Source organism: Pseudomonas sp. YY-1 (genome assembly GCF_002843095.1).
GTDB classification, from domain to species: domain Bacteria; phylum Pseudomonadota; class Gammaproteobacteria; order Pseudomonadales; family Pseudomonadaceae; genus Aquipseudomonas; species Aquipseudomonas sediminis_A.
In genome coordinates this window covers 1-228,399 of the sequence record NZ_PJLX01000006.1, presented here as the reverse complement: position 1 = coordinate 228,399, position 228,399 = coordinate 1, and the positions used below count along the sequence as shown (strand labels likewise).

The window sequence follows — 228,399 nt, the reverse complement described above, 5'->3', positions numbered from 1 at the left end:
CGCGCCCTTGCCGCTCAGCCTGCAGATCCAGCGTGAGCAGGCACAGGTGCGACAGGACTGGCTGCTGGTGATCCAGCGCGAGGGTTCGGCCCTGCGCTGGTCACTGATGGATCCGCTCGGCATACCACAGGCGCGTCAGCTACTGGACGCCGGGCACTGGCGTAACGACGGCCTGTTGCCACCCAATACCGAAGCGCGAGAACTGTTCGCTGCGCTGCTGTTTGCCCTGACCCGAGGCGACGCGCTGCAGGCCTACCCGGCCGGCAGCTGGCAACAGGTGCGCGATGACCAACGCCGCCTTGCGCCGGACTGGACCGTCGACTACCACGGCCCACTGAATTTCACCCTTGGCAAGACCGGCCTGAACTACCGGATACATGCACTGAACCTGGAAGAAAGCGATTGATGTCCCGTGCCCCTACCCCCGGCTACCTCAATGCACTCGGCGTGATCTGCGCCCTGGGCGAAGGCAAGCAGGCCGTTGCCGATGCGCTGTTCGCCGGCGATACCTCGGGCATGCGTGCCGAAGACGGCTGGGTCAGTGAACGCTGCCTGACAGTCGGTGCCGTGCATGCCGATCTGCCAGCCATGCCGACCGGTTTCGAGCGCTCGCACAGTCGCAACAACCAACTGCTACTTGCAGCCGCGCTGCAGATCGAGCCCGAACTGCGCGCGGCCATCGCCCGCCATGGTGCTCACCGCGTCGGCCTGGTGCTGGGTACGAGCACCTCGGGCATTCGCGAAGCGGGCGAGCATATCGGGCGCCAGCTCGACGATGGCGCGCTGCCAGCCGAGTACGACTACATCCAGCAGGAGATGGCCGCGCCAGCGAACTTCCTGGCGGACTGGCTGAAACTGACTGGCCCGGTCTACTGCCAGTCCACCGCCTGCACCTCCAGCGCCCGCGCCCTGCTCAGCGCCCAGCGCCTGCTGCGCATGGGCCTGTGCGACGCGGTGATCTGCGGTGGCGTCGACAGCCTGTGCCGCCTGACCCTTAATGGGTTCTCATCGCTGGAGGCGGTTTCCGCCGAGCCCTGCAATCCGTTCTCGGCAAATCGCAACGGCATCAATATCGGCGAAGCGGCGGCCCTGTTCCTGATGACGCGCGAGGCTGCGCCCATCGCCTTCTTCGGCGGTGGCGCCACGTCCGATGCCCACCATATTTCCGCCCCGCATCCAGAAGGGGTCGGCGCCCGAGCCGCCATGGAGAAGGCCCTGGCCAGCGCCGGCCTGACGCCGGATCGGATCGACTACCTAAACCTGCACGGCACTGCCACCCGCCACAACGACGCGATGGAGAGCAAAGCGGTGCACGCCCTGTTCCCCAATGGCCTGCCCTGCTCGTCGAGCAAGCCCATGACCGGCCACACCCTGGGCGCCGCAGGTGCACTGGAGGCGGCCTTCTGCTGGCTGACGCTGAGCGAGTACAACCGTGACGGACTGCTGCCACCGCACCTCTGGGACGGACAGCGCGATCCCGAACTGGCACCGATCGAGCTCGTCCAAGCCGGTGCCCAGCTTCCGCGCAAACAGGGCCGCCATCTGATGAGCAACTCCTTCGCCTTTGGCGGCAACAATGTCGCCCTAATTCTGGGGGATGCGCCATGAAACTCTGGCCCGTCGCCGAACTGGTGCCCCATGCCGGCAACATGGTGCTGCTCGACGAAGTGCTGAGCTGCGATACGGAAGCGATCGAGGTGCGCCTCGTGGTGCGTCCAGATGGCCTGCTCAGCGATGCCGACGGCAATCTGCCAGCCTGGACCGGTATCGAGCTGATGGCGCAGGCCATCGCCGCCTTCGCCGGCATCCAGGCCAGACGCGCAGGCCTGCCGGTGGAACTGGGATTCCTGCTTGGCACACGCAAGTACGCCTGCAACGTCGAGTACTTTCCAGCCGGCAGCGAACTGCGCATCCGCGCCCTGTGCTCGCTGCAGGACGACAACGGCATGGGCGTGTTCGAATGCCACCTGCAAGGCCCCGACATCCAGGCCGAAGCCCGCCTCAATGTGTTCCGCCCGCCACAACCGGCGGTCTATTTACAAGAGCCACAAGAATCGCAAGAACAATCCCATGACTGAAACTACTTCCGCCGCCACCGTACTGGTCACCGGCTCCAGCCGTGGCATCGGCCGCGCCATCGCCCTGCGCCTGGCGCGTTCGGGCCATGACATCGTCCTGCACTGCCGCTCGCGCCGCGATGAGGCCGAAGCCGTACAGGCGCAGATCGCCGAACTGGGCCGCCAGGCGCGCATCCTGCAATTCGACGTGTCCGACCGCGCAGCCTGCCGCGAAGCGCTGGAAGCCGATATCGAGGCCCATGGTGCCTACTACGGCGTGGTATGCAACGCCGGCCTAACCCGCGATGGCGCCTTCCCGGCGCTCTCCGAAGACGACTGGGATCAGGTGCTGCGTACCAACCTGGACGGTTTCTACAACGTACTGCACCCACTGACCATGCCGATGATCCGCCGTCGCGCGCCAGGCCGTATCGTCTGCATCACCTCGGTGTCGGGGCTGGTCGGCAACCGCGGTCAGGTCAACTACAGCGCCTCCAAGGCCGGCGTGATCGGCGCCGCCAAGGCCCTGGCGATCGAACTGGCCAAGCGCAAGATCACCGTGAACTGCGTGGCGCCCGGCCTGATCGACACCGAGATTCTCGACGAGCTGGTGCCGGTGGAGGAAATTCTCAAGATGATTCCGGCAGCGCGCATGGGCACCCCGGAGGAAGTCGCCGCTGCAGTGAACTTCCTGATGTCCAGCGAGGCGGCGTACATTACCCGCCAGGTTCTCGCAGTGAATGGCGGTCTGTGCTGATGAAACGTGTAGTAGTTACCGGCATGGCCGGCATCACCTCGCTGGGCAGCGACTGGCCAACCATCTCGGCCGCGTTCAAGGCCGGGAAGAGTGGTATCCGGCGCATGGATGAGTGGGATCGTTTCACCGAGCTCAATACCCGTCTGGGTGGGCCGGTGGACGACTTCGTCCAGCCCAAGCACTGGAATCGCAAGCAGACCCGCAGCATGGGCCGGGTATCCAAGCTGGCGGTGTTCGCCGCCGAGCGCGCGCTGGAACACGCCGGCCTGCTCGGCGATCCGTGCATCGCCGACGGGCGCATGGGCGTGGCCTGCGGCTCGTCCACCGGCAGCACCGAGGAGGTCAAGGCCTTCGGCAACATGCTGCTGAACTCGGTGGCCGACGGCCTCAACGCCAACTCCTACATCCGCATGATGCCGCACACCACCGCGGCCAACATCAGCATCTTCTTCGGTCTCAAGGGCCGCCTGATCCCGACCTCTAGCGCCTGCACCAGCGGCAGCCAGGGCATCGGCTATGCCTACGAGGCGATCAAGTTCGGCCGCCTGAAGATGATGCTCGCCGGTGGCGCCGAAGAGCTGTGCCCGACCGAGGCCATGGTCTTCGATGCGCTCTACGCCACCAGTCTGAAGAACGACGCCCCGCACACCAGCCCACGCCCCTACGACAGCAGCCGCGACGGCCTGGTGATCGGCGAAGGCGCCGGCATCCTTGTGCTCGAAGAGCTGGAACACGCCCTCGCCCGTGGCGCCACCATCCATGCCGAGATCGTCGGTTTCGGCTGCAACTCCGATGGCCAGCACGCCACCAAGCCGGTTCAGGAAACCATGCGCGGAGCGATGCAGCTGGCGCTCGATGACGCCGGCCTGGAACCTTCCGCCATCGGTTACGTCAACGGCCATGGCACCGCGACCGAGCAGGGCGACGTGGCCGAAACCCTGGCCACCAGCAGCCTGTTCGGCCCGCGCATGCCCATCAGCTCGCAGAAAAGTTATTTCGGCCACACATTGGGCGCCTGCGGCGCACTGGAGTCCTGGTTCAGCATCGAGATGATGAACTCGGACAGTTACGTGCACACCCACAACCTGGATGCCATCGATCCGGCTTGTGGCGAGCTGGACTACCTGCGCGGCGAGTTCCGCCAGATGAGCCACGAGTACGTGATGAACAACAACTTCGCCTTCGGTGGCGTGAACACCTCGCTGATCTTCAAGCGCTGGCACTGATCTTCAACTGACAAGGAACACGGATGATGTCTCGTTTCACTCGCTTTGGTCTTATTCTCGCCCTGCTGCTCGGCGTCGCGGCCTGTACGTCGAAACCGGTGATGAACATTGAGAACCGCACACCAGTGGTTGCGGTTCGAAGCGAGGATGATATGCGCCGGGCCATTCTCGCCGCGCTGCAGAGCCGCCAGTGGACGGTCGAGCGTGCCGACCGCGGCAACATCATGGCGATGATCCAGCGCCGCAGCCACCAGGCCGAGATCACCATTCCCTACAGTGCATCGAGCTACTCGATTCGTTATCGCGATAGCCAGAACCTCGGCTACAAGAACGGCAAGATCCACCGCAATTACAACAAGTGGATTCATAATCTGGATCGCAGCATCCAGCAGGAACTGAACAGGGCTTCCTTCTAAAAGGTGCCAGGTAGGTAAAGGCCTGTTCGACCAGACAGGCCTACGCGCTGCAGACGTTGAACGAGCTTTTACATACAGTGATATTCAAGGAGATAACCATGAAAGCAAAAATCTGGACCACTGCCGCACTTCTGTCCGTCGCCCTGCTACCCGGCCTCAGCCAGGCGCGCGATACCGCACACTTCCTCGACTTCCAGTCGGTGGTCAACGAAGCGACCCAGGCTGGCCGTCTCGACGGTTCGGTGAAGTTCTACCTGAACAAGACCCCGGCCGGTGCTCAGATCATCAACGCCAATGTCACCACCAGCCAGAAGACCAACGCCTTCAACAAGACCGATGAAGCAGCCTGCAGCTGGGCACTGCAATCGGCGCTGATCAAACTGCAGAACTCGGCCAAGGCCGCAGGCGCCAATGCCGTGGTCGACTTGGCCAGCAACTACAAGAACAAGGAATACCGCGACGACAGCAAATACGAGTGCCATGCCGGCGCCATCATGGCCGGTGTCGCTCTCAAGGCTAAATACGCCAAGGTGAAGTAATCGCTCACCAGTAGCCAAGGCCACCTCACGGTGGCCTTTGTTTATCCAAGGAAGACCATTGCCCATGCTGCCCGTTCGTTTCTCTTTGCCATTACTTGCCGCCGCCATTCTGGTCGGCTGCACCTCCACGCATGTCACGCCACTGCAAAGCGCAGCGGACCAGATGTGCATCGAGGAGAACCCAAAGGTTCAAGTCAGTGATTTCGTACCGGTGCTGCAAGAGGGATTCGCCCGGCATGGCATCCAGACACAGCTGTACGCGAGAATTCCCCAAGAGCGATGCCCCTATGTGGTGACCTACACAGCCCGCCGTTCATGGGACATGGCGCCGTATCTTTCCACCGCTGAAATCACCATTCTCGGGCCACGTCGTCAAACCCTGGCGAAGGCCAACTACCACCTACGCGGCAAAGGCGGTTTGTCGCTGATGAAATGGCAGGGAACCAAGAGCAAGATCGACCCGGTCATCGATGAGTTACTGGCGAATGCACAACTGAGCGCTACCGTACCCACTGCGACGCAACACGAAAACACTCCGGCGATACGTAGTAAAAGCCTGGATGAGAAGATACGCGAGCTGCAACAGCAGCAGCTCGGCTATGAAGACTATCAGCGTGCTTACCGGAAACTTCTGCTGGAAAATCAGGCTCCAGACTGATCCCGCTCAGAACACGTACGGCACGAACATACGTGTACGTGCCATATAGTCGCGATAGGCATCACCGAAATAGGCCAGGCACTCGCGCTCCTCGCAGCGCGCCGAGCACCACAGCAGCACACTGGAGAGCAGCGCCAGCAGCAGGATCAGGATGTCCACACGCTTGAAGGCTATTCCCCACGCCAGCAACAGCAACGAGCAGTACATGGGATGCCGGATGTAGTGGAAGATGCCGCCCGTCACCAACTGCGAGGTACGTTCGAAGGCGAACAGCTCCTCATCCTGGCGCTGTGCTCCGGCGTTGCCGAAGCGGCGCATCTGGTAAATCCCGGCGAACAGCACCAGCAGCGAAAGGCTGAGCAGAACCCAGGCTATGCGCTGGTTCCATTCGCCCCGGTCACCAAACCAGGACTCAGCGTTGAGCACCAGCATCACCGCCATCGCCTCCCAAGCCAGGAAACGGTAGAACCCGTGGCTACGCGGATTGCCCAGCGTACGCCAGGAAATTCCCACCAGCACCGCGCTGATCGTCCCAAAAGCCAGCCACTGCCAGATCGTCACGCCATCCTCCCTCTGTCCTCGCCTCTGTTACACTGCGTCGCCCAAATTTCCTGACCGCCCGCCATGGATCGCACCCAACTGCACACACTGCTGCCGCACCAGGGCGATGCTCTCTGGCTGGATGCATTGGTCGATCACGATGCCGAAAGCATCCAAGGCCTCAGCGCCTGGCATCATCTCGACAAGCTCGGCGACGATGCCTCGCCTTGCCTGCTGTTCGAAGCCGCAGCCCAGCTTTGCGCGGCACATGGTGCCCTATACGGTGAAGCGGATGCCATCGAAATGGCCCTGGTCGGCAAACTTTCTCAGCTCCACCTGCACCCGGTCACAGCGCGCGAAGAACCGCTGTTGATCAGTGCACGGCAGGAAGCGCTGAGCCCGGCCGGCGCGCTCTACGCTTTCGCCATCCAGGCCGGCAGCCAGGCACTGCTGGATGGCAAACTGCTGCTGGTACTCGTCCGTGCTTGAGCTACGCGGCGTCAGTTTCCGCTACCCGGGCGCAGACACCTTCGCCCTGCATGGTATCGATCTGCAATTGCAGGAAGGCCAGTGCCTGGGCCTGCTCGGCAGCAACGGTGCTGGCAAGACCACGCTGCTCGCCCTGCTCAGCGATACCCTGGCCGTGCAGCAGGGTGAAATTCGCTGGGACGGGCCGCGCAGCCTTGGCCTAGTGCCGCAACAACTGGCGTTCTACGCCGAGCTGACGGTGGCCGAGAACCTTGCGCTGTTCGCCGATCTCTACCGCCTGCACGGTGCCCAGCGCCGCCAGCGTCTGGAGTTGTGCATCGCCAGCAGCGCCCTCGAAGACAAGCTACAACGCCGCGCCGCGCGCCTTTCCGGCGGCGAGCAACGGCGACTGAATTTCGCCATCGGTCTGCTGCAACCTGCGCGCCTATATCTATTCGATGAAGCCACCGTCGGTGTCGACGCCGGCAGCCGGCAGTTGCTGCTGGATGCCGTCGCGCGACTGACCGACGAGGGCCATGGCGCGATCTACACCAGCCACTACTTGGACGAGGTGGAGCGGGTTGCCGGACGCATCCTGCTGCTGCACGAAGGCCGGGTGCGCCTCGACGTTGATAAACAGCAACTGCTCGATGGCGGACACGGGCTGCTGCTGGAATGGCCAGAACAGGTTCCCGAAGGTTTTGAGGCACTGCTTGGCCAACTGCAACTAAACGCCGATGCGCTACCCACTGGCCTACGCATCGACAATCTGGACAGCCAGCAATTACTGGCAATCACTCAGTTCATCGCCGCGCAGCCGACTCCGCCGAGCCTGTTACGCTTCGGCCGCCCCTCGCTGGAGCAGCTCTACCTGAGCCTCAATGGAGGCCGCCTGTGAGCCCATTACTGGCGCTGGTACGCAAGGAATGCCTGCTGCTGCTGCGCGACCCGCATGCACTGGCCGTGCTGTTCATCATGCCGATCCTGTTTCTCGTGCTGATGGCCGCCGCGCTGTCCAACTACCTGCGTGACCAGCCGCCGCCCTTGAGCCTGGTGCTGGAGATCGAGCAAGGCAGCGAAGCCAGCGCGTTCTTCCAGCACGCGCTGCAGGAACAGTTACCGGGCAGCCACCTGCTCGCCAGCAGCGAAGAACCCTTGCCACGCATCAGCCTGGCCAGGAACTTTTCCGAGACCTTGCTGGAAACGCCTCACATCGGCCCCACGCTGAGCTTTCCCCCGCGCATCGATGGGCAGACGCGCCAACGCCTGCGCGCAGCGCTGAACATCGCCCTGGCGCAGACTCGCCTGCTGGCCTACCTGGAAGACAGCGACGCGCTGGACGCAGGCATGAGCACCGAACAACGCTGGCAACTGATCAGCCAGCGCACCCAGAGCGAGATCAGCGAACAACAGATGCTGGCCAGCGGCGAACTCAGCGGCAAGGCCAACGCCAGTCAGTTGAGCGTACCGGCCTGGCTGATCTTCGGCATGTTCTTCGTCGCCTTGCCGATGGCTGGCGGCTTCCAGCGTGAACAGCAGAGCGGCGCCCTGCTGCGCTTTCGCGCGCAGGGCCTGAGCCCCACTATCCTGGTGCTGAGCAAACTGCTGCCTTATCTGGCGATCAACCTGCTGCAGTTCGCCCTGTTGCTGGCCATTGGCGCATACGTGCTACCGCTGCTCGGCTTGAGCGGCCTGAGCCTGCCGGGCTCGCCACTGGCCTACGTGCTGCTGGCGCTGAGCCTGAGCCTGGCCGCCTGCAGCCTGGGTCTGCTGCTGGCCGCCCTGGCGCGTAGCGGCGAACAGGCGTTGCTGCTCGGCGGCGGTCTCAATATCATCCTTGCCGCCATTGGCGGCATCATGGTGCCCAAGAGCGTGATGCCCGAGGCCATGAGCCAACTGGCGGAAATCTCACCGATGAGCTGGGCGCTGGACGCCTTCCTGACCCTGCTGGTGGGCCAGGGCAGCCTGGCCGATATCGCCCCTGACTGTGCCCGCCTTCTGCTGTTCGCCCTGGTGCTGGGCGGCGGCGGGCTTTACCTGTTCCGCAGACGAGTGCAGCAAACGCAATGGACGACACATTACTAGAACAAGAACTCAAGCAATTGCTGATCCGTGAATGCGACAAGGAAGACGACATCGACTGGCAGAGCATCGCCGATGACGAGCCGTTGTTCGGTCAGCAAAGTCGTATCGCCATGGACAGCCTCGATGCCCTGCAGGTCTCCCTGGCACTGCAGCAGCACTATGGCGTGCGCATCGAAGGGGCCAAGGATGGGCGGCGTATTCTCAACAGCATCGCCAGCATCGCGGCCTTCATCAGGCAGAAAAAGTGACGCCCATCTATCTCCAGCGCGGCGCCCTGCACAGTGCCCTTGGCACCGACCTGCACGCCGCCAGCGCAGCCCTGCAAGCCGGCCAACTGCCTGTGCCGAGCTCGTTCCAGCTGCATGAACTGCAGCAACCGCGCCCCTACCTGGCCGTAAGCCGCAGCGGTGAAAGCCGCCAGCAGCGCTGCGACCGACTGCTCGGCGAGACCCTGGGCGAACAGCCAGGTGCGCTGGATGACTGCCTGTTGATCATCGCCAGCACCAGCCTGGATATCGACGACCTCGAACTACTGATCGCCGCAGAAGGCGGCTTTCGCCCAGAACATTCGACCTCACTCGACCTGCTGGCCGAAGACCTGCGCCAACGCTGGGGTTTCGCTGACGCGTTCACCCTCAATACCGCCTGCACCAGCGCCGCCAACGGCCTGCTGTATGGCGCACGGATACTCGCCGCCGGCCTCTACGAACGCGTGCTGGTACTGGCCTTCGAAACACCCAGCGCCATTGCCCAGCAAGGCTTCGGCGCCCTCGACCTGACCAGCCCGAGCGGCGCCTACCGCCCCTTCCATCCGGAGCGCGATGGCCTGATTCTCGGTGAGGCCTATGCCGCTACCCTGCTCTCGCGCGAACCGGGTACGGCGCCCCTGGCTAAGCTGCTCGGCGGCTTCAGCGCCTGTGACACCAGCAACCTGACCACCACCCGCGAAGACGGCAGCCATATCGACTGGGTGATGCGAGAGGCCCTGCGTAGCGCTGGCGTCGACGCCGGGCAGATCGGCCTGGTGAAACTGCACGGCACCGCCACTGGTGCCAACGACCGTGCCGAGAGCAATGGCGTGCGCCTGCTGTTCGGCGACGCGTTGCCACCGTTGTGCGTGCTCAAACCCTGGCTCGGCCATACCCTGGGGGCCTGCGGCCTCAGCGAGACCCTGCTGATGATGGGGAACCTCGCCAACCTGCCAGGCCTGGACTATGCAGCCGAAGCCCTGCTGCCGCTCAGCGCAGAGCCAACCTGCGTGGCAGCGGACAGCCTGCTGCTGGCCAACTTCTTCGGTTTCGGTGGCAACAACGCCAGCCTGGTACTGCAACGCTGCGCGGAGAGCCAGGAATGAAGCCAGTCATCGCTGCCTGCAGCGTTCGCGGGGATGCGAGCTGCTCCGACAAGGAGCTCAAGGCCGCCCTGGGCCAATGGCTGGCCGCGCCGCCACGACGTATCGACCGCATGATCCTGCAAGCACTGCTGTGCAGCGCGCCACTCAAGGCGCAGGTACGTAGCGACTGCGGCCTCTATCTGGCCTCACGCCACCCGGCCCGCGCCACCATGGGCGCGCTGCTCGACGCCGTTTGCGTGCATCGGCGCCAGCCCAAGCCCTTCGAGTTCGTCAACAGCGTCAGCAATGCGGCAGGCTTCCACGTCGCCGCCCAACTGGGACTGGAAGGGCCGAACCTGTTTATCGGTGCCGGCACCAATGTATGGCAACAGCTACAGATGCTGGCCGCTCTGGACCTGGCCGATGCCGCAATCAGCCAGGCGTTGCTGGTGGTAATCGACGAGGACGGGGATTTCCAGGCGCAGGCGGTGTTGATCGAGGCACCCACGAAAGTGCAGGATTTTGCCGAGCTGACGGCAGGCATCGAAGTCCTACACCTACAGGCTTGTTGATGTCATTGGTGGGCTAAAGCCCACCCTACAACCGAGACTTGCCCCGTAGGGTGGGCTTCAGCCCACCAAAAACCAATCTCTCACAAAGCAAAGGGCACCAACCTCACCCCTTGCGCTTGGCCCAGGCGCCCAGCTCTTTCATCAACACCCGCTCCTGCCCGGCGATACCGCGGAGCATATCGGCGATTGGCCGGAAGTCCGGCGCCTCGCCCTTGCTGCGGCTGGCGCGCACACAGGCCGAGGCGAACTGGCGCCAGTCGTCACCCACCGCCGTCAGACGCGACGATGCCTCCTGCAGGCTGGCGTCGCCGATCTTCTCACCGGCCTCCTGCAGGAAGCTGGCGTACATGAAGCGGAAGCCCGCACCGCCAGTGCCAATCTCTTCCTGCATGCGCACGATATGGGTGAGGTACAGGCGGTTGTACTTGGCCTGCGCCGGGTCGAGCGCCTCGACGCATTTGGCCAGGTGCTGGATGCCACGAATGCCGATCCACGGCAGCGGCATGCCGTCTAGGATGCGCGAGGTGGACAGCACGCTCTGGCGGATCAGGCGCTCCCAGTCCTGCTCCGGCGACACGTCGTCGAGGTAATACATCAGGCCCTTGGCCGCCAGCGCGCCCTTGGCGAAGCGCGCCTTCTGCAGGTCGGCGCTGGCACAACGCACCGGTTCCTCGAACACCGGGTCGCTGAGCAGGTACTCGTCACCCTCGCGCCCATAGGCCAGCAGATTGTGCGCGTTGAAATGAAAGCGCATCTCCGGCGGGAAATACGGCAGCCAGAACACCGAACTCTGCAGCCCTGCCAGGCGCCCGCTATCCAGCGCCGCATCCAGTGCCATGCGACCCTGCTCGGGGTTGGCAAAGGTACGGCTGGTCAGGCGCACGCCGAGGCGTTTGCTCAGGGTCTTGATCAGGTGGCGCGGCGGCATGCGGTAGGCAATTAGCGGCATGCCACCCAGTTTGACGATCGGCAGGTAGGCGAAGGCCAGACCCGATGCCAGGCCAAAGGCCATCGGCTCGCTCATTGGCAGACCGGCGTGGGTCAGCAGGCTGGCCATGACGCCACTTTCGCAGTGGGCGCTCTGGCGGTGTTCGAACGCGGTCATGGCAACTCTCTCTGGTAGCGACGCAACTCGTCGACGGTCAGGCCAAAGGCCTCGGCGTAGCGCGCCAGCAGCGAAGTGCTCAAGCGGCGATAGATTTCCGGGCGGAAGTGGCGGCGCACCCGCCATTGCCACAGGCCGGTGATCTGCGCCAGCGCTGGTTCGTCCATGCGGTAGCGGTACATCAGGCACTTGAGCGGCGACTGCTCGCCACGCTGCCAGAGCGCCAGGGCTTCGGCCTCCTGGGCTTCGAGCTCGGCGACAGCGAGCAAAGTGGAATAGGCCTCCGGCTCCCAGCCATCGCTCTGGGTCCCCTGGTAATGGCCGCTGGCATCCACTGCGTAAACCAGCTTGCTATGGCCGCCATAGGTGGAGCTGTGATCCTGCGGAACTTCATCAAGCTTCATTGCCGACCACCGTCAGGTGCATGAACGCACTGGAGAAACGCCCGCTTTCGGGCACGTAGCAGAGCAGCCGCTGGCCGCTGCGCAAGCGACCACCATTGAACAGTTCTTCGAGGATGATGAAGATCGACGCCGCGCCGGTATTGCCCTTGCTGGTCAGGTTGGTGAACCAGCGCTCCATCGGGATCGGCAGGTCGACATTGGCCAGGCCCACGGCCAGCGGCTCGCGGAAGAACTCCGAGGAGTAGTGCGGCAGGAACCAGTCGATGTCCGCCACGCGCAACTCGCGGCGTGCCATGATCCGGCGCAGCGCCTCTTCCACGGTGTATTTGACGATGTTCTCGTTGAGCAGTTTGACGTTCTGCTTGATCGCCATCACCGACTGCTTCGCGCGGTCGTCGGCGTCGTAACGGCTCCAGCCACGCAGCGTATCGTCCTGCATGTCGGCACCGGCGTACATGCAGGGCGGCATCTGATCGGCGAAGGAGTAGATATCCAGCCAGTCGATGCGCAGGCTCAGGCCGCTCTGATTCGGGCGATCCTGCAGCAGCACGGCGCCAGCACCATCGGAAAGCATCCAGCGCAGGAAATCCTTCTCGAAGGCGATCTCCGGGTGCTTTTCCAGCTCGTCGACGCGGCTTTCGTATTCGGCGTTGAAGTTGCGCGCCTGCATCAGGGTCGAGGCGACCTCCGAGCCACAAGCCACGGCCGTGCGGCTCTCGCCACTGGCCACGCTCATCCAGGCGTATTTCAGCGCAGTCATCCCGCACAGGCAGATACCGGCCGTGGTCGCCACCTCGCAGGACGGGTTGCCCAGCTCGCCGTGCACCATTACGGCGTGCCCCGGCATCACTTGATCCGGCGACGAGGTGCTGGCCACCAGGCAATCGAGCTGGTTCAGTTCGAAACCCTCGCCCTGCAAGCCGCGTATCGCTTCGGCACTCAGCTGCGCATTGCTCATGCTCGGCTCGCCGGTCGCCGGATCGATGACATAGTGACGCTGCACGATGCCGTTGCGGCGCAGCACCAGCTTGCGCGCACGCGACGGCTTGCCGCCGACCATGCCCAGGCGTGCTTCCATCTGCTCGTTATCCACAGGCTCGTGCGGCAGGCAGGCGCTGATGCGGTTGATGAATACAGGGGTTACCACGGTCTTACCTCGGGGTCACTTCACTCGCCGGATGGGCCGGCAAAGTAGGCCTTCTCTCTCTGGATACGCCCCTTGAACAGCGGCGCCAGCAATTTTTTCAACACCGCCGTGATCGGCACCACGGTCAGGATCAGGCAAATCAGAAACACGATATACAGCACCAGCCCGGCACCGCGCCGGCGACTCTGCTGCGGGCCAAGCGCCGAGAGCAGTCGGCTCCACAGGGTGAAACTACGGTTGCCGACCTTTTCACTGGCGATCAGTTTTTCATCCACTTTCACCGCGCCCAAGCCAGCGAGCATCGGTGTCTCGATGGGCTGTTGGTCAGCGAGTAGCCGACGCGTCATAGCGTCGCCGAAACGACTGGCTGCCGCCAATTCCCGCTCATCGATACCCGCGCGCGGTACCCAGCTATAGGGCTTCTGCCGGCCGGTGAACATCCACAGCGGCGTGGCCAGGAAGCTCGCCGCCGTACCGCAGGCATCGGTCAGCACGACGTTATCCACCAGCTTCGCACCCAGCGCCTGCAGGCGCGCCTTGACCTTCTCCTGCGCCATCAGCCACATGTTGCGGCAACCGATCAGCGTGACCACCGGTGTGTCCTTCAGCAGACGGGCGGCTTCGGGCGACGCGAGAAAACTGGTGCAGGGCAGCGAGGGCGAGAGGAACCACACCTGATAGGCCAGGATCACCAGGTCGTAGCGTTTGTTGGCGTCCACAGCCAGCGGCAGCAAGGGCTGCGGCTTCATCAGCACGGTTTCCGGGAAGATCCGGAAGAAACCGAGAAACGGCCAGGGAAAGGGAAAAGGTTGGGCAGGTTGCAGCGCCAGGAAATCCACTTCGATGCCGTCGCACTCGCGCAGCGGCGCACAGACCGATTGCGCCAAGCGGTCTAATTGGCCAGTCTGTGAGAAGTGGACGACTAAAACATGACGCATTCGCGGCGCATTCCCTGCAAAATGTGCAAATTATGCCACAGAGAATTCTTCAAACCGTAACCCGCCTGTGCCAACTTTGCCTATTGGTTCCGCTACTCGCTTGCCAAGCGCTCCAGGCGGGTGACCTGCTGATCGAGGTGGAAGGCGTACAGGATCAGGCAAACCTGTACCTGGCGCTGGTACCCGCCGACCAGCAGGACTGGCAGCCCAGCCTGCGCGAACTGCAGGGTACGCAAACACCACTGCGACTAAGCGATCTACCGCCTGGCCGCTATGCCATACAGGTGTTCCAGGACAGCAACGGTAACGGCCAGCTGGATCTCAGCCCACGTGGCATCCCGCAGGAACCCGTGGGGTTCTCCGGCAATCCGTCGCTCTTCGGCGGCAAACCCAAACCCAGCGACAGCCTGTTCGAGCACCGCACGACGGACAGCGTGATCAGCGTGCGCCTGATTCCACCGCGCAAGAATAAGGAGCGCCTGGCCCCCGTTGCACCACGCGCCGGGGATCGCTAGCGGCCAGGCGTAAAGACCTGGCCGCCTGGCAGCGGCTTACTGGTGATATTGCGCGGACAGCTCGTGCACGGTCTCGAAGAAAGCGCCAGCGTGGGCCGGGTCGACTTCCGGGGTGATGCCATGGCCAAGGTTGAACACATGGCCGCTGCCTGCACCGTAGGCGGCCAGGATGCGCGCCACCTCGGCACGAATCGCCGCCGGCTTGGCGTAGAGTACCGCCGGATCCATGTTGCCCTGCAGGGCAACCTTGGCACCGACACGGGCGCGGGCGCTGCCGATGTCGCACGTCCAGTCCAGACCCAGTGCTTCGGCGCCGGTGTCGGCCAGGGATTCGAGCCACAGGCCACCGCCCTTGGTGAACAGGATCACCGGCACACGACGCCCGTCGTGCTCGCGGATCAGGCCATCGACGATCTTCTTCATGTAGGCCAGGGAGAACTCCTGATAGGCCGCTGCCGACAGCGCGCCCCCCCAGGAATCGAAGATCTGTACCGCCTGCGCACCGGCCAGGATCTGCCCGTTGAGGTAGGCAGTGACCGACTGCGCCAGCTTGTCGAGCAGCGCGTGCAAGGCTTGCGGGTTGTCGTAGAGCATGGCCTTGGTCTTGCGGAAGTCCTTCGACGAACCGCCTTCGACCATGTAGGTAGCCAGCGTCCACGGGCTGCCGGAGAAGCCGATCAGCGGCACGCGGCCACCCAGCTCGCGGCGAATGGTGCGCACGGCGTCCATCACGTAGCCCAGATCCTTCTCCGGATCGGGAATCGGCAGCGCCTCGATGTCAGCCAGGCTGCTGACCACTTTCTTGAAGCGCGGGCCTTCGCCGGTCTCGAAGTACAGACCCTGGCCCATGGCATCGGGAATGGTGAGGATATCGGAGAACAGGATCGCCGCATCCAGTTGTGGGTAGCGATCCAGCGGCTGGATGGTGACCTCGCAGGCCAGCTCCGGGTTCTTCATCAGGCTCACGAAATCGCCGGCCTTGGCCCGGGTCGCGCGGTATTCCGGCAGATAGCGACCGGCTTGGCGCATCATCCAGATCGGCGTGACGTCCACGGGTTGCTTGAGCAGGGCACGCAGGAAACGGTCGTTCTTCAGGGCGGTCATGGCAGAGTCCTAGAAAAAAGTGCGGGCATTTTCGCAGAGCGCAAAACAAAAGGCACGGCGGGTGCCGTGCCTTTTGTCCATCGCGACGATATGCCGCGACGATTCACCAGCTGCGATAGGGCAGGAACTTGCCGTTGAGCACGATCTGCACACGGTCACCCTTCGGGTCGGCGACGCGGGAAATATCCATGCTGAAGTCGATGGCGCTCATGATGCCGTCGCCGAACTCTTCGTGGATCAGCTCTTTGATGGTCTCGCCATAGACGTTGATCATCTCGTAGAAGCGATAGATCAGCGGATCGGTGGGCACGGCCTTGTCCCAATGTTTGTGCGGGAACGCCTGCAGCGCAGCGGAGACTTCCTCCGGTAGCTCGAGGGTCTCGCACAGGGCGTCGGCGTTCACCTTGGGCATGCTATTCATGCCCAGGCAGGCCGAAGTGGTCCACACCGGCGACATGCCGATGCCCTTGCCGATTTCCGCCCAATCCAGGCCGAGGCGATCCTTGGCGGCGATGATGGTGCTACGCATTTCTTGCTTATCCATGGTGAAACTCCTTCACGGGGGTCAGAGGTACGACTCTGGCGGCCGTTGCCGGCTCGTCCAGGGCGGGGTTGATTTCGGGCGGGAAGCCTTGCTCGTCGGCCACGGTGCGGCCGCGCAATTCGTGTGAGCGGTTCACCAGGAAGTCCACGAGGTGGTTGCGGATGCGGTAGTACGCCGGGTGGTGAATCACCTGGTCGCGCTGGCGCGGCCGTGGCAGGTCGATGCGCACCGACTCGGCGATGCGCGCCTGTGGGCCATTGGTCATCAGCAGGATGCGATCGGAGAGCAGGATCGCTTCGTCGACGTCATGGGTGATCATGAACACCGTCTGCTTGGTAGCGCTCCAGATCTTGAGCAGCTCATCCTGGATCACCCCGCGGGTCAGCGCGTCCAGTGCACCGAAGGGCTCATCGAGCAGCAGCAACTGTGGCTGGGTGGCGAAGGCGCGGGCGATGCTCACGCGCTGGCGCATGCCGCCGGACAGTTGCGCCGGCTTGCGCGCCTCGGAACCGCCCAGGCCGACCATCTCCAGGTACTTGCGGCTGTGCGCGCGGCGCTGCTCCTTCGTCCACTGGGGAAACCGCGCACGCACGCCAAATTCGACGTTCTCCAGCGCGCTGAGCCAGGGCAGCAGGCTGTAGTTCTGGAACACCACGCCGCGTTCAAGGCTGGGCCCGGCGACTTCCTTACCGGCCATTTCCAGCGTGCCTTCGCTGAAGCTGTCGAGCCCGGCCAGGGCGTTGAGGATGGTCGATTTGCCACAACCAGAGTGACCGATGATGCAGACGAACTCGCCCTGGTCGAGACCGAAGCTGACGTCCTCGAAGACTGTCAGCGGCTCGCTGCCGGGTTGCGGGAAACGTTTGGCCAGGCGGCGTGCATCGAGAAAATAGCGGGACATGACATCACTCCTGGTAGCTGACGAGACGGGCGACGCTGCCCAGCAGAAGGTCGAGCAGCATGCCGACCACGCCGATCATCAGAATCGAGAAGATCACGCTGGCCAGGTTGAGGTTGTTCCACTCGTTCCACACGTAGTAGCCAATACCGGTGCCACCGACGAGCATCTCGGCGGCGACGATCACCAGCCAGGCGATGCCCACCGAGATGCGCATGCCAGTGAGAATGGTCGGCATGGCCGCAGGCAGGATCACGCTGAACGCCGTGCGCAGCGGGCTCAGCTCATGGGTGCGGGCAACGTTGATCCAGTCGCGACGTACGCCAGCGACGCCGAAGGCGGTGTTGAGCAACATCGGCCACACCGAGCAGATGAAGATCACAAAGATCGCCGAGGTCTGCGAATCCTTGATCACGAACAGCGCCAACGGCATCCAGGCCAGCGGCGAGATCGGTCGTAGTATCTGGATGAAGGGATTGAGCGCGCGGTACATCAGCGGCGACATGCCGATAACGAAACCAACGGGGATCGCCACCAGCGCCGCCAGCAGATAGCCGGTCAACACCCGGTACAACGAGTGCGCAAGCTGGATGCCGATGCCCTTGTCGTTAGGCCCGTTGTCATAGAACGGCTGGCTCAGCTCGGCATAGGCATGCGCCAGCACCACCGAAGGCGGCGGCACCCGTGCTTCCTGCTCGGCCTCGCCCATGAGCATGGCGTATTCGTCATCGGCACTGACTGCTGCGCTGGCCGGCACTCGGCAGAGCACCTCCCAGATGGCAAGCAGCAAGACCAGCAGCACGGCGGAAAGAATCGCCGCGCGCAGGGAAATGGACGCTTTCATCACGACCTCCGCATGGCGAAGCTGGCCAGATAACCGTCCGGATCGGCCGGATCGAAGGGCTTGCCCATCACACTGAAGGATTTGTAGGCATCGGCCGGTACCGGCAGGCCAAGTTCTTTCATCACCTTGCCGGCGTCAGCCGCGAGGAACACCCGCTCGGCGATGTTGCGGTAGTCGACATCCCCCTGCAGATAGCCCCAGCGTTTCATCTGGGTGAGGATCCACACCGCCATCGACTGCCAGGGGAACGGATCGAAGTCGATGCGCTGTGGCTCGTCATGAATGTTGCCCAGGCCGTCGGCATAGCGTCCGCTGAGCACCTGCTGCACCACCGGCACTGGCTGGTTGAGGTAGTTGCGGGTCGAGATCGCCTCGGCCACCGCCTTGCGATTCTCGGCCTTGGAGGAGTACTGCGTGGCATCGATCAGCGCATGCAGCAATGCGCCGTAGGTGTTGGGGTTCTCGCTGGCGAAGCGCTGGCTGCAGGCGAAGGCGCAGCACGGATGGCCCGGCCAAAGCTCCTTGGTCAGCAGGTGGATGAAACCGACCTTCTCCCACACCGCGCGCTGATTGAACGGGTCCGGCGAGAGGAAACCATCGAGATTGCCGGCACGTAGATTGGCGACCATCTCCGGTGGTGGCACCACACGAATCTGGATGTCGCGATCCGGATCCAGGCCGTGCTCGGCGACGTAGTAGCGCAACAGGAAGTTGTGCATCGAATATTCGAACGGCACACCGAAGCGCATGCCCTTCCACAGCTTCGGATCGCGTTTGTCCTGGTGCTGCATGCCGAGCACGATGGCCTGGCCGTTGACGTTTTCCAGCGACGGCATGACGAAGGGCGTCTGCGTCGAACCCAGCCCCAGGCTGATAGCCAGTGGCATCGGCGAGAGCATGTGCGAGGCGTCGTATTCGCCGGCCAGCGACTTGTCGCGCGCCACCGCCCAGCCGGCGGTCTTCACCGTTTCCACCTCCAGCCCGTACTTGGCGTAGAAGCCCATCGGCTCGGCCATGATGATCGGCGTGGCGCAGGTGATGGGCACGAAGCCAATCTTCAGCTTGGTCTTCTCCAGCGGGCCAAGGCTGTCCTTGACCGCCGCCTTGACCGCATCCAGCGGGATCAGGCTGCCCAGAATCGCCGCCGCGACGCCGCCACCGATCATCCCCATGAAACTGCGCCGGGAGAAATCGTTATGGCCGAACACGCCGCGCACGATGGCGTTCTCCACCGCGCGATCGAGCATGGCTTCGCTGCTATCCGGCAGCGCAGCGGCACTCGGCGTGCAACGCTGGCAGGCACACCCGGCGGCATGGGACAGCTCGCTGTCGGGGCTGAATGGATCGTCCAGGCTGTTGACGCTCATCGTGATCACTCCTGCGATGGCCTGCCCCAGATTGGTGAGGCGGGCGCTGACTGGGCTGGGCCATTGCTGGCCGGTTCAGATCAGCTATTGCAGGAGCTGTACCATCCCAAAAAACAAATTAAGCGATTGAAAAATAACGACTTTAATCAAATTCGTTAAAAACGATATTTCGTCATTAACGAGATTTCGTCATCGCTAGAAACGATATTTCGTCAAATGGCATGGCCTTTGGATAACAAGACACAAGCTCAATCCCGCGAGGCCCGAGATGCCTGATCCAAATGCCGCCAGCCAATTGCTGCTGCAACACATGCAGAGCGCCAGCCTGGTCATCAATCCAATCCACGACCGCATCCTGCATGCCAATCCAGCCTGTTGCGCCCTGCTCGGCTGGCCGCTGGATGAACTGCTCGCACAGCGCGCCAGCCGTCTCTGGGCACATGACCTGGGAGCACTGGTCACTTTCACCGAGGAAGTGCAGGTGCGCGGCAATGCCTGGCGCGACGGCCTCGGACTGCTGCGTCGCGATGGCGAGCGCCTGGAAGTGGAAATCGACGGCAGCCGGCTGGAACATGACGGCGCTAGCCTGCTCGGCCTGCTGATCCAGCAGCGCCGTCGCCTGGATGCCCTGCGCGGGCTGGCCGAAGCCGAGCGCTATCAACGCCAGGGGCTGCTCGAATGGCAGGGCGTGGAACGCATCTTCCGCCAGTTCGAGCGGCAGAATCAGCTGATCCTCGGCGCCGCTGGCGAGGGCATTTATGGCGTCAACCGCAATGGCGAGACCACCTTCGTCAATCCGGCAGCCGAGCGCATTCTCGGCTGGCGGGCCGACGACCTGATCGGCCACAACATTCACGACCTGATTCACCACCACCATCCCGACGGCAGCACCTACGACGGCCACACCTGCCCGATCTACGCCGCCTTCAACGACGGCGAGGTGCATCAGGTGGCCGACGAGGTGTTCTGGAACAAGGACGGCAAGCCGATCCCGGTGGATTACACCAGCACGCCGCTGCGCGATGACGGCGAACTGGTCGGCGCCGTGGTGGTGTTTCGCGACATCAGCGAGCGCCTGGAAACCGAACGCCGGCTGCGCCAGGCATTGAGCGAGGTACAGCAGCTCAAGCAACGCCTGGAGCTGGAGAATGCCTACCTGCAGGAAGAAATTCGCGGGGAGTACGCCCAGCACGATCTGGTCGGACGCAGCGCTGCCATGCAGCAGGTGATCCACCAGATCGAACTGGTCGCCCCCACCGGCGCCAACGTGCTGATCACCGGCGAGTCAGGCACCGGCAAGGAGCTGATCGCCCGCGCCATTCACGACAACAGCGGACGCAGCCGTCGCCCGCTGATTCGGGTGAACTGCGCAGCGGTACCGCGTGAACTGTTCGAGAGCGAGTTCTTCGGCCATATCCGCGGCGCCTTCACCGGCGCACTGAATGACCGCGTCGGGCGTTTCGAGCTGGCCGACGGCGGCACGCTGTTTCTCGACGAGGTCGGCGAAATTCCCCTGGAGCTACAGAGCAAGCTACTGCGCGTGCTGCAGGAACAGCAGCTGGAGCGGGTCGGCGACAACCGTACTCGCCAGGTGGATGTACGCGTGATCGCTGCCACCAACCGCGACCTGCGCCAGGAAGTGCGTGCTGGTCGCTTCCGTGAAGACCTGTACTTTCGCCTCAACGTCTTCCCCATCGATTCGGCGCCGCTGCGCCAGCGCCCGGAAGACATTCCGCCGCTGGCCCAGCACTTTCTCGGCCGCGCCTGTCGTCAGCTCAACCGCCCCGAGCCCAGCCTGCGCCTGGCCGACATCCAACGCCTGCAAGCCTATTCCTGGCCGGGCAACATTCGTGAGCTGGAGAACCTGATCGAGCGCGCCGTGATCATTTCGCCCGGCACCCGGCTGCGCCTTGATCTGCCCAACGACAGCGGCAACGACGCGCCGTCACAGCCACAGGTGGAACAGGAAATGCGGATTTTCACTCAGGGCGAGCAACGCCGGCAGATGCGCGAAAACCTGATCGCAGCATTGAAGGCCTGTGCGGGTAGGATATCGGGGAAGGACGGCGCGGCGCGGTTGCTGGAGCTGAAGCCAACGACCCTGCGCTCACGCCTGGAGAGTTTCGCCATCGACCCGCGCGACTACCGACCGCGTAAGTCGCAGCCGCGCAGGTATGAGACGAATCAGACGCCGAGGTAGTCGAGGATGCCTTCGGCGGCGTTGCGGCCTTCGAAGATCGCCGTCACCACCAGGTCAGAACCACGCACCATGTCGCCACCGGCGAAAATCTTCGGATTGCTGGTCTGGTGCTTGAACTGCGACTGCTCGGGCGCCACGACGCGGCCCTGGCTGTCGGTCTGGATCTCGAACTGCTCGAACCAGGGCGCCGGGCTCGGACGGAAACCGAAGGCGATCAGCACGGCCTCGGCCGGGATGACTTCCTCGGAGCCCGGGATCGGCTCGGGGCTGCGGCGGCCACGGGCATCCGGTTCGCCGAGACGGGTCTCGACCACCTTGATGCCTTCCACCTTGCCGTCGCCGACGATGGCGATGGGCTGGCGGTTGAAGAGGAACTTCACGCCCTCTTCCTTGGCGTTCTTCACTTCCTTGCGCGAGCCCGGCATGTTCTCTTCGTCACGACGGTAGGCGCAGGTCACGGCCTTGGCGCCCTGACGGATCGAGGTGCGGTTGCAGTCCATCGCGGTGTCACCACCGCCCAGCACCACGACGCGCTTGCCCTTCATGTCGATGAAGTCTTCCGGCGACTTCTCGAAACCGAGGTTGCGATTGACGTTGGCAATCAGGAAGTCCAGCGCGTCATAGACGCCCGGCAGGTCTTCACCCGGGAAGCCACCCTTCATGTAGGTGTAGGTGCCCATGCCCATGAACACGGCATCGTACTCATCCAGCAATTGCTGCATGGTCACGTCCTTGCCGATCTCGGTGTTCAGGCGGAACTCGATACCCATGCCGGTGAACACTTCACGGCGGCGGCTGAGCACGGTCTTCTCCAGCTTGAACTCGGGAATGCCGAAGGTCAGCAGGCCACCGATTTCCGGGTTCTTGTCGAACACCACCGGGGTCACGCCGTTGCGCACCAGCACATCGGCGCAGCCCAGGCCGGCCGGACCTGCGCCGATCACCGCGACACGCTTGCCGGTCGGTTTGACCTTGGACATGTCCGGGCGCCAGCCCATGGCGAAAGCGGTGTCGGTAATGTACTTCTCCACCGAACCGATGGTCACCGCGCCGAAGCCGTCATTGAGGGTGCAGGCACCTTCGCAGAGGCGATCCTGCGGGCACACGCGGCCGCAGACTTCCGGCAGGGTGTTGGTCTGGTGCGAGAGCTCAGCGGCGGCCAGGATGTTGCCTTCCGAGACCAGCTTGAGCCAGTTCGGAATGAAGTTGTGCACCGGGCACTTCCACTCGCAATACGGGTTGCCGCAGCCCAGGCAGCGATGCGCCTGGTCTGCAGCTTGCGCCGGCTTGAAGTTGTCGTAGATCTCGACGAATTCCTTCTTGCGCTGACGCAGCAGTTTCTTCTTCGGGTCTTTGCGCCCGACTTCGATGAACTGGAAGTCGTTATTCAGACGTTCAGTCATTGCATTACCTCATCAAACCACTTCAGGCGCATTCTTATTGCGGGTTGGCACGGGTGCTGGACAGCAGCGACTTCAGACTGGCCGCTTTCGGTTTCACCAGCCAGAACTTGCGCAGGTAATCGTCCAGGTTCTCCAGCAGGTTCTGGCCCCACTCGCTGCCGGTCTCTTCAACGTACTCGGCGAGCACGCTTTCGAGGTGGCTACGGTAGGCCTCCATCGCTTCGTTGTTGATGCGTTGGATTTCCACCAGCTCGTGGTTGACGCGGTCGTAGAAGCCGTTGTCCATGTCGAGCACGTAGGCGAAGCCGCCGGTCATGCCCGAGCCAAAGTTGTAGCCGGTCTTGCCCAGTACGCAGACGAAACCGCCAGTCATGTACTCGCAGCAATGGTCGCCAGTGCCTTCCACCACGGCATGGGCGCCGGAGTTGCGCACGGCGAAACGCTCGCCCGCAGTACCAGTGGCGAACAGCTTGCCGCCGGTGGCGCCGTAAAGGCAGGTATTGCCGATAATGGCGCTGTCCTCGGTGGCGAACGGGCTGCCGGCAGGCGGGGTGATGACGATCTTGCCTGCAGTCATGCCCTTGCCGACGTAGTCGTTGGCGTCGCCTTCCAGGCGCAGGTGCAGACCGCCGGCGTTCCACACACCGAAGCTCTGACCGGCAGTACCCTTGAAGCGGAAGGTGATCGGCGCGCCGTTCATGCCCTGGTTGCCATGCACACGGGCAATCTCACCGGAAATGCGCGCACCGATGGAGCGGTCGCAGTTGCCGATGTTCAGCTCGAACTCACCACCGGTCTTGCCGGCGATGGCGTCCTTGGCCATTTCCACCATCTTCTCGGCCAGCAGGCCTTCGTCGAACGGCGGGTTCTTCGGCACCTGGCAGAACTGCGGCTTGTCAGCCGGGATGTGTGCGCTGGCCAGCAGCGGCGACAGATCCAGATTGCCCTGCTTGGCGGTTTCGCCCGGCAGCACTTCGAGCAGGTCGGTACGCCCGATCAGCTCTTCCAGGCTGCGCACGCCCAGCTTGGCCAGCCACTCGCGGGTTTCCTCGGCGACGTAGGTGAAGAAATTCATCACCATCTCGACGGTGCCGATGAAGTGATCCTTGCGCAGCTTGTCGTTCTGCGTGGCCACGCCGGTGGCGCAGTTGTTCAGGTGGCAGATGCGCAGGTATTTGCAGCCCAGAGCCACCATCGGTGCGGTGCCGAAGCCGAAGCTCTCGGCGCCGAGGATGGCCGCCTTGATCACATCCAGGCCAGTCTTCAGACCACCGTCGGTCTGCACCCGCACCTTGCCGCGCAGGTCGTTGCCGCGCAGGGTCTGGTGGGTCTCGGCCAGGCCAAGCTCCCACGGCGCGCCGGCATAACGGATGGAGGTCAGCGGCGATGCGCCGGTACCGCCGTCGTAACCGGAAATGGTGATCAGGTCGGCGTAGGCCTTGGCCACACCGGCAGCGATGGTGCCGACACCGGCTTCCGCCACCAGCTTGACCGACACCAGTGCCTTCGGGTTGACCTGCTTGAGGTCATAGATCAGCTGCGCCAGGTCTTCGATCGAGTAGATGTCGTGGTGCGGCGGCGGCGAAATCAGGGTTACGCCTGGCACCGCGTAGCGCAGTTTGGCGATCAGACCGTTGACCTTGCCACCCGGCAGCTGGCCGCCCTCACCGGGCTTGGCACCCTGGGCCACCTTGATCTGCAGCACTTCGGCGTTGACCAGGTATTCCGGGGTCACGCCAAAGCGGCCGGTGGCCACCTGCTTGATCTTCGAGCTCTTGATGGTGCCGTAGCGGGCCGGGTCTTCGCCGCCCTCACCGGAGTTGGAGCGACCACCCAGACGGTTCATCGCTTCGGCCAGCGCCTCGTGCGCCTCCGGCGACAGCGCGCCGAGGGAGATGCCGGCGGCGTCGAAGCGCTTGAAGATCGACTGCAGCGGCTCGACTTCGTCGAGGCTGATCGGCGCAGTGGATTCCTTGACCTTGAGCAGATCGCGGATCATCGACACCGGACGGGTGTCGACCAGCTTCGAGTATTCCTTGTACTTCTCGTAGTTGCCCTGCTGCACGGCGTCCTGCAGCGTGCGTACCACGTCCGGGTTGTAGGCATGGTATTCGCCGCCGTAGACGAACTTGAGCAGGCCGCCCTGCTGGATCGACTTGCGGTTGTTCCAGGCCTCGAAGGACAGCAGCTTCTGCTCGCTTTCGATATCGACGAAACGCGCGCCCTGGATGCGGCTGGCCACACCCCGGAAGCACAGCTCGGTGACTTCATCGGCCAGGCCGACCGCCTCGAACAGTTGCGCACCGCGGTAGGACGCGACCGTGGAGATGCCCATCTTCGACAGGATCTTCAGCAGGCCCTTGGAGATGCCCTTGCGGTAGTACTTGAAGACTTCGTACAGATCGCCCAGCACTTCGCCAGTGCGGATCAGGTCGCCCAGCACTTCGTAGGCCAGGAACGGATACACCGCCGAAGCACCGAAGCCCAGCAGCACGGCGTAGTGGTGCGGGTCACGCGCGGTGGCGGTTTCCACCAGGATGTTGCAGTCGCAACGCAGACCTTTCTCGGTCAGGCGGTGATGCACGGCACCAGTGACCAGCGCAGCATGCGCCGGCAGCTTGCCCGGGGCGATGTGACGGTCGGTCAGTACCAGCAGCACCTTGCCGGCACGCACGGCTTCCTCGGCCTGGTCGGCCATGTTGCGCACGGCAGCTTCCAGACCCAGCGACTCGTCATAGTTCATGTCGATGACATGACGGTCGAAGCCTGGGCGATCCAGGTTCATCAGCGCGCGCCACTTGGCCGGCGAGATCACCGGGCTGCTGAGGATCACGCGGGTGGCGTGCTCCGGCGACTCGCTGAAGATGTTGCGCTCGGCGCCCAGGCAGATTTCCAGGGACATGACGATCGCTTCGCGCAGCGGGTCGATCGGCGGGTTGGTGACCTGCGCGAACTGCTGGCGGAAATAGTCGTACGGCGAACGCACGCGCTGGCTAAGCACCGCCATCGGCGTATCGTCACCCATCGAGCCGACGGCTTCCTGGCCCTGCTCACCGAGCGGGCGCAGCACCTGGTCACGCTCCTCGAAGGTGACCTGGAACATCTTCATGTATTGCTTGAGCTGATCCGGGTCGTAGAAGGCCGAACCGTGGTCGCGGTCTTCCAGCGTCGCCTTGATGCGCTGGGCATGCTTGCGCAGCCACAGCTTGTAGGGGTGGCGCGACTTCAGGCGGCTGTCGATGGACTCGGTATCCAGCACCTGGCCGGTCTCGGTGTCGACGGCGAGGATCTGCCCCGGTCCGACACGGCCCTTGGCGATGACGTCTTCAGGCTGGTAGTCCCACACGCCGATTTCCGACGCCAGGGTGATGTAGCCGTTCTTGGTGGTGACCCAGCGCGCCGGGCGCAGACCGTTACGGTCGAGCAGGCAGACGGCATGGCGACCATCGGTCAGTACCACGCCGGCCGGGCCATCCCAGGGCTCCATGTGCATGGAGTTGTATTCGTAGAACGCGCGCAGGTCGGCGTCCATGGTCTCGACGTTCTGCCAGGCCGGCGGAATGATCATGCGCAGGCCACGGAACAGGTCGATGCCACCGGTGACCATCAGCTCAAGCATGTTGTCCATGCTCGAGGAGTCGGAACCGACACGGTTGACCAGCGGGCCCAGCTCGTCGAGATCAGGGATCAACTCGTTGGCGAACTTGGTGCGACGGGCCTGCGCCCAGTTGCGGTTGCCGGTGATGGTGTTGATCTCGCCATTGTGTGCGAGATAACGGAACGGCTGCGCCAGCGGCCACTTCGGCAGGGTGTTGGTGGAGAAGCGCTGGTGGAAAACCGCGATGGCGGTCTTCAGGCGCTCATCACCCAGATCCGGGTAGAACTGCTGCAGGTCCGCCGGCATCATCAGCCCTTTGTAGATGATGGTCTTGTGCGAGAAGCTGCAGATGTAGTGGTCGCTGTCGTCGGCATTGGCGACAGACGAGCGACGGCGGGCGCTGAACAGCTTGATGGCGAATTCCTGGTCGGATAGACCTTCGCCGCCGATGAACACCTGCTCGATCTGCGGCAGGCGCTCCAGCGCAAGCCTGCCCAGCACGCTGGTGTCGATCGGCACCTTGCGCCAGCCCACCAGCTGCAGGCCGGCCGCGAGGATTTCGCGGTTCATGTTCTCGCGCGCGGCTTCGGCCTTGGCCGAATCCTGATTGAAGAACACCATGCCCACGGCATATTGCGCAGGCAGTTCGACGCCGAATTGCTCCTGGGCGATGGCGCGCAGGAATTGATCGGGCTTCTGGATCAGCAGGCCACAGCCATCACCGGTCTTGCCGTCAGCGTTGATACCGCCGCGGTGAGTCATGCAGGTGAGGGCCTCAATAGCGGTATTAAGCAGGTGATGACTAGGCTCACCTTGCATATGGGCGATCAAGCCGAAGCCGCAGTTATCCTTGAACTCATCAGGACGGTACAAACCTGCTTTCATAGGGGAAACTCTCACCAGGCTGCCTAGACCTCAGGCAAATTACTTTCTAATTCAATTACTTAAACCCGAAAAGCGGGCACGGGCCAGCTTTGCATAGGCAAAAGGGAGGTCATTGTACATATCCACCCATGGCGTCACAAATTTTCGTGGCGAGGGGGTGAATATTTATGTCGCAAAAACGAAGGATAAGACCGCAAGGTCGTGCTAACGACCAGGCGGTCATCTTGGGACAGAGCGTCTAACGGCTCATTTCCTGCTGGATACTGCCCAGCGTACGAGGCCAGGGCTTACCGGCCTGCAGCTTGGCCGGCAGAGTTTTCACGGCCGCCTGAGCGGCGTCGCGGCTGGCAAAACTACCATAGGTCAGCACATACAGCGGCTGCCCCTGGTGGACCTTCTTGAAATAACGATATTCGCTACCGCCCTCACGCACCAACGCCTGAATGTTGGCCTCCGAACGCGAACCGACCACCTGCAAGGCATAGCGGGACGCCGGTTGCTGCGCGTACCAACTGCTCGCATGTGCATTGGCCGCTGCCGTAGCGGGCGCAGGTTTGGGCGTCGCAGCCGGAGCGGGAGCCGGGGCCGGGGTCGCTGGTTTGGGTGTAGCCGGTTCAGGCTGCTGTGCAGGTGCAGGTGCAGGTGCAGGTGCAGGTGCAGGTGCAGGTGCAGGTGCAGCAGCGATTGGAGTTGACGGCGGCGTTGCTGTCGAGGGCTCCGGCTCGAAGTTATCCAATTCTTCGCCAGCTGCCTCAGCCAACGGCTGGCGAATCACGCTCTGGGACTCACCCACAAGCGGCAACGGCAGTGGCTGACTGGCACCCGCGAACTCGATAGCTGGCGCGCGACTCTCTGTAGCAGGCGCTTGCGCCGGCTCTTCAGCTTCTACGGCCGGCGCGGAAGACTGCAAAGGTAGCGACGTGTTGCTGGCCACCGGCGCAGGCGGGGCAGATTCCCGCCCCTGCATGAACCAGGCAGCAGCAACGCCGACCAATACGACGGCCAGCGCCAACAGATGCTTTTTCGGCAGGGCAAAACCGCCGCCCGCACCACGACCAGCCGAGCGCTGTGCGAGCATCTGCTCGACCAGCAGTTCACGCGCCTCGTGGTTGATTGCTCCAGGCCACCCCTGAGCACGAACATGAATGTCCTCGATCTGCTCTTCGGTCAACAGATCAATACTCTGGCCGGCGCCATCGAGCCGCTGAGCCAGGTAGTCGCGCGTCTCCTCTTCAGCGTACGGCTGAAGCTCGATCGCGTGATAACACTCCTCGCCACCTGCCAACGCTTCCAAGCGCGCCAACAGATCCTGCTCCGCAAACAGAAAGATATGCGGACGCCCCTCGGCATTGCCCGCCGCAAGCGCCAAGACGCCTTTCAGCGCAGCGTCATCTAACTGATCAGCGTCGTCGACCAGCAGATAAACCTCTTGCCCGGTCAACGCCAACTGCCCTACCTGCGTCAGAATCGAACGCACATCGGCCTGAGCGATGGACAGCCCCTGAGCAACTTGGCGCAGCAGCGCCTCGCTACCGGTGACACCCTGCGCGACGACAATACTCTGCACCGCCTGCTTGTTGGTACTGGCGACCAATGCCTGACGCAGCAGCGTCTTGCCACTCCCTTCGGGGCCGACTACGGCGAGCAATAGCTGGCTGTAACGCGCAAGATGATGCAACTGTCCCAGCACTGGCTTGCGCTGCGCCGGGAAGAACTTGAAACCAGGTACTCGAGGCGCAAAGGGGTCGTGACTGAACTGGTAATGCGCCAGGAAAGCTTCGTCAGCATGCAAACTGGTCATGGATCACTCTTCAAGAGTTAGACGACTGAGCCAACGCGGCGTAATCGCTACGCAGCGTGGCGTCGAGAATTTCACGCGGGTAGTCGGCAGTCACTACAGCCTCACCCAAGCGCTTTAGCAACACGAGACGCAGTTGGCCATCGAGCACCTTCTTGTCCACTGCCATATGCTCGAGGAACTGCGCGGGCGTCATATCCTGCGGCGGCACCACTGGCAGCCCGGCCGCCTGCAACAGCCGTACACCTCGGTCTCGATCCGCTGCCGATAGCCAGCCCAGGCGATAGGACATTTCCAACGCCATCACCGTTCCAGCGGAAACGGCCTCGCCATGCAGCCACACACCATACCCTTGCTCGGTCTCGATGGCATGCCCAAAGGTGTGACCGAGATTGAGAGTGGCGCGCACTCCCGACTCACGCTCGTCCGCACCGACGACACGCGCCTTGGCCGCACAGGATTGCTCGATAGCATAGGTAAGCGCCTGCTGATCGAGTGCACGCAAGGCCGGCATATTCTGTTCCAGCCATGCCAAGAAGGGCTCATCGCAGATCAGGCCATACTTGATGACCTCGGCAAGGCCAGCCGACAACTCGCGAACCGGCAAGGTATCAAGACTGCTCGTGTCGATCACAACGGCTTTGGGCTGGTAGAAGGCACCTACCATGTTTTTGCCCAGCGGATGATTGATGCCAGTCTTGCCACCCACCGAGGAATCGACCTGAGAAAGCAGGGTCGTCGGGACCTGGATAAAATCGACACCACGCTGATAACAGGCTGCAGCAAAGCCAGCCATATCACCGATCACACCGCCACCAAGCGCCACGACGGTGGTGCGGCGATCATGTCGAGCGCTCAGCAGGCCATCGAAGATCAGCTGCAAGGTTTCCCAGTTCTTGAACGCCTCACCATCGGGTAACACCACAGACGTAACGCTATAGCCTTCGAGCACCTGCAGCAGCGCTTGCAGATACAATGGCGCGACGGTTTCATTGGTCACGATTGCCACCTGCCGACCAGCTATGTGCTGTGTGAGCAGTGCAGGGCGAGACAGCAACCCCTGACCGATATAAATGGGATAGCTGCGTTCAGCGAGATCGACGTGAAGAGTCTGCATGAGGCCCCCGGGAGAAAAAGGCCACTAGGATAGCGCAGTTCGCCCCGCGCTTTAACGGGGCGACAGGGCTTCCAGGCGCGAGAGAATTTCCTGAACCACCATGCGTGGCGGACGCTCGTCCGTCTCGATGATGATATCGGCGACCTCTCGGTATAGAGGATCACGCATGGCCATCAGATCCCTGAGCACCTGAGACGGATTGGCCGTGCGCAGTAACGGGCGATTACGATCACGCGACGTGCGGTCGATCTGCTGTTCCACAGAAGTGTGCAGGTAGACGACTCGCCCCCCCGCATGCAAAGCCTGGCGATTCTCCGGGCGCATGACCGCCCCACCGCCGGTGGCCAACACAAGACCGTCCTGCATCGAGAGCTCGGCGATCACCGCCCGCTCCCGCTCACGAAAGCCCTGCTCACCCTCGACATCGAAGATCCAGGGTATATCGGCACCGGTACGCTGCTCGATCTCCTTGTCGGAGTCCTTGAAAGACAAACGCAGTTCTTTAGCAAGCAAACGCCCGATGGTGCTTTTTCCAGCTCCCATCGGGCCAACGAGGATTACATTCCGCACTTAGGTCATCGGTTCACGGCAATGGCTTGGTTGTTCATGATGCGCGGAGTGAGGAAAACCAGCAACTCAGTCTTGTTGTCACGAACGATGTCACGACGGAAAAGACGTCCTAGGTAGGGTACATCCCCCAGGAACGGAACCTTCTCAACAGCTTTGGTTTGGGTGTTTTCGAAAACGCCACCGATGACGATTGTTTCACCATCAGAAACCAAAACCTTGGCGTTGACCTCATTTTTGTTGATTGGCGGAACACCGTTGACTGCTCGCTGGAAGTCAGGCGCGTCCTTGGTAACCTTCACGTCCATGATAATTCGATTATCTGGAGTGATCTGAGGGGTCACCTCAAGAGACAGTGCAGCCTCCTTAAATGATGTGGTGGTAGCCCCACTGGAGCTGGCTTCTTGATATGGAACCTCCTGCCCCTTGAGGATCTTGGCAGTTTCTTTATCTGCAGTAACTACCTTGGGCTGAGAAACAATTTCACCATTACCGGAGCTTTCCATGGCCGAAAGCTGCAGATCCAGAACGAGATTGTCCGTCAGGAAGCCAATACCGATACCCGAAGTGCTAGCTGCAACACCCATATCGACGAAAGGAACAGGAGCAACACCATCTTCCAAGGTGAAATCCCCTACGGTGTCAGAACCAGGCAAGTAGGCCTGTCCCTCGTCAAAGGAAGTTGCACCGTCCTTACCGTAAAGACTCCAATTGCCCCGACGACTCGCGCCCCCCCAGCGAACCCCCAGAGCCTTGTCGTAATTCACGTTCGCTTCAACGATGCGAGCCTCGATCATCACCTGACGCACAGGAATGTCTAACTGAGCGATGATGCGACGCAGTTCGTCAAGGCGCTCCTGAGTCTGATAGGCAATGATGCTGTTGGTGCGATCATCGACGGTGACAGAACCACGTACGTCCGCCGAACCATCAGCACTGGTTACCGACTGGAACAGCTTGGCCATATCAGCCGCCTTGGCATAGTTCACCTGAATCAGCTCGCGACGCAGCGGAGCGAGTTCGGCAATCTGCTTCTGCGACTCCAGCTCCTGGCGCTCACGAGCAGCGATTTCGTCCGCCGGCGCCACCAGCAGGACGTTACCAATCTGACGCTTATCCAGACCCTTGGTCTTCAACACCAGATCAAGTGCCTGATCCCAAGGCACATTCTGCAGACGCAGGGTAATGTTGCCGGCGACAGTGTCACTCGCCACCAGATTCAGATCGGTAAAATCGGCGATCAACTGCAGAACGGAACGTACATCAATATCCTGGAAGTTGAGCGACAGCTTCTCCCCGGTATAAGCGAAACGCTCCGCCTTACGGCGCTCAACATCGTCCTGACTGAGAGGCTTGACGCTCAAGGTCAGCTTGTTCTCGGTCTGATAGGCCAGGAAGTCATACAAACCGACCGGCTCGACCAGAATACTGGTTTTGTCAGCACTACCCGTGGCACTGACGAATTGCACGGGCGTTGCGAAATCTTTCACATCCAGACGCACACGCAAGGACTCAGGCAGCTCAGTCTTGGCAAAATCCAGACGAATCTTCCCACCCTGTTCCTGGATATCAGGGCTTATAGAGGCATCGGAAAGGGTAATGACAATATTACCCTCGCCCTGCTCGCCACGTTGGAAGTCGATATTGCTGATTGCTTTCGCCTGCGGCCCGTAGGTTTTCTTGGGCGGAACAGCCGCTACCGTCGCAGGCGCCGACGCAGAGGGTCGCGCTGCGGCTGCAGAGGCATCGCCAACCAGGACATACAGATCGTTACCCTCGACTCGCGTGCTGTATGGCGCCAGGTTGGTGAGGTTGACGATCAGACGGGTACGGTCCTTGGCTTCGACAATGGTGACGCTACGCGCATTGCCGACGCCCAGCTCACGATTCCTGGAGCCGAGCCTGTTCGATACCCCCGGCAGGTCCAGAGCAATACGCGCAGGCTGCTCGATGGTATAGCCGCGAGGAGCCGTTACTGGCTCATCGAAGGACAGCTTCAGCTCAACTCGATCACCGGGCAAGCTGGCGACATTCAAATCCTGGAGATTGGCCGCCAATACCGCGGGCGACAGCAGCGCCGCCAACAGGGCGACGCTAAGACGCGAAAGAGAGCTGTTCATTTTCGTATCCCGTGTGGCAGACAGATTATTTATATTCATTTTTCACCCCGCCCCCTCAGGAGCGCTCCTTCAAGGAAAGGCTGCGTGGTCGCTCAAGCCAGCCACCTTCGCCATCTGGAACAATTTCCATAACATCGATCTTGGAGTCATCGATCACGAGAATCTTGCCGTGGTTACGCCCCAGATAGTCGCCAACTTTTACACGATGAACACCACCCGCGCCGTTAACCAGAGCGAATAACTGGCGATCATTCCTCAGCGTGCCAACCATCTCGAATGTTTCAATATTGAAACCCTCGAGGAATTGCTTGACACGACTTTCATCCGGTTTGATCTCCGGCGCCCCCTTCTGCCGAGTGACGACATCGATTTTAACCGGAGGCTGAAAGGGGCTACGCAAGGACGCAGCACGGTAGGTGAAGCTTTCGTAGGGTTGAAACGTCGGCAGCGGCTCAATAGCGCCTTTAGGCTTTGCGCGTACTTCATCCATATAGGTGCGCAGGTCGGAAAAATCACTACCGACACCGCACCCGGCCAAGAAAACGAAACCTGTCACCAGAACCAAACGAGAGAAACTCATTGTTGAGCCCCCTTATCATTGTAGCGATAGGTCTTGGCCATGATCTGCATGTTCAGGCGGCTGGAGTTTTCAGCACTGGCGGGCGCCAGCTGGAAATCATGCAAGGTGACGATACGCGGCAGACTAGCGACACCGCTTACGAAAGTAGCAAGGTCGTGATAGCTACCGGTGACTTTGATCTGAATCGGCAGCTCGATATAGAACTGCTGAGCCACTTCCGGCAACAGCTTGATCTCTTCGAATTCCAAGCCACTGCCCAAGCCGGTACGAGTGATATCCTCCAGCAACCCAGGAACCTCGGTGTCGCTTGGCAGTTGACGTAAAAGAGCGCCAAAGGAAACTTCCATTTCCTGCATCTGCTCTTTGTAAGCTTCCAGATTCGCAGCCTGAAATGCTTTGCTGGAAAACTGTTCCTTCAGCGTCACTTCTTCTCGCTGACGCTGCTCCAACATGCTTTGCATATCTTTGAGGTGGAAGTTGTAACCCAACACCAGAACGATAATAAGCAGCAGGAGGCCAGCAATGAATTTAACCGCGCCAGGCCACGACCCAACATTGTTCAAATCAAGTTCATTGATATCAATGCTGCGCAGGCTGTCCAAGGAATTCTTGATACTCATTTAGCCGCCTCCGCCTTTTCTTGATCAGGCTGTGTCTGCTGGACAGTCAGCTGAAACACATTCGCCTGATCCAAAGCCCCCGCTGTGACAGCTTTGACTTCGGTCAGATTGGGCGCGGCCAACCACTCCGAACCATCCAAGTTACGCATCAGATTCGAGACGCGGTTATTCGACTCCGCCGCACCAATGATGGCAATGCTCTTACCCGTCATTTTCACACTGGTAAAATACACACCGTCCGGAAGCGTTCTCACCAACTGGTCGAACACACGACCGATGATTGGTCGATTGCCCTGCAGGTCCTGGATGATCTTCATGCGCTCCAACAATTGCTGGCGACGCGTTCTCAGCTCACTGATTTCCTTGATACGCGCATCGAGAACTGCGATCTCCTTCTTTATGAAGTCATTTCGCGCATTCTGGTTACTGATCGCCGAACTGAGAAATTGATCACCCAGAAAGACCAAGCCAGCAGCCACAACGAGGACACCGACCAGGCTTACCAAAAACCGCTGTTTGCGCTCCTCGCGCAGCTGTTCACGCCAGGGAAGTAAGTTAATCCGCGCCATCAGTCGAAACTCCTCATCGCCAGACCACAGGCAATCATCAGTGCCGGCGCATCACTGGCCAGCGCACCGGCATTGACCTTGCTGCTCAGCGCCATATCGGCAAAGGGATTGGCCACTAACGTCTGCGTACCGATCTTTTGCTGAATCAGACGATCGAGGTCAGGAATGGACGCGGTACCACCAGCCAGGAGGATGTAGTCGACATCATTGAATTGCCCGGCAGCGAAGAAGAACTGCAGCGAGCGCGAAACCTGCTGAACGACAGCTTCTTTGAACGGTTGCAAAACCTCACTGTCGTAGTCATCTGGAAGACCACCTTGTTTCTTGGCAAGACCAGCTTCCTCGACCGACAGGCCATAGCGGCGCTGGATTTCCTCGGTCAGTTGCTTGCCGCCGAAAAGCTGCTCGCGGGTGTAGATAGTGCGGCCGTTGTGCAGAACACTGAGCGTGGTCATCGTCGCGCCAATATCCACCACCGCGACGGTCAACTCATCGTGACCGCCACCCAACTGCGCCTCCAGCAAACCGTAAGCGCGCTCGAGGGCATAGGCCTCGACATCGACCACTTTCGCGGTAAGCCCGGCGAGCGCGAGGGCTGCTTCGCGGACCTCCACGTTTTCCTTGCGGCATGCGGCCAGCAGCACCTCAACCCGCTCGGGGTTACGCGGCGCCGGGCCCTGAACTTCGAAATCGATGGCGACTTCTTCCAGCGGGTAGGGGATGTATTGGTCAGCCTCGATCTTCAGCTGGTTTTCCAGGTCATCCTCGGAAAGGCCGGCTTCCATTTCGATGGTTTTGGTGATGACCGCCGAACCAGCCACAGCAACCGCGGCCGTCTTGACCCCGCTCTTGGCCTTGGCCAACACGCGCGAGAGCGCCTGACCGACCCCCTCCAGCTCGGCGATGTTCTTCTCTACCACTGCGTTAGGTGGAAGCGGCTCGACGGAATAAGCCTCTACCTTGTAGCGGCTTCCCGAGCGACTCAGTTCGAGGAGCTTGACCGAAGTCGAGCTGATATCGATCCCCAGCAGCGTATTCGCTTTCTTAGTGAAGAGCCCTAGCACGACCGTTTTCCTATTGGCATCCGCGACTTACGGACTATTTATGTTTTTCCACATTAAATATCAGTCTTGACAGAAGCGCAAATGGCTCCCCGGGAAAAAAAACGCTTATAATGTGATCAGCTTTTCCCTTTTTGCCTCGGCTCCTGCTTAACTCATTCTTTTACTTGGAATTCCGAACATTTTGATACGCCTGCTGAAGTTCTTCTGGTGGTCTTGCGTTGCCGTTTTTTGTGGGCTGTTGCTCAGTTTCAGCGGCGCGTTTCTTTATCTTAGCCCGACCCTTCCGTCCGTCGAGTCGCTGCGCCAGGTCCAGCTGCAGATTCCCCTGCGCGTCTACAGCAGCGATGCCAAGCTGATCGCCGAGTTCGGCGAGATGCGTCGCTCGCCCATTCGCTTCGACGAGATTCCCAAGGAATTCATCAGTGCCCTGCTGGCAGCAGAGGACGATAATTTCGCCAATCATTATGGCGTCGATGTGACCAGCCTGATGCGCGCTGCCACGCAATTATTGAAAAGCGGCCAAATTCAAAGCGGCGGCAGCACCATTACCATGCAGGTGGCGAAGAACTTCTTCCTCACCAGCGAGCGCAGCTTCTCGCGCAAGGCCACCGAAATTCTCCTGGCGCTGCAAATCGAGCGCGAGCTGAGCAAGGACGAGATCCTCGAGCTTTACGTCAACAAGATCTACCTCGGCCACCGCGCCTACGGCATCGAAGCTGCCGCACAGGTCTACTACGGCAAGTCGATCCGCGACCTCAACCTGGCACAGATGGCAATGATTGCCGGCCTGCCGAAAGCCCCCTCGCGCTACAACCCACTGGTCAACCCGACTCGCGCCAAGGAGCGCCGCGACTGGATTCTCGGCCGCCTGTATCGCCTGGGTCGCATCGACCAGGCCAGTTACGAGGAAGCGCTTGCCGAGGTGGTCGACGCACGCTATCACGTTCCCGCGCCAGAACTGAGCGCACCTTATATAGCCGAGATGGCGCGCGCCGAAATGGTCGGCCGTTATGGCAGCGAGGCCTATACGGAAGGCTTCAACGTCACCACCACCGTTCCCAGCAACCTGCAGGAAGTGGCCAATAGCGCGCTACGTGACGGACTGATTGCCTATGATCAGCGCCATGGCTACCGCGGCCCCGAGAGCCGCCTGCCAGGCATGACACGTGAAACCTGGCTCGCTGAACTGGGCAAGTTTCGCAGCATCGGCGGCCTGGAGCCGGCAGTGGTTACCCAGGTCGAGAAAAGCGGCATCCTGGTGCTGACCCGCAACGGCGAAGAGCAGGCCGTGGCCTGGGACAGCATGAAGTGGGCGCGCCCCTTCCTCAATACCAACAGCCTTGGCCCACGCCCGCAGCAGCCCGGCGATGTCGCCCAAGTTGGCGATATCGTGCGCGTGCAACGCCAGGAAGATGGCAGCCTGCTTTTCGCCCAAGTCCCTGCGGCACAGAGCGCACTGGTTTCCCTCGATCCATACAGCGGCGCCATTCAATCATTGGTCGGCGGATTCTCGTTCGACCAGAGCAACTACAACCGCGCAGTGCAGGCCAAACGCCAGCCAGGCTCGAGCTTCAAGCCCTTCATTTATAGTGCGGCACTGGACAGTGGCTACACCGCTGCGACGCTGGTCAACGATGCGCCGATCATCCTCTCCGATGACTACCTGTCGCAGAAATGGCGACCGAAGAACGACAACAACACCTTCCTCGGCCCGATTCGTATGCGCGAAGCGCTGTACAAGTCGCGCAACCTGGTTTCCATCCGCCTGCTGCAGGACATGGGCATCGACCGCAGCCTGCGCTATATCGAGCGCTTCGGCTTCGCCCCGCAGGACCTGCCACGCAACCTGTCGCTCGCCCTCGGCACTGCCAGCCTGACACCGATGGAAATCGCCGAGGGCTGGGCCACCTTCGCCAATGGCGGATACAAGATCGAGCCCTACCTGATCGAACGCATCGATGACCGCAACGGCAAGCCTCTGTTCCGCGCCAACCCGGCGCGCGTCCCAGGCAGCGAGCCGACCGAGGAGAATGCCAACCTGACGGTTAACGCGGCCGACGATCTGCCCCTGGAAGAGCCCAAGGTAGCCGAGCAGATCATCGACGAGCGCACGGCCTACATCATGACCAGCATGCTGCAGGATGTGATCAAACGCGGTACCGGTCGCCGCGCCCTTGCACTGGGTCGTAACGACCTGGCGGGCAAGACCGGTACCACTAACGAGTCCAAGGACAGCTGGTTCTCCGGCTACAACGCCGACTACGTAACCACTGTCTGGGCCGGCTTCGATCAACCGGAAAGTCTCGGTCGCCACGAGTATGGCGGCACCGTCGCACTACCCATCTGGATGGGCTACATGGGCGCGGTACTCAAGGACCGCCCCAACCATCTGCCCAAAGAACCCAAGGGCCTGCTGACGCTGCGCGTCGACCCGGTCAGTGGCCGCGCTGCCGCACCGGGTACGCCGGACGCCTACTTCGAGCTGTTCAAAAGCGAAGACTCGCCACCACCGATGAGTGAGTTCGAGCCCGGCATGGGCGCTCCTGGCAGCCCGCTACCGGCCGATGAAATGGCGCCGATCGACCTTTTCTGATCGGCATCTTGCCGACGCGCCACGCGAGTAAAAGCTCGTATCCGAGAGAACGCGACAGACAACAAAAAACCCGCCTAGGCGGGTTTTTTGTTTGTGCATTCAGCCGGCTTAGCCGTTGAACACATCATCCACCGAGGTCAGCGGATAGTGCTTCGGATACGGCAGAGTCGCCACACCAGACTCGATGGCAGCTTTGGCCACGGCATCGCAAACCACAGTGATCAGGCGCTGATCCATCGGCTTCGGAATGATGTACTCACGACCGAACGACAGCTCGATACCACCGTAGGCGTCGCAGACATCCTGCGGCACCGGCAGCTTGGCCAGGTCACGCAGTGCCAGCGCTGCAGCGATCTTCATTTCTTCGTTGATGCGGGTGGCACGAACGTCCAGAGCACCACGGAAGATGAAGGGGAAGCCCAGCACGTTGTTGACCTGGTTCGGGTAGTCGGAACGACCGGTGGCCATGATCACGTCGCTGCGGGTCTCGTGCGCCAGCTCCGGCTTGATTTCCGGGTCCGGGTTGGAACAGGCGAAGACGATCGGGTTGGCCGCCATGCGCTTGAGGTCTTCCGGGCTCAGCAGGTTGGCACCGGACAGGCCGACGAACACGTCAGCACCGTCGAGCGCATCGGACAGCGTGCGCTTGTCGGTCTCGGTGGCGAACACGGCCTTGTACTGGTTGAGGTCGTCGCGACCGGCATGGATCACGCCCTTGCGGTCGATCATGAAGATGTTCTCGACCTTGGCACCCATGCTCACCAGCAGTTTCATGCAGGAGATGGCGGCGGCACCGGCGCCCAGGCAGACGATCTTCGCCTCTTCCAAGGTCTTGCCAGCGATTTCCAGCGCATTGAGCATACCGGCAGCGGTCACGATGGCGGTGCCATGCTGATCATCGTGGAAGACCGGGATGTCACACTGTTCGATCAGTGCGCGCTCGATCTCGAAGCACTCGGGGGCCTTGATATCTTCCAAGTTGATGCCGCCGAAGGTGATGGAGATGCGTTTTACGGTGTCGATGAAGGCCTGCGGGCTTTCCGAATCGACTTCGATATCGAACACGTCGATACCGGCGAAACGCTTGAACAGTACACCTTTACCTTCCATCACTGGCTTGGAAGCCAGTGGGCCGAGGTTACCCAGACCGAGGATGGCGGTACCGTCGGAAATCACGGCTACCAGATTGCCTTTACCGGTGTAACGGTAGGCCAGCTCGGCATCACGCGCGATTTCGCGAACCGGCTCGGCGACACCCGGGCTATAGGCCAGCGACAGGTCGCGGGCGGTAGCAGTGGCTTTGGTCAACTCGACACTCAGCTTACCGGGACGGGGCTGGGCGTGATATTCGAGAGCGGCAGTTTTTAGATCTGACATAGTGGCATTTCCGCTTTTGTTGGCTGTTGAACGGGCAGGCGGCCGAGGATACGCAAGTTGTATACACCTGCACAAGACCGTTCGGTCGCGATTGAAGCGCCGCACTAGCGCAGCGTTTTCAGCCACTCGCCAGGGCGCGGCTCACCGCTTGGATAGAGCCCGTTGAGCAGACGCAACTGGGCCTCGCCATCAGCTGGCAGCGGCGAGTCCTTGGCCAGAGTGGACAAGCTTTGCCCCGCTTTGGCCCGCACCAAGTGCAGGCGCACCGGCTCGGCCAGCTTGCGTTCGGCCGCCTTCAGCGGCCGGTAACTACGGATGACCTCGAGGAAACGCTGGTCCTCGGTTTCCAGCGAAGCGCGCCCCTTCACCGCCGCCACGAAGAGGTACGCACTGTCGCCGCGATAGATCACCGCCACGCGACGCGCCGACTGCCCCTGCAACACCGCCGTATAGCCTTGCAGCGCCCCCAGACGCAGCTCCTCACCCGCGACCAGTCGCTGATTGCCAACGCGCCGGCGCAGATACTCGGCGGGCGAAAGCTGCTTGTCCGCTGCCTCCAGCGTCATGGCGATAAAAGCTTGCTCATCCTGGGTATGGCCGATAAGTACATCGGGACGATTGACCAGTTGCCAGCCCTGCGGATAGGTCAGAGTGAAGTCCAGTTCGCCGTGATAGAAATGGCGTCCGCGGCGAATGCCACTGGCCGCCGAATCGCCGAACACCAGGCCGTCGAGCATCTGCAGAAACTTGTCACGCCCCACTTCCTGGTTGCCACCCACCAGCGCACTCGCCGGGCCGATCACCTCTTGCAAACGACGGTCATTATCCGGGTGCGTGTCGAACAAACCGTGGTAACCACCCGCCGCTGGCGCCTCTCCACGCTTGGCCGCCTGCTCGCGGGCGAAATCCTCCTGCCCCTTGAGCACCTTGACCACTTCGATCATCGCCTGCGGATCGTAGCCACCACGCGCCAGATATTGCGCGCCGAGGCCATCGGCCTCCAACTCCATGTCGCGGCCGTAGCCGCGCACGAAAGCATTGCCCATCACGCTGGTCAGATCGCCCAGCGCGCCGACACCGGTACCGATGGCGGCGGCCTGGCCGAGCAAGCCCCAGGCCGTGGACTGACTCTGCTGGCGCACGCTATGACGCGCCGTCACATGGCCGACCTCGTGCCCCAGCACTGCAGCCAGCTCTGCCTCGGAGTTGAGGTAGGCGAGCAGGCCACGATGGATATAGATGTAGCCACCCGGCAACGCGAAGGCGTTGACGTCCGGACTGTCCACCAGAGTGAAGACGTAGTTGAGCTGATTGCGATGACTGCTGCGCGCTACCCGCTCGCCAACGCGCTGGATATAAGCCTGCAGCTTGGCATCCTCGTAGCGCGGGTATTGCTTGAGGATTTCCTGGTTATAACGCGCACCGAGCTCCAACTCCTGGCGTTCGCTCATCATCACGAAATCGTTGCGACCCGTTGCAGGATTGACCGCACAGCCCGCCAACCAGCCGCAGATAAGACACAGCGTCAATGCACGAATCATGGCAACACCTCCAGCATCGCCGAATGGGTAAGCGGCAGCATCCAGCGCGCCTGCCCGGATTTCAAGCCGCCGCGACTCTGGCGATCGATGACCCAGCCACGCGCCTCCACCTGTCGCCCCTTGAGTTTCTGCAAGGCACGCACGTCGAACTCACCCATCAGTTCCGGCGCCACGCGCAGTACCCGACTGCCATCGAGATCAATCCAGAGGCCGCCGCGGTTGCGCTGCACATTGGTGACCCGCCCACCGAGCAAGGCGAAGCCACCACTGCGTATCTGGCCAGCCGTCCTCACCTGCTCGTCACGCCACACGCCAAGCCGCTTGCTGCGCGCCTGGCGCTCGGCCTGCGCCTGACAGGTCACCAGCGCGCTGTTGGGCGCCACCGCCACCATGAAGCCGAGGCCTTCGCCCAGCAGTTGCGCCTCGAGATTACGCCCCCGGCGGTCAAAGAGGTGGGCCAGGGTACGGCCGTAACGATCCTTGCGCTGCTCACCGTAGAGCAGACCGACACGTCCATCACTGGCATCGACCAGCGCCTGCAGACGACGCTTGGCCTGCACGGCGAAGGGCTCGTCACTGCGCCCCTTGCGCCCCAGTTCGGGCGTGTTGATGCCGATCAGGCGAATGCTGCGCCCATCGGCCAGGCGCACGGTGTCGCCATCGACCACCTGGCGCACGGCAACCTGAGGCAGATCTGCGCGTAACGGGCAGAAGGCCTGAGCCAGATCGACGCAAAGCAGAGAAATGAAAAAGGCGCCCACCAGGGACGCCTTTTTCAGTATCACGGAGTGGCGCATGCCAGATTCCGTTTTCGTTCGGTCGCTTACTTGGCGCCGAATACGCCGAAGCGCTGCTTGAAGCGATCGATACGGCCGCCGGTGTCCAGCACTTTCTGCTTACCGGTGTAGAACGGGTGGCACTCGGAACAAACGTCGAGGCTCAGGTTCTTGCCCAGGGTGGAGCGGGTCTTGATCACGTTACCGCAGGAGCAGGTAGCGTCGATTTCGACGTAGTTCGGATGGATATCGGCTTTCATCGTGCTTTCCTCAGGGTAGTCGTGCCGCCACCCGACCAATGTCAGGCACCGCACAGAAATAGGCCGCGCATCTTACCAGACGCGTGAGTCGATGCAAGCCGCGCAAGGCGCCGGTCGTCGCGTGCTAAGATCGCCGGCCTGTCAAAGGAGCTACTGGCTTGCCCGACCTGATCCTGCGCCTTGCCCTGCCCTCGCCGCTGCGCCGCCTGTTCGACTACCTCGCCCCCGTCGGCCTGTCGCGCAGTGCCTTGCAGCCAGGCGTACGCCTGCGCGTGCCCTTCGGCCGGCGCGAGATGATCGGCGTGCTGGTTGAGGTCGACAGCCAGAGCGAGGTCCCGACGGACAAGCTCAAGCCCGCCCTGGAGCTGCTCGACACCCGCCCACCGCTACCGGCGTCGCTGTTCAAGCTGTGCCTGTGGACAGCGCAGTACTACCAGCACAGCCTCGGCGACACCCTGAGCTGGGCGTTGCCGGTACTGCTGCGTCAGGGCGAGCCAGCCGAAACCCGCCAGGAGCGTTACTGGCTGGCCAGCAAAGGCGCCAGCGTCGACGACCCACGCCTTGCCCGCGCGCCACGCCAACGCGACGCGCTCAAGGCGCTGGCGCAACACCCTCATGGCGTGGCCCACAGCCTGCTCAGCCAACTGCAACTCAATCGCGACAGCCTGCAGCTGCTGCATGAAAAGGGACTGGTGCGGGTCGAGGTGCGCCGCACCCAGCCGCATGCCAAGCCCGCGCACTGGCTGGCGCAACCGGAACTGCCACTGAACGCCGAACAACGCGCCGCCGTCAACGCAGTGGCGTCGGGCTGGGATCAGTTCAATGCCTTCCTGCTCGCGGGCGTCACCGGCAGCGGCAAGACCGAGGTCTACCTCCAGCTGATCCACCAATGCCTGGAGGCCGGCAAGCAGGCGCTGGTGCTGATCCCCGAGATCAACCTAGGCCCGCAAACCTTCGACCGCTTCGCCCGCCGCTTCAACGCACGCATCGCCCTTCTGCATTCGGCAGTGAACGACCGCGAGCGTCTGGACGCCTGGTTGGCGGCGCGCGATGGTGAGGCCGACATCATCATCGGCACCCGCTCGGCACTGTTCACGCCAATGAAGAACCCTGGACTGATCATCGTCGACGAAGAACACGACGCCTCTTATAAACAGCAGGAAGGCCTGCGCTACCACGCCCGCGACCTGGCTCTGGTACGAGCCCGCCAGGAAGACGTGCCGATCGTGCTCGGTTCCGCCACGCCCTCACTGGAAAGCCTGCACAACGCCTACAGCGGCCGTTACGCTCTGCTCAAGCTGACCCAGCGCGCCGGCGGTGCCAGCCAGCCGCGCTTCCTGCGCCTGGATGTGAAAAGCCGGCCGCTGGACTCGGGCATCTCCGGCCCAATGCAACAGGCCATCGCCCAGACCCTGGCAGCGGGTCAGCAGGTGCTGGTGTTTCTCAACCGCCGCGGTTTCGCCCCGACCCTGCTCTGCCACGATTGCGGCTGGCTATCCGAGTGCCCGCGTTGCGATGCACGGATGACCGTGCACCAGCGCTATCAGGAACTGCGCTGTCATCACTGCGGCCACGTCGAGCGGCAGCCGAGCAACTGCCCGAAATGCCAGCACGTCGACCTGCGTCCGGTCGGCGCAGGCACCGAGCGGGCCGAAGAACGCCTGGCAGTGCTCTTCCCCGACTACCCGGTGCTGCGCATCGACCGCGACAGCACCTCGCGCAAGGGCGCCATGGATCGCCTGTTCGCCACCATCAACAAGGGCGAGCCGTGCATTCTGGTCGGCACGCAGATGCTCGCCAAGGGTCACCATTTCCCGAGGGTGACGCTGGTATCGATTCTCGATGCCGACGGCGGCCTGTTCTCGGCGGATTTTCGCGCCAGCGAGCGCATGGCGCAGCTGATCGTGCAGGTCGCTGGCCGTGCTGGGCGTGCCGAGGAGCCGGGCAAGGTGATCATCCAGAGCCACCTGGCCGACCACCCGCTGCTGGTGCAACTGACCGAGCAGGGCTACTTCGCCTTCGCCGAACAGGCGCTGAGCGAACGGCGCAGTGCCGGTCTGCCACCGTTCTGCCACCTGGCGTTGCTGCGCGCCGAAGCGCACAAGCCCGGCCAGGCAGAAGGTTTTCTCGATGAGGCCTGCGGTGAGGCGGAGCATTTGCTGGGTGAACTGGGATTGACCGGCATCGAACTGCTCGGCCCGGTGCCCGCGCCGATGGAGCGCCGCGCCGGGCGCTTCCGTGCGCAACTGCTGGTGCAGGGCAACGCTCGCGCACCGCTACACCGCCTGCTAAACCATTGGCTGCACGCGCTTGAGCAAATGCCCAGCGGCCGTGCGGTACGCTGGTCGCTGGACGTAGACCCGATCGATCTGTTCTGAGGCGACGCGCTGTAACAGGGTGATGCCTGCTTGTGGCTTGCAGCTTGCCGCTGCTCTTATAATGCGCAGTTTTCGACCAAAGCCCCAAGGCAACCCGAGCCGAACATGAAAGACAGCATTCGCCACCTGATCCAGCAAGCCCTCGACCGCCTGACCGCCGAAGGCGTGCTGCCTGCGGGCCTGACGCCGGCCATCCAGGTGGAGAACACCAAGGACAAGAGCCACGGCGACTTCGCCAGCAACATCGCCATGATGCTGGCCAAACCGGCCGGCATGAAGCCGCGCGACCTGGCCGAGAAGCTGATCGCTGCCCTGCCGGCCGACGAACAAGTCACCAAGGTGGAAATCGCCGGCCCGGGCTTTCTCAACTTCTTCCAGAACAGCGATGCCCTGGCCCAGCGCCTGGAAGCAGCGCTGGCCGATGCCAAGCTCGGCGTACGCAAGAACGGCGCAGCGCAGCGCGTGGTAGTCGACCTGTCTGCGCCCAACCTGGCCAAGGAAATGCACGTTGGCCACCTGCGCTCGACCATCATCGGTGACGGTGTGGCGCGCGTGCTGGAGTTCCTCGGTGACAGCGTGATTCGCCAGAACCACGTCGGCGACTGGGGCACCCAGTTCGGCATGCTGCTGGCCTACATGCAGGAAAACCCGGCGGCCGCCGAAAGCGAGCTGGCCGACCTGGAAGGTTTCTACCGCGCCGCCAAGAAACGCTTCGACGACTCCAGCGAGTTCGCCGACCGCGCCCGCGAGCTGGTGGTCCAGTTGCAGGCCGGCGACGCCGAGTGCCTGCGCCTGTGGCACCGCTTCAACGACATCTCTCTGTCGCACTGCCAGGCGCTATACGACCGCCTCGGGGTCAAGCTGAGCATGGCCGACGTCAAAGGCGAGAGCGCCTACAACGACGACCTGCCGAAAGTGGTTGCCGAGTTGGCCGCCAAGGGTCTACTGACCGAAGACAACGGCGCGCAGTGCGTATTCATGGACGAGTTCAAGAATGCCGAAGGCAACCCGCTACCGCTGATCGTACAGAAGGCCGGCGGCGGCTACCTGTATGCCACCACCGACCTGGCCGCCACCCGCTACCGCGCCGGCACGCTCAAGGCCGACCGCGTGCTGTACTTCGTCGACCAGCGCCAGGCCCTGCACTTCCAGATGGTCTTCGCCTGCGCGCGCCTGGCAGGCTTCGTCCCGGCCAGCATGGAAATGGAACACATGGGCTTCGGCACCATGAACGGTCCAGACGGTCGCCCGTTCAAGACCCGCGACGGCGGCACCGTGAAACTGGTGCAACTGCTCGACGAAGCCGAACAGCGCGCCTACAGCCTGGTCAAGGACAAGAACCCGGACCTCGGCGAAGACGAACTGCGCAAAATTGCACGCGTGGTCGGCATCGCCTCGGTGAAATACGCCGACCTGTCCAAGCACCGCACCAGCGACTACAGCTTCAACTTCGACCTGATGCTGAGCTTCGAGGGCAATACCGCACCCTACCTGCTGTACGCCTACACCCGCGTGGCTGGTGTGTTCCGCAAGCTGGGCAAGGGCGTGGACGAGATCGGCGGGCAAATCACCCTGGTTGCCGATCAGGAGCAAGCCCTGGCCGCCAAGCTGGCACAATTCAACGAGCTGCTCGCCAACGTCGCCGACAAGGGCACGCCGCATATCCTTTGTGCCTACCTGTATGACCTCGCAGGTCTGTTCTCCAGCTTCTATGAGAATTGCCCGATCCTGAGTGCCGAGGACGAAGCCACCCGCGACAGCCGTCTGCGTCTGGCCGCCCTCACCGGCCGCACTCTCAAGCAGGGCCTGGAGCTGCTCGGCCTGGAAACCCTGGAGCGGATGTAAATGGCAGCGCGCAAGAAACCGGCACCGAAACGTGGCGCCAGTCGCTACCAAGCCCCGGCGAAAAAGCCCGTACCAGGATGGATCTGGCTGGCCTGCGGCCTGGTGGTCGGTGGTTTCTTCATGTTCCTGTTCAGCCTCGAACCGGGCCGTGACGAGATCAAGCGCGACAAGGGCGAGCAGGTCCGCAGTACCAAACCGGAGCCGACGCAACCCGAGCCGTCCAGACCCAAGTACGATTTCTACACCCTGCTGCCGGAGTCGGAAGTGATCCTGCCGCAGGCACTGGAAGAAACGCCGCCCCCCGTGCCCGAACAGAAACCGGTCACCCCGGAAGAGGCTGCGAAGATCGACACCGCTCGCGCCGAAGCTGCGCTCAACGGCCAGGTGCCGCCGCCTGCGCCGCCGGTACTGGCCAGCGCGCCCGTCACCACGCAGTTCTTCCTCCAGGCAGGCTCGTTCCGCAAGCGTGACGATGCCGATACCGTGCGTGCGCAGATCATCCTGCTCGGCCAGAACGTACGCGTGGAAACTGGCAAGGTGCGCGACGAGACCTGGCACCGTGTCCTGGTCGGCCCCTTCGCCAGTCGCGAGCAACTCGCGGCCGCGCAGAAGACCCTCGCTGGCAACGGCTACAGCAATCTGCTGTTACAGCAGCGCCAGGTCCGCTGATCGCCGTTTGATCCGCCGCCGGTTGAAAATCTGCGGCGGGCACCCCATCTGAGTTTCCATCAGGGCAAGTTCGCCCCGCAGCGTGGAGATTCACCCTTGACCACCATCGTTTCAGTGCGCCGCCACGGCAAGGTCGTGATGGCTGGCGACGGCCAGGTTTCCCTCGGCAACACCGTCATGAAGGGCAATGCCAAGAAGGTACGCCGCCTCTACCACGGCCAGGTGCTGGCCGGCTTCGCCGGTGCCACTGCCGATGCTTTTACCCTGTTCGAGCGCTTCGAAGGCCAGCTCGAGAAACATCAAGGCCACCTGGTACGCGCCGCCGTCGAGCTGGCCAAGGACTGGCGTACCGACCGCAGCCTGAGCCGCCTGGAGGCCATGCTGGCCGTCGCCAACAAGGATGCCTCCCTGATCATCACCGGCAACGGCGACGTGGTCGAACCCGAGGAAGGCCTGATCGCCATGGGCTCCGGCGGCAACTTCGCTCAGGCTGCCGCGCGCGCCTTGCTGATGAAGACCGACTTGTCTGCCTTGGAAGTGGCGCAAACCGCCTTGGGCATCGCCGGCGACATCTGCGTGTTCACCAACCATCATCAGACCATCGAGGAACTGGACGCTGCCGAGTAGCGTCCACTGCCTCAGAACCTGTTCCCGATGCCGACGAACAGGCGCTCACAGTTTCCCGATAGCGAGCCAGATTCCATGTCCATGACGCCCCGCGAGATCGTCCACGAACTCAACCGCCACATCATCGGCCAGGACGACGCCAAACGCGCCGTCGCCATCGCCCTGCGCAACCGCTGGCGGCGCATGCAGCTGCCGGCCGAACTGCGCCAGGAAGTGACGCCGAAGAACATCCTGATGATCGGCCCGACCGGTGTCGGCAAGACCGAGATCGCCCGTCGCCTGGCCAAGCTGGCCAACGCGCCGTTCCTCAAGGTCGAGGCGACCAAGTTCACCGAGGTCGGCTACGTCGGCCGCGACGTCGAGTCGATCATCCGCGACCTGGCCGATGCCGCCGTGAAGATGCTGCGCGAACAGGAGATCACCAAGGTCCGTCACCGTGCCGAAGATGCCGCCGAAGAGCGCATCCTCGACGCGCTGCTGCCACCTGCACGCCAGGGTTTCGGTGATGAGCCTGCGCGCAGCGAGGATTCCAATACCCGTCAGCTGTTCCGCAAGCGCCTGCGCGAAGGTCAGTTGAACGACAAGGAAATCGATATCGAAGTGGCCGACTCACCCATGGGCGTCGAGATCATGACCCCGCCGGGCATGGAGGAGATGACCAACCAGCTGCAGAACCTGTTCTCCAGCATGGGCAAGGGCAAGAAGAAGAGCCGCAAGCTCAAGGTCGCCGATGCCCTCAAGCTGGTGCGCGACGAGGAAGCCGCGCGCCTGGTCAACGAGGAAGAACTCAAGGCCCGCGCACTGGAAGCGGTCGAGCAGCACGGCATCGTCTTCATCGACGAGATCGACAAGGTGGCCAAGCGCGGCAACACCGGCGGCGCCGATGTTTCTCGCGAGGGTGTGCAGCGCGACCTGCTGCCGCTGATCGAGGGCTGCACGGTCAACACCAAGCTGGGCATGGTCAAGACCGACCATATCCTGTTCATCGCCTCGGGCGCTTTCCACCTGAGCAAGCCGAGCGACCTGGTGCCCGAGCTGCAGGGTCGTCTGCCGATTCGCGTCGAGCTCAAGGCGCTGAGCCCGCAGGACTTCGAGCGCATCCTCAGCGAGCCGCACGCTTCGCTTACCGAACAGTACAGTGCGCTGCTGCAGACCGAGGGTTTGAGCATCGAATTCGCCGAAGACGGCATCAAGCGTCTCGCCGAAATCGCCTGGCAGGTCAACGAGAAGACCGAGAACATTGGTGCCCGCCGCCTGCACACCCTGCTCGAACGCCTGCTGGAGGAAGTCTCCTTCAGTGCCGGTGATCTGGCTGGCCAGCAGAACGGCGAACCGATTCGCATCGACGCAACCTACGTCAACGGCCACCTCGGCGAGCTGGCGCAGGACGAAGACCTGTCGCGCTATATCCTGTAACAGGCCGTTGAAAAACGTAGGCGAGGCAGCCAGTGCAAGGCAAAAACAGGCGAAAAAGCGGAGTTTACGAGCTGTAAATGAGCATTTTGAGCCTGTTTTTAACGCAGCAATGGCAACGTAGGTAGTTTTTCAACAGCCTGGTAAATCCAGGCGCACGATTCTGTCGCCGGTGACCGGCGCCATTCTGTAGGAGCGGATTTATCCGCGAACTTCGCGGCTGAAGCGTAATGCCGCCCAGCCGCTCCTACAGGACAGTGCAAGCACCCAAAAAGATCACGGAAATCAGCCATGCCCATCCCCAACGCGATCAAACTGCACAAGGCCTCGAAAACCCTGGAGCTGCGTTATGGTGAGCAGAGCTATCGGCTCAGTGCCGAGTTTCTGCGCGTGCATTCGCCCTCGGCCGAAGTGCAGGGGCATGGCAAGCCGATCCTGCAGACCGGCAAACTCAACGTCGGTCTCGAGCGCATCGAACCGGCTGGCAACTACGCACTGAAACTGTGCTTCGACGATGGCCACGACAGCGGCCTGTTCACCTGGGAATACCTGTACGAACTGGCCACACGCCAGGACGCGCTGTGGACCGACTACCTGGCCGAACTCAGCGCTGCTGGAAAATCTCGCGACCCCAGCGAGTCGGTCGTCCGCCTGATGCTCTGAGCGGCTGCAAAAGCCTCGACGCAGAGCGCTCGCGCCCATCACATAGAGTCACGTTAGCGACAGTTAGAGCGCGTTTTCTAATCTATCGCGGCATACTCCTGCCCCACTGACCAGCTTGCTTAACTTCAAAAACTCGGGTAACCAAGGAACTGGCAGGTTCCCTGCATTTGGCTGTGCCAGATGCAACGAAAGATGCGGACTCGATCCGCCCCCGGTTAACCCGAGCAGTACCAGACCCTGTGTCGCCGCGCGCCCCCACAGGCCGGTATTCGTCTCAGGACAATGGAGCGTCGTAGATGAGTGATAAGAATAACGATGACCTGAAACGCCAGGCCTCGGAAAACACCCTGGGGCTCAACCCAGTGATTGGCATCCGCGGCAAGGATCTCCTGACATCTGCCCGCATGGTGCTCACCCAGGCACTCAAGCAACCCTTCCACAGCGCCAAGCATGTCGCCCATTTCGGCCTCGAACTGAAGAACGTAATGCTCGGCCAGTCAGCGCTCAAGCCTGAAGACGGCGACCGCCGCTTCGCCGACCCGGCCTGGAGCCAAAACCCGCTGTATCGCCGCTACCTGCAGACCTACCTGGCCTGGCGCAAGGAGCTGCACGACTGGATTGAGCACAGCTCGCTGTCCGAGCAGGACGCCAGTCGCGGCCACTTCGTGATCAACCTGATGACCGAAGCCATGGCACCAAGCAACAGCATGGCCAACCCGGCCGCGGTCAAACGCTTCTTCGAAACCGGCGGCAAAAGCCTGCTCGACGGTCTCTCGCACCTGGCCAAGGACATGGTGCACAACGGCGGCATGCCCAGCCAGGTGAACATGGAGGCCTTCGAGGTCGGCAAGAACCTGGCCACCACCGACGGCGCCGTGGTCTTTCGCAATGACGTGCTGGAGCTGATCCAGTACAAGCCGATCACCGAGAGCGTGCACGAACGCCCGCTGCTGGTGGTGCCGCCGCAGATCAACAAGTTCTACGTCTTCGACCTGTCGCCAGACAAGAGCCTGGCGCGTTTCCTCCTGCGCAGCCAGGTGCAGACCTTCGTGGTCAGTTGGCGCAACCCGACCAAGGCGCAGCGCGAGTGGGGCCTGTCCACCTACATCGAGGCGCTCAAGGAAGCCATCGACGTCATCTGCGCCATCACCGGCAGCAAGGACGTCAACATGCTCGGCGCCTGCTCTGGCGGCCTGACCACCGCCTCCCTGCTCGGCCATTACGCCGCTCTCGGCCAGCAGAAGGTCAACGCCCTGACCCTGCTGGTCAGCGTGCTCGATACTCAACTCGACACCCAGGTGGCGCTGTTCGCCGACGAGAAAACCCTGGAAGCGGCCAAGCGCCGTTCCTACCAGGCCGGCGTGCTGGAAGGCAGCGACATGGCCAAGGTGTTCGCCTGGATGCGCCCCAACGACCTGATCTGGAACTACTGGGTCAACAACTACCTGCTCGGCAACGAGCCACCGGTGTTCGATATTCTCTACTGGAACAACGACACCACACGCCTGCCAGCCGCCCTGCACGGCGAGTTCATCGAGATGTTCCAGACCAACCCGCTGACCCGTCCGGGCGCGCTGGAAGTCTGCGGCACACCGATCGACCTCAAGCAGGTCACCTGCGACTTCTTCGTCGTCGCCGGCACCACCGACCACATCACGCCGTGGGACTCCTGCTACAAGTCGGCTCACCTGTTCGGCGGCAAGTGCGAGTTCGTGCTATCCAACAGTGGCCACATCCAGAGCATCCTCAACCCACCGGGCAACCCCAAGGCGCGCTACATGACCAACAGCGAGATGCCGCTGGACCCGAAGGCCTGGCAGGAAAGCTCGACCAAGCACGCCGACTCCTGGTGGCTGCACTGGCAGACCTGGCTGGCCGAGCGCTCAGGCAAGACCAAGAACGCGTCCACCACACTGGGCAACAAGAAATTCCCGGCCGGCGAAGCCGCCCCGGGCACCTACGTACACGAACGTTGATGCGGCGCCTCTGGCGCCACACTGCCCGCGGCACTGGGAAGTGCCGCACGTCACGACGGCCTGGCCGGGAGTGACGAACCAGGATTGCCCTGGTCATTCTGGAAGCGGCCAGGATCGTCGCCTCCAGCGCTTAACTCCATAGGGGCTGCGCCCATGCCGCAACCATTCGTATTCCGCACCATCGACCTCGATGGGCAGACCATCCGCACCGCGGTGCGGCCGGGCAATAGCCAGTTGGTGCCGCTGCTGATCTTCAATGGCATCGGCGCCAACCTGGAGCTGGTGATGCCCTTCGTCGCCGCCCTGGACCCAGAGTTGGAAATCATCGCCTTCGACGTTCCTGGCGTTGGTGGCTCATCGACCCCGGCCACGCCCTACCGGTTTCCCGGTCTGGCCAAGCTGGCGGCGCGCATGCTGGACTATCTCGACTACGGTCAGGTCAATGCCATCGGCGTGTCCTGGGGCGGCGCACTCGCGCAGCAGTTCGCCCATGACTACCCCGAGCGCTGCAAGAAGCTGATCCTCGCCGCCACCTCGGCGGGCGCCGTGATGGTTCCGGGCAAGCCCAAGGTGCTTTGGCGCATGGCCAGCCCGCGGCGCTACGTGCAGCCGTCCTACGGCGTACGCATCGCTCCGGACATCTACGGCGGCGCCTTCCGCCGCGATCCCAAGCTGGCCATGGCGCATGCCAGCAAGGTGCGTTCGGGCGGCAAGATGGGCTACTACTGGCAGCTGTTCGCCGGCCTCGGCTGGACCAGCATTCACTGGCTGCACAAGATCCGCCAACCGACGCTGGTGATGGCCGGCGACGACGACCCGCTGATCCCACTGATCAACATGCGCCTGCTGGCCTGGCGCATTCCCAACGCCGAACTGCACGTGATCGACGACGGCCACCTGTTCCTGGTGACCCGCGCCGAGGCGGTGGCACCGATCATCATGAAGTTTCTCGAAGAGGAACGGCACCGCGCGGTGATGCACCCGCAGCCAACACCCGTGCGCCAGCATTGACCCGCACCAGCTTAGTGCGCAATGTAGGGCATGCGCGACGAAGGGGCCGATAACGGCCCCTTCGATTTTCGACGCGGCGCTCTGGAATGCACTTCCCGCGCGCCTGGTACAGGGCTTGCTGCACAGGTTGCACAAGCACAAGGCGCGCGTCAGGCAGTCCGCGCCATGAAAGTCTCTTGCGGGTCGTGCTCAACGACCTGCCAGGCGGTTTGACGATGGAGTGTTACCCCATGCGAGACAAGTCGAACCCGGCCTCACTGCCGGCACCTGCCAGTTTCATGAATGCCCAGAGCGCGGTAGTGGGCGTACGCGGCCGCGATCTGTTGTCCACCATGCGCCTGCTGGCCGCCCAAGGCCTGAAGAACCCGGTACGCAGTGGTCGTCACCTGCTGGCCTTCGGCGGCCAGCTTGGCCGGGTGCTGCTCGGCGACACCCTGCACAAGGTCAATCCGCAGGATGCCCGTTTCGCCGATCCAACCTGGCACCTCAATCCCTTCTATCGCCGCAGTCTGCAGGCCTATCTGGCGTGGCAGAAGCAACTGGCGGCATGGATCGACGACAGCGATCTGTCAGCCGATGATCGCGCCCGCGCGCGCTTTCTCGCCGCGCTGATGAGTGACGCGCTGTCGCCCTCCAATAGCCCGCTCAACCCGCAGGCGCTGAAGGAGCTGTTCAATACCGGCGGTAGTAGTGCATTCAAGGGCTTGCGCCACCTGCTCGACGACCTGCTACACAACGACGGCATGCCCAGCCAGGTGACCAAGCATGCTTTCGAGGTCGGCCGTAACCTGGCCTGCACCCCCGGCGCGGTGGTATTTCGCAACGAGCTGCTGGAGCTGATCCAGTACAAGCCGATGAGCGAAAAGCAGTACCTGCGCCCGCTGCTGATCGTGCCGCCGCAGATCAACAAGTACTACATATTCGATCTGTCCAACGACAAGAGCTTCGTCCAGTACGCACTGAAGAACGGCCTGCAGACCTTCATGATCAGCTGGCGCAACCCCGATCCACGGCACCGCGAATGGGGCCTGTCGAGCTACGTGCAGGCGGTCGAGGAGGCCGTCGACGCCTGCCGCGCAATTACCGGCAGCAAGGACGTCAATCTGCTCGGTGCCTGCGCCGGTGGTCTGACCATCGCCGCCCTGCAAGGCCACCTGCAGGCGCGCCGGCAGTTACGCAAGGTTGCCAGCGCTACCTATATGGTCAGTCTGCTCGACAGTCAGATCGACAGCCCGGCGATGCTCTTCGCCGACGAGGAAACCCTCGAGTCGGCCAAGCGCCGCTCCTACCAGCAAGGCGTGCTGGATGGTCGCGACATGGCCAGGGTATTCGCCTGGATGCGCCCCAACGACCTGATCTGGAACTACTGGATCAACAACTACCTGCTCGGCAAGCAGCCTCCGGCCTTCGATATCCTCTACTGGAACAACGACAACACCCGCCTGCCCGCCGCACTGCATGGTGACCTGATCGACTTTTTCAAACACAACCCATTCAGCCGTCCCGGTGCTCTGGAAGTGTGTGGCACGCCGGTGGACCTCAGTAAAGTCAACGTCGACAGCTTCAGCGTGGCCGGCATCAACGATCACATCACGCCCTGGGACGCGGTCTACCGCTCGACCCTGCTGCTCGGCGGCAACCGCCGCTTCATCCTCTCCAACAGCGGCCATATCCAGAGCATTCTCAACCCGCCGGGCAACCCCAAGGCCAACTACTACGAGAACGCCAAGCTCACCTCAGACCCGCGCGCCTGGTATCACGACGCCCAGCATCAGCAGGGCAGCTGGTGGCCGCAGTGGCTGGAGTGGATTCAGGCGCGCTCCGGCGAGCAACGCGCCACACTGATGACCCTGGGCAGCCAGAAGCATCCGACCATGGAGGCGGCACCCGGCACCTACGTGCATATCCGCTGAAAGCGGTGGCCGCCAGCACGCCGGCCGGTTATGGTCAGCCCTCGCGCATTCGAACAAGAAGCCAAGGATGAAAACCCGCGAACGCATTCTGCAAACCGCCCTGCTGCTGTTCAATGAGCAGGGCGAGCCCAATGTTTCGACTCTGGAGATCGCCAACGAGCTGGACATCAGCCCAGGCAATCTCTACTACCACTTCCATGGCAAGGAGCCGCTGGTACTGGAACTGTTCGAGCGCTTCCAGAGCGAGATGGCGCCGCTACTCGATCCACCCGCAGAGGCCCAACTGGATGTCGAGGACTACTGGCTGTTCCTGCACCTGATCGTCGAGCGCCTGTCGCAATACCGCTTTCTCTTCCAGGATATGTCCAACCTGGCGGGACGTTTGCCGAAGCTGGCACGAGGCATTCGTCATTGGCTGAACGCGCTGAAACGCACCCTGGCCGCCCTGCTCGCCCGCCTGATGGCCGATGGGCAGTTGAACAGCGGCACTCAGGCTCTCGGCCAACTGGTCGAGCAGATCACCCTGACCCTGCTCTTCTCCCTCGACTACCAGCGCATCCTCGACCAGCAGGGTGAAGTGCGCCTGGTGGTGTACCAGATCATGATGCTGGTCGCGCCGCACCTGAACCAGCCGTCACGCGGCACCGTCGAACACCTGGCACAGCGTTATCTGGAAGCCTGACGCGCGTCCTCGGTTGCTGCGCTTGGCGCACACCTTGGGCCGGAAATGAAAACGCCCGGCACTAGGCCGGGCGTTTTTGATCCTGAGACACTCAGGACGAGGTGGCTGGGGTTGCCGGAGTGGCAGCCGGAGCCGGTGCAGCGGTCGGGGTCGCAGCAGCGGCAGGTGCCGGAGCCGGTGCAGCCGGTTTCGGCGCTGCAGCCTTGGGCGCAGCCGGCTTCTTCGCAGCGGGTTTCTTCGCCGCCGCCGGTTTGGCCGCAGGCTTGGCTACGGGCTTGGCCGCTGCTGCAGGCTTGGCAGCGGGTTTCGCTGCGGCCTTGGCTGCCGGTTTCGCCGCGGGCTTGGCCGCAGGTTTGGCTGCTGGCTTGGCCGCTGCCGCGGGTTTTGCGGCAGCTTTTGCAGTGGCCGGTTTGGCAGCTGGCTTGGCTGCAGCTTTGGCAGCAGGTTTGGCGGCCGGTTTTGCAGCTGCTTTCGGAGCCGGTTTGGCGGCTGCTTTCGCGGCAGGCTTAGGCGCAGCCTTGGCTGCTGGCTTGGCCACCGATTTCGCCGATACACCGGTAATTTTTTCCAGCTGCTTGGTCAGGCTGTCGACCTTGTCGTTCAATGCCTTGACCTCGTTGCGGCTGGGCACGCCCAGACGCGAGATGGCATTGTTCAGACGCTTGTCGAAAGCCTCTTCCAGCTCACCCCACTTGCCGATCGCCTTGCCCCGGACTTCATCGACCTTGGACTTGGCGGAACCGACCTTGGAGCCGACGCCGGCTTTCACCGCGCCAACCTGCTTGTCGACTTCACTCTTGGCCTGCTTCTCAGCCTTCTCGCCATCTTTGACCAGCGTATCGAACAGCTTGGTGCCGTCCTTGCTGACCTTGGAGTAAGCGCCCAAGCCTGCCAACCAGATCTGACGCGAGTATTTCTCGACCTCGCCGATCCAGGAGCTGGTCTGTTTCTCGGTTTTCTTCTTAACAGCCATCCTGATCTCCTTATTTGGTACGCGCGACATGCTCGAGCAACGCGCTCAGCTCATCCAGCTTAGCAGAGAGTGCTTCAACATCCTGCTTGGACGGAATGCCGATACGGTTCAGAGCGGAAGCCACACGAGTATCGAAAGCCTTCTCGATCTTGTCGAGTTGAACTTCGACTTTGCCTTTAACGCTGGTGACATTGGAATTGACCGACTGCTTGACCGATTCGATCTGGCTGTTGGCGGCTTCTACCTGCTCGTCGACCAGCTTCTTGCCTTTGCTCTCGACGCCTTCACCGGCCTTGACCAGCTCCTTGAAGTATTCAGCCCCCTCGACACCCGCCTTGGCGTAAGCGCCCAGGCCAGCGAGGTAGATCTTGCGGGCATAGCCCTTCACGTCGTCGAACAGACCGGCTTTGTCTTCGACCACGGTTTCTACCTTTTTCTTCACGGATACTTTCGACATGGTGCACCTCACGCGCTTTACAGTTAGCGGAAACGCCCACGGAATGCAGGCTTGGGTACACCCTAAGGAGAAAAATTAGAAATCGCATACTAGTAGCAGCGGTAGGCCACAATCCGCAGGGTGGATCACGCTCCACCGACCCACCAACCTGGTGGATGTAAAAAGCGACATCCACCCTACGCGCCTGCAGGTTCAGGCCAACGACTTATCCAAAACCTGCTCGATCTCGCGCTGGATCATGCCGCCCATTGGCGATAACAGCAGACCGAGCTTGAGCTCGACACGCACAGTGTCTTCACCCACCGCGATGCTGCCGTCGGCACCGCTGCGCTTGAACTCCAGAGTGTCGCCGTTCCAGCGATAGCGCACGTCGTACTCGCTGGCCAGGCGTTCGGCCAGGCGCTCGGCCTTTTCGCGGGCGCCCTCGCGACCAAGGGAATGGGATCGTTCGACACGAATACGGGACATGGAAACTCCTTGAACTGGCAGCGTGCCGCGTGGCTGCGGCATGAGGTCACATCACTCTACCAGCCCATCGGGCAAGCGGGCACCCAGGCAAGACAAAGGCGCCAGGCGCCTTTAGAATGGTGCGGTTTTCTACCCGGTGAGAGCGACATGAGCGATCCACGCAAGGCCCAGGAGCAGGAACCCACCACCCACTTCGGTTTCCAGGACGTACCGGAAAGCCAGAAAGCGGAAAAGGTGGCTGAAGTCTTCCACTCGGTGGCGGCCAAGTACGATCTGATGAACGACGTGCTGTCCGGCGGCCTGCACCGCCTGTGGAAGCGTTTCACCATCGAGCTGTCCGGCGTACGTCCCGGTAACCGTGTGCTGGACATCGCCGGCGGCACCGGTGATCTGACCCGCAAGTTCGCCAGCATCGTCGGCCCGACCGGTGAAGTGGTGCTGGCCGACATCAACGACTCCATGCTCAAGGTCGGTCGCGACCGCCTGCTGGACAAGGGCGTGGCCGGCAACGTGCAGTTCGTTCAGGCCGATGCCGAGAAGCTGCCGTTCCCCGACAATCACTTCGACGTGGTCACCATCGCCTTCGGCCTGCGCAACGTCACCCACAAGGATGCGGCCATCGCCTCCATGCTGCGCGTGCTCAAACCCGGTGGCCGCCTGCTGGTACTGGAGTTCTCCAAACCCGGCAACCCGCTGCTGGCCAAGGTCTACGACACCTATTCGTTCAGCTTCATGCCGCTGGCTGGCAAGCTGATCACCAATGATTCGGAAAGCTACCGCTACCTCGCCGAGTCGATCCGCATGCACCCGGATCAGGAAACCCTCAAGGCGATGATGGTCGATGCCGGCTTCGAACGCGTCACCTACCACAACATGACCGGCGGCATCGTCGCCCTGCACCGAGGCATCAAGCCCTGATGCTGCTAACCGGGCTGCTGGCCGGCGTCGAAACGGGCCTCAACCGGGTTCTCGGCCTCGATGGCACGGCCTTGCCGCGCCTGCAGGCGCTGAGCGGCAAGGTCATCGCCGTGCACTGCCAGAGTCCCGCCCTGGAGCTGTTCATCCTGCCCAGCGGCGACGGCCTGCAACTGGCGTCGCAATGGCATGCACCGCCCGACTGCACGCTCATCGCACCCGCCGCCAGCCTGGCGCGCCTGGCACTGAGCCGCGACAAGACCGCCGTGCTGCACCGACCGGAAGTCTCGCTCGATGGCGACAGCGCGGTGCTGCTGCAACTGGCCGGCATCCTCCAGGATCTGGAGCTGGACTGGGAATACGAACTCTCCCGCTGGCTCGGCCCGGTGGCCACTACCCTGCTCGCCGGCCATCTGCGCAGCCGGGTTAACCTGGCCAGCAACGGCGCTGCCAGCCTCAAGCAGGACCTGGCCGACTACCTGGCCGAAGAGTCACGCACGCTGGTGGGCCAGCGCGAAGCCGATGTGCGCTTTGCCGAGCTGGACCATCTCAAACTCGCCCTCGACCGCCTGGAAGCACGCATCGAGCGCCTCACTTCTGCCAATAAGTCCGACGCATGAAGCTGCTTGCCGTTCGCCGTCTGCTGCGTATCCAGCGCGTGGTCATCCGCTATCAACTGGACGACCTTCTCCTCGAACTGCCGCTGCCATTCTGGCTGCGCGCACTGTCCTGGCTGCTACCGTGGCGCTGGCTGCCGCGCAAACCGTCGCAACTGTCGCGCGGCGCACGCCTGCGCCTGGCGCTCGAAGACCTAGGACCTATCTTCATCAAGTTCGGCCAACTGCTGTCCACTCGCCGCGACCTGATGCCGCCAGACATCGCCGACGAACTGGCGCGTCTGCAGGATCAGGTACCGCCGTTCCCCGAAGCTCAGGCCATCGCCCTGATCGAGCGTCAGCTCGGCGCACCGGTAAGCGAACTGTTCGCCCGCTTCGACAGCCAGCCGCTGGCCTCTGCCTCGGTCGCGCAGGTGCATGCCGCGCAGCTCAAGACCGGCGAAGAAGTGGTGGTCAAGGTCGTACGCCCGGGCCTCAAGCCGGTGATCCGCCAGGATCTGGCCTGGCTGTTCCTGATCGCCCGCATTGCCGAAAAAGCCTCGGCCGATGCCCGCCGCCTGCGCCCGGTGGAAGTGGTCAGCGACTACGAGAAGACCATCTTCGACGAGCTCGACCTGCTGCGCGAAGCGGCCAACGCCAGCCAGCTGCGACGCAATTTCGATGGTTCGCCGCTGCTATACGTACCGCAGGTGTACTGGGACCTGTGCCGTCCACAGGTGCTGGTGATGGAGCGCATCTACGGCATCCCGGTCACTGATCTGGCAACCCTGGCCGACCAGCGCACCGACATGAAGCTCCTGGCCGAGCGCGGCGTGGAGATCTTCTTCACCCAGGTATTCCGCGACAGCTTCTTCCACGCCGACATGCACCCCGGCAACATCTTCGTCAGCACGCGCACGCCCTGGAGCCCGCAGTACATTGCCATCGACTGCGGCATCGTCGGCAGCCTTACCGACGAGGACCAGGACTACCTGGCGCGCAACCTGCTGGCTTTCTTCAAGCGTGACTACCGCAAGGTCGCGCAGCTGCATATCGACTCCGGCTGGGTGCCGGCGGAGACCAAGGTCAACGAGTTCGAGGCTGCCATCCGCACCGTCTGCGAGCCGATCTTCGAACGGCCGCTGAAAGACATCTCCTTCGGCCAGTTGCTGCTGCGCCTGTTCCAGACCGCGCGGCGCTTCAACATGGAAGTGCAGCCGCAGCTGGTGCTACTGCAAAAGACCCTGCTCAACATCGAAGGCCTCGGCCGCCAGCTGTATCCGGACCTGGACCTGTGGAGCACCGCCCAGCCCTATCTCGAGCGCTGGATGCGCGAACGCATCAGCCCGCTGCACCTGCTGCGTAATCTGCAGCAACAGGCCGAGCAGGTGCCGCACCTGTCGCAGATCGCCCGCGACACCCTGGAGCGCCTGCAGCGCTCGCAGCAACGGGAAGAGCAGCACCCCAGCAGCGACCGATGGCCGCTAAGCCTGCTCGGCGCCGCACTGATCGCTGCCGGTACCATTCAAGGCCTGGCACCGCTGCTGGCCGCCTGGCCAGCCTGGCTGATGGTCGGTGGCGGACTCTATCTGGTGCTGCGCCGATAGCCAGTTGGCCGCGGCGCTGGCACACTTGGTGAATTCACGGGCCCAAGGGCCCGGCAGACTTGGAACACCGATGAAAGATTGGCTCGACGAAATCCACTGGAACGAAGACGGTCTGGTGCCAGCGATAGCTCAGGATTACCAAAGTGGCCGCATCCTGATGATGGCCTGGATGAACCGCGAATCCCTCGCTCTCACCGCTGCAGAGAACCGCGCCATCTACTGGTCGCGCTCACGTGGCAAGCTGTGGCGCAAGGGTGAAGAGTCCGGCCATGTGCAGAAGCTGCACGAACTGCGCCTGGATTGCGACGCCGACGTCATCGTGCTGATGGTCGAGCAACTGGGCGGCATCGCCTGCCACACCGGTCGCGAGAGCTGCTTCTATCGCGTGTACGAGAATGGCGACTGGAAAACCGTCGACGCCGTGCTGAAAGACCCGCACGCCATCTATGCAGGACACAGCCATGAGTGACACCCTGAGCCGCCTGGCCGAGGTATTGGAAGCGCGCAAGAGCGCAGCGGCCGATAGCTCCTACGTTGCCAGCCTTTATCACAAGGGCCTGAACAAGATTCTGGAAAAGGTCGGTGAGGAATCGGTGGAAACCATCCTCGCCGCCAAGGACGCCGCCACCAGCGGTGACTGCAAGGACCTGATCTACGAAACCGCCGATCTGTGGTTCCACAGCCTGGTCATGCTCGCCGCCCTCGGCCAGCATCCTCAGGCCGTGCTGGATGAACTGGATCGCCGTTTCGGCCTCTCCGGCCACGCGGAAAAAGCCGCGCGACCGCAATCCGAATAACTTTCACAACGGAGAACTCATCATGGGTTTCGGCGGTATCAGCATCTGGCAACTCCTGATCATCCTGCTCATCGTGGTCATGCTTTTCGGTACCAAGCGCCTGAAAGGCCTGGGCTCGGATCTGGGCGATGCGATCAAGGGCTTCCGTAAATCGATGGATAGCAGCGAAGCTGAAAAGCCCGCCGTGGAAGAGCCCAAGGGCCAGACCATCGATGCCCAGGCACGCAAGGTCGAAGAGCCGGCGAAGAAAGACTAAGCCATGTTCGACATCGGTTTTACCGAGCTATTACTGGTCGGCCTGGTGGCTCTGGTGGTGCTCGGCCCTGAGCGCCTGCCCGGTGCAGTGCGGACGGCCAGCCTGTGGATCGGACGGATCAAGCGCAGCTTCAACTCGATCAAGGCCGAGGTGGAGCGCGAGATCGGCGCTGATGAAATTCGTCGCCAGTTGCACAACGAGCGGATTCTCGAACTGGAGCGCGAGATGAAGGCGATGAAGCAGGACATTCTCGGCACCGGCAGCAGTAACAGCCCGCCAGCCGAGAACAGCGCCAAAGCGACCACCGAAACGGCCCAGAGCGTTCAGGACAAGAATCCCCAGCCATGAGCAATAATCCACAAGCCGACCAGGAAATGCCCCTGGTCTCGCACCTGGCCGAGCTGCGTACTCGCCTGTTGCGCTGTGTAGTGATCATCCTGCTGATCTTCGCCGGCCTGTTCTACTTCGCTCAGGATATCTACGCTCTGGTAGCAGCGCCGCTGCGCGCTTACCTGCCGGAAGGCGCGACGATGATCGCCACGGGCGTCGCCTCGCCGTTTCTCACGCCGTTCAAGCTGACGCTGATGTGTGCGTTGTTTCTCGGCATGCCGGTGATCCTGCACCAGATCTGGGGCTTCATCGCGCCAGGGCTGTATACCCACGAAAGGCGTATCGCGGTACCACTACTGGTCTCCAGTATTTTCCTGTTCTATGCCGGCATGGCCTTCGCCTACTTCGTGGTGTTCCCGATCATGTTCGGCTTCTTCGCCAGCGTGACGCCGGAAGGTGTGGCGATGATGACCGACATAGGCCAGTACCTGGATTTCGTCCTGACGCTGTTCTTCGCCTTCGGCGTGGCCTTCGAGATCCCCATCGCTACATTTCTGGTGATCTGGGTCGGGCTGGTAGACGTCGCCACGCTGCGCAAGAGCCGCCCCTACGTGATCGTTGGCTGCTTCGTGGTCGGCATGGTGCTGACGCCGCCGGACGTGTTCTCGCAGACGCTACTGGCAGTACCTATGTGGCTGCTGTTCGAGGCCGGCGTGCTGGCTGGCGCCATGGTCAAGCGCAAGCGCGACGAGGAACAGACCGAGGAAGAAGCCGAGGCTGAGCCCGAAGACCAACCACCCGCACCACTGCCGTGAATCTGCTGCTGCTGGAAGACGCCGACTTCGTCGACGGCGACCGGGTACGTCTCACGGGTAGGCGCCTGAAGCACCTACATGAAGTAAATCGCGCCGAAACCGGTGACCGCCTGCGCGTCGGTCGCCTTGACGGCTTGATGGGCGAAGGTCGACTGATCGCTCTGGATGCCGAGCATGCCGAACTGCAGGTCAACCTCGACCAGCCACCACCGGCCAAGCTGCCGCTGACGCTGATCCTCGCCCTGCCCCGCCCGAAGATGCTAAAGCGCGTGCTGCAAACCGTCAGCGCCATGGGCGTGCCGCGCCTGGTGCTGGTCAACAGCTATCGCGTGGAAAAGAGCTTCTGGCAGACGCCATTTCTCGAGGCAGAGGCCATTCGCGAACAGCTGATCCTGGGCCTGGAACAGGCGCGTGACACTGTACTGCCCGAGGTGAGCATCGAGAAACGCTTCAAACCCTTCGTCGAGGATCGCCTGCCGACGTTGGCAGCCGGCACGCTCGGCCTGACCGGCCATCCCGGTGATTACCCATCCTGCCCGCGTGCAGTACAGGAACCAGTGACCCTGGCCATTGGCCCGGAAGGTGGCTGGATTCCCTACGAAGTCGAGCTGCTGCGTGAAGCCGCAGGCCTGCAGCCGGTGCAGCTCGGCGAGCGAATCTTGCGGGTGGAGACGGCCGTGCCGGCGTTGCTGGCCAGGTTGTTCTAGACACGAACGATCAACCTGTAGGAGCGAGCTCTGCTCGCGAAGCGTTCGAGTCGCCAGCATTCGCGAGCAGAGCTCGCTCCCACAAGCTACCGCTATACCTCGAGCAAGAAGGTCACCGGCCCATCGTTGACCAGATGCACCTGCATATTGGCGCCGAAGCGCCCGGTGGCGACCTGCGGGTGCCGGGCCTTGGCCATTTCGACCAAGCCGTCGAACAGAGCAGCACCTTGCGAAGGCGGCGCAGCGCTGGAGAAGCTGGGGCGCATACCGCTCTTGGTGTCAGCCGCCAATGTGAACTGCGAGACCAGCAACAGGCCGCCCTGCATATCCGTCAGCGAACGATTCATCTTGCCCGCTTCATCACTGAACACGCGGTAGTTCAGCAGCTTGTGCAGCGCGCGCGACAGAGTGGCCTGATCGTCCTGCGGTTCGATACCGACCAGCGCCAGCAGGCCCTGACCGATGCGCCCGACCACTTCCCCTTCCACATCCACCCGCGCCTCAGTGACGCGCTGGATCAGCAGCTTCACGCATCCTCCGGCGGCAGGTCGAGCAGGCGTCGCGACAGCTCATCCGCGGCGCGCACCAGTGCATCGGTAATGCCGGGCTCAGCCGCCGAGTGCCCCGCATCGCGGATGATCTGCAGCTCGCTGTTGGGCCATGCCTGATGCAGCGCCCAGGCATTATCCAGCGGGCAGATGACGTCGTATCGGCCATGCACAATGATGCCCGGCAGGTGGGCGATCTTCGGCATGTCGCGGAGCAACTGGTTGGGTTCGAGAAAGGCGTCGTTGACGAAGTAGTGGCATTCGATGCGGGCGATGGACAGTGCGCGATGGGCATCACTGAATCGATCGACCACCTGGCTGTTGGGACGCAGGGTGGCGGTACGCCCCTCCCAGGTGGACCAGGCCTTGGCCGCATGCATCTGGGCGATCTGGTCGGCACCGGTCAGGCGCTTGTAGAAGGCCTGCATCAGGTCGCCACGCTCCTCCGCCGGGATGGGCGCCACATAATCTTCCCAATAATCAGGGAACAGGCGGCTGGCGCCCTCCTGATAGAACCAGCTGAGCTCCTGCGGCCGGCACAGGAAGATGCCGCGCAGGACCAGCCCATGCACACGCTGCGGATGCGTCTGCGCATACGCCAGCGCCAGGGTGGAACCCCAGGAGCCGCCGAACAGCACGAACTTGTCGATGCCCAGATGCTCGCGAATACGCTCGATATCGGCGATCAACGCCTGGGTGGTGTTGTTCTCCAGGCTCGCGTGCGGCGTGGAGCGGCCGCAGCCACGCTGGTCGAAAGTGACGATGCGATACAGGGCAGGATCGAAGTAGCGGCGGCTGGCCGCATCGCAGCCGGCGCCAGGGCCACCATGGATGAACAGTACCGGCAACCCATCCGCAGAGCCGCTCTCGTCGACGTAAAGCACGTGCGGTTGCTCGACCGCCAGCTCATGGCGGGCGTAGGGTTTGATCTCCGGATACAAAGTCTGCATGGTTGGCTCCTGTTGGCTGGGCTACAACTGCCGTGTTCCACTCTGCCCGGCATCATAACCATGAAAAGGAAGTTCAGCATGTCGATGCGTCATCTGGCTTGGTCGCTGTTTATGTCCTTCACCCTTCTGCTCACCGGCTGCGGTGGTCGTGACGACCCGCAGGCAGCGCTGGAGGCGGCCGTACAGCAGTTGCAGGACAATATCGAGGCCAAGAGCACCAGTGCGGTGCTGGACCTGCTACATGATGATTTCCTGGCCCGCCAGGAGCTGGACCGTGAATGGGCCAAACGCACCATGACCCTGTTGTTCCTGCGCCACAAGAACATCAAGGTCATCGCACTGGGCAAGAACAGCTGGATCGACTCGGCAATCAGCAGCAAGGGCTATACCGAAGCGCAGGTGGGTCTTAGCGGCGCCGAAGGGTTGATTCCCGACAGCGCGCGGCACTACTCGGTGAAGCTGGAATGGTGGCTCGACGGCAACGAGTGGAAACTCGCGCGACTGGACTGGGAGTGAAAGCGTAGCCTGGCCCCCGCCTACGTAGGAGCCGGCTTGCCGGCGGTCCCTCGATGTTGATCGCGAGCAAGCTCGCTCCTGCAGGGGGCAGGCCTAACGCACCCAGTTACGCGGTCGATGCAAGGCTACAGCTGCATCAATCGGGCTGGCGCCAGATCAGATCCGAGGTCACGTAACCCTGCTCACGCGCGACGCTGAGCAGCTTGTCGCGGGTTTCCTGATCGATCTCCGGGGTGCGTGACAGCAGCCACAGATACTTGTGCTTCGGGTGGCCGACCAGCGCTACACGATAATCCTCGTCGTGGTAGATCACCCAGTAATCGCCCTTGATCGGCAGGATCTTGCTGGCCCAGTTATCGAAGCGCACCCAGAGCTTGTCGGTCTTCCCTTCGACCTGCGGCTCGGCGACGCCCTTGGCCTCGATCCATTCACCGTCCTTGTCACGGCAGCGGTTGGTGACGTCGATGCGCCCGTCGTCACGCAAACCGTAGTGTGCTTCGGACTGCGCGCAGTTGCGCTGGAAGAACATCGGCAGGCGCGCCAGCTCGTACCAGGTGCCCTGGTAGCGCTGCAGGTCGACCTGCATGGTCTGTGGTGGCGGCTTCTGAATGCTGCCGGTACCCGAGTTGGCACAGCCGGCGAGGGCGAGAATGGCGCTGGCAATTAGGATCGAACGCATGGAGGCTCCTGTTTACTTGAGTCCCTTGCCGGAGAACAGCATGACCTTGTCCCCGGCGTACTGGACGCTGATATAGGCCTTGTCGTCGCCCCAGGTGCAACTGGTCATCCCCAACGCACCGGCACATTCGCCCGGCGCGCCGAGCAGGCTTTCCACCTCCTGCTTGCTCATACCGGCCTTGAGCTTGGAGTAGTTTTCCTGATTGACCTTGCCGCAAGCGGCGAGCAGGCAGCAGGCGAGCAACGCGACGATACGCATCGACATGGATGAAGCTCCTGATGGGAAGGTGCCAGCAAGCTTGGCATAGCCGGCGACGACTTGCCCGCTTGGAGTTCAGAAACGCGAGCCGGGTTCCCGCAGGAAGGCCAGCTCTTCGTCGCTGGATGCGCGACCGAGAATCGCATTGCGATGGGGAAAACGACCGAAGCGAGCGATCACCCGCTGATGGCGCTCGGCGTAATCGAGGAAGTTGGCGAACAATGGCCGCTCATTGGCAGCTGCTTCGCTGAGCAGATCAGCAAACAGTTCAACCGCACGGTTCTGCAACGGCAGATCTTCGGCATGCTCGAAGACCAGATAGGCAAAGACACGCTGTATCGGCGTCAGCCGGCGGTCCCAGCCGCGCTCCAGACCATCGCGCAGCAGCGGGCGAGCCCGTTGGTCTCCCGCAAATGCGCGTGGTGTGTCGCGAAAGATCATGCGCGGCAGTTGATCGAGCAGGATCAGCTGCGCCAGCCAGCCCTGCGGATCGTCCGCCCAGCCTTGCAGCTCGCCAACCAGTGACTGCTCGACCAACGCGCCGAAGCGCACCTCGGCTTCACGGTCCTGGCTGTCACGCTTGCCGAACCACAACGCCTGGCGCGCCGCAGCCACCTCGGTGGCCGTGCCGTGATCGGCACCGAACCACCAGTCGAGCAGCGGCTGCCAGGCCTGCATCAGCTGCGATGGTAGGCGGTGATGCGCAGCACTTCTTCCTTGGAGCCAAGGTACACCGGCACACGCTGGTGCAGGGAAGTGGGCTGAATATCGAGAATGCGCTGGCTACCATCGGTTGCAGCGCCGCCAGCCTGCTCGATGATCATCGACATCGGGTTGGCCTCGTACATCAGGCGCAGCTTGCCCGGCTTGTCCGGCTCGCGAGCATCGCGCGGGTACATGAACACACCACCACGGGTGAGGATGCGATGCACATCGGCCACCATCGAGGCGATCCAGCGCATGTTGTAGTTACGCCCCAGTGGCCCGGTTTCACCGGCCAGCAGCTCGGAAACGTAACGCTGCACCGGGGCTTCCCAGTGGCGCTGGTTGGACATGTTGATGGCGAATTCCTTGGTCGACTCCGGCACCTTGATGTTGTCGTGGGTGAGCACGAAGCTGCCGAGTTCACGATCCAGGGTGAAGCCCTTCACGCCGTCGCCGAGGGTCAGCATCAGCATGGTCTGCGGACCATAGATGGCGTAGCCGGCCGCAACCTGCTGAGTGCCCGGCTGGAGGAAGGCTTCCTCGCCCAGGTCGCCGGTCTGGCCATTGCGCTCAGGGCAACGCAGCACGGAGAAGATGGTGCCGACCGACACGTTGACGTCGATGTTGCTGGAGCCGTCCAGCGGGTCGAATACCAGCAGGTAGGCACCTTTCGGGTACTTGCCGGGAATCTGGTAGGCGTTGTCCATTTCCTCGGACGCCATACCGGCCAGGTGGCCGCCCCACTCGTTGGCTTCGAGCAGAATCTCGTTGGAAATCACGTCGAGCTTCTTCTGCACTTCGCCCTGCACGTTCTCGCTGTCCAGGCTGCCCAGCACGCCGCCGAGGGCGCCCTTGGACACCTGATGGCTGATCGCCTTGCAGGCCCGCGCCACGACTTCGATAAGGAAACGCAGGTCGGCCGGGGTGTTATGGCTGCGAGTCTGCTCGATCAGGTAGCGGCTCAGGGTGACGCGGGACATGGACGGCTCCGGAAAGGGGAAAAATCGCGCGCAGTTTAACCCGAGTCGCCGCACAATGCTGCCTGCCGGGATGGATGGCTGAGATCCGCGCCGGGCAAAAGGTCGCAGACGCGGTTGCGTCCGTCGCGTTTGGCCTGATAAAGCGCGGCGTCGGCAGCCTGCAGCAGCTCGTCGAGTGCCTGCCCCTGCTCAGGCCAATGGGCCAGGCCGGCTGACAGCGTCACATGCTGGTCACCACCACGGGTCGCGACATCCTGAGCGGCCAGTTGCGTGCAGATGCTTTGCAGGCGTTCACTGGCCTCACGTGGATCGGCGCCCGGCAGGATCAGCAAAAACTCCTCGCCACCGATACGAAACACCGCATCAGTGCTGCGCAGGTTGTCCAGCAGGTGCTGGGCGACTGCCTTGAGTACGTCGTCGCCGACCAAGTGGCCGCACTCGTCGTTGAGGCGTTTGAAGTGATCGAGATCGATCAGGGCCAGCGCCAATGGCAGGTTCTCGCGCTGCACCCTGGCCAGTTCGCGTTCGAAGAACTCATCCAGGTAACGCCGGTTGTACAACCCCGTCAGTGGATCACACAGGGCCTGTTCGCGCAGTTGTTCATGCAGGCTGGAGATGGTGCGCAGGCGCTCCTCGCTCAGCGCCAGGGCTTCGGCCAGCTTTAGCTCACTGAGGTGACGCTGGGTCACGTCACGGATGTAGAGCATATGGCCGAGCAGGGTCGGGCCGTGCCGGGTGGCGCGCTGGATGGCGCGCACGCGCACCTCGTAGTAGCGCGCGGCACTGGTCAGCGTCAGCGGCAGATCCTGCTCGGGACCGTTGTGTTCTTGCAGCAACTGCTGCAGATCGGCGCCGAACACCGGCCATTGCGCCAACTCGGTGCCTTGCCATCCCGATTGCAGGCCTGCCAGTTTCAGCGCTGCCGGGTTGGCCTCGATCACACGTCCACGCGGGTCGATCACCAGCACCGGATCGAGCAAGGCTTCGAGCAGCAGATGGCGGGCCACCGGCAACAGGTCGAACAGGCGTACCCCGACGATCAGCCAGGAAAAAGCGATCAGGGTGAACGCGAAACTGAAGGGCGTCGGGTCGAAGCCGAACAGGGTCAAGCCGAACCCCACATAACCGACGTTGGCCACCCACGGCACCGCGGTGACCAGCACGAAGGCCAGATAGTGGCGGCGATGCAGCCCCTGGCTCAATGCCGCCGCACGTGTCACCACCCCCATGCAGAAGGCCATGAACAGATAGACATAGACGGCCGTAGCGTAGAACAACGGACCATGCTCGTAGCGCACCGGCGCACCCAGGCTGGCGTCGACCGGCGCACTGCCTGCCCCGTAGAACAGACCATGCCAGGGGTTACTCAGCGCCAGCCCCCAGACCAGCAGCGGTACCAGACTCAAGCCGAGGATGCTGCTACGTGCCAGAGGCGCGCGCATGCTATTGACGTATTGCCAGAGGAAGACGGCCCAGAAGGTGGGCGTGGAAACGATGCCGGGCCAGGCCATGCTGGCCCAGAACATCTTGCAGTCGGCGCTGAGGAAGGTCATTTCCAGCGCTGCAGTAACCATCCACCAGAGGCTGGCCAGATGCAGCAGGATGAAACTCTCACGTCCGGGAAAGTCGCGCTGGCGGGTCACCCAGTGCGCCAGCAGGATCACGCCGAGGCACACCAGCAGCGTCACCAATACCGGTGCCGAGAAACTCCAGCCGGAAGCCATGCAGGCCTGCATCAGCGACGCCTCCGTATTCCCGGCGAGGCAGCACTTGAATCACGTACACACGCGATACAGGACGACTGGGCGATGACGCGAATCGAAATACGCAAGGGCCTTCCTGACCTTCAATGCTGGATTGGCGCGGGGTGCCTAAGATACTGCAAAAGCCCTGCCGCAGCTGGGCTTTATTGGTCCATGCCTCTCAGACGTCCGGCGGGCGGCGCAGCACACTGGCGGCCATCGCGGCCAGCAACCCAACGCCCACTAACAGTACAGCCCAGAGTCCCCAACGCTGCCAGTCCTGGCCGGAGCCGGCTTGTGGCTCGAGCGCAGAGGCAAACGCCTCGGTCAACTCGGCACGGCCAAGGCTGGCCAGTCGCTCCGTCTGATAACCAGGGATCAGAGTGTGCAGTGGCAAGGCTGCCGACTGCGCGCTCGAGCTACCCAACGCCAGCCGATAAGGCGGCTCGCCACGGGCGAGAAACACCAGTTGCGTGGCACGCAGCGCGACCTGCAAGCGTGGCGTATCCACACCCAAGCCGCCGCCGCGGGCATCCACCTGCACACGCAGCTGGCGCACCGGCCAACCGGGCAGACTCAACTCATCGTTAACCACTTCACGCCCTGCCTCAGGCAGACGATAGAGTACCCCGCTTGTCAGCTGACGCCAGGCGCCCTGATCACTGCTGCGCGCCTCGAAGCGCAGTGGCGCCAGCGTATTGCTCTGTTGCAGTTCGATCCGCAGTCGCTCCAGAGGCAATGACAAGGGCAGCTGCCACTGGTACTGCCCCTCAGCGCGGGTCTGCGCCGGCATGGGCTCGGACCATACCAGCGGCGCGGCCTGATGAGCCTGCCGTTGACTGCGCAGGGTAACGGCCTGCAGCTGCGGGGCCTGGGCAGGATTGCGCCACAGCAGACGCAGGTACCGGGCACGCTGCCCAGGCAGCTCGACCTGGCGCTGATCGATGCGCTCATCGGCGAAGCTCAGACGCGCCACCTGCCCTTCCCCCCAACTGCGCCAGTGCTGCAGGTCATCACTGGCCTCGATGCTGAAGCGCTGGAATCCTTCCTCGGCCCCGATCCAGTCCAGATTCATACGCACCAGCGGCGCATCGATGGTACTGGCATCGAGCAACCAACCCCGAAGCTGCTGCTCGCTTTCGACCGGCGTATCGCCGCGCAGCTCGATCAACGTACCAGTGGTGCTGCGCTCGACGCGCAGCGCGGGTATGTCCTGGGCATCGGCGCGGCCTCGCAACGGAAACCAGCGCACACCATGCTCCTGTTCCTGCTGCACGGTTTCGCTACGCCCCGGAATCAACGCGTAGGCCTGCATCTGGCCGTTGCTGTCGAATACGCGCAGATCGCGCAAATCGCCATGCCCGGCGGCGAAGTGAGCGGCGAAGGGCAATTCCAGGCGATACCAGGGGCCCTCACCAGCGAGCTGCAGGGCAGCGCTGTGCCGATAGTCCTGAGGTGTCTCATTGGCCTGGCTGAGCGCACTCAACGACAAGCCCAGGAGCAGGCCCCAACGGATGAAGTTCATACGGCAGACTCCTGTTCCTCAGCAGCCGACTCTTCGGCCTTGCGCGGCGGCAGCGGGGCGAAATAGCCCACCACCAACAGCAGCACCCCGACGCCAATGAACGACACGATACGCTCCAGGCCGCCGCGGCTGCCCAGTTCGACGAAGAACAACTTGGCCACCACCAGCGCGATCAGCGCGGCGCCGACCAGCCACAGTTCGCGACGCGCACGCAGGTGGCCGAACAGCATCAGCGCCAGGGCGATCAGGGTCCAGACGATGGACAGGCCGGCCTGCACCAGCATCGAGTCGTACAGTGCCGAGCTGTGCCAGGGCACGCCGCCCCACTGGTGCGCGGTACGCATCACCATCACGGTCAGCAGAGCGAACAACGACAGCCCAGCGACGCCCTGCACCACTTGCTGCGCACGCGCAGGTTGCAGACCGAAGCGCGGTAGCGCATCGCGGGCCCAGACGAACAGCGCGCCCAGGCACAACAGCAGGCCCAGCTCCAGCGGGTTGAGCAACGGCAGGTAAGGCAGCGGATCGCTGTCGCCAGCGCTGTTGGCATTGGCCAGCCAGAACCAGGCAAGCATCAATGCTGCCAGCGGCGCCGCAGCCCAAAGCCGGTACTCACGGTCGAAACTGGCCACCGGCCAGGGCAGGCGACGCGCCTGGGCCATGGCCCACAGATAGGCGGTAGGTATCAACGCCCAGCCCAACCAGCGCCAGGCGTTGTAGTGCTCGGACAGACTCAGCAGCAGATAACGTAGCTCCAACGCCAGCACGCCAAGCAACAACCAGCAGCCGAGTACATGAGCGACGCTGGCGGTGTTCGGTAGCAGCGCGCTCAAACGCCTAAGCATCAACAAATGCGCGGCTATCACAGCGATCCAACCCAGCCAGCCATAGTTCGCCGCCGGGTGATACAGCGGATGCCAGGCATAGGCCAGAATCAGGCCTGCCACCGGCGCCAGCAGGCTGCACAGCACGGCCAGGTCGCGCCAGCCCGTGCGTAGCGCGAGCAGCATCCAGGCCAGGCTCGACACAGCGGCCAGTACCAGCAGCACGCTGGCCTGCAGCTCAACGCTGACGAAGCGCATCACCTCACTGGCCAAAGCCAGTGCCCACCAGGCCGCGCCCCAGGCCAGCAAGAGCTGCCCCAGACGCTGCAGACTGACACCATCGAACCCGGTTTCCCGTCCGCTGCGCGCCAGGCCGTGCAGGCGCCAGGCACCGATCTGCGCGGCCAGACCGAGTACGGCTGGGGTCCAGAAAGCGGTGTGTGCCAGCGGCGACAAGCCCTCGCCACTGATACCCGATAGCAGCAACGGCCCGGCGGCAAGGAACGCCAGGCCAGCGAATACCTGCAACACCAGGCTGAACAGGAAGGCCGCGCGCTGCTGCAGATAAAGCGCCAACCAAAGAATCAGCAGCCCCGTACCGCCCCAAACCGCCGCGGCTGCGACCCAGGGCAACACGAACAGCACCGCCAGGTTGATGAACACCAGGCCCACCAGCATGATTGCCGACAGTGCGCCGAGCAGCCGGCGGTTCTCGCGGATATGTGGATCACGCGCCGCCAGCAACATGCCGGCGATCAGCCCCAAGCCAACCATCGACGCCGCCAGCAAGCCGAACCAGCCCGTGCTGAAGCTGCCACTGCCCAACAGCGAATCCAGCGCCATCTGGCCGAGGAACAGCAGGCCGCCGAACAACTGGATGGCAAAAGCGCTGTAAACGAAACTTGGCGCGGCGATACGCAGGCCGACGAACAAGGTCGCCAGCCCACCCAGCGCCCAGGCGATGGCAGTGCCGGGCGCCTCGAACAGCAGCGGCGCAATCAGGTAGATGAATGCCAGCCCGGCCAGACCCAACCAGGGCAGCAGGCGGCTTTCCCAAGTGCTGGCAGACTGCGGCGCCTGGCGCAATTGCCAGTAACTGAACAGCAGCGCCGCACCGAGCATCAGTGCGCCCAGTGGCGAACCGTCGAGCAGGCTGTCGTAGCCAAAATCCAGGCCACTGACGAACGCCAGCGCCGCGCCCACCTGCAACAACAGTGCGAACGCACGCGCCAGCGGTCGCCCCTGACGCAGCCCCAGCCAGAAGATGCCAGCACCCTCCACGGCCCAAGCCGCCGCCGTCCAGCGCGCATCGAGACCGAGCGGAATGGCCAGGCTGGCGAACACCACGCCAAGCGCCAGGCAGGTTTCAACCAGCAGCAGCGCACGGTCGCCAGCGCGCGCCTTGAGCACACGCGCCAGCAGCAGATAGAACAGGCCCAGGCCGAGGGCACTGAAAGCGGCGGCGAACTCGATGTGTCGTACCAATGCCACCTGCAGGCCGAAGCCGACCAGAGGCGGGCCGAACAGCGTGGTGGCATCGACGTAATCACCACGGCGCAGTGACCAGCGCAGCAGCTCGTCACGCGCCTCGGGCGCATCCGCCGCGTCGCGCAGGGTGCGGCGGGCGAACAGCAGGCCGATGGCCACGTACATCAGGAAGAACAGCAGCAGGAACGGCTCGGTGCTCCACAGCAGTTCCGGCGTATAGGACCGCAGCCCCCAGGCGAAACCGATGCCGAAGGTGCCGACGAAGCCGATCAGGTTGAGCAGACGCCAGGCCTTGAACCAGGCGATGGCAAAGATGCCGGCGTTGAGCAGGGTGAAATAGGAGAACAGCGCGACATGGTTGCCGCTGCCGGTGGATGTGAGAATCGGCGCGGCGAAGCCACCCAGCGCCGCCGCAGCGGCCAGGCCGAGGGCATTCTGCTGCACGGCGAGAATCGCCGAGAACAGCGTAACCGCCACCAGCAGGCCAAGCGCCATGCCCGGATCGAGCAGCGGATGCAGGCGCATCGCGGCGAACACTGTCAGGTACAGCACGGCGATGCCGGTGCCCTGCAGCACCAGGGCGTAGTTGCGATTGCGTCGGCGCAGCCACCAGCCCAGGCCAAGCAACGCCAGAGCGCTGGCGGCGACGCCCATGTAACGCAACTCTACCGGCACCTCGACGCCTTCGGTGGCGTAGCGCAGGAGGAAGGCCAGGCCGAGAAACAGCAGTACCACGCCGACTCGCAGCACGGTGTTGCCGCCGAACAACCAGGCCTTGGCCGCGGCGATGCCACGCTCGATCAGGTTCGGTTCACGCGGCGCTTGCTCGCGCCAGGGGCTTTGCTGCGCTGCCGGTCGAGGCTCGTGGACGACCTGGGCAGCCAGCGGCACAGGCTCATCGACAGGAGGCTTTTCGATTTCTGGCATCGGGTCCAGCGTCCAGTCCAGCTCCGGTTCCGGCTGCGGCTCTTCGGCAAAGAGCGGCTCCGGCAGTGGTTCAGGCGCAGCACTGGCAACCGGTTCAGCAGGCACGGGGATCGGGGCAGTCTCCGCCTCACTGCGCTCGCCCTGCTCGACCTTGACCAGGCGTTCGTGAATGGCGCGGGTACCGTGATCGAAGCGCTCGGCGAAGTCCTTGAGCTGCGCGGCCAGCTGCGCATTGCGCGTTTCCAGCCCTTGCAGACGCAGCATCTGGCCTAGGCTGAGGCCGATCAGCCCGCCAAGCAGCGCGCCCGTGACCGACTCGCTGGCGCCCGCACCGAGCACCAAACCGACCAGCATGAAGATCCATTGCATGCGTTATGTCCCAACCCTGAGAAAGAGGTCGCCTCGCGCTCCTGCTGTGCCCGAGACGGGCACCAGTATAAGGAGTCGCACCAACCAACACCCAGAGAGACGACTGCCAAACCGTTCACAGGCACAACGCAAAGCGATCAGCCGCCAGCCGGTGCTTCACAAATGCTGCGCGCTCGCTATCATCGCCGCCCCGTGACAGCAGCGGCGCAGACCGCACGATAGCCAAAACCATGATAAAGCCCCGCCTGATAGCCGCTGCAGAAATCGACCGCCTGGAAACCTGGGCCAAATACACCGCCGACATGTGCCACAGCTGCATGTCCACCTGCTGCACCATGCCGGTTGAGGTGCGCCTGAATGACCTGATCCGCCTGGAACTGGTGGACGAGTTCGAGCGCAGCGAACCACCAAAGAACATCGCCAAGCGTCTGCAGAAAGACGGCATCGTCGAGCGCTTCAACCAGAAGTCGGGCATCTTCACCCTGATCCGCATGTCCAACAACGACTGCCTGTTCCTGGATCGCAAGACACGCCTGTGCACCGTCTACGACAAACGCCCGGACACCTGCCGTCATCACCCCAAGGTCGGCCCAAGGCCGGGGTATTGCGCGTATAAGCCCAAATAAGGGTTGCTGCGCGGGCAGTGACGCTGGTGCGCACAACCTGGGCGGCCCCGAGACACCCTACGAGGCCCGGCGCAGGCCGATGACACGCCCGACACAGGCAGGGCGTTGCAGGTTCTGCTGCTCGGCAGCCAGCTGCGTCACCCTCTCGGCCACCTGCTCGTCGAATGGCGCCGCGCGGCCGGCCGCGCTGTCGATGTTCATCAGCATCTGTTCGCTTTCCGCCAAGCTGGCCTCTTCGCCCGGCCGATAGAGGCCGTGATGGATATGCAAGCGCTTGGCGTCGTGCGCCAGCAGCTGGGTGCGCACCTCCACCCGCTCGCCCTCCTTCACTTCCGCCAGGAAGTTCAGGTGACACTCCAGGGTGTACAGCGTGTGGCCGGTGCGGGCACGGCCGGCTTCGTCCAGGCCCAACACATCCATCAGCGCATCGGTGGCATGGCTGAAGATCAGCAGGTAGAAGGCGTCACGCAAGTGGCCGTTGTAGTCGACCCAGTCAGGGGAGATGGAGGTGCGATAGGTTGGCAAATTCATGCTCGGCTTCCGATGAGGCCCTCTCCCCCAGCCCCTCTCCCTCAAGTGGGAGAGGGGAGCTAGATTGGAGTCGGTCTGTAGGGTGCGCCGTGCGCACCGGGAATGACTCGGTTACTCGGCGAACTCGAAGCCATGCTTGGCTTTGGTCTGGCGAATCGCCTCCAGCACCGCCAGCAGGCAGTCATCGCGATAGCGCTCCAGGGCATCCAGGCTGCGTTCGCCCTGCTGCTCGGCCGTGCCTTCGACCACCGCGTCGATCAACCCCTCGGTCAGTTCCGGCGCTTCCAGGTACGTCCAGGGCAGCTTCAGCGCCGGGCCGAACTGCGCCATGAAGTGGCGCATGCCGGCCGGGCCGCCGGCCAGGGTGTAGGTCAGAAAGCTACCCATGAACGACCAGCGCAGACCGGCACCGAAGCGGATCGCGTCGTCGATCTCGCCGGTGGTCGCCACGCCGTCGTTGACCAGGTGCAGCGCCTCACGCCATAGCGCTTCGAGCAGGCGATCGGCGATGAAGCCTGGCACCTCCTTGCGCACGTGCAAGGGGCGCATGCCCAACGACTCGTACACACTGATCGCCGCCTGCACCGCTTCGGGCGCGGTCTTCGCCCCGCCGACTACCTCCACCAGTGGCAGCAGGTACACCGGATTGAACGGATGGCCAACCATGCAGCGCTCGGGGTGCGCGGCATCTGCGTAGAACTCGCTGGGCAGCAGACCCGAGGTGCTGGAGCCGATTAGCACGTCGGGGCGAGCGGCAGCGCTGATCTTGGCATGCAGCTCGCACTTGAGATCGAGGCGCTCGGGCGCGCTTTCCTGAATGAAATCGGCATCGCGCACGCAGTCCTCGATGGTGCTGACGAAACGCAGGCGATCCAGGGCAGCGCCGGGCGCCAGGCCCTGTTTTTCCAGCGCCGGCCAGGCATTGGCCAAACGCGTGCGCAGCGCAGCCTCGGCGCCGGGCGCCGGGTCCCAGGCGATGACGTCGAGGCCATGGGACAGGGCGCGAGCAATCCAGCCGGCTCCGATCACGCCGGTGCCTAGTGCCGCGAAGGTTTTGATATCGGTGACGAAGGTCATGGTTGAACTCCGGTAGCCCGGATGCCATCCGGGGAATTGGCGTTAGGGAATGCCCCGGATTGCGTCCGGGCTACGGCTGTCGCGGCTAGAGCCCCTCCCACAGGAGGAGCGCTGTGCTCAACCGCGACGCTTGAGCTTCATCTTTTCCCGCCCCTCGGCCGGGGTCAGGGCGCGACCACCAAGGCGCTCGATGATCTCGATGGCGCGCTCGACCAGTTGGCCGTTGCTCGCATGCACGCCGCGATCCAGCCAGATGTTGTCTTCCAGCCCCACCCGCACATGCCCGCCAAGCAGCATGGCCTGGGCAACCATCGGCATCTGCATGCGGCCGATGCCGAAGCCGGCCCAGGTGATGCCTGGCGGCAGGTTGTCGGCCATGGCCTTCATGGTGGTGGTATCGGCCGGCGCACCCCATGGAATGCCCAGGCACAGCTGGATCAGCGGGTCGTCCAGCAGCCCTTCCTTGATCATCTGCTTGGCGAACCACAGGTGGCCGGTGTCGAAGATCTCCAGTTCGGCCTTCACCCCCAGCTCGGTGATGCGCTTGGCGCCGGCGCGCAGTTGCGCCGGGGTGGAGACGTAGATGAAGTCGCCGTCGCCGAAATTCAGCGTGCCGCAGTCCAGGGTGCAGATTTCCGGCAGCAGCTCCTCGACATGCGCAAGGCGGGTGATCGGCCCGACCAGATCGGTGCCGGCGCCGAACTCCAATGGCTGCTCGCCCCGGCCAATCTCCAGATCACCGCCCATGCCAGCGGTGAGGTTGATGATCACGTCGGTATCGCTTTCCCGAATGCGCTCGACCAACTCACGGTACAGCGCCACATCGCGGCTCGGCTTGCCGGTCTGCGGGTCGCGCACATGGCAGTGGGCGACGGTGGCACCGGCCTTGGCCGCCTCGATGGCGGCGGCAGCGATCTCCTTTGGCGTGACCGGGATCGCCGGGTGCTTGCCGACGGTGTCGCCAGCGCCGGTCACCGCGCAGGTGACGATAACCTCGTAGTTCATTTTCGACTGTCCTTTCCAGGGGCGAACGGAAGCCAACGGCATTGCCGCAGGCATGAGCAAATAGGGAAATCAGCGCCGGTCGATCCGGCGCTCGTGTATCAGTTGCCGGCGACCAGCGAAACGCTGGCGGGCTTGCCGTCCAGGGTGGTGACGCCATCGAGCCAGGCCTCGACCACCTGCGGATTTGCCTTGATCCAGTCGCGCGCCACCTGCGCTGGTTGCTTGCGATCCATGATCGGCTGCATCAGCTCGGCTTCCTGCTGGCTGGTAAAGCGCAGGCTGGTGAGCAGGCGGTTGGCATTGGGGCAACGCTCGGCGTAGTCCGGAGCGGTGACGGTGGACACCGTGGCGGCGCCATCGTTGGGGCCGAACACGTCGTCGGTACCGGTCAGGTAGGTGACCTGCATCGACAGGTTCATCGGGTGCGGTTTCCAGCCGAAGAACACCACCGGTTTCTCGTTACGTACGGCGCGACCGACGGCGGCGAGCATGCCCGCCTCGCTGGACTCAACCAGTTTGAAGCCACCCAGACCGAACTGGTCGGAGTCGATCATCTTCTGGATCGCCGTATTGGCGCCCGAACCAGCTTCGATGCCGTAGATCTTGCCGTCCAGCTCGTCCTTGAATTTGGCGATGTCGGCCAGGGTCTTCAGGCCCTTGTCGGCGGTGTAGCTCGGTACTGCGAGCACCGCCACGGCGTCATCCAGCGACGGCTCGGCCGCGACCTTGACCGCGCCGGCATCGAGGAAGGGTTTGATGTTGTCGTCCATGATCGGCTTCCAGTAGCCGAGGAAGGCATCGATCTGCCCTTTCTGGATACCGGCGAAGATGATCTGTTGCGACGCCTGGGTCTGCTTGGTTTCGTAGCCGAGGCCACTCAGCAGCTCGCTGGCGACGGCGGTGGTAGCGACCACGTCGGTCCAGCCGACGGCGCCGATGCGAACGTTCTTGCAGCTGGCGTCGTCGGCCAGCAGGGAGGTACTGAACAGGCTCAGGGTGCAGCACGCGGCCAGCGCGGTAAGACCTTTCATCTGGGTGCTCCTCATCGTGTCACAGCGGTTCTATTTCGTTCTTCTAGAGGCTTGCCAACGGACAGAGCCCCCACCGTGTTCGGGGACTTTCATCTCCCGATGAAAACACCTTACGCTTCGATTCGATGCAACATTCGCACTTGAACGACTATTAATTGATCTATGCCGACCTTTATTGCATGAAAGCGATACTGGCCCATTAATCTCTCGGTATGCCCGAAACCCTGCCCCCGTGTCGTGACCTGTATGCCCCAGACCTTCTGCTTTCTGCTGCTGCCCGGCTTCTCGATGATGGGCCTGATGTCAGCCATCGAACCGCTGCGCGTGGCCAATCGCTTTCGCGGCGAGCTATATCGCTGGCGCCTGCTCAGCCAGGATGGCAATGCCGTGCAGGCCAGCAACGGCATGTCGCTCAACGTCGACGACAGCCTGGAGTTGCCCGCTGACAGCCAGGCGCTGTTCGTGGTCGCCGGCTTCGAGCCGCTGGCCCATTACGACCATCATCTGGCGCACTGGCTGCAACGACGCGAGCCGGAACTGGCGATCCTCGGCGGCATCGATACCGGCAGCTTCGTGCTGGCTGAAGCGGGACTGTTCCAGCACCAGCGCCTGACCCTGCACTGGGAAGCCATCGATGCCTTTCGCGAACGCTACCCGACGCTGCTGGTCACCCAGGAACTGTTCGAGATCGACGGCCGGCGCATCACCAGCGCCGGTGGCACCAGCAGCCTCGACCTGATGCTCGGCCTGATCGGCCAGGAACACGGCGAGCCGCTTGCGGTGCAGATATCCGAACAGTTCGTGGTCAGCCGCATCCGCACCCGTCTGGACCACCAGCGCATGCAGGTGGCCAGCCGCTACGACCTGCACAACAAGAAGCTGGTGCGGGTGGTCGGCGAGATGGAGCGCCAGTGCGAGCAACCGCTGTCCAGCGAGGAGCTGGCCGAGCTGGCCGGCATCACCGTACGCCAGCTGGAGCGGTTGTTCCGCCACCACCTGGCGACCACACCGTCGGCCTTTTACCTCGACCTGCGCCTGGACAAGGCGCGCCAGCTATTGCGCCAGAGCGATCTCAGCGTACTTGAGGTGAGCCTTGCCTGCGGCTTCGACTCGGCCTCTTACTTCTCGCGCAGCTACCGCAGGCGCTTCGCCGTCAGCCCCAGCCAGGATCGTCACGAACGGCCAGCCTGAATGCACACCTGCCCGTAGGAACGGGATGCCACTTGCAGAGCCACATATCCGTTCGCGACCTCGGCTTGACGCTTTCGGCAAACCCCCAGTCGTTTTTGCACCGGGTCGCCCTGCCCCCCAGGGATAAGCTCTCCCCAAAGTGCCGACGTCCGACTCGGCGCATCCGTTTAGGGGACAAGCCTGATGAGCCCAGCCGAATTGCACGCCGACAGCATCGTCATCGACGGTCTGATCATCGCCAAGTGGAACCGCGAACTGTTCGAAGACATGCGCAAGGGCGGCCTGACCGCGGCCAACTGCACCGTGTCGGTGTGGGAAGGTTTCCAGGCCACGGTGAACAATATCGTCGCCAGCAACAACCTGATCCGCGAGAACAGCGACCTGGTCATCCCGGTGCGCACCACCGCCGACATCCGTAAAGCCAAGGAACAGGGCAAGACCGGCATCCTTTACGGCTTCCAGAACGCCCACGCGTTCGAAGATCAGATCGGTTACGTCGAGGTGTTCAAGCAGCTCGGCGTGGGTATCGTGCAGATGTGCTACAACACACAGAATCTGGTCGGTACCGGCTGCTATGAACGCGACGGCGGCCTGTCCGGCTTCGGCCGCGAGATCGTCGCCGAGATGAACCGCGTCGGCATCATGTGCGACCTGTCGCACGTCGGTTCCAAAACCAGCGAGGAAGTCATCCTCGAGTCGAAGAAACCGGTCTGCTACTCCCACTGCCTGCCCTCGGGCCTGAAAGAGCACCCGCGCAACAAGTCCGATGAAGAACTGAAGTTCATCGCCGACCACGGCGGCTTCGTCGGCGTGACCATGTTCGCGCCGTTCCTGGCCAAGGGCATCGACTCGACCATCGACGACTATGCCGAGGCCATCGAGTACGTGATGAACATCGTCGGCGAAGACGCCATCGGCATCGGCACCGACTTCACCCAGGGCCACGGCAAGGAATTCTTCGAGTGGCTGACCCACGACAAGGGCTACGCCCGCCGCCTGACCAGCTTCGGCAAGATCGTCAACCCACTGGGCATCCGCACCGTGGGCGAATTCCCCAACCTCACCGAGACCCTGCTCAAACGTGGCATGCCCGAGCGCGTGGTGCGCAAGGTCATGGGCGAGAACTGGGTAAGGGTACTGAAAGACGTCTGGGGCGAGTAAGCCCCTCCACCCCAATTTCTGTAGGAGCGGCTTCAGCCGCGATCCGTCCCGAAGGGACGGCATACCTAAAGGCTTCGCGGCTGAAGCCGCTCCTACAACACAAGCTCAGGAGTATCCGTACATGGCCACCCACGCCCCCGAAATGCCCATCGCCGTCGACGACGAAACCGGCGTCTGGACCACCGACGCCCTGCCGATGCTATACGTGCCGCGGCATTTCTTCGTCAACAACCACATGGGCATCGAGGAAGTGCTCGGCGCCGAGAAATACGCTGAGATCCTCTACAAGGCCGGCTACAAGTCCGCCTGGCACTGGTGCGAGAAAGAAGCCGAATGCCATGGCATTTCAGGCGCGGCGGTATTCGAGCACTACATGAAGCGCCTGTCGCAGCGTGGCTGGGGCCTGTTCGAAACGCAGAAGCTCGACCTGGAAACCGGCCATGCCGAGGTCAAGCTCAAGCATTCGGCCTTCGTTTACGTGTACGGCAAGGTGAATCGCAAGGTGGATTACATGTTCACCGGCTGGTTCTCCGGCGCCATCGACCAGATTCTGGCCGCCAAGGGCAGTCCGATCCGCACCGTCACCGTGCAGGAATACAGCGGTTCCGAAGAGGGCCATGACGACGGCCTGTTCGTCACCCGGCCACTCTGAGTCACCCATAAGAAATGCGTGGGAGCGACCAGCGCCTCCCACAACGCTAGAGCGCTTACCGTGAGGATGCCGTAATGGCCTTCGAAGCAATGTTCCAGCCGATCCAGATCGGCAAGCTGACCATCCGCAACCGCGTGCTCTCCACCGCGCACGCCGAGGTCTACGCCACCGACGGCGGCATGACCACCGAGCGCTATGTGAAGTACTACGAGGAGAAGGCCAAGGGCGGCATCGGCCTGGCCATCTGTGGCGGATCCTCGGTGGTGGCCATCGACAGCCCGCAGCAGTGGTGGAGCTCGGTCAACCTGTCCACCGACCGCATCATTCCGCACTTCCAGAATCTTGCCGACGCCATGCACAAGCATGGCGCCAAGATCATGATCCAGATTACCCACATGGGTCGTCGCTCGCGCTGGGACGGTTTCCACTGGCCGACCCTGATGTCGCCGTCCGGCATCCGCGAACCCGTGCACCGCGCCACCTGCAAGACCATCGAGGTCGAGGAAATCTGGCGGGTGATCGGTAACTACGCGCAGGCCGCACGCCGTGCCAAGGAAGGCGGCCTGGATGGCGTCGAGCTGTCCGCCGTGCACCAGCACATGATCGATCAGTTCTGGTCGCCGCGCGTGAACAAGCGTACCGACGAATGGGGCGGCACCTTCGAGGGCCGCATGAAGTTCGGCCTGGAAGTGATCAAAGCCGTGCGCAAGGAAGTCGGCGACGACTTCTGCGTCGGCATGCGCATCTGCGGCGACGAATTCCATCCGGACGGCCTGTCCCACGAGGATATGAAGCAGATCGCCGCCTACTACGATGCCACCGGCATGATCGACTTCATCGGCGTTGTCGGCTCGGGCTGTGACACCCACAACACCCTGGCCAACGTGATCCCCAACATGAGCTACCCGCCGGAGCCCTTCCTGCACCTGGCGGCTGGCATCAAGGAAGTGGTCAAGGTGCCGGTGCTGCACGCGCAGAACATCAAGGACCCGAACCAGGCCACGCGCATTCTTGAAGGCGGCTACGTGGACATGGTCGGCATGACCCGCGCGCACATCGCCGACCCGCACCTGATCGCCAAGATCAAGATGGGCCAGATCGACCAGATCAAGCAGTGCGTCGGCGCCAACTACTGCATCGACCGCCAATACCAGGGCCTGGACGTGCTGTGCATCCAGAACGCCGCCACCAGCCGTGAATACATGGGCGTACCGCACATCATCGAGAAGACCACCGGCGCCAAGCGCAAGGTGGTGATCGTCGGTGGCGGCCCAGCCGGCATGGAGGCGGCTCGCGTCGCCGCCGAACGCGGTCATGACGTGACCCTGTTTGAAAAGCAGGAACAACTGGGCGGGCAGATCACCCTGGCGTCCAAGGCGCCACAGCGCGACCAGATCGCCGGCATCACCCGCTGGTACCAGTTGGAGCTGGCGCGCCTGGGCATCGATCTGCGCCTGGGTACTGCGGCCGACGAGGCCACCCTGCTCGACCTGCGTCCAGACATCATCGTGCTGGCCAACGGCGGCCATCCGTTCCTCGAGCAGAACGAGCACTGGGGCGCCGACGAGGGCCTGGTGGTGAGCAGCTGGGATGTGCTCTCGGGCAAAGTGGCGCCGGGCAAGAACGTGCTGGTGTACGACACCATCTGCGAATTCACCGGCATGTCGGTCGCCGACTACCTGGCCGACAAGGGCGCACAGGTGGAGATCGTCACCGACGACATCAAGCCAGGCGTGGCCATTGGCGGCACCAGCTTCCCGACCTACTACCGCAGCCTGTATCCGAAAGAAGTGATCATGACCGGGGACCTGATGCTGGAGAAGGTCTACCGCGAAGGCGACAAACTGGTAGCGGTGCTGGAGAACGAATACACCGGCGCCAAGGAAGAGCGCGTGGTCGACCAGGTGGTGGTGGAGAACGGCGTGCGGCCTGACGAGTCGCTGTACTACGCACTCAAGCAGGGCTCGCGTAACAAGGGCCAGATCGATGTCGACGCGCTGTTCGCGATCAAGCCGCAGCCGTGCCTGAGCGAGCCGGGCGACGGCTACCTGCTGTTCCGCATCGGCGACTGCGTGGCCCAGCGCAACACTCACGCGGCGATCTATGACGCCTTGCGCCTGTGCAAGGACTTCTGATCTAACCGCTGAACCGGTGTGGGAGGGGCTTTAGCCGCGACAAGGTAAGCAGCATCGCGGCCAGAGCCTCTTCCATCAGCCCCACCCTCGGGCTTGAGGATGTCCTCGATGTTAAACACCCTGCTCCCCATTCTGCTCTTCGCCGCCCTGGCCCTCGCGGTCATCGGGGCGGCCAAGCGCTTCTTCATGTGGCGTCGCGGTCGGCCGGCCAAGGTCGACTGGATCGGCGGCCTGCTGAAGATGCCGCGTCGCTACCTAGTGGACCTGCACCACGTGGTCGAGCGCGACAAGTACATGTCCAAAACCCACGTGGCCACCGCCGGTGGCTTCGTTCTCGCGGCAGTGCTGGCCATCGTCGTGCACGGTTTCAGCCTGCACAACCGCATCCTCGGCTTCGCCCTGCTGGCCGCCACGGTGCTGATGTTCACCGGCGCCCTGTTCGTCGCCAAGCGCCGTCTGAACCCGCCCTCGCGCCTGTCGAAAGGCCCGTGGATGCGCCTGCCGAAAAGCCTGCTGATGTTCGCCGCCAGCTTCTTTATCGCCACTTTGCCAGTAGCTGGGATTCTGCCCGCCGACTTTGGCGGCTGGGTGCTGGCCGCCATCCTCGCCGTCGGCGTGGCCTGGGGCGTGTCCGAGCTGTTCCTCGGCATGACCTGGGGCGGACCGATGAAGCACGCCTTCGCTGGCGCCCTGCACCTGGCCTGGCACCGCCGTGCCGAGCGCTTCGGCGGCGGTCGCTCCACCGGCCTGAAAGCGCTGGACCTGAATGACCCAAAAGCTCCGCTGGGCGTGGAAAAGCCCACCGACTTCACCTGGAACCAGCTGCTCGGCTTCGACGCCTGCGTGCAGTGCGGCAAATGCGAGGCCATGTGCCCGGCCTTCGCCGCCGGCCAGCCGCTGAACCCGAAGAAGCTGATCCAGGACATGGTCATCGGCCTGGCCGGTGGCAGTGACGCTAGCTTCGCCGGTTCGCCCTACCCCGGCAAACCGCTGGGCGAACACGCAGGCGGCCCGCATCAGCCCATCGTCGATCTGAACGGCAAGGCGCTGGTCGACGCCGACACCCTTTGGTCGTGCACTACATGCCGCGCATGCGTCGAGGAATGCCCGATGATGATCGAGCACGTCGATGCCATCGTCGATATGCGCCGTCATCTCACGCTTGAGAAAGGCTCGACGCCGAACAAGGGCGCCGAAGTGCTGGAAAACCTCATTGCTACCGACAACCCGGGCGGCTTCAACCCAGGCGGTCGCCTGAACTGGGCCGCCGACCTGAACCTGCCGCTGCTTGCCGACAAGGGCGAAACCGACGTGCTGTTCTGGGTCGGTGATGGCGCCTTCGACATGCGCAATCAGAGAACGCTAAGGGCCTTCGTGAAGATCCTCAAGGCTGCCGAAGTCGACTTCGCCGTGCTCGGCCTGGAAGAACGCGACAGCGGCGACGTGGCCCGCCGCCTGGGTGACGAGGCGACCTTCCAGAGCCTGGCCAAGCGCAACATCGCCACCCTGAACAAGTATCGCTTCAAGCGCATCGTCAGCTGCGACCCGCACAGCTTCCACGTGCTGAAGAACGAATACGGCGCACTCGGCGGCAACTACCAGGTTCTGCACCACAGTACCTTCATCGACGAGCTGGTGCGCAAGGGTTCGCTGAATCTCGGCCAGAGCAAGGCCGCCAGTGTCACCTATCACGACCCCTGTTACCTCGGCCGCTACAACGGCGAGTACGAAGCGCCGCGCGCCGTGCTCAAGGCCATCGGCATCGAGGTCAAGGAGATGGAACGCTCGGGCTTCCGTTCGCGCTGCTGCGGCGGCGGTGGTGGCGCGCCGATCACCGACATCCCCGGCAAGCAACGTATCCCCGACATGCGCATGGTCGACATCAAGGAAACCGGTGCCGAACTGGTAGCCGTCGGCTGCCCGCAATGCACCGCGATGCTCGAAGGCGTGGTCGTGCCGCGCCCGGAGATCAAGGACATCGCCGAGCTGGTCGCCGAAGTGCTGATCGAAGCTACCGACGTAGCGGCCAAGCGCCCTGCCGCCAAGCGCGAACTGGCGGAGGTGCAGTGATGAAACAACAATCCCAGCGCATCCAGGAGGCCCAGGCATGAGTGACATAATCCGTCGCGACCCACGCGCCGAGTGGATCGCCCGCAACCGCCTGCACCCGCTGCATGCCTCGATGCAGAAGGCCGAAACCAGCTGGATGGGGCCCAATGGCATCATCCGCAAGAACCCGCACGTCATTGCCGCCGGTTTCGTCGGCCCGGCCGGGCTCAAGCGCATCGACCGCAGCGGCGCCCAGCAGGGCACTGTCGGCAAACGCAGCAACGCCAGCGTCGAGGTGCAACTACCGCTGCACATTATCGAACAACCAGCCTTCCACATTTGCGTGGTGCCGGACATGGTCGGAGGCCGTCTGTCCAGCCATGACAAGGATCTGATCGGTCTGGCACGCAAGCTGGCCGGCGATAGCGGTGCCGTAGTCGCCGTGATCTTCGGTGAAGACAAGGAAAGCGCTTTCGACACGGCCGGCGTCGACCGCCTGCTGCGCGTCCAGGGCGACGCTTTCGACGGCTACGCCCCGGAAGCCCGCGTGCTGGCACTGAGCGCTGTGGAGAGCCAATTGGCACCACGCCATTGGCTGCTGCCCGACAGCCGCACCGGTGGCGGCGAACTGGGTCGGCGCCTAGCTGCCAAGCTCGGTGAGCGCCCTGCGACGCGCGTCTGGCAGGTCGCCGGCGAGCAGGCCATCGGCCGTGCCGGCAGTGGCCAGCAGGATATCCAGCGCGCACTGCCACGGTTGATCCTGGCCGCCGCCGAATGCGCCGAGCCGGTCAGCGACACCCGCCATGAAGTCCGCGCGCTGGAGCTGGCCGAAAAAGTCGCGCACAGCCTGCCGCGCGTCGAAGATCTCGGCCCGGTGGCCGTGGACCCTGCACAGATTCCCATGGCCGAGGCCGAATTCATCCTCTCCGGCGGCAACGGCGTGAAGGACTGGAAGCTGTTCCATCAGGCCGCCATTGCCCTGGGCGCCACCGAAGGTGCCTCGCGCGTGGCGGTCGACGATGGCTTCATGCCGCGCAACCGTCAGGTCGGCGCCACCGGCACCTGGGTCACCGCTCGTGTTTACCTCGCTGTCGGTATTTCCGGCGCCATCCAGCACCTGCAGGGCATCGGTGCCTGCGACAAGGTGGTGGCGGTAAACATGGACCCCGGCTGCGACATGATCAAACGTGCCGACCTCTCGGTGATCGGTGACTCGGCAGCGATCCTCGCAGCGCTGATGGAGCGCGTCGCGGCCTGGCGCCAGGAAGGAAAACGTGATGCGGCCTAACTCTCACGAATGCTCCCTCGTGGGAGGGGCTTCAGCCGCGACAGAGTGCGTGCATGGCCAGATCGCGGCTAAAGCCGCTACAACGGTTCGAGGTTGCCACCATGACTGACCTGAATATCGTCGCCCTGGTCTCGGTCGGCGCCCACCCGACCTCCGCTCGCCCACGGCGTGCCGAGCAGGACGCCCGCGCGGTAGAGCTCGGCCTGCGTCTGGCCGGACAGAATCTGCAGCTGTTGCACGCTGGCGATCCCCAGAACGAAGCCCTGCGCGGCTACCTGGGCATGGGATTGGAACAGCTCGACGTACTGGAGCAACCCGAAGGCGCCGACGCCTTGCCGCTGCTGGTCGATTACCTGCAAGGCAGCCGCACGCAGCTGGTGCTGACCGGTAGCCAGGCGGAAACCGGCGAAGGCTCGGGCATGCTGCCGTTCCTGCTCGCCGAGCGGCTGGGCTGGCCGATGGTCGTCGGCCTGGCCGAAGTGGAGAAGGTCGAGAACGGCGTAGCCCAGGTGCTGCAAGCACTGCCACGTGGCCAGCGGCGTCGCCTCAAGGTGCGCTTGCCGTGTGTGGCCAGCGTCGACAACGCCGCACCCGTCGCTCGCCAGAGCGCCTTTGGCCCGGCACGACGCGGACAGATCGAAGCACATGAAGTGACGGTGGTGGATGACACGCTGCTGGCCGAGGCCAGTCTGCAGCCGGCCAAGCCGCGGCCCAAGCGTCTCAAGGTGATCAAGGCCAAGACCGGCGCGGAACGGATGAAGGCTGCCACGGCCAAAGCCAGTGGTGGCGGCGGCCAGATCCTCAAGGATGTCTCGCCACAGGAAGGAGCAGAGGCTATCTTCAAGCTGTTGATCGAAGAGGGCGTCCTGCGTTGACGCCCCAAGCCAAGGAGCCACGACCATGATGCATGCCGATCTGATCGACCAGGAAGACTTCCGTGAACGCCTGATCGCGTTGGGCCTGAGCATTCCAGCAGGCGTCACGCCCGAGCAGGCTTGTGAGCTGGCCGTCAGCGGCCTCAGCGCCGAACGCGCCGTGGCCTTGCGTCATCTGGTGGAGGAGTTGCTCGGCGGCAGCGCCACCCTGCTGCCCAACGTGCGCGAAGCCATCAGCCGACACCTGCTGCCGGCGCTGGTGCCCAAGCCGGCCTGATATTCCTCGGTGCGCATGGCGCACCCTACGGACGGACACCCTACAGCAACGACACAATGAAAACGGGGCGCCACTGGCGCCCCGCTTTCATTGCAGCTCGAGTCAGATACGTACGCTGGCGAAAGTCGACTCACCCTGGGCACGGTTGAGCGCCAACATGGCACCGGAATGAGCTTGCTGCTCAGGGATCGGCAACAGCACCACCAGGTTGTTACCCTGCTGCCCGGCACGCTCGTCGCGTGGCGGAATACCGAAGTATTCGCGGTAGCACTTGGAGAAATGCGGGGTTGAGACGAAGCCGCAAACCGAGGCCACTTCGATGATCGACATGCTGGTCTGCTTGAGCAACTGGCGTGCGCGGATCAGGCGCAGCTTGAGGTAGTAGCGCGACGGCGAGCAGTGCAGATACTTCTGGAACAGGCGCTCGAGTTGACGACGGGAGATGTCGACGAAGCAGGCCAGCTCGTCGAGATCGATCGGCTCCTCAAGATTCGCCTCCATCAGCGCGACGATTTCCTGCAACTTCGGCTGGTTGCTGCCAAGCATGTGCTTAAGCGGTACACGCTGGTGATCCTGCTCGTTACGAATACGTTCGTAGATGAACATTTCGGAGATGCCGGCTGCCAGCTCGCGGCCATGCTGCTGACCGATCAGGTGCAGCATCATGTCCATCGGCGCGGTCCCGCCAGAGGAAGTGTGGCGATTGCGGTCGATGGAAAACAGGCGAGTGGTGATGGCCGCACGCGGGAAGGCTTCCTGCATCGAGGCCAGGCACTCCCAATGCACGCTGCAATCGTAGCCGTCGAGCAGACCGGCCTTGGCCAGCGCCCAACTGCCGGTGCACACAGCACCGAGCAGGCGCCCCTGGCGCGCCTGCAGTTGCAGCCAGCTGACATGTTCACGCTTGACGCTGTGTTGAATATCCACGCCACCACAGACGATCACCGCATCCAGCGCCGGCGCACTTTGCATGGCCGCGTCCGGGGTGATCTGCAAGCCATCGCTGGCGCAGACCGGCAGGCCATCATGAGTCAGGGTATGCCAGCGAAACAGTTCCTTGCCGGAAAGCTGGTTGGCCATGCGCAGGGGCTCTACCGCCGAAGCGAGAGAAATCAGGGTGAAGTTGTCCAGGAGCAGGAAGCCGATGGACTGGGCGACACGGTTCTGGGGATGCGCCCCTTGGCTGAACTGCGACATTGATGGAACCCTCTCACGCTAAGCACGGTGTGAGCCCAATTGAAGTGGGCCTCTGTTTTATCCTGGCCAGGTCTGAAAACCCGGTGGCTATGCATCTCTACGCAAAGGTCATGCCTAAATTGATCAAGCGTTCAATAAAAACAGAGCCTTCCATGCGTGGCGCGCCAGACGGGCTTCTTGACGCGAATCCAAGAGCTTGCGAAACGCTCTCAAAGCCTCTTACCGCAAGGCTTTGAGCATTTCGGTAGCACGGATTGAGTGGCCTGCTACGGCTGCCCTGATTACCAGTAACGGACGGACGGTAACAGCAGCGACCGATCGGTCACGACCGATGGAGTCGATGACCGCACGCGTCGCACCAAAATCTCGCGAAGCGGTGGCCTAGCCAGAATCACTGCACCAGCACAGGTCAACGCTCGCCGATGCACCAGCCGCCAGACCTGATAGAGACAAGCGACCTGACTAATCCGCAACAGGTTCGCGATGATCCAACTTTCGTCAGCTCGTCCAGATCTCCAACCGACTCGTACATATTCAATCGCGCCGCAGCGAGCAGCCGTATCAAGGTCTTTTCTCGGCATGCCAGTGTCGCTTCTCGCCCAGGGGGCGGCCCACCTCTTGCTGTGAAATAGTCAATCGTCCGCTCCAAGAATCTTCCAGCGGCTTCAGCCGCCCGAACAGAGGCACACCCCATGAACAGATTCGCTCGCTGGCTGCTCGTGATCGCCCTCACCTCCTCCACCACCTTGTACGCCGCAGAATCCGAGCGCTGCGAGCTGGTACGCCTCAGCGATGTAGGCTGGACCGACATCACCATGACCACCGCCGTGGCTCGCCTGATACTGGGCGAGATCGGCTATCGCACGCAGATCCGCCGCATGTCACTGCCCGATACCTATCGTGGATTGTCCGAAGGCCAGTTGGACGTGTTCCTTGGCAACTGGATGCCGGCACAGAGCGAGCAGGTACAGCCGCACCTGGACAGCGGCAAGATCGAAAAACTGCACACCAACCTGCCCACGGTGCGCTACACCCTGGCAGTGCTGGCACCAGGTTATGAAGCGGGGCTCAAGGACTTCGCCGACATCCATCGTTTCAAGGACGAGCTCAGCGGGCAGATTTTCGGCATAGAGCCTGGCAACGAAGGCAACGAGATGGTCAAAGGCATGATCCGCGACAACGTATTCGGCTTGCAGGGATTCACCCTGGTGGAGTCCAGCGAAAGCGGCATGCTCAACCACGTCGAACGCGCTCAGCGCCTGGGCAAATGGGCAGTTTTTCTGGGCTGGGAACCGCACCCGATGAACGAGCGTCTGAAGATGAGCTATCTGGCCGGTGGCGATGATTATTTCGGCCCCAATTACGGTGCAGCGCAGGTCAACACGGTGGCACGCGGCGGCTTCAGCCAGCAGTGTCCCAATCTGGCCAAGCTGTTTCGCAACATGACCTTCACCATCGCCGCAGAAAACCATTTGATGAGCGCCGTGCTGGAAGGCAATACCAATCGCCGCCGCGTGGCCAAGCAGTGGATCGAAGACAACCCGCAGATGGTTGCGTCCTGGCTGGAAGGTGTGACTCGCTATCAAGGCGGCCCCATCAGCAAGGTATTCGACGTATCGCTAGCGAAAAATGACTGATAAATTCGACGAAATAGCCGAGAAAAATCAATAAAAATGGCAGAAAGCAGAGAACACTTCATGGCTCGAAAGGGATTTCCCTTGTCGTGTCGAGAATCACGGCCAGGCTCGCAAGCCTGGCCAGCCATGACCGACCGGTCACATTGCGCCGCTTTTGGATTTTTCAGCGCTTTTCGGCACGCCTCCACCTCTGGCTGTAAATTTTTTTCAACATCGCCACAGCCCCCGCGCTACGCCGCCTGCGCCTCGCTTAAAGGGCTGAAAACCAGCACCGGCGCGGCTTTCAGCCTTGGCCAAGGGACGAAAAAGTCTGTTAAGGTTTTTAAAGCACGTTCTCGAAAGCGCTTCTCGATGCTCACATCGAGCGCTATTCAAAACGGCATCACGCAGTGCTTTCAGGAGCCCGAAAAACGGCGAAAACATGGAAAAACACGGGGTGTGACGGGCCATGTCGTCGCCCAACACGTCAGGGTCGCAAACCGATAATTGCGCAGACCCCAAGACTATATCGTTGAGTCAGCCGATGACGTCGCTGCCGCCTCCCGAGGGGACCGGCAGACTGGGGCCCACCGCCCCGGACCGAAGAACAGATAAGCGCTGGCCCACCATCGATAGGGCGCCAGCCCAACAAGAAATTTCGGATGTACGCATGCGCCAGGACGACGCATGAAACCCCAAAGGAATGGGCTTCGAAACACTGCCAGAGGGTTTGGAAAGCGGTTTGCAGCACGGCAAGACAGTGGTCACTCATCAACAGGTTGCAACGACGCAGTGGGCAGTTTCTGCCACCAGCCGCGTCCGCTGCAGCGTGCCCGAGCGCCACATCCGACGCCCGCAGCGAAGCGCTCGCCAGCCCCGAAACCCAGCAAACACCCAAACAGGTATCAGAAGCCTGACACCGCTGTTCTACGCTTCGACGATGCGTACCCAGCCGTGCCAGCGCGAACTGGATGCCGATTGAAGGGGAAACGTCCCATGCAGTCTGGAAAGATCGTGGTCGAACACCTGTACAAGGTTTTCGGCCCTAACCCACAAGAAGCCATCGACCTGCTCAAGGAAGGCTGGAGCAAGGAGAGGATTCTGGCCGAGAAAGGCGCCGTGATCGGCGTCAGCGATGTGTCGTTCAGTGTCGAAGAGGGCGAAATCTTCGTGCTCATGGGCCTGTCCGGTTCTGGCAAATCCACCCTGATCCGTCTGATCAACCGCCTGGTCGAGCCCAGCGGCGGTGACGTCTACATCGATGGCCAGAACGTGGCCAAGCTGCCGCAGTCGCAATTGATCGACCTGCGCCGCCGCGACATGAGCATGGTCTTCCAGTCCTTCGCCCTGATGCCTTCGCGCAGCGTGCTGGACAACGCCGCCTTCGGCCTGGAAGTGGCCGGCACCGGCCGCAAGGAGCGCGAGAAGCGCGCCATGGAAGTGCTCAAGCAGGTCGGCCTGGACACCTTCGCCCACAAGTACCCGCACGAACTCTCCGGCGGCATGCAGCAACGCGTCGGCCTGGCCCGTGCGCTGACGGTGAACCCGTCGATGATCATCATGGACGAGGCCTTCTCCGCCCTCGACCCGCTCAAGCGCCGCGAGATGCAGGACGTGCTGCTGGAGCTGCAGAAGACCCATCGCCGCACCATCATCTTCGTCTCCCACGATATCGAAGAGGCCATGCGCATCGGTACCCGCATCGGCATCATGGAAGGCGGCAAGCTGATCCAGGTCGGCACCCCGCAGGAACTGATCGAAAAGCCAGCCAACGAGTACGTGCGCAACTTCTTCGACACCGTCGACACCAGCCGTTACCTCACCGCCGGCCAGCTCAAGGCCGACAGCGTGCCGACCTACGTCTACAACGGCAGCGCGCCGGACGCGGCGAAGATCTGCAAGGAGCTGCAGGCGCTGGACAAGCACTACGCCTTCATCGTCGACGAACAGAACAACTTCCAGGGTTCCATCAGCCTGGAGAAGATCGCCCTGATGGTCGACGGCGACGAACCCCGACCACTCGAAGCGGATGCGCTCAAGCAGGTCGTGCCGGTGCCCGAAGACATGCCGCTGGAAGATGTGATCACCCGCCTGGTGGACAACGAAGGTCCGATCCCGGTGGTAGACGCCGACGGCCATTACTGCGGCGCCATCAGCAAGGGCCGTCTGCTGACCCGACTGCAGGGGGAATCCAATGAGTGACAAGAAACTCGACCTGGGTAGCTGGGTCAACGACGTCGTCCAGCACCTGCTGGACAACTACAGCGGTGCATTCGACAGCATTGGCAGCGTGGTCGCCGGCTTCTCCGAGGCCATCGAGAAGGTGCTGATGCTGCCGCCAGCCTGGCTGCTGATCGCCATCTTCGTCGCTCTCGGCCTGTGGCGCATCGGCGCACGCTTCGCGATCTTCACCGCCGTGGCCTTCATCCTGATCGTCATGACCGGTTTCTGGGATCAGACCGTGGTCACCCTCGGCCTGACCTTCTCTGCCACCCTGATTAGCCTGCTGCTGGGTATCCCACTGGGCATCTGGGCTGCCAAGAGCGAGCGCGTGGCCACCATCATCCGGCCGATTCTCGACTTCATGCAGACCATGCCGGCATTCGTCTACCTGATCCCGGCTGCCATGCTCTTCGGCCTCGGTCGCGTGCCAGGCATCATCGCCACGGTGATCTTTGCCATGCCGCCAGCCGTGCGCCTGACCAGCCTGGGTATCCGCCAGGTGAACAAGGAAATCGTCGAAGCTGGCCAATCCTTCGGCTGCACCAGCCGCCAGTTGCTGTTCAAGGTGCAACTGCCCAATGCCATGCCGTCGATCATGGCCGGGGTCAACCAGACCATCATGATGGCCCTGTCGATGGTGATCATCGCCTCGATGGTCGGCGCCGGTGGCCTGGGTAACGATGTATTGGCAAGTATCCAGCGACTGGACATCGGTCTAGGCTTCGAGAGCGGCATGGCCGTGGTGCTGCTGGCGATCATCCTCGACCGCATCACCGAAAGCTTCGGCACGCCGCAGACCGCCAAACGCGGCCTATTCGCCTGGTTCAGTGGCAAACTGCAGCGCCAGTCCAGCTAATCCGTTTTTTCACTTCACAGGGAACCGCAGATGAAAACGATCAAGACCACCGCCGTCATCGGCCTGTTGTCCTGCGCACTGATGCAGGGCGCCATGGCCGCTGAACCGGCCAGCTGCAAGCAGGTACGCTTTGCCGAAATTGGCTGGGCCGACATCGCCGCCACCACCGGTGTGGCCATGACCCTGGCCGAAGGTCTGGGCTATCAGCCACGCAAGATCATGGCCTCGGTGCCTATCGCCTTCACTGGCGTGAAGAGCGGCCAGGTCGATGTCTTCCTCGGCTACTGGGCGCCGTCGATGGACTCGGTGATCGAGCCCTTCCTCAAGGATGACGGCGTCAAGGTGCTGCCCAAGGCCAACCTCGAAGGCGCCAAGTACACCCTCGCCGTGCCGACCTACGCAGCCGAGGCTGGCCTGAAGAGCTTTCAGGACATCGCCAAGTTCAAGGATCAACTGGGCGGCAAGATCTACGGCATCGAGCCGGGTAACGACGGCAACCTGCTGATCGACGGCATGATCAAGAACAATCAATTCGACCTCGGCGACTTCCGCATGGTCGAGTCCAGCGAAGCCGGGATGCTGGTGCAAGTATCGCGCGCCATCAAGAAGAAAGAGCCAGTGGTCTTCCTCGGCTGGGCGCCGCACCCGATGAACACTCAGCACGACATCACCTACCTGTCCGGCGGTGACGACGTGTTCGGCCCCGACTACGGTGCAGCCAAGGTCTACACCGTGGTAACTCCGGATTACGAAGCGCGCTGCGAGAACGTTGGCAAACTGCTGAACAACCTGCAGTTCACCGTCGATATCGAAAGCCAACTGATGGAAAAGGTGCTGGAGAAGGAAAACCCGCAGACCGTCGCCAAGGAGTGGATCAAGGCCAACCCGGCGATCCTCGAGCAGTGGCTGAACGGCGTGACCACCTTTGACGGTCAGGACGGCGTTGCCGCCGTGAAGAAACACGTCGGGCTGTAACAAGCCACGACCCGATTCGGGCTCGAACCTCAGGGGTCGAGCCCGAAAATCTCCTCGTAAACCACTAGCGGCTGATTTCCGGCCGTGACGGGGAGACTTTGCCCGCGAAACCGCTATCTGCTGCGCAACACGGATTCGCAAGGCCCGCAATGAGAACGAGCCAGTCAACGATTTTGCAACTGCCACTCACTGATGGAGCACAACAACATGCGCGTACTTAAGCACCTCTGCCTCGGCGCTGCCGCCCTGGCCATCGGCATGGGCAGCGCCCTGGCCGCCGACAAACCCACCCTGAAGATCGGCTACGTCAACGGCTGGGACGACAGCGTTGCCGTCACCCATGTCGCCGGTGAAATCCTGCAAAGCAAACTCGGCTACAGCGTCGAGCTGAAGCCGGTCGAACCCGCCATCATGTGGCAGGGCGTGGCCCGTGGCGACCTCGATGCCACGCTCTCCGCCTGGCTGCCGGCTACCCACGGCGAGTACTACGACAAGCTCAAGGACAAGGTGGAAATCCTCGGCACCAACTACTCCGGCGCCAAGATCGGCCTGATCGTGCCGGACTACGTACAAGCCAAGAGCATCGAAGACCTGGAAAAATATTCCAAGGACTTCGACGGCAAGATCACCGGTATCGACGCCGGTGCCGGCGTGATGCGCCGCACCGAAGACGCCATCAAGGAGTACAACCTGGCCAGCATCAAGCTGATGCCGAGCTCGGGCCCGGCCATGGCCACCGCCCTGACCCGTGCAGAGAAGGCGCAGAAGCCGATCGTGGTCACCGGCTGGATTCCGCACTGGATGTTCGCCAAGTGGAAACTGCGCTTCCTTGAAGATCCGAAGAAGGTCTTCGGCGACGACGAGCGTGTCGACACCGTGGCCAACCCGGAACTGAAGGGCAAGGCCGCCGACGCTGCTGCTTTCCTCAGCAAGATTTCCTGGAGCGGCGAAGAAGTCGGTGCAGTCATGCTGGCCATCCGCGAAGGCGCCAAGCCTGACCAGGCCGCCAAGGACTGGATCGCCCAGAACCCGGACCGCGTTGCAGAGTGGCTGAAGTAAGCCTCACCCTGTCGCATCACAAAGCGGGCTTCGGCTCGCTTTGTCGTTTCCGTAGGATGTTGCAAGTTCGCGTGTGCACCGCAGGCACCGATGATAAGGCGGTGTGCACGGCCAAGGTGGCCCCGTGACAGCCTGCGGAATCGGCGCCCCACCCACGCCCCCGTCTCGCTTGATTGATCGAACGATCAAAATCCGCCTAGACTCCGGCCCAACTTCACCCGCTGGAGATCCCCATGCCCAAGGTCGGCATGCAGCCCATTCGTCGTTCGCAACTGATCGCCGCCACCCTGGAAGCGGTCGACCAGGTCGGCATGGCCGATGCCAGCATCGCCTATATCGCCCGTCTGGCGGGGGTGTCGAACGGCATCATCAGCCACTACTTCAACGACAAGAACGGGCTGCTCGAAGCGACCATGCGCCATTTGATGCAGGCACTCAGCAATGCCGTGGGGGAACGCCGTCGCGCCTTGCGCGAGGACAGCCCGCGGGCACACCTGAAGGCAATGATCGATGGCAACTTCGACGACAGCCAGGTCAGCGGTCCGGCGATGAAGACCTGGCTGGCATTTTGGGCCAGCAGCATGCACCAGCCGGCCCTGCGCCGCCTGCAGCGGGTCAACGATCACCGCCTCTACTCCAACCTGTGTGGCCAGTTCCATCGCGCGCTGCCGCAGGATCAGGCGCGCTTCGCCGCCCGCGGCCTCGCTTCGCTGATCGATGGCCTGTGGCTGCGCGGCGCGCTGTCCGGCGAGGCCTTCGACACCGAACAGGCGCGCCGCATCGCCTACGACTACCTCGACCTGCAATTGGCCAAGGCCTCGTAGGGTGCGCTGTGCGCACCGCGTACAACCCCTTCCTCTGATCATTTAGAGCCTGTTCAAAATCTCGCGAGCTAGAGCCAGGCAATACCGACGGCGGCCCCGCGAATCGAGCGAAGAACGCTCGGAGTCGCGTTCGACTTTACGAGCTGTAAATGAGCATTCTGACCGGGCTGGCGTTCCAGCTTGATTTCAACGCTGCATGGCCGACGCGCAGCAGACTTTGAACACGCTCTTAGATCGCTAGGTGCGCATGGCGCACCCTACGGACGACCGTTCGCCCGCGTGCATGTCGCGTTTGGCTGCGCGCTGTCGTTTTTGTTGATTGATCGTTCAATTTAAATAAAATAGGCTGTTCTCTTAGCAGATTGCCAAGTGCAGAGGACAGCCCATGCCCCGTTTCTCCGAACAGCAGCTCTACATCGGTGGTCAGTACGTCGCCGCCAGCAGTGGAGAAACCTTCGACAGCATCAACCCGGCTACCGGTGAGGTGCTGGCCAAGGTGCAGCGCGCCAGCCAGGCCGACGTCGACCGTGCCGTGGCCAGTGCCACTGAAGGGCAGAAGGTGTGGGCAGCGATGACCGCCATGCAGCGCTCGCGCGTCCTGCGCAAGGCCGTGGATATCCTGCGTGAGCGCAACGACGAGCTGGCCGAGCTGGAAACCCTCGACACCGGCAAGCCACTGTCGGAAACCCGCTACGTCGATATCGTCACCGGCGCCGACGTGCTGGAATACTACGCCGGCTTGATCCCAGCCATCGAGGGCGAGCAGATCCCGCTGCGCGAGACCTCTTTCGTCTACACCCGTCGCGAACCGCTGGGCGTGGTCGCCGGCATCGGTGCCTGGAACTACCCGATCCAGATCGCCCTGTGGAAGTCCGCTCCGGCCCTGGCCGCCGGTAACGCGATGATCTTCAAGCCCAGCGAAGTCACCTCGCTGACCGCACTGAAACTGGCCGAGATCTACACCGCAGCCGGCCTGCCCGACGGCGTGTTCAACGTGCTCACAGGCAGCGGTCGCGAAGTGGGCCAGTGGCTGACCGAGCATCCGGGTATCGAGAAGATTTCCTTTACCGGCGGCACCGTCACCGGCAAGAAGGTCATGGCCAGCGCCTCCAGTTCCAGCCTCAAGGAAGTGACCATGGAGCTGGGCGGCAAGTCGCCACTGATCATTTTCGAAGACGCCGACCTCGACCGCGCTGCCGACATCGCAGTCATGGCCAACTTCTACAGCTCCGGCCAGGTCTGCACCAACGGCACCCGCGTGTTCGTCCCGCGCATGCTGCAGGCGCGCTTCGAGGCCAAGGTGCTGGAGCGGGTCAAGCGCATCCGCCTAGGCGATCCGCTCAGCGACACCACCAACTTCGGCCCGCTGGTGAGCTACGCGCACATGGAAAGCGTGCTCGGCTACATCGAGCAAGGCCGCAAAGAGGGCGCACGCCTGCTGATCGGCGGCTCACGCGTCAGCGATGGCGACTACGCCAAGGGCGCCTATGTCGCGCCGACCGTGTTCACCGACTGCCGGGACGACATGACCATCGTGCGCGAGGAAATCTTCGGCCCGGTGATGAGCATCCTCATCTACGACAGCGAAGAGGAAGTGATCCGCCGCGCCAACGATACCGACTACGGCCTGGCTGCCGGCGTGGTGACGCGCGATCTGAACCGCGCGCACCGGGTGATCCACAAGCTGGAAGCCGGCATCTGCTGGATCAACACCTGGGGTGAGTCGCCAGCCGAGATGCCGGTGGGCGGCTACAAGCAATCCGGCGTCGGCCGCGAGAACGGCCTGGTCACCCTCGGCCACTACACCCGCATCAAGTCGGTGCAGCTGGAAATGGGTGATTACGCCTCAGTGTTCTGAACACCGTTCTGTGGGAGCGGCCGGGCGGCGCACCGCTTCAGCCGCGAAAGACATCGCGGATGAATCCGCTCCTACAAAGAATCGCCGCCCCCGTAGCCCGGATGCCATCCGGGGGACATTCATCCAGGTTTTCCCGGCTCGCAGCCGGGCAACAGGAGGAGCCATGACCCAGGAATTCGACTACATCATCATCGGCGCCGGTTCGGCCGGTAACGTCCTGGCCACCCGGCTGACCGAAGACGCAGACGTCAGCGTACTGCTGCTGGAAGCTGGCGGCCCAGATTACCGCCTCGATTTCCGCACCCAGATGCCGGCCGCCCTGGCCTTCCCGCTGCAGGGGCGGCGCTACAACTGGGCCTACGAGACCGAACCCGAGCCGTACATGAACAACCGCCGTATGGAGTGCGGACGCGGCAAGGGCCTGGGCGGCTCATCCTTGATCAACGGCATGTGCTACATCCGCGGCAACGCGCTGGATTTCGATAATTGGGCCACGGCCAAAGGCCTGGAAGACTGGACCTATCAGGACTGCCTGCCGTATTTCCGCAAGGCGGAAACCCGCGACATCGGCCCCAACGATTACCACGGTGGCGATGGCCCGGTGAGCGTGACCACGCCAAAGGCCGGCAACAACCCGCTGTTCCACGCCATGGTCGAGGCCGGTGTGCAGGCTGGTTACCCGCGCACGGATGATCTCAACGGTTACCAGCAGGAAGGCTTCGGCCCGATGGACCGCACCGTGACCCCGGAAGGCCGCCGCGCCAGCACCGCGCGCGGTTATCTGGACCAAGCCCGCGAGCGGCCGAACCTGACCATCGTCACCCACGCCACCACCGACCGCATCCTGTTCGACGGCAAGCGCGCCAGCGGCGTGAGCTACCTGATCGGCAACTCTAACAACGCCACTGAAGCCCGCGCCCGTCGCGAAGTGCTGCTGTGCGCCGGCGCCATCGCCTCGCCGCAGATCCTCCAGCGCTCCGGCGTTGGCCCTGCCGCGCTGCTGCGCGAGCTGGATATCGCGCTGGTGCATGAACTGCCTGGCGTCGGCCAGAACCTGCAAGATCACCTGGAGATGTACCTGCAGTACGCCTGCACCCAGCCAGTGTCACTGTACCCGGCGCTCAAGCTGCTCAACCAACCGGGCATCGGCGCGCAATGGCTGTTCGCCGGCAACGGTATCGGCGCCAGCAACCAGTTCGAGGCCGGCGGTTTCATCCGCACCCGCCCGGAGTTCGCCTGGCCCAACATCCAGTTCCACTTCCTTCCGGTGGCGATCAACTACAACGGCAGCAACGCAGTCAACGAGCACGGTTTCCAGGCTCATGTCGGTTCGATGCGTTCGCCCAGCCGCGGACGCATCCAGCTCAAGTCGAAGGACCCGCGCCAGCACCCGAGCATCCTGTTCAACTACATGAGCCATGAGCAGGACTGGCAGGAGTTCCGCGACGGCATTCGCCTCACCCGCGAGATCATGGCGCAGCCGGCACTGGACCCTTACCGTGGCCGTGAAATCAGCCCTGGCGCGCATGTGCAGAGCGACGCCGAGCTCGATGCCTTCATTCGTGAGCATGCGGAAACCGCCTTCCACCCGTCCTGCTCGTGCAAGATGGGCGAGGACGACATGGCAGTCGTGGATAACCAGGGCCGCGTGAACGGCGTGCAGGGTTTGCGCGTGGTGGATGCGTCGATCATGCCGGAGATCATCACCGGCAACCTCAACGCCACCACCATCATGATGGCGGAGAAGATCGCGGACCGGATTCGTGGTCGCCAGCCCTTGCCGCGCAGCACCGCGCCTTACTTCGTCGCCGGCGAGCGCCCGGTGCGCGGCACGCCGCTACGCAGCCAGCACGACAGGTTAGTCGGGTAATTCCTGGCGGATCATCCAGTGCCCCTCGGGCGGCATCAGCCGGCCGAGGTCGAAGCGATCCAGTGCGTCCGCGTCGAGCATTTCGATCTGCGGGCTCACCAGTTGCGGCAGTTTTTCGCCCTGCAGGCCACGAACGGCCATATCCAGCGCGATGCGAGCCTGAATCACCGGTGAATCGGTGGGCGCGGCCAGCACCTGCCCCTCGCGAATCTGTTCCAGCACCCGCTCGGTGGCGTACAGCGACAGCACCTGCGCCTCGGAGCCGAGGTTGCGCACCAGCTCCGCAGCGAAGGCCGCCGCCTCGGCATTGGCGATCAGATAATCGAGATGCGGATGCTGCTTGAACAGCTCGCGCGCCAGCTGCGCCTGCCGGCTGCGATCCACCGGGCCGTAGCCGCCATGGATCAGGGTCACCTGGGTTCCCGGCAAGGCATCGCGCAGACCGCGTTCGGCATCCTGCACCCAGCCTGCATCGGCTGGGCCGGGTAGCCAGCCGACCTGAATCGGCCGACCGTCGCTGATGCGCACCAGATACTCGAGCGTGGTGCGCGCCATGTCGGCGAAATCGACCCGCGAGTGTGCGCTCAGCGTTGGGCACTCCAGGCGATTGACCAGATCGATGACCGGGTGGCCCGCCTTGCTCTGCCACTTCTGCCGCGCTGCACAGGTCATAGGTGTTGATGCTGGCGACGACGAAGGCATCGGCGCCCTCGGCCACACAATGCTCGAACTGCTCCACTTGCACATCGGCATGCTCGTAGCCACCGGCTTCGTAGATCCCCAGGCGCACGCCAAGACGTCTGGCTTCCTGATCCAGCCCCCAGGCCACGCCCCACCAGTAGCGATCCTTGCCATGGGGCAGCAGCGCACAGATACGCCAGGGCTGGCTGGCCGCTGGCAAAGGCCGGTAATCCAGCATGCGGCCATCGGCACGTACCGGATAAGGGAACCACTCGGCCGCCAGCAGCGACTGGCAAGCCAGCGAAAGCCACAGAGTCAACCAGCGCATGACGCCGTCCTTAGCCCTTGCGGGGCGATGTGCCAGTCACCCCAGCGTAGCACCACCTCGGACACCTGCTTACACGTTGGCAACCCGCAGTTGCCCGGGCTCGATCGGCGGCCTAGAGTGGAGCGCACAGACCATGAGAACAGCATGACCAACCCCACCCTGCTCGACCCCAGAACCGCCCGCCTGCTGCCCTGGATAGTCGCCATCGCCTTCTTCATGCAGACGCTGGATGGCACCATCCTCAACACCGCATTACCGGCCATGGCCGCCGACCTCGGCGAAAATCCATTGCGCATGCAGTCGGTGGTGATCGCCTACATGCTTACCGTGGCCCTGCTGATCCCGGCCTCGGGCTGGATCGCCGACCGCTTCGGCACGCGGCGCATCTTCTTCGGCGCCATCGCCCTGTTCAGCCTCGGCTCGCTGCTCTGCGCACTGTCGGAGTCGCTGAGCATGCTGATCGGCGCACGGGTCATCCAGGGCCTGGGCGGCGCGCTGATGATGCCGGTCGGGCGACTGGTGGTGCTGCGCGCCTATCCGCGCTCGGAGCTGGTACGGATCATGAGCTTCATCACCCTGCCCGGCCTGCTCGGCCCGCTGATCGGCCCGAGCCTCGGTGGCTGGTTGGTGGAAGTGGCCAGCTGGCACTGGATCTTCCTGATCAACCTGCCAGTGGGACTACTCGGCTGCTGGGCAGCATTGCGCCATATGCCCGACCTGCGCGGCCCTGAGCGCAGCCGCTTCGATAGCGTCGGTTTTCTGCTGTTCGGCGCCGCCATGCTGCTGATCACCGTAGCCCTGGAAGGGCTCGGCGAACTGCACCTGCCGACCATGCGCGTGGTGCTGCTGTTGCTCGGCGGCATGGCCTGCCTGGCCGCCTACTGGCTACGCGCCGGGCGCATCGAGCAGCCATTGTTCGCACCCAAGCTGTTCCACACCCGCAGTTTCGCCGTGGGCATCATCGGCAATCTGTTCGCCCGCCTCGGCAGCGGCGCGCTACCTTTCCTCACGCCGCTGCTGCTGCAACTGGCGATGGGCTATTCGCCGGCCCAGGCCGGCATGAGCCTGATTCCGCTGGCACTGGCGGCGATGGCAGCCAAGCCCCTGGCCAGGCCGCTGATCGAGCGCCTCGGCTACCGCACCATCCTCACCAGCAATACCTTGCTGCTCGGTGCCCTGATCGCCAGCCTGGCGCTGGTCGATGCCGAGACCTCGACGCTGCAGTTGATCATCCAGCTAGGACTGATCGGCGCCTGCAACTCACTGCAGTTCACCGCAATGAATACCGTGACCCTGATCGACCTGGACAACCGCGACGCCAGCAGCGGCAACAGCCTGCTGTCGGTGGTGGTGCAACTGGCGATGGGCCTCGGCGTTGCGTCGGCGGCAGCACTGCTCAGTGGTTTCAGCCGTGAACTGGGCGACAGTGGGCATGTGTTGCAGGCGTTCCAGGCCACCTACCTGTGCGTCGGCCTGCTGTCGATGCTGGCGGCAGCGATCTTCCTGCAACTGGATGCGAAAGATGGCCGCAGCGGCCGCAATATCGAGGTTTCAGCGGACGAATGATCGGGCCTGCTACACTGCCGCCCTGTTTCACCATCCCCGAGCACTTGCCGTGACCGCTACCGCCTTCGCCAGCCTGCCCATTTCTGCCGCCATGCAGGCCAACCTCGCCGCCATCGGCTATGCCGAGATGACGCCAATTCAGGCCGCCAGCCTGCCGCTGATTCTCAAGGGCCGCGATCTGATCGCCCAGGCCAAGACCGGCAGCGGCAAGACCGCAGCCTTCGGCATCGGCCTGCTGCACCCGCTCAACCCGCGCTACTTCGGCTGCCAGGCCATGGTGCTGTGCCCGACGCGCGAACTGGCCGATCAGGTGGCCAAGGAACTCCGCCGTCTGGCCCGCGCCGCCGACAACATCAAGGTGCTCACCCTCTGCGGCGGCGTGCCCTTCGGCCCGCAGATCGGCTCGCTGGAGCACGGTGCGCACGTGATAGTCGGCACCCCGGGGCGGGTACAGGAGCACCTGCGCAAGGGCACGCTGAAAGTCGATGGGCTCAATACCCTGGTGCTCGACGAAGCTGACCGCATGCTCGACATGGGTTTCATCGACAGCATCAGTGAAATCATCGAGCAGACCCCGGCACGCCGTCAGACCCTGCTGTTCTCCGCCACCTATCCGCCTGCCATCGAACAGCTTGCCGCGCGTTTCTTGCGTAGCCCGGAGCGGGTCGAAGTGGAGGCTCAGCATGATGACGGACAGATCGAGCAGCGCTTCTACGAAATAGCGCCGAGCCAACGCATGGAAGCAGTCAGCACCCTGCTGCGGCATTTCCGCAAGCAACCAACCGTGGCCTTCTGCGCCACGCGCCAGCAGTGCGACGAGCTGGCCGCGCAACTGGAAGCCGAGAAGATCTCCGCCGCGGCCCTGCATGGCGATTTGGAACAGCGCGATCGCGACCAGATCCTCGCCCTGTTCGCCAATCGCAGCCTCAGTGTGCTGGTGGCCACCGACGTGGCCGCGCGCGGCCTGGATATCGCGGGGCTGGAAATGGTGATCAACGTCGAGCTGTCGCGTGATGCCGAGGTGCATATCCACCGTATCGGCCGTAGTGGTCGCGCTGGCGAGAAAGGCCTGGCACTGAGCCTGGTGGCGCCCGCTGAAGCCGGTCGCGCCCAGGCCATCGAAACCCTGCAAGGCAAGGAACTCGCCTGGTACCCATTACCCGCGGCCAAGGCAACGGGTGAGCCGCTGCTGCCGCCGATGCATACGCTGTGCATCGGCGCCGGACGCAAGGACAAGCTGCGCCCCGGCGATATCCTCGGTGCCCTGACCGGCGACGCCGGGCTGCCCGGTAGCCAGGTCGGCAAGATCGCCCTGTTCGACTACCAGGCCTATGTCGCAGTCGACCGCGATGTCGCCCGCCAGGCGCTCAAGCGCCTCACTGAGGGCAAGATCAAGGGCAGAACACTGCGCGTGCGTCTACTGTAAGAGCCTGCACACGGCCTGCTGCGCGTCGGCGCTACTGCGTTGAAAGCAAGCTCGGACGCTCGTTTTCCTGCCGGGCGCTCTGGCTCGCAAGATCGCGAACAGGCTCTTAGGCTGATATAAAGCATCAAAAGGCCTGGGCCGGAGTTACCCATGCGCAATATTCTGGTCATTGAAGACAGTCCACTGGTACTGAAGATCCTCGAACATCTGTTTCGCCAGGAAACCGATCTGGAGCCGATCTTCTGTGCCTCGCTGGCAGAAGCCGAAGTGATGCTGGAAACCTCGGCCGCGCTGTTCTTCGCCGCTATCGTCGACCTGCACCTGCCCGATGCACCGGACGGCGAGAGCGTCGACCTGGTGATGCGCTATAACCTGCCGTGCATCGTGCTCAGTGGCAGTTACAACGAGCAGCGCCGTGATGATCTGCTGATGAAAGGCGTGGTCGACTACGTGCTCAAGGAAAGCCAGCACTCCTACGAGTACGCCTTCCGCCTGCTGCACCGGCTCGATCACAACAGCCACATCAAGATTCTCATCGCCGACGACTCCACGGCGCAGCGCCACTACATTCGCCACATTCTCGAGCCGCACCACTACCAGATCATCGAAGCCAGCGATGGCAAGGAGACGCTGCGCCAGCTGAACGAGCACCCTGACCTCGACCTGCTGGTCCTCGACCATGCCATGCCCGGCGTCAGCGGTTTCGAGCTGGTCAAACTGCTGCGGCAGAAGCTGCGCCTCAATGACCTGATCATCATCGGCGTGTCCGCCGACCCCAAGGGTTCGCTCAGTGCGCAGTTCATCAAGCACGGCGCCGATGACTTCCTGCGCAAACCCTTCTGCCCGGAAGAACTGAACTGCCGGGTGATGTCCACCCTGGAGCGACGCGACCTGCTGCGCGCGCTGAAGAAGGCCGCGCAGTTCGATGCCCTGACCGGCCTGAACAACCGCCGTGCCTTCTACGAACAAGGCATGCAGATACTGCAGAAGGCGCAACGGGAAAATCGCGAGGTCAGCGTGGCGATGCTCGATCTCGATCACTTCAAGCAGATCAACGATGGCTTCGGTCATGCCAGCGGCGACAGTGCTCTGGTGGTGTTCGCCCGAGCCATGAGCACTGCCTTCCCCGATATGCTGCTGGGCCGCCTGGGCGGTGAGGAGTTTGCCCTGCTCACCCTGCACGGCGCGGAGCATGTGGTGCAGGCACTGGATAAACTGCGCCGACAGTGCGCCGGCCTGCACTACGCGGTTGGTGCGCCTGCGCTGTCGTTCAGCGCCGGCCTTTACCAGGGTGAACCCGAAGACCTGGAAAGCCTGCTGCACGAGGCCGACATTCGCCTGTATCGCGCCAAGCAGCAGGGCCGTGCCCGCACCGTACTGAGCTGATCAGGGACCGTGGCGCCTCAGCGTGGCGGCATAGCTGCCGTCTTCGCTCATGGACTGAATCGCCGCATCGAAACGCCGGGCAATATCGCGATGCTGTGCATGGCTACGGCGTATCAGGATATGCAGGCCGTTCTCGCTCAGCGGTAGTGGCAGAAACTCCAGCTCATCACGAATGCTGCTCAGTGTGCGCCCGAGCATGTAGCGCGCGACCAGCTCATCCTCCAGCGCCAGCTGCACGCGCCCGGCATGCAGCATGCGCGCGGCGATCTCGAAACTGCCGACACCGACCTTGAGCAACTGCGGGTCGCTGTCGAACTCTTTGGAGTAGGCATAGCCCCTGACCACCGCGATGCTGTGCGAGTAGAGATCGGCCAGGGTCTCGAAGCGGATATCGCTGCCCTTGCGCCGCATGAAGCGAATGCGATTGACCAGATAGGGCTGGGAGAAATAACCGTACTCGGTGCGATCGGCGCTATACCAGGCGTTGATCAGCACATCGTAATCCCCGCGTTTGAGCCCTAGCACAGCACGCTCCCAGGGCACCTCCACATAACTGGTGGTGTAGCCAGCGCGGGCCAGCGCCTGCTCCACCAGATCACTGGCCAGCCCCTTGCCGGGCAAGCGTTGATCATTGAACGGCGGCCAGGGGTCGGCCACCAGACGCAAAAGCTCAGCCGAGGCCGATGCCGGCGACAGCAGCAAGAGCAATAGCCAGGCACGCACGACGGTCATGAGTGGAGATCCATCCGAAATGATCAGTTCTAGTCATAGCAGGCACAACGCCACTCGTCACTGTCTCATATCTGAGACAGTCATTCGCAGTGCGCCCTTCTTGCCAGTAGCGCGCTGACAGAAGCGTCGGCACAGAGCGGTTCGGGTAAACTTCAGCGGTTTTCGCGCGGCGCTGGCTGCGTCAGCAGATTCACCTGAGGACATCCCGTGTTGCAAACCGACGTATTGATCATCGGCGCAGGGGCCGCCGGCCTGATGTGCGCAGCCAGTGCAGCAGCCCGTGGCCGCCACGTGCTGGTGCTCGACCACGCCAACAAGGCCGGCAAGAAGATCCTCATGTCCGGCGGCGGGCGCTGCAACTTCACCAATATGTACTGCGAGCCGAGCAACTTCCTCTCCGGCAACCCGCACTTCTGCAAATCCGCCCTGGCGCGCTTCACCCAATGGGACTTCATCGGCCTGGTGGCCAAGCATGGCGTGCCGTATCACGAGAAGAAACTCGGCCAACTGTTCTGCGATAACAGGTCCAGCGACATCCTCGAACTATTGCTGGCCGAGTGCGCAGAAGCAGGCGCAGAGATCCGCCTCGACACCGCCGTGCAAAGCATCGAGAAAACCGACGCCGGCTTCTGCCTGCAAACCGATCTCGGCGCCGTGGCCTGCCAGTCGCTGGTGATCGCCACCGGCGGGCTGTCGATCCCGACCCTGGGCGCCACCGGCTTCGGCTATCAGGTGGCCAGGCAATTCGGCCACGAACTGCTGCCAACCCGCGCCGGGCTGGTGCCGTTCACCCTCACCGATCCGCAACTCAAGGCGCTGTGCACCGAGCTGTCCGGTACCTCGGTAGAGGATTGCCGGGTAAGCTGCAACGGCCAGAGCTTCGTCGAGAACATCCTCTTCACCCACCGCGGCCTGTCCGGGCCGGCGATCCTGCAGATTTCCTCCTACTGGCAGCCGGGCGATACCGTGCACATCGACCTGCTGCCGCACATCGACCTGCCTGAATGGCTGGCGACGCAACAGCGCGAGCGCGGCAACAGCGAGCTGAAAACCCTGCTGACCGAGCTGTTCACCAAGAAGATGGCGACCCTGCTGGTCGACGCCTGGTTCAGCAACAAACCCCTCAAGCAGTACACGCCTGGCGAGCTCAAGACGATCGCCGAGCACCTGGCCGACTGGCAATTGGTGCCGGCCGGCACCGAGGGCTACCGCACCGCCGAGGTAACCCTGGGCGGGGTGAACACCGACGAGGTGTCGTCGAAGACGCTGGAGTCGCTCAAGGTTCCGGGGCTTTATTTCATCGGCGAAGTGCTCGACGTCACCGGCCACCTCGGCGGCTTCAACTTCCAATGGGCCTGGGCTTCTGGCTACGCCGCCGCGCAATACGTCTGAGACAAAATTTTGCGCCCCATTTGAAGGCGCGCCGGGAACTGCCGGCGCGGCGCAGACTCTGCTGTGAACAGCCACGCAACGCTGCAATCACAGGGATGACGCCGCATCATGACGTTCGAACAAGGCCTGATCTTCGCCATTCTAATCGCCAGCATGGGCTTGTTCATCTGGGGTCGCTGGCGCCACGATGTGGTCGCACTGGGGGCGCTGCTGGCCTGCGTGATCGTCGGCATCGTGCCAGACCGCGACGCCTTCGCTGGTTTCGGTCACCCGGCGGTGATCACCGTTGCCTGCGTGCTGGTGCTCAGCCATGGCCTGCAGCGCACTGGCGCGGTCAACCGCCTGGCGCAACGCCTGCTGCCCAGCGGCGCGGGCGCCCTAGTGTCCATCGCCGCGTTGACCAGCCTGGGGGCGCTGCTCTCGGCGTTCATGAACAACGTCGGCGCCCTCGCCCTGCTGATGCCCATCGCCCTGCAGATTTCCGCACGTCTGGAGTTGCCGCCAGGACGCGTGCTGATGCCGCTGGCCTTCGGCACCATCCTCGGCGGCATGACCACGCTGATCGGCACACCCCCGAACCTGATCGTCTCCAGCTTCCGCGCCCAGCATGGCGGTGGCCCCTTCGAAATGTTCGACTTCAGCCCGGTCGGCGTGGCCGTGGCGCTGGCCGGCGTGCTGTTCATCAGCCTGCTTGGTTGGCGCCTGGTGCCCAAGCGCGAAGTGGGCAACGCCGCCAGCTTCGACACTGGCCATTACCTGACCGAGGCGCGGGTCAAGGCAGGCGGCAGCGCCGAGGGCAAGACCCTGCGCGAGATCGAACAGTTGCTAGATGAAGCCGACGCCCAGGTGGTGGCCATGGTGCGCAACAAGCTGCGCCTGACTGCCCCCAACCCGCGGCGTGTGCTGCAGGCCGACGACGTGCTGGTGATCGAGGCCGATCCGGCAGAGCTGGGCGAAGTGCTCGGCAAACTGGACCTGCTGCTGGAAGCCGAGCGCGAAGCAAGGGAGGCCGAGCAACAGAACGACAAGAACAGTGACACCGAGAAGAAAGTCAGCAACGACGAAGACCGTACAATGCAGGAACTGCTGGTCAAACCTGACTCTTCGCTGATCGGTCGCTCCGCCAGCAGCACGCGCTTGCGCAGCCGCTACTCCATCAACCTGCTGGCCATCTCACGGCAGAGCCATCGCTCGATCAAGCGCCTGCGCTCGACCCTGATCCAGGGTGGTGACGTGCTGCTGATGCAGGGCAGCGCCGAGGATATCGGTGAGTTCGCCAGCGACTATGACTGCGTGCCGCTGGCGGCGCGCGCCATCAACATTCCCGATCCACGTCAGGCCAACCTGGCCCTTGGCATCATGATCCTGGCCATCGTCGCGGCGGCCTTTGGTCTGCTGCCCACGGCGATCGCCTTCGCCTGCGGGGTGCTGGCCTACATGCTGCTGCGCCTGGTGCCGCTGCGTGCCGTCTACGAGTCCATCGACTGGCCGGTGATCGTGCTGCTCGGAGCGTTGATCCCGGTGGCTGGGGCGATGTCCACCACAGGCGCGGCCGATCTGCTGGCACGAGTGCTGATGGAAAATCTGGCGCAGGGCAACGCCATCATCACCCTGACCCTGTTGCTGGTGGTGACCATGACCCTGTCGGACTTCATGAACAACGCGGCAACCGCTGCGGTGATGTGCCCGATTGCGCTGAGCGCCGCGAGCCAACTTGGCGTCAGCCCGGACGCGCTGTTGATGGCGGTGGCCATCGGCGCCTCGTGTTCGTTCCTCACGCCCATCGGCCATCAGAACAACACCCTGATTCTCAGCCCTGGCGGTTTTCGCTTCGGCGACTATTGGCGCCTGGGGTTGCCACTGGAGATCCTGGTGGTGCTGGTCAGCATCCCGTTGCTACTCTGGGTCTGGCCGCTGTAATTAGCCGCCAGACTACCTATCGCACCGGGGCCCGCCATGCCTCAGAGCTGCTCGATCACGCTGGCCGGCGACTGAAAACGCAGGTCGTGCGCCTCGGCGACGCTGGCGCAGGTGATGATGCCGCGCGCGACATTGAGGCCAGCGAGCAGGTGGGGATCCTCCTGCAAGGCTCGTCGCGTACCCTTTTGCGCCAGCGCCACGACGAACGGTAGCGTGGCGTTGTTGAGTGCCAGGGTCGAGGTGCGCGCCACCGCACCCGGCATGTTGGCCACGCAGTAATGCACCACATCATCGACCACATAGGTGGGCTCGGCATGAGTGGTGGCGTGCGAGGTCTCGGCGCAGCCGCCCTGATCGATGGCGACATCCACCAGCACTGCGCCCACCTTCATCTGCCGGACCATCTCCGCAGTGATCAGCTTGGGTGCGGCGGCGCCGGGAATCAGTACCCCGCCAATCACCAGATCAGCAGCCAAAACCTGCTCGCGCACCGCCGCGCGGGTGGAGTAGAGCGTGGTGATGCGATTGCCATACTGGGCATCGAGCCGGCGCAGAGCATCGACGCTCTTGTCCAGCACCGTGACATCGGCGCCAAGGCCAACCGCCATGGCCAGGGCATGGCTACCGACCACGCCGCCACCGAGAATCACCACCTTGCCCGGTGCCACGCCCGGCACACCGCCGAGCAGGACGCCGCGCCCACCGCGGGCCTTTTCCAGACAACCGGCGCCGGCCTGGATCGACATGCGTCCGGCCACTTCTGACATCGGCGCCAACAAAGGCAGGCGCCCCTGTGCATCGGTCACCGTTTCGTAGGCAATACAGGTGGCACCGCCGGCCATCAGTTCTTCGGTCTGCGCCCGGTCCGGAGCCAGGTGCAGGTAGGTGAACAGCGTGTGATGGGCGCGCAACCTGGCGCGCTCCACTGCCAGCGGCTCCTTGACCTTGACGATCAACTGCCCCTGCTGGAACACCTCGGCCGAGTTCTTGGCGATCTGTGCGCCGGCCTCGAGGTAATCCTCGTCGGCAAAACCGATGGCGGCTCCGGCATGGGTTTCGACCCACACCTCATGGCCGAGCGCGGTCAGCTCGGCCACCGACTGCGGCGTGAGACCGACGCGGTATTCGTGGTTCTTGATTTCCTTGGGTACGCCGATTCGCATCACCATCTCCAACCATTGCGGGCCAACAGTCTGAAGTCTAGGAAAGCGTGAGCCGTATCACAGGAAAATCCGCGAGAAAGTTCGCCCGTCCGTCACTGTCCGAACAGCAGGCGCCGCGCCTCAGCCGTGAGCAATGCCTGCGGATCGGCATTCACCTGCTCTACCAGCGCGTAGGCACGCTGCACCGCAGGGCGTGCATCGATGCGTTCGAGCCAGGCGGCCATGTTGGGGAAGTCCTGCAGCTTCTGCTGCTGCATCTTCCACAGCTTGGCCCAGGGGTAGATGGCCATGTCGGCGATGGAATACTCGCCCGCCACATAATCGCGCCCGGCCAGCTGGCGGTCGAGCACACCGTAGAGGCGCGCGGTTTCCTTCACGTAGCGGTCGATAGCATAGGGGATCGGCTCCGGTGCGTAGCGCACGAAGTGATGATTCTGCCCTGCCATCGGCCCGAGGCCGCCCATCTGCCAGTACAGCCACTGCAGCACGTCGAAGCGTGCCCGCGTCTCGCGCGGCAGGAACTGCCCACTCTTGTCCGCCAGGTACTCGAGAATTGCCCCGGACTCGAACAGGGCGATGGGCTCGCCGCTATCTGCCGGCGCGTTATCGACGATGGCGGGAATGCGATTGTTCGGTGCGATCTTGAGAAACGCCGGCGCGAACTGCTCACCCTTGCCGATGTGCACGGGGACGATGCGGTAGTCGAGCCCGGCCTCCTCGAGAAAGATGCTGACCTTGTGGCCGTTGGGTGTGGTCCAGTAGTACAGGTCGATCATTGCTTTTCCTCCACGTGGATCTCGGCCCGCTTGACCGGGCCGTGGGTCGCCTCATACGCCTGCAGGATGCGCGCGAACCAGGAGCCCAGTGCCGAATCGTCGGCCCAGGGTTGTGCGCCCAGGCACCATGCCCAGAACAACATGCCGGCCAGCAGGTAGTCGCAGCCACCGGGCGCCTGGCCTTCGAGGAAGGGCTGATCACGTAGCCACATTTCCAGCGGCGCCACGCCCTCACGGAACAGACGCTCACCACCCTGCGGGTCGGCGAACGCCTCCAGGCTCATGCCCAGTGCCTTCTCCCGGCTGCTGCGGAAATAGTCGCGATCAGCAGGGTCGATCACCTGCCAGACCCGCGGGATCAGCATCCTCAACAGCGGCGCGCGCACCATGTGGAAACTCAGGCGCTCGACCAGACGCGCGCGCTCGGCAGCCAAGGCATCACCGAGCAGAGGCTGCTGTGGATAACGCTGGTCCAGGTAGGCGAAGATGGCGAGGCTGTCATGCACGGTTTCACCGTCATCGATCAGCACCGGCACCAACTTCTGTCCGGAAAAGGCGATCAGCTCCTTGTCGGTGAAACGTGTCGGCCGGCTCTGCCAGTCCAGGCCCTTGTGCGCCAGCGCCAGACGTACGCGCCAGCAGTAGGGCGAGAACACCAGCTCAGGATCGGCGCCGCACAGCTCGAACAAATCCCGCATATCAGCTCCTTTAAAAACCAGTCAGTCCAGAATTGGACGAAGAAAAACCTGCGCAACGCCGCTCATGCGCAATCCAGGCTAGCCATGACCACCGCCACGGTGGCGCGAATCAAGTCCGCAGGCACTGCGGATTTCACCTGGGTACGCAGCCCGCTCATCACGCACTGCAGGTAGCCAGCACGGGCCGCAAGGCCCTGAGCGTTGTTCAGCTCCCCGCAGGCCACGGCGCGTTCGAGCGCCTGCTGGAAAATCTGGCAGATGCCCGTCGTGGCCTGTTGCAGCACCGGCACCAGCTCCGGCTCCGACAAGGAGAATTCATTAGCCACGTTGACCAGCATGCAGCCACGCGGCACGCCATCGGGGCCGTCGTCCTCCAGCACGCTGAGCAGACGCTCGCGGATAAAGGCGAGCGGCGAGGCGCTGGCCTGCAGCTGCTCCAGCAGCAGGGCGCGGCGCTGCGCCACATACAGGCTGAAGGCCGCGACGAACCAAGCCTGCTTGCTCGGATAGGTCTGATAGAGGCTGCTCTTGGACAGCCCGGTGGCCGCCTGCAGGTCCTGTAGCGACGCGGCCTCATAACCGCGCTGCCAGAACAGCTGCATGGCATTTTCCAGGGCCCGGTCCGGGCAGAAGCTTTTGGGGCGTCCACGTGTCGTCATACGCCGAATTTAGAACCAATCGGTCCAAATAATCAACACGATCTGCGTATCGCTACCGATACCCAGTGACCGATGAGTTCCGGTAGGCTTCATGCATCGCTTCAGATCAGGCTTCGTATGCCCCGCCCTCGCCTCCGTCAATCACTGCGCCGCCTCTGGGCACTGGACAAGTTCAGCGCCAGTCTGCGGGTGTTCATCGCCCTGGCCGGAGCCCTTTCGCTGTGCTGGTGGCAGGGCTGGATGCATGGGTTGATCCCGCTGTTTCTCGGCATCATCGCCAGCGCCCTGACCGAGACCGACGACAGTTGGCAAGGCCGCCTCGGCGCGGTGCTGGCTACCCTGGCCTGCTTCAGCGCAGCAGCCTATGCGGTGGAGTTCCTCTTTCCCTATCCCTGGCTGTTCGTTATCGCCCTGGCCTTTTCCGCCTTCTGCCTGACCATGCTCGGCGCGCTCGGCGAGCGTTTCGCCACACTGGGTTCGGGCACGTTGATCCTCGCCGTGTACAGCATGATCGGCGTCGAGCAGCGCGGCGGTGTTGCCGGCCTGTGGCTGGAGCCGCTGCTGCTGGTGGCCGGCGCCGCCTGGTACGGCCTGCTTTCGATCATCTGGCACGCGCTGTTCGCTCATCAGCCGGTGCAGCTCGCCCTGGCCCGGCTGTTTCGCGAACTGGGCAAGTACCTCAAGCTCAAAGCGGCACTGTTCGAACCGGTGCGCCAGCTGGATGTGGAGCAACGCCGCCTGGAGCTGGCTCAGCAGAATGGCCGCGTGGTCTCAGCACTCAACGCGGCCAAGGAGATCATTCTGCACCGAGTCGGTGGCGGTCGACCGGCGCCGAAGGTCAATCGCTACCTGAAGCTGTACTTCCTCGCCCAGGACATTCACGAGCGTGCCAGCTCGTCGCACTACCCCTACAACGAACTGGCCGAAGCCTTTTTCCACAGCGATGTGCTGTTTCGCTGCCAGCGCCTGCTGCGCCTGCACGGCGAGGCCTGCCAGCGCCTGGGCAGCGCCATCGAGTTGCGCCAGCCCTTCGAATACCGCGAACTGTGCAGCCAGGCCCTGGAAGATCTGCATGCCTCGCTCGACCACCTGCACCTGCAAAGCAACCCGGCCTGGCGCCGCCTGCTGCGCTCGCTCGGTGCATTGGCCGGCAACCTCGCCAGCCTCGACCTGCTGCTCGGCAACGCCAGCAACCCCGACGCTCTGGCCGATGAGCAGGACAGCAGCCTGCTGGACCGCGAGCCGCAATCGTTGCGCGAGGTCATCGAGCGGATCGGCCAGCAACTGACGCCCACTTCGCTGCTGTTCCGCCACGCGCTGCGCCTGTCCATTGCCCTGGCGGCCGGTTACGGCCTGCTGCATTTGATCCACCCGACTCAGGGTTACTGGATTCTGCTGACCACCCTGTTCGTCTGCCAGCCGAACTACGGCGCCACGCGCCTCAAGCTGGTGCAGCGTATCGTCGGCACCCTGATCGGCTTGGGCCTCGGCTGGGCATTGTTCGATCTGTTCCCCGACCCACGCATCCAGGCACTGTTCGCCGTGATCGCCGGGGTCGCCTTCTTCGCCACACGCAGCACCCGCTACACCCTGGCCACGGCGGCGATCACCCTGCTGGTGCTGTTCTGCTTCAACCAGATCGGCAATGGCTACGGCCTGTTCCTGCCGCGCCTGGTCGACACCCTGCTCGGCGGTATGCTGGCCGGGCTGGCGGTATTCCTGATCCTGCCGGACTGGCAGGGTCGACGCCTGGGGCGCATGTTGGCGAGCACACTGAGCTGCAACAGCGCCTACCTGCGGCAGATCATCGCCCAATACGCGCGCGGCAAGCGTGACGACCTCGGCTACCGCCTGGCTCGCCGCAACGCGCACAACGCCGACGCCGCGCTATCCACCACCCTCGGCAACATGCTGATGGAGCCCGGCCACTTCCGTAAGGACGCCGACCTCGGCTTTCGCTTTCTGGTGCTATCGCACACCCTGCTCAGCTATCTCTCCGGGCTCGGCGCCCATCGTGGCGAGCAGTTGCCGCAGGCGGCCCAGGCACAACTGCTGGAACAGGCCGAAGCGCTGGCGGTCAGCCTCGATGCAATCGCTACCGGCCTGCGCGGCGAACAGCCGCTGGCCATCCACAGCGACGAGGAACAGGCACTGGCACAGAGTCTGGAGCAAATTGCCGATGACGTCGACGAACGCCAGCGCCTGGTGCAAACACAACTGGCGCTGATCTGCCGCCAGCTCGCGCCGCTGCGCACCCTGGCCGTGCATCTGCAGAAGGATAGCCACTAGCAGGCTCATGGGGCTTTCTGCCACTATCTGACGACGCCGAGTTCCCAGACCTTGCCCATGCCAGCCAATCGACACACCGCCCTCGCCTACCTGGCATCGTTGCCGGGTCTGCTGTTGGTGTGCAGCCTGCTTTTGGCCAGCCAGGCCACCCTCGCCAGTACGCGCCTGGGCGATAGCAGCGCAGCACAGGATCTCTACGGCCTGGTCGACTTTCTCGCCGATCCCCAGAGCACCCTGAGCCTGGACGACGTTCGCGCTATCGATGCCCCTTTCCAACCCTCGTTGTACCGCCGTGACCTCAGCTTCGGCTACGTGCCGGGGGTGATCTGGCTGCGCCTGGCGCTGCAATCGGATGCCCAGCAAACGCGCGCTTGGCGCCTGGTGCTGAACTACGCCTCGCTGGACGAGGTGCGCCTGTACGACATTGGAGACGATGGCGTGCGCGAGTCGCGCAGCGGCGACACCGTGCCCTACGCGCAGCGCAGCGTCGGCCATCGCAACCCGGTATTCGAGATCGTTCTACAGCCCGGCGAACAACGCACGCTGTACCTGCGCGTCGACTCGCGTGGCAGCATGACCCTCAGCGGCGCGCTGATGTCTGCCCGCGATTTCGAGCAACACAGCCAGAACGGCTATCTGGTGCACGCCATCTACTTCGGCGTACTGATCGCACTGGGCCTGTACAACCTGCTGCTGTTTCTCGCCCTGCGCGAGCGGCCTTTCCTCAATTACGTGCTGTTCATGTGCGCCTTCGCCCTCAGCGTGCTGTCGCTCAATGGCCTTGGCGCGCAGTATCTGTGGTCCGAAGCTGCGCCCTGGAGCAACCGCATGCTGCCGGTGAGCCTGACGACAGCGGCGCTGCTGTCGGTAGTTTTTGCGCGCAGCTTTCTCGATACCCGCCAATGGCTGCCGCGCTGGGACAAGGGCCTGCTGATGCTGTCCATCGCCATCGGCGGGGCCGTCTTGGCCAGTATGCTGCTACCACTGCAGCGCGCGCTGCAGCTGATGTCGCTGACCGGCCTGATCGCCACCCTGACACTGCTGCTCACCAGTTTCGTCTGCGTCGGCTACCGCGTACCCGGCGCTCGCCTCTTCGCCCTGGCCTGGCTGATGTTGCTGACCGGCGCAGTGCTACTGGCACTGCGCAATTTCGCTCTGATTCCGTCGAATTTCCTCACCCTGTACGCCATGCAGATCGGCTCGGGGCTGGAGATGATCCTGCTGTCCTTCGCCCTGGCAGCCCGTTTCAACGAACTCAAACGCCAGCGCGAGGCCGCGCTGCAACTCAACGAACAGATCCTCGCCAAACGCGTCACCGAGCGCACCATGGCGCTGGAGCAGGCCAATCAACGCCTCAGTGAGCTGGCCCTGCAGGACCCGCTGACTGGCCTGGCCAATCGCACTGCACTGCAGCAACATCTGGAGCAAGCACTGGCGCGCAGCCTGCGACGCAATGAATTGCTTGCGGTGATGTTGATCGACCTCGACGGTTTCAAACCCATCAACGATCAACACGGCCATGGCTTTGGCGACCAGGTGCTGGCCGAAATCGCCGGTCGCTTGCGCCAGTACATCCGCGATGCCGACCTGCCAGCGCGTCTGGGTGGTGACGAGTTCGTGGTGATCTGCGAGAACGTGCAATCGGCCGAGGATGCCCAGGACTTGGCCAAACGCCTGCTGGAAGGCCTGGACACGCCGATGTACCTGGAAGATCGTGCCGTACGCGTCGGCGCCAGCATCGGTATCGCCCTGAGCCACGGCGGCGACGATGCCACTCTGCTGATTCGCCTGGCTGATGCTGCGATGTACCGGGCCAAGGCTGAAGGTCGCAACCGCGTACAGCTGGCCACCCAACAGCTTTGAAGAGGGGCCGCTGCCCCTCTCACCACCCCAAACCCGATAGCCCGCCATGGACAAGAATCAGCTGCTGCAAGACGTACTCGCCCACCTGCAGGCCGACCTAGAACAGGCCAGCCTCGCCGCTCTCAGCGCCCACGAAGCGGCCACCCACGAAGAGAACGTCGCCGAGAACAAGTACGACACCCTGGGCCTGGAAGCGGCCTACCTGGCCAGCGGCCAGGCGCGCCGCGTCGAAGAACTGCGCCAGACCCTGATCACCTGGCGCCAGTTGCGCCCGCGGCCGTTCGACGAGGTGCAAGGTATCGAACTGGGCGCGCTGATTCTGCTGGCCAGCGAAGACGGTCATGAGCAGTGGCTGTTTCTCGGTCCGCAAGGTGCCAGCATGAAGCTGCAGCATACCGGGCAGAGCATCCAGGTACTGAGCAATGCTGCACCGCTGGGACGCCTGCTACTCGGCAAGCACCCCGGCGACGAAATTACCCTACCGATGGGCCAGCAGCTGCAGGCCTTCGAGGTATTGACGGTCGATTGAGGGCGCCTCTAAAACCGTAGGCGAGGCAGTCAGCGCAAGGCAAAAACAGGCAAAGAAGCGCAGTTTACGTGTTGTAAATGAGCATTCTGATCGGACTCGCGCACGAGCCTGTTTTTAACGCCGCGATGGCAACGCAGGTAGTTTTTAGAGGTGCCATTGAGCGGAACTATCTGCGCCTGGGTGGGGTAATTAACGATGAACCTCACGTTTGGAGAGCCCATCATGGAAAAGCCCATCCACAGCCTGCCAGCCCTGTTCAAGCAGCTTGGCCTGGCCGACGATGCCGCCAGTATCAACGCCTTCATCAGCACCCATTCGCCACTGCCGGACACATGCAAGCTGTCCGACGCACCGTTCTGGACGCCGGCGCAGGCCGCGTTGCTGCGCGAGGAAATTCTCGAAGACGCCGACTGGGCACCAGTGGTCGATCAGCTCAACGTGCGCCTGCACGGCTGATACCGCGCCTGGCATCAAATAGCGGGTCGGACGCGTAGGGTGCGCCGTTTTTCCCTGTCGCCGAGGCATCGGTGCGCGCGGCGCACCCTACGAACTCATCTCACGCCAGGTCAGGAACATGCGCAGGTCGAACTCGATCTGCGCATAGCCCGGCAGCATGTGGTCGCACAGCTTGTAGAACGCCTTGTTGTGATCGATCTCCTTCAGGTGCGCCAACTCGTGCACCACGATCATCTGCAGAAAGGCCGGCGCCGCATCGCGAAACAGCGAGGCAACGCGAATCTCCTTCTTGGCCTTGAGCTTGCCGCCCTGCACACGGGAGACCGCCGTGTGCAGGCCGAGGGCGCGGTGCGTGAGGTCGAGCCGATTGTCGTAGAGCACCTTGTCGATGGCCGGCGCGTTCTTCAGGTGCTCCTGCTTGAGCGCCATGACGTAGCCGTACAGCGCCTTGTCGCTCTGCACTTCATGCCGCCCCGGATAGCGCTGTGCCAAGTAGTCGCCCAACCGATCATCGGCGATCAGCTGACGAACCTGCTGCTGCAAGGCGACCGGATAACCCTGTAGATACTTCAACGATACGATCCCGCGTTCATCTGGACCGTCAGTGTAACGGATGCCGTATCACTCGCTGGGCACCACACGCAGCAGACGCCCCTGCGGGTTATCGGTGAGCAGGTAGAGCGCGCCATCCGGCCCGCTGCGTACATCGCGAATCCGCTCGCCCAGCTCTTCGAAGAGGATTTCCTCACCGGCCAGCATGCCGTCGCGCACACGGATGCGCCGTACGCTGCGCTCGGCCAGGGTGGCTGCGAACAGGTCGTCCTGCCAGTCGGGGAACAACTCGCCGCGATACAGCGTCAGGCTCGACGGCGCGACCGAGGGCGTCCAGTGCAGCAGCGGCGCGGTCAGCCCCGGTAGCTCCGTGTAAGGGCTTATGCGCGCGCCGGTGTAATCGATACCGAAGGTCGCCAGCGGCCAGCCATAGTTGTTGCCGGCCTCGATCAGATTGAGCTCGTCCCCCCCGCGTGGGCCGTGCTCGTGACTGTACAGGCGATTGTGCTCGGCATCGAAGAAGATGCCCTGCACGTTGCGATGGCCGAGGCTGTAGATCTCCGGTGCGGCACCTTCCTGGCCGATCAAGGGGTTGTCCTGCGGCACGCTGCCGTCGCGGTTCAGACGCACGATCTTGCCCAGGTGGTTGGCCGGGTTCTGCGCCTCTTCACGCCAGTCGAAACCGTCGCCCAGGGTCAGCACCAGGGTCTTGTCGGCGAGAAAGGCGATGCGCCCACCGTAATGCGCGGCGCCGGCCTTGAGCGGCTGGGCGGTGAACAACACTTCGAAGTCGTGTAGTTCGCCATCCACCAGACGGGCACGCGCCAGGCGCGTGTTGTTGGCCTCCTGCGAGCCGTGCGCGTAGGTCAGGTACAGCCAGCGGTTATCGCTATAGTCCGGGTCCAGCGCCACTTCCATCAGCCCGGCCTGGGCAGCGATGAAGACCTCGGGCAGGCCCGCCACCGGCTCCGGATCGACACTGCCATCGGCTTCGATGATGCGCAGGCGCCCGACGCGCTCGGTAACCAGCAGGCGCCCGTCCGGCAGGAAAGCCACGGCCCAAGGATTCTCCAGCCCTTCGCTGAAGGTTTCGATGCGGTAATCCAGGGCCAGCAGCGGCGTGCTGACGAACAGGGCGCAGAGCATCAGCGCACGGGTGCTTCTCAACATGGGCAACGCCTTGTCACAGAGAATCGGAAGAAGTCGGTTGCGAGCGGTAGCGCACCTGCCGGCCAAGCAGGCCGAACAGCAGCGCACCAACGCTGCCGCAGGCCATCAGCCCAAGCGTGCCGAACGGGCTACGGTCGGCAGCGATCAGTGTCGGCATCGGCGCCAACGCGTTGGCCAGCGCCAGTGCCGTCCAGATGGCTGCAGCGCCTGCCAGTATGAAGATCAGCCAACGCAGCGGCGGCATACGTCGCGCCAACCAGGCAGCCAATGGCAAGGCGACCAGAAAGCCCAGGGCACTGAGCAAAGCGAAGGTCGGTGCGAAACCGATTAGATCGAGGCAGGTGGTGCCAACGCGCACATCCAACGGCATCGGCGCACCGAGCGCCTGCAAGGCGGCGAGGTTGGTCTGGGTCTGAAAGATCGAGGCGAGCAGCGAGGCCAGCAACACGGCGAGGAGAAAAGCGAGCAACAGACGTGGCTTGCTGGACATGGGTGGCAGTTTCCCGGAACGACAGTCCACGAATTATGGCGCACCCCGCCTGCCCTCACGCCTCGGGAGTTTTACAGGGTTTTACCTCTCGCCGCGTTGCTCACGCCGAGCCCCGTCTATAAAAAGCAGAAGCCCCGCACATGGCGGGGCTTCGGCTCACGCATCAGGCTCAGTTGACCTTGGCGTTCAGCTCACCCTTGGCGTAGCGCTGGTACATGCCCTCCAGGGAGATCGGCTTGATCTTGGAGGCATTGCCGGCGGTGCCGAAGGCTTCGTAGCGGGCGATGCAGATGTCGCGCATGGCCACGATAGTCTTGGCGAAGAACTTGCGTGGGTCGAACTCGCTCGGGTGCTCGGCCATCATGCGGCGGATCGCGCCGGTGGAAGCCAGACGCAGGTCGGTGTCGATATTGACCTTACGCACGCCGTGCTTGATGCCCTCGACGATTTCCTCGACCGGCACACCGTAGGTTTCCTTGATGTCGCCGCCGAATTCGTTGATTACCTTCAGCCATTCCTGCGGAACGGAGGAGGAACCGTGCATCACCAGGTGGGTGTTGGGGATGCGCTTGTGAATTTCCTTGATGCGCTCGATGGAGAGCACGTCGCCGGTTGGCGGCTTGGTGAACTTGTAGGCGCCGTGGCTGGTGCCAATGGCGATAGCCAGGGCGTCGACCTGGGTAGCCTTGACGAAGGCCGCCGCTTCTTCCGGGTCGGTCAGCAGTTGGCTGTGATCCAGCACGCCTTCGGCGCCGACGCCGTCTTCTTCACCGGCCATGCCGGTTTCCAGGCTGCCCAGGCAACCCAGCTCGCCTTCCACAGACACGCCGCAGGCGTGAGCGAAGGCAACAGTCTGCCGGGTGACGGCAACGTTGTAGTCATAGTCGGCCGGAGTCTTGCCGTCTTCTTTCAGCGAGCCGTCCATCATCACCGAGGAGAAACCCAGCTGGATGGAGCGCTGGCATACATCAGGGCTGGTGCCATGGTCCTGGTGCATGCACACCGGGATGTGCGGGAATTCTTCGATGGCAGCCAGGATCAGGTGGCGCAGGAACGGTGCACCTGCGTATTTGCGGGCACCAGCGGAGGCCTGGACGATGACCGGCGAATCGGTCTTGTCGGCGGCTTCCATGATGGCGCGCATCTGCTCGAGGTTGTTGACGTTGAAGGCCGGCACGCCGTAGCCGAATTCGGCGGCGTGGTCGAGCATCTGGCGCATGCTGATAAGTGCCATGGTGTTTCTGTCTCCCGGTTTGGAGGTCGTTAATCGTGCAAGCCTGCCGCAGGGGCAGGCGTTGTTCAAGTTTCCTGAAGCTGGGGCATGCCCACAGCTCTTGTCTCGGCGTCGCCGAGGATGTTACGGGGCCTTGCAGCCGCGGCCGATCAGGTCATCGGTCGCGGTCCAGTAGACCAGGCCTTCCTCACCCTTGGTGTGGAAGGACAGACGCCCGTCGCTGTACAGCGCGCCAGATCCTGCCGGCTCCTGAGTCAGACGGTAGACGATGTCATCACCGCCCAGGCGCACATCCACCTGCTCGACACTGCCATTGGCGAAGCGCCACAGCACTTCGGTCTGGCTGTCGCACACCCAGCGATTCCACTGGTCCGACACTGGCGGCTTGCTGCTGCACGCCGCAAGCAGCAAGCCGGTGGCGGCGAACCCTGCGAGTCTGATAGCGATCATTGTCTCTCCTTCTCAGCAACGCTGTTCCGGTGCCGGGCCAGTGGGTTCACCACTGTTCTGCTCGACACGCTGATCATCCTGAGTGGTCGGGGTTTCGATCTGCGCCGGGCTGAACACCTCGCAGGCCGCTTCACGACCACCGCCGGCACAACCGGCCAGCAACATACCAATGACGCCCAGGGCGGCTAACTTGTCCATGACATGACTCCTTGTTCGATGATCCGGTCTTCTTACAGACCACCCGTTCACGTCAGGGTTTTATCCGCCGTGGCGCAGGGTGCCTCCATTCACCCTAGCTGGTGTTTATTGTGCACGTTGCTCCAGCACTTCCACGGCCGGCAGTACCTTGCCCTCGACGAACTCCAGGAAGGCGCCACCACCGGTGGAAATGTAGGAAATCTTGTCCGCCACACCGTATTTGTCGATCGCCGCCAGGGTATCGCCGCCGCCTGCGATGGAGAACGCCGGACTTTCGGCGATGGCCAGGGCCAGGGCCTTGGTGCCGTTGCCGAACTGATCGAACTCGAACACGCCGACCGGGCCATTCCACAGGATGGTCTGCGAGGCCTTGAGCATCTCGGCGAACATCGCCGCAGTCTGCGGGCCAATGTCGAGGATCATGTCGTCTTCGGCCACGTCAGCGACGGCCTTGATGGTGGCTTCGGCGTCTTCGGCGAAGGCCTTGGCCACCACCACGTCGACCGGCAGCGGTACGCTGACCTTGGCCGCGATGGCCTTGGCGGTGTCGACCAGATCGGCCTCATACAGCGATTTGCCCACCGGCAGGCCGGCAGCAGCGAGGAAGGTGTTGGCGATGCCGCCACCGACGATCAGCGAGTCGCAGATATCGGCCAGGGAATTGAGCACGTCCAACTTGGTCGACACCTTGGAGCCGGCGACGATGGCCAGCATCGGCCGCGCCGGTTTGTCCAGGGCCTTGCCCAGCGCGTCCAGCTCGGCAGCCAGCAGCGGGCCGGCACAGGCGACCTTGGCGAACTTGGCCACGCCATGGGTCGAGCCCTGGGCGCGGTGAGCGGTACCGAAGGCGTCCATGACGAAGACGTCGCACAGGGCAGCGTACTGCTGGGCCAGCTCGTCGGTGTTCTTCTTCTCGCCCTTGTTGAAGCGTACGTTCTCCAGCAGCACCAGCTCGCCGGCCTTGACCTCGACACCGCCGAGGTAGTCCTTGACCAGCGGCACGTCGCGGCCGAGCGCCTTGCTCAGGTAGGCGGCGACCGGCGCCAGGCTATCTTCCTCACTGTAGATGCCCTCTTCCGGGCGGCCCAGGTGCGAGCAGACCAGCACGGCAGCGCCCTTCTCCAGCGCCAGCTTGATGGTCGGCAGGGACGCAAGGATACGCGCGTCGCTCTTGACCACACCGTCCTTCACCGGGACGTTGAGGTCTTCGCGGATCAACACGCGCTTACCATTGAGGTCGAGGTCGGTCATCTTCAGAACGGTCATAAATCAGTCCTTCACGGGGCTGGTTGTACGGAGGAAGTAGATGCAGCGAGAAAATGTTCGGCAACATCGAGCATGCGGTTGGCAAATCCCCACTCGTTGTCGAACCAGGCCAGCAGGTTGACCAGGCGCGGGCCGGACACGCGGGTCTGGCTGCCGTCGACGATGGCCGAGTGCGGATCATGGTTGAAGTCGCAGCTGGCGTGCGGCAGTTCGGTGTAAGCCAGCAGCCCCTTGAGCGGGCCACTTTCCGCTGCCTGGCGCAGCACGCGGTTGATCTCTTCGGCAGAGGTATCGCGCGCAGTCTGCAGGGTGATGTCCAGGCACGAGACGTTGACCGTCGGCACCCGAATGGCCTTGGCCTGGATGCGCCCCGCCAGCTCTGGCAGCAGGCGTTCGATACCGCGCGCCAGGCCGGTGGATACCGGAATCACCGACTGAAAGGCCGAACGCGTGCGGCGCAGGTCTTCGTGGTGGTAGGCATCGATCACCGGTTGGTCGTTCATCGCCGAGTGGATGGTGGTAATGGAGACGTACTCCAGACCCACCACCTCATCGAGAAGTTTCAGCAGCGGCACGCCGCAGTTGGTGGTGCAGGAGGCGTTGGAAACCAGTCGCTCGGCACCGCTGAGGCACTGCTGATTGACGCCGTAGACCACCGTGGCGTCGATATCCGCCTCGCTGGCCATCGGCTGCGACAGCAACACGCGCGGCGCGCCGGCAGCGAGAAAACGCTCGGCATCGGCGCGCGTGGTGTATTGCCCGGAGCATTCCAGCAGCAGGTCGATGTCCAGCGCGGCCCAGTCGATGGCCTCGGGCTCGCTCTGGCGCAGCACCTTCACGCAATCGCCGTTGATGTGCAGGCAGTCGCCATCGACCTTCACCTCGCCGGGAAAGCGTCCGTGGGTGGAGTCGAAGCGGGTCAGGTATTCGATGCTGGCCTGATCGGCCAGGTCGTTCAGCGCGACGATTTCCAGGCTCGCTGAATTGCCACGCTCGTGCAGCGCGCGCAGCACGCAACGGCCGATGCGGCCATAGCCGTTGAGGGCGACACGATAGGGGCGTTGTCGTGACATAGGCGCTCGCAAGGCAAAAGGAACCCGGTAGGAGCGAGCTCTGCTCGCGAACCCTGCGCGAGGCAAACAGCTTCGCGAGCAGAGCTCGCTCCTACGGAAGGGTCAGGCGTCCAGCAGTTCTTCGGCGGTGGCGACGATGTTGTCGACGGTGAAACCGAAGTGCTCGAACAGGGCCGGAGCCGGGGCCGACTCGCCGAAGCTGGTCATGCCGATGATGCGACCTTCCAGGCCCACGTACTTGTACCAGTAGTCGGCGTGCGAGGCCTCGATGGCGATGCGCGCACCGACTTGCAGCGGCAGTACATCCTGCTTGTAGCCGGCGTCCTGGGCGTCGAACACGCTGGTGGATGGCATCGACACCACACGTACCTTATGGCCGGCAGCGGTCAGTTTGTCGTAAGCAGCCACGGCCAGGCCGACTTCCGAACCGGTGGCGATCAGGATCAGCTCCGGCTCGCCAGCGCTGTCCTTGAGCACGTAGCCGCCACGGGCGACATCAGCCAGTTGCTGGGCATCACGCGGCTGGTGTGGCAGGTTCTGACGGCTGAATACCAGGGCGCTCGGACCGTCGGCGCGCTCGATGGCATGTTTCCAGGCCACGGCGGACTCCACGGCATCGGCCGGGCGCCAGGTGTCGAGGTTCGGCGTGCCACGCAGGCTGGCCAGCTGCTCGATCGGCTGGTGAGTCGGGCCGTCTTCGCCGAGTCCGATGGAGTCGTGGGTGAACACGTACAGCACGCGTTTCTTCATCAACGCGGACATGCGCACGGCGTTACGGGCGTATTCCATGAAGATCAGGAAGGTCGCGCCGTACGGCACGAAGCCGCCGTGCAGGGCGATGCCGTTCATGATTGCGCTCATGCCGAACTCGCGCACGCCGTAGAACATGTAGTTGCCGGACGCATCTTCAGCGGAGACGCCCTTGCAGCCCTTCCACAGGGTCAGATTGGAGCCGGCCAGGTCGGCCGAACCACCGAGGAATTCCGGCAGCAGCGGGCCGAAGGCATTCAACGCGTTCTGGCTGGCCTTGCGGCTGGCGATGGTCTCGCCCTTCTCGGCGACGTCCTTGATGTAGGCAGCGGCCTTCTCGGCAAAGTCGGCCGGCAGCTCACCAGCGATGCGGCGTTTGAACTCGGCAGCCAGCTCGGGGAACGCAGCGGCGTAGGCGGCAAACTTGTCGTTCCAGGCGGCTTCGGCAGCAGCGCCGGCTTTCTTGGCATCCCACTCGGCGTAGATCTCGGCCGGGACTTCGAACGGACCGTGGTTCCAGCCCAGCGCAGCACGGGTCAGGGCGATTTCGTCGTTGCCCAGCGGCGCGCCGTGGCACTCTTCCTTGCCCTGCTTGTTCGGCGAGCCGAAACCGATGGTGGTCTTGCAGCAGATCAGGGTCGGCTGGTCCACGCTCTTGCGCGCGGTCTCGATGGCCATCTTGATCTCTTCGGCATCATGGCCGTCGACGTTGCGGATCACCTGCCAGCCGTACGCTTCGAAGCGCTTCGGCGTATCGTCGGTGAACCAGCCCTCGACTTCACCGTCGATGGAGATGCCGTTGTCGTCGTAGAAGGCGACCAGTTTGCCCAGGCCCAGAGTGCCGGCCAGCGAGCAGACTTCGTGGGAAATGCCTTCCATCATGCAGCCGTCGCCGAGGAACACATAGGTGTTGTGGTCGACGATCTCGTGGCCTTCACGGTTGAACTGCGCGCCCAGCACCTTCTCGGCGATGGCGAAACCGACGGCGTTGGCGATGCCCTGGCCAAGCGGGCCAGTAGTGGTCTCGACGCCCGGGGTGTAGCCGTATTCCGGGTGACCCGGGGTACGACTGTGCAGTTGGCGGAAGTTCTTCAGATCATCGATGGACAGGTCGTAGCCGGTCAGGTGCAGCAGCGAATAGATCAGCATCGAACCATGGCCGTTGGACAGCACGAAGCGGTCACGATCGGCGAAGTTCGGGTTGCTCGGGTTGTGCTTCAGAAAGTCGCGCCACAGCACTTCGGCGATATCCGCCATACCCATGGGGGCACCGGGGTGGCCGCTGTTGGCTTTCTGCACAGCATCCATGCTGAGGGCACGAATGGCATTGGCTCGCTCACGACGGCTGGGCATCGCTGAATCTCCTACGGGGGCTGCTTCTGAATGAAGGGGGCGAAAAAAGACGCCTATTTTCGCCCAGCCAGCCCCCGCGGGGCAATGACAGATGGTCGTAGAGATCAAATCAACCTGTCTGCTCGCTCAGCACGCTCACCGCCGGGCTGCCCGGCCCACCCAGGCAGGGCGCCTGAAACAGCTCGCCATGCCAGACGCCAGCGAGCGTACGACTGAACACCAGCGACCATACCGCCGCTAGCTGGATCGCCAGCGCCACGCCGACCAGAGTGAAGAAGGTCAGCCCGGTCAGCGTCTGTAGCTCGAAGGTGGCCAGGGCGAAGACTCCGAGCGGAAAGGTGAAGCCCCACCAGCCCAGGTTGAAGGGCATGTTGTCGCGGATGTAGTGGCGGGTGAACAGGGTGGCGATCACCAGCCACCACAGCCCCGCGCCCCAGAGCGCCAGGCCGCCGATCAGGCCAAGGTCACGGGCCAGCTCGGCAGCGCTGGCCAAGGGTGTGCCAGCGAACGCCAGCGGCGCGGCCTGCCCCATGCTCAGCAGCCCCAGGCAGCCGGTCGCCAGCGGCCCCAGCGGCAGCCAGCTGGTGGCAGCGAAATCGGTATCCGGCAACTTGTGCAGGGCCAGGCGCAACAGCACCAGGGTGATCAGCGAGAACGCCAGCGACAGCGACAATCCCCAGAGGATGAAGCCGGCGACCAGCAGTTGCTGCGCGGCCGCAGCGCCCAGGTGCGGCGCCAACGCTCCCGCCGTGCTGGCAGCGACCTCGGGTGCGACGATAGGTAGCAGCCAGACTGCCGTGAGTTTCTCCAGTGCGTGATGCTGGCGGGTGAACATCAGATAAGGCACCAGCAGGGCGCCGAGCAGCGCCAGCGCCGCATCCAGCCACCACAAGGCATGCGCCAGCGCATAGACGCCCTCGCCCCAACGCGGCACGCCGAACAGCAACAGGCCCTTGATCAGCACCGCCAGCCCCATCGGGATCGCGCCGAGAAACATCGACTGCACCGGGTGCAGCAGCATCGGCCAGACGGTGTCGCGAAACAGTGCCAGGCGCAGCAGAAACAGCGCCATGAACAGGACGAACAGGCTGACAGCGAAGAACCACAGACCCTCCGCCAGCAGCGCCAGACCAGGCAGCGACCAAGGCAGATGAGCGATAACCAGCGCCAGCACACCGGTGCCCATGGTCATGGCGAACCAACTGGGCGTGAAGTGACGAATGAATGCGAGCGGCTCGGGCAAACGACTGAAAGGGCGCGGCATGAATCGGGTTGTCCCGTGACATGAGTGATAGCGCAAGGTTAAGAATTGGCTTGCCATATTAAAAATACATATCCAGCATCCTGCCCATGCCTTTCACTTATGCATGAACCATGAACCTCCATCACCTGAAGGTCTTCCTTGCCGTGGCAGAGGCCGGCAGCATCAGCGCTGGCGCCGAGCGCCTGCACATCAGCCAGCCGGCGGTGACGCGAGAAATTCGCGACCTCGAAGCCAGCCTTGACCTGCGTCTGTTCGACCGCCTGCCGCGCGGCGTGCAACTGACCGAAGGCGGCCTGCGCCTGCTCGACTACGCCCAGCGCATCTTCAGCCTGGAGCGCGCCGCCGAACGCGACCTGCGTGACTTTGCCCAACTGGAACAAGGCGAACTGCACCTGGGCGCCAGCGCCACCCTCGGCTCCTACCTGTTGCCGCCCCTGCTCACCCACTTCCGCGCCCTGCATCCGCAGATATTCGTCAGCCTTGACGTGAGCAACACCGACGTCGTCACCCGGCAGTTGGACGAAGGCCGCATCAGCCTGGGCTTCGTCGAAGGCCCGTTCGTCCGCACCGACTACGCCCATCGTCTGCTGGCACGCGACGCCCTGCTACCGGTGGTTGCGCCGCACCATCCGCTGGCCGCCAGCCAGACGCTCGCCGCGGAAAAGCTGCAGGATTACCCGCTGTACATGCGTGAGCCGGGCTCCGGCGCGCGCGTCAGCGTCGAGCAGGCCTACCGCGCGCACGGCCTAGAACCCCGTGCCGGCATGGCCATCGGCAGCACCGAGGCGCTCAAGCGTCTGCTCGCTGACGGCCAGGGCATTGCCTGGCTGTCGCAGCGAGTGGTGGAGCGCGAACTGGCCAGCGGCGAACTGCGCCATCTGCCGGTACAGGACCTGCAGATCGAGCGCGAGCTGCATGTGCTGTGGCGCCTGGGCGCCAGTCTGAGCCCGGCACCCGCGACTTTCCTGGCGTTGACTCAAACGTCGGAGTGACAGCAATACCAATATCAAAACTTTTTGATATTGGTATTGCTGTATGAAAAATGACCGACTAGACTGCGCCACCATGACCCTGCGTGCACCCCAGTTGGAATTCGACCCCTGCGACGAGCTCGCCGCCCTGTGCAAGGCCGGCGGTGATCCGCTGCGCCTGAACGTTTTGCGCGTGCTGAGCAACGATTCCTTCGGTGTGCTGGAGCTGGCGCAAATCTTCGCTATCGGCCAGTCGGGCATGAGCCATCACCTCAAGGTGCTGGCCCAGGCCGGGTTGGTGGCCACGCGCCGCGAAGGCAACGCGATTTTCTACCGCCGCGCGCTGCCCAATGGCCGCCTGCATGCCGCCCTGCTGGACGATATCGACGAGCTGCCGCTACCCGGTGATGTGCAAACGCGCATCACCACCGTGCACCAGCAGCGCGCCACCGTCAGCCGCGATTTCTTCGCGCGCATGGCCAGCAACTTCCAGGCCCAGCAGGACCTGATCGCCGGCCTGCCGCAGTACCGCGACAGCCTGCTGGCCCTGCTCGATGCCCTGCACTTCGACCCCAGCGCCAGCGCGCTGGAAATCGGCCCGGGCGATGGCGCCTTCCTGCCCGAACTGGCGCGGCGCTTCGCCCAGGTCACGGCACTGGACAACAGCCCGGCTATGCTCGAACTGGCCAGCCAGCGCTGCGCCGCTGAAAGCCTGCATAACGTCGAGCTGAAACTGGCCGATGCGCTGCAGGACGCGTCAGTCACGGCCGATTGCGTGGTACTGAACATGGTGCTGCACCACTTCGCCACCCCGGCCGAGGCCTTTCGCAAGCTGGCTGGCCTGGTCGCACCAGGCGGCAGCCTGCTGCTCAGCGAACTGTGCAGCCACGACCAGAGCTGGGCGCGCGAAGCGTGCGGCGACCTCTGGCTCGGCTTCGAACAGGAAGACCTGGCGCGCTGGGCGACGGCCGCTGGCCTGACGCCTGGCGAAAGCCTCTACATAGGTCTGAAAAACGGCTTTCAGATTCAATTACGGCACTTCGATGCGCACAGCGCCTTCAGCCTCCGGCAAGAAAGGAACCGATAGATGAGCGAATATTCCCTGTTTACCTCCGAGTCCGTGTCCGAAGGGCATCCGGACAAGATCGCCGACCAGATATCCGATGCGGTGCTCGACGCCATCATCACCCAGGACAAACACGCCCGCGTGGCCGTGGAAACCCTGGTCAAGACCGGTGTAGCCATCGTTGCCGGTGAAGTCACCACCAGCGCATGGGTCGACCTGGAGCAGATCGTCCGCGACGTGATCTGCGACATCGGCTACACCAGCAGCGACGTCGGCTTCGACGGCGCCACCTGCGGCGTGCTCAACATCATCGGCAAGCAGTCCCCGGACATCAACCAGGGCGTCGACCGCGCCAAGCCGGAAGATCAGGGCGCTGGCGACCAGGGCCTGATGTTCGGTTATGCCAGCAACGAAACCGACGTGCTGATGCCGGCGCCGATCTGCTTCTCGCACCGCCTGGTCGAGCGTCAGGCCGAAGCGCGCAAGTCCGGCCTGCTGCCGTGGCTGCGCCCGGATGCCAAATCCCAGGTCACCTGCCGCTATGAGAACGGCAAGGTCGTCGCCATCGACGCGGTCGTGCTGTCCACCCAGCACAACCCGGAAGTGAAATACGACGACCTGCGCGAAGGCGTGATGGAGCTGATCGTCAAGCACGTGCTGCCGGCTGAACTGCTGCACAAGGACACCCAGTTCCACATCAACCCGACCGGCCAGTTCATCATCGGCGGCCCGGTGGGCGACTGCGGCCTGACCGGGCGCAAGATCATCGTCGACAGCTACGGCGGCATGGCCCGTCACGGCGGCGGCGCGTTCTCCGGCAAGGACCCATCCAAGGTCGACCGCTCCGCTGCCTACGCCGGCCGCTACGTGGCCAAGAACATCGTCGCCGCCGGCCTGGCCGAGCGTTGCGAGATCCAGGTGTCCTACGCCATCGGCGTGGCCCAGCCGACCTCCATCTCGATCAACACCTTCGGCACCCACAAGATCGCCGAAGACAAGATCATCAAACTGGTGCGTGACGTGTTCGACCTGCGCCCGTACGCCATCACCAAGATGCTCGACCTGCTGCACCCGATGTACCAGGACACCGCAGCCTATGGCCACTTCGGCCGCACGCCGCAGTCCAGAACCGTTGGCGACGACAGCTTCACCACCTTCACCTGGGAACGCACCGACAAGGCTGCCGACCTGCGCGCCGCCGCCGGCCTGTAAGCCCGCCGCGCTACGCGAAAACAAAAAACCGATGCCGGCAACGGCATCGGTTTTTTCATGCCTGCAGATCGCAACGGCTTACCAGCTCACCTCGATACTGCTGGCCTGTGTGGTGCCCTGCACATTGCTCATGCGCAACGGCAAGCCGGCGAACTTGCCCGAAGCAATGATCCACTGCTGCCAGGTAGTTTTCGGCACCATGGCGCCCTCGGTCGAGAACTCCATCTTGCAGGTGTCGAAGGCGCCGAACTCCGTCTCGATGCGTTCCCGCCCTCGGTACGTCACCGTATTGGTCAACTTCATGGCGAAGGGCTCCGCCCCTGGCTGCACCGTGATCGAGTCGAAGCTGACCGAATGGGTCTGGTCCTGGGGCAAATCCGCAGGCACGGAAAAGCTAGGCTGGTTATAGCTTTCATTGATGGCCGGCTGGGTCATCACACTTCCATACCAATGGACGACGCCATCGACGACATTGCCGTAGGCGTCAGCCACCGTTCCCACGCTGTTCTCGGTATGAGTGCGATAAGCACTCTGCCCACGATAGTCGGCCAGCTCTGCAACCGTATTGACGTCGCGCTGACCGTCGGTGGTGATCGTCCAGGTATTGCCGACCGTGCGTAGAGCGGGCACATCGAGACAGGCCGCACTGCCGCCATTGGATGCCGCCACGGCTGGGGATGCCTCGGCAGGCGCGGCAACCGCTTCCTCACTGACAGCGTCGGCCTTGGCGACTTGCTTGTCAGCGCTTTCACCACAACCGACCAGCATGGCCATGGCCAGCAGCGGAGTGATTCGCTTGGTAAAACGCATGTCCTGCATATGTAACGTCCCTCTGAATGAACGAGTTCCTTACCAACCCTGAGCGGGCCGCCGTCGAACAGGGTAGTAGACATGGCCCACGCCTTACCGTGCCCTGATCATGTTTCCGCATCTACACCAGTCTGGTGAGCAGCCCACACTGGTCTAAACTGCCCAGTATCTCGACTTGGTACTGCAATCACAGGCCCAGGCCACTCGACCAATCGGAGCAAGGATGCTCAACATGAAGCGCTGGATCGCTCTGCTGCTTTTCCCCCTCACCGCCCAGGCCAGCCCCTGCCCCGACTGGCCCTCCAGTAGCGCCAATTCCGAGCTCACCGCGCTCAGTCAGCAGATCGCCGAGTGGGACGACGCCTACCATAATCACGGCCGCTCGCTAGTGGCCGACGAAATCTATGACCAGGCACGCGAGCGCCTGCAATCCTGGCATCAGTGCTTCCCGACTGCCCATACGGCACTGGCAGACCCACTGGCTGGCAGCAGCGGGACGATCGCCCATCCGGTGCCGCAGACGGGACTGCGTAAACTCAACGACGCGGCAGTGGCCGAATGGATCAACAGCCGCGACGATCTGTGGATTCAGCCCAAGGTCGACGGTGTTGCGATCACCCTGGTCTATCGCAACGGTTCATTACAACAAGCCATCAGCCGCGGCGATGGGCGCCATGGGCAAGACTGGACGGCGCGTGTCAGGCAGCTACCGGCCATTCCCACGCACCTGAAACAGCCACTCGATGCCGTGCTGCAAGGCGAGCTTTACTGGCGCCTGGATGACCACGTGCAGGGCCGCGACGGCGGCGCCGGGGCCCGCGGCAAGGTGGCAGGTCTGATGGCGCGACAAACGCTCGAACCGCAACAGCTCGATGCCATCGGCCTGTTCGTCTGGGATTGGCCGGATGGCCCGGCGAACATGCCAGAGCGCCTGCATACCCTGCAGAAACTGGGTTTCGCCGACAGCCTGCACTACACCCAGCCCCTGCAAAACACCAAGGAAGCCTACAGTTGGCGCCAGCGCTGGTTCGATCAGCCGCAGCCGTTTGCCAGCGATGGCGTGGTCCTGCGTCAGGGCACGCGGCCACCCGGCGCGCGCTGGCAGGCAGAAGCGCCGCACTGGGCGATTGCCTGGAAATACCCGGCCGCCCAGGCGCTGGCCGTGGCGCAGGCGGTGGATTTTAGTATCGGCCGCACTGGGCGCATCACACCTATCCTGCGTTTGCAGCCGGTCGACCTTGACGAGCGGCGCATCAGCCGGGTCGCGCTCGGCTCGCTGCAAGCCTGGGAAGAGCTGGACATTCGCCCCGGCGATCAGGTGGCGATACGCCTGGCTGGCCTGACCATTCCGCGCCTCGACCAGGTGATCTGGCGTAGCCAGGAACGCGCAGCGGTGCAGGCACCTGACCCTCATCGATACCACGCCATGAGCTGCTGGCGACTCAGCGATGAGTGTCAGCAACAGTTCCAGGCCCGCCTGAATTGGCTCGCCGGCAAACAGGGGCTGAACCTGCCCGGCGTGGGACCAGGCACCTGGAGCACGCTACTGACGGGGCAAAAACTGCATGGCCTGCTCGATTGGCTGGAGCTCGATAGCGAGCACCTGCAGCAACTGCCAGGTATCGGTCCACGGCGCGCCTCACAGTTGCAGCAGGCTTTCGCCCAGGCCCAGCGGCGCTCACTGCAGCAATGGCTGCAGGCCCTCGGCGCACCACCTGGCATCCAGCTACGCGCGGAGGATGACTGGGCCACGCTACTGGGTCGCAGCCACGTCGACTGGATGCAGCAACCCGGCGTGAGCAAGAAGAGCGCTGAGCGTCTGTTGGCGTTCTTCAGCCACCCCGAGGTTCAGCGCCTGGGCGCGCAACTGCAGGAGGCCGGCACCGTCGGTTTCCTGCCGCAGGAAAATTCACCGCGCGGTTGACCCAGGTCAGCAGATGACTCACTCGGGTCGAACCTCGCGCGGTAACCAGGGTCACTTCGAAGTAGACCTACACGAGGACAGACCATGATTCGTCAAACCGCTTTGCTCGGCCTGTTGCTGGCCGCCAATCTCAACGTCACGCCCATCCTCGCTGCGGAAGGCGACGGTGGCTGTGCGGCCAAGCGCCAGGTCATCGAAGAAAAGATCGAGGCTGCGCGCAAGAACGGCAACTCACAGCAACTGGATGGCCTGCAAAGGGCGCTAGGCAATGTGGAAATGAATTGCGACGACGCCACCCTGCACAGTGATCGCCTGGCCAGCGTCAAGGAAGCCCGTGAGGAAGTGCAGGAGCGCGAGATGGATCTGCGCGAAGCCATGGGCAAGGGCGACCAGGAAAAGATCGCCAAGCGTCAGGCCAAACTGGCCGAGGCGCGCGCCGAACTGGAGCAGGCCGAGGCCGAAGCGCGCGCCGATCAGTAAGCGCGAAACGCCTTGTGGCAGGCCTCGCAACTGTCCTCGACGGCCTGCACTGCCGGCTCCAGCTCGGAGCGGCGTAACGGCGGCGCGGTCGTCGCCTGCACCAGTGCGGCGGTGGCCTGCTCCAGATCACGCGCCATCTTCTGGAATTGCTCCTGGCGCTGCCAGACCTCGGGATTGGCCTTGCTGCGCTCGTCGTCACGTACCTGCGGAAAGTGCTGCCAGGGCTCGTGCGACAGACGCTCGAGTTCGGCTGCGCCGCTGATGAATGCGGCTTCGTCGTAGGGAATACGATTGCGCAACATCCCACCGAGGTCTTCGCTGACCTTGAGCATCTCCTTGAACGCGGCTTGGCGCTTGCCCAACGGCGAGTCGGGGTCGACCCCACCACAAGCAGCCAGGGTCAGGCAGACGCAGGTGAGCAGCAGGAGTTTCTTCAAGGTCATCGACACGACTTCCAGGCGACAAGGGGCCGCCAGTATCGCGGCTAGCCCCGGTCGGGCCAAGCGACCTCTTGTCACAACGGCTGTCGTTTGTGTGCATTGGTCAGCCGGGGTTCAGGTACGGAAGCGCCCCAATTGGCTGTTGAGCTGCTGCACCTCGCCCTGAATCTGCGCACTGACCTGCACCACGCTCTCGGTCTCGCCCTGGCTGCGCTCGGCCAGGCTGGAGATATGCGTTACCCGCTGATCGATCTCCTGCGCGACCTGGCTCTGCTGTTCTGCGGCCGTGGCAATCTGCGCGTTCAGGGCATTGATGCCATCCACCGCGCCGACGATGGTCTCCAGCGCCTCACTGGCCTGACGAATGTGCTGGAGGTTGCCATCGGCCAGGGTCGCACTGCGTTGCATCGCCAGAACCGCATCGCGCGCACCGCCCTGTAAACGCAGGATGATCGCCTGAATTTCACCAGTGGACTGCTGGGTTCGACTGGCCAGGGTGCGCACCTCGTCAGCGACTACGGCGAAGCCACGTCCTGCCTCACCGGCACGCGCTGCCTCGATGGCCGCGTTGAGCGCCAGCAGATTGGTCTGCTCGGCAATGCCGGTGATCACTTCGAGCACCTTGCCGACGCCACCGGTTTCGGCCTCCAGGCGCTGTACCTGTTCGCCACTGCGTTGCAGTTGCTCCACCAGCTCGGCGATCTGCGCCGCACTGCGCTGCACCACCTGTTTACCACTCTGCGCACAATCATCGGCACTGCGCGCCGATTCGGCTGCATGGGCAGCATGACGCGCCACCTCGGCCACGGTGGCACTCATCTCGTTCATTGCGGTGGCGACCTGATCGAGATCCTCGTACTGACGCCGTACGCCATTGCCTGCCGAGTGCGCGGCGCCGACCACACTGCCTACATGCTCCCCGGTACGCTCGCCGCTGCGTTTGACCTCCGCCAGCAAGCCACGCACCTGCTCCTGCATGCGGTTGTAGCCGGCGAAGATACGGCCGATCTCGTTGTCACCCTGGCGACCATCCAGGCTGCGCGTGAAGTCGCCGGAGCCGACCCGGGTCAGCGCCGCCTCCACCGCATTGAGGTTGTGCATCAGCGGGCGCAGGCCGAACTGACGGCCCAGCACCACCAGCGCCAGAATGCCAAGCACGCAACCGAACGCCAACCACATCTGCCGGCGCTGGCTGCCTTCAGCGTGCGCGGCCATCAAGCCGACAGCCTGGTTCATTTCGCGCAGCAGCTCGACCGACTGCTGCTCCAGAGTCTTGAGATCGACCGTCGCATCCCCCGCGACCACACGCTGCAGCTGAGTACGAAAGCCCTGCCAGAGACCTCCGACCTTGTTCATCTGCACCTGCACGCTGGGCTCGGCGATAGCGCTGATATTACGCGCCGCATTACCACTCAGCAGATCGCGATGAGCGGCATCGAACTGCGCCATAGTGGCTTCCAGAGTCGCCGCAGGCAGTACACCCTCGCGTAGCAGTAGCGCCTCCTTGGTCATCTTCTGGCTGAGCATGCGCTGCGCGCCAGCGACATTGATGGTCTCCGGCGATACCGACATGCTCAGGTACAGCGCCACCGAGGCGACCACCGCGAGCAGAAACATCAGCGCATAGGAAAACAGAAATTGCTGGTTCAGCGTGCGCAGGCCGATGGCACAAAGCAAGCGGTCGAAAAAGGTGGTGGCGGACATGAGAGGCTCCCTGGCAGACGGCGGGAAACCCCGCCAAATAACCGGGAGCAAGCAAGAACGTGGCCAACGGCCAGCCGCCCTACAGGCTGAGCTAGCCCATAAAACGCACCAAAGCAGAGCAATGACTGATTGGTCACGCGCTTTTTCAGTCCATTCCCAATAGTCGGCTGCAGACGCCCGGCTAAGCGGACACCACGAACAACGCCGCGATCAGCCCCATCCCAGCGAACCACACCAGCGAGCGTACGGGGCCCCAGTCGGCCAGGTAGCAGATGAAATACAGCACACGGCTGGCGATGAACGCCATGGCCAACTGGTCGAGCAGCGCTTGCTCGGCGCCACCGGCCTGGTGCGCGATGATCACCGCCGCGGCAAACGCCGGAGTCACCTCGAAGCCACTGAGCTGGGCGTTGTTGGCGCGCTTGCGCCAGCCCTCCAGCGTGCCCAGGAAGGCGCGCGGGTCCTGATTGGCGCGCGGTCCGTAGCCGGGGCCAAGAAACTTGGCGGTGGCAGTGCCCAGGTAGGGCAGAAAGATGGCGATCAGTACGCACCAGTAGGCAAGGGTCATGGTGTGGCTTCACTCGAAAGGTCGGGAAGCCAAGCCTGAGCGAGCGCCCAGTTATCGTCCATGGCCGCACCCGCCAATGATGCCGGTGCTTCGGTCAAGCCCGCAGCCATCCGCGCCAGCGACGCTCAGTCCGTGAAGCGATCTCTGGCGTAGGTGATCGCGCTCTTGCCATGCGGCTGCGGCTGACCGTCCTCGCCCAGATTGACGAACACCAGCTTGTCGATGGTCAGGATGCTCTTGCGGGTTACCTTGTTGCGCACTTCGCAGCGCAGGGTGATGGAGGTGCGGCCAAACTCGGTAGCAGTGATGCCCAGCTCGATGATGTCGCTCTGCCGCGCCGAACTGACGAAGTTGATCTCGGAAATGAATTTGGTCACCACGCGCTGATTGTCGAGCTGGACGATGGCGTAGATCGCCGCCTCTTCATCGATCCATTTCAACAGGCTGCCGCCGAACAGGGTGCCGTTGGGATTGAGGTCTTCGGGCTTGATCCACTTGCGGGTGTGGAAGTTCATGGCGTGTCCTCCGTGCCAGATGGTGCCCAATGATGCGCCGACAGCGCTGCGCTTGTCGTGGCATGGCCGCCTATGGCGCTCATAGACGGGCAAAAGCGACGGAAAGCCTTGGGCTGCGCTGCGCACACGGCTATAATTTGTCGACTTAACGCAACCGGCACCGCTCCGGTTGCGCCCGCCACCTGTCCGAGGGGCGCTGCAGCAGCCTGAAAGATCTGTTTCGAATCCCCAAGCCCGCATTCCAGCAATGCATCGCGGCAGATTCGAATCAGCCTTCCAGACTGTCAGGCTCGGATGGGGCGTTAACCATACGCATCAACGGCGCCCATTCGCAGACAACGAATGGAGTGCTATTGCATGTCTTTCAATGATTTCAAAGTCGCCGATATTTCCCTGGCCGATTGGGGCCGCAAAGAGCTGATCATCGCCGAATCCGAAATGCCGGCACTGATGGGCCTGCGCCGCAAGTACGCCGCCAGCCAACCGCTGAAAGGCGCGAAGATCCTCGGCTGCATCCACATGACCATCCAGACCGGCGTGCTGATCGAGACGCTGACCGCCCTGGGCGCCGAAGTGCGCTGGTCCTCGTGCAACATCTTCTCCACCCAGGATCAGGCCGCTGCCGCCATCGCCGCCGCCGGCATCCCGGTGTTCGCCTGGAAGGGTGAGACCGAAGAAGAGTACGAGTGGTGCATCGAGCAGACCATCCTCAAGGACGGTCAGCCGTGGGATGCCAACATGGTGCTCGACGACGGCGGTGACCTGACCGAGATCCTGCACAAGAAATACCCGCAGATGCTCGAGCGCATCCACGGCGTCACCGAAGAGACCACCACCGGTGTGCACCGCCTGCTCGACATGCTCAAGGCCGGCACCCTGAAAGTCCCGGCGATCAACGTCAACGACGCGGTGACCAAGAGCAAGAACGACAACAAGTACGGTTGCCGCCACAGCCTCAACGACGCCATCAAGCGCGGCACCGACCACCTGCTGTCGGGCAAGCAGGCGCTGGTCATCGGCTACGGTGACGTGGGCAAGGGCTCGGCCCAGTCGCTGCGTCAGGAAGGCATGATCGTCAAGGTTTCCGAAATCGACCCGATCTGCGCCATGCAGGCCTGCATGGACGGCTTCGAGCTGGTTTCCCCGTACAAGAACGGTCTCAACGACGGCACCGAGGCCAGCGTCGACGCTGCGCTGCTGGGCAAGATCGACCTGATCGTTACCACCACCGGTAACGTCAACGTCTGCGACGCCGGCATGCTCAAGGCCCTGAAGAAGCGCGCCGTGGTGTGCAACATCGGTCACTTCGACAACGAGATCGACACCGCCTTCATGCGCAAGAACTGGGCGTGGGAAGAGGTCAAACCGCAGGTGCACAAGATTCACCGCACCGGTGCCGGCAGCTTCGATCCGACCAACGACGACTACCTGATCCTGCTGGCCGAAGGCCGTCTGGTGAACCTGGGCAACGCCACTGGCCATCCGAGCCGCATCATGGACGGCTCCTTCGCCAACCAGGTGCTGGCGCAGATCTTCCTGTTCGAGCAGAAGTTCGCTGATCTCTCCGCAGAGAAGAAGGCCGAGCGCCTGACCGTCGAAGTGCTGCCGAAGAAGCTCGACGAAGAAGTCGCCCTGGAAATGGTCAAGGGCTTCGGCGGCGTGGTCACCCAACTGACCAAGCAGCAGGCCGAGTACATTGGCGTGACCGTGGAAGGCCCGTTCAAGCCGGACGCTTACCGCTACTAATGCGTAGGGTGGATAAGCCCCTGGCTTATCCACCGCCGACTTCCAGCAAGGTGGATGGGTAACGCCATCCACCCTAAGTCTCCAAGGCTAGAAACCCTATGAGCCAACAACGCCGCTACAGCTTCGAGTTCTTCCCTACCAAGACCGAAGCCGGGCATGAAAAACTGATGGATGTGGCGCGCCAGCTGGCGACCTACAACCCCGATTTCTTCTCCTGCACCTATGGTGCCGGCGGTTCGACCCGCGACCGTACCGTCAATACCGTGCTGCAACTCGACGGCGAGATCAAAGTACCTACCGCACCGCACCTGTCCTGCGTGGGCGACAGCAAAGCAGAGCTGCGCGAGCTGCTAAACCTGTACAAGGATGCCGGCATCAAGCGCATCGTGGCCCTGCGCGGCGACCTGCCGTCGGGTATGGGCATGGCCAGCGGTGAGCTGCGCTACGCCAATGAACTGGTCGAGTTCATCCGCACTGAAACCGGTGATCACTTCCACATCGAAATTGCCGCCTACCCGGAGATGCATCCGCAGGCACGCAACCTCGAGGACGATATCGCCAACTTCGTGCGCAAGGCCAAGGCCGGTGCCGACAGTGCCATCACCCAATACTTCTTCAACGCCGACAGTTACTTCTACTTCGTCGAGCGCGTGCAGAAACTGGGCGTGGATATTCCAGTGGTGCCAGGCATCATGCCGATCACCAACTACAGCAAGCTGGCGCGCTTCTCCGACGCCTGCGGCGCTGAAATTCCACGCTGGGTTCGCAAGCAGCTGGAGGCCTACGGCGACGATGCCGACAGCATTCGCGTCTTCGGCGAACAGGTCATCACCGAGATGTGCGAACGTCTGCTGCAAGGCGGCGCGCCCGGCCTGCACTTCTACAGCATGAACCTGGCAGGTCCCAGCCTGTCCATTTGGAACAATCTCAAGCTGCCGCGCTAACAGGCAGCTTACTCACAGGCTGCCCACCCTGGGCAGCCTGTCCGCTCCACCCTCCCGCCTCGCCGCCGAAGGATCGCCCCTCATGCTCAAACGCTCCACGATCAACGCCTCCGTCAGCCCCAAGGGCAGCCTGGAAACCCTCTCCCAGCGCGAAGTGCAGCAACTGCGCGAGACCGGCTCGGGCAGCGTCTACCGCCTGTTCCGCCAGTGCACCCTGGCGATCCTCAATACCGGTTCGCACAGCGACAACGCCAAGACCATCCTCGAAGCCTACCCGGACTTCGAAGTGAAGATTCACCAGCAGGATCGCGGCATCCGCCTGGAGCTGATCAACGCGCCGGCCGACGCCTTCGTCGATGGCGAGATGATCGCCAGCACCCGCGAGATGCTGTTCAGCGCGCTGCGCGACATCGTCTTCACACAAAGCGAGCTGGAGCACAAACGCATCGACCTGGACAGCTCCGAAGGCATCACCGATTACGTCTTCCACCTGCTGCGCAACGCACAGACCCTGCGCAGCGGCGTCGAGCCGAAGATGGTGGTGTGCTGGGGCGGCCATTCGATCAGCACCGAGGAATACAAGTACACCAAGAAGGTCGGTCACGAGCTGGGCCTGCGCGGCCTGGACATCTGTACCGGCTGCGGCCCAGGCGTGATGAAGGGACCGATGAAGGGCGCCACCATCAGCCACGCCAAACAGCGCAACCTCACCGGCCGCTACCTGGGCCTGACCGAACCGGGGATCATCGCCGCCGAAGCGCCGAACCCGATCGTCAACGAGCTGGTGATTCTTCCGGATATCGAAAAGCGCCTGGAGGCTTTCGTTCGCGTCGGCCACGGCATCATCATCTTCCCGGGAGGCGCCGGTACTGCCGAAGAATTCCTCTACCTGCTGGGCATCCTCACCCACCCGGACAACCAGGATCTGCCCTTCCCGGTCATTCTTACCGGGCCGAAAAGCGCCGGGCCGTACCTGCAGCAGCTGCATGATTTCATCGGCACCACCCTGGGCGAAGCTGCGCAGCAGCGCTACAGCATGATCGTCAACGACCCGGCCGAAGTAGCTCGTGAAATGGCCGTCGGCATCAAGGCCGTGCGTCAGTTCCGCCGCGAGCGCAACGACGCCTTCCACTTCAACTGGCTGCTGAAGATCGACGAGAGCTTCCAGCACCCGTTCGAGCCGACTCACGAAGCCATGGCCAGCCTCAACCTCACCCGTGAGCAGCCACTGCATCACCTCGCCGCCAACCTGCGTCGCGCGTTCTCCGGCATTGTCGCCGGCAACGTCAAGGAGAACGGCATCCGCCTGATCGAGGAGCACGGCCCCTACGAGATTCGCGGCGAAACCACCATCATGCGCCCGCTGGATCGCCTGCTGCAGGCCTTCGTCGAGCAACACCGCATGAAACTGCCGGGTGGCAGCGCTTATGAGCCCTGCTATCGGGTAGTCGACTGAGGCTGCGCAAGACGCACTTTCAAGGCACCTGCAAAATCGCTAACCTGGCGCGATGTCATTATTCCAGCACCAGATTATCGCCACTCTTTTGCTATGCTGCTGCGCTTTCGCCGCCCGCGGCGAAACGCTGCGCCTGGTCACGGATGCCTGGGCGCCCTATGTCTACGAGGACAACGGCCAAGCCGCAGGCCTCGACCATGAGATCACGCAGACGGTACTGCAGCGCCTGGGCATCGAGCTGGAGCTGCAGTTCCTGCCCTGGAAGCGTTGCCTGCTGGCACTGGAGCACGGGCAGGCCGATGGCATTCTGGATATCTTCCACCTGCCCGAGCGCGAGGCCGACATGCTCTTCGTCGCAGAGCCACTGAGCGATGTCGAGCTGGTGCTGTTCCATGCGCGCAATCGTCCATTCCGCTTCACCAGCCAGGAAGACCTGAGCGACCTGGTAATCGGTGTCTCGCCAGGCTATTGGTACAACGACGAGGCCTTCCGCACCTCAACCCTGTTCAGCCGCGAAGAAGCGCAGAGCCATGAAGCCAATATGGGCAAGCTGATACGCCACCGCGTCGACCTGGTGGTCAATGACCGGCGCGCCGGCCTCTACCTGATCGCGCAGATGGGCATCGAGGGGCAAATCGACTACCACCGCAAAAGACTCGGGCGCGACCATCTGTACCTGGCGCTGCGCAAGGATCCGGCGCTGCAACCACTGGCGCAGGCGTTCGCCCGCGAGCTACGCCGCTTCAAGCGCGAACCCGCCTATGCCCGCCTGCAGGCACGCTACGGCAGGCCGCACGAACGCCAGCCGTGAACCAGCCGACAGGCTGATAGGTGCGTAAGCCTTGCGCTCTGTTATACTCGAACCTTCCCGCCAGGCTTGCGCCCGGATGCTGGTGCTCTAAAGCCAGCAGTACCGGACGGGATCACGCCCCCTCAATGCGTGATTCAAGCCAGGCTCTACACCCCCAGGGCCACGCCCTCACTAGTACAGGATTGCTCATGTCCTTTGCCTCCCTCGGTCTCTCCGAGGCTTTAGTCCGTGCGGTCGAAGCCGCCGGCTACACCCAACCCACTCCGGTGCAACAGCGGGCCATTCCCGCCGTGTTGCAAGGTCGCGATCTGATGGTGGCGGCCCAGACGGGTACTGGTAAGACGGGCGGTTTCGCCCTGCCCATTCTCGAGCGCCTGTTCCCGGACGGTCACCCGGATCGCGAACAGCGCCACGGCCCGAAACAACCGCGCGTACTGGTGCTGACACCCACTCGCGAGCTGGCCGCCCAGGTGCATGACAGCTTCAAGCTGTATGCCCGTGACCTGAAATTCGTCAGCGCCTGCATTTTCGGCGGCGTTGGCATGAACCCGCAGGTCCAGGCCCTGGCCAAGGGCGTCGACGTGCTGGTGGCCTGCCCTGGCCGCCTGCTCGACCTGGCCAATCAGAAAGCCATCGACCTGTCGCACGTGGAAATTCTCGTCCTCGACGAAGCCGACCGCATGCTCGACATGGGCTTCATCCACGACGTCAAGAAGGTGCTGGCCAAACTGCCCGCACAGCGCCAGAACCTGCTGTTCTCGGCCACCTTCTCCAAGGACATCACCGACCTGGCCGGCAAGCTGCTGCACAACCCCGAGCGCATCGAGGTCACGCCGCCGAACACCACGGTCGAGCGCATCGAACAGCGTGTGTTCCGTCTGGCTGCCAGCCACAAGCGCGCCCTGCTCGCCCACCTGATCACCCAGGGTGCCTGGGAACAGGTGCTGGTGTTCACCCGCACCAAACACGGCGCCAACCGCCTGGCCGAGTACCTCGACAAGCATGGTCTGCCGGCTGCCGCGATCCATGGCAACAAGAGCCAGAACGCGCGCACCAAGGCCCTGGCCGACTTCAAGGCCAACCAGGTACGCATCCTGGTGGCCACCGATATCGCCGCACGCGGCCTGGATATCGACCAACTGCCGCACGTGGTCAACTTCGAGCTGCCCAACGTCGAGGAAGACTACGTTCACCGTATCGGCCGCACCGGCCGTGCCGGCCGCAGTGGTGAGGCCATCTCGCTGGTTGCTCCTGACGAAGAGAAGCTGCTGAAAAGCATCGAGCGCATGACCAAGCAGAAGATCCCCGACGGCGATCTGATGGGCTTCGACGCCAGCGCCGTGGAAGCGGAGCGCCCGGAAGTACGTGAGCCACGCCAACCGCGCAATGCCGGGCAGAAAAAGCAGAAAGCCGAAGGCGGTGGCGATAAGCCCAAGGGCGAGCGCAACAACGGTGGCCGCAGAGACAAGGGCAAGGATGGCGGCAAGGATCAGAAAGCCAAGCCGCAGCAGCAAGGTCAGGGCCAAGGGCAGAACCGCCGAGGTCAGCAGCCTCGCAACCAGAATCGTGGCGCAGCCCCGGCCGTTCCCGCACTGCCGCCGGATCGCGATCCAGAAGAGTTTCTCGACGACGAAATCGACAATTTCGGTAACCGTGCCGATTACGTCCCGGTGCAGAACAAGCCGCAAGGTCGCGGCCGCCGCTCGGGCGGCGGTGCATCTGGTAATGGCGCTGCTCAGGGCCAAGGTCAGAGAGCCAACAGCAACAACAGGCAGCCCCGCAGCAACACTGGCGGTAACCCAGGCAATCCCGGCAAGAATCGCCGTCAAGGTGGCCAGGGTGGTCAAGGCCGCAACGGCGGGGGCCGTGGCCGACAGGCGGATGGTCGCATCATCTCGCTGGACCGCGACGAACTGCCACGCGCCGAAGCAGCCGTGCGCAACCCGCGCGAGAAGCAGCCGATCATCGTGCACAAGGGCTCGCGCCTGGATCGTTTCCCCAGCGCCGAGCAGCTAGACGAGTTGAGCAACAGCACTCGTCCCCGCGGCGAGAAGCCGGCGCTGCTGACGCGTAATCGCGAAGAGTAAGCGGCCACGCAAACAAAAACGCCACCCCATGGGGTGGCGTTTTTGTTGGTGCGCTGGCTCGTCCGTTACGTAGGGTGCACCGTGCGCACCGATGACTCGCCTCGCTCCTTTTCTTACTGACGCACACCTTCGACCGAGATGATCAGCTCCACGGTTTGCGAAGCCGGGCCGAGATCCATGGAGATGTCGAAGTCTTTCAGCGTCAGGGTGGTGGTGCCCTCGAAGCCGGCGCGGTAGCCGCCCCACGGGTCCTTGCCCTCGCCGATGAACTTGGCAGCGATCACCACCGGCTTGGTCACGCCGTTCAGGGTCAGGTTGCCGGTCACGTCGGCAGTGCCTTCGCCAGTGGACTTGACCGAAGTCGATTCGAACGTGGCAGTAGCGTGCTTGCTCGCATTGAGGAAGTCGGCACTGCGAATGTGCTTGTCACGCTCAGCGTGGTTGGTATCGACGCTGGCAGTCTTCAGGGTCACGCTGACTTTGCTCGCCTCAGGATTGGCGGCGTCGAAGCTGAACTTGCCGTCGAAGTCCTTGAAGGTGCCGTACAGCCAGCTGTAACCCAGGTGGCTGATCTTGAAATTGACGAAGGCGTGCTGGCCTTGCTTGTCGATGGCGTAGTCTGCCGCCATGGCCTGGCCGCCGATCAGAGCGGAACCCAGAACCAGTGCAGCGAGGGCGTTCTTCAACATGGGTGTTCTCCTTGCGAGGTTGTCGATCTAGGTGGGCACGAGCCCGGTTATGAAGTGCTTCAGCGCCCGAACATCCGCAGCAGGGTACTGTCGCGGTCGATGAAATGGTGCTTGAGTGCGGCCAGACCATGCAGGCCAGCGAAAATCACCAGCCCCCAGGCCAGGTATTCGTGAATGGCTCCAGCAATGTCTTCCTGTTGCGCGATACCGCTCAGGGTGGCTGGCACACTGAACAGACCGAACACCTCGATGCCACGGCCATCGGCAGTGGAAATCAGGTAGCCGGAAATCATCACACCAAACAGGCCGAAATAGAGCACGCCATGACCCAGTTTGGAGGCCAGGCGAGTGAGCGGACCGTGATTGCTCAGGGCCGCTGGCGCCGGATTGAGCAAACGCCACAGCACGCGCAACAGCATCACCGCGAACAGCAGGATACCGATGCTCTTGTGGAGGTCCGGCGCACTCTGGCGCCACGGGTCGTAGTAACTGAGCCCCACCATCCAGAAGCCAAGGGCGAACAGACCGAACACGACCAACGCCACCAGCCAGTGCAGCACGACGCTGACCAGACCATAACGAGCAGAGGTATTGCGCCATTGCATGGGGAGCTTCCCTAATTCAGTGTCCGAGCAAGACTAACGACAAATATATCGATTTAAAGCGGAAAATTTCGCTATGAAACATCGAGAAATGCGATACCTCATTTCAGCCACCGTTGGCCGATCAGCTTAGTTGCACGCGCTCGTCGTAGAGTTCAGCCACAGCGGCGCGGACGGCGCATTGCAGCAGACCGACGGTAGCGTCCACGTCTCAGTGGTGGCTTCTGGTAGGCTGTGCCGCCGAACACTGGGAGATCGTTAATGAGCCTGAACCAACACTGGATGCAACGCGACCTCGACGTGTTGTGGCACCCCTGCACCCAGATGAAGGATCACCAGCGCCTGCCGCTAGTGGCCATTCGCAAGGCCTCTGGCGTATGGCTCGAAGACTTCGACGGCAAACGCTACCTGGATGCCGTCAGCTCTTGGTGGGTCAACGTCTTCGGCCACGCCAACCCGCGTATCAACGCGCGCATCCGCGAGCAATTGGAAAACCTCGAACACGTGATGCTCGCCGGCTTTACCCATCAACCGGTCATCGAGCTGTCCGAGCGCCTGGTGCAGATCACCCCGGTAGGCCTGAACAAGGTGTTCTACGCCGACAATGGATCCTCGGGCATCGAAGTCGCGCTGAAGATGAGCTTCCACTACTGGCTCAACAACGGCCGACCGGAGAAGAAGCGCTTCGTCACCCTGAGCAACAGCTATCACGGTGAAACCGTGGCGGCGATGTCGGTGGGTGACGTGTCGCTGTTCACCGACACCTACAAGCCGCTGCTGCTCGACACCCTAAAAGTGCCTAGCCCGGATTGCTACCTGCGCCCCGAGGGCGTGAGCTGGGAAGAACATTCGCGCGTCATGTTCGCCCACATGGAGCAGACACTGGCCGAGCATCACCACGAAGTCGCCGCGGTAATCGTCGAGCCGCTGATCCAGGGCGCCGGCGGCATGCGCATGTACCACCCGATCTACCTCAGGCTCTTGCGCGAGGCCTGCGACCGCTACGGCGTGCACCTGATCCACGACGAAATTGCCGTCGGTTTCGGCCGTACCGGCACGATGTTCGCCTGCGAGCAGGCTGGCATCACCCCGGATTTCCTGGTGCTGTCCAAGGCGCTGACCGGCGGCTACCTGCCGATGGCAGCGGTGCTGACCACCGATGAGATCTATGGCGTCTTCTATGACGACTACGCCACCCTGCGCGCCTTCCTGCACTCGCACACCTACACCGGCAACCCGCTGGCCTGCGCCGCCGCCCTGGCGACGCTGGATATCTTCCGCGATGACGACGTGATCGAACGCAACAAGGTCCTGGCCGCGCGCATGGCCAGCGCCACCGCGCACCTGGCCGACCATCCGCATGTCGCCGAAGTGCGCCAGACCGGCATGGCTCTGGCCATCGAGATGGTGCAGGACAAGGCCAGCAAGGCAGCCTACCCCTGGCAGGAGCGGCGAGGCCTGCGCGTTTACCAGCACGCACTGGAGCGCGGCGCGCTGCTGCGCCCACTGGGCAGCGTGGTGTACTTCCTGCCGCCCTACGTGATCACACCCGAAGAGATCGACTTCCTCGCCGAGGTAGCCAGCGAGGGCATCGATATCGCCACCCGAGAGTCCGTCAGCGTGGCAGTGGACAACCGTTACCCCGATCATCGCGATCCGGGCTGACTCAGGAGCGGTGCGCACAGCGCACCCTACAGCTAGAATTCGCGCCTCTGCTCAAGGTTGATACGTCATGCGCCTGTCCCGCTTCTTCATCGATGCCCCGCTCTCCCTCGGCCAACACGACCTGCCCGAAGCGCAGGCCCATTACATTGGCCGTGTGCTGCGCCATGCAGTGGGCGATGCCGTGCAGCTGTTCGACGGCAGCGGCCAGGAATACCTCGGCGAGCTGATCGAGGTAGGCAAGAAGAGTGTGCGTGTCGAGCTGCGCGAGTCTATCGCCGGGCTGAGCGAATCGCCGCTGCGTATCCATCTGGGGCAGGGCCTGTCGCGCGGCGAGCGCATGGACTGGGCGATCCAGAAAGCTACTGAGTTGGGCGCCAGCGAAATCACCCCGATCGTCTCCGCGCGCTGCGAGGTACGCCTGAAAGACGAGCGCGCCGACAAGCGCATCGCCCATTGGCGTCAGGTGGCGATCAGCGCCTGCGAGCAGTGTGGCCGCTCGGTGTTGCCGGTGATCAACCCGCCACTGGAGCTGGACGCCTGGCTGCAGCAGATCGAAGCCGATCTGAAGCTGGTGTTGCACCCGGTTGCAGCTCCCCTGCAAAGCCACGACAAACCCAATAGCCTGGCCTTTCTCATCGGCCCTGAAGGCGGTTTGAGCGACGCCGAAGTCGACCAGGCCAAGGGCGCAGGCTTCCACGCCGCCCGCCTGGGCCCACGCGTTCTGCGCACGGAAACGGCCCCCGTGGTGGCATTGAGCGTTGCCCAACAGCTCTGGGGCGACCTGCAGGCGTAAAATGTCGCCTGAGCGTAACAAAATGTGATTTCAAGAGATTGCAAGATCGACAGTCTTTGTCATGCTCTGCGCGCCGCATGCGCGACCCGCTCACCAGCAATTCGCGCGCGGCCGAGGCCGGCGCCCCGCAGCGTCGTTCCTCTTCCAATAACAAATCAACGGGCTTCGGCCCCGCCCAAAAGGCGGCCGCATGCCCAGGAGCATTGCATGAACGAACTGGTCTCGACCCTTAACGGTCTGGTCTGGAGTCCGGCGCTGATCTATCTATGTCTTGGCGTTGGTCTCTACTTCTCCCTGCGCGGCCGCTTCCTCCAGGTTCGCCATTTCAAAGAAATGATTCGCCTGATGTTCACCGGCAAGACCGATGAACACGGCATCACTTCCTTCCAGGCGCTGACAATGACCCTCGCCGGTCGTGTCGGTACCGGTAACATCGCCGGTGTGGCCACCGCGATCACCTTCGGTGGTCCGGGCGCCGTTTTCTGGATGTGGATGGTGGCCTTCCTCGGCGCCAGCTCGGCCTTCGTCGAGTCGACCCTCGGCCAGGTGTACAAAGAAAAGCTCAACGGTGAATACCGCGGTGGCCCTGCTTTCTACATCGAGCGCGGCCTGGGTCTGAAATGGTACGCCTGGCTGTTCGCCATCGTTACCGTGTTCGCCTGCGGCCTGCTGCTGCCGGGCGTACAGGCCAACTCCATCGCCTCCAGCGTGCAGACCGCCTTCGGTATCGACCCGAACGTCACTGCGGCAGTCCTGGCAGTACTGATCGGCCTGATCATTTTCGGCGGCGTCAAGCGTATCGCCCACTTCACCCAAGTAGTCGTGCCGTTCATGGCGCTGGGCTACATCCTGGTGGCGTTGGTGATCATCCTGCTCAACATCAGCCAACTGCCGGACGTCATCGCACTGATCTTCAAGAGCGCCTTCGGCCTCGAAGCTGGTTTCGGCGCCATCGTCGGCATGGCCATTCAGTGGGGCGTGAAACGCGGCGTGTACTCCAACGAAGCAGGCCAAGGCACCGGCCCGCATGCCTCGTCGGCCGCAGCGGTCAGCCACCCAGCCAAACAGGGCCTGGTTCAGGGCTTCTCGGTTTACATCGACACCCTGTTCGTCTGCTCCGCAACCGCGTTCATGTTGCTGATCACCGGCCAGTACAACGTTCAGGCTCCTGATGGTAGCGCGCTGTTCACCGGTATCGCTGGCGTAGCCGCAGGCCCGGGTTACGTGCAGACCGCGATGGAGAACATGATGCCCGGTTTCGGTAACGCCTTCGTTGCCATCGCCCTGTTCTTCTTCGCCTTCACCACCATCCTGGCGTACTACTACATCGCCGAAACCAACATTGCCTACATCAACCGCAAGGTGAAGCGCCCCATCCTCACCCTGCTGCTGAAATTCGGCATCATCGCGGCTACCGTGTACGGCACCGTGCATACCGCTACTTTCGCCTGGGATCTGGGTGACCTCGGTGTGGGCCTGATGGCCTGGCTGAACATCATCGCCATCCTGCTCATGCACAAGGTCGCCTATAAGTGCCTGAAGGATTACGAGCAGCAGTTGGACGAGGGCAAAGACCCGGTCTTCCACCCCGAGAAGCTTGGCATCACCAATGCCGACTACTGGGATCAGGCTCCGTCTAAAGACGACAACCTGACTGCAGAGAAGTCCGCAGCGCAGCAACCACAGCGCTGATCATCTCAAGGCAGTAACGAAAAAGCCCCGGCCAGTGCCGGGGCTTTTTCATGAGCGATGCGATCGCGCTGGGTTATTTCAGATCAGGCCAGCATCGGCGAGCAGTTGCTCCAGTGCCGCCAGATCAGGAATACGCACCACGTCGTCACCGACGCGCGCAGCCCCAAGCTCCAGCGGAGCCAGTTCGACATCCGCCGCCGCCAGGTCGCTGCCGACCTTCAGCGAGCGCGGAATACCCTGCACCAGCAAGGCGATGAACTTGACCTTGGGACGACCGCCCAGGGCATTGATCACCGCAACGCGAGCGCCACTGGCAACCTGTGCCTGACCACCGCTGGCGGCCTCGAAGGAGAGCAGCGGCAGGCGCAGGTCACGCCAGGCGATCTGGCCGAGAAACCAGTCGGGAGTACCTTCGGTCGTCTGCGGCGCGCGATAGGGAATCAGCTCCGCCACCGCCACGTTGGGCAGCAGCAAAGTGCGGTCGGCCAGCGGCACCAGCAAGCCGGTGAGACTGGCGGCGCTGTTCTGGGTGGCGACGGCTTGGCTCATTGAAACGTCCTCAACTGCAATGTTCGGCGAGGTGATTGACCAGGGCCACGGCCAACTCACGCGGATCGGCACTGAAACTGCTGTAGCCGCCCTCGCGCAGGCTGTCGGGCATGCTCGGGCTGGCGCAACTGTCGGCGCGCTGGGTCCAGATCAAGCCACCCTGGCGTTTGACGTAAGCGGCAGCGGCGCTGCCATCACTGCCCATGCCGCTGAACGCGATCACACCGCACAGGCCGCCGAATTGCTGCGCCAGATTGAGCATCATCTGATCGATGGAAGGGCTATAGGGCTCAGGCCAACCGCGTTCGGTAATCTGCATCGCACCGCCTTCGGCAAAGCCCAGCTCGTTGCTGATCGGCACCACCACCACTTCACCGCACCGCACCGGATCGCCATGACGTGCCGAGTTGACGTGCCACTGGCTATGTCGACCGACCGCCTGCGGCAGGGCCGCCTCGAAACTGGCATCGATGTGCTGGGCGTAGATGAAGCCGATGGGCAAGCCACCCGGCAGGGCATCGAGAAATGCCTTGACCGCTGCCGGGCCACCCAGCGAGGCAGCCAGCAACCAGACCTGGCGTGCCGGCTCGCCAGCTTTAAGCGGCGTATTGGCCAATGCTTGCGGCAGCTCCAGACGCGCTGGACGCTGCGCTTCATCGAGCAGTGCCTGCAGGCTGGGCCCGACCGCCTGAGTCGGATCACCGACCAGGCGCTTGAGTTTGCCGAACAGGCTGCGCTCCCAGCGTGGGTAGTTCTCCGAGTGTCGCTCGGGCGCATGCCCCTCGCCGAACAGCACTGGGGCACTGGCACGCTCGAGCAGGCTGTCGACCAGCGGCGAATCTTCCGACTGAGCCAGGTCCACCAACCACAGGTCGGTTTCGCAGGCAGCCAGTTGCTCCTCGTCGAGCCGCGCCGGGTCGCTGTTGAGCACTACCTGATAACCGCCACCGGCCAATGCCTGCTGCAACACATGGCGCTGCAACGAGGTGTCGGCGATTACTGCAATGCGCGCGGAGGTTTTGTCTGTCATGTCCGTTTGACCCGATGGCTATCCACCAACTGAGCGATGGTCTCGAGCAGCAAGGACTCCTGATAGGGCTTGCCGAGGTATTGGTTGACGCCGATGGACATGGCCCGCTCGCGGTGCTTCTCGCCGGTACGCGAGGTGATCATGATGATCGGCAGGTCCTTCAGGCGCTCGTCGTGGCGCACCAGCGTGGCCACCTCGAAGCCGTCCATGCGCGGCATTTCGATGTCCAGCAGCATGATGTCAGGCTTGTGTTCCTGAAGCTGGGCAATAGCGTCGACCCCGTCCTTGGCGGTGACCACGTTCATGCCGTTACGCTCGAGCAAACGGCTGGTGACCTTGCGCACGGTGACCGAGTCGTCGACCACCATGACCAGCGTCGGACGGTCGACCTCCACCTCTTCGCTGGCCGAAGCCTGACGCGAAGCCAGGCGCGGCATCAGCTGATTCTGCAGATGCGCATGCAGCACACGAATGGTCGCCAGCAGATCGAGAATCACCACCACGCGGCCGTCACCGAGGATGGTCGCACCGGAGATCCCGTGCACCCCGGCGAACTGCGGGCCGAGGCTCTTCACCACGATCTCGCGCGAGCCGGCCAGGCTGTCTACCTGCACCGCCACGGCGTGCTCGCTGGAGCGCACCAGAATGACCGGCAGCGGCAGGCTCTGACCCACCAGTTTGGGATGCTGGCCATTGTTCAGCAGGTCGCCCAGGTACTTCAGCTCGTAGGCCTGTCCGGCGTATTCGAAGCGCGGCGCGTCAGGCGCGTAATAGGCCTCCAGCTCGAACGGCGACACCCGCACGATACCTTCGATGGTGTTCAGCGGGATGGCGTAGAGGTCTTCGCCGGAGTACACCATCAGCGCACGGTTGACCGACACGGTGAACGGCAGGCGAATGGTGAAGCGCGTGCCCTGGCCCAGCGTCGAGTCGATGCTCATCGCACCGCCGAGTTGCTTGACCTCCGAGTGCACCACGTCCATGCCGACACCACGGCCGGAAATCTGCGTGACCTTCTCGGCAGTGGAGAAACCCGCCTCAAGAATGAACTGCAGGATTTCGTGATCGCTCAGGTCGCTGTCGGCGTCCATCAGCCCACGCTCGATGGCCTTGCGCCGCACGGCTTCCAGGCGAATACCACCGCCGTCATCGTCCAGGGTAAGAACGATATCGCCGCCCTCACGACCGAGATTGAGGCGGATGGTGCCGGTCTCCGACTTGCCAGCCGCGCGACGCACATCGCTCAGCTCGATGCCGTGATCGACGGCGTTACGCAGCATATGTTCCAGCGGCGCGACGATGCGCTCGAGCACCGTGCGGTCCATTTCCCCTTCGGCGTTGCCGACGACGAACTCCACCTGCTTGCCCAATTCGCCTGCAACCTGGCGCACGATGCGACGCAGACGCGGCACCAGGCGGTCGAACGGCACCATGCGGGTGCGCATCAGACCTTCCTGCAGCTCGGTGTTGACCCGCGCCTGTTGCAGCAACAGGGTCTCGGCGTCGCGGTTCTTCGCCGCCAGGGTTTCCTTCAGATCGAGCAAGTCGGAGGCCGATTCGAACAGCGCGCGCGAGAGCTGCTGCAGTTGCGAGTGGCGGTCCATCTCCAGCGGGTCGAAATCTTCATAACCGGCGCGCTCGGCCTCAGCCTGGTAGCGGCTGAGAATTTGCGCCTGGGTCTCGGTATCGAGACGACGCAGCTGGTCACGTACCCGGTCGATGGTCGCTTCCATCTCGCTCAGAGTGAAACCGACATCGCTCACCTGTTGCTCGACACGTCCGCGGAAGATCGACGTCTCACCGGCCAGGTTGACCAGGCCTTCGAGCAGCTCGGCTGGCACCTTGACCAGCTCCTGTGGCGCACGGCGGGACGCTGCCTCCAGTGCGGCCTCCTGCGCACGCTGTACGAACGGCAGCACCTTCGGCGCCTGCAACTGGCTTGGCACGTCACTGGCAGCAACGATCGGGTTGAGCAGATTGCTCACAGGCGCTGCCGCTGGCTCGACCTCGGCATCGGCCGCCACCGGCTCATCACCGAGACTGGCGCTAAGACGCTGGCGCAGTACGTCGAGCTCATTCTGCAGCCCTTCGAAACCGGACTGCACGTCGAGCAACAGGCTCTCCGGCCAGGGGGCGCCCTGCAGCAGAGCCTCGCTGAGATGTTGTTCCAGGTCGTGGCTCAGATCGCCAAGGCGTTTCTGCCCAGCCAGACGCGCACCACCCTTGAGGGTGTGCAGCGTGCGCAGCATTTCGTCGATGGCGCTGACATCATCGCGCTGTTCTTCCCAGCGCCCGATCGACACCTCCATCGCCTCGAGCAGGTCATCGCCTTCTTCGAGGAAGATATCGAGGATGTCGCTGTCAGCCTCTTCGGCTTCATCGCTCTCGACCACCGCCCTGAGCTGTACCGCCGACGGCATGCTCAGTTGCTCGTCAGGGTTGGCACGAAAGCGTTTGATCGTCTCGATCAGGGCATGGCCCTGCGGCACCGCCCGCTTATCTCGCACGGCCTCGAGCATCTCGGCCAGGCGGTCATGACAGGCCTGCAACAGGGTGAACAGCTCCTGGCTAGCCCGCAGGCGACCACCGCCGAGCCCCTCGTACAGGAATTCCAGCTCGTGAGCCAAATCGCCGATTTCACGAATTTCAGCCATGCGCGCACCACCCTTGAGGGTGTGCAGGTCACGCTGCAGGGCTTCCAGCTCCAGACTGTTGTCGACATCGCCCATCCAGCGCTGCAGCGCGGCGCCGGCGCTGTCGATGATGTCGAAACCTTCCTCGAGGAAGATTTCGACCAGTTCAGGATCACGCTCTTCATGCCAGTTGGCCAGCGTCGTACCTTGCGGCTCGGGCTCGGCAACAGGCATTTCGTCTTCGGGTACTACCAGCTCGACTTCGTCGATCAGCGGCAACACTGCCTCTGGCTCTGCCTGTGGCACTTCGTCGAGCACGATTTCGTCTTCGACCAGCGCCAGGGGCGGCAGCCCGAAGCTATCCGGCTCCACCACCTTGATCGGCTCGACGAGTTCGTCGTCCAGCTCCGGCTCAACCTGGGCGACAGCCGCCGACAGGCTCTGCGGCGTACCGCCCTGGCGGAACTGACGAATTGCCTGAATCAGGTCGTCACCAGAGACCAACGGCAGTCGGGCCTGCAACTGATCGAGCATCTGCGCCAGGCGATCATGGCTTTGCTGCAGCAGATTGCCCAGCGCCGGCGAATGGTTGTAACGGCGATCGACCAAACCCTCGTAGAGCGACTCAAGTTCGTGGCCAAGATCACCAATCGGGCGAATCGCGGCCATGCGTGCACCACCCTTGAGGGTGTGCAGGTCGCGCTGCAGCGAGGACAGCGGCATGGTGTTGTCCGGTTCACTGAGCCAGCGCTCCAGCGCCTGACCAGCGCTATCGAGAATATCCACAGCCTCTTCGAGGAAGATCTCGACCATTTCCTCATCGAGATCGGCGTCGACAGGGCTGAAGCCCAGCTCGGCCTCGGACTGCGACTCCAGATCAATGTCTTCGGCGACGTCCGGTTCGGCGGGTGCCTCTTGCCACAGCACCGGCTCAGCCTCGGCTTCTTGTTCCAGCTCGGCAGTGGCCTGGTCCAACTCGATGACTTCCAGCCCTTCGACGCCAGGCGTGAGCAAGGCCAAGGTATGCGGATCGATGGCTTCGCTCAGCAGATCACGTAGCGCCTGCACCCGCTCGGGTTGCGGGGTGACCTGCAAGGCCGCAGCGACCTGATCCATCATCCCGATCAGCGCTTCGTGGGCCTTCTCCGCCTCGTCGAAGAAGCGCTCGCTGACCGCCAGACTGCCTTCTTCGACGGCGCCATAAAGATCCAGCAGGGCTTCGCAAAGTTCGTCGATCTGCGGCAGCTCGGCCATTTCGGCGCCACGGCCGAGGGTCGTCAGTTCCTCCAGCAGCGCAGACAGCTCCTGGCGCTCGGACGGATGCTCACGCCATTTGCGTAGCAGGTCCTCGGCGTCCAGCAAGATATCCATGCCTTCGGCGAGGAAGATGCTGATCATCTGCGGGTCGCGACTTTCGCCGCTCTGCGCCATACGCTCGTCTTCGGCACTGGCGAGACGCTCCTGATGCAACGCCTGGACGCGAGCAAGAAGTGCCTCTGCGCCAGGAATGGGTGCCAGAGGCTGGGTCTCGAGATTGTCGAGACCGATACGGAACACGCCCTCGGCGCTGCTCAACAGCTCGGCAGCCGCCAGATCCACCTGGATCAGGTTGGTCTTGAACTCCTTGACCAGCTTCTCCAGCGGCGCCGCGATTTCTGCCACCGGCAGGATCCCGGCCATATAGGCGCTGCCCTTGAGGGTGTGCAGCGCACGCTGCAGGTCGTCGGTGACTGGCTGCGGCAGTTCCTGCGCGCAGTCGGCAAGAAAGCCCACCAGAGTATCCAGATGGGTTTCCGCCTCGTTGCGGAAAATTTCCAGCAACTGCGGGTCGAGGGGCTCACCATCGAGCGCTTGGTCGTTGGCCGACTCGTCCAGCTCGACGACCTCGGTAGCGTCGTCAACGCCCACGGGCTCGGCTACCTGCTGGGTGGCCGGGGCGTTAGATTTTGGGGGCGTCAGCCCCTTGGCCAGGGCATGCGCGGTGGCCGCCAGCAGATCGACATCGTCGCGCTGACGCTGCGCCTTGGCGGCAAACTCGTCGACCAGCGCCGGCATCAGCGCCACGACATCGAGTACCACCTGCTGCACAGGCGCGTTCGGCTCGATGCTGCGGTCCAGCACGCGGTTGAGCAGGTTCTCGATGGACCAGCCCAGCTCACCGATGATCAGCGCGCGAACCATGCGCCCGCTGCCCTTGAGCGTGTGGAAGGCGCGACGAACTTCGATCAGCGCGTCCTTGTTGTCGGTATCGGCCTGCCACTGCGGCAGGTACTCACCGATGGTTTCCAGCACTTCGCCGACTTCTTCGATGAAGACTTCCAGCAGCTCTTCGTCCACCGGCTCTTCATCGGCAGGCGGCGGCAACAGGCTCGGCGGCACATCGGCGGCAGGCGGATTGATCGCCTGGACCGGTGCGGCCATGACATCGGCCATCGACAGCGGCTTCTCCGCTGCCGGTTCATCCGGCAGTTCCTGCACCTGCGGTGCGCTGGGCAGCTCGACTTCCGGTAGTTCCAGATCGGCCAGTTCCAGCTCATCCCACTGCGCCGGCTCGGCCAGTTGGTCCAGGCTCAGCTCTTCGAGCTCAAGCTCCGGCTCAGCGTCAAGCAGCGGTGCGGCAACAGTCTCTTCGTCCTGCAGGGCGGGTAGCTCTTCAAGCTCGTCTAGCTCGAAGGTAAAGCTGTCGGCAGTCTCACGGGCGTCCGACTGCTCGGGCTCAGCGTCCAGCAGTTGCAGATCCGCAACCTCATCGCTGGACGGCTCGACCACATCGAAGGTCAGCGCATCGCTCTCGGCCAGGGGCTCTTCGAGCTGTTCGTCTTCGGCACCCAGCAGCTCGATTTCCTGCAGCGGGTCAGCCAGCGGTGCCAGGCTTTCTTCCTGCGGCTCGACACGGTCGAGGATCGACGGTTTTTCCTTGAGCGGGTAACCCAGGGTTTCCAGGCTTTCCTCGGCAACGTCGAGAATCAGATCGCCCTGCGTGCCATGGTCCTCGGACAGCCGCTCGAGGTAGTACTCGACGCTGGTGATGGCATCGGCCAGGGTGTCCAGGCTCTGCCAGTTGGGCACGGCCTTGCGCGCAAGCAGCTGTTCCTGGATGTAGCGGTTGCAGGCATTGAGCAGGTCGGCAGCGCGCTGCAGCGGAATCATCGCCAGGCCGCCACGGACCTGGGTCAGCAGCTCGGGCACACGGGCCAGGTGCTCATGATTCCACTGCGAGGCGATGAATTCGATGATCGCGTCCTTGGCCTGTTCCAGGCCATTGCGCGCTTCCTTGATGACAAGCTGGTGGATCTGCGCCACGTCGGTGGTCGGCAGATGGCTCTGCTCATTCGGGCCGTCGTCGCTCGGGCCGACCATGCCGGCCAACGTCGCCTCGACATAGAGCAGCGCGCCAGCGACGTCCATCAGCACCGCATCGTTCGGCTCGCGCTGACCGAGAGACAGGCCATGGATGACGTCGATCTGATCGAGAATGACCTTGCGCGGCTGACCGAAGCCAAGCACCGCGAGGGTATCGGCGATCTGCTTGAGCGGTGCAAGCAGGGCGTCCAGCTCACCGGGCTGGCTACGATCGCTGCGCACGAACAGATCGAGGCTGTCCTTGACCCGCACCAGTTCCTCGCACAGCGCGGCGACCACCGAACGCATGGCGTCACGGTCTGGCCCGGCCAGGCGAGCACGTTCCTCGTCCACCACCTCATTGTCAGGCAGTGCTTCGTCGAGGCGATACTGCTCCTTCAGCGCACGAATGCGCGGCGACTGTGCCGGCGCCTTGGCGACGTAGAACAGCAGGTTCTTGGTCAGCTCATCGGGCGCAGACTGGTTGATGCCATCGGCGCCCTGTTCGACCAGGCGCTTGAGCTCCTTGTCGACCTGACGCAGCAGGGTACGCACCGACGTGCCGTTGACCACGCTGCCGTTGGCCAAACCTTCGACCATGCCGGAAGCGATCTGCCACAGGCTGCCCAGCGGGGCGTCCTTGCACAGTGTTTCCAGGCGCGCGAAGACGCGCGCCATATAACCCAGATTGGTCGCCAGATCCTGATTGCGGATCACGCCGACCAGGGCCATTTGCAGCATCTGCCGCAGTTTGCGCAACAGCACGGGAAGCTCGGCGGTACGCAGGCGCGCCAGGCTGTCGGATGGCAGCGCCGGCAGGCGCGCGGACATGTCCGGGGAAAACAGGCTGGTTTCCGACAGCAGCTTCTCGCCACGGGCGGCACGCAGGTCGTTGAGCAGAGGCAGCACGACCATGGGCAGGTCGCGGCGAGCGGTCTGGATACGGTCGAGGTACACCGGCAATTGCAGGATGGCCTGCATCAGCACTTCCAGGGCTTCGCCCTGATTGGCTACGCGACCTTCCATCAACGCCTTGGCCAACTGCTCCATTTCTTCGGCGAGCAACGCGGCGCCGTAGAATTCGACCATCTGCAAGGTGCCGTGAACCTGGTGCACGTAGGTCAGGCAGAAGCGCATGCGCGTAGGGTCCTGCGGGTTCTCGACGAACGCCTCCAGGGCTTGCCGCGCCTGCTTCAGGGTTTCCCCGATCTCGCCTTTGACCCACTCCAGGGCGACATAATCATGCCGATCACCCATAGCCACTCCACTCATAAACTTGGCCTTATCCCTTGCGGGTAAACGCCAGAACTCGCTCGTCGGCCACCGGCACCAGTTGCGGGTGCTGCCAACCGGCTACTTCGCCCACGCCCACGACCAGCAGGCCACCCGGCGCCAGGCTTTCGGCCAGGCGATTGAGGATGTCGCGGCGACGCCAGCGGCGGAAATAGATCAGCAAGTTCTGACAGAAAATCACATCCATGCCGGACATCGGCGCCTTGGCCAGTTCCAGCACATTGAGCTTGGCGCAGCACACGCGCGCAGCCAGGCTCGGTACTACCTTGAAGCGTCCATCGGCCTGTGCGAGAAAGTAGCGCTCGCGCAGCTCGTCACTCACCTGCTCCAGGCGTCGCACCGAATAACACGCCTCGCGTGCCTTGCTCAGTGCGCCCTGACTGATATCCGTGCCGGTTACCGCGAAGTGCTCGGGCAACTCGCTGCCTTGAAGCGCATCCGCGGCCTGAATCGCCAGCGAGTAAGGCTCTTCACCACTGGAGCAACCCACGCTCCAGAACTCCCAGGGTTTGCCCAGGCCCGCCGCCAGACGCTCCTGCAGGTACTGCGAGAGCACCTCGAAGGACGGCGGGTGGCGGAAGAAACGAGTTTCCTGCACGGTCAGACGATCCAGCAGGGTCGACCACTCCACCGCGCCACGCGGGCCATCGGTGACCTGACGGTAATAGCTGGCGTAATCCGTGACGCCCAGTTCGCGCATGCGCGCACTCAGGTTGGTCTGCAGAAAGGCGCGCCGCTGCTCGCTGATCACCACACCGGTACGCGCTTCGAGCAACGTCTGCCAGTCGTGAAAATCGGCTTGCGACATATCGGCCACCGGGCGCAATGCCCAAACGCCCGCTGACTGCATACCTTCGCCCTGAGTCATGGCTATGTAGCGAAGGCTGCCGCCAGCCTCCGCACTCCTTTATCAGGCGTCTGGCAGGGTGAAACCGGACACCGACTTGCGCATCTCACTGGCCATCTTGGCCAGGTTACCAATGCTCTTGGCGGTGGCGGTGGTACCCGAGGACGTCTGCGAGGTGATCTCCTGGATCACGTTCATGGTGTTGGAAATGTGACCGGCCGAAGAGGCCTGCTGACGCGCGGCGTTGGAAATGTTCTGGATGAGGGCCGCGAGGGTTTTCGATACCTTCTCGATCTCTTCCAGTGCCACCCCGGCGTCCTGCGCCAGGCGGGCACCGCGCACCACTTCGGAAGTCGTCTGCTCCATGGAGATAACGGCTTCGTTGGTGTCGGTCTGAATGGTTTTTACCAGCGCCTCGATCTGCTTGGTCGCCGCCGAGGAACGTTCTGCGAGGCGCTGTACCTCGTCCGCTACCACGGCGAAGCCGCGGCCTGCATCACCGGCCATGGAGGCCTGGATCGCGGCGTTCAGTGCGAGGATGTTGGTCTGGTCGGCAATGTCGTTAATCAGGCTAACGATGTCACCAATCTCCTGGGACGACTCACCGAGGCGTTTGATCCGCTTCGAAGTGTCCTGGATCTGCTCACGGATGTTATCCATGCCGGTGATGGTGTTGTGTACGACTTCGTTACCCTTGTTGGCGATGGCTACGGAACGTTCCGCTACCGCGGAGGATTCCGAGGCGTTCGCCGATACCTGGTCAATCGACACGGCCATTTCGTTGATCGCCGCAGAGGCGCCGGCAATTTCCTGCGCCTGGTGCTCGGAAGCTTCCGCCAGGTGCATCGCCGTGGCCTGGGTTTCCTGGGCAGCACCGGCAACCTGAACGGCGGTCAGGTTGATCGTGGCTACCAGGTCGCGCAGCTGGTCGATGGAGTAGTTGATGGAGTCGGCGATGGCACCGGTGAAGTCTTCGGTTACCGTCGCGGCCACGGTCAAGTCACCGTCTGCGAGGTCGGCGATTTCGTCGAGCAGACGCAGAATCGCGGCCTGGTTACGCTCGTTCTTCTCGGCGGTCTCGGCCAGACGGCGGTTGGTTTCACGCACCATCACCAGACCGATGAGGATGATCGCACCCAGCGCCAGGCCACCCAGCACGTAGCCGAACAGGGTGTTGATGGCACGGCCCGAGGCCAGGTTCTCAAAGCCGACGGCGAGTTCGGAGGCCTTGTCCAGCAGGGTCTGCGACACGGTGAAGATCGAGTTCGCCGATTCACGTACCTGGAACAGTTCTGGCGAGGTTTCGAGAATTTCGTCCACCGAGCCGGATACGAATTCGAACAGCTCGGAAATCTCGGCCAGACGTTCGAGGGCTTCCTCGTCGGTCACCTGGCTGATTTCCATCGCCGCGTTGCCTTCGAGCATTGCAGCCAGTACACGGCCGAACAGGCTGGCGTCACGGCCGAACATGTCGGCGGCCTGTACCGAGTCTTCGTCACCGGCCAGTACCTTGTTCACCGAGCCGAGAATACGCTCGGCCAGCAGCGACTGGCGTTGGGCTACAGAAACCTGGGCAGCCGGCGCACCGCTTTCCAGCAGGATGTCGACCACTTCCTCGTACTCGACCTGCAACTGCGGGATGGTTTCCGCCAGGGTGGCGGCTACCTGGTGCAGGGACAGTACGGTCTGTTCACTGGCCAGAATGGCGTCGGTATTCTGCCGCAGGCTATCCCAGTCCTGCTGCACCGCAGCCATCTGCGCCTGCACCGACGCGGGCGCCGACGGCAAGCCACTGCTGGCATCACCATCGGTCAGATACCCCCAGCGCAGCTGGAAGTCGTTACGCGCGTCGCGCAACAGGCCGAACGCTTCGGCTTTACCTGCCGCAGCTTCCGTGGCGTTCTTGGCGATACGCTGGGACAGTACGCGCAGCTCACCGGAGTGGCTGATGTACTCGGTATCGTAGTTGGACTGGGTGTTGATGTAGGCGAAGTTCGCGAACAACAGCACGATGGAAACGATCAGCACGACGAACAGCGTCGCGATCAGCGTGCTACTGCGCGCCCCGACCAACAAATTACCTGCATTGAATTTTTTCATTTTCTGGCCCCCGCCTGGACCGACCGCACTACGGTTCCCATGTAACGCCAAAGGGCCGGAAGAACCGACCCAACCGAAAATCTACTGAAAGGACACATCGAGGAAGCCAGGATCGGCCGTCAGCGCATGAGGGCTGAACACCAACCAGGGCTGTTCTCGTTGGAAGACACCGTGGATAAACGGCGCAATGCTCGCCTCGAGAGGCGGCAGTTGTTCTGAAAATGCATCCACGGGGAAGTGCTGCATACCGAAAACTTCATCGACCGTCAGGCCAGCGAAGATTTCCTGATAGTCGACCACCAGAATTCGCCGCAACTTGCGCAGCGGCGACAGCTCATTACCGAAGAACCCGCACAGGTCCATGATCGGCAGCAGGCGGCCACGCACGTTGGCCACCCCTTTGACCCAGCCTTTGACACCCGGCAGCAGGGTGTAGCGCGGCTCGTGCAGTACCTCACCCACCTCCCCCATCGGCGCGACAAAGAATCGCTCGCCCATGCGAAAGCCGATACCGCTCCAGGTCTGTACCGCCGCTTGCTGCGACGGCAGGCCGGCCGCCAGGGCTCGGCAACGCTGGTCGATCTCGAGGAGAATCTGGAAAGGAGTCTGCACGGACATGCCAGCCTTGGCCTTCTTTTTATTTAGTACGCGAGCAGCACGGCATCAGCCGGCCAGCACAGCATTGAGAGTCTTCAGCAAGGTATCTTCATCGATCGGCTTGGTCAGGTAGTCCTTCGCGCCCTGGCGCTTGCCCCAGACCTTGTCGGTCTCCTGATCCTTGGTGGTAACGATGACCACCGGGATGTGGCTGGTCTCGGCGTCCTTGGTCAGCTGACGGGTCGCCTGAAAACCGTTGAGGCCGGGCATGACGATGTCCATCAGCACCGCATCGGGTTTTTCCTGGCGAGCCAGAGCTACGCCATCGGCGCCATTTTCCGCTTTGAGTACCTGATGCCCATGCTTTTCCAACATGGCGGTCAGCTTGTACATCTCGGTTGGTGAGTCATCAACAATCAGAATTCGAGCCATGGTGTTTCCCAATACAGAAGTGGCGTACGGCGGTCAGGCCGGAACGTCAGGAGGCTTGTTCCACTGGGGTGAAGTCAGGCACGTGGGCTTTGATAGCACCGAGCAGCTCTTCCTTGCTGAAAGGCTTGGTCAGGTACTGGTCGGAGCCGACGATACGCCCCTTGGCCTTGTCGAACAGGCCGTCCTTGGAGGACAGCATGATCACTGGCGTGGACTTGAAAGCACTGTTGTTCTTGATCAGGGCACAGGTCTGATACCCATCGAGACGCGGCATCATGATGTCAACAAAGATGATGCTGGGATGCGTGTCGGCAATCTTGGCCAGGGCATCGAAGCCATCGACCGCAGTGATGACATCACAACCCACTTTTTTCAGCAGAGTTTCAGCGGTGCGACGAATCGTTTTCGAATCGTCGATCACCATCACTTTCAAACCCTCGGTATGCTGTTCCATGTTTGCCCTACCATCGCCTCGGTGAGTCGTTATATTCGCGTTATCAGTATGCCTGAGGCCCAGTCTTCGATGGGTCTTGACCCAATCGTCGGGCCTTTTTAGCACACTCTCCAGATGCAATCTATAAGGCTTCCCGGGCAGCTCCGCCCTTGACCACGCGGCCCGGCCGGCGCCACCCTGAGAGCCGTCATTCGGCTCGGTCAGCCCGGCCGCCACCCTCATCTCACGGAGTTTATCCCCCCATGAGCCTTCGTCTCGGGATCGTCATGGATCCTATTGCCAGCATCTCCTTCAAGAAAGACAGCTCGCTGGCCATGTTGCTGGCCGCTCAAACACGCGGCTGGTCGCTGTTCTACATGGAGCAGCAGGATCTCTATCAGGTTCGCGGTCAGGCTCGCGCCCGCCTGCGTTCTCTGGAAGTGTTCAACGATCCGCAGCGCTGGTTCACCCTTGGTACGGAACAGGACACGCCGCTCGCCGAACTGGACGTGATCCTGATGCGCAAGGACCCGCCCTTCGATAACGAGTTCGTCTACTCCACCTACCTGCTCGAGCAGGCCGAGCGCGACGGCGTACTGGTGGTCAATCGGCCGCAGAGTCTGCGCGACTGCAATGAAAAGTTCTTCGCCACCCAGTTTCCTCAATACACACCTGCGACTCTGGTAAGCCGGCGCCCCGACATTGTGCGCCAGTTTGCCGATGAGCACCGTGACATCATTCTCAAACCCCTTGATGGCATGGGCGGATCGCAGATATTTCGCCACCGTGAGGGCGACCCGAATCTCTCGGTGATTCTGGAAACCCTGACCCTGCACGGCCACCAGCAGATCATGGCGCAGGCCTACCTGCCTGCGATCAAGGACGGCGACAAACGCATCCTGATGATAGACGGGGAACCGGTACCCTACTGCCTGGCACGTATTCCGGCTGCCGGAGAGACCCGCGGCAACCTGGCTGCAGGTGGCCGTGGCGAGGCACGGCCACTGACCGAACGTGATCGTGAGATCGCCGCCGCAGTCGGCCCGACCCTGCGCGAAAAAGGCCTGATCTTCGTTGGGCTCGACGTGATCGGTGACCATCTGACAGAAATCAATGTCACCAGCCCGACCTGTATCCGCGAGATCGATGCGGCATTCGACACCCGCATCGGCGAACAACTGATGGACTGCATTGCACGCAAGCGCGGGTTAAAAGCTTGACGCAGGTGGCAGCCTGGCGCCTGCAACTTGCAGGCGCCTACTGCTACCCGGCAGACTGCGCGACATTCGAAAGCAGACCCGATACGCGATGAACGCAGCAGCCACCCCACCGACCACCTCCTCCGCCAACGCACGACCGGCGGACCGCCTGGGATTCACCCTGTTTCTCGCGGCTGCACTGCACGCGGCACTGATCCTCGGCGTCGGTTTTACCCTGGAGTCGCCGCCGGAAATCAGCAAGACGCTGGAAATCACGCTTTCCACCTTCAAGAGCGAAGAAAAGCCCAAAGAAGCGGATTTCCTGGCGCAGGACAACCAGCAAGGCAGCGGCACGCTGGAACACGCAGCTGCCCCCAAGACCACCGAACAGGCGCCCTTCCAGGACAGCGAGGTGCGCAAGGTCACACCGCCCGCTACCCCACAACAGCCCGCCACCAAACAGGAAGCACCCAAGGCCGCGGTCGCTACACGTGCACCACAGCAGCAAAAAACTCCGGTCAAACGTGAAGAAACCAAACCAGTGCCTCAAACCCAGCCTGCGCCAGTGTTCGACTCCGCTCAGTTGTCCGCCGAGATCGCCAGCTTGGAGGCGGAGCTTGCCCAGGAGGTTCAGCAGTACGCCAAACGCCCGAAGATCCACCGCCTCAATGCGGCCTCGACCATGCGCGACAAGGGGGCCTGGTACAAGGATGAATGGCGCAAGAAGGTCGAGCGCATCGGCAACCTGAATTATCCCGACGATGCTCGTCGACAACGCATCTACGGCAGTCTGCGCCTGCTGGTGTCGATCAATCGTGACGGCTCGCTGTACGAGGTCCAGGTGCTGGAATCGTCCGGCCAGGCCATGCTCGATCAGGCCGCGCAGCGCATCGTGCGCCTGGCCGCCCCCTATGCGCCCTTCACCGGCGACCTGGCCGATATCGACCGCCTGGAGATCATCCGCACCTGGCGCTTCGAGCGCGGCGACCGCCTGTCGAGCAACTAGCCAGAGCCGCGACAAGCCTCAATACGGAGAACCGCGACGGAGGTTCTTCTGCTGATGCTTGTCGCTTGCAGCTTGCGGCTTCAAACTAGCCGACATGAAGAGTTCAGCCCCTACCTCGCTCAAGCACCACTTCCTGATCGCCATGCCGCACATGGACGATCCGAATTTTGCGCAGACCGTCACCTACCTGGTCGAACACAACGAGCAGGGCGCGATGGGCCTGGTGATCAACAAGCCCAATGGCCTCAACCTGGCCGATGTGCTGGAGCAATTACGCCCCGATGAGGAGCCCGCGGCGCTGTGCCACAGCCTGCCGATCTTCGCCGGCGGCCCGGTACAGACTGACCGCGGCTTCGTCCTGCATCCAGCTGGCCCGCAGTTCCAGGCGACCCTGGACCTGGGCGAGCTGGGGCTTTCGACCTCGCAGGATGCGCTGTTCGCCATCGCCGACGGCAGCGGCCCGGATCGCTACCTGATCACCCTCGGCTACGCCGGCTGGGATGCCGGGCAACTGGAGGCCGAACTGGCCGACAACGCCTGGCTGACCTGCCCCGCCGACAGCAACATTCTCTTCGACCTGCCGTTCGACCAGCGCCTGAATGCCGCAGCTGCGCGCCTGGGGGTCAACCTCAGCCTGCTGACCTCACAGGTCGGGCACGCCTGATGAGCGACAAGCCACTGCGCCTGCTGCTGGGCTTCGACTATGGCACCAAGCAGATCGGCGTCGCCGTCGGCCAGGTAATCACCGGCCAGGCCCGCGAACTGTGTGTGCTCAAGGCGCAGAACGGCGTGCCGGACTGGAGCCGCGTCGAAGCGCTGATCAAGGAGTGGCAGCCGGACGCCGTGGTGGTCGGCCTGCCGCTGAACATGGATGGCACGCCCAGCGAGATGAGCGCCCGCGCCGAGAAATTCGCCCGCCGCCTCAACGGCCGCTTCAACCTGCCGGCCTACACCCACGACGAACGCCTGACCACCTTCGAGGCCAAGGGCCAGCGCCTGCGCGAAGGCCAGAGTGGCGGCTATCGCGAGCGCCCCGTCGATGCTATTGCTGCCGCTCTGTTGCTACAGGGCTGGTTAGAGGAAAACTGCACGGGCTGATCGAGTCAGCACGCACCAAGGAGTTTCGCCATGCTACCCAACCCCAACGATCTACTACCGGCCATGGCCAGCGCCCTGACCCAGCATCTGAATCGGCGCCAGATCAGCGAACCGCGTTTTATCGGCATCCGCACTGGCGGTGTCTGGGTCGCCCAGGCCCTGCAGCAGGCCCTGAATCGTGACGACGCGCTGGGCGTGCTCGACGTGTCCTTCTACCGCGACGACTTCACCCAGAACGGTCTGCACCCACAGGTGCAACCGTCCGAGCTGCCGTTCGAGATCGAAGGCCAGCACCTGGTACTGATCGACGACGTATTGATGAGCGGCCGCACCATCCGCGCCGCACTGAACGAACTGTTCGATTATGGCCGCCCGGCCAGTGTGACCCTGGTCAGCCTGCTCGACCTCGATGCCCGCGAGTTGCCGATTCGCCCCGACGTGGTCGGTGCCACCCTGTCGCTGGCAGCCAACGAGCGGGTAAAATTGTCCGGCCCCACGCCGCTGACCCTCGAACTCCAGACGCTCGCCAACTGAGACCCCCGCGATGACGCCACTCGCCGCCAAGCGCCCGCTGCAGCTGAACGACCAAGGTCAGCTGCGTCACTTCCTCTCACTCGACGGTTTGCCCCGCGAGCTGTTGACCGAAATCCTCGACACCGCCGACTCCTTCCTCGAAGTCGGCGCGCGGGCAGTGAAGAAAGTCCCGCTGCTGCGCGGCAAGACCGTGTGCAACGTGTTCTTCGAGAACTCCACGCGCACCCGCACCACCTTCGAGCTGGCCGCCCAGCGCCTGTCGGCCGACGTCATCAGCCTCAACGTCTCGACCAGTTCCACCAGCAAGGGCGAGACGCTGTTCGACACCCTGCGCAACCTCGAAGCCATGGCCGCCGACATCTTCGTCGTGCGCCATGCCGACTCCGGCGCTGCGCACTTCATCGCCGAGCACGTGTGCCCGAACCTGGCGATCATCAACGGTGGCGACGGCCGCCATGCCCACCCGACCCAGGGCATGCTCGACATGCTCACCATTCGCCGCCACAAAGGCGACTTCGAGAATCTCTCGGTGGCCATCGTCGGCGACATTCTGCATTCGCGGGTGGCACGCTCGAACATGCTGGCGCTGAAGACCCTGGGCTGCCCGGACATCCGCGTGATCGCGCCGAAGACTCTGCTGCCCATCGGCCTGGAGGAAAGCTACGGCGTACGCGTGTTCAGCGACGCCAACGAAGGCCTCAAGGACGTCGACGTGGTAATCATGCTGCGCCTGCAGCGCGAGCGTATGCAGGGCGGCCTGCTGCCCAGCGAGGGCGAGTTCTATCGTCTGTTCGGCCTGACCGAGCAGCGCCTCAAGCTGGCCAAGCCGGATGCCTTGGTGATGCACCCGGGGCCGATCAACCGCGGCGTCGAAATCGAGTCGGCAGTGGCCGACGGCCCGCAGTCGGTGATCCTCAACCAGGTCACCTACGGCATCGCCATCCGCATGGCCGTGCTGTCGATGGCCATGAGCGGGCAGAACGCCCAACGTCAACTCAACGCCGAGGAGGCCAACTGATGCGTACCGCAATCCTCGGCGCCCGCGTGATCGATCCAGCCAGCGGACTGGATCAGGTCACCGACCTCTATATAGAAGGCGGCAAGCTGGTCGCCACTGGTCAAGCGCCGGCTGGCTTCGTTGCCGACAACAGTCTCGACGCCCAAGGCCTGATCGCAGCGCCCGGCCTGGTCGACCTGTCGGTGGCCCTGCGTGAGCCTGGCTATAGCCGCAAGGGCAGCATCGCCACGGAAACCCTGGCAGCAGCGGCCGGCGGCGTCACCAGCCTGTGCTGCCCACCGTTCACCAAGCCAGTGCTGGACACCTCGGCGGTGGCCGAGCTGATCCTCGACCGCGCCCGCGAAGCCGGGCACACCAAGGTCTTTCCGATCGGCGCGCTGAGCAAGGGCCTGGCTGGCGAGCAGCTCGCCGAACTGGTCGCCCTGCGTGACGCCGGCTGCGTGGCCTTCGGCAATGGCCTGGACAACTTCCGCAGCAGCCGCACCCTGCGCCGCGCGCTGGAATATGCAGCCACCTTCGACCTGCAGGTGATCTTCCACTCGCAGGATGCCGATCTGGCCGAAGGCGGCCTGGCTCACGAAGGCCCGACCGCCAGCTTCCTCGGCCTGGCCGGCATCCCGGAAACCGCCGAAACCGTGGCCCTGGCTCGCGACCTGCTGCTGGTGGAACAGAGCGGCGTGCGCGCGCACTTCAGCCAGATCACCAGCGCCCGTGGGGCCGAGCTGATCGCCGCTGCCCAAGCCCGCGGCCTGCCGGTGACCGCCGACGTGGCGCTGTACCAGCTGATCCTCACCGACGAAGCATTGATCGACTTCTCCAGCCTCTATCACGTGCAGCCGCCGCTGCGCTCGCGCACCGACCGCGACGGTCTGCGCGAAGCGGTGAAAGCCGGGGTGATCTCTGCCATCTCCAGCCACCACCAGCCGCACGAGCGCGATGCCAAGCTGGCGCCCTTCGCCGCCACCGAGCCGGGCATCAGCAGCGTACAGTTGCTGCTGCCACTGGCCCTGAGCCTGGTGCAGGACGGCCTGCTGGATCTGCCGACGCTGCTGGCGCGACTGACCAACGGCCCCGCCGCCGCGCTGCGCCTGCCAGCCGGCAGCCTGAACGTCGGCGGCGCCGCCGATATCGTGCTGTTCGATGCGCAGGCCTCGACCATCGCCGGCGAGCAGTGGTACTCCAAGGGCAGCAACTGCCCGTTCATCGGCCATTGCCTGCCTGGCGCGGTGCGCTACACACTGGTCGACGGACACATCAGCTACCAGGGTTGAACCGATACGAGCCCGCCACCCGGCGGGCTCGCCAGCTCCGTAGGGTGTCGCGGGATCGCCCAGGCCGCAGGCACCAACCGCTGAAGGCCGCGGTGCGCACGGCGCACCCTACGTCCAGGCGACCTTCCCATCCGCGACACGCCCCGCTCTTGCCACGACATTGGACGAAGTAGTGACTCGACGGTCATGATCCACGTCAGGTTAGGCAGCCGAAATTTTCCAAATGCCACCGCCCTATGACCCCGCTCGCGCCCGAAGGCGCCGGCCTGGCGTCGCGCTGGCCTTGTTCAGGAGCTTTTGATTTATGTCGCGCTTACCTGTGATCGTGGGTTTTGGGGGTTACAACGCAGCCGGGCGCAGCTCCTTCCACCATGGCTTCCGTCGCACCGTGCAGGAGTCGCTGGAACCCCAGGCGCGCCAGGAAACCCTGGCCGGATTGGCGCAAATGATGAAACTGGTGCGCGTGGTCGATGGCCAGTACCAGGATCAGGACGGCCAGGCGCTGAGCCTCGCCGACATCGAAAGCCGCTACGCCAAGGAGATCCTCGCCGGCACCCTGGTGCGCCGTCTCGAGAAGCAGCACCTGGACCCGGACGCCGCCCACTGGCAGAAAAGCATCAGCCTCGCCCCCGTCAATGGCGCCAACCTGAGCTTCATCACCCAGCGCAAGCAACTGCCCGAGCCGCTGCCGGCCAACTGGTCGGTCGAAGAGCTCGAAGGCAACGAAGTACGCGTAACCCTGCATGACAGTTGCGAATTCAAGATCGACAGCTATCGCCCGCTGGCAGTGAAATCCGCCGGCCAGTTGCCCACCGGCTTCGAGCCGAGCGAGCTGTACAACGCCCGTTTTCACCCCCGCGGCCTGGCCATGACCGTAGTCGGCGTCACCGACGCCCTGCGCTCGGTGGGCATCGACTGGCAGCGCATCGTCCAGCACGTCGCCCCGGACGAGATCGCCGTATTCGCCAGCTGCATCATGAGCCAGCTCGACGAGAACGGTTTCGGCGGCATGATGCAGTCGCGTCTCAAAGGTGGTCGCGTCACGGCCAAGCAACTGGCCCTGGGCCTGAACACCATGCCGGCGGACTTCATCAACGCCTATGTGCTCGGTAGCGTCGGCACCACCGGCAGCATCACCGGTGCCTGCGCCACCTTCCTCTACAACCTGCAGAAGGGCATCGAGCAGATCGCCTCAAGCAAGGCGCGCGTGGTCATCGTCGGCAGCAGCGAGGCGCCGATCAACCAGGAATGCATCGAGGGCTACGGCGCCATGGGCGCACTGGCCACCGAGGAAGGCCTGCGCCAGATCGAAGGCAAGAGCGAGGTGGACTTCCGCCGCGCCAGCCGCCCGTTCGGCGACAACTGCGGCTTCACCCTGGCCGAAGCCTGCCAGTTCGTGGTGCTGATGGACGATGAGCTGGCCCTGGAGCTGGGTGCCGATATCCACGGCGCCGTGCCGGACGTGTTCATCAACGCCGATGGTTTCAAGAAATCCATTTCCGCCCCCGGCCCGGGCAATTACCTGACCGTGGCCAAGGCCGTGGCCAGCGCCGTGCAACTGCTCGGCCTGGACGCCGTGCGCAACCGCAGCTTCGTCCACGCCCACGGCTCGAGCACACCGGCCAACCGCGTCACCGAGTCGGAAATCCTCGACCGCGTCGCGGCGGCCTTCGGCATCGAACAGTGGCCGGTCACTGCAGTGAAAGCCTTCGTTGGTCACTCCCTGGCAACCGCCAGCGGCGACCAGGTGATCGGCGCACTCGGCGCCTTCAAGTACGGCATCGTGCCGGGTCTGAAGACCATCGACGCAGTCGCTGGCGACGTGCACCAGGATCACCTGAGCCTGTCCACCGAAGACCGCAAGGTGGGTGAGCAGGCGCTGGACGTGGCCTTCATCAACTCCAAGGGCTTCGGCGGCAACAACGCCAGCGCCTTGGTGCTGGCCCCGCACGTGACCGAGCGCATGCTGCGCAAGCGTCATGGCCAGGCCGCTTTCGACGCCTACCTGGCACGCCGTGAAGACACACGCGCCGCCGCTGCCGCGTACGACCAACTTGCCCTGCTGGGCAAGCTGGACATCATCTACAACTTCGGCAACGACATGATCGACGACCAGGCGATTTCCATCACCACCGAAGAAGTGAAGGTGCCGGGCTTCGACCAGCCGCTGGTGTTCAGGAAGGACGCGCGTTACAGCGATATGCTCGATTGAGCGAAGCGGCAACGACGCACAAACCGTAGGAGCGAGCTCTGCTCGCGAAGCTTCTGGGTAACCAGGGTTCGCGAGCAGAGCTCGCTCCTACAGGTAAAGTGTCAAGGCTACAGACTACGCGCCAGCTCGATCAGCTCGCCACGCCACTCGGCGGCGGCCGGCAGCGCCAGGAAAGACGGATTGAGGAAGGATTCGCGCGCCTCGTAGGTCAGCACTTCGCCGGCCAGATCCAGCACATCACCACCCGCCCCTTCCAGCACGCCCTGCGCGGCTGCGGTATCCCACTGCGAGGTGGGCGCCAGGCGCGGATAGCAGTCGGCATTGCCTTCAGCCAGCAGACAGAACTTCAGCGAGCTGCCGATATTGGCCAACGCCGGCTCGCCGAAACGCTGGGCCAGACCTGCGAGTAGAGTTTCCTGCGCTGGGCTCGAATGGCGCTTGCTGGCCACCAGGGTAAAGCCCTGCGCGGGCGCCAGGCGCACGCTGATCGAATGCTCCTCGCCCGGCATATCGCTGCACCAGGCGCCCAAACCAGCGCCGCCGTAATAGCAGCGGCCATTGGCAGGAATGCCGACCACACCGAAGACCACTCGTCCCTGTTCGACCAGCGCGACATTGACCGTGAACTCTTCGGAGCCGGCGATAAATTCCTTGGTGCCATCGAGCGGATCGACCAGCCACCAACGCGTCCAGGCGGCGCGCTCAGCCAGCGGAATGTCGGCGGCCTCCTCTGACAGCACCGGCACCTCCGGCGCCAGCGCCTGCAGGCCATCGAGCAGGATATGGTGTGCGGCCAGATCGGCGGCGGTCACCGGCGAGGCATCGGCTTTCTCCGTCACCGCCACACCGCTGCGCCAGTACGGCAGCGTCGCCGCGCCCGCCGCACGAACCAGTTCGATCACCTGGGGAATAAAGGGATGACTCACGGACGGTAATCCCCGCGCTGAGTCAGCAGATCGCGCACCAGGTACAACGCAGCCAGCGCACGGCCTTCGCTGAACTGTTCGTGCTGGGCCAGGCTGGACAACTCACGCAGGCTGATGCGATCGACCCGCATCGGCTCGGGCTCGTCACCCGGCAGGCGCTCTTCGTACAGATTGCGCGCCAGCACCACCTGAATCTTCTGACTCATGTAACCGGGCGACAGGCTCAGCTCGGTGATGTACTCCAGTTCGTGCGCGCCGAAACCAGCCTCTTCCTTGAGCTCGCGGTTGGCTGCCACCAACACGTCTTCACCCGGCTCGATCAAGCCTTTGGGCAGCGACAGCTGGTAGTCATCGGTGCCGCCGCAATACTCCTCGATCAGCACCGCGTGTTCGGCGTCGAGCATCGCCACCACCATCACCGCGCCGTAGCCCGAGCCCTTGCCGACCAGTCGCTCATAGGTGCGCTCCGTGCCGTTGGAGAAGCGCAACTGCACTTCCTCGACACGAAACAGACGGCTGCTGGCGACAATTTCGCGAGCGAGAACCGTGGGCTTTTGGCGCATGAGGCGACTCCTTGGCGGGACCGAGCGGGTTATCATACAGCGGCTTTCGCCATTATCCGTGGCCGAGATTGCATCAAGGCGAAACAGGCCACGGATTGACCCTTACCCCCACAGGACACCTTTAAAACGTCGGCGAGGCAGTCAGCGCAAGGCGAAAACAGAGGCGAGAACGCGGAGTGTACTGTTGTACATGAGCATTCGAGCCTGTTTTCAACGCAGCGATGACAACGCAAGTAGTTTTTAAGGTGTCCGATCAGAGAGATGAGCATGCCCGTACTACCCTGGCAGCAGATCGACACCGTCCTGCTGGACATGGACGGCACGTTGCTCGACCTGCACTTCGACAACCACTTCTGGCTCACCCACCTGCCGCAACGCTACGCCGAGCACCATGGCGTCAGCCTGGCGCTGGCCCAAGCCGAACTGCTGCCGCTGTTTCGCGAGCATGCCGGTACGCTGAACTGGTACTGCACCGACTTCTGGAGCCGCGAGCTGCGGCTGTCGATCCGCGAGCTCAAGCGCGAGGTCGCGCACCTGATCGCCCTGCGCACGGATGCAGAACTGTTTCTGCGCGCCCTGCGCGAAGCTGGCAAACGCGTGGTGCTGATCACCAACGCGCACCGCGATTCGCTGTCGCTGAAACTGGAACGCGTCGAGCTGGCGCCCTGGTTCGAACGCCTGATCAGCTCCCACGACTACGGTTTCCCCAAGGAGGATCAGCAGTTCTGGTTCGCCCTGCGCCAGGACGTCGACTTCGACCCGGCCCGCAGCCTGTTCATCGATGACAGCCTGCCGATCCTGCGCAGCGCCGGGCAGTTCGGTGTTGCCCATCTGCTCGCCGTGCGCCAGCCAGACAGCCAGGCCGGGCCTAAAGATACCGAGGAGTTCGCCGCAGTGGAGGACTACCGGGAGTTGGTGCACGGACTGTCTGCGACGCCCTCGCTGTAGGAGCCGGCTTGGCGGCGATCGCGAATGACGCCGATCGCCGCCAAGGCCAAGCCCCCGCGGCACCTGAGCACGGGTTTACTCGGGAATCCGCAATACCTGTCCCGGATAGATTTTGTCCGGGTGACTGAGCATCGGCTTGTTGGCTTCGAATATCTTCATGTAGGCATTGGCATTGCCGTACTCGGCCTTGGCAATCGCGCTCAGCGTGTCGCCCTTCTTCACCGTGACGAAGCGCGCTTCGGGCGCGGGCGTGGTCACGCTGATCTGATCATCGACCTCACCGACGCCGGCCACGTTGCCCAGCGCCAGGAGAATCTTTTCCTTCTCTTCCTGGCTGGCCACCTCGCCGCGAGCGATGACCTTGTCGCCCTCGACGCTGACCTCGATGTCGGGGTTGCCCAGGCCAACCTTGGCGACATGCTCCTTGAGCGATTCGGCGGCCTGCGCCTCCTGACCCACCAGCGACTCCCAGAGCTTGACCCCGGCGTCTTTGACAAAGGCAAACAGACTCATGGCGATTCCTCTCGTTCCTTGTGAATGACCGGGCAAACCGCCCGGAGACCAAAGTCTAGTTCAGGAAACACCCCTGATTAGCGTTCGCGCATTAGAATCCGGGCAAACCAGGAGCCCCCATGGACATAAAGCAGCTGAAATTCCTCGTCGCCCTCGACGAGACCCGCCACTTCGGTCAGGCCGCTGCGCGCTGCCACGTGACCCAGCCGACGCTGTCCATGCGCTTGCGCCAACTGGAAGACGAGCTGGGCCTGGAGCTGGTACGTCGCGGGCAGCGCTTCGAAGGTTTCAGCGCCGAAGGTGAGCGTATCCTGGCCTGGGCACGCAGTGTGCTGGCCGCACAGGATGGCCTGCTCGCCGAAGCTGCAGCCTGTCGTGGGCACCTGGTGGGCACCCTGCGCCTGGGCGTGGTGCCGCTGGCCAGTTTCGACCCGATGCGCCTGATCAGTCTGTTCGCCGAGCGTCACCCTGGGCTGCGCTTTCAGTTGCACGCGCTGAGCAGCGATCAGATTCTCGAGGGACTGGTCCGCAATCAGCTCGACCTTGGTCTGTCCTATCTCGACCGACTAGACCGCGAGCATTTCGCCAGCCTGGAGCTGGCCGAAGCACGCATGGGCCTGCTCTACGATCAGCGCCACTTCCACTTCGTCAGCGCTAGTCTGCGCTGGGAGCAGCTGGCCAACCTGCCCCTGGGCCTGCTCTCCACCGGTATGCACTTTCGCCAGTCCATCGATCACAGCTTCCGTGCTCGCGGCCTGAGCCCGCAGGTACGCCTGGAGGCTGATGCCGTGCACCACCTGACTCAAGCGGTCAGCGCCGGGCTGTGCTGCAGCGTCATGCCATTGCCGACCGACGGCGCTCCGACCGACGGTCATCTGCGCCTGCTACCCATCGAGGATGCTCATACCCTGGCACCTCAGGGCCTGATCATGCGCCGTAGCGCCCCTGCCTCACCGCTCGCGCAAGCCTGTTTCGAAGAGGCACGAGAGTGGCTGGCGAACGCTTGATAGATTTGCTCGATCAACACATCAAAGCCAACGATTAGACGCTCCCCGCCCATGGGCCTAGGCTTAGCTGTGTCAATCTGTCACAGAGCGCGCCTCGATGGCCAAGCCAGCCGCCCAGCCGCACATTGCCAGTGCCTATACCTACGCCGAACTCGGTGACGGTCGCGCGCAGCACGCTGCACTGGCCGAAGAATGTGCCCTGGCGATCAGCTACAACGACCTGAACCAGGCGGTGATGATGGTTTCGCCCCATCACCTGGAAGATTTTGCCGTCGGCTTCAGTCTTGGCAACGACTTGATCAAGTCAATCGACGACATCTATGACATCCAGTTGCGCGGCCTGGGTGACAGCCGCGAAGCCCGCTTGCAGGTCAGCAGTCGCGCCTTCTGGGCACTCAAGCAACAACGCCGGCAAATGGCTGGCACCAGTGGTTGCGGCCTGTGCGGCGTGGATGCGCTGGAACAGGCCCTGCCAGCCCTGACGGCTTTGCCAGGCGCCGCCCTGCCACCGCTGGAACACCTGAGCGGCCTGCGCGAGCGCATCGGTGAGCAACAGCAACTGGCACGCCACAGCGGAGCGCTGCATGCGGCCTTGTTCATCGATGCCAGCGGTGAGATTCGTCTGTGCCGTGAAGACATCGGTCGCCATAACGCTCTGGACAAGCTGATCGGCGCCATCGCCCGCGAACGTATCGACACTCACGGTGGCTTCGCCCTGGTCACCAGCCGCTGCAGCCTGGAACTGCTGCACAAGGCGGTACGTGCCGGCATCGGCACCCTGGTGAGCCTCTCCGCGCCCACCGCACTGACCGTGGACTGGGCGCGGCGCCATCGCCTCAACCTGATCCACCTGCCCCATCACAGCACGCCGCGGGTCTACAGCCCTGCGCCTGACGAAGAAGAACGACCATGAGCCTGCAACCCGTCAATCCTCGCTATAAGCCCTACAAAGGCCCAGCCGCTGGCTGGGGTGCACTGAACGCCGTGACCCGCTTCTGGCTGGACAGTAAACAGCCGTTCAAGAACCTGCGCGCGCTGCTCAAGACCAACCAGAACGGCGGTTTCGACTGCCCCGGCTGCGCCTGGGGCGATTCGCCCGAAGACGGCCATATCAAGTTCTGCGAGAACGGCGCCAAGGCGGTCAACTGGGAAGCCACCAAACGCCGCGTGGACCCGGCCTTCTTTGCCCGCTACACGGTCAGCCAACTGCGCGAGCAGAGCGACTACTGGCTCGAATACCAGGGCCGCCTGACCCACCCGATGCGCTATGACGCCAGCACCGATCGCTACACGAAGACCACCTGGGCCGAAGCCTTCGCGCTGATCGCCAGGCATCTGAAGGCACTGCCGAGTCCGGATCACGCCGAGTTCTACACCTCCGGCCGTGCCAGCAACGAGGCGGCATACCTCTACCAGTTGTTCGTGCGCGCCTATGGCACCAACAACTTCCCCGACTGCTCGAACATGTGCCACGAGGCCAGCGGCGTCGCCCTCGGCCAGAGTGTGGGCATCGGCAAGGGCAGCGTGACCTTCAACGATTTCGAGCATGCCGACGCCATTTTCGTCCTCGGCCAGAACCCCGGCACCAACCACCCGCGCATGCTCGAACCGCTGCGTGAAGCGGTCAAACGCGGCGCCCAGGTGGTCTGCTTCAACCCGCTCAAGGAGCGCGGCCTGGAGCGTTTCCAGCATCCGCAACACGCGCTGGAGATGCTCACCAACGGCTCCGAGCCGCTGAACACCGCGTTCTTCCGTCCGGCCCTGGGCGGCGACATGGCCGCCATGCGCGGCATCGCCAAGTTCCTGCTGTTGTGGGAGCGCGAGGCGCAGTCCAAGGGTGAGGCAGCGGTGTTCGACCATGCTTTCATCGCTGAGCACACCGATGGTGTCGAGGCCTACCTGAAGCTGCTCGACGACACCACCTGGGAGGCGCTCGAAGCCCAGTCCGGCCTGAGCCTGCTGGAAATCGAACAGGCGGCGCGCATGTACCGCCGCGCCGAGCGGGTCATCATCTGCTGGGCCATGGGCATCACCCAGCACCACCACTCGGTGGCCACCATCCAGGAAATCGTCAACCTGCAACTGCTGCGCGGCAACCTCGGCCGCCCCGGCGCCGGCCTGTGCCCGGTGCGTGGCCATAGCAACGTACAGGGCGACCGCACCATGGGCATCAACGACCGCCCGCCGGTCACGCTGCTCGACGCCCTGGAAAAGCGCTTTCAGTTCAAGGTACCGCGCGAGAATGGCCACAACACCGTCGAGGCGATCAACGCCATGATCGACGGCCAGGCCAAGGTATTCATCGGCCTCGGTGGCAACTTTGCCCAGGCCACGCCGGACAGTCCGCGCACGCACAAGGCACTGCAGAGCTGCGACCTCACCGTGCAGATCAGCACCAAGCTCAATCGCAGTCACCTCACCGTCGGCCGCGACGCGCTGATCCTGCCGTGCCTGGGCCGTACCGACATCGACCATCAGGCCGGTGGCCCGCAGGCGGTGACGGTGGAAGATTCGTTCAGCATGATCCACGCCTCCTACGGCCAGCTCGAACCGCTCTCCGGCAGCGAGATGCGCTCGGAGCCGGCCATCGTCGCCGGGATCGCCAAGGCAACTCTGGGCAACCATCCGGTGGACTGGGACGCGCTGATCGCCGATTACGACCGCATCCGCGAGCTGATCGCCGACACCATCCCCGGCTTCCAGGATTTCAACCAGCGTGTCGCTCACCCCGGTGGTTTCTACCTCGGCAACTCGGCCGGCGCGCGCCAGTGGAAAACGGCATCCGGCAAGGCCAACTTCAAGGCCAATGCGCTGCTCGACGACCTGCTGCCCCCGCAGGTGCGCGAAAGCGGTGAGACGCCGGATCTGATCCTGCAGACCCTGCGCTCGCACGATCAGTACAACACCACGGTGTACGGCCTCGACGACCGCTACCGCGGCGTGCGCGGGCAGCGCGACGTGCTCTTCGCCAACGAGGCGGACATCCTGCGCCTGGGCTTCAAGCCCGGGCAGAAGGTGGACATCCGCTCGTTGTGGAACGATGGCATCGAACGCCGGGTGAGCGGTTTCACCCTGCTCGCTTTCGATATCCCGGCCGGCCAGGCCGCTGCCTACTTCCCCGAAGCCAATCCGCTGGTGCCGCTGGAAAGCGCCGGCGTCGGCAGCAGCACACCGACCAGCAAGTTCGTCGCCATCCGCCTGCAGGCTGCCAGCGGCGGCAATCTGCTGGGCAGCAGCGCAGCAAGCTGACCGGCGGCCAGGAACCTCGTACAGAAATCGCTGGTCAATGGCGTAACGCTCGCCATCTGGCGGTTTCTGTTATCGAGGTGTCCATGAAGTCTCTGCAACTCTTCTTTCTTTCCCTTGGCCTGACTAGCGGCGGTTTTGCCTTTGCCGGCAATACCGAGGCCGGCCTGGGCGGCGCACTCGGTGGCGCAGTGGGTGCGATGGTTGGTCAGCAGGTCGGTGGCAACACTGGCGCTGCGGTCGGTGCCGGTCTCGGTGGCGCCGCCGGCAGCATGGTCGGCGCGGATCGCCGCAGTCGTACCGAAGCCGCCATTGGCGGCGCCCTGGGCGCAGCGGGCGGTAACGTGGTCGGCCAGCAGGTCGGTGGTAACACCGGCGGCGTGGTCGGTGCAGCAGTCGGCGGCGGCGCTGGTGGCGCGCTGGGCAACTACATGGGCAACGCCAGCTACGACGATGATCGTCGCGGCAAGCATCACAAACACCATGGCAAAAAACACAAGAAGCACCACAAACACTGGCGCCGTCACTGACGGATGCCTGGGGTCTGTTGGCATTTCGACGCAAGCCGCGTTGCCGCGAGAAATGGCTCCCGGTTAGGCGCAGGACGCAGGTAATGGTCATTCCCTTGCCAAGTCCTGCAACAACAGCGGGAGTCATTTCCCGCGCAACCCGAAGGGCCGGGCCAGTTTTAGCGTGGAGCGTCGTTACTCGACGGCTCATTTGGGCAACCAAACTTCGCGTCTCGTGCCTAGCTCCGCGCTAAAACTGGCTCCGGCGCGGTCGCGGCGAAACGCCAACAAACCCCATCACCCAGGGTTCATGGCGACGACCGAAGGCCACTTCGACCTGCGCCTTGAACCCTGTTTGTTCGTAGCTGCGCTCCCAGCCACGCGCTAATTCACGATAGGCGTAGGGCACACTCAGGCGGTCATTCTCCAGGCGAATGGTGGCGCCGTAACCGGCTTCAGCAGCGTGGCGATAGGGTTCGATACGCCCGGCCAGTAACACCTGACGCTGCCGATCCGGCCAACGCTGGCGCAGCACCTGCGCATCTACGCCCGCATCCACCAGCATCAAACGGCTGGCCTGTTGCTCGACGAATTGCAGGCGCCGCTGGCGCTCATCGCGCTCCTGCTGTAACACCTCGCTCTCTGGCTTGGCGCGCAATTCAGCTTCGGCCCCGCTCAGAGCCTGCCGCGCCTCCTCGACCTGACCTCGGTACAACGGTCCATCCAGCTCCAGAACCAGCCAGACCTGGCGTGCAGGCTGTCTGTTCAAGGTTTGCTCATCGGTAGCGGAGAAACCCAGCTCGCGCAGCTTGGCCTCGTCCAGCCAGGGCAACTGCCAACCATCACCGGGGCGCTGCCAGCTCAGTTGCAGACGCAGTACGCCATCGTCCTCATCGCGCAACCAGCCACCGTAAACGCGCTGCAGCTCGCGCTCGCTGAGCAGCAGTTGCGCCTCGGGCTCGCCGCTGCGGTTGTACCAGACGCCGCCCAGGGCGACAGCATTGCTCAGCAACACCACACCAAGGCCAAGCCATGCTGCCCGCTTCATTGCGCACCTCCCGGCGCGTTGCGCCGCCAGCGTTGCAACACCACCAGCAGTAGCACGGCGATCAACCCGAGCAGGAGGAAGAACAGGTAGCGCGGCAGCAACTGCCACCACCAGTCGAACAGCTTGGCGAAGAGCATGATCAACGCGAAGACCAGGCCGGTGTTGACCACCTCGCCCCAGCCGCGGCGAATGCCGAGCCATATCGTCAACCCGGCGAGGACGAAACCGAGCGCCTGGTAGAACGCCTCGATCCAGCCCGTCGGCCAGTCGAGATAGCTGCCGCCTCCCCAGTAGGACAGCACCAGCACCGGACCGAGCAGGTAGAGCAGCCCCACTACTCGGTAGCAGGCGGCAAAGCCCGAATAACGCCGCTGATCGAGCACTTGCGGCACGAGCAACAGCGCCGCCAGCGGTATGAACAGCTCCGGCCGTTCACCCAGCGACCACCAGTGCCAGCCCGCCCAATCACCCAGGCGAGCCGCGACGAACAGGCCGAAGCAGAGCAATGCCACCACCAGCAACAGACGCTGGCGGCATTGATAAGCCAATAGCAGCGCCAACGCGCCCCAGGGCAGCAGGGCCTTGTCCGACGGGGTGATATTGAAGATCTGCCCGAGCATCGACAGGTTCAGCACGAAGCAGACGAATGCCAGCACCGAGGCCAGCTTGGCGTAATAACCCGAAGTGTCGCGAGCCTGCAGCCAGAAGCAAAGCAGCAGGCTGCCCAGGGTACTGCCTACCAAGATGGCGACCTGCGCGAAGGCGTCGAACAGCCCCCAGAACTGGTAGAACAGAAAGAACAATCCGGCCGCCAGCGCCAGCGCGCCGAACAGCGAGGCCAGGCGCATCCCCAGTGAGAGCTGGCGTGCGCGAGCATCGGCGTCGATATCCAGCGACTGGCGAAAGTGCGCCAGTAATTGGCGATGATGGTCGGTGACGGCTTGTTCCTGTGTCGCGCTCAGTTGCAACACCTGCTCCTGACGCAACTCCGCCAGCTCCTCGCGGAAGGCGGCGATGCGAGCGGCACGCTGTTGCGCCTGCTCACGCTCGAGATCGGACATGGGCACTCCCTGACAAATGACTGCCCACAGCCTAGCAGGCCGGACTAGGTCGTGAGCAAGCGCTCCAGCGCAGCACGCAAGGTCTCGGGGATCGCTACTGGGCGATTACTCGTCCGGTCGACGAACACATGCACGAAGCGCCCAGCGGCACAGGCCTGATCCTCGCCGACCTTGAAAATCGCCAGCTCGTACTGCACCGAACTATTGCCCAGCTTGCCGACGCGCAGGCCGACCTCGATGGCTTCGGGGAAGGCGATCGAGGCGAAGTAGTCGCACGCCGAGCTGACCACGAACCCAACCACTTCGCCGTCATGGATATCCAGACCACCCTCGGCGATCAGGTAGGCATTCACCGCACTGTCGAAGTAGCTGTAGTAGGTCACGTTATTCACGTGGCCGTAGATGTCGTTGTCGTGCCAGCGCGTGGTGATCGGCTGGAAGTGACGGTAGTCGCTACGCAGGTGTTGGGGTTGGTTCATCGAGGGTCCTTGGGGTGGCTTCGGTGCGCGCGGCGCACCCTACGGCAGGGATAGCGGCGGCCCGGTAGGGTGCGCCATGCGCACCAACTGCAGTGAGTGTCAGTAGGCAGCCTGATAAATGGCCAGCGCCTGCTGCTCGTTCATCTCGCGCGGATTGTTCACCAACAGGCGCTGCTGCAGCATGGCGTCCGCCGCCAGCGTGGGCAACATGGCTTCGCTCACTCCGGCGTCGTGCAACCGCGTCGGCAGGCCGCTGCGCTGACTGAAGCCAGCCAGGGCCTCGATCAGTTGCTCGGTCTGCGCCGCTGCACTGCCGGCCCGCAACTGCTCGCCCAATACCAGCGGCGCCAGCTCGGCATACAGCGGCGCGGCCGCTGGTGCGTTGAACGCCAGTACCTGCGGTAGCACCAGGGCGTTGGACAGCCCGTGGGGAATATGGAAATGCCCGCCCAGGGGATAAGCCAGGGCATGCACCGCCGCCACTGGCGCGTTGGCGAAGGCCTGTCCGGCCAGGCAGGCACCAAGCAACATGGCCTGGCGCGCCTCGCGGTTGCTGCCGTTACTCACTACCTCATCGAGGTTGGCCGCAAGCAGGCGCAGCGCTTCGCGCGCCAGCAAGTCGGAAAGCGGGTTCTTCTTCAGCGCACTGGTGTAGGCCTCGATGGCATGCACCATGGCGTCGATGCCGGTGGCGGCGGTGACCGTCGCCGGCAGGCCGATAGTCAGGTCGGCATCGAGCAGAGCCAGATCCGGCAGCAGCAGCGGCGACACCACGCCCATCTTGGTGGTCTCGCCGGTGGTGACGATGGCGATCGGTGTCACCTCGGAGCCGGTGCCGGCGGTGGTCGGCACCTGGATCAGCGGCAGGCGCCGACCGCGGGCATTGCCCACGCCGTAGATCTCGTTCAGGGCCTGGGCGCAGTCAGGATGCGCCAGCAGGGCCACCAGTTTGGCCACGTCCATCGAGCTGCCGCCACCAAAGCCGACCACCAGCTCCGCCTGCAGCTCGCGGGCCTGGGCCACAGCGGCCAGCACCACGGCCTCGGGCGGGTCGGCCAGCACCTGATCGAATATCCGCACGTTCATGCCGGCGCGAGAAAAACCCGGCAGCAGCGGTTCCAGCAGACCGAGACGGGTGATACCGGGGTCGGTGACGATCAACACGCGCCGGGCGCCGCGCTCGCGACAGAGTTCGGCCAGACGCAGACTGGCGCCGAATTCGCAGAGGATCTGCGCGGTGGTGGCGAAGCTGAATGGGTGCATGAGTGCTCCTCTTTTTGTAGCCCGGATGAAATCCGAGGTTGATCGTGCAATCGGTGGCCGATGGTGCGCACAGCGCACCCTACGTACGAGGCGCACCCTGAATACGTAGGGTGCGCCGCGCGCACCAATAACCCGCGTTAGAACGCAAAACTGTCCTCATCCATGGCCATCAGGCACTGCGAACCACCCAGCAGGGCTTCGCGGTGTGCACTGGCGCGCGGCAGCACACGACGCAGATAGAAATCGGCGCTGTGCAACTTGGCCTGGTAGAACGCCGCTTCACCGCTACCCGCCTCCAATGCATCCTGCGCCCGCGCCGCGGCTTGCAGCCAGAAACCGGCGAGCAGTACATAGGCCGAGTACTGGAGAAAATCCACCGAAGTAGCGCCAATCTCCTGCGGGTCGCGCTGACAGACGGCAATCACTTCTGCGCTTAGCGCGCGCCATTCACCCAGACGAGCCTGCACGACGGTCGCCATATCCTTCAGCGTCGGGCGCTCGGCCTGGGCATCGCACAGCGCGCTGAACTCGGCCTGCAGCGCATACAGCTCGGCCCCACCGTCGCCCAGCAACTTGCGGCGGATATAGTCCAGCGCCTGGATGCCGTTGGTGCCCTCGTATAGCTGGGTGATGCGACTGTCGCGCATCAGTTGCTCCATGCCCCACTCGCGAATGAAACCGTGACCGCCATAAACCTGCACGCCATGGCTGGCTACTTCCTGGCCCATGTCGGTGAAGAACGCCTTGACGATAGGGATCAGCAACGCCGCGCGCTTGCCGGCCGCCTTGCGCGCCTCGGCCGAGTCGGCACCATGCTCGAGGTCGAGCTGACGCGCGGTGTAGGCGGCGAGCATGCGGCAGCCCTCGACCAAGGTCTTCTGGGTCAACAGCATGCGTCGCACGTCGGGATGATTGATGATCGGATCGGCTGCCTTGTCCGGCGCCTGCACGCCCGCCAGACCACGTGACTGCAGACGCTCACGGGCATAACGTAGCGCGCCCTGGAAGGCTGCTTCGCCGATGCCGAGGCCTTGCAGGCCGACCTGAAAGCGCGCGTCGTTCATCATGGTGAACATGCAGGCCAGGCCCTGGTTGGCTTCGCCTACCAACCAGCCGGTGGCGCCGTCGAAGTTCATCACGCAGGTGGAGGCGCCCTTGATGCCCATCTTGTGCTCGATAGCGCCGCAGCTCAGCGCATTGCGTTCGCCCGTCGTGCCATCGGCAGCGGCGATGAACTTCGGTACCAGCAGCAGCGAAATTCCCTTCACGCCAGCAGGTGCATCCGGCAGACGCGCCAGCACCAGATGGATGATGTTTTCGGAGATGTCCTGCTCGCCGCCGCTGATAAAGATCTTGCTGCCGCTGACTTTGTAGCTGCCATCGGCCTGCGGCTCGGCGCGGGTGCGCAGCAGAGCCAGGTCGGTGCCGGCCTGCGGCTCGGTCAGGCACATGGTGCCCGTCCACTGACCGCTGACCAGCTTGCCCAGGTACTGCTGCTTCAGCGTTTCGCTGCCGTGCCTGTGCAGCGCCAGCACGGCGCCCTCGGTCAGCCCGGAGTAGACGCGGAACGACAACGACGCGCCCATCAGCATCTCGTGAAAGGCAAAGGCCACCAGTTGTGGGAAGCCCTGGCCGCCGCACTCCACCGGGCCGGTCATGCTCGCCCAGCCGTTGTCCACGTACTGCCGATAGGCCTCGGCAAAGCCTTTGGGCGTGCTGACCTGGCCGTTTTCCAGGTGGCAGCCCTCCTCATCGCTGTTGCGATTGAGCGGCGCGACCTCGCCTGCGGCAAAGGCCGCAGCCTCCTCCAGCACGCCGTCAATCAGCTCGCGATCCAGGCCGTTGCCCAGACGCTCGCAGTGGCCGGCAGCGTCGAACAGTTCGTGCAGCACGAAGCGCATATCGCGCAATGGCGCCTGATAGCTCATACCCGGCCCTCCTGCACGTCGCTGAAGCGCTTGTTGTCGGCGGCCAGACGCTCGATCAACGCCGCCGGTTGCCAATGACTACCGAAGCGTTCGGCCAGTTGCAGCAGACGCTGACGAATGGCGCCGACGCCCTCGCCGTCGGCCCAAGCCATCGGGCCACCGCGCTCGGCAGGGAAACCGTAGCCATTTAGATAGACCAGATCGATATCGTGGCTGTTGGCGGCGATGTTCTCTTCGAGAATCTTCGCCCCTTCGTTGACCAGTGCCAGCAGGCAGCGCTCGAGAATCTCCTCGTTGCCGATATCACGGCGACTGAAGCCCAGGCGCTCCGATTGCATCTGCACCAGCCCGTCGACGACCGGGTCATGCTCGGCCTGGCGGCTGCCGGGCGCATAGAGATAGTAGCCCTTGCCGCTCTTCTGGCCGAAGCGGCCCAGTTCGCACAGGCGGTTGTCCACCTGTACCGCCGGGTCGTCCTGGCCCTGGCCGGACAGTTCACGGGCACGCCATTCCAGGTCGATGCCGACCACGTCGTACATGCGAAACGGCCCCATGGCGAAGCCGAAGCCCTGCAGCGCCGCGTCCACCTGGTGCGGCAAGGCGCCTTCGAGCAGCAGCATGCGAGCCTCACGCACGTAGGTGTGCAGCATGCGGTTGCCGATGAAACCGTGGCAGTTACCGGCCACCACCGCCACCTTGCCCATGCGCTCGCCCAGCTCTTGAGCGGCGTCCAGCACGGCTGGCGCGGTCTTGGCGCCGCGGACGATCTCCAGCAATTTCATGATGTGCGCCGGGCTGAAGAAGTGAAGGCCCAGCACTGCCTCCGGCCGCGCGGTGACGGCGGCGATGGCATCGATATCCAGCGCCGAGGTGTTGCTGGCCAGGATCGCGCCGGGCTTCATCACCGCGTCCAGCTCGCGGAAGATGCGCTGCTTGAGTTCGAGGTTTTCATACACCGCCTCGATCACCAGGTCAGCGTCGGCCAGGGCCGCGTAGCTGTCCACCGCTTCGATACGTGCGCGTCGCGCTGCCGCCTCCAGTGAATGGATACGACCCTTGGCGACGTTATGCGTCCAGGTTTCCTCGGCCATCGCCAGGCCCTGCTCGACCATCTGCGGGTTGTTGTCCAGCCACAGCACGCGCAGGCCGGCATTGGCCAGGCTGATGACGATACCGCGGCCCATGGTGCCGGCGCCGATCACAGCGGCACAGCGAAGCGGCGAGACGACTTGAGTCATTGTTGTTCCTTTCGAATACGCAGGGAAAAGCTTGGGTCACGATAAGCAAGCCGCTACTATTTTTGAAATTTAGTCTTGTGATACGACGTATTCAGCAGATGAATTTCAGCAATTTCGACCTCAACCTGCTGCGGGTGCTGGACGCTCTGCTGCGCGAGCAGAACGTGTCGCGCGCCGCCGAACGCCTGTCCCTGAGCCAGCCCGCCGTGAGCAATGCGCTGGGGCGCCTGCGCGAGCTGCTCGGCGACCCGCTGCTGGTGCGTGTGGGCCGGCGCATGCAACCGACGCCACGAGCACTGGCGCTGGAAGCCCCGATCCGCAGCGCCCTGCGCCAATTGGAACAGAGCCTGAGCGCCGGCGAGACCTTCGAGCCGGGCGAAAGCCGCCAGCGCTTTTGCATCGCCGTCACCGACTACGTGGAGCTGGTATGCATGCCGCGCCTGCTCGACCGCATCAGCCATAAAGCGCCGGGCATCGGCATCGACATTCGCCACCTCAGCCCGAGCCTGCCGATGGAGGCGCTGGACAAGGGCGAGCTGGATCTGGTGCTGGGCCGCTTCGACGAGATGCCGGCGCGCTTCGCCCGTCGCCACTGGATGAGCGAGACGCTCAAGCTGGCGGTGCGCCGCGATCATCCGCTGCTGCGCCAGGGCAACATGGATCTGGACACCTTCCTGCGCCTGCGCCACCTCTGGGTGCATGGTGGGCAGACCCGCGGCATGGTCGATCAGTGGCTGGGCGAACAAGGCCTGTCGCGGCAGATTCTCTACACCACACCGAACTACCTGCAGGCGGCACATATCGTCGCTGGCAGCGAGCTGGCGGCAGTGCTGCCCACCGCCCTCGCCCGACATTTCGCCACGCTGCTGCCACTGCAGTTGTTCGACCTGCCCTTCACCCTCGGGCCTTTCCATCTGGAGGTAGTCAGCCTGGCACAACGCCAACGCGATGCCGCGCTGCAATGGCTGATCGAGGAGATCGTCGCGGTGGCGGGATGATTACCCAGTCACCCGTCCTGTCTTTCCGCCTGCCTATCGGCGCGTCCGCCCAGATACCAACCTAACATTCCCCACAGCGCTGCACAGAGAGCACCGACCATGGCCACCAGCCAGGCGCCGTGGCCGAGCATGTCCAGCCCGGCCTTGGCCCAACCGCTGAGGGCATCGCCGCCGCGATAGACCACGGTGTCGATGAAGTTCTTCGCCTTGTACTTGCTCTCGGCGTCGAGCGGGGCGAAGAGCATTTCCCGCCCCGGTCGCACGAAGGCGTACTCACCAATACGTCGCACGATCATCAGCCCCGCCAGCATGGCGAAAGTCGGCGCCAGCGCCAGGCCGATAAAGCCCAGACACACCAGTGCCGGTACTAGCGACAGCAACACACGTACGCCCAGCTTCTGCGCCACCCGCCCGGTGATGAACAACTGCGCAGCCAGGGCACCGGCCTGCACAACGAAATCAATCACACCGAACACCTTCACCTGGGCGGCGCGATCGGGGAATAGCTCGGCCACCAGGCGCGCCTGCTCGAAATAGAGAAAGGTGCTCACCGAGGTGAGCAGCAAAATGAACGCGCCGATACCCAGCAGATAACGCGAACCGAGCATACGCGTCAGCCCGCTGAACGGATTGCCTGGGACTGGCCTGCGCGGGCTCTCGTTGGCTAGCGCCCCTGACCGCCCGGCGCCCTGGCGCTCGCGCCACTCCATCAGGTGACGCTTGAGCGCCATGGCCGCACCGAGCAGCACGGCAGCCATCAGCATCAGGCCGGACTCACCGATAGCGCCGATCAAAACAGCGCTCAACAGCGGCCCACAGAGCCCACCGACGCTGGCACCCGCGGCAATGAAGGCGAACAGCCGCCGCGCCTGGGCGCCATCGAACACGTCGGCCATCAGACTCCAGGCCACCGAGATGACGAACAGGTTGTAGACCGAGATCCACACGTAGAACACCCGCGCCAGCCATACGCTGTCGTGGTCGATGCGAAACAGCAGGACAAAGGCCAGCAGGTTGAGGCAGAAGAAGCCGTATACCCAGTCGATGAAATGGATACGCGGGACTTTCGAGTTGAGCCAGGCGAACAGCGGCACAGCCAACAGCATGACGACGAAGGTCGCGGTGAACAGCCACTGCAGATTGTTCACACCACCAGTGATGCCCATCGCCTCACGGATCGGCCGCAACATGAAATAGCCGGCGAACAGACAGAAGAACAAGGCAAAACCGGCCAGCACCGCAGCCAGCTCCTCACCTTCGGCATTGATCGCACGCGCCAGGCGCCGAGTAAGCGCCTGCATCTCAGGCGAACAGCTCGATGATGCGCTGGCGCTGCGCCGCGTCGGGTAGGCGGCCCTGGCCGGCGAGAATGTTGTCAGCCATGTAGCGCGGATTGGAGGTGGCCGGGATCACCGCCGTTACCGCCGGGTTGGCAAGGATGTACTTGAGCATCAGTTGTGCCCAGGACGTTGCATCGAGCTCCACCGCAGCCCAGTCCGGCAGGCTCTTGCCCTTGACCCGATCGAACAGGGCCGAGCGCTGGAAAGGCCGGTTGATCAGCACTGCGATGCCCTTGTCGGCGCAGTATGGCAACAGCTCGCGCTCGGCGTTGCGCTCGCCGATGGAGTAGTTGAACTGGACGAAATCCACCGGTTCCTTGCGCAGCACCTCGAGCAAGCGCTCGTGGGCGGAATCCAGATAGTGAGTCACGCCGATGTAACGTACCCGGCCCTGTTCTTTCAGCTCGCGCAACAGGCCAAGCTGAGAGCTGGTGTCCTGCAGGTTATGCACCTGCATCAGGTCGATGGTGTGGGTCTTGAGCGCGGCGAAACTGGCTTCGACCTGCCGCTCGCCAGCAGAACGCCCGGTGGAGGACACCTTGCTGGCCAGAAACAGTTTTTTGCGCATGTCGCCTTCTGCGGCCAGAGCGCCACACACCGCTTCGGCCCGCCCGTAGCTGGGCGCGGTATCCACCAGGCTGGCGCCACCGTTGACCAGCGCCTGCAACACCTCACGCAAGGGCTGTAGCGCCTCGTCGCTCATCGCCACATCGTGGGTGCGTGAGGTACCCAGACCGATCACCGGCAGCAGTTCACCGCTACTGGGAATCGCCCGGCTCAGCAGTGTTTCGGCGGCGAAGACGGAGGACGGTAACCAGGGCATCAGGACAGCTAACGCTGCCAGACTGGCGCTACCTTGCAGGACTCGGCGACGAGTAGGCATGACGTGGCTCCTCTAACAGTGACCGGTTGGTTATAGGCACTGACCGCGTTCAGACCAAGGCGTTACAACCGTTACCGATTCGCTATCGACCGAGAAAGACAGCAAGGGAATCCGCCGGAGGCCGGCAGTGACGGGCGCAAGAGGGGAAATACGGCAGGCTACGGACGCAATATCCGGTAACCAAAAACGCCGCTGCGCCAGGCGGGATAACGGCGCAGCGGTCGGGAAACAGTTATCAGGCTGCGCGCGAAGAAGAGTCGCTGATCAGCATGCCATGGGAGACGAGAAAGCAGCGATGACCGTTCTGCAGGGTCAGGGGGCTGCGACTGGCGATCACCCAGCCTTTGCTCAATAGCTGCTCGATATGCGCACGCAGTGCGGGCAGGTGGCGCTGTTCCTTCATGGCCGACTCCTCATGTAATGGGTGACCCTGCACCCAGTGGCTCATCCGTGACACATATCGCAAAATGGTAGTGGCGCAATGCCAGGAAAGAAAGCGGCGCGATTATGTAATTTCTTGTAGGACATTCGCTATACCCCCGTCACATCAGGGCTGCGCTGACTCCGCTTGCGGCTCTTTCCGAGGGGTGGAAAACATCAGCTAATCGTCTTCCAGTTTGCCGTAGTGCAGCAGTGCCAGATCGGGCAGGTAATGCTGGAGCAGATTCCATGGCATGCGCTTGCCCTGCGTTGGCAGCAGGTGCAAAGCCTGCGCGATACGGGCCATCAGCAATGGCCTGCGGGGTCGCTCGGGAAGAGGCGCAGAACCTCGAGTGAGCGCCACGACTGGCCTCAGGCGCCCGAGCAGCGCTAAGCTGTGGCGATGACCACTCCCTACCTGACCTCGCAGCAGACCAGCAGCACGGACGCCGCCAGCAGCTTGCGGCTGGGTGGTGACTGGACGCTGGCCCACTACAGCCAGCTCGAACCCCAGGTGCTGGCCCTACGCGAACGCCTGCAGGGCGAGGAGTCCGTCGACCTGAGCGACCTGGCCGCGCTGGATACCGCCGGTGCCGCGTTGCTGGTGGAACTGTTCGGCAGCGAACGCCTACGCCAGCTCAGCAAAAACAGCGAATTCAACAAGCAACGCCGCGCACTGCTACTGACAGTGGCCGATGCCATGGCCGACAGCCAGCAGGCTCAGACACCGCCGGAGCCGTCGGTGCTGCGTGAAGTGCTTGGGCACATCGGCGAAGTGGTCGAAAGCATATGGCACCAGGGCCGCGCGTTGCTCGGCTTCATGGGCCTGACCCTGACCAGCATGCTGGCGATACTGGTGCGGCCGACGCGCTGGCGCCTGACCTCGCTGACCGCGCACCTGGAGCAATGCGGGCTCAATGCCGTGCCCATCGTCGCCCTGTTGACCTTTCTGGTGGGCGCCGTGGTGGCCTTTCTCGGCGCGACCATCCTCGCCGACTTCGGCGCCAGCATCTACACGGTGAATCTGGTGGCCTTCTCCTTCCTGCGCGAATTCGGTGTGCTGCTCACTGCCATTCTCATGGCCGGCCGCACCGCCAGCGCCTTCACCGCGCAGATCGGCTCAATGAAGGCCAACGAGGAGATCGACGCCATCCGCACCCTCGGCCTGAGCCCCATCGAACTGCTGGTGCTGCCGCGCGTTTTCGCCATGCTCATCGCCCTGCCGATATTGACCTTCATCGCCATGCTCAGCGGCATGCTCGGCGGCGCGCTGGTCTGCGCGCTGTCACTGGATATTCCGCTGGCCATGTACCTGTCGATCCTGCAGGAAAGCGACCTGCTGCGGCACTTTCTGGTCGGCCTGCTAAAGGCGCCGATCTTCGCCTTCCTGATCGCCCTGATTGGCTGCCTGGAAGGTTTCAAGGTCAGCGGTAGCGCACAGTCGGTGGGTGAGCACACCACCTCGGCGGTGGTGCAATCGATCTTCGTGGTCATCCTGCTCGACGCCCTGGCGGCGTTGTTCCTGATGGAGATGGGCTGGTGAGCAGGGACAAGGTCATTGAGGTGCGCGACCTGAGCAACCGCTTCGGTAGCCAGGTGGTGCACGAGCACCTGGATTTCGATCTCTATCGCGGCGAGATCCTTGGCGTGGTCGGCGGTTCCGGCACCGGCAAATCCGTGCTGCTGCGCAGCATCGTCGGCCTGCGCCAGCCCAATGCCGGCACTGTGCGCGTGTTCGGCGAAGAGTTGCTGAGCCTGCCGGCGGAGCGGCGCTCGCAACTGGAACGGCGCTTCGGCGTGCTCTACCAGCGCGGCGCGCTGTTCTCCTCGCTGACCGTCAGCGAGAACATCGCCCTGCCGCTGATCGAACACGCCGGCCTGTCGCGCGCCGCGGCCGAGCGCCTGGCCAGGATCAAGATCGCCCTCGCTGGCCTACCGCAGGATGCCGGCAGCAAGTACCCCAGTTCGTTATCCGGCGGCATGGTCAAACGCGCCGCCCTGGCCCGTGCCCTGGCGCTCGACCCTGACATCCTGTTTCTCGACGAACCCACCGCCGGCCTCGACCCGATTGGCGCGGCGGCCTTCGACCAATTGATCCGCACCCTCAGCGACAGCCTCGGTCTGAGTGTATTTCTGGTGACTCACGATCTGGACACGCTCTACAGCATCTGCGACCGGGTCGCGGTGCTGGCGCAGAAGAAGGTGCTGGTGGCCGACCGCCTGGACGTGGTGGCTGCCACCGACAACGCCTGGATTCAGGACTATTTTCATGGCCCGCGTGGACGCGCGGCTGCACAGGCCGCCGCAGCGGTAGGGAGTCAATGAATGGAACCCAGAGCCCATCATGTGCTGATCGGCCTGTTTACCGTGCTCACGGTGGGCGCCGCGCTGCTGTTCGGCCTGTGGCTGAACAAGGCCGGCGCTGATCGCGCCGTTACCGACTACGAGGTGATCTTCAACGAGGCGGTCACCGGCCTGTCGCAGGGCAGCGCCGTGCAGTACAGCGGGATCAAGGTCGGCGACGTGATCAGCCTGGGGCTCGACCCGAACGATCCGCGTACCGTGCGGGCGCGGATTCGCATCGTCGGCCATACGCCGATCAAGCAGGACACCCGCGCCCGCCTGGCGATCACCGGCATCACCGGCCTGGCGGTGATCCAGCTGCATGGCGGCAGCCCGGAAAGCCCACCGCTGGAAAGCACGAATGGCGAACCCGGCATCATCATCGCCGACCGCTCGCCCCTGTCGCGGCTGATGGCCAACGGCGAAGACCTGGTGGTCAACATCACCCGCCTGCTCAATCGCGCCAACCGCATGCTGTCACGCGAGAACGCCGAGCGCGTGTCGCGCACGCTGGAAAATCTGGAGCAGGCCACTGCCGGCATCGCCGAGCAGCGTGATGAGCTGGGTGAAACCCTGCGTCAGACCAGTGCCGCCACCCGCGAAGCGGCCGAACTGATGCGCACGGCCAATCGCCTGCTCGATGGCCAGGGCAGCCAGGTGCTGGAGAACGCCGAGCGCCTGATGGCCTCGCTGGAACGCAGCAGCCGCAATATCGAGGAGCTGCTGCAAAACAACCGCAGCGCGCTGGACAACGGTATGCAGAGTCTCGGTGAGCTGGGCCCGGCAGTTAGCGAACTGCGTGACACCCTCGGCGCCCTGCGCAGCTTCTCTCGCCGCCTGGAGCAGGACCCCACCGGCTACCTGCTGCGCAACGACAGCATCAAGGAGTTCCAACCATGAAGCGCCTGTCCCTGCTGCTGGCCGCCGGCCTGCTCAGCGCCTGCTCGATCCTGCCGCAGAGCGAGCCCCTGGATATCTACCTGCTGCCAGGCGCCACCCTGCCGGCACAAACCCAGGGCGTCGACTGGTCGCTGCGAGTGAACAGCCCGGTCAGCAACCAGTTGCTAGACGGCACACGCATCGTCGTGCTGCCCGAGCCCGGCCGGGTCAACACCTACCAGGGCGTGCGCTGGAGCGAGCGCACGCCGCAGTTGCTGCGAGGCCGTCTGCTCGACGCGTTTCAGGATGATGGCCGCGTTCAGGCATTGAGCAACGAAGAGCAACGCCTGCAGGCCGACCTGGAGCTGGTCAGTGACCTGCGCAGCTTCCACAGCCAGTATCGCGATGGCGTTGCCGAGGCACTGATCCAGCTCGACGTGCGCCTGGTCGACGGGCGCGATCAGCGCATCCTCGCCAGCCGCCGCTTCAGCGTCAGTCAGCCGGCGCGCGACACCTCGATTGCCTCGGTGGTAGCCGCCTTCGGCCAGGCTGGGGATAGGCTGTCCCGCGAGCTGGTGGACTGGACGCTGGACGAAGGGCAACGCGCTAACCCGTAGGGTGCGCCGCGCGCACCGAATCCCGAGCGCCGATGGTACACACAAGCTGGCCAGGTAGCCCGGATGCAATCCGGGGCATCGCGACCCGTATTCCCTGGATTGCATCCGGGCTATGGGACTTACCTTTGTAGGAGCAAGCTCTGCTCGCGAAGCCCTTTGCCGCAGCAATATTCGCGAGCAGAGCTCGCTCCTACAGGCCCGTCAACCAATCGCGCACCTCGGCGTAGGGGTAATCCTCCAGCGCGGCGAAGCCGGCCAGCTGCCGTGCCTTGAGCTTGGTGAGCAGGGGCGTGGTTACGCCACAGAGAAAACGCGTCAGACATTCTTGGCTCGGCCTGTAGCCGGCGTGCTGCTGGTGCTTCTCGATGAAGGCGGCGCACAGCGCCTCGGCATCACGTCCGCTCAAGGGCGGTAGTTCCGGAGGCTGCGGCAAGGTCGCGACCTGACCCCGGCACACCGAACAATGTCCGCAATGCTCGGGCGCCTGTTCGTCACCAAAGTACAAGGCGAGGCGCCGGCTCAGGCATTCGCGGCTCTCGAACAAACCGAGCATGGCCTGGATACGCGCGATTTCGCTGGCCTCGTGGGCGCGGAAGTGCGCGTGTAGATCGCTGGCCAGGGCTGCCACATCGAAGTCGCCATCGAGCACGGCGTAGACCTCGGTCATCTGCTTGCTCTCCAGCTCCAGCCAGCCCCTTTCCTGAAAGTAATCCAGCGCCTTGACCACCCGCGCACGTTCGGCGCCGTGGTCGCGATACAGCACGTCGAAATCCAGGGTGCTCCAGGTTCGCGCGCGCCGTGAGCTGGCAAGAATCGCCTCGACGAACTGGCGGCGCTCGCCCTCGAACTTGGCCAGCAGCACGTCATCTTCCAGCAGCAGCTTGAAGCGGTACTCCGCGAAGTAGGCATAACGCGGGGCGATGATGCCGCGCAGTTCTAGCTGCACCAGCAGGGTCTTGAGTGGCAATGCGCGAATATTGCTCAGCTCGGACAGCTGCCCGAGCATCAGCTCCCACTGCCCGCCCGTGCCGACCGCGCGCAAATCATCGAGCACGGCGCGGATACCGCTGAGCTCGGGTGTATCGCCAAAAACGAAATTTTCCAACACGCTGAGACCATCGCGGCTGGCAAGCACCAGGCAGTCCGAGGCCAGGCCGTCACGCCCGGCGCGGCCGATTTCCTGGCTGTAGTTCTCCACCGACTTGGGCAGGTCGAAGTGCACCACGTTGCGGATATCACGCTTGTCGATGCCCATGCCGAAGGCGATGGTGGCGACGATGCACTCCAGCTCGCCAGCCATGAAACGGCGCTGGATCGACTCACGTACGTCATGGGCCATACCCGCGTGGTAAGCGCTGACCGCCAGACCGTCGCGCGCCAGATGCTCGGCGACCTGCTCGGCAGTCTTCTGCTGGGTGACGTAGACGATGCTCGCCTGGCCACGTCGCGGCGCCAGCCATTGCTGCAGACGCTGCTGCTTGGCACCTCCGGGCACCGGCTCGACCAGCAGATTGAGGTTGGGTCGGTAGAAACCGGTGGTGACCACGTCCGCCTCGGCAATGGCGAATTTCTCGCGCATATCTGCGATCACCTTGGGCGTCGCCGTGGCGGTCAGCAGCAGCACCTGGTTGATGCCGAACTGGCGCTGATAGTCGGGCAACTTGAGGTAGTCCGGACGGAAGTTGTGGCCCCACTCGGAGATGCAGTGCGCCTCGTCTACGACCAGCAGGGAGATCGGCACCTGAGCGATGAAATTGCGAAAACGCTCGTTCTTCAGGCGCTCCACCGAGATCATCAGGATCTTCAGCTCGCCGCTGCGCGCGCGATTCATCACCTCGGCCGCCTGCTCGCGGCTCTGCGCCGAATCGATACTGGCCGCGGCAATGCCATGGGCATGCAGGAACGCCAACTGATCCTGCATCAGCGCAAGCAGCGGCGAAATCACCAGGGTTAGGTGTGGCAGATGCAAGGCCGGCAACTGATAGCACAGCGACTTGCCCGAACCGGTAGGAAAGATCGCCGCCGCCGAACGACCGGCAAGCACAGCGCTGATCACCGTTTCCTGGCCGGGACGCAGTTGATCGAAACCGAAGACACGTTTGAGGGTAGACATGCGCTGTCACTCCATTGACCGCTGAATGGCCCCTGACCATAACGCGGTTAGGTAGGGTGCGCCATGCGCACAGACAGAATCCCGTTGAGAGCCGGTGCGCACGGCGCACCCTACCTCGGGCACTGTGTATAGCCTGGATAAAATCCGGGAAGGGTCACCAGCCATCCCGGATTGCATCCGGGCTCCGCGGGCACCACGCCATAAACGACAAAGCCGCCCGAAGGCGGCTTTGTCAGAGAACACGGCTCAGCTTACAGCTGCGGACCGGCGTTCTTGATGGCGTCGCTGACATCGAACTTGGTGAAGTTGTCGATGAACAGCTTGGCCAGGCCCTTGGCAGCTTCGTCGTAGGCGTTCTTGTCTGCCCAGGTATTGCGCGGGTTGAGCAGGTTGGTCTCGACGCCCGGTACCGACTTCGGCACATCCAGGTTGATGATCGGCAGGTGCTCGGTCTCGGCACCGATCAGCGCGCCACTCTGGATGGCCGCGATCACGCCGCGAGTGGTGGGGATGTTGAAGCGTTTGCCGACGCCGTAGCCACCGCCAGTCCAGCCGGTGTTGACCAGGTAGACCTTGGAGCCGAAGGCATTGATGCGCTTGATCAGCAGCTCAGCGTAGACGCCAGCCGGACGCGGGAAGAACGGTGCGCCGAAGCAGGTGGAGAAGGTCGACTTGATGCCGCCGCCCGAACCCATTTCGGTGGAACCGACCAGCGCGGTGTAGCCGGACAGGAAGTGGTAGGCCGCCTGCTCGTTGTTGAGGATCGATACCGGCGGCAGAACGCCAGTCAGGTCGCAGGTCAGGAAGATCACGGCATTCGGCTCGCCGCCCAGGTTTTTCTCGCTGCGCTTCTCGACGTACTCCAGCGGGTAGGCGGCGCGGCTGTTCTGGGTCAGGCTGTCGTCGGCGTAATCCGGAGTACGGCTGTCGTCGAGCACGACGTTTTCCAGCACGGTGCCGAACTGGATGGCTTTCCAGATCACCGGCTCGTTCTTCTCGGAGAGGTCGATGCACTTGGCATAGCAGCCGCCTTCGACGTTGAACACCACGCCTTCACCCCAACCGTGCTCGTCGTCACCGATCAGGTAACGCGACTCGTCGGCGGACAGGGTGGTCTTGCCGGTGCCGGACAGACCGAAGAACAGGGTGACGTCGCCTTCTTCACCGATGTTGGCAGCGCAGTGCATCGGCAGCACGTCTTTTTCCGGCAGCAGGAAGTTCTGCACGGAGAACATGGCTTTCTTCATTTCACCGGCGTAACGCATGCCGGCGATCAGGACTTTCTTGGCGGCGAAGTTGATGATCACGCAGCCATCGGAGTTGGTGCCGTCACGCTCGGGCACGCACTCGAAGTTGGCGACGTTGAGGATCTGCCACTCGGCCTTGCCAGCCTGGTTATAAGTAGTCGGGTTGATGAACAGCTGACGGCCGAACAGGTTCTGCCAGGCGGTCGCGGTGGTCATCTTCACCGGCAGGTAGTGCTCTTCGGCAGAACCGACGTGAACGTGGGAGACGAAGTGCTCCTGAGCGGCGTTGAACGCGGTGACGCGATCCCACAGGGCATCGAACTTTTCGGCCGGGAACGGACGGTTGATGGCGCCCCAGGCAATCTGCGCCTCGGTGCTCGGCTCCTGAACGATGAAACGATCAGCCGGCGAGCGGCCAGTGCGATGACCAGTACGTACGACCAGCGCGCCGTTGGCGGCCAGTTCCCCTTCACCACGGCGAATGGCTTCTTCGACCAGTTGCGCGGCGCTGATGTCGGTGTACACGGCGTTGTTGGCTTGCGTCATGAGGGTCCCCGTCGGCCACTGGCCGAGTCTTCCGAACGTTGTGTAGTACAGGGGCAACTGCACTACACGGTAAAAAAGTCGCGGGAGTATGCCAGAAAAGCGAACTGCTTGGCAGCCTCCGATCTGATAGAGAACGGCTATCGTTTAGAAAAGTTCATCAATGCCGCGTCTGCGACGGCGCCTCGCTACCGGCACCGGCGAACAGCTGAGCAATGTCGGCGGCGTCGAAGGCGTAGCGCTCGTTGCAGAACTGGCAATCGATCACCACGCTGCCACCCTGCTCGGCCAGCAGCAGTTCGGCGTCGGCCTGACCGAGGCTGGCCAGGGCACTGGCCGAGCGCTCACGCGAGCAGCTGCAGCGGAACTGCAACGGCTGTTCGTCGAACAGGCGCACATTCTCTTCGTGGTAGAGGCGGTGCAGCAGGGTCGGGTTGTCCAGGCCCAGCAGCTCTTCGGCAGTCAGGGTGTCGGCCAGGGTCAGTACGTGGTTCCAGCTCTCGGCGCGCTCTTCCGCTTCGGTCTGATGGTGCGGCGGCAGTTGCTGCAGCAGCAGGCCGCGCGCACGCTGGCCGTCGGCCTTGAGCCAGAAGCGGGTCGGCAGCTGTTCGGAGCTGGCGAAGTAGTTGGACAGGCACTCGGCCAGGTCGACCCCTTCAAGGTCGACGATACCCTGGTAGCGCTGGCCCCGGGTCGGGTCGATGGTGATGGCCAACACGCCATTGGGCATCAGGCTTTGCAGGTCGGCATCGGCGCCGATCTGCTCGGCTTCATAGCGGGCGATACCGCGCAGCTCGCGAGCGCTCGAGCATTCCACCATCAGCAGCGACAGCGGGCCTTCCGAACGTGCCTGCAGCACCAGCAAGCCGTCGAATTTGAGAGTACCGACCAGCAGGGCGGCGGCGGCCATCATCTCGCCGAGCAGTTGCGCCACTGGCTGCGGGTAGGCGTGCTTGGCCAGCACATGAGCGTAACTTTCGCGCAACGCGACCATTTCGCCTCGCACGTCGGTGTCGTCGAAGAGAAAGCGTTGACTGAAGTCGTTCATGGCGGCTGGCCCAGGGTCTATAAAAGGCTGGCGATTTTATGCACAAACGCCAGCACAACCAAGGCCCGAACGTCATGTGAGCGTGTTCACACAGCAGGAATCAGCCGCTGAACCTTGGCTGAACGACTGTGCTGCCGCCCTTGTTTAGGCGCCAGCACTGCCTATCATCCGCGCGCCTGAGGTCAGGCCTGTCATAAATCTGCAAAGGGATTTCCCATGTCGAGCACGTTCATCAATCGTCACTGGCAACCACGCGCCATGCTGGTCTGCCATGTCGTGGCCGTCGTGCTGCTCGTCAGTTGGCTGTGGCAGCCCACGCGCGAGCTTTGGAATGTCTTCGATGTGTGGCTGTTCAAACTGCTCAACGACCCGGTCCATGCCGGCGGCCTGTGGGCCCATATCTGGGCCATCGGTAGCATGCGCCCGGTCGATGCTGGTGTCGGCGTAGTGATGCTGGCGGTGATGCTCAAGGCCGATCTGGTATTTACCGGGCCGCAGGTACGCCGAGCGCTGTTCGCCTTTCTGGTCGCCCTGATCGTGATGCTGCTGATGCGCGTGCTGTTCGCCGACCTGGTCGAATATATGGGCTGGCAGCACGCCAGCCCATCGCTGGTGGTGGAAGGCAGCGCGCGTCTGACCGAGATGTTCCCGGCCTGGGAAGAACGCTGGGACCTGAAGGACAGCGCCAGCCGCAGTTTCCCCGGTGACCACGCCTCGGTGCTACTGATCTGGGCTTATTTCATGAGTTTCTTTGCCCGCGGCTGGCGTCTGCTGCTGGTCTGGGCCATTACCGTGATCGGCATCCTGCCGCGCCTGGTGGCCGGTGCTCACTGGGGGGCGGATGCCTTCGTCGGCGGCGTATTCCTCAGCCTGCTGGCCCTAGCCTGGAGCTGCTACACCCCGCTGGGTTATCACGCCAGCGAATGGCTGGAGAAGGTCACCCTGCCGATCACCTCGCGCCTGGCCAAGCTGCCGCTGCTGGGCCGCATGAGTATCGTCAGCGGACGCTGAACGAGAAAGTGGGAGCGAGCTCTGCTCGCGAAGCTTTACCGTCGTTCGCATTCGCGAGCAGAGCTCGCTCCAACAGGCTTGCGCCTAATCCTCATCCGCCCAGGGGTGGCGCAGGCCACCTTCCTGCTGCTCGTTGAATTGATGGATCTGCCGGCGTTGCTTCTTGCTCGGTCGACCATCGGTCTGCATGCCCACGGCGCCAGCTTTGCGCATGGCCGCGGCCTGCTCGCGGCGGGCGATACTTTCTTCCGTCTCGCGATACAGCAGTTGCGCCTCGGGCGCACCACGGCGGACGCTGGATAATGCCAGCACGACCACGGTGCGCTCATCGAAGCCGGTGCGCAGCACGTACTCATCACCGATCTTCGGCTCCTTGCCCGGCTTGCAGCGCTCGCCACGATGATGGACCTTGCCACCTTCTATAGCCGCCTTGCACAGGGCGCGCGTCTTGAAGAAGCGTGCCGCCCACAGCCATTTGTCCAGGCGGATCTTGTCGTCGTCTTTTTCGTTCATCTCACTCTCTGAAAGGGTTCTGCTATTCGCACGCATGGCAGATGCAGTTGTCACACGACACAACTAGAATGCGCGGAATCATAGGCGTTGTCGGCCGCAGGGGACACTCTCACCTTGAAGACTTTCGACCAGCTCAGCGTGATCGGCCTGCGTGAGTGGATCAATCTGCCTGAGCTCGGCATCATCGGCCTGCGCGCCAAGATCGACACCGGTGCCAGCACCTCGAGCCTGCATGCCAGCGATATCCAGCCGTTCCAACGTGACGGCGAGGACTGGGTACGCTTCACTGCCTACCTCGGCACTCAGGTGCAGCGCCGCCACCGTTGCGAGGCGCCGCTGGTGTCGGTCAAACGTATCAAGAGTTCCAATGGCCAGGCGCAGAGCCGCTATGTGATCCGCACCCACCTGGCCCTCGGTGATCTGCTGTGGCCGGTGGAATTCACCCTGGCCTGTCGCAAGACCATGCGTTATCGCGTACTACTTGGCTCCAAGGCGCTGATCACCGGCCAACTGGTGGTCAATCCGGCACTCAGCTATGTGCAGGACAAACCCTCACTTTCCTCTGCCCTTCCAGGTGCCCAATGAAGATCGCCGTGCTGTCGCGCAACCCGCGCCTGTATTCCACCCGCCGTCTGGTGGAGGCCGGCCAGCAGCGGGGCCATGAAATGGTGGTGATCGACACCCTGCGCGCCTACATGAACATAGCCAGCCACAAACCGCAGATCCACTATCGCGGCCAGGCCATGGACGGCTTCGACGCAGTGATCCCGCGTATCGGCGCCTCGGTGACCTTCTATGGCTGCGCGGTGCTGCGCCAGTTCGAGATGATGGACGTCTACCCGCTCAACGAGTCGGTGGCTATCAGCCGTTCGCGCGACAAGCTGCGCGCCCTGCAACTGCTGTCGCGCAAGGGCATCGGCCTGCCGGTGACCGGCTTCGCCCACTCCCCCGACGACATTCCCGATCTGATCCAGATGGTGGGTGGCGCCCCGCTGGTGATCAAGGTGCTGGAAGGTACCCAGGGCATGGGCGTGGTGCTGGCCGAAACGCACAAGGCGGCCGAGTCGGTGATCGAGGCCTTCCTCGGCCTCAAGCAGGACATCATGGTCCAGGAATACATCCAGGAAGCCGGCGGCGCCGACATTCGCTGCTTCGTGGTCGGTGACAAGGTGATTGCCGCGATGAAGCGCCAGGCCAAGGCTGGCGAGTTTCGCTCCAACCTGCACCGCGGCGGCAGCGCCAGCCTGATCAAGATCACCCCGGAGGAGCGCATGACGGCAGTGCGCGCGGCCAAGGTCATGGGCCTCAACGTCGCCGGTGTCGACATCCTGCGCTCCAACCATGGCCCGCTGGTGATGGAGGTGAACTCCTCACCAGGCCTGGAAGGTATCGAGACCACCACCGGCAAGGATGTCGCCGGCATGATCATCCAATACCTGGAAAAGAATGCCGAACCCGGCCAGACCCGCACCCGAGGGCGCGGATGAGCCAAGTGTTCGACGGCCGCCTGGCGCTGATCGCCCCCGCGGCGGCGATTGCCGAAGACGTACTGGAAGCGACCCTGGCGCAGCTCGACGTGCTCGGCGTGCGCTATCACCTGGGCCAGCACGTGCGCGCCCGCCATCGTTACCTGGCGGGCACGCCGGAGCAACGCCTGGACGACCTGCACCAGGCCTTCACCCTGGCGGATATCAGCTCCGTCTGGTGCCTGCGTGGCGGCTACGGCTGCGCACAATTGGTGGCGGATATCGACTGGGCGCTGCTAAGCCAGGCCAGCCCACGGCCGCTGATCGGCTTCTCCGATCTGTCGATTCTGCTCGAAGCCTTTGCGCAACGGGGGCTGCCAGCCATTCATGGTCCCGTGGCTACGGCGCTCGGCCATCAGGTGCTGTCGGCGCCGGGCGGCCAGCGTGAGCGCCTGGCTTCGATGCAGGCGCTATGGAGCCTGCTCAAAGGCCAGCACCGGCAGTTGCCGCTACGCCATATCAGTGGTCCACAACATGTCGTCGAGGGCACCTTGCAGGGCGGCAATCTCACGGCCCTGGCCAGCGTCTGCGGCACGACGGCCGAGCTGCGCCTGGCCGAGGATTCGATCCTGATCCTGGAAGACGTCGGCGAGCCCTACTACCGCCTCGAGCGCAGTCTCTGGCAGTTGCTGCACAGTTTCGCCGGGCAAAGACCACGCGCGGTGTGTCTGGGCAGTTTCACCGACTGCCCGCGACGCGGCGTGCAGCACAGCCTGGAGCAGATCATCGGCGAGTACCTGGCGCCGCTGGGCGTGCCACTGTACGGCGATATGCCCAGCGGGCACGGTGACGTCAACTACCCTTGGCCCTACGGTCAGCGTGCTCGTTTGAGCGGCGGCAACCTGAGCTGGTAACCCGCTCAGCGCTGACGCACCTGCATCCAGGCGAGAAACTCGGCCTCGGCCATCGGCCGACCAAACAGATAGCCCTGCCCCAATGTACAGTTCTGCTCGCGCAGCAGCGCCAGCTGGCTGTCGTGCTCGATCCCTTCGGCCACGCATTGCAGGCCCAGGTTGCGCGCGATCATCAGGATGGTCTGCACCAGCATGCGCCCGCTCGCCTCGCCGTCCAGATCGGCGACGAAACTGCGGTCGATCTTCAGCCGATCCAGCGGCAGACGCTTGAGATAGGTCAACGACGAGTAGCCCGTGCCGAAGTCGTCGATGGCGAAGCGTACGCCCTGCGCCTTGAGCTGCTGCATGTTGCCGATGCAGCGCTCGACGTCTTCGAGCAGCACGCCTTCGGTGATTTCCAGCTCCAGCGACTGCCCCGGTACACCGTGAGCGCGCAGGCACTGCTCGACTCGCTCCACGCAGCCCGCCTGACGCAGCTCACGCGGGCTGAGATTGACCGCCAGCACCAGTCGCGGCCATTGCGCCTGCCAGCGCGCCAGCGCCGCACAGGCCTGCTCCAGCACCCACTGGCCAATGTCCTGGATCAGCCCGGTTTCCTCGGCCAGCGGGATGAACTGATCCGGACCGATCTCACCGCGCTCCGGGTGCATCCAGCGCAGCAACACCTCGGCGCCCGCCACGCTGTTGTCAGCCAGCATCAGCTGTGGCTGGAACACCAGCTGCAGTTGCTGGCGCGCGATGGCCTGGCGCAGCTCGCTCTGCAACTGCAGGCGTTGGTCGATGGCAACCTGCATCTCCGGGGCGAAGAAATGCAGGGCGTTGCGCCCGGCATGCTTGGCCCGGTACATGGCGGTATCGGCCTGTTTGAGAATGTCCGAGGCCTGCTGCAGGCCCAGTGGATGCAGGGCGATACCGATACTGGCGCTGATCGCCAGCTCATGACCGTCGATCAGACAACTGCCCTGCAGGCCACGCAGCAATTTCTCTCCCACTGCCGCAGCTTGCTCGGCAACCACTTGCGGCTCATGCCCCAGGGCTTCGAGCAGCACCACGAACTCATCACCACCGAGGCGCGCCAGGGTGTCTTCAGTACGCAATTCGGCAGCCAGGCGTGTGGTCACTTCGACCAGCAGGGCATCGCCAACCAGATGGCCCAGGCTGTCGTTGACCGTCTTGAAATGATCCAGATCGATGAACAACAGCGCGCCCAGGCTGCCCTCGCGATTCTCCCGGTCCATGGCGTGCTGCAGGCGATCGAGCAGCAGCCGGCGATTGGGCAGGCCGGTGAGTTCGTCGCTGTAGGCCAGGCGCTCAATCTCGCGCTGATAGCGCTGGCGCTCGGAGATGTCGGTGACGCTGGCGCGAATCAGCAGATTCTCCCCCGGCATGCGTACCAGGCGCACCTCGCAGGGCAACTGGCGACCGGCGCTGTCGCGATGGTTCCATTCGAATACCGGCGCTTCACCGGCGATGGCGCGGCGTAGGAAGGCCTTGCCAGCGCGGGAGGACAGCCGACCATCGGCCTGACACACCGGGCTGATGCTCTGAATCGACTTGCCGAGTAGCTCATCGCGGCGATAGCGGAACAGGCTCAAGGCGTTCTCGTTGCATTCGACGATACCCCCCTCAGGATTGAACAGCAGGATCGCCTCGGGCGCATGCTCGACCAGCGTTCGATAGCGCGCCTCGGCTTCGCGCCGCGCACTGATGTCCTCGACCAGCAGCAGGAACAGTGTCTGCCGGCCGCTACCACGTACGGCGCGCAGGCTGACACGCGTGAAGACCACCAGGCCATCGGCACGCAGGAAGCGCTTGTCCATTTCGAAGCCATCGCTGCTGCCCAGCAGCACCTGCTCGACATGGGCCTGTTCGACCGGCAGATCATCCGGGTGCGACAACTGGCGCCAACTGCTGGCGAGCAATTCGTCACGACTGCGGCCGAGGATGCTGCACAGCTTCTGGTTGACCTCTTCCCAGGCAAAATCCTGAGTGGTCAGCGCCATGCCGATCAGCGGCGCCTCGAAGAACAGGCGCAGGCGCTCGTCTCGCTCACGCAGCTGCGACTCGGCACGCTTGCGTTCACTGATGTCCTGCACCACGCCATAGATGCGTACCAGAGTGCCGTCTTCATCGCGCTCGACCATGCCGCGCAGGCGCACCAGGCGTCCGCCCAGACGCGCCGCCAGGCGTACCTCGATATCCAGATCATCCATCCCGCTCAAGGCTGCCTGCAGGGTCTGCATGATCAGCGTCTGGCTCGGCGCGTCGAAGTAATGCAGCGCCTGCTCGAGATTCGGCGGCCCAAGATGAATGTCACGGTCGACGATGCGATAGCAGCCATCGCTCCAGGACATGCCGTAGTCGCTGATCTCCAGCACCCAGCCACCCAGGCTGGCGATGTCTTCGGTCTGGCTGAACAGATGGCTCTGACGCAGTAACTGCGAGCGTTGCAGCTCGACCTTGGCCGCCAGTTCGACGCGCTCGGTGACATCGTGTTGCAGCCCGACGAAATGGCTGATGCCCTGATCGTCACGCATTGGCGCCAACACCACTTCGTTCCAGAACGGCCTGCCATCCTTGCGATAGTTACGCACCACCGCATGGCCGCTGCGCCCCTCCCGCAAGGCACGGCGCAACGGTTGCGACTCCAGCTGGGCGCGGTCCTGGCCGAGCAGGAAACGGCAGTTGCGCCCTAACGCCTCCTCGGCGCTGTAGCCGGTTATCTGGCTGAATGCGGAATTGCAGTACACCAATGGCATGTCCTCCTGGCGCACATCGGCGATGGTCACGCCCAACGGGCTGGCCTCTATCGCCAGGTTGGCGCGGGCCAGTTGCTGCTGCATCTGCGCGCTGCGCGCCAGCGCCTGACGCAGGTCGCCGAGCACACGGCCCACCAGCAAGGTAGCCCCCATCAGCAGCACCACCGCGAAGTGCAGCTGGTTACGCTGCAGATCCAGCTCGCCGAAACTCAGGCTGTCGCGGAGCAGCGGTAGCGGCAGAGTCGCGGCGTACACCAGCAGCACGCCATACAGAGCACCAGCAAAGGCGTGTCGTAGCGCCAGGACCAGCATGCTCAGACCAAGCAGCGGCAGAGCGAACTGAGCCGGTAGGCTGGTGCTGAGCAGCATCAGTACCAGAAACACCCCAGTGGCCAACAACCAGCCAGTTGGCGAGCGACTGATGTTCAGCGTTGGCGCGGCATTGTCCACCGGCGCGTGGGTCCAGCCGCGGGCGCGCAGCAGTGGGGTACAGAACGCCAGCAGGGGCGCCGTCAACGCGAGCATATTGATGGTATCGCCCAACCAGACCGACAAACTGGCCTGCGCCCACTGCTCGCTGGTCTGGAAACCAGTCAGCCACAGGTTGCTCTGCAAGCCGAGCGCCACCAGCGTGCTCGGCATCAACACAGCGAAGGCGAGGAATCGGAGCAGATCACTCAAGCGCCCCAGGGCGGGGTCGAAAGGCTGACGTCGCAACAGCCACCAGCCCAGCGCGACGGCGGCGGTTTCCGGCAAGGCATAGAGCGGCGCCAACTGCCAGGGCAGGCCCCATAACGGCACGCAGAACAGAGCATTGAGGTACAACGCAGGCAGCACCCGCGGGCCCCACCACAGGCACATGGCAAGGCCGAGCACCATGGGCAGGTAACACAACGCCACCCCGTCATTCAGGCGGGTCGCCAGGGAAATCCAGGTTGCCAGATGGAAAATCGGCAGCGGCAGCCACCAGGTCCAGCTGGGCAAGCGGTCGGGGAAGGCGGCGGGCATGCAGGCCTCGAGTTGATACGCTGGCACAGCATAGCCCAGCGCCAGAGCGCTTGGCAGCATATTGCCAGCACACAGACCGCCGCCAGGACGGTCGGTCGTCTGCTACACCGCGTCGCGCGGTAGCAGCAGGCCGAGCGGCAGGCGCACCCGCGCCTCCAGGCCGCCGCCGGAGCGGTTGCGCAGCTCGACGCTACCACCATGCAGCGCCGCGATGCGCTTGACGATGGCCAGACCCAGGCCGGTGCCGCGCCCACCACGCGCCCGATCACCGCGAATGAAGGGGTTGAAGATACTGTCCAGCTCGGCCGGATCGATACCGTTGCCACGGTCCAGCACGCTCAGCACCACATAAGGCGCGTTGTGGTCGCCGGCCAGGCTGGCGACCACCTCGACGGCATCACCACCGCCGTGATTGAGAGCGTTCTCCACCAGATTGGTCAGCAGCCGCTTGGTCGAAACGCGGCGCAGCGGGAACGGCGGGATCGGCTCGAGGCACAAACGCACGCGCTCGCCATTCTGGTTGTAGGGCGCCAGGGTTTCGCGCACCAGTTCGGAGAAGTCCAGCTCCTCCACCGGCTCGTCGCGGCCGTCGCGGATAAAGGCGAGGAACTGATCGAGAATGGCATCCATGTCCTCGATATCGCGCACCATGTCGTCGGTCAGCTCGGTGTCGTTATCCATGAACTCCAGGGCCAGCCGCAGGCGAGTCAGCGGCGTGCGCAGATCATGAGAAACACCGGCCAGCATCAGTTCGCGTTCGCGCCCGGCCTGTTCGACGTCCTCGGCCATTTGGTTGAAAGCGCGGTACACCTCGGTCATCTCGCTTGGCGTATCACCCACCGGCAGGCGCACGCTGCGCCCCTGACCAAGCTGGCGAGCGGCATAGACCAGGCGCTTGAGCGGCGCATTGAGCTGGCGCACGAAGATCCAGGCCGCAGCCGTGGACAGCAGGCCGATACCGAGGAACCAGCCAAGTACGCTCCAGATACGTTGGCCACGCAGCGGATGCGGATACATCGGTACCCGTACCCAGCCGTCGCCGAGGCTCGGCGCGTGCACCCACAGCGCCGGCGGCGTGGTGGCACGCACATGGGTTTCGGTATCGGGGCCCAGCTCGGTTTGCATCTGCCGCTGGAAGATCTCGCTGTAGGGCCAGTGCTGCTCGCTGGCCGGCACCTTGTCCCGCGGGATGCGTTTGAGCCCGGCGGCCTGGGCGATATGGTCGCGATCATCGGGGTTGGCTGCCCAGTAGGCGCGCAAGGTCAGCGCCGCACCGTGGCTGTACTGGCGGTCGACCAGTACATCCTCGTTCATCATCAGGTACACCAGGGTCAGTGCCTTGGAGAACAGCACGACCACCAGCACCAGCCACAAGGTGCGGGCGAAGAAGCTTTGCGGGAACCAGTAAGGGGCTTTCATCAACACGTAACCGGAGGAGCGAGCGCTGCTCGCGAAAATGTGGCTTCGATTCGCGAGCGGCGCTCGCTCCTACAGGTCACTTGTTGCCGTCGGGAACGAACACGTAACCCACACCCCAGACAGTCTGGATATAGCGCGGCTTGGACGGGTCCGGCTCGATCAGGCGACGCAGGCGGCTGATCTGCACGTCGATGGAGCGCTCCAGCGCATCCCATTCGCGGCCACGGGCCAGGTTCATCAGCTTGTCGCGGGTCAGCGGCTCGCGCGCATGCTGCACCAGCGCCTTGAGCACGGCGAACTCGCCGGTGGTGAGCATATGCACTTCCTCACCCTTCTTCAGCTCGCGGGTGGCCAGGGACAATTCGTACTCGCCGAAGCTGACGCTCTCGTCCTCGCTGCCCGGCGCACCCGGCACCACCGGTGCCTGACGGCGCAGCACCGCCTTGATCCGCGCCAGCAGCTCACGCGGGTTGAAGGGTTTGGCCAGGTAATCGTCAGCACCCAGTTCCAGACCCTGGATACGACTGGACTCATCGCCCTTGGCGGTGAGCATGATGATCGGCATCTGGTTGCCTGCTTCGCGCAAGCGGCGGCAAGCAGAAAGGCCGTCTTCGCCCGGCAACATCAGGTCCAGCACCACCAGATTGAACAGTTCGCGCGCCAGCAGACGATCCATCTGCTCGACGTTCTCCACTGCGCGAACCCGGTAGCCCTGCTCATCGAAGAAGCGCTCGAGCAAGCGGCGCAGGCGGGCGTCGTCATCGACGATGAGGATCTTCTCGCCTTCGGCGACAGGGGCAGCGGACTGGGTCATGGCGTCTCCTTGGACAGCCGTACTGAGGACGGCAAGTGGCGGCATTATCGCTCAGGCGCATGGGTGGGCGCTTTAGCCATTGTTAGCAGATTTTTCCCCAACGGTTCGCAGCTCTCGCGAATGCGGTGTTTATAATGCGCCGCTTTCGTGTCTGGCCAGCGTCTTTGCGGCCGCCCTGTCGCTTCAGTGGGTAGTTTTCATATGGATAGCATCAACAACCGTATCGCCGATGAACTGGGCGTGCGCCCGCAACAGGTTGCCGCCGCCGTGGCCCTGCTCGACGAAGGCTCCACCGTGCCCTTCATCGCCCGTTATCGTAAAGAAGTGACCGGCAGCCTCGACGATACCCAACTGCGCCACCTGGAAGAGCGCCTGCGCTACCTGCGCGAGCTGGACGAACGCCGTGCGGCGATCCTCGCCAGTATCGAGGAGCAGGGCAAGCTGACCCCCGAACTCAAGCGCGAGATCAACCTGGCCGACACCAAGACGCGCCTCGAAGACCTCTACCTGCCGTACAAGCAAAAGCGCCGCACCAAGGGCCAGATCGCCCTGGAAGCCGGCCTCGGCGAGCTGGCCGATGCACTGTTCAACGACCCGAGCCTGACGCCCGAGCAGGAAGCCGAGCGTTTCATCGACGCCGAAAAGGGCTTCGCCGACGTCAAGGCCGTGCTCGAAGGTGCCAAGTACATCCTCATGGAGCGCTTCGCCGAAGACGCCGCGCTACTGGACAAGCTGCGCAGCTTCCTCAAGGACAACGCCACCCTCAGCGCTCGCCTGGTGCCGGGCAAGGAAAACGAAGGCGCCAAGTTCAGCGACTACTTCGAACACGACGAAGCGCTCAAGGGCGTACCGTCGCACCGCGCGCTGGCGATTTTCCGGGGACGCAACGAAGGCATTCTCAGTTCCAGCCTGAAGGTCGGCGAAGAGCTACCCGGCACCCTGCATCCATGCGAGCTGATGATCGGCGAGCGCTTCGGTATCAGCGCGCAAGGCCGCCCGGCGGATAAGTGGCTGGGTGAAGTGGTGCGCTGGACCTGGAAGGTCAAGCTCTATAGCCACCTGGAAACCGACCTGCTCGGCGAGCTGCGCGAGAAGGCCGAGGACGAGGCGATTGCCGTATTCGCCCGTAACCTGCACGATCTGCTGCTGGCGGCCCCGGCTGGCCCACGTGCCACCCTGGCGCTTGACCCGGGCCTGCGCACCGGCTGCAAGGTGGCGGTGGTCGACGCCACCGGCAAGGTGCTGGAAACCGCTACTGTCTATCCGCACGCGCCACGCAACGACTGGGACGGCACCCTGGCCATCCTCGCCAAACTCTGCGCCAAGCATGGCGTCGACCTGATCTCCATCGGCAACGGCACCGCCAGCCGCGAGACCGACAAGCTGGCTGCAGAGCTGATCAAGAAGGTGCCGGGCCTGAAGCTGACCAAGGTGATGGTCTCCGAGGCCGGCGCCTCGGTGTATTCGGCCTCGGAACTGGCCGCCCGCGAATTCCCCGATCTCGACGTGTCGCTGCGTGGTGCGGTGTCCATCGCCCGCCGCCTGCAGGACCCGCTGGCCGAACTGGTGAAGATCGACCCGAAATCCATTGGCGTCGGCCAATACCAGCACGACGTGTCGCAGCTCAAGCTGGCGCGTAGCCTGGACGCCGTAGTCGAGGACTGCGTGAACGCCGTCGGCGTCGATGTGAACACAGCCTCCGCTGCCCTGCTGGCGCGCATTTCCGGCCTCAACACGACCCTGGCGCAGAACATCGTGCAGTACCGCGATGCCAACGGCGCCTTCGCCAGCCGCGCAGCACTCAAGCAGGTACCGCGCCTGGGCGAGAAGACCTTCGAACAGGCTGCCGGCTTCCTCCGCGTGATGAACGGCGACAACCCGCTGGACGCCTCTGCCGTGCACCCGGAAACCTATCCGTTGGTCGAGCGCATCGCCGCTGGTACCGAGCGCGATATCCGCTCGCTGATCGGCGATTCGGGCTTCCTCAAGCGCCTTGATCCGGCCAAGTTCACCGATGAGCGCTTTGGCCTGGTCACCGTCGGCGACATCCTCAAGGAACTGGACAAGCCTGGCCGCGACCCGCGCCCAGAGTTCAAGACCGCCGAGTTCCAGGAAGGTGTGGAAACCCTCAAGGACCTCGAACTGGGCATGGTGCTCGAAGGCGTGGTGACCAACGTCACCAACTTCGGCGCCTTCGTCGACATCGGCGTGCACCAGGACGGCCTGGTGCACATCAGCGCGCTGTCGGAGAAGTTCATCAAGGACCCACACGAAGCGGTTAAGGCCGGCGACGTGGTCAAGGTAAAGGTGATGGAAGTGGATATCCCGCGTAACCGTATCGCCCTGTCCATGCGCATGGGCGATACCCCGGGAGAGAAAGTCGAAGGCGCACGTGGTGGCCAGTCGCGCGGTGGCAACCGTGGCGGCAATACCCCACGTAGCGAGCGCCATTCCAGCCAGGACAAACCGGCACCCGCCACTGGCGGCATGGCCGCCCTGTTCGCCAACGCCAAGCAGTTGAAGAAATGAGTACGACCGACAACGTGGGCGCCAGCAGCGCCTTTTCCCGCCTGCTGGGCCTGGAGATTCTCCAGGTCGGCGGCGGCGAGGCGCGCGTGCGCCTGACCCTCACCGACGACTTGCGCAACCTGCACGGTAAATTGCACGGCGGCGCACTGTTCTCGCTGATCGACACCGCCATGGGCCAGGCCAGCCATAGCCTGGGCGATGGCGGCCCGAGCAGCGTGACCCTGGAGTGCAAGATCAACTACATCCGCCCGGTGTCCGAGGGCAGCGTACTGTGCCATGCCAAGGTGCTGCATGCCGGGCGCCGTACCCAGGTGGTCGAGGCCGAAGTGCTGCAGGGCGACAAGCTGGTCGCCAAGGCACAAGGCACCTTCGCCTGCGTGTAATCGGCGCCGCTCGAGCTGGTCTAATCTGGGAAACCGTTCGCCCCTTGCAGAGTGCAGGGGCGATCCCCATATTGTGGCGACTGCCCAGTTAGGAATTGCATCTTGAGCGATCTTCTCTCCCGCCGCCTGGCTCAGCTCGGCGAGCCGGCCAACCTGTCCCTGCTGGGTGAGTGCCTGCACGGCATCGAGCGCGAATGCCTGCGCGTCGATCGCGACGGCCAGCTGGCCCTGACCCCGCACCCGCAGGCGCTGGGCTCGGCGCTGACCCATGCGCAGATCACCACCGATTATTCCGAGTCGCTGCTGGAGTTCATCACCGGCACCGCCAACGATCCGGCCGCCACCCTCGCCGAACTGGAAGACATCCATCGCTTCGCCTACGACAAGCTCGATGACGAACTGCTGTGGAGCCCGTCGATGCCCTGCCCTCTGCCGGACGAAGAGACGATTCCCATCGCCCGCTACGGCAGCTCCAACATCGGCCGCCTCAAGTACGTATACCGCAAGGGCCTGGCACTGCGTTACGGCAAGACCATGCAGTGCATCGCCGGCATCCACTACAACTTCTCCCTGCCCGAGGGGCTGTGGCAGCTGCAACAGCAGAGCGAAGGCAACGAACAGAGTGCGCGTGACTATCAGTCGGCCCGTTATATCTCGCTGATCCGCAACTTCCGTCGCTACAGCTGGCTGCTGATGTACCTGTTCGGTGCCTCGCCGGCGCTGGACAAAGGCTTCATGCGTGGCCGCCCGCACCACCTTCAGGAACTGGACGCAGACACCCTGTACCTGCCCTACGCCACCAGCCTGCGCATGAGCGACCTGGGCTACCAGAGCAGCGCACAGTCCGGCCTCACCCCCTGCTACAACGACCTGGCCAGCTACACCGACAGCCTGCGTCTGGCGGTGGGCACGCCCTATCCGGCCTATGTCGAGGCAGGAACCAAGCGCGGCGACGAATGGCTGCAGCTGAACACCAACATCCTGCAGATCGAGAACGAGTACTACTCGAGCATCCGCCCGAAACGCGTCACCTACAGCGGCGAACGACCGATACAGGCGCTGATGAGCCGTGGCGTGCAATACGTGGAAGTACGCTGCCTCGACATCAACCCCTTCCTGCCGTTAGGCATCGACGTGGCGCAAGCGCGCTTCATCGACGCGTTCCTGCTGTTCTGTGCCCTGGAAGACAGCCCGCTGCTGGAGAACGGCGAGTGCAGCAGTTGCACCAGCAACTTCCTCAAGGTGGTCAAGGAGGGGCGTCGTCCCGGCCTGCACCTGCAGAAAGGTAGCCAGCAGGTGGAGCTCAAGGTCTGGGCCAGCGAATTGCTCGAGCGCATTCTGCCGTTGGCCGAACTGCTCGATCGCAGCCAGGACGGCAATGCGCACGTCGAGGCCCTGGCGCAGCAACAAGCCAAGGTCGCGGATGTGGAAATGACGCCGTCGGCGCAGGTGCTGGCGATTCTGCGTCAGGGCAAGAGCTTTACCGAGTTCGCCCTGCAGCAGAGCCAGCGTCACGCCGAATACTTCCGCGCTCAGCCGCTCAGCCCACAGCAGCAGCAGGCTTTCGAACAGACCGCGCACGACTCGCTGGCCGCGCAGGCGGAGCTGGAGGCGCAGCCCACAGGCGATTTCGACGCCTTCGTCGCCGCTTACCAGGCGAGCATCCTGGCGCTGGCCGTTTAGGTCTCACCGCAGCCAGGGCCGCGCGCACCTATACGCACCGGGGTAACCGCGGTGCGCACTCTACGTGCCCCGGTTGCACGGGCGACGAAGCGTCGACTGCGTCACAAAGCAAACCAGCGGAGCAAAAGCCAGGATGGGCGGCCATACCTATGGCCGCCCGGCCAGCTAGCATTGCCGGGTAAAGGACGATAGACGAGCAGCGCCCATGGCCGATGACGCCACGCCGCAATGGAGCCTGGAGAGCCTGACCAAGGCCTACCAGCAAGGTTATATGGCCGGCCTCACGGGTCAGCCCAGAACCCGCCAGCCCTATCCTGCCGAAATCCCCGCTGCGGCCTGGGAGGCCGGCTGGGATGACGGCTTCGAGCAGATGCGCTTGCAGCAGCACAGCGCCTGACACTCTGAACGCATTGTGGGAGGGGCTTTAGCCGCGACTGATTCATCGCTCGCGACTAAAGCCCCTCCCACTCATCGCATTTGTCTTCCTACAACGTCTTCTCGAACACCTTCGAATTGCGCTGGTAGTTGTACAGCGACGCCCGCGCGGTGGGCATGCGCTCGACGCTGCTCGGCTCGAAGCCGCGCTCGCGGAACCAGTGGGCGGTACGGGTGGTGAGGACGAACAGGGTCTTGATCCCCTGTGCCCGCGCCCGCGCCTCGATCCGCTCGAGCAGCTCGTCACCACGACCACCGTGGCGATAGTCGGGATTGACGGCCAGACAGGCCAGCTCGCCACAGTCGGAATCGGCGAGGGGATACAACGCCGCACAGGCAATGATCAGCCCTTCGCGCTCGACGATGCTGAACTGCTCGATCTCGCGCTCCAGCACCTCCCGCGAACGGCGCACCAGAATGCCCTGTTCTTCCAGCGGACTGATCAGCTCGATCAGACCACCGACATCCTCGATGGTCGCCTCGCGCAGGGATTCGAACTGCTCCTGCGCCACCAGAGTACCGTTGCCGGTGCGGGTGAACAGTTCGCTGAGCAACGCGCCATCGGTGGCATAACTGACGATATGGCTACGCTTCACGCCACCACGACAGGCTTCGGCAGCAGCATCGAGTAGCTCGCCCTGATAGTTGCTGCCCAGCCGCGCCAGATGCGCCGGCACCTGCTGCGGACGCAGTTCGCGCACCAGCTTACCGTTTTCATCGAGCAGGCCATCCTCGGCGCCGAACAGCAGCAGCTTGTCCGCGCCCAGGTCGACGGCGGCGCGGGTGGCGACATCCTCGCAGGCCAGGTTGAAGATTTCTCCGGTGGGCGAATAACCCAGCGGCGACAGCAGCACGATGCTGCGTTCGTCGAGCTGACGATTGATGCCCTTGCGGTCGATGCGCCGTACTTCGCCGGTGTGGTGGTAGTCCACGCCATCGACCACGCCGATCGGCCGCGCGGTGACGAAGTTACCGCTGGTCAGGCGCAGGCGCGAGCCCTGCATCGGTGAGGCGGCCATGTCCATCGACAGACGCGCCTCGATGGCGATGCGCAGTTGGCCGACGGCATCGATCACGCATTCCAGGGTCGGTGCGTCGGTGATGCGCAGGTCGCGATGGTAATGCGGGGTCAGGCCACGGGCGGCGAGGCGCGCCTCGATCTGCGGGCGCGAGCCATGCACCAGCACCAGGCGCACGCCAAGGCTGTGCAGCAGCACCAGGTCGTGGACGATATTGGCGAAATTCGGATGGGCAACACCCTCGCCCGGCAGCATGACCACGAAGGTGCAGTCGCGATGGGCATTGATGTAAGGCGAAGCGTGGCGTAACCAGGTGACGTAGTCGTGCATGAGCAATCCATTAGTGTCGAGACGTAGGACGGGCATAGCCGTCATGTTCGGTTAGAGAGTCGCTCTCATCGTCGCAGCACGTCTTCACTCCGGGTCAGGCAGTAGTGTTGGATCAGTTGGCGCAGTATGGCCACAGTAGGTTCGATGCGGGCCAGCTCCAGGTGTTCCCCGGGCTGGTGCGCACAGTCGATATCGCCGGGGCCAAGTACCAGCGTCTCGCAGCCAAGCTGCTGAAGATAAGGCGCTTCGGTACCGAACGCCACCGCCTGGGCCGTGTGGCCGGTCAACCGTTCGGCCAGACGCACCAGCTCGGCATCGGCGCGCTGCTCGAAGGGCGGCACGGCCGGGAACAGCGGGCCATAGTCGATCCGCACCTGGTGCTTGAGCGCCAACGGCTGCAACTTACCGCGAATCGCCTCACGCAGTTGTTCCGGGTCCATGCCCGGCAGCGGACGCAGGTCGAACTCCAGGGCGCACTGGCCACAGATGCGATTGGGATTGTCGCCGCCGTGGATGCAGCCGAGGTTCAGCGTCGGTTGCGGCACACTGAACTGCGGGTTGTTGAACTCGCGCTGCCACTGCGCGCGCAGGCCGCGCAGCTCACCCATCACGTCCTGCATGGCTTCCAGCGCGCTGTGGCCAAGCGCCGGATCGGAGGAATGGCCGCTCTGCCCAAGGATGTCGATGCGCTCCATCATCACGCCCTTGTGCAGGCGAATCGGCTTGAGGCCGGTGGGCTCGCCGATCACCGCTGCGCGACCAAGAGGCCGACCAGCATCGGCCAGGGCGCGAGCACCGGCCATGGAGCTTTCTTCATCACAAGTAGCAAGGATCAGCAGCGGTTGCTGGAAAGGCTGATCGAGCAGCGGCCGCACGGCTTCGATGGCCAGGGCAAAAAAACCTTTCATGTCGCAACTGCCAAGGCCCACCCAACGATCACCGACCTCGGTCAGCTTGAGTGGGTCGCTCTGCCATAGCGCGGCATCGAAGGGCACGGTATCGCTATGCCCAGCCAGCACCAGACCACCTGGGCCACTGCCATAGCTGGCGAGCAGGTTGAATTTGCCGGGGGCGATCTGCTGAGTTTCGCAGGTAAAGCCCAGATCACCGAGCCAGGCAGCGAGTAGCTCGATGACGGGCGCGTTGCTCTGGTCCCAATTGGGCTGGGTGCAGCTCACCGATGGCGCAGCGATCAGCGCAGCGAACTGCTCTTGAAAGGACGGCAGGGGCATCGGCGATCTCCTAAAACGATGCCCCATCATAGGGGCATCGTCCTGTCGGTGAAACCGCCGAAGTGGAATCAGACTCCGCCGAACAGCAAACGCAGAATGAAGAAGAAGATGATCGACAGAATCGCACCGGCCGGCAGAGTGATGATCCAGGACAGGAAGATCTTGCCGATCATGCCCAGGTTCAGCGCACCGATACCGCGCGCCAGGCCGACACCGAGAATCGCACCGACCAGGGTGTGGGTGGTGGAAACCGGCAGCCCCAGGCCCGAAGCACTGACCACGGTGGTAGCGGCAGCCAGTTCGGCAGCAAAACCACGGCTAGGAGTCAACTCGGTGATTTCCTTGCCGATGGTGGCGATGACCTTGTAGCCATAAGTGGCCAGACCGACCACGATACCCAGTGCGCCCAGCAGCAGGATCCAGCCTGGAACGATGGACTTCTCACCCGCGGCCAGTTCACCGCCGCTTTGGATCACGCCGACGATGGCGGCCAGCGGACCAACGGCATTAGCCACGTCGTTGGAACCGTGGGCGAAGGCCATGGCGCAGGCGGTAAAAATCATCAGGATGGCGAACACCTTCTCCACACTGGAGAAGTGGAAGGCCTTGTCCGCCTCGGCATCGACATGGATGCGGCTGAGCAGCGCGATACCGATCAGCATGACCAGCACACCGACACCGATCGAAAGCATGAAGCCTTCGGTGCTGGAGAGGTTCAGACCGACGTGCTTGAGGCCCTTGGTCATGGTCATCAGCGAGATCATGAAGCCGGTGATGAACATGTACAGCGGCACGTAACGCTTGGCGTTGAGGAAGGGATTGTCGGTGTCGATGATCAGCTTCTGCACGCTGACGAACAGGCAGAAGGAGATGATACCGGCCAGCATTGGCGTGACCACCCAACTGGCGACGATGGGGCCAACGCCACTCCAGTGCACCGCATCCATCGACACGCCAACCGCAGCGAAGCCGATCACCGCACCGACGATGGTGTGCGTGGTCGATACTGGCCAGCCACGCGTCGAAGCGACCAGCAGCCAGGTACCCGCCGCCAGCAACGCCGACATCATGCCCAGCACCATCAGGTTGGGGCTGATCATGTTGGCATCGACGATGCCGTTCTTGATGGTTTCGGTCACCTCGCCGCCAGCCAGATAGGCACCAGCGAATTCGAAGACCATGGCGATGATGATCGCCTGCTTGATGGTCAGCGCGCGTGAGCCGACCGACGTACCCATGGCGTTGGCGACATCATTGGCGCCGACGCCCCAGGCCATGAAAAAACCGAAAAGGCAGGCAAGGACGAGCAGAACCAGCCCGTAGTCCGCAATCAGAGACATAAAGTAAGTTTCCGTAGATCCCAGAAAGGACACTGGCGCTTAGCGCGCCAGCAGTTGTTCCAGTCGGTTGCCCACTCGTTGGGCACGGTCGGCGACATCGCCGATCCAGTCGATGATCTGATAGAGGAACATCACATCGACCGGAGGAAGGTCCTTCTCCAGTTTGAACAGGTTGCGGCGCACCTCGATCTGCAGGCGGTCGGTATCGTTTTCGATCGAACCGAGCTCCTCGATCAGGTTTTCCACCAGCACTGCTTCGCGGCCGGCGAAACCGGTTTCGAGCAGTTCGTCCAATTCGTTCATTGCCTTCAGCGCCTGGGCGCTGGCGTCCACACTGCGCTGTACGTAGGTGCGCACCAGTGGCTGCAGTGGCTGCGGAATAGCCATCTGCCGGCCGAGCATCAGACCAGCGATGTCCTTGGCACGGTTGGCGACTTTGTCCTGTACACTGAGCAGCTCAAGCAGGTCCGAACGCGGCACCGGCAGGAACAGGCTCTTGGGCAGGTGCAGGCGCACGCTTTTCTTCAGCTTGTCGGCCTCGTGCTCCAGCCGGGACATCTCCTGTTGCACCTGTTCTACCTTGGCCCAATCCTCGGCCATGATGGCCTCGAAGAAGGGAACCAGGTTCGCCGCGCACTCGTGGGCCTTGGCGATATGCTGTTGCATGGGGCCGATGGGTGAACGACCGAACAGGCTGACAAAGGGATTGATAGGCATAGGGTAAGCCCCCGTTTTGAGAAGGCCGCAAGTATAGGGACCGGATTCGTCATTCGCCAGCGCGCGTCATCGGTCTGTCACATTTTCATAAAAGGCGTCATAGCTCTCCACCATGGTCAAAGAAACCGAAATCAAACTGCGCGTCAGTCGTACCACCCTGGCAGCCCTGCGCGAACACCCACTGCTGAAGAAGCGCAACAAGAGTGGCTGGCAGCGCGGCGAACTGTTCAACCAGTACTACGACACACCAGACCGCGACCTGGCCAGCGCCAAGGTCGCCCTGCGCCTGCGCCGTGACGGCGAGCAGTTCATTCAGACGCTGAAGAGCCGTGGCCAAAGCGTCGCCGGCCTGTCCGAGCGTAACGAGTGGGACTGGTACCTGAGCAAGGCCAAGCTCGACCTGAAAAAACTTGATGACACGTGCTGGCCAGCCAGCCTGGCCGAGCTGGACAAGAAAACCCTGCAGCCGCTGTTCACCACCGACTTCGTTCGCGAAAAGGCCGAAATCGCCTGGGGTCGCGGCAAGGCCAAGGTGGTCATCGAGGCCGCGCTGGATCTGGGCAGGGTCATCGCCGGCGAGGGCGAAGAAGAGATTTGCGAGCTGGAGCTGGAACTGCGCCAGGGCGAACCGGCTGCGCTGCTGGAGCTGGCCTGCGAGCTGGCTGCCGAACTGCCGCTGATGCCTTGTGATATCAGCAAAGCCGAGCGTGGCTATCGCCTATTCGATGCTGGCAGTTACAGCCTGAGTCTGCCGGCGCCCGCCTTGACGCCCGAAATGAGCCTGGACGACGCCTTCGCCGCACTCGCCTGGCACTTGCTCGGCGCCAGCCAGCGCCTGGCCGAGCAGTATCGCTGGAACGGCCATTGGAGCCTGCTGCAGCAATGGCTGGAGCAACTGATCGACCTGCGCGCCCTGCTCGCCAGCCTCGGCCAGGCCGCGCCACGCGCCAGCTCGCGCGAGTTGCGCGAAGCACTCGATGCCCTGCTCGACGATTGGCGCCCGCGCCTGGCGGCAGGCCAGGACGACGACAGCATGCGGCGCAATGCCCCGGCGCTGTTCGCCGCCGAGCTCGACGGCTGCCGCTGGGGTCTGCTGTCGCTGAAACTGTCGCACTGGCTGCTGCAACGCAGCTGGACGACAGAGCGCAACAATCGTGGCAACCGCCAGGGCAGCGCGGCTCTGGGCAACTGGCTGCCGACCCTGTTGAACGAAGAAGGTACCGCTCTGCAACTGCGCCGCTACCAGCAGCAGCCGGAGGATCTGGCCGAACAGATGCCACGTCTAGAACGCCTGCTGGTCTGGCTGCGCCTGGCGCGCGGCGTGCTGGAAGTGCCCGAGGTCGACCGCCTGTATGGCGAGCTGAACAAGCTCTACGAACTGGCGCAGCAGGACCTGGACGACGAGCAGCGTCAGCTGCGCGCGACTCAGACGCAGATCGTGAACAGCCTCAAGGCCTGGAAGGCGTTGGTGAAATAGCGGCTGGGCGCTCACAACCTTCGCGGCTGAAGCCGCTCATACAGACCGCGGTACAACGCCCCGATCAGTGACACCATGAAAAACGGGCCCCGCGGGGCCCGTTTTTGCTTTCAGCCAGACGCTTAGTTGCTGCGACGGCTGTCTACGACCTGCTGCCAGGACGGGTTGGTGGTCTCGTCCATGGCCTGCTGCATGGCCTTCTTGCGTTTTTCCTCGGCCCGATGGGCGAAGAACCAGGCCAGGAAAGTGGCGAACGACACCGCCAGCAGGATCAGGCTGGCCACCGCGTTGATCTCCGGTTTAACCCCCAGACGCACGGCAGAGAAGATCTCCATCGGCAGAGTGGTCGAGCCAGGACCGGAGACGAAGCTGGCCAGAACCAGATCGTCCAGCGACAGAGCGAAGGACATCATCGCACCCGCTGCCAGCGACGGCGCGATCATCGGTACGGTGATCAGGAAGAACACCTTCCACGGCCGTGCGCCCAGGTCCATGGCCGCCTCTTCGATGGACATGTCCAGCTCACGCAGACGCGACGACACCACGACCGCCACATAGGCCGAGCAGAAGGTGGTGTGGGCGATCCAGATGGTGGTCATGCCGCGCTGCATCGGCCAGCCGATCAGTTGCGCCATCAGCACGAACAGCAGCAGCAGGGACAGACCGGTGATCACTTCCGGCATCACCAGCGGTGCAGTGACCAGGCCACCGAACAGGGTACGCCCCTTGAAGTGGGTGATGCGGGTCAGCACGAAGGCCGCCAGGGTGCCCAGCGCCACCGCCGCGATGGCGGTGTAGCAGGCGATTTCCAGCGAGCGCATCACCGAGTTCATCAGCTGGGTGTTATCCAGCAGGCCGACATACCACTTCACCGACCAGCCGCCCCACACCGTTACCAGCCGTGAGGCGTTGAACGAGTAGATGACCAGAATGACCATCGGCAGGTAGATGAAGACCAGGCCGGCCCAGAGCATGATGCTGGAGAAACTGAAACGCTTCATGGGCGGCCCTCCAGCTCTTTGGCTCCGCTTCTGGTTGGAAAGCCGGTTGAAGAGAATGATGGGTTCACAGTGATTGAACGAATCATGGCCGCCCCTCCAACTCTTTAGCTTGGTTGCGGTTAAAGAGGATGATGGGCACGATCAGGATCGCCAGCATCACCACCGCCAGGGCGGACGCTACAGGCCAGTCGCGGTTGTTGAAGAACTCCTGCCACAGCACCTTGCCGATCATCAGGGTCTCCGGGCCGCCGAGCAGTTCGGGGATGACGAACTCGCCAACCACCGGAATGAACACCAGCATGGAGCCAGCGATGATGCCGTTCTTCGACAGCGGCACGGTAATCTTCCAGAAGTTGTTGAAGTTGCTCGAGCCCAGGTCAGAAGCCGCCTCCAGCAAGCTGAGGTCGTGCTTCACCAGGTTGGCGTAGAGCGGCAGGATCATGAACGGCAGGTAGGAATACACGACACCGATATAGACCGCGATGTTGGTGTTGAGGATCTGCAGCGGCGTATCGATCAGGCCAATGCTCATCAGCAGGCTGTTGAGCAGACCGTTGTTGCCGAGAATGCCCATCCAGGCGTAGACGCGGATCAGGATCGCGGTCCAGGTCGGCATCATGATCAGCAGCAACAGCACGGTTTGCTGCGACTTCGGCGCACGAGCGATGGCGTAGGCCATCGGGTAGCCGATCAGCAGGCACAGCAGGGTGCTGAACAACGCGACCTTCAACGAACCGAGGTAGGCCGACAGATACAGCGCATCCTCGGTGAGGAAGATGTAGTTGCCGAAGTTCAGCAACAGCGTCAGCTTGTTATCCGCCCACTCGTAGATTTCCGTGTAGGGCGGGATCGCCACATCGGCCTCGGCGAAGCTGATCTTCAGCACGATGACGAACGGCAGCAGGAAGAACATGAACAGCCAGAGGAACGGGATGCCGATAACGGCATGCCGCCCACTGGGCAGATAGCGCGCCAGTTTGCTCGGTTTCATGATTGCAGTACCACGCCGCTGTCGTCTTCCCAGTAAACCACTACCGGATCGTCCCAGGTCGGACGCTTGCCGCGGCGCTCGGCGTTGGCGATGAAGCACTGCACGATCTGCCCGGACGTGAGTTTGACGTGGTACACCGAGTGGCCGCCCAGGTAGGCGATGTCGTGCACGTGGCCACGGCTCCAGTTGTATTCGGGGTGCTCGTGGTCTTCCGGCAGTGCCGTGGCCATCAGCAGCTTCTCGGGGCGCAGGGCGTAGCTGACGGACTTGTTCTCGGCGCGAGTACTGACGCCGTGCCCAATGTAGATTGGCTTGTCCAGTTGCGGGCAGTCGATGATCGCGTGGTCGACCTCGTCGGTGGTGATCTGGCCGTCGAACAGGTTGACGTTGCCGATGAACTCGCACACCAGGCGACTGGTTGGCGTCTCGTAGATGTCGATCGGGCTGCCGGTCTGGGCGATCCAGCCCAGGTGCATGATGGCGATGCGCTGGGCCATGGTCATGGCCTCTTCCTGGTCGTGGGTCACCATCACGCAGGTCACGCCGACGCGCTCGATGATCTCTACCAGCTCCAGTTGCATCTGCGAACGCAGTTTCTTGTCCAGCGCGCCCATCGGCTCGTCGAGCAGCAGCAGTTTGGGACGCTTGGCCAGCGAGCGAGCCAGAGCCACGCGCTGGCGCTGGCCACCGGAGAGCTGGTGCGGCTTGCGCTTGGCGTACTGGGTCATGTGCACCAGCTTGAGCATCTCGGCCACGCGCTCGTCGATCTCGGCCTTGGGCAGCTTGTCCTGCTGCAGGCCAAAGGCGATGTTCTGCGCCACGGTCATGTGCGGGAACAGCGCGTAGGACTGGAACATCATGTTGATCGGCCGCTGGTACGGCGGCATGTCGGTGATGTCGACGCCATCGAGGATGATGCGCCCTTCGGTCGGCCGCTCGAAGCCGGCGAGCATGCGCAGCAGGGTCGACTTACCGGAGCCGGAGCCACCCAGCAGGGCGAAGATCTCGCCCTTGTTGATGGTCAACGAGACGTCGTCGACGGCCACGGTCTCGTCGAACTTCTTGGTCACCCGATCGATCTTGACCAGCACCTCTTTCGGTGTCTGATCCCCCTCGAGGGCTTTTTTGTAGGCGCTGGAGGCAACAGCCATTTAGGAAAACTCCCGGAAGATTGTGCCCGACCCCTGCGGCCGGGCAGGAACGATTACTGACCCGACTTGACCTTGGTCCAACTGCGGGTCATCAGGCGCTGCACACGCACCGGCAGCTCGGCGGAGATGTACAGCTTGTCTAGCACCGACTGAGGCGGGTACACGGACGGGTCGTTGCGGACCTCCTCGTCCATGAATTCGTCCGCCTTGGTATTGGGGTTGGCATAACCCACATAGTCACTGACTTCGGCGATCACCTCAGGCTCGAGGAGAAAGTTGATGAAGGCATGCGCCTGCTCGGCGTTCGCCGCGTCGGCCGGGATGGCCATCATGTCGAACCAAAGGTTGGCGCCTTCCTTGGGGATGCTGTAGGCGATTTCGATGCCCTTGCCGGCTTCGTCGGCGCGGTCGGCGGCCTGCAGGATGTCGCCGGAGAAACCGGCAGCCACGCAGATATTGCCGTTGGCCAGATCGCCAATGTACTTGGAGCTGTGGAAGTAGGTGACGTAGGGACGCACCTCCAGCAGCTTGGCCTCGGCCTTGGCGTAGTCATCAGGGTTGGTGCTGTTGGGGTTCAGGCCCAGGTAATTGAGCATGGCCGGGATCATTTCATCGCCCGAGTCGAGGAAGGCCACACCGCATTCGCTGAGCTTCTTGATGTTTTCCGGCTCGAACAGCACGGCCCAGGAGTCGATCTCCTCGACACCGAGCGCAGCCTTGACCTTCTCGACGTTGTAGCCGATGCCATTGGTGCCCCACAGGTAAGGCACGGCGTACTGGTTACCGGGGTCGTTGGTTTCCAGTTGCTTGAGCAGCGCCGGATCGAGGTTGTCCCAATTGCTCAACTTGCTGCGATCGAGCGGCTGGAAGGCGCCCGCGCGAATCTGCTTGCCGAGAAAATGGTTGGAGGGCACCACCACGTCGTAGCCGCTACGGCCGGCGAGCAGTTTGCCTTCGAGGGTTTCGTTGGAGTCGAAGACGTCATAGATCGGCTTGATGCCGGTTTTCGCTTCGAACTTGGCCAGCGTCTCTTCGCCGATGTAATCGCTCCAGTTGTAGATGTGCACCGTGGACTGGGCCAGAGCAGCACTACAGAAGGCGGAAGCCGCCATCGCGATCAGAGACTTGGGCAGGGTAACTCGCACAGTATCATCCTCGTTTTTGTGTGCCGCCCGAAAAAGGCGCGGCACTTTATAGGAAAATCGTTCGTCGATCAGCGGCCGCTTTTGATTCTCGTCCAGTCACGGGTCAGCCAACGCTGCACCTCGGGCTTACGCTCTTCGGCAACGTAGAGTTTGGCCATGACCTCCTCACTGGGATAAACGCCAGGGTTGTCCCGTACGCTCTCGTCGACCAGCTCGGTGGCCTTGAGGTTGGGGTTGGCGTAGGCGACGTAGTCACTGATCTTGGCGATCACGTCGGGGCGCAGCAGGTAGTTGATGAATTCGTGGGCTTCGGCGACGTTCTTCGAGTCCTTGGGGATGGCCAGCAGGTCCGCCCACATGGCGGTGCCTTCCTTGGGAATGATGTAGATGATCTCGTCGCTACGACCGGCCTCTTCGGCGCGGTCAGCGGCCTGCAGCACATCGCCGGAGTAGCCGAAGGCGGCGCAGATATTGCCGTTGGCCAGGTCGGAGATGAATTTGGAGCTGTGGAAGTAGGTGATGTAAGGGCGCACCTTCATCAGCTGCTCATAGGCCTTCTCGTAGTCTTCACGCTTGGTGGTATGCGGCGACAGGCCCAGGTAGTTGACCGTTTGCGGCAGCACTTCGTCGCCCGAGTCGAGCAATGCGATGCCACAGGAGGCGAGCTTCTCGGCGTATTTCGGGTCGAACAGCAGCTCCCAGGAATCCAGTGGTGCATCGTCACCGAGCACGGCGCGCGCCTTGGTGGCGTTCAGGCCGATGCCGTTGGTGCCCCATAGGTAGGGCACCGAATATTCGTTGCCGGGGTCGCCCGCGGCCAGGTTTTTCATGATGGTCGGGTCGAGATTGACCAGATTGGGCAGCTTGGATTTATCCAGCTTCAGGTAGGTGCCGGCACGTACCTGCTTGGCCAGGAAGTGGTTGGTCGGAACCACCACGTCATAGCCGCTCTGGCCGGTGGCCAGCTTGCCATCGAGGGTTTCGTTGGAGTCGAAAACGTCATACACCACCTTGATACCGGTTTCCTTCTCGAACTCGGCAATGGTGTCCGGCGCAATGTAGTCGGACCAGTTGTAGACCTTGACCACACGGTCGGCGGCCTGGGCAACAGACATACCAATGGCAGCGGCGATCAGGCCAGCCAGCAGGGTAGAACGACGCATGACGTTTCCTCTTCTTGCGATTTGGGTACCTGGCGGGCGAACCCGCCAGGCGGCGTTGCTTCGTCGCTTAGCGACCGGACTTGATCTTGGTCCAGCTGCGGGTCATGGTGCGCTGCACCGCCGGAGCCAGGTCCGGGAAGGTGTAGATCTTCTTCAGCACTTCCGGAGTCGGGTACACGCCCGGATCGGTACGCAGTGCTTCATCCACCAGCGGCGTGGCTGCGGCGTTGCCGTTGGGGAACTGCACGTAGTTGGTGATGTTGGCCATCACCGCTGGCTCCATCAGGTAGTTGAGGAACACGTGTGCAGCTTCGACGTTCTTGGCGTCAGCCGGCACCGCCAACATGTCGAAGAAGGAACCCGCGCCTTCCTTCGGAATGTTGTAGCCGACTTCCACACCGTTCTTCGCTTCTTCGGCGCGTGCCTTGCTCTGGTAGATGTCGCCCGAGTAGCCGATAGCGACGCAGATGTTGCCGTTGGCCAGGTCGGAGATGTACTTGGAGCTGTGGAAGTAAGCCACCGAAGGACGAATCTTCATGAACAGCTCTTCGGCCTTCTGCAGCTCGCCCTTGTCGCTGCTGTCCGGGGCGTAGCCCAGGTAATGCAGAGCGGCCGGGAGAATCTCGGTCGGCGAATCGAGGAAGGAAACGCCGCAAGACTTCAGCTTTTCCATGTTCTCGGGCTTGAACACCAGATCCCAGGAGTCGACCGGCGCGTCTTCGCCGAGCACGGCCTTGACCTTCTCGACGTTGTAGCCGATGCCGATGGTGCCCCACATGTAAGGGATCGAGTACTGGTTGCCCGGGTCGCTCGGATCCAGGGCCTTGAGCAGGTCCTTGTCCAGGTTCGACCAGTTCGGCAGCTTGGACTTGTCCAGTTTCTGGAACACGCCAGCCTTGATCTGCTTGGCCAGGAAGGGGTTGGACGGCACCACTACGTCGTAACCGGAGCTGCCAGCCAGCAACTTGGCTTCCAGTACTTCGTTGCTGTCGAAGACGTCGTAGACGACCTTGATGCCGGTTTCCTTCTCGAAGTTGGCCAGGGTGTCTTCGGCGATGTAATCGCTCCAGTTGTAGACATGCAGCACCTTGCTGTCAGCCTGAGCAGCGCCTGCCACGGCCGCGGTCAGGGACAACGCGAGAAGGGTCTTGCCGAATGTTTTCATGCGTACAGCTCCTGTTGTTGTGTCGTTATTCCAGAGGTCGCGCAAGCCGTTCCAAACAGGACGGCTCACGCACTCTGGCGCAGTCTGGCAAGGTCATGGCACCGCTGACAACTTTCCGTGACTGCGGGCTTTCAGACCGACAGGTCACGCAGGGTCAGATCCAGGCACTTGCGTGCTTTCTCTACCAGCTCATCCACTTCCGCCTGGCTGATCACCAGAGGCGGCGCAATGATCATGGTGTCGCCCACGGCGCGCATGATCAGACCGTTGTTGAAACAGTGGCCGCGGCAGATCATGCCTACCGCCTTGTCACCCGGATAACGTGTGCGCGTCGCCTTGTCCTGCACCAACTCGATGGCGCCTAGCATGCCAATACCGCGCACTTCGCCCACCAGCGGGTGATCCACCAGCTCACGTAGACGACGCTGCAAATACGGTGCCGTTTCTGCCTTCACCCGCTCGACGATGCCTTCTTCCTTGAGAATGCGCAGGTTCTCCAGCCCCACCGCCGCCGCCACCGGATGACCGGAATAGGTGAAGCCGTGGTTGAAGTCGCCATGCGCTTCGATCA

Annotated in this window: 206 protein-coding genes, 1 pseudogene and 1 riboswitch (1 of these 208 only partly in view); of the genes and pseudogenes, 103 read left to right on the top strand and 104 right to left on the bottom strand. The window is 63.3% G+C overall.

The genetic code is table 11. The features are described from left to right. The 8 genes from CXP40_RS11130 to CXP40_RS11095 form a co-directional block, all read left to right on the top strand. Window positions 1-406, top strand: partial view of a hypothetical protein gene (locus CXP40_RS11130; RefSeq protein WP_106733750.1) — the 3' portion only. It extends 89 nt beyond the left edge of the window; only the last 406 of its 495 coding nucleotides appear in the window; its start codon lies off the left edge, out of view; it ends in the stop codon at window positions 404-406. After that, window positions 406-1,608, top strand: coding sequence for a beta-ketoacyl-[acyl-carrier-protein] synthase family protein (locus CXP40_RS11125; protein WP_106733749.1), 1,203 nt, complete (start codon window positions 406-408; stop codon window positions 1,606-1,608). The genes CXP40_RS11130 and CXP40_RS11125 overlap by 1 nt, the downstream gene beginning before the upstream one ends. Further along, on the top strand, window positions 1,605-2,078 hold the full coding sequence (locus tag CXP40_RS11120; RefSeq protein WP_041976427.1) for a hotdog family protein: 474 nt from the start codon (window positions 1,605-1,607) through the stop codon (window positions 2,076-2,078). The genes CXP40_RS11125 and CXP40_RS11120 overlap by 4 nt, the downstream gene beginning before the upstream one ends. After that, window positions 2,071-2,814: a 3-oxoacyl-ACP reductase FabG gene (gene fabG, locus CXP40_RS11115; RefSeq protein WP_106733748.1), complete on the top strand. Its 744-nt coding sequence runs from the start codon at window positions 2,071-2,073 to the stop codon at window positions 2,812-2,814. The genes CXP40_RS11120 and fabG overlap by 8 nt, the downstream gene beginning before the upstream one ends. Further along, window positions 2,814-4,040 carry a beta-ketoacyl-ACP synthase gene (locus CXP40_RS11110; protein ID WP_106733747.1) on the top strand — a complete coding sequence of 409 codons (1,227 nt, stop codon included), beginning with the start codon at window positions 2,814-2,816 and terminating at the stop codon, window positions 4,038-4,040. Before fabG ends, CXP40_RS11110 begins: the two co-directional genes overlap by 1 nt. A gap of 26 nt (window positions 4,041-4,066) precedes the next feature. Then, a complete protein-coding gene (locus tag CXP40_RS11105) occupies window positions 4,067-4,456 on the top strand; it encodes a hypothetical protein (protein ID WP_026042191.1) in 390 nt (129 codons plus the stop codon). Window positions 4,457-4,554: 98 nt separating this feature from the next. Next, window positions 4,555-4,995 carry a hypothetical protein gene (locus CXP40_RS11100; protein WP_017363378.1) on the top strand — a complete coding sequence of 147 codons (441 nt, stop codon included), beginning with the start codon at window positions 4,555-4,557 and terminating at the stop codon, window positions 4,993-4,995. 64 nt (window positions 4,996-5,059) lie between these two features. Continuing rightward, window positions 5,060-5,653, top strand: coding sequence for an Sbal_3080 family lipoprotein (locus CXP40_RS11095; RefSeq protein ID WP_106733746.1), 594 nt, complete (start codon window positions 5,060-5,062; stop codon window positions 5,651-5,653). A gap of 6 nt (window positions 5,654-5,659) precedes the next feature. Here CXP40_RS11095 and CXP40_RS11090 read toward each other — a convergent pair whose 3' ends face one another. Continuing rightward, complete coding sequence (locus tag CXP40_RS11090; RefSeq protein ID WP_106733745.1) at window positions 5,660-6,214, bottom strand: isoprenylcysteine carboxylmethyltransferase family protein; 555 nt, start codon at window positions 6,212-6,214, stop codon at window positions 5,660-5,662. A 63-nt stretch (window positions 6,215-6,277) separates the two neighbouring features. Between CXP40_RS11090 and CXP40_RS11085 the strand changes: the two genes are divergently transcribed. From CXP40_RS11085 to CXP40_RS11060, 6 genes are read left to right on the top strand one after another with little or no spacing between them, the layout of a single operon-like run. Next, a complete protein-coding gene (locus CXP40_RS11085) occupies window positions 6,278-6,682 on the top strand; it encodes a beta-hydroxyacyl-ACP dehydratase (RefSeq protein ID WP_013713751.1) in 405 nt (134 codons plus the stop codon). Continuing rightward, entirely contained in the window at window positions 6,675-7,559 is an 885-nt protein-coding gene (locus CXP40_RS11080; RefSeq protein ID WP_106733744.1) for an ABC transporter ATP-binding protein, read from the top strand. Before CXP40_RS11085 ends, CXP40_RS11080 begins: the two co-directional genes overlap by 8 nt. After that, entirely contained in the window at window positions 7,556-8,746 is a 1,191-nt protein-coding gene (locus CXP40_RS11075) for an ABC transporter permease (RefSeq protein WP_106733743.1), read from the top strand. The genes CXP40_RS11080 and CXP40_RS11075 overlap by 4 nt, the downstream gene beginning before the upstream one ends. Further along, window positions 8,728-8,994: an acyl carrier protein gene (locus CXP40_RS11070; RefSeq protein WP_074676408.1), complete on the top strand. Its 267-nt coding sequence runs from the start codon at window positions 8,728-8,730 to the stop codon at window positions 8,992-8,994. The genes CXP40_RS11075 and CXP40_RS11070 overlap by 19 nt, the downstream gene beginning before the upstream one ends. Next, a complete protein-coding gene (locus tag CXP40_RS11065) occupies window positions 8,991-10,100 on the top strand; it encodes a beta-ketoacyl synthase N-terminal-like domain-containing protein (RefSeq protein ID WP_106733742.1) in 1,110 nt (369 codons plus the stop codon). Before CXP40_RS11070 ends, CXP40_RS11065 begins: the two co-directional genes overlap by 4 nt. After that, window positions 10,097-10,651, top strand: coding sequence for a hypothetical protein (locus CXP40_RS11060; RefSeq protein ID WP_106733741.1), 555 nt, complete (start codon window positions 10,097-10,099; stop codon window positions 10,649-10,651). The genes CXP40_RS11065 and CXP40_RS11060 overlap by 4 nt, the downstream gene beginning before the upstream one ends. Window positions 10,652-10,754: 103 nt before the next feature. On the opposite strand, the gene CXP40_RS11055 is transcribed toward CXP40_RS11060, so the two are convergent. The 4 genes from CXP40_RS11055 to CXP40_RS11040 are packed head-to-tail and all read right to left on the bottom strand — an operon-like array spanning window position 10,755 to window position 14,245. After that, on the bottom strand, window positions 10,755-11,756 hold the full coding sequence (locus CXP40_RS11055) for a BtrH N-terminal domain-containing protein (RefSeq protein ID WP_106733740.1): 1,002 nt from the start codon (window positions 11,754-11,756) through the stop codon (window positions 10,755-10,757). Next, window positions 11,753-12,160 carry a hypothetical protein gene (locus tag CXP40_RS11050; protein ID WP_106733739.1) on the bottom strand — a complete coding sequence of 136 codons (408 nt, stop codon included), beginning with the start codon at window positions 12,158-12,160 and terminating at the stop codon, window positions 11,753-11,755. Before CXP40_RS11050 ends, CXP40_RS11055 begins: the two co-directional genes overlap by 4 nt. Then, entirely contained in the window at window positions 12,150-13,307 is a 1,158-nt protein-coding gene (locus CXP40_RS11045) for a beta-ketoacyl-ACP synthase III (RefSeq protein WP_106733738.1), read from the bottom strand. The genes CXP40_RS11050 and CXP40_RS11045 overlap by 11 nt, the downstream gene beginning before the upstream one ends. Window positions 13,308-13,327: 20 nt before the next feature. Continuing rightward, window positions 13,328-14,245, bottom strand: coding sequence for a hypothetical protein (locus CXP40_RS11040; RefSeq protein WP_106733737.1), 918 nt, complete (start codon window positions 14,243-14,245; stop codon window positions 13,328-13,330). A 32-nt stretch (window positions 14,246-14,277) separates the two neighbouring features. Here CXP40_RS11040 and CXP40_RS11035 point away from each other — a divergent pair, with 32 nt between their 5' ends. Beyond that, window positions 14,278-14,760: a DUF2141 domain-containing protein gene (locus CXP40_RS11035; protein WP_256579278.1), complete on the top strand. Its 483-nt coding sequence runs from the start codon at window positions 14,278-14,280 to the stop codon at window positions 14,758-14,760. A gap of 36 nt (window positions 14,761-14,796) precedes the next feature. Here the strand turns inward: CXP40_RS11035 and hemE are convergent, their stop codons facing one another. The 5 genes from hemE to CXP40_RS11010 form a co-directional block, all read right to left on the bottom strand. Further along, window positions 14,797-15,864, bottom strand: a complete 1,068-nt coding sequence (gene hemE, locus CXP40_RS11030; protein ID WP_106733736.1) for a uroporphyrinogen decarboxylase — start codon at window positions 15,862-15,864, stop codon at window positions 14,797-14,799. A 103-nt stretch (window positions 15,865-15,967) separates the two neighbouring features. Next, window positions 15,968-16,408 (bottom strand): cyanase, encoded by a 441-nt coding sequence (gene cynS / locus CXP40_RS11025; RefSeq protein WP_106733735.1) that lies wholly within the window; start codon window positions 16,406-16,408, stop codon window positions 15,968-15,970. Continuing rightward, entirely contained in the window at window positions 16,401-17,309 is a 909-nt protein-coding gene (locus tag CXP40_RS11020; protein WP_106733734.1) for an ABC transporter ATP-binding protein, read from the bottom strand. The genes cynS and CXP40_RS11020 overlap by 8 nt, the downstream gene beginning before the upstream one ends. A 4-nt stretch (window positions 17,310-17,313) precedes the next feature. After that, window positions 17,314-18,150, bottom strand: coding sequence for a nitrate ABC transporter permease (gene ntrB, locus CXP40_RS11015; RefSeq protein ID WP_021487805.1), 837 nt, complete (start codon window positions 18,148-18,150; stop codon window positions 17,314-17,316). After that, a complete protein-coding gene (locus tag CXP40_RS11010) occupies window positions 18,150-19,517 on the bottom strand; it encodes a CmpA/NrtA family ABC transporter substrate-binding protein (RefSeq protein ID WP_106733733.1) in 1,368 nt (455 codons plus the stop codon). Before CXP40_RS11010 ends, ntrB begins: the two co-directional genes overlap by 1 nt. 268 nt (window positions 19,518-19,785) lie before the next feature. Here CXP40_RS11010 and CXP40_RS11005 point away from each other — a divergent pair, with 268 nt between their 5' ends. Next, window positions 19,786-21,717: a sigma 54-interacting transcriptional regulator gene (locus CXP40_RS11005; RefSeq protein ID WP_106733732.1), complete on the top strand. Its 1,932-nt coding sequence runs from the start codon at window positions 19,786-19,788 to the stop codon at window positions 21,715-21,717. Here CXP40_RS11005 and CXP40_RS11000 read toward each other — a convergent pair. From CXP40_RS11000 to CXP40_RS10955, 10 genes are all read right to left on the bottom strand, one after another. Further along, entirely contained in the window at window positions 21,702-23,120 is a 1,419-nt protein-coding gene (locus CXP40_RS11000; RefSeq protein WP_041976377.1) for an FAD-dependent oxidoreductase, read from the bottom strand. The genes CXP40_RS11005 and CXP40_RS11000 overlap by 16 nt on opposite strands. Window positions 23,121-23,154: 34 nt before the next feature. Then, window positions 23,155-27,603 (bottom strand): glutamate synthase large subunit, encoded by a 4,449-nt coding sequence (gene gltB, locus CXP40_RS10995; protein ID WP_106733731.1) that lies wholly within the window; start codon window positions 27,601-27,603, stop codon window positions 23,155-23,157. Window positions 27,604-27,841: 238 nt separating this feature from the next. Next, window positions 27,842-29,404 (bottom strand): SPOR domain-containing protein, encoded by a 1,563-nt coding sequence (locus tag CXP40_RS10990; protein ID WP_106733730.1) that lies wholly within the window; start codon window positions 29,402-29,404, stop codon window positions 27,842-27,844. 10 nt (window positions 29,405-29,414) lie between these two features. Then, window positions 29,415-30,518 (bottom strand): 3-dehydroquinate synthase, encoded by a 1,104-nt coding sequence (gene aroB, locus CXP40_RS10985; protein ID WP_099522784.1) that lies wholly within the window; start codon window positions 30,516-30,518, stop codon window positions 29,415-29,417. Between the two features lie 51 nt (window positions 30,519-30,569). After that, on the bottom strand, window positions 30,570-31,088 hold the full coding sequence (gene aroK, locus CXP40_RS10980) for a shikimate kinase AroK (RefSeq protein ID WP_106733729.1): 519 nt from the start codon (window positions 31,086-31,088) through the stop codon (window positions 30,570-30,572). Between the two features lie 5 nt (window positions 31,089-31,093). Beyond that, a complete protein-coding gene (gene pilQ / locus CXP40_RS10975) occupies window positions 31,094-33,205 on the bottom strand; it encodes a type IV pilus secretin PilQ (RefSeq protein ID WP_106733728.1) in 2,112 nt (703 codons plus the stop codon). A 55-nt stretch (window positions 33,206-33,260) separates the two neighbouring features. Continuing rightward, a complete protein-coding gene (gene pilP, locus CXP40_RS10970) occupies window positions 33,261-33,785 on the bottom strand; it encodes a type 4a pilus biogenesis lipoprotein PilP (RefSeq protein ID WP_099522787.1) in 525 nt (174 codons plus the stop codon). Next, a complete protein-coding gene (gene pilO, locus CXP40_RS10965) occupies window positions 33,782-34,405 on the bottom strand; it encodes a type 4a pilus biogenesis protein PilO (protein WP_106733727.1) in 624 nt (207 codons plus the stop codon). Before pilO ends, pilP begins: the two co-directional genes overlap by 4 nt. Continuing rightward, window positions 34,402-34,974, bottom strand: coding sequence for a type 4a pilus biogenesis protein PilN (gene pilN / locus CXP40_RS10960; RefSeq protein WP_099522789.1), 573 nt, complete (start codon window positions 34,972-34,974; stop codon window positions 34,402-34,404). Before pilN ends, pilO begins: the two co-directional genes overlap by 4 nt. After that, window positions 34,974-36,038, bottom strand: coding sequence for a pilus assembly protein PilM (locus CXP40_RS10955; RefSeq protein WP_017678539.1), 1,065 nt, complete (start codon window positions 36,036-36,038; stop codon window positions 34,974-34,976). Before CXP40_RS10955 ends, pilN begins: the two co-directional genes overlap by 1 nt. Window positions 36,039-36,222: 184 nt before the next feature. On the opposite strand from CXP40_RS10955, the gene CXP40_RS10950 reads away from it, so the two are divergent. Further along, entirely contained in the window at window positions 36,223-38,631 is a 2,409-nt protein-coding gene (locus CXP40_RS10950) for a penicillin-binding protein 1A (protein ID WP_371916950.1), read from the top strand. 108 nt (window positions 38,632-38,739) lie between these two features. Here the strand turns inward: CXP40_RS10950 and CXP40_RS10945 are convergent, their stop codons facing one another. The 4 genes from CXP40_RS10945 to rpmE all read right to left on the bottom strand — a co-directional run bounded on the left by CXP40_RS10945 (window position 38,740) and on the right by rpmE (window position 42,585). After that, window positions 38,740-40,008: a malic enzyme-like NAD(P)-binding protein gene (locus tag CXP40_RS10945; RefSeq protein ID WP_106733725.1), complete on the bottom strand. Its 1,269-nt coding sequence runs from the start codon at window positions 40,006-40,008 to the stop codon at window positions 38,740-38,742. 104 nt (window positions 40,009-40,112) lie between these two features. Then, complete coding sequence (locus CXP40_RS10940) at window positions 40,113-41,549, bottom strand: M48 family metalloprotease (RefSeq protein ID WP_106733724.1); 1,437 nt, start codon at window positions 41,547-41,549, stop codon at window positions 40,113-40,115. Continuing rightward, complete coding sequence (locus tag CXP40_RS10935; protein WP_106733723.1) at window positions 41,546-42,346, bottom strand: thermonuclease family protein; 801 nt, start codon at window positions 42,344-42,346, stop codon at window positions 41,546-41,548. Before CXP40_RS10935 ends, CXP40_RS10940 begins: the two co-directional genes overlap by 4 nt. A gap of 26 nt (window positions 42,347-42,372) precedes the next feature. Beyond that, window positions 42,373-42,585, bottom strand: a complete 213-nt coding sequence (rpmE, locus tag CXP40_RS10930; protein ID WP_003459015.1) for a 50S ribosomal protein L31 — start codon at window positions 42,583-42,585, stop codon at window positions 42,373-42,375. A 158-nt stretch (window positions 42,586-42,743) separates the two neighbouring features. On the opposite strand from rpmE, the gene CXP40_RS10925 reads away from it, so the two are divergent. From CXP40_RS10925 to CXP40_RS10880, 10 genes are all read left to right on the top strand, one after another. Beyond that, the gene (locus CXP40_RS10925) at window positions 42,744-44,963 is read left to right on the top strand and encodes a primosomal protein N' (protein WP_106733722.1); all 2,220 of its coding nucleotides are present in this window, start codon (window positions 42,744-42,746) and stop codon (window positions 44,961-44,963) included. 105 nt (window positions 44,964-45,068) lie between these two features. After that, window positions 45,069-46,808 (top strand): arginine--tRNA ligase, encoded by a 1,740-nt coding sequence (gene argS / locus CXP40_RS10920; protein WP_106733721.1) that lies wholly within the window; start codon window positions 45,069-45,071, stop codon window positions 46,806-46,808. Continuing rightward, window positions 46,809-47,477, top strand: a complete 669-nt coding sequence (locus CXP40_RS10915) for an SPOR domain-containing protein (RefSeq protein ID WP_106733720.1) — start codon at window positions 46,809-46,811, stop codon at window positions 47,475-47,477. It begins immediately after the preceding gene. A gap of 96 nt (window positions 47,478-47,573) precedes the next feature. Continuing rightward, complete coding sequence (hslV, locus tag CXP40_RS10910) at window positions 47,574-48,104, top strand: ATP-dependent protease subunit HslV (protein ID WP_004372920.1); 531 nt, start codon at window positions 47,574-47,576, stop codon at window positions 48,102-48,104. A gap of 75 nt (window positions 48,105-48,179) precedes the next feature. Beyond that, entirely contained in the window at window positions 48,180-49,520 is a 1,341-nt protein-coding gene (hslU, locus tag CXP40_RS10905; protein WP_099522797.1) for an HslU--HslV peptidase ATPase subunit, read from the top strand. Window positions 49,521-49,808: 288 nt separating this feature from the next. Continuing rightward, on the top strand, window positions 49,809-50,180 hold the full coding sequence (locus CXP40_RS10900; protein ID WP_106733719.1) for a gamma-butyrobetaine hydroxylase-like domain-containing protein: 372 nt from the start codon (window positions 49,809-49,811) through the stop codon (window positions 50,178-50,180). A 296-nt stretch (window positions 50,181-50,476) separates the two neighbouring features. Then, on the top strand, window positions 50,477-52,156 hold the full coding sequence (gene phaC / locus CXP40_RS10895) for a class II poly(R)-hydroxyalkanoic acid synthase (protein WP_106733718.1): 1,680 nt from the start codon (window positions 50,477-50,479) through the stop codon (window positions 52,154-52,156). A 153-nt stretch (window positions 52,157-52,309) separates the two neighbouring features. Next, window positions 52,310-53,167 (top strand): poly(3-hydroxyalkanoate) depolymerase, encoded by an 858-nt coding sequence (gene phaZ / locus CXP40_RS10890; protein ID WP_017678527.1) that lies wholly within the window; start codon window positions 52,310-52,312, stop codon window positions 53,165-53,167. 230 nt (window positions 53,168-53,397) lie between these two features. Then, window positions 53,398-55,080: a class II poly(R)-hydroxyalkanoic acid synthase gene (gene phaC / locus CXP40_RS10885; protein ID WP_106733717.1), complete on the top strand. Its 1,683-nt coding sequence runs from the start codon at window positions 53,398-53,400 to the stop codon at window positions 55,078-55,080. A 67-nt stretch (window positions 55,081-55,147) separates the two neighbouring features. Then, a complete protein-coding gene (locus CXP40_RS10880; protein WP_106733716.1) occupies window positions 55,148-55,762 on the top strand; it encodes a TetR/AcrR family transcriptional regulator in 615 nt (204 codons plus the stop codon). Between the two features lie 91 nt (window positions 55,763-55,853). Here the strand turns inward: CXP40_RS10880 and CXP40_RS10875 are convergent, their stop codons facing one another. The 3 genes from CXP40_RS10875 to CXP40_RS10865 all read right to left on the bottom strand — a co-directional run bounded on the left by CXP40_RS10875 (window position 55,854) and on the right by CXP40_RS10865 (window position 57,660). After that, complete coding sequence (locus CXP40_RS10875; protein ID WP_106733715.1) at window positions 55,854-56,735, bottom strand: phasin family protein; 882 nt, start codon at window positions 56,733-56,735, stop codon at window positions 55,854-55,856. A 10-nt stretch (window positions 56,736-56,745) separates the two neighbouring features. Next, window positions 56,746-57,192, bottom strand: a complete 447-nt coding sequence (locus CXP40_RS10870; protein WP_099522803.1) for a phasin family protein — start codon at window positions 57,190-57,192, stop codon at window positions 56,746-56,748. A gap of 192 nt (window positions 57,193-57,384) precedes the next feature. Next, a complete protein-coding gene (locus tag CXP40_RS10865) occupies window positions 57,385-57,660 on the bottom strand; it encodes a polyhydroxyalkanoic acid system family protein (RefSeq protein WP_013713710.1) in 276 nt (91 codons plus the stop codon). 147 nt (window positions 57,661-57,807) lie between these two features. On the opposite strand from CXP40_RS10865, the gene ubiE reads away from it, so the two are divergent. The 9 genes from ubiE (at window position 57,808) to CXP40_RS10820 (ending at window position 63,683) form a co-directional block, all read left to right on the top strand. Further along, window positions 57,808-58,578 (top strand): bifunctional demethylmenaquinone methyltransferase/2-methoxy-6-polyprenyl-1,4-benzoquinol methylase UbiE, encoded by a 771-nt coding sequence (gene ubiE, locus CXP40_RS10860; RefSeq protein ID WP_099522805.1) that lies wholly within the window; start codon window positions 57,808-57,810, stop codon window positions 58,576-58,578. Continuing rightward, window positions 58,578-59,195 carry an SCP2 domain-containing protein gene (locus CXP40_RS10855; RefSeq protein WP_106733714.1) on the top strand — a complete coding sequence of 206 codons (618 nt, stop codon included), beginning with the start codon at window positions 58,578-58,580 and terminating at the stop codon, window positions 59,193-59,195. The genes ubiE and CXP40_RS10855 overlap by 1 nt, the downstream gene beginning before the upstream one ends. Continuing rightward, window positions 59,192-60,778 (top strand): ubiquinone biosynthesis regulatory protein kinase UbiB, encoded by a 1,587-nt coding sequence (gene ubiB / locus CXP40_RS10850; protein ID WP_106733713.1) that lies wholly within the window; start codon window positions 59,192-59,194, stop codon window positions 60,776-60,778. Before CXP40_RS10855 ends, ubiB begins: the two co-directional genes overlap by 4 nt. Before the next feature lie 70 nt (window positions 60,779-60,848). After that, window positions 60,849-61,247, top strand: coding sequence for a phosphoribosyl-AMP cyclohydrolase (gene hisI, locus CXP40_RS10845; protein ID WP_099522808.1), 399 nt, complete (start codon window positions 60,849-60,851; stop codon window positions 61,245-61,247). Beyond that, window positions 61,240-61,575, top strand: coding sequence for a phosphoribosyl-ATP diphosphatase (locus CXP40_RS10840; protein WP_106733712.1), 336 nt, complete (start codon window positions 61,240-61,242; stop codon window positions 61,573-61,575). The genes hisI and CXP40_RS10840 overlap by 8 nt, the downstream gene beginning before the upstream one ends. A 22-nt stretch (window positions 61,576-61,597) precedes the next feature. Continuing rightward, window positions 61,598-61,831 carry a twin-arginine translocase TatA/TatE family subunit gene (tatA, locus tag CXP40_RS10835; protein WP_099522810.1) on the top strand — a complete coding sequence of 78 codons (234 nt, stop codon included), beginning with the start codon at window positions 61,598-61,600 and terminating at the stop codon, window positions 61,829-61,831. A gap of 3 nt (window positions 61,832-61,834) precedes the next feature. Then, entirely contained in the window at window positions 61,835-62,179 is a 345-nt protein-coding gene (gene tatB, locus CXP40_RS10830) for a Sec-independent protein translocase protein TatB (protein WP_099522811.1), read from the top strand. Continuing rightward, window positions 62,176-62,976, top strand: a complete 801-nt coding sequence (gene tatC, locus CXP40_RS10825) for a twin-arginine translocase subunit TatC (protein WP_099522812.1) — start codon at window positions 62,176-62,178, stop codon at window positions 62,974-62,976. Before tatB ends, tatC begins: the two co-directional genes overlap by 4 nt. Further along, window positions 62,973-63,683 carry a 16S rRNA (uracil(1498)-N(3))-methyltransferase gene (locus tag CXP40_RS10820; protein WP_106733711.1) on the top strand — a complete coding sequence of 237 codons (711 nt, stop codon included), beginning with the start codon at window positions 62,973-62,975 and terminating at the stop codon, window positions 63,681-63,683. Before tatC ends, CXP40_RS10820 begins: the two co-directional genes overlap by 4 nt. A gap of 92 nt (window positions 63,684-63,775) precedes the next feature. Here CXP40_RS10820 and dtd read toward each other — a convergent pair whose 3' ends face one another. Continuing rightward, the gene (dtd, locus tag CXP40_RS10815) at window positions 63,776-64,213 is read right to left on the bottom strand and encodes a D-aminoacyl-tRNA deacylase (RefSeq protein WP_106733710.1); all 438 of its coding nucleotides are present in this window, start codon (window positions 64,211-64,213) and stop codon (window positions 63,776-63,778) included. Next, a complete protein-coding gene (gene pip / locus CXP40_RS10810) occupies window positions 64,210-65,181 on the bottom strand; it encodes a prolyl aminopeptidase (protein WP_106733709.1) in 972 nt (323 codons plus the stop codon). The genes dtd and pip overlap by 4 nt, the downstream gene beginning before the upstream one ends. A 78-nt stretch (window positions 65,182-65,259) precedes the next feature. Here pip and CXP40_RS10805 point away from each other — a divergent pair, with 78 nt between their 5' ends. Then, complete coding sequence (locus CXP40_RS10805; protein WP_106733708.1) at window positions 65,260-65,697, top strand: hypothetical protein; 438 nt, start codon at window positions 65,260-65,262, stop codon at window positions 65,695-65,697. A 136-nt stretch (window positions 65,698-65,833) separates the two neighbouring features. Here the strand turns inward: CXP40_RS10805 and CXP40_RS10800 are convergent, their stop codons facing one another. The 7 genes from CXP40_RS10800 to CXP40_RS10770 all read right to left on the bottom strand — a co-directional run bounded on the left by CXP40_RS10800 (window position 65,834) and on the right by CXP40_RS10770 (window position 75,194). Next, window positions 65,834-66,376: a lipocalin family protein gene (locus tag CXP40_RS10800; RefSeq protein WP_106733707.1), complete on the bottom strand. Its 543-nt coding sequence runs from the start codon at window positions 66,374-66,376 to the stop codon at window positions 65,834-65,836. Window positions 66,377-66,388: 12 nt separating this feature from the next. Continuing rightward, the gene (gene bamE / locus CXP40_RS10795; protein WP_106733706.1) at window positions 66,389-66,640 is read right to left on the bottom strand and encodes an outer membrane protein assembly factor BamE; all 252 of its coding nucleotides are present in this window, start codon (window positions 66,638-66,640) and stop codon (window positions 66,389-66,391) included. A 69-nt stretch (window positions 66,641-66,709) separates the two neighbouring features. Further along, complete coding sequence (locus tag CXP40_RS10790) at window positions 66,710-67,312, bottom strand: DUF924 family protein (RefSeq protein WP_106733705.1); 603 nt, start codon at window positions 67,310-67,312, stop codon at window positions 66,710-66,712. After that, a complete protein-coding gene (locus tag CXP40_RS10785) occupies window positions 67,312-68,319 on the bottom strand; it encodes a class 1 fructose-bisphosphatase (RefSeq protein WP_099522821.1) in 1,008 nt (335 codons plus the stop codon). Before CXP40_RS10785 ends, CXP40_RS10790 begins: the two co-directional genes overlap by 1 nt. A gap of 35 nt (window positions 68,320-68,354) precedes the next feature. Beyond that, on the bottom strand, window positions 68,355-70,055 hold the full coding sequence (locus tag CXP40_RS10780) for a histidine kinase N-terminal 7TM domain-containing protein (RefSeq protein WP_106733704.1): 1,701 nt from the start codon (window positions 70,053-70,055) through the stop codon (window positions 68,355-68,357). A 187-nt stretch (window positions 70,056-70,242) separates the two neighbouring features. Then, entirely contained in the window at window positions 70,243-71,586 is a 1,344-nt protein-coding gene (locus CXP40_RS10775; protein ID WP_106733703.1) for a DUF3999 domain-containing protein, read from the bottom strand. Then, window positions 71,583-75,194, bottom strand: a complete 3,612-nt coding sequence (locus tag CXP40_RS10770) for a DUF2339 domain-containing protein (RefSeq protein WP_106733702.1) — start codon at window positions 75,192-75,194, stop codon at window positions 71,583-71,585. Before CXP40_RS10770 ends, CXP40_RS10775 begins: the two co-directional genes overlap by 4 nt. 230 nt (window positions 75,195-75,424) lie before the next feature. Between CXP40_RS10770 and CXP40_RS10765 the strand changes: the two genes are divergently transcribed. Next, complete coding sequence (locus CXP40_RS10765) at window positions 75,425-75,820, top strand: YkgJ family cysteine cluster protein (RefSeq protein WP_021487773.1); 396 nt, start codon at window positions 75,425-75,427, stop codon at window positions 75,818-75,820. A gap of 57 nt (window positions 75,821-75,877) precedes the next feature. Here CXP40_RS10765 and CXP40_RS10760 read toward each other — a convergent pair whose 3' ends face one another. The 4 genes from CXP40_RS10760 to choX form a co-directional block, all read right to left on the bottom strand. Beyond that, window positions 75,878-76,351, bottom strand: a complete 474-nt coding sequence (locus CXP40_RS10760) for a thioesterase family protein (protein ID WP_106733701.1) — start codon at window positions 76,349-76,351, stop codon at window positions 75,878-75,880. 111 nt (window positions 76,352-76,462) lie between these two features. After that, the gene (locus CXP40_RS10755; protein WP_106733700.1) at window positions 76,463-77,428 is read right to left on the bottom strand and encodes an L-carnitine dehydrogenase; all 966 of its coding nucleotides are present in this window, start codon (window positions 77,426-77,428) and stop codon (window positions 76,463-76,465) included. A gap of 117 nt (window positions 77,429-77,545) precedes the next feature. Then, a complete protein-coding gene (locus CXP40_RS10750) occupies window positions 77,546-78,433 on the bottom strand; it encodes a 3-keto-5-aminohexanoate cleavage protein (RefSeq protein WP_017678502.1) in 888 nt (295 codons plus the stop codon). Between the two features lie 98 nt (window positions 78,434-78,531). Beyond that, window positions 78,532-79,464, bottom strand: coding sequence for a choline ABC transporter substrate-binding protein (gene choX, locus CXP40_RS10745; RefSeq protein ID WP_106733699.1), 933 nt, complete (start codon window positions 79,462-79,464; stop codon window positions 78,532-78,534). Between the two features lie 246 nt (window positions 79,465-79,710). On the opposite strand from choX, the gene CXP40_RS10740 reads away from it, so the two are divergent. The 8 genes from CXP40_RS10740 (at window position 79,711) to CXP40_RS10700 (ending at window position 89,092) form a co-directional block, all read left to right on the top strand. Next, window positions 79,711-80,655, top strand: coding sequence for a GlxA family transcriptional regulator (locus CXP40_RS10740; protein ID WP_106733698.1), 945 nt, complete (start codon window positions 79,711-79,713; stop codon window positions 80,653-80,655). A gap of 183 nt (window positions 80,656-80,838) precedes the next feature. Beyond that, window positions 80,839-81,816 carry a dipeptidase gene (locus CXP40_RS10730; protein ID WP_106733696.1) on the top strand — a complete coding sequence of 326 codons (978 nt, stop codon included), beginning with the start codon at window positions 80,839-80,841 and terminating at the stop codon, window positions 81,814-81,816. A 121-nt stretch (window positions 81,817-81,937) separates the two neighbouring features. After that, window positions 81,938-82,468, top strand: coding sequence for a DUF5943 domain-containing protein (locus CXP40_RS10725; protein WP_106733695.1), 531 nt, complete (start codon window positions 81,938-81,940; stop codon window positions 82,466-82,468). Between the two features lie 74 nt (window positions 82,469-82,542). Next, on the top strand, window positions 82,543-84,603 hold the full coding sequence (gene dgcA, locus CXP40_RS10720) for a dimethylglycine demethylation protein DgcA (RefSeq protein ID WP_106733694.1): 2,061 nt from the start codon (window positions 82,543-82,545) through the stop codon (window positions 84,601-84,603). A gap of 108 nt (window positions 84,604-84,711) precedes the next feature. Continuing rightward, window positions 84,712-86,673, top strand: coding sequence for a dimethylglycine demethylation protein DgcB (gene dgcB, locus CXP40_RS10715; protein ID WP_106733693.1), 1,962 nt, complete (start codon window positions 84,712-84,714; stop codon window positions 86,671-86,673). Window positions 86,674-86,710: 37 nt separating this feature from the next. After that, the gene (locus tag CXP40_RS10710) at window positions 86,711-87,940 is read left to right on the top strand and encodes an electron transfer flavoprotein subunit alpha/FixB family protein (protein ID WP_106733692.1); all 1,230 of its coding nucleotides are present in this window, start codon (window positions 86,711-86,713) and stop codon (window positions 87,938-87,940) included. Between the two features lie 101 nt (window positions 87,941-88,041). Continuing rightward, the gene (locus CXP40_RS10705) at window positions 88,042-88,815 is read left to right on the top strand and encodes an electron transfer flavoprotein subunit beta (protein ID WP_106733691.1); all 774 of its coding nucleotides are present in this window, start codon (window positions 88,042-88,044) and stop codon (window positions 88,813-88,815) included. 25 nt (window positions 88,816-88,840) lie between these two features. Further along, window positions 88,841-89,092 carry a hypothetical protein gene (locus tag CXP40_RS10700; protein ID WP_074676471.1) on the top strand — a complete coding sequence of 84 codons (252 nt, stop codon included), beginning with the start codon at window positions 88,841-88,843 and terminating at the stop codon, window positions 89,090-89,092. Window positions 89,093-89,194: 102 nt separating this feature from the next. Here the strand turns inward: CXP40_RS10700 and CXP40_RS10695 are convergent, their stop codons facing one another. Further along, the gene (locus CXP40_RS10695) at window positions 89,195-90,289 is read right to left on the bottom strand and encodes a GlxA family transcriptional regulator (RefSeq protein ID WP_099522839.1); all 1,095 of its coding nucleotides are present in this window, start codon (window positions 90,287-90,289) and stop codon (window positions 89,195-89,197) included. A gap of 692 nt (window positions 90,290-90,981) precedes the next feature. Between CXP40_RS10695 and CXP40_RS10690 the strand changes: the two genes are divergently transcribed. The 8 genes from CXP40_RS10690 (at window position 90,982) to betA (ending at window position 101,570) form a co-directional block, all read left to right on the top strand. After that, window positions 90,982-91,926 carry an ABC transporter substrate-binding protein gene (locus CXP40_RS10690; RefSeq protein WP_106733690.1) on the top strand — a complete coding sequence of 315 codons (945 nt, stop codon included), beginning with the start codon at window positions 90,982-90,984 and terminating at the stop codon, window positions 91,924-91,926. Window positions 91,927-92,901: 975 nt separating this feature from the next. Next, entirely contained in the window at window positions 92,902-94,107 is a 1,206-nt protein-coding gene (locus CXP40_RS10685; RefSeq protein WP_099522841.1) for a glycine betaine/L-proline ABC transporter ATP-binding protein, read from the top strand. Continuing rightward, entirely contained in the window at window positions 94,100-94,984 is an 885-nt protein-coding gene (locus CXP40_RS10680; RefSeq protein ID WP_099522842.1) for a proline/glycine betaine ABC transporter permease, read from the top strand. The genes CXP40_RS10685 and CXP40_RS10680 overlap by 8 nt, the downstream gene beginning before the upstream one ends. Window positions 94,985-95,014: 30 nt before the next feature. Beyond that, window positions 95,015-95,959 carry a choline ABC transporter substrate-binding protein gene (locus CXP40_RS10675; RefSeq protein ID WP_106733689.1) on the top strand — a complete coding sequence of 315 codons (945 nt, stop codon included), beginning with the start codon at window positions 95,015-95,017 and terminating at the stop codon, window positions 95,957-95,959. 207 nt (window positions 95,960-96,166) lie between these two features. Then, entirely contained in the window at window positions 96,167-97,018 is an 852-nt protein-coding gene (locus CXP40_RS10670) for a glycine betaine ABC transporter substrate-binding protein (RefSeq protein ID WP_106733800.1), read from the top strand. Between the two features lie 233 nt (window positions 97,019-97,251). Further along, window positions 97,252-97,842 (top strand): transcriptional regulator BetI, encoded by a 591-nt coding sequence (gene betI, locus CXP40_RS10665; RefSeq protein WP_106733688.1) that lies wholly within the window; start codon window positions 97,252-97,254, stop codon window positions 97,840-97,842. Between the two features lie 385 nt (window positions 97,843-98,227). Next, entirely contained in the window at window positions 98,228-99,700 is a 1,473-nt protein-coding gene (betB, locus tag CXP40_RS10660) for a betaine-aldehyde dehydrogenase (RefSeq protein WP_106733687.1), read from the top strand. Between the two features lie 163 nt (window positions 99,701-99,863). Then, complete coding sequence (betA, locus tag CXP40_RS10655; protein ID WP_106733686.1) at window positions 99,864-101,570, top strand: choline dehydrogenase; 1,707 nt, start codon at window positions 99,864-99,866, stop codon at window positions 101,568-101,570. On the opposite strand, the gene CXP40_RS10650 is transcribed toward betA, so the two are convergent. After that, a complete protein-coding gene (locus CXP40_RS10650; RefSeq protein ID WP_256579275.1) occupies window positions 101,559-102,242 on the bottom strand; it encodes a substrate-binding domain-containing protein in 684 nt (227 codons plus the stop codon). The genes betA and CXP40_RS10650 overlap by 12 nt on opposite strands. A 58-nt stretch (window positions 102,243-102,300) precedes the next feature. Beyond that, window positions 102,301-102,489 (bottom strand): annotated as a pseudogene (locus CXP40_RS23970) (TMAO reductase system protein TorT); the annotation flags it as partial. Window positions 102,490-102,723: 234 nt separating this feature from the next. On the opposite strand from CXP40_RS23970, the gene mdtD reads away from it, so the two are divergent. The 3 genes from mdtD to CXP40_RS10635 all read left to right on the top strand — a co-directional run bounded on the left by mdtD (window position 102,724) and on the right by CXP40_RS10635 (window position 106,957). Beyond that, entirely contained in the window at window positions 102,724-104,145 is a 1,422-nt protein-coding gene (mdtD, locus tag CXP40_RS10645; protein WP_106733685.1) for a multidrug transporter subunit MdtD, read from the top strand. A gap of 49 nt (window positions 104,146-104,194) precedes the next feature. Then, a complete protein-coding gene (dbpA, locus tag CXP40_RS10640) occupies window positions 104,195-105,571 on the top strand; it encodes an ATP-dependent RNA helicase DbpA (RefSeq protein ID WP_106733684.1) in 1,377 nt (458 codons plus the stop codon). A 150-nt stretch (window positions 105,572-105,721) separates the two neighbouring features. Further along, on the top strand, window positions 105,722-106,957 hold the full coding sequence (locus CXP40_RS10635) for a diguanylate cyclase (RefSeq protein WP_106733683.1): 1,236 nt from the start codon (window positions 105,722-105,724) through the stop codon (window positions 106,955-106,957). Here the strand turns inward: CXP40_RS10635 and CXP40_RS10630 are convergent, their stop codons facing one another. Next, the gene (locus CXP40_RS10630) at window positions 106,958-107,689 is read right to left on the bottom strand and encodes an ABC transporter substrate-binding protein (protein ID WP_106733682.1); all 732 of its coding nucleotides are present in this window, start codon (window positions 107,687-107,689) and stop codon (window positions 106,958-106,960) included. Between the two features lie 207 nt (window positions 107,690-107,896). On the opposite strand from CXP40_RS10630, the gene CXP40_RS10625 reads away from it, so the two are divergent. Next, window positions 107,897-109,081 carry an NAD(P)/FAD-dependent oxidoreductase gene (locus tag CXP40_RS10625; protein ID WP_106733681.1) on the top strand — a complete coding sequence of 395 codons (1,185 nt, stop codon included), beginning with the start codon at window positions 107,897-107,899 and terminating at the stop codon, window positions 109,079-109,081. Between the two features lie 108 nt (window positions 109,082-109,189). Next, a complete protein-coding gene (locus CXP40_RS10620) occupies window positions 109,190-111,001 on the top strand; it encodes an SLC13 family permease (RefSeq protein WP_106733680.1) in 1,812 nt (603 codons plus the stop codon). Window positions 111,002-111,042: 41 nt separating this feature from the next. Here the strand turns inward: CXP40_RS10620 and ald are convergent, their stop codons facing one another. The 4 genes from ald to CXP40_RS10600 form a co-directional block, all read right to left on the bottom strand. Then, the gene (gene ald, locus CXP40_RS10615) at window positions 111,043-112,164 is read right to left on the bottom strand and encodes an alanine dehydrogenase (RefSeq protein ID WP_106733679.1); all 1,122 of its coding nucleotides are present in this window, start codon (window positions 112,162-112,164) and stop codon (window positions 111,043-111,045) included. A 92-nt stretch (window positions 112,165-112,256) separates the two neighbouring features. After that, window positions 112,257-112,940, bottom strand: a complete 684-nt coding sequence (locus CXP40_RS10610) for a glutathione S-transferase N-terminal domain-containing protein (RefSeq protein WP_106733678.1) — start codon at window positions 112,938-112,940, stop codon at window positions 112,257-112,259. Beyond that, entirely contained in the window at window positions 112,937-113,638 is a 702-nt protein-coding gene (locus CXP40_RS10605) for a glutathione S-transferase N-terminal domain-containing protein (protein ID WP_106733677.1), read from the bottom strand. Before CXP40_RS10605 ends, CXP40_RS10610 begins: the two co-directional genes overlap by 4 nt. A 62-nt stretch (window positions 113,639-113,700) precedes the next feature. Next, on the bottom strand, window positions 113,701-114,240 hold the full coding sequence (locus CXP40_RS10600; RefSeq protein WP_106733676.1) for a TetR/AcrR family transcriptional regulator: 540 nt from the start codon (window positions 114,238-114,240) through the stop codon (window positions 113,701-113,703). A gap of 174 nt (window positions 114,241-114,414) precedes the next feature. Here CXP40_RS10600 and yccS point away from each other — a divergent pair, with 174 nt between their 5' ends. The 4 genes from yccS to CXP40_RS10580 all read left to right on the top strand — a co-directional run bounded on the left by yccS (window position 114,415) and on the right by CXP40_RS10580 (window position 119,434). Then, complete coding sequence (yccS, locus tag CXP40_RS10595) at window positions 114,415-116,586, top strand: YccS family putative transporter (RefSeq protein ID WP_106733675.1); 2,172 nt, start codon at window positions 114,415-114,417, stop codon at window positions 116,584-116,586. 57 nt (window positions 116,587-116,643) lie between these two features. Next, window positions 116,644-118,449 (top strand): diguanylate cyclase, encoded by a 1,806-nt coding sequence (locus tag CXP40_RS10590; protein ID WP_106733674.1) that lies wholly within the window; start codon window positions 116,644-116,646, stop codon window positions 118,447-118,449. Between the two features lie 46 nt (window positions 118,450-118,495). Beyond that, complete coding sequence (locus CXP40_RS10585; RefSeq protein WP_106733673.1) at window positions 118,496-118,978, top strand: GreA/GreB family elongation factor; 483 nt, start codon at window positions 118,496-118,498, stop codon at window positions 118,976-118,978. A gap of 222 nt (window positions 118,979-119,200) precedes the next feature. After that, on the top strand, window positions 119,201-119,434 hold the full coding sequence (locus CXP40_RS10580; protein WP_106733672.1) for a DUF2789 domain-containing protein: 234 nt from the start codon (window positions 119,201-119,203) through the stop codon (window positions 119,432-119,434). 87 nt (window positions 119,435-119,521) lie between these two features. Here the strand turns inward: CXP40_RS10580 and CXP40_RS10575 are convergent, their stop codons facing one another. The 10 genes from CXP40_RS10575 to CXP40_RS10530 all read right to left on the bottom strand — a co-directional run bounded on the left by CXP40_RS10575 (window position 119,522) and on the right by CXP40_RS10530 (window position 129,234). Further along, a complete protein-coding gene (locus tag CXP40_RS10575) occupies window positions 119,522-120,016 on the bottom strand; it encodes a YgjP-like metallopeptidase domain-containing protein (RefSeq protein WP_177429656.1) in 495 nt (164 codons plus the stop codon). 39 nt (window positions 120,017-120,055) lie between these two features. After that, window positions 120,056-121,156 carry a PQQ-dependent sugar dehydrogenase gene (locus tag CXP40_RS10570; RefSeq protein ID WP_106733670.1) on the bottom strand — a complete coding sequence of 367 codons (1,101 nt, stop codon included), beginning with the start codon at window positions 121,154-121,156 and terminating at the stop codon, window positions 120,056-120,058. Window positions 121,157-121,169: 13 nt separating this feature from the next. Further along, window positions 121,170-121,646, bottom strand: coding sequence for a hypothetical protein (locus CXP40_RS10565; RefSeq protein ID WP_106733669.1), 477 nt, complete (start codon window positions 121,644-121,646; stop codon window positions 121,170-121,172). Between the two features lie 169 nt (window positions 121,647-121,815). Beyond that, window positions 121,816-122,880, bottom strand: a complete 1,065-nt coding sequence (gene fba / locus CXP40_RS10560) for a class II fructose-bisphosphate aldolase (protein WP_037003821.1) — start codon at window positions 122,878-122,880, stop codon at window positions 121,816-121,818. Window positions 122,881-123,003: 123 nt separating this feature from the next. Further along, window positions 123,004-123,330: an MliC family protein gene (locus CXP40_RS10555; RefSeq protein WP_106733668.1), complete on the bottom strand. Its 327-nt coding sequence runs from the start codon at window positions 123,328-123,330 to the stop codon at window positions 123,004-123,006. Window positions 123,331-123,342: 12 nt separating this feature from the next. Beyond that, on the bottom strand, window positions 123,343-123,528 hold the full coding sequence (locus CXP40_RS10550; protein ID WP_106733667.1) for a hypothetical protein: 186 nt from the start codon (window positions 123,526-123,528) through the stop codon (window positions 123,343-123,345). A 105-nt stretch (window positions 123,529-123,633) separates the two neighbouring features. Continuing rightward, window positions 123,634-124,794 (bottom strand): phosphoglycerate kinase, encoded by a 1,161-nt coding sequence (locus CXP40_RS10545; RefSeq protein ID WP_106733666.1) that lies wholly within the window; start codon window positions 124,792-124,794, stop codon window positions 123,634-123,636. A gap of 11 nt (window positions 124,795-124,805) precedes the next feature. Beyond that, window positions 124,806-125,867, bottom strand: a complete 1,062-nt coding sequence (gene epd / locus CXP40_RS10540) for an erythrose-4-phosphate dehydrogenase (RefSeq protein WP_106733665.1) — start codon at window positions 125,865-125,867, stop codon at window positions 124,806-124,808. Window positions 125,868-125,969: 102 nt separating this feature from the next. Next, window positions 125,970-127,970: a transketolase gene (gene tkt / locus CXP40_RS10535; RefSeq protein ID WP_106733664.1), complete on the bottom strand. Its 2,001-nt coding sequence runs from the start codon at window positions 127,968-127,970 to the stop codon at window positions 125,970-125,972. A gap of 109 nt (window positions 127,971-128,079) precedes the next feature. Further along, on the bottom strand, window positions 128,080-129,234 hold the full coding sequence (locus CXP40_RS10530; protein WP_106733663.1) for a TDT family transporter: 1,155 nt from the start codon (window positions 129,232-129,234) through the stop codon (window positions 128,080-128,082). A 110-nt stretch (window positions 129,235-129,344) separates the two neighbouring features. On the opposite strand from CXP40_RS10530, the gene CXP40_RS10525 reads away from it, so the two are divergent. The 3 genes from CXP40_RS10525 to metK all read left to right on the top strand — a co-directional run bounded on the left by CXP40_RS10525 (window position 129,345) and on the right by metK (window position 132,483). Beyond that, entirely contained in the window at window positions 129,345-130,226 is an 882-nt protein-coding gene (locus CXP40_RS10525; RefSeq protein ID WP_106733662.1) for a LysR family transcriptional regulator, read from the top strand. 73 nt (window positions 130,227-130,299) lie between these two features. Then, window positions 130,300-131,292, top strand: a complete 993-nt coding sequence (locus CXP40_RS10520; RefSeq protein WP_106733661.1) for a metalloregulator ArsR/SmtB family transcription factor — start codon at window positions 130,300-130,302, stop codon at window positions 131,290-131,292. After that, the gene (gene metK, locus CXP40_RS10515) at window positions 131,293-132,483 is read left to right on the top strand and encodes a methionine adenosyltransferase (protein WP_106733660.1); all 1,191 of its coding nucleotides are present in this window, start codon (window positions 131,293-131,295) and stop codon (window positions 132,481-132,483) included. 78 nt (window positions 132,484-132,561) lie between these two features. Here the strand turns inward: metK and CXP40_RS10510 are convergent, their stop codons facing one another. Next, window positions 132,562-133,302, bottom strand: coding sequence for a hypothetical protein (locus CXP40_RS10510; RefSeq protein ID WP_106733659.1), 741 nt, complete (start codon window positions 133,300-133,302; stop codon window positions 132,562-132,564). A 223-nt stretch (window positions 133,303-133,525) separates the two neighbouring features. Between CXP40_RS10510 and ligB the strand changes: the two genes are divergently transcribed. Then, window positions 133,526-135,217: an NAD-dependent DNA ligase LigB gene (gene ligB, locus CXP40_RS10505; RefSeq protein WP_106733658.1), complete on the top strand. Its 1,692-nt coding sequence runs from the start codon at window positions 133,526-133,528 to the stop codon at window positions 135,215-135,217. A gap of 84 nt (window positions 135,218-135,301) precedes the next feature. Next, window positions 135,302-135,697 (top strand): DUF1090 domain-containing protein, encoded by a 396-nt coding sequence (locus tag CXP40_RS10500; RefSeq protein WP_106733657.1) that lies wholly within the window; start codon window positions 135,302-135,304, stop codon window positions 135,695-135,697. Here the strand turns inward: CXP40_RS10500 and CXP40_RS10495 are convergent. From CXP40_RS10495 to CXP40_RS10480, 4 genes are all read right to left on the bottom strand, one after another. Continuing rightward, complete coding sequence (locus CXP40_RS10495) at window positions 135,691-136,140, bottom strand: cytochrome c (protein ID WP_106733656.1); 450 nt, start codon at window positions 136,138-136,140, stop codon at window positions 135,691-135,693. The two genes, CXP40_RS10500 and CXP40_RS10495, sit on opposite strands and share 7 nt — an antisense overlap. 111 nt (window positions 136,141-136,251) lie before the next feature. Then, window positions 136,252-137,841, bottom strand: a complete 1,590-nt coding sequence (locus CXP40_RS10490) for a methyl-accepting chemotaxis protein (RefSeq protein ID WP_106733655.1) — start codon at window positions 137,839-137,841, stop codon at window positions 136,252-136,254. Between the two features lie 181 nt (window positions 137,842-138,022). After that, a complete protein-coding gene (locus CXP40_RS10485) occupies window positions 138,023-138,409 on the bottom strand; it encodes an MAPEG family protein (protein ID WP_106733654.1) in 387 nt (128 codons plus the stop codon). Window positions 138,410-138,534: 125 nt separating this feature from the next. Beyond that, window positions 138,535-138,924: an acyl-CoA thioesterase gene (locus tag CXP40_RS10480; protein WP_099522878.1), complete on the bottom strand. Its 390-nt coding sequence runs from the start codon at window positions 138,922-138,924 to the stop codon at window positions 138,535-138,537. A 182-nt stretch (window positions 138,925-139,106) separates the two neighbouring features. After that, a riboswitch (S-adenosyl-L-homocysteine riboswitch) is annotated at window positions 139,107-139,258 on the top strand. 23 nt (window positions 139,259-139,281) lie between these two features. On the opposite strand from CXP40_RS10480, the gene ahcY reads away from it, so the two are divergent. The 5 genes from ahcY to CXP40_RS10455 all read left to right on the top strand — a co-directional run bounded on the left by ahcY (window position 139,282) and on the right by CXP40_RS10455 (window position 145,968). Beyond that, window positions 139,282-140,670, top strand: coding sequence for an adenosylhomocysteinase (gene ahcY / locus CXP40_RS10475; RefSeq protein ID WP_037003797.1), 1,389 nt, complete (start codon window positions 139,282-139,284; stop codon window positions 140,668-140,670). 98 nt (window positions 140,671-140,768) lie between these two features. Further along, on the top strand, window positions 140,769-141,614 hold the full coding sequence (gene metF / locus CXP40_RS10470) for a methylenetetrahydrofolate reductase [NAD(P)H] (RefSeq protein ID WP_099522880.1): 846 nt from the start codon (window positions 140,769-140,771) through the stop codon (window positions 141,612-141,614). 82 nt (window positions 141,615-141,696) lie between these two features. Further along, window positions 141,697-143,070: a nucleotide 5'-monophosphate nucleosidase PpnN gene (gene ppnN / locus CXP40_RS10465; protein WP_106733652.1), complete on the top strand. Its 1,374-nt coding sequence runs from the start codon at window positions 141,697-141,699 to the stop codon at window positions 143,068-143,070. Window positions 143,071-143,122: 52 nt separating this feature from the next. Then, window positions 143,123-143,881 carry an ABC transporter substrate-binding protein gene (locus tag CXP40_RS10460; RefSeq protein WP_106733651.1) on the top strand — a complete coding sequence of 253 codons (759 nt, stop codon included), beginning with the start codon at window positions 143,123-143,125 and terminating at the stop codon, window positions 143,879-143,881. 188 nt (window positions 143,882-144,069) lie between these two features. Further along, a complete protein-coding gene (locus tag CXP40_RS10455; RefSeq protein ID WP_106733650.1) occupies window positions 144,070-145,968 on the top strand; it encodes a DEAD/DEAH box helicase in 1,899 nt (632 codons plus the stop codon). Window positions 145,969-146,081: 113 nt separating this feature from the next. Here CXP40_RS10455 and CXP40_RS10450 read toward each other — a convergent pair whose 3' ends face one another. Both CXP40_RS10450 and CXP40_RS10445 read right to left on the bottom strand, forming a co-directional pair. Then, window positions 146,082-146,657 carry a YceI family protein gene (locus tag CXP40_RS10450; protein ID WP_106733649.1) on the bottom strand — a complete coding sequence of 192 codons (576 nt, stop codon included), beginning with the start codon at window positions 146,655-146,657 and terminating at the stop codon, window positions 146,082-146,084. 59 nt (window positions 146,658-146,716) lie between these two features. After that, on the bottom strand, window positions 146,717-147,262 hold the full coding sequence (locus CXP40_RS10445) for a cytochrome b (protein ID WP_106733648.1): 546 nt from the start codon (window positions 147,260-147,262) through the stop codon (window positions 146,717-146,719). A 258-nt stretch (window positions 147,263-147,520) separates the two neighbouring features. Between CXP40_RS10445 and CXP40_RS10440 the strand changes: the two genes are divergently transcribed. From CXP40_RS10440 to CXP40_RS10430, 3 genes are all read left to right on the top strand, one after another. Then, entirely contained in the window at window positions 147,521-148,924 is a 1,404-nt protein-coding gene (locus CXP40_RS10440; protein ID WP_106733647.1) for an adenosylmethionine--8-amino-7-oxononanoate transaminase, read from the top strand. Window positions 148,925-148,991: 67 nt separating this feature from the next. After that, entirely contained in the window at window positions 148,992-149,717 is a 726-nt protein-coding gene (locus CXP40_RS10435) for a 16S rRNA (uracil(1498)-N(3))-methyltransferase (protein WP_106733646.1), read from the top strand. 207 nt (window positions 149,718-149,924) lie between these two features. Continuing rightward, entirely contained in the window at window positions 149,925-151,409 is a 1,485-nt protein-coding gene (locus CXP40_RS10430) for a sodium:alanine symporter family protein (protein ID WP_106733645.1), read from the top strand. A 78-nt stretch (window positions 151,410-151,487) separates the two neighbouring features. Here CXP40_RS10430 and CXP40_RS10425 read toward each other — a convergent pair whose 3' ends face one another. The 8 genes from CXP40_RS10425 to pilG all read right to left on the bottom strand — a co-directional run bounded on the left by CXP40_RS10425 (window position 151,488) and on the right by pilG (window position 164,686). Continuing rightward, the gene (locus CXP40_RS10425; protein WP_099522889.1) at window positions 151,488-151,958 is read right to left on the bottom strand and encodes a chemotaxis protein CheW; all 471 of its coding nucleotides are present in this window, start codon (window positions 151,956-151,958) and stop codon (window positions 151,488-151,490) included. A gap of 10 nt (window positions 151,959-151,968) precedes the next feature. Further along, window positions 151,969-152,988, bottom strand: a complete 1,020-nt coding sequence (locus tag CXP40_RS10420) for a chemotaxis protein CheB (protein WP_106733644.1) — start codon at window positions 152,986-152,988, stop codon at window positions 151,969-151,971. Beyond that, a complete protein-coding gene (locus CXP40_RS10415) occupies window positions 152,985-160,220 on the bottom strand; it encodes an Hpt domain-containing protein (protein ID WP_106733643.1) in 7,236 nt (2,411 codons plus the stop codon). Before CXP40_RS10415 ends, CXP40_RS10420 begins: the two co-directional genes overlap by 4 nt. Window positions 160,221-160,245: 25 nt before the next feature. Further along, the gene (locus CXP40_RS10410) at window positions 160,246-161,106 is read right to left on the bottom strand and encodes a protein-glutamate O-methyltransferase (protein WP_099522980.1); all 861 of its coding nucleotides are present in this window, start codon (window positions 161,104-161,106) and stop codon (window positions 160,246-160,248) included. A 60-nt stretch (window positions 161,107-161,166) separates the two neighbouring features. Continuing rightward, a complete protein-coding gene (locus CXP40_RS10405; protein ID WP_106733642.1) occupies window positions 161,167-163,203 on the bottom strand; it encodes a methyl-accepting chemotaxis protein in 2,037 nt (678 codons plus the stop codon). Window positions 163,204-163,284: 81 nt separating this feature from the next. Beyond that, entirely contained in the window at window positions 163,285-163,821 is a 537-nt protein-coding gene (locus CXP40_RS10400; RefSeq protein ID WP_099522893.1) for a chemotaxis protein CheW, read from the bottom strand. Between the two features lie 45 nt (window positions 163,822-163,866). Beyond that, on the bottom strand, window positions 163,867-164,232 hold the full coding sequence (pilH, locus tag CXP40_RS10395; protein ID WP_099522894.1) for a twitching motility response regulator PilH: 366 nt from the start codon (window positions 164,230-164,232) through the stop codon (window positions 163,867-163,869). 46 nt (window positions 164,233-164,278) lie between these two features. Beyond that, window positions 164,279-164,686 carry a twitching motility response regulator PilG gene (pilG, locus tag CXP40_RS10390; RefSeq protein WP_017678433.1) on the bottom strand — a complete coding sequence of 136 codons (408 nt, stop codon included), beginning with the start codon at window positions 164,684-164,686 and terminating at the stop codon, window positions 164,279-164,281. Window positions 164,687-164,928: 242 nt separating this feature from the next. Here pilG and gshB point away from each other — a divergent pair, with 242 nt between their 5' ends. From gshB to CXP40_RS10350, 8 genes are all read left to right on the top strand, one after another. Continuing rightward, window positions 164,929-165,885 (top strand): glutathione synthase, encoded by a 957-nt coding sequence (gene gshB / locus CXP40_RS10385; protein WP_106733641.1) that lies wholly within the window; start codon window positions 164,929-164,931, stop codon window positions 165,883-165,885. A gap of 88 nt (window positions 165,886-165,973) precedes the next feature. Further along, window positions 165,974-166,870, top strand: coding sequence for an energy transducer TonB (locus CXP40_RS10380; RefSeq protein WP_106733640.1), 897 nt, complete (start codon window positions 165,974-165,976; stop codon window positions 166,868-166,870). A gap of 94 nt (window positions 166,871-166,964) precedes the next feature. Then, a complete protein-coding gene (locus CXP40_RS10375) occupies window positions 166,965-167,534 on the top strand; it encodes a YqgE/AlgH family protein (protein WP_106733639.1) in 570 nt (189 codons plus the stop codon). Further along, window positions 167,531-167,968: a Holliday junction resolvase RuvX gene (ruvX, locus tag CXP40_RS10370; protein ID WP_099522898.1), complete on the top strand. Its 438-nt coding sequence runs from the start codon at window positions 167,531-167,533 to the stop codon at window positions 167,966-167,968. Before CXP40_RS10375 ends, ruvX begins: the two co-directional genes overlap by 4 nt. A gap of 30 nt (window positions 167,969-167,998) precedes the next feature. Next, complete coding sequence (pyrR, locus tag CXP40_RS10365; protein WP_106733638.1) at window positions 167,999-168,502, top strand: bifunctional pyr operon transcriptional regulator/uracil phosphoribosyltransferase PyrR; 504 nt, start codon at window positions 167,999-168,001, stop codon at window positions 168,500-168,502. 10 nt (window positions 168,503-168,512) lie between these two features. Next, the gene (locus CXP40_RS10360; RefSeq protein WP_011920651.1) at window positions 168,513-169,520 is read left to right on the top strand and encodes an aspartate carbamoyltransferase catalytic subunit; all 1,008 of its coding nucleotides are present in this window, start codon (window positions 168,513-168,515) and stop codon (window positions 169,518-169,520) included. Then, window positions 169,520-170,791: a dihydroorotase gene (locus CXP40_RS10355; RefSeq protein ID WP_106733637.1), complete on the top strand. Its 1,272-nt coding sequence runs from the start codon at window positions 169,520-169,522 to the stop codon at window positions 170,789-170,791. The genes CXP40_RS10360 and CXP40_RS10355 overlap by 1 nt, the downstream gene beginning before the upstream one ends. 304 nt (window positions 170,792-171,095) lie before the next feature. Next, window positions 171,096-173,003, top strand: a complete 1,908-nt coding sequence (locus CXP40_RS10350) for a beta-ketoacyl synthase (RefSeq protein ID WP_106733636.1) — start codon at window positions 171,096-171,098, stop codon at window positions 173,001-173,003. Between the two features lie 107 nt (window positions 173,004-173,110). On the opposite strand, the gene cysQ is transcribed toward CXP40_RS10350, so the two are convergent. Continuing rightward, a complete protein-coding gene (gene cysQ, locus CXP40_RS10345; protein WP_106733635.1) occupies window positions 173,111-173,929 on the bottom strand; it encodes a 3'(2'),5'-bisphosphate nucleotidase CysQ in 819 nt (272 codons plus the stop codon). After that, the gene (nudE, locus tag CXP40_RS10340) at window positions 173,926-174,492 is read right to left on the bottom strand and encodes an ADP compounds hydrolase NudE (RefSeq protein ID WP_106733634.1); all 567 of its coding nucleotides are present in this window, start codon (window positions 174,490-174,492) and stop codon (window positions 173,926-173,928) included. The genes cysQ and nudE overlap by 4 nt, the downstream gene beginning before the upstream one ends. 267 nt (window positions 174,493-174,759) lie before the next feature. Between nudE and yrfG the strand changes: the two genes are divergently transcribed. Continuing rightward, window positions 174,760-175,440 carry a GMP/IMP nucleotidase gene (yrfG, locus tag CXP40_RS10330; RefSeq protein ID WP_106733799.1) on the top strand — a complete coding sequence of 227 codons (681 nt, stop codon included), beginning with the start codon at window positions 174,760-174,762 and terminating at the stop codon, window positions 175,438-175,440. A gap of 75 nt (window positions 175,441-175,515) precedes the next feature. On the opposite strand, the gene lysM is transcribed toward yrfG, so the two are convergent. Continuing rightward, entirely contained in the window at window positions 175,516-175,953 is a 438-nt protein-coding gene (lysM, locus tag CXP40_RS10325; protein ID WP_099522904.1) for a peptidoglycan-binding protein LysM, read from the bottom strand. Between the two features lie 119 nt (window positions 175,954-176,072). On the opposite strand from lysM, the gene CXP40_RS10320 reads away from it, so the two are divergent. The 4 genes from CXP40_RS10320 (at window position 176,073) to CXP40_RS10305 (ending at window position 180,736) form a co-directional block, all read left to right on the top strand. Then, on the top strand, window positions 176,073-176,960 hold the full coding sequence (locus tag CXP40_RS10320) for a LysR family transcriptional regulator (protein WP_099522905.1): 888 nt from the start codon (window positions 176,073-176,075) through the stop codon (window positions 176,958-176,960). A 97-nt stretch (window positions 176,961-177,057) separates the two neighbouring features. Then, window positions 177,058-177,873, top strand: coding sequence for a formate dehydrogenase accessory sulfurtransferase FdhD (gene fdhD / locus CXP40_RS10315; protein ID WP_099522906.1), 816 nt, complete (start codon window positions 177,058-177,060; stop codon window positions 177,871-177,873). After that, the gene (locus CXP40_RS10310) at window positions 177,870-180,209 is read left to right on the top strand and encodes an FdhF/YdeP family oxidoreductase (protein WP_106733633.1); all 2,340 of its coding nucleotides are present in this window, start codon (window positions 177,870-177,872) and stop codon (window positions 180,207-180,209) included. The genes fdhD and CXP40_RS10310 overlap by 4 nt, the downstream gene beginning before the upstream one ends. 83 nt (window positions 180,210-180,292) lie before the next feature. Beyond that, entirely contained in the window at window positions 180,293-180,736 is a 444-nt protein-coding gene (locus CXP40_RS10305; protein WP_099522908.1) for a hypothetical protein, read from the top strand. Window positions 180,737-180,965: 229 nt separating this feature from the next. On the opposite strand, the gene CXP40_RS10300 is transcribed toward CXP40_RS10305, so the two are convergent. The 6 genes from CXP40_RS10300 to CXP40_RS10275 form a co-directional block, all read right to left on the bottom strand. Then, window positions 180,966-181,763: a DUF4824 family protein gene (locus tag CXP40_RS10300; protein WP_106733632.1), complete on the bottom strand. Its 798-nt coding sequence runs from the start codon at window positions 181,761-181,763 to the stop codon at window positions 180,966-180,968. Further along, window positions 181,760-182,824, bottom strand: coding sequence for a DUF2157 domain-containing protein (locus CXP40_RS10295; protein ID WP_106733631.1), 1,065 nt, complete (start codon window positions 182,822-182,824; stop codon window positions 181,760-181,762). The genes CXP40_RS10300 and CXP40_RS10295 overlap by 4 nt, the downstream gene beginning before the upstream one ends. 44 nt (window positions 182,825-182,868) lie before the next feature. Next, window positions 182,869-183,303 (bottom strand): thioesterase family protein, encoded by a 435-nt coding sequence (locus CXP40_RS10290; protein ID WP_106733630.1) that lies wholly within the window; start codon window positions 183,301-183,303, stop codon window positions 182,869-182,871. Window positions 183,304-183,402: 99 nt separating this feature from the next. Continuing rightward, window positions 183,403-184,566, bottom strand: a complete 1,164-nt coding sequence (locus CXP40_RS10285; protein ID WP_106733629.1) for an iron-containing alcohol dehydrogenase — start codon at window positions 184,564-184,566, stop codon at window positions 183,403-183,405. Between the two features lie 137 nt (window positions 184,567-184,703). Next, on the bottom strand, window positions 184,704-186,494 hold the full coding sequence (locus CXP40_RS10280; RefSeq protein WP_106733628.1) for an acyl-CoA dehydrogenase C-terminal domain-containing protein: 1,791 nt from the start codon (window positions 186,492-186,494) through the stop codon (window positions 184,704-184,706). Continuing rightward, entirely contained in the window at window positions 186,491-187,732 is a 1,242-nt protein-coding gene (locus CXP40_RS10275; RefSeq protein ID WP_106733627.1) for a 3-hydroxyacyl-CoA dehydrogenase, read from the bottom strand. Before CXP40_RS10275 ends, CXP40_RS10280 begins: the two co-directional genes overlap by 4 nt. Before the next feature lie 98 nt (window positions 187,733-187,830). Between CXP40_RS10275 and CXP40_RS10270 the strand changes: the two genes are divergently transcribed. Then, complete coding sequence (locus CXP40_RS10270; RefSeq protein WP_106733626.1) at window positions 187,831-188,730, top strand: LysR family transcriptional regulator; 900 nt, start codon at window positions 187,831-187,833, stop codon at window positions 188,728-188,730. An 8-nt stretch (window positions 188,731-188,738) separates the two neighbouring features. Here the strand turns inward: CXP40_RS10270 and CXP40_RS10265 are convergent, their stop codons facing one another. The 4 genes from CXP40_RS10265 to CXP40_RS23965 all read right to left on the bottom strand — a co-directional run bounded on the left by CXP40_RS10265 (window position 188,739) and on the right by CXP40_RS23965 (window position 191,680). Further along, a complete protein-coding gene (locus CXP40_RS10265) occupies window positions 188,739-190,031 on the bottom strand; it encodes an NTP/NDP exchange transporter (protein ID WP_106733625.1) in 1,293 nt (430 codons plus the stop codon). A gap of 1 nt (window position 190,032) precedes the next feature. Further along, entirely contained in the window at window positions 190,033-190,953 is a 921-nt protein-coding gene (locus CXP40_RS10260; RefSeq protein WP_106733624.1) for an aldo/keto reductase, read from the bottom strand. Window positions 190,954-191,188: 235 nt separating this feature from the next. After that, window positions 191,189-191,356, bottom strand: a complete 168-nt coding sequence (locus CXP40_RS23825) for a hypothetical protein (RefSeq protein ID WP_177429652.1) — start codon at window positions 191,354-191,356, stop codon at window positions 191,189-191,191. Window positions 191,357-191,554: 198 nt separating this feature from the next. Next, window positions 191,555-191,680: a hypothetical protein gene (locus CXP40_RS23965; protein WP_256579274.1), complete on the bottom strand. Its 126-nt coding sequence runs from the start codon at window positions 191,678-191,680 to the stop codon at window positions 191,555-191,557. A 96-nt stretch (window positions 191,681-191,776) separates the two neighbouring features. Here CXP40_RS23965 and CXP40_RS10255 point away from each other — a divergent pair, with 96 nt between their 5' ends. The 4 genes from CXP40_RS10255 to CXP40_RS10240 are packed head-to-tail and all read left to right on the top strand — an operon-like array spanning window position 191,777 to window position 195,212. Next, window positions 191,777-192,916: an ABC transporter permease gene (locus CXP40_RS10255; protein ID WP_106733623.1), complete on the top strand. Its 1,140-nt coding sequence runs from the start codon at window positions 191,777-191,779 to the stop codon at window positions 192,914-192,916. Further along, a complete protein-coding gene (locus CXP40_RS10250) occupies window positions 192,913-193,698 on the top strand; it encodes an ABC transporter ATP-binding protein (protein ID WP_106733622.1) in 786 nt (261 codons plus the stop codon). The genes CXP40_RS10255 and CXP40_RS10250 overlap by 4 nt, the downstream gene beginning before the upstream one ends. After that, the gene (locus CXP40_RS10245; protein ID WP_106733621.1) at window positions 193,699-194,616 is read left to right on the top strand and encodes an MlaD family protein; all 918 of its coding nucleotides are present in this window, start codon (window positions 193,699-193,701) and stop codon (window positions 194,614-194,616) included. After that, window positions 194,613-195,212, top strand: a complete 600-nt coding sequence (locus CXP40_RS10240) for an ABC-type transport auxiliary lipoprotein family protein (RefSeq protein ID WP_106733620.1) — start codon at window positions 194,613-194,615, stop codon at window positions 195,210-195,212. Before CXP40_RS10245 ends, CXP40_RS10240 begins: the two co-directional genes overlap by 4 nt. Before the next feature lie 190 nt (window positions 195,213-195,402). On the opposite strand, the gene CXP40_RS10235 is transcribed toward CXP40_RS10240, so the two are convergent. The 3 genes from CXP40_RS10235 to hslO all read right to left on the bottom strand — a co-directional run bounded on the left by CXP40_RS10235 (window position 195,403) and on the right by hslO (window position 200,163). After that, complete coding sequence (locus CXP40_RS10235) at window positions 195,403-197,325, bottom strand: ATP-dependent DNA helicase RecQ (RefSeq protein ID WP_106733619.1); 1,923 nt, start codon at window positions 197,323-197,325, stop codon at window positions 195,403-195,405. 251 nt (window positions 197,326-197,576) lie between these two features. Next, complete coding sequence (locus CXP40_RS10230) at window positions 197,577-199,118, bottom strand: phosphoenolpyruvate carboxykinase (RefSeq protein WP_106733618.1); 1,542 nt, start codon at window positions 199,116-199,118, stop codon at window positions 197,577-197,579. A 157-nt stretch (window positions 199,119-199,275) separates the two neighbouring features. Next, entirely contained in the window at window positions 199,276-200,163 is an 888-nt protein-coding gene (gene hslO / locus CXP40_RS10225; RefSeq protein ID WP_106733617.1) for an Hsp33 family molecular chaperone HslO, read from the bottom strand. Window positions 200,164-200,379: 216 nt separating this feature from the next. On the opposite strand from hslO, the gene CXP40_RS10220 reads away from it, so the two are divergent. Then, on the top strand, window positions 200,380-201,174 hold the full coding sequence (locus tag CXP40_RS10220) for a phosphatase PAP2 family protein (RefSeq protein ID WP_106733616.1): 795 nt from the start codon (window positions 200,380-200,382) through the stop codon (window positions 201,172-201,174). 84 nt (window positions 201,175-201,258) lie between these two features. Here the strand turns inward: CXP40_RS10220 and CXP40_RS10215 are convergent, their stop codons facing one another. After that, a complete protein-coding gene (locus CXP40_RS10215) occupies window positions 201,259-201,687 on the bottom strand; it encodes an RNA-binding S4 domain-containing protein (RefSeq protein ID WP_106733615.1) in 429 nt (142 codons plus the stop codon). A 147-nt stretch (window positions 201,688-201,834) separates the two neighbouring features. Between CXP40_RS10215 and CXP40_RS10210 the strand changes: the two genes are divergently transcribed. The 3 genes from CXP40_RS10210 to CXP40_RS10200 are packed head-to-tail and all read left to right on the top strand — an operon-like array spanning window position 201,835 to window position 204,067. Further along, entirely contained in the window at window positions 201,835-202,272 is a 438-nt protein-coding gene (locus CXP40_RS10210; RefSeq protein WP_166432384.1) for an ATP-dependent zinc protease, read from the top strand. Next, window positions 202,269-203,174, top strand: a complete 906-nt coding sequence (gene rimK, locus CXP40_RS10205) for a 30S ribosomal protein S6--L-glutamate ligase (RefSeq protein ID WP_099522924.1) — start codon at window positions 202,269-202,271, stop codon at window positions 203,172-203,174. The genes CXP40_RS10210 and rimK overlap by 4 nt, the downstream gene beginning before the upstream one ends. Continuing rightward, window positions 203,171-204,067 carry an LD-carboxypeptidase gene (locus CXP40_RS10200; RefSeq protein ID WP_106733614.1) on the top strand — a complete coding sequence of 299 codons (897 nt, stop codon included), beginning with the start codon at window positions 203,171-203,173 and terminating at the stop codon, window positions 204,065-204,067. Before rimK ends, CXP40_RS10200 begins: the two co-directional genes overlap by 4 nt. 5 nt (window positions 204,068-204,072) lie before the next feature. On the opposite strand, the gene CXP40_RS10195 is transcribed toward CXP40_RS10200, so the two are convergent. The 3 genes from CXP40_RS10195 to ompR all read right to left on the bottom strand — a co-directional run bounded on the left by CXP40_RS10195 (window position 204,073) and on the right by ompR (window position 210,067). Beyond that, the gene (locus CXP40_RS10195) at window positions 204,073-207,834 is read right to left on the bottom strand and encodes an EAL domain-containing protein (RefSeq protein WP_106733798.1); all 3,762 of its coding nucleotides are present in this window, start codon (window positions 207,832-207,834) and stop codon (window positions 204,073-204,075) included. Window positions 207,835-207,936: 102 nt separating this feature from the next. Next, window positions 207,937-209,253, bottom strand: a complete 1,317-nt coding sequence (locus tag CXP40_RS10190; RefSeq protein WP_106733613.1) for an ATP-binding protein — start codon at window positions 209,251-209,253, stop codon at window positions 207,937-207,939. 76 nt (window positions 209,254-209,329) lie between these two features. After that, window positions 209,330-210,067, bottom strand: a complete 738-nt coding sequence (gene ompR, locus CXP40_RS10185; protein ID WP_106733612.1) for a two-component system response regulator OmpR — start codon at window positions 210,065-210,067, stop codon at window positions 209,330-209,332. A gap of 201 nt (window positions 210,068-210,268) precedes the next feature. On the opposite strand from ompR, the gene CXP40_RS10180 reads away from it, so the two are divergent. The 4 genes from CXP40_RS10180 to rmf all read left to right on the top strand — a co-directional run bounded on the left by CXP40_RS10180 (window position 210,269) and on the right by rmf (window position 215,059). Continuing rightward, on the top strand, window positions 210,269-212,596 hold the full coding sequence (locus CXP40_RS10180; protein WP_106733611.1) for a Tex family protein: 2,328 nt from the start codon (window positions 210,269-210,271) through the stop codon (window positions 212,594-212,596). Beyond that, on the top strand, window positions 212,593-212,979 hold the full coding sequence (locus CXP40_RS10175) for a PaaI family thioesterase (RefSeq protein WP_106733610.1): 387 nt from the start codon (window positions 212,593-212,595) through the stop codon (window positions 212,977-212,979). Before CXP40_RS10180 ends, CXP40_RS10175 begins: the two co-directional genes overlap by 4 nt. A 102-nt stretch (window positions 212,980-213,081) precedes the next feature. Then, window positions 213,082-214,662: a glutamate--cysteine ligase gene (gene gshA / locus CXP40_RS10170; RefSeq protein ID WP_106733609.1), complete on the top strand. Its 1,581-nt coding sequence runs from the start codon at window positions 213,082-213,084 to the stop codon at window positions 214,660-214,662. Between the two features lie 205 nt (window positions 214,663-214,867). Further along, window positions 214,868-215,059 (top strand): ribosome modulation factor, encoded by a 192-nt coding sequence (rmf, locus tag CXP40_RS10165; protein ID WP_106733608.1) that lies wholly within the window; start codon window positions 214,868-214,870, stop codon window positions 215,057-215,059. A gap of 88 nt (window positions 215,060-215,147) precedes the next feature. Here rmf and argA read toward each other — a convergent pair whose 3' ends face one another. From argA to CXP40_RS10145, 4 genes are all read right to left on the bottom strand, one after another. Next, complete coding sequence (argA, locus tag CXP40_RS10160) at window positions 215,148-216,446, bottom strand: amino-acid N-acetyltransferase (protein ID WP_099522932.1); 1,299 nt, start codon at window positions 216,444-216,446, stop codon at window positions 215,148-215,150. Between the two features lie 65 nt (window positions 216,447-216,511). Beyond that, window positions 216,512-217,678 carry an acetylornithine deacetylase gene (gene argE, locus CXP40_RS10155; protein ID WP_157831684.1) on the bottom strand — a complete coding sequence of 389 codons (1,167 nt, stop codon included), beginning with the start codon at window positions 217,676-217,678 and terminating at the stop codon, window positions 216,512-216,514. A 68-nt stretch (window positions 217,679-217,746) separates the two neighbouring features. Then, window positions 217,747-219,018, bottom strand: a complete 1,272-nt coding sequence (locus tag CXP40_RS10150) for an inorganic phosphate transporter (protein ID WP_099522934.1) — start codon at window positions 219,016-219,018, stop codon at window positions 217,747-217,749. 39 nt (window positions 219,019-219,057) lie between these two features. Further along, window positions 219,058-219,735, bottom strand: coding sequence for a TIGR00153 family protein (locus CXP40_RS10145; protein ID WP_099522935.1), 678 nt, complete (start codon window positions 219,733-219,735; stop codon window positions 219,058-219,060). A gap of 112 nt (window positions 219,736-219,847) precedes the next feature. Here CXP40_RS10145 and CXP40_RS10140 point away from each other — a divergent pair, with 112 nt between their 5' ends. After that, entirely contained in the window at window positions 219,848-221,212 is a 1,365-nt protein-coding gene (locus tag CXP40_RS10140; protein WP_106733606.1) for an inorganic triphosphatase, read from the top strand. Between the two features lie 122 nt (window positions 221,213-221,334). On the opposite strand, the gene CXP40_RS10135 is transcribed toward CXP40_RS10140, so the two are convergent. The 7 genes from CXP40_RS10135 to CXP40_RS10105 form a co-directional block, all read right to left on the bottom strand. Then, complete coding sequence (locus CXP40_RS10135; protein WP_106733605.1) at window positions 221,335-222,213, bottom strand: ABC transporter permease subunit; 879 nt, start codon at window positions 222,211-222,213, stop codon at window positions 221,335-221,337. 82 nt (window positions 222,214-222,295) lie between these two features. Next, window positions 222,296-223,177 carry an ABC transporter permease subunit gene (locus CXP40_RS10130; protein ID WP_177429655.1) on the bottom strand — a complete coding sequence of 294 codons (882 nt, stop codon included), beginning with the start codon at window positions 223,175-223,177 and terminating at the stop codon, window positions 222,296-222,298. Window positions 223,178-223,200: 23 nt separating this feature from the next. Continuing rightward, window positions 223,201-224,355: a polyamine ABC transporter ATP-binding protein gene (potA, locus tag CXP40_RS10125; protein ID WP_099522939.1), complete on the bottom strand. Its 1,155-nt coding sequence runs from the start codon at window positions 224,353-224,355 to the stop codon at window positions 223,201-223,203. 53 nt (window positions 224,356-224,408) lie between these two features. After that, window positions 224,409-225,500, bottom strand: a complete 1,092-nt coding sequence (locus tag CXP40_RS10120; RefSeq protein WP_106733604.1) for a polyamine ABC transporter substrate-binding protein — start codon at window positions 225,498-225,500, stop codon at window positions 224,409-224,411. Between the two features lie 68 nt (window positions 225,501-225,568). Further along, a complete protein-coding gene (locus tag CXP40_RS10115; RefSeq protein ID WP_106733603.1) occupies window positions 225,569-226,663 on the bottom strand; it encodes a polyamine ABC transporter substrate-binding protein in 1,095 nt (364 codons plus the stop codon). Between the two features lie 67 nt (window positions 226,664-226,730). Further along, a complete protein-coding gene (locus tag CXP40_RS10110; protein ID WP_106733602.1) occupies window positions 226,731-227,828 on the bottom strand; it encodes a polyamine ABC transporter substrate-binding protein in 1,098 nt (365 codons plus the stop codon). 131 nt (window positions 227,829-227,959) lie between these two features. Beyond that, on the bottom strand, window positions 227,960-228,399 hold a 440-nt coding region (locus CXP40_RS10105), incomplete at its 5' end, for an aminotransferase class III-fold pyridoxal phosphate-dependent enzyme (RefSeq protein ID WP_157831683.1).

Excerpts from the sequence above, each read along its gene's own strand:
- CXP40_RS11125 (WP_106733749.1), top strand. The coding sequence starts at position 406 with ATGTCCCGTGCCCCTACCCCCGGCTACCTCAATGCACTCGGCGTGATC.
- CXP40_RS11120 (WP_041976427.1), top strand. The coding sequence starts at position 1,605 with ATGAAACTCTGGCCCGTCGCCGAACTGGTGCCCCATGCCGGCAACATG.
- fabG (WP_106733748.1), top strand. The coding sequence starts at position 2,071 with ATGACTGAAACTACTTCCGCCGCCACCGTACTGGTCACCGGCTCCAGC.
- CXP40_RS11110 (WP_106733747.1), top strand. The coding sequence starts at position 2,814 with ATGAAACGTGTAGTAGTTACCGGCATGGCCGGCATCACCTCGCTGGGC.
- CXP40_RS11105 (WP_026042191.1), top strand. The coding sequence starts at position 4,067 with ATGTCTCGTTTCACTCGCTTTGGTCTTATTCTCGCCCTGCTGCTCGGC.
- CXP40_RS11100 (WP_017363378.1), top strand. The coding sequence starts at position 4,555 with ATGAAAGCAAAAATCTGGACCACTGCCGCACTTCTGTCCGTCGCCCTG.
- CXP40_RS11095 (WP_106733746.1), top strand. The coding sequence starts at position 5,060 with ATGCTGCCCGTTCGTTTCTCTTTGCCATTACTTGCCGCCGCCATTCTG.
- CXP40_RS11085 (WP_013713751.1), top strand. The coding sequence starts at position 6,278 with ATGGATCGCACCCAACTGCACACACTGCTGCCGCACCAGGGCGATGCT.
- CXP40_RS11070 (WP_074676408.1), top strand. The coding sequence starts at position 8,728 with ATGGACGACACATTACTAGAACAAGAACTCAAGCAATTGCTGATCCGT.
- CXP40_RS11060 (WP_106733741.1), top strand. The coding sequence starts at position 10,097 with ATGAAGCCAGTCATCGCTGCCTGCAGCGTTCGCGGGGATGCGAGCTGC.
- CXP40_RS11055 (WP_106733740.1), bottom strand. The coding sequence starts at position 11,756 with ATGACCGCGTTCGAACACCGCCAGAGCGCCCACTGCGAAAGTGGCGTC.
- CXP40_RS11050 (WP_106733739.1), bottom strand. The coding sequence starts at position 12,160 with ATGAAGCTTGATGAAGTTCCGCAGGATCACAGCTCCACCTATGGCGGC.
- CXP40_RS11040 (WP_106733737.1), bottom strand. The coding sequence starts at position 14,245 with ATGCGTCATGTTTTAGTCGTCCACTTCTCACAGACTGGCCAATTAGAC.
- CXP40_RS11035 (WP_256579278.1), top strand. The coding sequence starts at position 14,278 with ATGCCACAGAGAATTCTTCAAACCGTAACCCGCCTGTGCCAACTTTGC.
- hemE (WP_106733736.1), bottom strand. The coding sequence starts at position 15,864 with ATGACCGCCCTGAAGAACGACCGTTTCCTGCGTGCCCTGCTCAAGCAA.
- cynS (WP_106733735.1), bottom strand. The coding sequence starts at position 16,408 with ATGGATAAGCAAGAAATGCGTAGCACCATCATCGCCGCCAAGGATCGC.
- CXP40_RS11020 (WP_106733734.1), bottom strand. The coding sequence starts at position 17,309 with ATGTCCCGCTATTTTCTCGATGCACGCCGCCTGGCCAAACGTTTCCCG.
- ntrB (WP_021487805.1), bottom strand. The coding sequence starts at position 18,150 with ATGAAAGCGTCCATTTCCCTGCGCGCGGCGATTCTTTCCGCCGTGCTG.
- CXP40_RS11010 (WP_106733733.1), bottom strand. The coding sequence starts at position 19,517 with ATGAGCGTCAACAGCCTGGACGATCCATTCAGCCCCGACAGCGAGCTG.
- CXP40_RS11005 (WP_106733732.1), top strand. The coding sequence starts at position 19,786 with ATGCCTGATCCAAATGCCGCCAGCCAATTGCTGCTGCAACACATGCAG.
- CXP40_RS11000 (WP_041976377.1), bottom strand. The coding sequence starts at position 23,120 with ATGACTGAACGTCTGAATAACGACTTCCAGTTCATCGAAGTCGGGCGC.
- gltB (WP_106733731.1), bottom strand. The coding sequence starts at position 27,603 with ATGAAAGCAGGTTTGTACCGTCCTGATGAGTTCAAGGATAACTGCGGC.
- CXP40_RS10990 (WP_106733730.1), bottom strand. The coding sequence starts at position 29,404 with ATGACCAGTTTGCATGCTGACGAAGCTTTCCTGGCGCATTACCAGTTC.
- aroB (WP_099522784.1), bottom strand. The coding sequence starts at position 30,518 with ATGCAGACTCTTCACGTCGATCTCGCTGAACGCAGCTATCCCATTTAT.
- pilQ (WP_106733728.1), bottom strand. The coding sequence starts at position 33,205 with ATGAACAGCTCTCTTTCGCGTCTTAGCGTCGCCCTGTTGGCGGCGCTG.
- pilP (WP_099522787.1), bottom strand. The coding sequence starts at position 33,785 with ATGAGTTTCTCTCGTTTGGTTCTGGTGACAGGTTTCGTTTTCTTGGCC.
- pilO (WP_106733727.1), bottom strand. The coding sequence starts at position 34,405 with ATGAGTATCAAGAATTCCTTGGACAGCCTGCGCAGCATTGATATCAAT.
- pilN (WP_099522789.1), bottom strand. The coding sequence starts at position 34,974 with ATGGCGCGGATTAACTTACTTCCCTGGCGTGAACAGCTGCGCGAGGAG.
- CXP40_RS10945 (WP_106733725.1), bottom strand. The coding sequence starts at position 40,008 with ATGTCAGATCTAAAAACTGCCGCTCTCGAATATCACGCCCAGCCCCGT.
- CXP40_RS10940 (WP_106733724.1), bottom strand. The coding sequence starts at position 41,549 with ATGATTCGTGCATTGACGCTGTGTCTTATCTGCGGCTGGTTGGCGGGC.
- CXP40_RS10935 (WP_106733723.1), bottom strand. The coding sequence starts at position 42,346 with ATGCGCCACTCCGTGATACTGAAAAAGGCGTCCCTGGTGGGCGCCTTT.
- rpmE (WP_003459015.1), bottom strand. The coding sequence starts at position 42,585 with ATGAAAGCCGATATCCATCCGAACTACGTCGAAATCGACGCTACCTGC.
- argS (WP_106733721.1), top strand. The coding sequence starts at position 45,069 with ATGAAAGACAGCATTCGCCACCTGATCCAGCAAGCCCTCGACCGCCTG.
- CXP40_RS10915 (WP_106733720.1), top strand. The coding sequence starts at position 46,809 with ATGGCAGCGCGCAAGAAACCGGCACCGAAACGTGGCGCCAGTCGCTAC.
- hslU (WP_099522797.1), top strand. The coding sequence starts at position 48,180 with ATGTCCATGACGCCCCGCGAGATCGTCCACGAACTCAACCGCCACATC.
- CXP40_RS10900 (WP_106733719.1), top strand. The coding sequence starts at position 49,809 with ATGCCCATCCCCAACGCGATCAAACTGCACAAGGCCTCGAAAACCCTG.
- phaC (WP_106733718.1), top strand. The coding sequence starts at position 50,477 with ATGAGTGATAAGAATAACGATGACCTGAAACGCCAGGCCTCGGAAAAC.
- phaZ (WP_017678527.1), top strand. The coding sequence starts at position 52,310 with ATGCCGCAACCATTCGTATTCCGCACCATCGACCTCGATGGGCAGACC.
- phaC (WP_106733717.1), top strand. The coding sequence starts at position 53,398 with ATGCGAGACAAGTCGAACCCGGCCTCACTGCCGGCACCTGCCAGTTTC.
- CXP40_RS10880 (WP_106733716.1), top strand. The coding sequence starts at position 55,148 with ATGAAAACCCGCGAACGCATTCTGCAAACCGCCCTGCTGCTGTTCAAT.
- CXP40_RS10875 (WP_106733715.1), bottom strand. The coding sequence starts at position 56,735 with ATGGCTGTTAAGAAGAAAACCGAGAAACAGACCAGCTCCTGGATCGGC.
- CXP40_RS10870 (WP_099522803.1), bottom strand. The coding sequence starts at position 57,192 with ATGTCGAAAGTATCCGTGAAGAAAAAGGTAGAAACCGTGGTCGAAGAC.
- CXP40_RS10865 (WP_013713710.1), bottom strand. The coding sequence starts at position 57,660 with ATGTCCCGTATTCGTGTCGAACGATCCCATTCCCTTGGTCGCGAGGGC.
- ubiE (WP_099522805.1), top strand. The coding sequence starts at position 57,808 with ATGAGCGATCCACGCAAGGCCCAGGAGCAGGAACCCACCACCCACTTC.
- CXP40_RS10855 (WP_106733714.1), top strand. The coding sequence starts at position 58,578 with ATGCTGCTAACCGGGCTGCTGGCCGGCGTCGAAACGGGCCTCAACCGG.
- ubiB (WP_106733713.1), top strand. The coding sequence starts at position 59,192 with ATGAAGCTGCTTGCCGTTCGCCGTCTGCTGCGTATCCAGCGCGTGGTC.
- hisI (WP_099522808.1), top strand. The coding sequence starts at position 60,849 with ATGAAAGATTGGCTCGACGAAATCCACTGGAACGAAGACGGTCTGGTG.
- CXP40_RS10840 (WP_106733712.1), top strand. The coding sequence starts at position 61,240 with ATGAGTGACACCCTGAGCCGCCTGGCCGAGGTATTGGAAGCGCGCAAG.
- tatA (WP_099522810.1), top strand. The coding sequence starts at position 61,598 with ATGGGTTTCGGCGGTATCAGCATCTGGCAACTCCTGATCATCCTGCTC.
- tatB (WP_099522811.1), top strand. The coding sequence starts at position 61,835 with ATGTTCGACATCGGTTTTACCGAGCTATTACTGGTCGGCCTGGTGGCT.
- tatC (WP_099522812.1), top strand. The coding sequence starts at position 62,176 with ATGAGCAATAATCCACAAGCCGACCAGGAAATGCCCCTGGTCTCGCAC.
- pip (WP_106733709.1), bottom strand. The coding sequence starts at position 65,181 with ATGCAGACTTTGTATCCGGAGATCAAACCCTACGCCCGCCATGAGCTG.
- CXP40_RS10805 (WP_106733708.1), top strand. The coding sequence starts at position 65,260 with ATGTCGATGCGTCATCTGGCTTGGTCGCTGTTTATGTCCTTCACCCTT.
- CXP40_RS10800 (WP_106733707.1), bottom strand. The coding sequence starts at position 66,376 with ATGCGTTCGATCCTAATTGCCAGCGCCATTCTCGCCCTCGCCGGCTGT.
- bamE (WP_106733706.1), bottom strand. The coding sequence starts at position 66,640 with ATGTCGATGCGTATCGTCGCGTTGCTCGCCTGCTGCCTGCTCGCCGCT.
- CXP40_RS10790 (WP_106733705.1), bottom strand. The coding sequence starts at position 67,312 with ATGCAGGCCTGGCAGCCGCTGCTCGACTGGTGGTTCGGTGCCGATCAC.
- CXP40_RS10785 (WP_099522821.1), bottom strand. The coding sequence starts at position 68,319 with ATGTCCCGCGTCACCCTGAGCCGCTACCTGATCGAGCAGACTCGCAGC.
- CXP40_RS10780 (WP_106733704.1), bottom strand. The coding sequence starts at position 70,055 with ATGCAGGCCTGCATGGCTTCCGGCTGGAGTTTCTCGGCACCGGTATTG.
- CXP40_RS10775 (WP_106733703.1), bottom strand. The coding sequence starts at position 71,586 with ATGAACTTCATCCGTTGGGGCCTGCTCCTGGGCTTGTCGTTGAGTGCG.
- CXP40_RS10770 (WP_106733702.1), bottom strand. The coding sequence starts at position 75,194 with ATGCAATGGATCTTCATGCTGGTCGGTTTGGTGCTCGGTGCGGGCGCC.
- CXP40_RS10765 (WP_021487773.1), top strand. The coding sequence starts at position 75,425 with ATGATAAAGCCCCGCCTGATAGCCGCTGCAGAAATCGACCGCCTGGAA.
- CXP40_RS10760 (WP_106733701.1), bottom strand. The coding sequence starts at position 76,351 with ATGAATTTGCCAACCTATCGCACCTCCATCTCCCCTGACTGGGTCGAC.
- CXP40_RS10755 (WP_106733700.1), bottom strand. The coding sequence starts at position 77,428 with ATGACCTTCGTCACCGATATCAAAACCTTCGCGGCACTAGGCACCGGC.
- CXP40_RS10750 (WP_017678502.1), bottom strand. The coding sequence starts at position 78,433 with ATGAACTACGAGGTTATCGTCACCTGCGCGGTGACCGGCGCTGGCGAC.
- choX (WP_106733699.1), bottom strand. The coding sequence starts at position 79,464 with ATGAAAGGTCTTACCGCGCTGGCCGCGTGCTGCACCCTGAGCCTGTTC.
- CXP40_RS10740 (WP_106733698.1), top strand. The coding sequence starts at position 79,711 with ATGCCCCAGACCTTCTGCTTTCTGCTGCTGCCCGGCTTCTCGATGATG.
- CXP40_RS10730 (WP_106733696.1), top strand. The coding sequence starts at position 80,839 with ATGAGCCCAGCCGAATTGCACGCCGACAGCATCGTCATCGACGGTCTG.
- CXP40_RS10725 (WP_106733695.1), top strand. The coding sequence starts at position 81,938 with ATGGCCACCCACGCCCCCGAAATGCCCATCGCCGTCGACGACGAAACC.
- dgcA (WP_106733694.1), top strand. The coding sequence starts at position 82,543 with ATGGCCTTCGAAGCAATGTTCCAGCCGATCCAGATCGGCAAGCTGACC.
- dgcB (WP_106733693.1), top strand. The coding sequence starts at position 84,712 with ATGTTAAACACCCTGCTCCCCATTCTGCTCTTCGCCGCCCTGGCCCTC.
- CXP40_RS10710 (WP_106733692.1), top strand. The coding sequence starts at position 86,711 with ATGAGTGACATAATCCGTCGCGACCCACGCGCCGAGTGGATCGCCCGC.
- CXP40_RS10705 (WP_106733691.1), top strand. The coding sequence starts at position 88,042 with ATGACTGACCTGAATATCGTCGCCCTGGTCTCGGTCGGCGCCCACCCG.
- CXP40_RS10700 (WP_074676471.1), top strand. The coding sequence starts at position 88,841 with ATGATGCATGCCGATCTGATCGACCAGGAAGACTTCCGTGAACGCCTG.
- CXP40_RS10695 (WP_099522839.1), bottom strand. The coding sequence starts at position 90,289 with ATGTCGCAGTTCAGCCAAGGGGCGCATCCCCAGAACCGTGTCGCCCAG.
- CXP40_RS10690 (WP_106733690.1), top strand. The coding sequence starts at position 90,982 with ATGAACAGATTCGCTCGCTGGCTGCTCGTGATCGCCCTCACCTCCTCC.
- CXP40_RS10685 (WP_099522841.1), top strand. The coding sequence starts at position 92,902 with ATGCAGTCTGGAAAGATCGTGGTCGAACACCTGTACAAGGTTTTCGGC.
- CXP40_RS10680 (WP_099522842.1), top strand. The coding sequence starts at position 94,100 with ATGAGTGACAAGAAACTCGACCTGGGTAGCTGGGTCAACGACGTCGTC.
- CXP40_RS10675 (WP_106733689.1), top strand. The coding sequence starts at position 95,015 with ATGAAAACGATCAAGACCACCGCCGTCATCGGCCTGTTGTCCTGCGCA.
- CXP40_RS10670 (WP_106733800.1), top strand. The coding sequence starts at position 96,167 with ATGCGCGTACTTAAGCACCTCTGCCTCGGCGCTGCCGCCCTGGCCATC.
- betI (WP_106733688.1), top strand. The coding sequence starts at position 97,252 with ATGCCCAAGGTCGGCATGCAGCCCATTCGTCGTTCGCAACTGATCGCC.
- betB (WP_106733687.1), top strand. The coding sequence starts at position 98,228 with ATGCCCCGTTTCTCCGAACAGCAGCTCTACATCGGTGGTCAGTACGTC.
- betA (WP_106733686.1), top strand. The coding sequence starts at position 99,864 with ATGACCCAGGAATTCGACTACATCATCATCGGCGCCGGTTCGGCCGGT.
- CXP40_RS10650 (WP_256579275.1), bottom strand. The coding sequence starts at position 102,242 with ATGACCTGTGCAGCGCGGCAGAAGTGGCAGAGCAAGGCGGGCCACCCG.
- mdtD (WP_106733685.1), top strand. The coding sequence starts at position 102,724 with ATGACCAACCCCACCCTGCTCGACCCCAGAACCGCCCGCCTGCTGCCC.
- CXP40_RS10635 (WP_106733683.1), top strand. The coding sequence starts at position 105,722 with ATGCGCAATATTCTGGTCATTGAAGACAGTCCACTGGTACTGAAGATC.
- CXP40_RS10630 (WP_106733682.1), bottom strand. The coding sequence starts at position 107,689 with ATGACCGTCGTGCGTGCCTGGCTATTGCTCTTGCTGCTGTCGCCGGCA.
- CXP40_RS10620 (WP_106733680.1), top strand. The coding sequence starts at position 109,190 with ATGACGTTCGAACAAGGCCTGATCTTCGCCATTCTAATCGCCAGCATG.
- ald (WP_106733679.1), bottom strand. The coding sequence starts at position 112,164 with ATGCGAATCGGCGTACCCAAGGAAATCAAGAACCACGAATACCGCGTC.
- CXP40_RS10610 (WP_106733678.1), bottom strand. The coding sequence starts at position 112,940 with ATGATCGACCTGTACTACTGGACCACACCCAACGGCCACAAGGTCAGC.
- CXP40_RS10605 (WP_106733677.1), bottom strand. The coding sequence starts at position 113,638 with ATGCGGGATTTGTTCGAGCTGTGCGGCGCCGATCCTGAGCTGGTGTTC.
- CXP40_RS10600 (WP_106733676.1), bottom strand. The coding sequence starts at position 114,240 with ATGCAGCTGTTCTGGCAGCGCGGTTATGAGGCCGCGTCGCTACAGGAC.
- yccS (WP_106733675.1), top strand. The coding sequence starts at position 114,415 with ATGCCCCGCCCTCGCCTCCGTCAATCACTGCGCCGCCTCTGGGCACTG.
- CXP40_RS10590 (WP_106733674.1), top strand. The coding sequence starts at position 116,644 with ATGCCAGCCAATCGACACACCGCCCTCGCCTACCTGGCATCGTTGCCG.
- CXP40_RS10585 (WP_106733673.1), top strand. The coding sequence starts at position 118,496 with ATGGACAAGAATCAGCTGCTGCAAGACGTACTCGCCCACCTGCAGGCC.
- CXP40_RS10580 (WP_106733672.1), top strand. The coding sequence starts at position 119,201 with ATGGAAAAGCCCATCCACAGCCTGCCAGCCCTGTTCAAGCAGCTTGGC.
- CXP40_RS10570 (WP_106733670.1), bottom strand. The coding sequence starts at position 121,156 with ATGTTGAGAAGCACCCGTGCGCTGATGCTCTGCGCCCTGTTCGTCAGC.
- CXP40_RS10565 (WP_106733669.1), bottom strand. The coding sequence starts at position 121,646 with ATGTCCAGCAAGCCACGTCTGTTGCTCGCTTTTCTCCTCGCCGTGTTG.
- fba (WP_037003821.1), bottom strand. The coding sequence starts at position 122,880 with ATGGCACTTATCAGCATGCGCCAGATGCTCGACCACGCCGCCGAATTC.
- CXP40_RS10555 (WP_106733668.1), bottom strand. The coding sequence starts at position 123,330 with ATGATCGCTATCAGACTCGCAGGGTTCGCCGCCACCGGCTTGCTGCTT.
- CXP40_RS10550 (WP_106733667.1), bottom strand. The coding sequence starts at position 123,528 with ATGGACAAGTTAGCCGCCCTGGGCGTCATTGGTATGTTGCTGGCCGGT.
- CXP40_RS10545 (WP_106733666.1), bottom strand. The coding sequence starts at position 124,794 with ATGACCGTTCTGAAGATGACCGACCTCGACCTCAATGGTAAGCGCGTG.
- epd (WP_106733665.1), bottom strand. The coding sequence starts at position 125,867 with ATGTCACGACAACGCCCCTATCGTGTCGCCCTCAACGGCTATGGCCGC.
- tkt (WP_106733664.1), bottom strand. The coding sequence starts at position 127,970 with ATGCCCAGCCGTCGTGAGCGAGCCAATGCCATTCGTGCCCTCAGCATG.
- CXP40_RS10530 (WP_106733663.1), bottom strand. The coding sequence starts at position 129,234 with ATGCCGCGCCCTTTCAGTCGTTTGCCCGAGCCGCTCGCATTCATTCGT.
- CXP40_RS10525 (WP_106733662.1), top strand. The coding sequence starts at position 129,345 with ATGAACCTCCATCACCTGAAGGTCTTCCTTGCCGTGGCAGAGGCCGGC.
- CXP40_RS10520 (WP_106733661.1), top strand. The coding sequence starts at position 130,300 with ATGACCCTGCGTGCACCCCAGTTGGAATTCGACCCCTGCGACGAGCTC.
- metK (WP_106733660.1), top strand. The coding sequence starts at position 131,293 with ATGAGCGAATATTCCCTGTTTACCTCCGAGTCCGTGTCCGAAGGGCAT.
- CXP40_RS10510 (WP_106733659.1), bottom strand. The coding sequence starts at position 133,302 with ATGCAGGACATGCGTTTTACCAAGCGAATCACTCCGCTGCTGGCCATG.
- ligB (WP_106733658.1), top strand. The coding sequence starts at position 133,526 with ATGAAGCGCTGGATCGCTCTGCTGCTTTTCCCCCTCACCGCCCAGGCC.
- CXP40_RS10500 (WP_106733657.1), top strand. The coding sequence starts at position 135,302 with ATGATTCGTCAAACCGCTTTGCTCGGCCTGTTGCTGGCCGCCAATCTC.
- CXP40_RS10495 (WP_106733656.1), bottom strand. The coding sequence starts at position 136,140 with ATGACCTTGAAGAAACTCCTGCTGCTCACCTGCGTCTGCCTGACCCTG.
- CXP40_RS10490 (WP_106733655.1), bottom strand. The coding sequence starts at position 137,841 with ATGTCCGCCACCACCTTTTTCGACCGCTTGCTTTGTGCCATCGGCCTG.
- CXP40_RS10485 (WP_106733654.1), bottom strand. The coding sequence starts at position 138,409 with ATGACCCTTGCCTACTGGTGCGTACTGATCGCCATCTTTCTGCCCTAC.
- CXP40_RS10480 (WP_099522878.1), bottom strand. The coding sequence starts at position 138,924 with ATGAACTTCCACACCCGCAAGTGGATCAAGCCCGAAGACCTCAATCCC.
- ahcY (WP_037003797.1), top strand. The coding sequence starts at position 139,282 with ATGTCTTTCAATGATTTCAAAGTCGCCGATATTTCCCTGGCCGATTGG.
- metF (WP_099522880.1), top strand. The coding sequence starts at position 140,769 with ATGAGCCAACAACGCCGCTACAGCTTCGAGTTCTTCCCTACCAAGACC.
- ppnN (WP_106733652.1), top strand. The coding sequence starts at position 141,697 with ATGCTCAAACGCTCCACGATCAACGCCTCCGTCAGCCCCAAGGGCAGC.
- CXP40_RS10460 (WP_106733651.1), top strand. The coding sequence starts at position 143,123 with ATGTCATTATTCCAGCACCAGATTATCGCCACTCTTTTGCTATGCTGC.
- CXP40_RS10455 (WP_106733650.1), top strand. The coding sequence starts at position 144,070 with ATGTCCTTTGCCTCCCTCGGTCTCTCCGAGGCTTTAGTCCGTGCGGTC.
- CXP40_RS10450 (WP_106733649.1), bottom strand. The coding sequence starts at position 146,657 with ATGTTGAAGAACGCCCTCGCTGCACTGGTTCTGGGTTCCGCTCTGATC.
- CXP40_RS10445 (WP_106733648.1), bottom strand. The coding sequence starts at position 147,262 with ATGCAATGGCGCAATACCTCTGCTCGTTATGGTCTGGTCAGCGTCGTG.
- CXP40_RS10440 (WP_106733647.1), top strand. The coding sequence starts at position 147,521 with ATGAGCCTGAACCAACACTGGATGCAACGCGACCTCGACGTGTTGTGG.
- CXP40_RS10435 (WP_106733646.1), top strand. The coding sequence starts at position 148,992 with ATGCGCCTGTCCCGCTTCTTCATCGATGCCCCGCTCTCCCTCGGCCAA.
- CXP40_RS10430 (WP_106733645.1), top strand. The coding sequence starts at position 149,925 with ATGAACGAACTGGTCTCGACCCTTAACGGTCTGGTCTGGAGTCCGGCG.
- CXP40_RS10425 (WP_099522889.1), bottom strand. The coding sequence starts at position 151,958 with ATGAGCCAAGCCGTCGCCACCCAGAACAGCGCCGCCAGTCTCACCGGC.
- CXP40_RS10420 (WP_106733644.1), bottom strand. The coding sequence starts at position 152,988 with ATGACAGACAAAACCTCCGCGCGCATTGCAGTAATCGCCGACACCTCG.
- CXP40_RS10415 (WP_106733643.1), bottom strand. The coding sequence starts at position 160,220 with ATGGGTGATCGGCATGATTATGTCGCCCTGGAGTGGGTCAAAGGCGAG.
- CXP40_RS10410 (WP_099522980.1), bottom strand. The coding sequence starts at position 161,106 with ATGCAGTCAGCGGGCGTTTGGGCATTGCGCCCGGTGGCCGATATGTCG.
- CXP40_RS10405 (WP_106733642.1), bottom strand. The coding sequence starts at position 163,203 with ATGAAAAAATTCAATGCAGGTAATTTGTTGGTCGGGGCGCGCAGTAGC.
- CXP40_RS10400 (WP_099522893.1), bottom strand. The coding sequence starts at position 163,821 with ATGTCCGTGCAGACTCCTTTCCAGATTCTCCTCGAGATCGACCAGCGT.
- pilH (WP_099522894.1), bottom strand. The coding sequence starts at position 164,232 with ATGGCTCGAATTCTGATTGTTGATGACTCACCAACCGAGATGTACAAG.
- pilG (WP_017678433.1), bottom strand. The coding sequence starts at position 164,686 with ATGGAACAGCATACCGAGGGTTTGAAAGTGATGGTGATCGACGATTCG.
- gshB (WP_106733641.1), top strand. The coding sequence starts at position 164,929 with ATGAGCCTTCGTCTCGGGATCGTCATGGATCCTATTGCCAGCATCTCC.
- CXP40_RS10380 (WP_106733640.1), top strand. The coding sequence starts at position 165,974 with ATGAACGCAGCAGCCACCCCACCGACCACCTCCTCCGCCAACGCACGA.
- CXP40_RS10375 (WP_106733639.1), top strand. The coding sequence starts at position 166,965 with ATGAAGAGTTCAGCCCCTACCTCGCTCAAGCACCACTTCCTGATCGCC.
- pyrR (WP_106733638.1), top strand. The coding sequence starts at position 167,999 with ATGCTACCCAACCCCAACGATCTACTACCGGCCATGGCCAGCGCCCTG.
- CXP40_RS10360 (WP_011920651.1), top strand. The coding sequence starts at position 168,513 with ATGACGCCACTCGCCGCCAAGCGCCCGCTGCAGCTGAACGACCAAGGT.
- CXP40_RS10355 (WP_106733637.1), top strand. The coding sequence starts at position 169,520 with ATGCGTACCGCAATCCTCGGCGCCCGCGTGATCGATCCAGCCAGCGGA.
- CXP40_RS10350 (WP_106733636.1), top strand. The coding sequence starts at position 171,096 with ATGTCGCGCTTACCTGTGATCGTGGGTTTTGGGGGTTACAACGCAGCC.
- nudE (WP_106733634.1), bottom strand. The coding sequence starts at position 174,492 with ATGCGCCAAAAGCCCACGGTTCTCGCTCGCGAAATTGTCGCCAGCAGC.
- yrfG (WP_106733799.1), top strand. The coding sequence starts at position 174,760 with ATGCCCGTACTACCCTGGCAGCAGATCGACACCGTCCTGCTGGACATG.
- lysM (WP_099522904.1), bottom strand. The coding sequence starts at position 175,953 with ATGAGTCTGTTTGCCTTTGTCAAAGACGCCGGGGTCAAGCTCTGGGAG.
- CXP40_RS10320 (WP_099522905.1), top strand. The coding sequence starts at position 176,073 with ATGGACATAAAGCAGCTGAAATTCCTCGTCGCCCTCGACGAGACCCGC.
- fdhD (WP_099522906.1), top strand. The coding sequence starts at position 177,058 with ATGGCCAAGCCAGCCGCCCAGCCGCACATTGCCAGTGCCTATACCTAC.
- CXP40_RS10310 (WP_106733633.1), top strand. The coding sequence starts at position 177,870 with ATGAGCCTGCAACCCGTCAATCCTCGCTATAAGCCCTACAAAGGCCCA.
- CXP40_RS10305 (WP_099522908.1), top strand. The coding sequence starts at position 180,293 with ATGAAGTCTCTGCAACTCTTCTTTCTTTCCCTTGGCCTGACTAGCGGC.
- CXP40_RS10300 (WP_106733632.1), bottom strand. The coding sequence starts at position 181,763 with ATGAAGCGGGCAGCATGGCTTGGCCTTGGTGTGGTGTTGCTGAGCAAT.
- CXP40_RS10295 (WP_106733631.1), bottom strand. The coding sequence starts at position 182,824 with ATGTCCGATCTCGAGCGTGAGCAGGCGCAACAGCGTGCCGCTCGCATC.
- CXP40_RS10290 (WP_106733630.1), bottom strand. The coding sequence starts at position 183,303 with ATGAACCAACCCCAACACCTGCGTAGCGACTACCGTCACTTCCAGCCG.
- CXP40_RS10285 (WP_106733629.1), bottom strand. The coding sequence starts at position 184,566 with ATGCACCCATTCAGCTTCGCCACCACCGCGCAGATCCTCTGCGAATTC.
- CXP40_RS10280 (WP_106733628.1), bottom strand. The coding sequence starts at position 186,494 with ATGAGCTATCAGGCGCCATTGCGCGATATGCGCTTCGTGCTGCACGAA.
- CXP40_RS10275 (WP_106733627.1), bottom strand. The coding sequence starts at position 187,732 with ATGACTCAAGTCGTCTCGCCGCTTCGCTGTGCCGCTGTGATCGGCGCC.
- CXP40_RS10270 (WP_106733626.1), top strand. The coding sequence starts at position 187,831 with ATGAATTTCAGCAATTTCGACCTCAACCTGCTGCGGGTGCTGGACGCT.
- CXP40_RS10265 (WP_106733625.1), bottom strand. The coding sequence starts at position 190,031 with ATGCAGGCGCTTACTCGGCGCCTGGCGCGTGCGATCAATGCCGAAGGT.
- CXP40_RS10260 (WP_106733624.1), bottom strand. The coding sequence starts at position 190,953 with ATGCCTACTCGTCGCCGAGTCCTGCAAGGTAGCGCCAGTCTGGCAGCG.
- CXP40_RS23825 (WP_177429652.1), bottom strand. The coding sequence starts at position 191,356 with ATGAAGGAACAGCGCCACCTGCCCGCACTGCGTGCGCATATCGAGCAG.
- CXP40_RS23965 (WP_256579274.1), bottom strand. The coding sequence starts at position 191,680 with ATGGCCCGTATCGCGCAGGCTTTGCACCTGCTGCCAACGCAGGGCAAG.
- CXP40_RS10255 (WP_106733623.1), top strand. The coding sequence starts at position 191,777 with ATGACCACTCCCTACCTGACCTCGCAGCAGACCAGCAGCACGGACGCC.
- CXP40_RS10245 (WP_106733621.1), top strand. The coding sequence starts at position 193,699 with ATGGAACCCAGAGCCCATCATGTGCTGATCGGCCTGTTTACCGTGCTC.
- CXP40_RS10240 (WP_106733620.1), top strand. The coding sequence starts at position 194,613 with ATGAAGCGCCTGTCCCTGCTGCTGGCCGCCGGCCTGCTCAGCGCCTGC.
- CXP40_RS10235 (WP_106733619.1), bottom strand. The coding sequence starts at position 197,325 with ATGTCTACCCTCAAACGTGTCTTCGGTTTCGATCAACTGCGTCCCGGC.
- CXP40_RS10230 (WP_106733618.1), bottom strand. The coding sequence starts at position 199,118 with ATGACGCAAGCCAACAACGCCGTGTACACCGACATCAGCGCCGCGCAA.
- hslO (WP_106733617.1), bottom strand. The coding sequence starts at position 200,163 with ATGAACGACTTCAGTCAACGCTTTCTCTTCGACGACACCGACGTGCGA.
- CXP40_RS10220 (WP_106733616.1), top strand. The coding sequence starts at position 200,380 with ATGTCGAGCACGTTCATCAATCGTCACTGGCAACCACGCGCCATGCTG.
- CXP40_RS10215 (WP_106733615.1), bottom strand. The coding sequence starts at position 201,687 with ATGAACGAAAAAGACGACGACAAGATCCGCCTGGACAAATGGCTGTGG.
- rimK (WP_099522924.1), top strand. The coding sequence starts at position 202,269 with ATGAAGATCGCCGTGCTGTCGCGCAACCCGCGCCTGTATTCCACCCGC.
- CXP40_RS10200 (WP_106733614.1), top strand. The coding sequence starts at position 203,171 with ATGAGCCAAGTGTTCGACGGCCGCCTGGCGCTGATCGCCCCCGCGGCG.
- CXP40_RS10195 (WP_106733798.1), bottom strand. The coding sequence starts at position 207,834 with ATGCCCGCCGCCTTCCCCGACCGCTTGCCCAGCTGGACCTGGTGGCTG.
- CXP40_RS10190 (WP_106733613.1), bottom strand. The coding sequence starts at position 209,253 with ATGAAAGCCCCTTACTGGTTCCCGCAAAGCTTCTTCGCCCGCACCTTG.
- ompR (WP_106733612.1), bottom strand. The coding sequence starts at position 210,067 with ATGACCCAGTCCGCTGCCCCTGTCGCCGAAGGCGAGAAGATCCTCATC.
- CXP40_RS10180 (WP_106733611.1), top strand. The coding sequence starts at position 210,269 with ATGGATAGCATCAACAACCGTATCGCCGATGAACTGGGCGTGCGCCCG.
- CXP40_RS10175 (WP_106733610.1), top strand. The coding sequence starts at position 212,593 with ATGAGTACGACCGACAACGTGGGCGCCAGCAGCGCCTTTTCCCGCCTG.
- rmf (WP_106733608.1), top strand. The coding sequence starts at position 214,868 with ATGGCCGATGACGCCACGCCGCAATGGAGCCTGGAGAGCCTGACCAAG.
- argA (WP_099522932.1), bottom strand. The coding sequence starts at position 216,446 with ATGCACGACTACGTCACCTGGTTACGCCACGCTTCGCCTTACATCAAT.
- argE (WP_157831684.1), bottom strand. The coding sequence starts at position 217,678 with ATGCCCCTGCCGTCCTTTCAAGAGCAGTTCGCTGCGCTGATCGCTGCG.
- CXP40_RS10150 (WP_099522934.1), bottom strand. The coding sequence starts at position 219,018 with ATGTCTCTGATTGCGGACTACGGGCTGGTTCTGCTCGTCCTTGCCTGC.
- CXP40_RS10145 (WP_099522935.1), bottom strand. The coding sequence starts at position 219,735 with ATGCCTATCAATCCCTTTGTCAGCCTGTTCGGTCGTTCACCCATCGGC.
- CXP40_RS10140 (WP_106733606.1), top strand. The coding sequence starts at position 219,848 with ATGGTCAAAGAAACCGAAATCAAACTGCGCGTCAGTCGTACCACCCTG.
- CXP40_RS10135 (WP_106733605.1), bottom strand. The coding sequence starts at position 222,213 with ATGAAGCGTTTCAGTTTCTCCAGCATCATGCTCTGGGCCGGCCTGGTC.
- potA (WP_099522939.1), bottom strand. The coding sequence starts at position 224,355 with ATGGCTGTTGCCTCCAGCGCCTACAAAAAAGCCCTCGAGGGGGATCAG.
- CXP40_RS10115 (WP_106733603.1), bottom strand. The coding sequence starts at position 226,663 with ATGCGTCGTTCTACCCTGCTGGCTGGCCTGATCGCCGCTGCCATTGGT.
- CXP40_RS10110 (WP_106733602.1), bottom strand. The coding sequence starts at position 227,828 with ATGAAAACATTCGGCAAGACCCTTCTCGCGTTGTCCCTGACCGCGGCC.